Source organism: Serratia sp. PL7, from assembly GCF_945957435.1.
Genome location: NZ_CAMFLB010000003.1, coordinates 57,404 through 282,876, shown reverse-complemented (window position 1 = coordinate 282,876; position 225,473 = coordinate 57,404). Strand labels below are relative to the sequence as shown.

Sequence of the window (225,473 nt, the reverse complement as noted above, 5' to 3'; positions counted from 1 at the left end):
CCGACCTGCGCCATCACCGGCCAGTCGATCAGGTCATCGCCGATATAGGCGACCTGATCCGCCGTTAACGACAGTTTATCCAACAGTTCACGGAAGGCCAAAAGCTTATCGGATTGCCCCTGATACAGATGGGTGATACCGAGCGTTTGCGCACGGTCTTCCAGCAGCTTGGCGGAGCGTCCGGTAATGATCGCCACCTCGATGTCCGAGGTTTTCAAGCAGCGGATGCCGTAGCCGTCGCGTACGTTGAACGCCTTCAGTTCTTCACCGTTGTTGCCCATGAAGATCAGGCCGTCCGACAGCACGCCGTCAACGTCGCAAATCAACAGGCGGATGTTACCGGCACGCGCCATAACCTCTTGTTCTACCGGCCCGTAGCAGGTTTCTACCATACCCATTCCGTTCTATTCCTTAATTAAACGACGCCGGCGCGCAGCATGTCATGCATATGTACCACACCCAGCAGTTGGTCGCCATCGGCAACCAGCAGCGCGGTGATGTGGCGTTGTTGCATCAGGTTCAATGCATCGACCGCCAGGATGTTGGGGCGCACCCGCACGCCGCCCGGCGTCATGACATCGGCGATCTTCGCCTCGTGCAGGTTGATGCCCATGTCGAACACCCGGCGCAGGTCGCCGTCGGTGAAGATGCCGGCGATTTTCATCAGGTCGTCGCAGACAACCGTCAGGCCCAGATTTTTGCGGGTGATTTCCAGCAGCGCGTCGCGCAACGAGGCGTCGGCGCTGACGTGGGGCATTTCGTCGCCGCTGTGCATGATATCGCTAACCCGCAGCAGCAGTTTGCGGCCGAGTGCGCCGCCAGGATGCGACAGCGCGAAATCTTCCGGCGTGAAACCGCGCGCCTTCAGCAGCGCGACGGCCAGCGCATCGCCCATCACCAGCGTGGCGGTGGTGCTGGTGGTCGGCGCCAGCCCCAGCGGGCAGGCCTCCTGCGGCACCTTGATGCACAGGTGGATATCCGCTGCTTTGCCCATCGAACTTTCCGGATTGTTGGTCATGCAGATGAGGGTGATCTGTTGGCGTTTCAACACCGGGATCAGCGCCAGGATCTCACTGGACTCGCCAGAGTTGGAGATGGCGAGCACGATGTCCTGCGGGGTGACCATGCCCAAATCGCCATGGCTGGCTTCCGCCGGGTGAACGAAGAATGAGGGGGTGCCGGTGCTGGCGAAGGTCGCGGCGATCTTGCAGCCGATATGGCCGGATTTGCCCATGCCCATCACCACCACTTTGCCGCCGCAGGCGGCGATCGTTTCGCAGGCGCGAGTGAAGTCTGCGTTGATGTAGCTGTCGAGCTGAGCCAGCCCTTCACGCTCTATCTGAAGCACTTCTTTGCCGGCCTGTTGAAAATCGAAGCCCGGTTGCAACTCAATGTTCGACATACTCATTCCCGTCGGTTTAGCCGAAAGTACTGAAAGGGTTAAAGAACAGCACCGCAAGATACGCAATAAAGCCGCATAATAACAGCGCGCCCGCCAGGTGGCCGATGCGATGTTTGCGGCCGATGCACAGCACGCTCAGCAGCACGCTGGCCGCCAGCATCATCCAGTAATCGCGCTGGAAGGCGGCGGCATCCACGCTGCCCGGCGACAGCAGGGCGGGTACGCCCAGCACGATCACCGTGTTGAAAATATTGGAGCCGATGATATTCCCAATCGCCATATCATCCTCGCCCTTCAGCGCCCCGGCGATGGAGGTGGCCAGTTCGGGCAGGCTGGTGCCGATGGCGATAATGGTCAAACCGACCACCAGTTCGCTCAGGCCGAAATAGTGTGCAATCACCGTCGCATTATCGACCACCATTCTGGAAGAGAGCGGCAGAATGATAAACGCCAGCACCAGCCACAGCACCGCCACGGTATTGCTGCTGTCCTGCGGCAGTTCGGCGATCTGCTCCATGGTCAGGCTGTCACTGCCCTCGCGCTGCGCCAGCCGCGCGATTTTCAGCATCAACAAGATGAAGCCGGCGGCGGCGGTCAGCAGCAGCACGCCGTCCAGCCTGCTCAGGGTACCGTCCATCAACACGAAACCGCACAATACTGTGACCGCTAACATCAGCGGCAGTTCGCGCCGCAGTATCTCGGAGCGCGCGGCCAGCGGGTGAATCAGCGCCGCCACCCCCAGGATCAATAAGATGTTGGTGATGTTGGACCCTAATACGTTGCCAACGGCCATATCTATCTGCCCGTTCAACGCGGCGGTGGTGGACACGATCAGCTCCGGCAGCGACGTGCCGATGCCGACGATAGTCATGCCGATGATCAACGGCGGTACGCCGAGCGAGCGGGAAATCACGGCAGCACCATAAACTAAGCGGTCTGCACCATACACCAGTAGAAATAAACCAACGATTAATAATGCTATCGCGAGAAACATGCAGGGTCCTTTGTCGGGTATTATCCCGGTTCGTTGGTTAAAGCCGTCAATGCGGCGGTATTGCTTGCCCTCCGTTGCGCGCGTTTGAGCCGCAGCAACGGTTTTTCCCGGCTAATTGTTGAACAGTTTCGTTTTTTTTCGTTATGGCGCCAATTTTGACCGGGTGGCGCGGAAAAGTAAAACCAATGGCACCATTGGTTGCGAAATGGCAGTAAGTTTTTGTAAAGATGAGACGGATTGCGCCCATTGCTTTAACATCACGGGTAGATTCAGCAAAAGATGAGTCGTAAAGGGTCCATTAACATGCTCCAAAAGGCAGATAATTTGGTCGAAGTGCGCGACATGAGCTTCTCGCGCGGCGACCGACGGATATTTGAAGACATCAACCTGACGGTGCCTCGCGGTAAGGTCACGGCGATCATGGGGCCATCGGGCATCGGCAAAACCACGCTGCTGCGCCTGATAGGCGGCCAGCTGGCGCCGGACAGCGGGGAGATTTGGTTCGACGGCGACAACATTCCCGCGTTGTCCCGCCGTCAGTTATACGACGCGCGCAAAAAGATGAGCATGCTGTTCCAGTCGGGCGCGCTGTTTACCGATTTGACCGTATTCGAAAACGTGGCTTACCCGCTGCGCGAGCACAGCAACCTGCCGGAGCCTTTGTTGCGCAGCACGGTGCTGATGAAGCTGGAAGCCGTGGGGCTGCGCGGCGCGGCTCAGCTGATGCCCAATGAGCTTTCCGGCGGTATGGCGCGCCGGGCGGCGTTGGCGCGTGCGATCGCGCTGGACCCGGAAATGATCATGTTCGACGAACCTTTCGTTGGCCAGGATCCGATCACCATGGGGGTGCTGGTCAAGCTGATCGACGAGCTGAACCATGCGCTGGGCATTACCTGCATCGTGGTGTCGCACGACGTACCGGAGGTGCTGAGCATCGCTGACTACGCTTACATCGTGGCCGATCACCGGGTGATCGCTGAAGGCACCACGCAGCAATTGCAGAACAATCCTGATGCGCGCGTGCGCCAGTTCCTGGATGGTATAGCGGATGGGCCGGTGCCGTTCCGCTATCCGGCCGGGGATTATCAGGCCGAACTGCTAGGCTTAGGGAGTAAATAAGCTCATGTTATTAAGAGCGTTAGCGTCGTTGGGGCGCAGTGGCATCAACACCAGCGCCAGCTTCGGCCGCGCCGGGTTGATGCTGTTCAACGCGTTGATTGGCCGGCCGGAACCCGGCAAGCAGTGGCCGCTGTTGTTGAAACAGCTCTACAGCGTCGGCGTGCAGTCGCTGCTGATCATCATGGTTTCCGGGCTGTTTATCGGCATGGTGCTGGGCCTGCAGGGCTATATCGTGCTCACCACCTACAGCGCCGAGGCCAGCCTCGGCATGATGGTGGCGCTGTCGCTGCTGCGCGAACTGGGGCCGGTGGTCACGGCGCTGCTGTTCGCCGGCCGCGCCGGTTCCGCGCTCACGGCGGAAATCGGCCTGATGAAGGCGACGGAGCAGATCTCCAGCCTGGAAATGATGGCGGTCGATCCGCTGCGGCGCATCGTGGCGCCGCGCTTCTGGGCGGGGCTGATCAGCATGCCGCTGTTGACCATCATTTTCGTGGCGATCGGCATTTGGGGCGGCTCGGTGGTCGGCGTGGACTGGAAAGGCATCGACAGCGGCTTCTTCTGGTCGGCGATGCAGGGCGCCGTAGAGTGGAAAAAAGATCTGCTCAACTGCCTGATCAAGAGTGTGGTATTCGCCATTACCGTAACCTGGATTGCCATTTTCAACGGGTACGACGCCGTGCCTACCTCTGAAGGGATTAGCCGGGCGACGACGCGTACCGTGGTGCATTCGTCACTGGCGGTGTTGGGATTGGATTTCGTGCTGACAGCACTGATGTTTGGGAATTGATTCGATGCAAACGAAGAAGAGTGAAATCTGGGTTGGGGCATTTATGCTGATCGCGCTGTGCGCCATCGTGTTTATCTGCCTGCAGGTGGCGAACCTTAAATCGATCGGCAGCGAGCCGACCTACCGCATTTACGCAACGTTCGACAACATCGGCGGCCTGAAACCGCGTTCGCCGGTGAAGATTGGCGGCGTGGTGATCGGCCGCGTGGCTGACATCGAACTCGATTCGAAAACCTACACGCCGCGCGTGGCGCTGGATATCCAGAAAAAGTACGACCAAATCCCAGATACCAGCTCGCTGGCGATCCGCACCTCCGGCCTGCTGGGCGAGCAATACCTGGCGCTTAACGTGGGCTTTGAAGATCCTGAGATGGGTACCACCATCCTGAAAGACGGGGGTACCATTCAGGACACCAAATCAGCCATGGTTCTGGAAGACCTGATCGGCCAGTTCCTGTATAAAAGCGGCGGTCAGGACAGCGCCAAATCGGGAGACGCGGCCGCTGAGCCGGCTGCCGGCGCCGCACCGCAACCCGCTGTTCCAAATCATTAAGAGAGGATACCTGCATGTTTAAACGTTTACTGATGGTGGCTCTGCTGGTGGTTGCACCGCTGGCGAGCGCAGCCGACCAAACCAATCCTTACAGCATGATGCAAGACGCGGCGCAGAAGACTTTCAGCCGTTTGAAGAACGAACAGCCGAAGATCAAGCAGGACCCGAACTACCTGCGTGCCATCGTGCATCAGGAACTGATGCCGTTCGTGCAGGTGAAATACGCCGGCGCGCTGGTGCTGGGGCGTTACTACAAAGAGGCAACGCCTGCGCAGCGCGAAGCTTACTTCACCGCCTTCCAGGCTTACCTGGAGCAGGCTTACGGCCAGGCGCTGGCGATGTATCACGGCCAGACTTACCAGATCGCGCCTGAACAACCGCTGGGCAATGCCGACATCGTGGCTATTCGCGTCACCATCATCGACAACGGCGGCCGTCCGCCGGTGCGTCTGGATTTCCAATGGCGCAAGAACAGCAAAACCGGCTACTGGCAGGCGTATGACATGATCGCCGAAGGCGTCAGCATGATCACTACCAAGCAGAACGAGTGGGCGTCTACGCTGCGTACTCAGGGCATCGACGGCCTGACCAAACAGCTGCAGGCCGCCGCCGCGCAGCCTATCACGCTGGACAAGAAAAACTGATGTCGGCAGCGCTCAGCTTCGAATCAGAGCAGCAGACGCTGATCCTGCGCGGTGAACTGGATCGGGAAACGCTGCAGCCGCTGTGGCGGCAGCGCGACGCGCTGATGGCGGATAAAACCGCGATCGACGTGGCGCAACTGCAGCGCGTGGACTCCGCCGGGCTGGCGCTGTTGCTGCATCTGCAGGAAGAGCAGCGCCAACGCGGCGTCGCGCTGAAAATTTTCGGCGCCACCGAGCGCCTGAAAACGCTGATCGCGCTCTACAACCTGCAGGCGATAATGCCTGTCGATACCGTCGGTTAGCGGCGTTTTACGCCGCCATTGCGTGGTAAAACGATACAAAGCCCCTGTTATGCAGGGGCTTTTTCTTTAGTTTAAGAAAACATCGTATTCCACTAAGATACTAGGCTGTTTATGATCCTTTAGCGGCAGAACTGGATACTATGGAAACCAACGAGATTAAAGACGTGCTGATGCAGGCATTGGCACTGGATGAAGCACATGTGACGGGCGACGGCAGCCATTTTCAAGCGATCGTGGTCGGTGAACTGTTCGCCGGCATGAGCCGCGTCAAAAAACAGCAGACGGTTTACGCACCGCTGATGGAATACATTGCTGACAACCGCATTCATGCCTTGTCTATCAAGGCGTACACCCCTGAAGAGTGGCAGCGAGACCGCAAACTCAACGGATTTTAAGGCTGTTTGCCCTGCTGGGCGGGCAGCTTCAGATTAGATAACAGAGAGTAGTCAGATGGATAAATTTCGTGTGCAGGGTCGGACCCGCCTGAGCGGTGAAGTGTCTATTTCCGGGGCCAAAAACGCCGCCCTGCCGATCCTGTTCGCCGCCCTGTTGGCGGAAGAGCCGGTCGAGCTGCAGAATGTCCCGAAGCTGAAGGACATCGACACCACCATTAAACTACTCAACCAGTTGGGTACCAAGATTGAGCGTAACGGTTCGGTCTTCGTGGACGCCAGCGGCGTGAACGAGTTCTGCGCCCCTTACGATCTGGTGAAAACCATGCGCGCTTCCATCTGGGCGCTGGGGCCGCTGGTGGCGCGCTTCGGCCGCGGTCAGGTTTCCCTGCCGGGGGGCTGCGCGATCGGCGCGCGTCCGGTCGATCTGCACATCACCGGCCTGGAGCAACTGGGTGCCGAGATCAAGCTGGAAGAAGGATACGTTAAGGCGTCCGTCGAGGGCCGTCTGAAGGGCGCGCACATCGTCATGGATAAGGTGAGCGTGGGCGCGACCGTAACCATCATGAGCGCCGCGACTCTGGCGACCGGCACCACCGTTATCGAGAACGCCGCACGTGAGCCGGAAATTGTCGATACCGCCAACTTCCTCAATACGCTGGGCGCGAAGATCAGCGGCGCCGGTAGCGACAAGATCACCATCGAAGGCGTCGAGCGTCTGGGCGGCGGCGTGTATCGCGTGCTGCCTGACCGCATCGAGACCGGGACCTTCCTGATCGCCGCCGCGGTTTCCGGTGGCAAAGTGATGTGCCGCAACACCCGCCCGGATACGCTGGATGCGGTGCTGGCCAAGCTGCGCGAAGCCGGTGCCGATATCGAAGTGGGTGAAGACTGGATCAGCCTGGACATGCACGGTAAACGCCCGAAAGCGGTCACCGTGCGCACCGCGCCGCACCCGGGCTTCCCGACCGACATGCAGGCCCAGTTCAGCCTGTTGAACCTGGTGGCGGAAGGCACCGGCGTTATCACCGAGACCATCTTCGAAAACCGCTTCATGCACGTGCCGGAATTGATCCGCATGGGCGCACACGCGGAAATCGAGAGCAATACCGTGATCTGCCATGGCGTTGAGCAGCTGTCCGGCGCTCAGGTGATGGCGACCGATCTGCGCGCTTCCGCTAGCCTGGTGATCGCCGGCTGTATCGCCGACGGCGTGACCGTCGTCGATCGCATCTATCACATCGATCGCGGCTATGAGCGTATTGAAGACAAGCTGCGCGCGCTGGGTGCGAACATCGAGCGTGTGAAAGGCGAGTAAGGCATTAGCGCCGGCGCGGCTGCGTCGGCAGGATGAAAATCAAAGGGCCGGCTATCAATGCCGGCCCTTTTTTAATTGCTGTCTTCCGGGAATTCACCCACCGTCATTTTCAGCGTAATGCGTTTGCCGTCGCGCAACACGATGACCGGTATCTCGGTGCCCGGTCTGATCTCCGCTACCTGATCCATGGTTTCCAGCACGGACACCGCCGGTTTGTTATCCACGTTGATGATGATGTCGTTGATCTGGAAACCGGCGCTGCTCGCCGGGCCGTTCGGCGTAATTTCGGTCACGATGATGCCCTGCAGGCGATCGATGCCGGAATTGGAGGAGCGCAGCGGAATGATCTCTTTGCCCTGAATGCCGAAATAGCCACGGATCACGCGGCCGTCGCGGATCAGCTTGTCCATGATTTTGGTGGCCAGCTCGATCGGAATGGCAAAACCGAGACCCTCCGGCGTTTCGCCGTCGGTGATTTTGTCATAGGTCAGGGTATTGATGCCGATCAGCTCACCCAGCGAGTTGACCAGCGCGCCGCCGGAGTTGCCGCGGTTGATTGAGGCGTCGGTCTGCAGGAACGTCTGGCGGCCGGTGGTGCTCATACTGATGCGCCCGGTAGCGCTGAGAATGCCCTGAGTCACGGTTTGCCCCAGGTTATACGGGTTGCCGATTGCCAGCACCACGTCGCCGACGTGGGCAACGCGATTTTTATTGGTCGGGATCACCGGTAAATTGCCGGGATCGATCTTCAGCACCGCCAAATCGGTCAGGCCGTCGGAGCCGACCAACAGTGCTTCGTAGCGGCGGCCATCCTGCAACACCACGGTGATCTGCTGAGCGTCTTTGATCACGTGGCGGTTGGTGATGATATAGCCGCGTTCGTTCATGATCACGCCGGAACCGAGCGACAGCACATTGGCGGCGCCGTTCAGGTTGCGGTTGTAGATGTTCACCACGGCGGGGGCGGCGCGGCGCACCGCCTTGTTGTAGCTCACCGGCGTTTCGTCGCTGGTATTCTCGGTTTTCTCTGCAAACAGGCCGTTGGAAGAGCGCAGCATGGGCAGAGCGACCAACAGCAGGCCGGCAACGATGAGACCGATAACGACAGAACGCAAGAGCTTAGCAAACATGGAGTTTTCGTGGTGTGGTGAACGATGTTCGGAGGATAGCATGAGTTAACCGGGCGCAGTATGTCACCGAGCCCGGTTTTTGCACAAATTAACGCAGTAGCAGATAAATGGTTTCGTTACCGCGCACGATATTGAGCGCCATCACCGGTGGCTTGGCCTCCAGCACTTTGCGCAGCGTAGTGATGTTGTCCACGCGCTGACGGTTGACGCCGATGATCACGTCGCCTTTCTGCAGGCCGATCTGCGCCGCCGTTGACCCTTTATTCACGTTCTCCACCTTCACACCCTTGTCACCGCTCGGCAACGCGCCGTTACTGAGGGAGACGCCCTGCAGCGCCGGCGACAGCGTTTCGGCATTGGTCGAGGCGCTCTCGCTGTTGTCCAGCGTGACCGAGACTTCCTGCGGTTTGCCATCGCGCAGCAGGCCCACCTTGAGGGTTTTGCCCGGCGCGGTGGTGCCCACCTTGGCGCGCAGTTCGGCGAAGCTGCTCACCGGTTTACCGTCGACGGAGACCAGGATATCCCCAGCCTTGATGCCCGCCTTGGCGGCGGCGGATTTCGGCAGCACTTCGCTGACGAAGGCGCCGCGCTGCGCGTCGGTGTTAAAGGCTTTGGCCATATCCGGGGTCATTTCGCTGCCCTTGATGCCCAGCAGGCCGCGTTTCACTTCGCCGAATTCAATCAGCTGCTGGCTCAGGTTCTGCGCCATATTGCTCGGAATGGCGAAGCCGATGCCGACGTTGCCGCCGCTCGGCGCCAAAATGGCGGTATTGATGCCGATCAGCTCGCCATTCAGATTAACCAGCGCGCCGCCGGAGTTACCGCGGTTGATGGAGGCGTCGGTCTGAATGAAGTTTTCCAGCCCTTCCAGATTCAGGCCGGAACGCCCCAGCGCCGAGATAATGCCGGAGGTGGCGGTTTGGCCCAGGCCGAACGGGTTGCCGACCGCGACGGCAAAGTCGCCGACGCGCAGCTGATCGGAGTCGGCCATCTTGATGGCGGTCAGATTCTTGGTGTCACTGAGCTGCAGCAGGGCGATGTCGGATTGCTCATCGCGGCCAACCAGCTTGGCGTCCAGCTCGCGCCCGTCGTTCAACTGCACGCGAATTTTATCGGCGTTGTTGATGACGTGGTTGTTGGTCAGCACGTAGCCTTTGGCGGCGTCGATGATCACGCCGGAACCCAGCCCCTCAAACGGGCGGGAGCTCTGCTGTTGGCCGGGGAAGTTAGGGCCGAAGAAGCGTCTGAACTCTTCCGGCAGCTGTTGACGCTGCACCTGAGTGCCGGCGACATGCACGCTCACTACGGCCGGCAAGACTTTTTCCAGCATCGGCGCCAGGCTCGGCAGCGGCTGCCCCTGAACGGCGACGGGCAGGGCCGCGTTGGCCACCGGTACGGAGCTGAGCGTCAGGCCGAGGCTCATTGCCAATGCACTAAGAATTAACGACTTTTTCTTCATTGATTATAACTCTCTCAATACCTGCCGATGAAAATTTGATGATAAGGCAATCACCTTGTCATAGTGAAGGGTAAGACCGTGAATTTGCGTGCAAAGTTCAGTAAAGGTAATGCGAGGGAAGGTCAAGACGGTAAACGCGAGGAAGCCCGCGGGTGGCCCCGCGGGCGAAGGGGATCAGTCGCGGCGCGCGCTTTGCCCGCGCAGCAGGCCGGAGGCACCTTCCGAATAGTCGCGCGGCATTTCCACCGGCGCTTGATCGTTGTCTGCTTCCGCTTCGGTCAGGCGATAGCGGAACGGATTTTCCTGCATCGGCAGATCCGGCAGCAGGTTGTTCGAGCTTTTCGCCATGTGCTGGTACAGCTGACGATAATCGCGCGCCATGTTGTCCAGCAGCTCGGCGCTGCGGGCAAAGTGGCCGACCAGCTCCTGACGGTACTCTTCCAGCTCGGTTTTGCTCTTGTCCAGCTCGTTCTGCAGGACTTGTTGTTGACGTAATTTACGGTTGCCAAAACGCATCGCCACCGCACCAATCACGATACCGACGACCAAACCAATCAGCGCATACTCCCAGGTCATGATGACTCCTATTTTGACTTCGTTGTTCCGCAGGGATTTTTCACTTAATAATATCCACTATAACCGTTAACCTTGTCCGAGTGGAATCCTGATGCGCTTCCACCTAATTTTTACAGGGTTTTCAGCGGCGCCCGCAGCGGGTATTTGTGGCGATAACGGTGCTAATCGGCATCAACTTGCCGCCAACGTTGGCTAAATAATTTCTAAGCGTTCTTAGGGAACATCGAACAGATGCAGGCACTATCACCGTTATCTCGCTACCAGCAGGCGCTGGATGCGGGTGAATATCAGGCCGATGAGGTTCAACGCCGGGCCGTGACTCAACTGGATCGCATTTATCAGGCTCTACTGCAAAAGCCGGCGGCGAGCGCGCCTGCCGGCGGGCTGCGCGGCAAGCTCAGCCGCTTGCTGGGCAAGGGCGGCGACACGGCGCCACAGCGCCCGGTGCAGGGGCTGTATATGTGGGGCGGCGTCGGGCGCGGCAAAACCTGGTTGATGGATATGTTCTTCCACAGTTTGCCGGGCGATCGCAAAATGCGTCTGCACTTTCACCGCTTCATGCTGCGGGTGCATGAAGAGCTGACCGAGTTGCAGGGGCGGGAAAACCCGCTGGAAATCGTCGCCGACGGCTTTAAGGCCGAGACCGACGTGCTGTGCTTCGACGAATTCTTCGTGTCCGACATCACCGACGCCATGCTGCTGGCCACGCTGCTGCAGGCGCTGTTCGCGCGCGGCATCACGCTGGTGGCCACGTCGAACATCCCGCCGGACGATCTGTACCGCAACGGTCTGCAGCGGGCGCGTTTCCTGCCGGCCATCGATCTGATCAACGAGTACTGCGACGTGATGAACGTCGACGCCGGCATCGACTATCGTCTGCGTACCCTGACCCAGGCGCACCTCTACCTGACGCCGCTGAGCGACCAGACGCGCGAGACGCTGGATCGGATGTTCGTCAAGCTGGCGGGCAAGTCAGGGGAGGACGCGCCGGTGCTGCAGATCAACCATCGGCCGCTGCAGGCGATCCGTTCGGTGGACGGCGTGCTGGCGGTGGATTTCCACACGTTGTGCGAAGAGGCGCGCAGCCAACTGGACTACATCGCACTGTCGCGGCTGTATCACAGCGTGATCCTGTATAATGTGCGGGTGATGGGGCCGCTGAAAGAGAATACCGCGCGCCGTTTCCTGGCGTTGGTGGACGAATTCTACGAACGGCACATCAAGCTGGTGATCGGCGCCGAAGCGTCGATGTTCGAGATCTATCAGGGGGTGCAGCTGAAATTTGAATTCCAGCGCTGCCTGTCGCGCCTGCAGGAAATGCAGAGCGAAGAGTACCTCAAGCTGCCGCATCTGCCCTGAATCTGCCGGGCTTGCCGCCGCCATATCGCCGGTTGTCCGCCGCCGGCGATAAATTTATTTTCCATTCAAAAACCGTTCGATCTTTGTGAGCGACTTCTCTATAATCTTGCGACCCCACGTTACAACAAAGTTTTTTTTCCCAAAAACTTTATAGTGCCGGCAATGGCTATTCGAAGGGGTAGGTTTGCTGGACTTGTATGGTCGTGTGAGCCTCAACTGTTTTCGAGCGTTTGGGTGTTCACCAACGTGTAACTAATTATTGGGTAAGCTTTCTAATGAAAACTTTTACAGCTAAACCAGAAACCGTAAAACGCGACTGGTACGTTGTTGATGCAGATGGTAAAACTTTAGGCCGTCTCGCTACTGAACTGGCTCGTCGCCTGCGCGGCAAGCATAAAGCGGAATACACCCCGCACGTGGATACCGGTGATTACATCATCGTTCTGAACGCTGACAAAGTTGCTGTAACCGGCAACAAGCGTACAGACAAAGTGTACTACCACCACACCGGCCACATCGGTGGTATCAAGCAAGCGACCTTTGAAGAGATGATTGCCCGCCGTCCTGAGCGCGTGATTGAAATCGCGGTTAAAGGCATGCTGCCAAAGGGCCCGCTGGGTCGTGCTATGTTCCGTAAACTGAAAGTTTACGCGGGCACCGAGCACAATCACGCGGCACAGCAACCGCAAGTTCTGGACATTTAATCGGGATTAATGGCAATGGCTGAAAATCAATACTACGGCACTGGTCGCCGCAAAAGCTCCGCCGCTCGCGTCTTCATCAAGCCGGGCAACGGTAACATCGTTATCAACCAGCGCAGCCTGGAACAGTACTTCGGTCGCGAAACTGCCCGCATGGTAGTTCGTCAGCCGCTGGAACTGGTCGACATGGTTGGCAAACTGGATCTGTACATCACCGTTAAAGGTGGTGGTATCTCCGGTCAAGCTGGCGCTATCCGTCACGGTATCACCCGTGCGCTGATGGAGTACGATGAGACTCTGCGTTCTGAACTGCGTAAAGCTGGCTTCGTCACCCGTGACGCTCGTCAGGTTGAACGTAAGAAAGTCGGTCTGCGTAAAGCACGTCGTCGTCCGCAGTTCTCCAAGCGTTAATTTTCGCTGCTTCGGCAGTGCGATTTACGCAAAAAACCCGGTGCTTCACCGGGTTTTTTTATGCCTGAAATCCGCCGTCCCCGACTAAAATCTGTGGCATATCAGACAATTCAACATGAATTCGCCGCAGCGCCCCCACAAAACAAGCAAAATCTGGTAAACTATCACCCACTTTTGCGCCTGTTCGCCGTGCAGTTGACCTCCTGGGCCGGTTTTTTATGGGTTTGGGTCGCGCTGCGTGCTGCCGGCCTGCGGCAAGATTATTCAGGATAGCAGCCTGTCAGTTGGCTATTCGCAGTATTTTCTAGATAACTTGGAGGTTTTCATGGCTGTCGCTGCCAACAAACGTTCGGTAATGACGCTGTTCTCTGGCCCGACCGACATTTTTAGCCATCAAGTACGTATCGTACTGGCGGAGAAAGGTGTCAGCGTCGAGATCGAGCAGGTCGAAATGGATAACCTGCCGCAAGATCTGATTGACCTCAACCCTTACCAGACGGTGCCTACGCTGGTCGATCGCGAACTGACCCTGTATGAATCCCGCATCATCATGGAATATCTGGATGAGCGCTTCCCGCACCCGCCGCTGATGCCGGTTTACCCGGTTGCCCGTGGTGAGAGCCGTCTGATGATGCTGCGCATCGAGAAGAACTGGTACTCGCTGATGGACAAGATCGAGAAGAGCAGCGGTCAGGAAGCGGAATCCGCCCGTCGTCAGCTGCGTGAAGAGCTGTTGGCGATCGCGCCTATCTTCGGCCAGACGCCGTATTTCATGAGCGAAGAGTTCAGCCTGGTGGATTGCTACCTGGCACCGCTGTTGTGGCGTCTGCCGCAGCTGGGCATCGAATTGAGCGGCGCCGGCTCTAAAGAGCTGAAAGGCTATATGACCCGCGTCTTCGAACGCGACGCTTTCCTGGCTTCCCTGACCGAAGCCGAGCGTGAAATGCGCCTGCAAACCCGGGGCTAAGCGCGATGGACATGTCTCAGATGACGCCGCGTCGCCCGTATCTGCTGCGGGCGTTCTACGACTGGTTGCTGGATAACCAGCTGACGCCGCACCTGGTGGTCGACGTGACTCGCCCGGATGTTCAGGTGCCGATGGAGTTCGCGCGTGATGGCCAGATCGTGCTGAATATCGCGCCGCGCGCGGTAGGCAACCTGGCGTTGGGCAACGAAGACGTGCAGTTTAACGCACGTTTCGGCGGCGTGCCGCGTCAGGTTTCGGTGCCGATGGCAGCCGTACTGGCGATTTATGCGCGTGAAAACGGCGCCGGCACGATGTTCGAACCGGAAGCCGCCTACGACGAGAGCGAAGGCGTGTTCGAAGGTCTGGACAATGAGACGATCCCTTCGGAAACCCTGATGTCAGTGATCGACGGCGATCGCCCGGATACCGCGGAAGATGACGGCCCGGACGACGAACCGCCGCAGCCGCCGCGCGGTGGCCGCCCGGCGCTGCGCGTGGTGAAATAAGCCCGCGTGAACAAACGAAAAAGCACCCCGTGGGGTGCTTTTTTTTGCCCGGACGAAGCGGATCAGCCTTTCAAGGCGGCAATGCAGGCATCGCGCGGCGCGCTGAGATCGCCTACGCGCACGGTGGACAGCGCGTGGGCTGCACGCTCACGGAAGCTGGTGATGGCGGTGTCGCCTTGCACTTCCGGTGGCGCGGTGCAGATGTCATTGAGCGGCAGATCGTTGCCTTTGTTGAGCGCCTGCAATACCGCTGCCGGGTTGTAGATCAGGGCCGCGGAGAGGGCAGATTTAATGCCGGCGGTAAATCCGGCATTGCCGCCGCCGGCCAGCTTGGGCGCCAGAGCAATCCAGTTGTCGTCCCCCAACCGGATGCTGTTTTCCACGGCGCTGAACTGCCCGGCCTTGCCCAACTGCGCCACGACCGGCCGCGCGCCGCGCGCTTCGATATTGTAACCGACCTCCTGCGAATCCAGCGCCAGGGCTGAGGCGCTGAAACTGACGGCCAGCAGCGCGCCGGCCAACAGGGAAATGGAGCATTTCATGTTCGCTATCCTTATCTCGGTGTCAGGCGCAGCCGCGCCCTGCAATGGTGCTAACTCAATACTATAGCGCGTTGAGGCGGTGGGGAGAGGGGAGGTTGTTACAAAGCGTGGCCGGTTAAAACAAAGGCCCGGCAACGCGCCGGGCCTTTGGCGGTACGGAAGGTTTACACTTCCAGGTAGTTCATGATGCCGTCTGCCGCTTTGCGGCCTTCGGCGATCGCCGTCACCACCAGGTCGGAGCCGCGGACCGCGTCGCCACCGGCGAAGATTTTCGGGTTGCTGGTCTGGAATGCGTTGTCGCTGCCTTCCGGCGCCACGATGCGGCCCTGTTTATCGAGCTGCACGTCGTGCGCCGCCAGCCAGTCCATACGGTGTGGGCGGAAGCCGAACGCCATCACCACCGCGTCGGCGTCGATAACGTGTTCGGAACCCGGTACCTGCTCCGCCGCCTGACGGCCGTTGGCATCCGGTGCGCCCAGCTGAGTGCGCACCATTTTCACCCCGGCCACGCGACCGGCGCTGTTCAGTTCGATGCTCAGCGGCTGCAGGTTGAACTGGAAGTCCACCCCTTCTTCCCGCGCGTTCTTCACTTCGCGCTTGGAGCCCGGCATGTTGGCCTCGTCGCGGCGGTAGGCGCAGACGACCTGCGTCGCGCCCTGACGCACCGAGGTACGCACACAGTCCATGGCGGTATCGCCGCCGCCCAGCACCACTACCCGCTTGCCTTCCATGCTGACGTAAGGCTCGTGCTGCTCGGTTTCATAGCCCATCAGTTGCTTGGTGTTGGCGATCAGGAACGGTAGCGCGTCGTACACGCCCTGCGCCTCTTCGTTCTCCAGGCCGCCGCGCATCGACTGATAGGTACCGACGCCGAGGAACACCGCATCGTACTCGCTCAGCAAGGTCTCCATGCTGATGTCTTTGCCCACTTCGGTGTTCAGCTGGAACTCGATGCCCATCTCGCTGAAGATGCCGCGGCGTTTGACCATCACTTCCTTTTCCAGCTTGAAGGCCGGGATACCGAAGGTCAGCAGGCCGCCGATCTCAGGATGACGGTCATACACCACCGCTTTGACGCCGTTGCGGGTCAGCACGTCGGCGCAGGCCAGCCCGGCAGGGCCGGCACCGACGATCGCCACGCGCTTGCCGGTCGGTTGCACGTGCGACATGTCCGGCTTCCAGCCCATTTCGATGGCCTTATCGCTGATGTAGCGCTCGATATTGCCGATGGTGACCGCACCGAACTCGTCGTTCAGGGTGCAGGAGCCTTCGCACAGGCGATCCTGCGGGCACACGCGGCCGCACACTTCCGGCAGGCTGTTGGTCTGATGCGCCAGGTCCGCCGCTTCCATGATGCGGCCTTCGTTGGCCAGCTTCAGCCAGTTCGGGATGTAGTTGTGCACCGGGCACTTCCACTCGCAATACGGGTTGCCGCAGGACAGACAGCGGTCCGCCTGGGCCTTGGCCTGGGTTTCCGAAAACGGTTCGTAGATCTCGACGAACTCGATTTTGCGGATCTTCAGCGGTTTCTTTGGCGGATCAACACGCTGCAGGTCGATAAATTGATAAACGTTCTGGCTCATTAATGACCTACCTCTTACTGCGCCTGCACCCGCAGCTCGGCTGCGGAGCGGCTACGGTGACCCAACAGCGCTTTGACATCGCTAGACTTCGGTTTGACCAGGGCGAACTTTGGCGCCCACTCCGGCCAGTTGGCCAGGATCTCTTCCGCGCGGGAAGAGCCGGTCGCCTGCACGTGTTCGGTGATCAGGCCGCGCAGGTGCTCCTCATGGATCGCCAGCTGATCGACATCCAGCACTTCCACCAGCTCCGGGTTCACGCGCTTGCGGAACTCGCCATCTTCGTCCAACACGTAGGCAAAGCCGCCGGTCATGCCGGCACCGAAGTTGATGCCGGTTTTACCCAGCACACAGACGATGCCGCCGGTCATGTATTCGCAGCCGTTGTCGCCGATGCCTTCCACCACGGTGATGGCGCCGGAGTTGCGCACCGCGAAGCGTTCGCCCGCGCGGCCGGCAGCGAACAGCTTGCCGCCGGTGGCGCCGTACAGGCAGGTGTTGCCGACGATACTGGCTTCATGGCTGCGGAAGGCGGAGCCGATCGGCGGACGCACTGCGATGCTGCCGCCGGCCATGCCTTTGCCGACATAGTCGTTGGCATCGCCGGTCAGGGTCAGCTCGACGCCGCCGGCGTTCCAAACGCCGAAGCTCTGCCCGGCGGTGCCGGAGAAGTGCGCCTTGATAGGATCGGCCGCCATGCCCTGATCGCCGTGCACGTCGGCGATCGCGCCGGACAGCATGGCGCCCACGGAGCGGTCGGTGTTGCGAATGTCGAAGTAGAAGGTTTTACCCTGCTTCGCTTCGATGTACGGCTGCGCCTGCGCCAGCAGCTCTTTGTTCAGCAGGCCCTTGTCGAACGCCGGGTTGCTGCTTTCGGTGCAGTACACCGCTTTGCCCGGATGCGGCGTGGCGGTTTTCAGCAGCGGCGACAGATCCAGCTTGTTCTGCTTGGCGGAGATGCCGTCCAGCTCGGTCAGGAACTCGGTGCGGCCGATCAGATCCACCAGTTGGCTCACGCCCAGTTGGGCCATGATCTCGCGGGTTTCACGCGCGATAAACTGGAAGTAATTCGTCACGCGTTCCGGCAGGCCGTGGTAGTGATCGCGGCGCAGCTTGTCGTCCTGAGTCGCGACGCCGGTCGCGCAGTTGTTGAGGTGGCAGATGCGCAGGTATTTGCAGCCCAGCGCCACCATCGGCCCGGTGCCGAAGCCGAAGCTTTCCGCGCCCAGGATCGCCGCTTTGACGATGTCCACGCCGGTTTTCAGGCCGCCGTCCACCTGCAGGCGGATCTTGTGGCGCAGGCCGTTGGCCACCAGCGCCTGCTGGGTTTCCACCAGGCCCAGTTCCCACGGACAGCCGGCATATTTCACCGAGGACAGCGGGCTGGCGCCGGTGCCGCCGTCGTAACCGGCGATGGTGATCAGATCGGCATAGGCTTTCGCCACGCCGGTGGCGATGGTGCCGACGCCCGGCTCGGACACCAGTTTCACCGAAATCACCGCCTTCGGGTTGACCTGCTTCAGGTCGAAGATCAGCTGCGCCAGATCTTCGATCGAGTAGATGTCGTGGTGCGGCGGCGGGGAGATCAGCGTCACGCCCGGCACTGAATAACGCAATCTGGCGATGTACGGAGTGACTTTGTCGCCCGGTAGCTGGCCGCCTTCGCCCGGCTTGGCGCCTTGCGCGACCTTAATTTGGATCACGTCGGCGTTCACCAGGTAGGCCGGCGTCACGCCGAAGCGGCCGGAGGCCACCTGTTTGATGCGCGACACCTTGTTGGTGCGGTAGCGCGCCGGATCTTCGCCGCCTTCGCCAGAGTTGGAGAAGCCGCCGAGACCGTTCATGGCGATCGCCAGCGACTCGTGCGCTTCCGGGCTCAGTGCGCCGATCGACATCGCCGCGGTGTCGAAGCGTTTGAACAGCGACTCCGCCGGTTCGACCTGATCGACCGGGATCGGTTCACCTTTCGGCGTGATGGCCAGCAGATCGCGCAGCATGGCGATCGGCCGCTCGTTCACCAGCTTGGCGTAGGCCTGGTAGTCGCTGTACTCGCCGCTGTGCACCGCTTTTTGCAGCGAGTTCACCACGTCCGGGTTGTAGGCGTGGTATTCGCCGCCGTGTACGAACTTCAGCAGGCCGCCTTGCTCCAGCGGTTTGCGTTTCAGCCAGGCGCGCTTGGAGAGGTTCTGCAGATCCTGCTGGAAGTCGCTGAAGCTGGCACCGCCGATGCGGCTGACCACGCCCTGGAAGCACAGATCCGCCAGATCGCGGTGCAGGCCGACCGCTTCGAACAGCTTGGAGCAGCGATAAGAGGCGATGGTCGAGATGCCCATCTTGGACATGATCTTGTACAGGCCTTTGTTGATGCCGTTGCGGTAGTTCAGCATCACGTCGCGGTATTTCTTGTCGATCGCCTGGCTGTCCACCAGCTTGGCCAGGGTTTCATAGGCCAGGTACGGGTAGATGGCGGTCGCGCCGAAGCCGAGCAGCACGGCGAAGTGGTGCGGATCGCGGGCGCTGGCGGTTTCAACGATCAGGTTGGCGTCGCAGCGCAGGCTCTTCTCCACCAGGCGGGTTTGCACGGCGCCCACAGCCATCGGAGCCGGTACCGGCAGGCGGCCGGGCGCGATGGCGCGGTCGGACAGCACCAACAGAACTGCGCCTTCGCGCACCTTGCGTTCCGCTTCGTCGCACAGGGCGCGAATGGTCTGCTCCAGATCCTGCTGCTGCGGATCGAAGGTCAGATCGAGCGTCTCGGCGCGATAGTATTCGCCTTCCAGCGTGGTGAGCTGTTTGAAATCGGAGTACAGCAGGATCGGCGATTTGAAGCTCAGGCGGTGCGCCTGGCCTTCGGCTTCGCAGAACACGTTCATTTCACGCCCGATGCTGGTGGCCAGCGACATGACGTGCGCTTCGCGCAGCGGATCGATCGGCGGGTTGGTGACCTGCGCGAACTGCTGGCGGAAGTAGTCGTAAACGATGCGCGGCCGGCTGGAGAGCACGGCGAACGGGGTATCGTCGCCCATCGAACCGGTGGCTTCCTGGCCAATCTCGCCCAGCACGCGGATCACCTGATCCAGCTCTTCGCTGCTGTAGCCGAACTGTTTCTGGTAGGTTTCGAGCTGCGCGTCGTCGAGCTCGCGGCTGCCGACCTGATCGTCCGGCAGATCTTCGAACGGCACCAGGCGTTTGACGTTTTTCTCCATCCACTCTTTATACGGGTGGCGGCTTTTCAGATCGTTGTCGGTTTCCGCTGAGTGCAGGATGCGGCCGCTGCGGGTGTCGATCACCATCAGCTCGCCGGGGCCAACGCGGCCTTTTTCCACCACTTCATCCGGCTGGTAATCCCAGATGCCGACTTCGGAGGCGCAGGTGATCAGCTTGTCTTTGGTGATCACGTAGCGCGCCGGGCGCAGGCCGTTGCGATCGAGGTTACAGGCGGCGTAGCGGCCGTCGGACATCACGATGCCGGCCGGGCCGTCCCACGGCTCCATGTGCATCGAGTTGAAGTCGAAGAAGGCGCGCAGATCGCCGTCCATGTCCGGGTTGTTCTGCCAGGCCGGCGGCACCAGCAGGCGCATGGCGCGGATGAGATCCATCCCGCCCGCCAGCAGCAGCTCCAGCATGTTGTCCAGCGAACTGGAGTCGGAGCCGGTTTCGTTGACGAACGGCGCGGCGGCTTGCAGATCCGGGATCAGCGGCGTTTGGAATTTGTAGGTACGGGCACGCGCCCATTGGCGGTTGCCGGTGATGGTATTGATTTCGCCGTTGTGCGCCAGGTAGCGGAACGGCTGCGCCAGCGGCCAGCGCGGCACGGTGTTGGTGGAGAAGCGCTGGTGGAACAGGCATATGGCCGACTCCAGGCGCAGGTCCGCCAGATCGAGATAGAAGCGCGGCAGATCCGCAGGCATGCACAGGCCTTTATAGATCGTCACCAGGTTAGAGAAGCTGCAGACGTAGAAACTGTCGTCCTGCACGCGTTTCTCGATGCGGCGACGCGCCACGAACAGGCGGCGCTCCATATCGCGCGGGCGCCAGCCGGCCGGGGCGTTAACGAAGATTTGCTCGATGCGCGGCAGGGAGGAGAGGGCGATTTCACCCAGCACGTCCGGGTTGGTCGGCACTTCGCGCCAGCCGACGATCGACAGCGTTTCGTTTTGCAGCTCTTCTTCCACGATGCGGCGGCTGAGGCGCGCTTCCTCTTCATTCTGGCTGAGGAACATCATGCCGACGGCGTAGTTCTTGGCCAAACGCCAGCCGCGCTCTTCCGCCACCATGCGGAAGAAGCGATCGGGTTTTTGCAGCAACAGGCCGCAGCCGTCGCCGGTCTTGCCGTCGGCCAGGATCGCGCCGCGGTGCTGCATGCGGGCCAGCGCGTGAATGGCGGTGCGCACCACCTTGTGGCTAGGTTCGCCTTCTATGTGGGCGATCAGGCCGAAACCACAGTTGTCCCTCTCTTGGGATTTATCGTACAACATATCGTGAACCTCCCCAGGCTCTGCGTGACTCTCACAACCTACTGCGAGGGGGCTTCCCAATTTCAGGCAGAAGTCCAATCAGCAAGTTAACCCCGCCAATCTGCTTTTCCGCCCTCCATCAATGGCCTCTCGTGACGGTCTCACAAGTGGTATAGGACTTGTTTTAAGAGGGAGTCTTCAATTACTGCATAAATATGACGAGACGTTTGCCCGTCCAGAAAGCTTCCAGCGGACTTCCAACTTAGCGAGAAAGAATTCGCAGGTCAAATGTGGGCTTAAGATAGATTCTTATCGAATTAATGATGTTTATTTATTTGATAAATAAGTAATTTAATGCATTTTTGCACTGTCGTGGGGCAACACCGATCCCCGCAGAAGTGTGAGCTGTCTCACTATAGTGCAACCCCTTAATCTCTGCACCATGCTAGTGCGGGGGTTAATGCCAGAATTTTATTCTATAAGATATTGCTTGGCTGATGTTTATGACTATTTTTCACCGTGTTGTCATATTGCCGTTAACGGTTGCGTGACGATTAGAATAATTCATCAGAATTATAGTGAATTGATTTGCGTTTATGATGAATAGTTATGCCTGGTGGCGCCTTGCGGGGAAAGCGTTGATCTCTGTCATCGCGGGAAAAGCCGTTTCTTATTAGCATCGCGGCTTTGAACACAGAGAATCACCAAGATTATGCAGTTGCCGCAATTAGTCAATATGTTTGGCGCAGATCTCCAGCGCCGCTATGGCGAAAAGATCCATAAACTCACGCTGCACGGCGGATTCAGCTGCCCTAACCGCGACGGCACGTTGGGGCGCGGCGGCTGTACGTTCTGCAATGTCGCCTCGTTCGCCGATGAAGCGATGCAGCGCCAGAGCATCGACGAACAGCTGGCGCAACAGGCCGCGCGGGTCGATCGGGCGCGGCGCTATCTGGCCTATTTCCAGGCCTATACCAGCACCTATGCGCAGATCGAACGGCTGGCGTCGATGTATCGGCAGGCGTTGGCGCAGAGCGCCATGGTCGGCCTGTGCGTCGGCACCCGGCCGGACTGCGTGCCGCCCGCCGCGCTGGATCTGCTGGCGGGATACCGCGAGCAAGGCTATGAAGTGTGGCTGGAGCTGGGGCTGCAGACGGCGCACGATAAAACGCTGAAGCGCATCAATCGCGGCCATGATTTTCGCTGTTATCAGCAGACGGCGCGGCTGGCCCGGCAGCGCGGGCTGAAGGTGTGCTGCCATCTGATCGTCGGGCTGCCGGGAGAAACTCAGCGCGATCATCTGCTCACGCTGCAGCGGGTGGTGGAGACTGGCGTGGATGGCATCAAACTGCATCCGCTGCACGTCGTGACCGGCAGTACCCTGGCCCGCGCGTGGCGCGCCGGGCGCTTGTCCGAACTGGCGTTGGAGGACTACGCCGTCAGCGCCGGGGAGATGATCCGCCACACGCCGGGCGAGGTGGTGTATCACCGTCTTTCCGCCAGCGCCCGTCGGCCGACGCTGCTGGCGCCGCTGTGGTGCGAAAACCGCTGGAGTGGCATGCAGGCGGTCGGTGCTTATCTGCAACAGCGCGGTGGGCAGGGCAGCGCGCTGGATGAAAAGTGGCGCTACCACCCTGGAATGCCGTTCTGAAGTGCAATCTTTGCCACACTTCGGCGTTTGCCGCCTTATCTCACCGCGGTTTTACGGTATGATTCAAAAGATTGTGTCTGATGGGAGCCGCTATGAAGCAAATCCGGGTGTTGGCCCAGTACTACGTTGATTTAATGGTGAAACTGGGGTTGGTACGCTTCTCGCTGCTGCTGGCCTCGGCGCTGGTGGTGCTGGCGATGGTGGTGCAGATGGCGGTGACCATGCTGCTGCGCGGCGAAGTGGAAAGCATCGACGTGGTGCGTTCGATCTTCTTCGGCCTGTTGATCACCCCGTGGGCGGTCTATTTTCTCTCGGTGGTGGTGGAACAGTTGGAAGAGTCGCGCCAACGGCTGGCGCGGCTGGTGGACAAGCTCGAAGAGATGCGCCACCGCGATCTGGAGCTCAATCAGCAGCTCAAAGACAATATCAGCCAGCTGAATCAGGAGATTGCCGACCGTATCAAGGCGGAAGAAGAGCGCCTGCAGGTGATGGAAAAGCTGACCGAAGAGATGGAACAGCGCGAGCTGGCGCAGATTGAGCTGGGCCAGCAATCGGCGCTGTTGCGTTCCTTCCTCGATGCCTCGCCGGATCTGGTCTACTACCGCAACGAAGACAAAGAGTTCTCCGGCTGCAACCGCGCGATGGAGCTGCTGACCGGCAAAAGCGAGAAGCAGCTGATCGGCCTGACGCCGTTCGACGTCTACGGCCAGGAGATCGCCGAAAAGGTCATTGAGACCGACGAGAAGGTGTTCCGCCACAACGTCTCGCTGACCTACGAACAGTGGCTGGTGTATCCCGACGGCCGCAAGGCCTGTTTCGAGCTGCGCAAGGTCCCGTTTTACGACCGGGTGGGCAAACGCCACGGGCTGATGGGCTTCGGCCGCGATATTACCGAGCGTAAGCGCTACCAGGACGCGCTAGAGAACGCCAGCAGGGAGAAGACCACCTTTATCTCCACCATCAGCCACGAGCTGCGTACGCCGCTTAACGGCATCGTCGGCCTGAGCCGCATCCTGCTCGATACCGAGCTGAATGACGAGCAACTGAAATACCTGAAGACCATCCACGTCAGCGCCATCACCCTCGGCAATATCTTCAACGACATTATCGAAATGGATAAGCTCGAGCGGCGCAAGGTGCAGCTCGACAACCAGCCGGTGGACTTCACCGGTTTCCTGGCAGATCTGGAGAACCTCTCCGGCCTGCTGGCGCAGCCGAAAGGGCTGCAGTTCATCATGGATCCGCAGACGCCGCTGCCGCAGCAGATCGTGACCGACGGCACGCGCCTGCGGCAGATTCTGTGGAACCTGATCGGCAACGCGGTGAAATTTACCCAGCAGGGGAAAATCGTGGTGCGCGTGCGGCGCGAGGCGCAGGAGAAGCTGGTGTTCGAGGTGGAAGATTCGGGCATGGGCATCCCGCAGGACGAGCAGGACAAGATCTTCGCCATGTATTACCAGGTGAAAGATCAGCGCGGCGGCCGTCCGGCCACCGGCACCGGCATCGGGCTGGCGGTCTCCAAGCGGCTGGCGCAGAGCATGGGGGGTGACATCACCGTGCGCAGCGAACAGGGGCACGGTTCTTGCTTCACTCTGACCATCCAGGCGCCGGCGGTGCAGGAAGCCGTCAGCGAGGTATCGGAGGAAGAGGAGCTGCCGTTGCCGGCGCTGCACATCCTGCTGGTGGAGGATATCGAACTGAACGTGATCGTGGCGCGATCGGTGCTGGAGAAATTGGGCAACAGCGTCGATGTGGCGATGAACGGCCACGATGCGCTGGCGATGTTCGACCCGGACGAGTTCGATCTGGTTCTGCTGGACATTCAACTGCCGGACATGACCGGGCTGGATATCGCCCGGGCGCTGCGCGAACGCTATGCCGGGCAGGCGCTGCCGCCGCTGGTGGCTTTGACCGCCAACGTGCTGAAAGACAAAAAAGAGTATCTCGAGGCGGGCATGGACGATGTGCTGAGCAAGCCGTTGTCGGTGCCGGCGCTGACCCAGGTCATCAAACACTATTGGGATCATCAACCTTCTCACACTTCAAAGAAAACGGAGCACAAGGCGATGCAGATTAATGAGTCGTTACTCGATACCGCGATGCTGGAACAGTACATGGATCTGGTTGGCCCGCAGCTGATCCACCAAAGCCTGGAGATGTTCGAACAGATGATGCCGGGCTACCTGGCGGTGCTGGACTCCAACATGACGGCGCGCGATCAGAAAGGCATCACCGAGGAAGGGCACAAGATCAAGGGCGCCGCCGGTTCGGTCGGTCTGCGCCATCTGCAGCAGCTGGCGCAGCAGATTCAAACGCCGACGCTGCCGGCCTGGTGGGATAACGTGCAGGATTGGGTGGATGAGTTGAAGCAAGAGTGGCGCAACGATGTGCAGGTACTGCGGGCTTGGGTTGAGAACGCTGAAAAAAAATGACCCCGACCTAAGCCGGGGTGCGCGAATATTGCGCCAACACCAGGGAAATTGTGAACCTGCGTATTGGTTTCAGTGTTCTGGTCGAGCAGGTTGTTGCGAATTCCTAAACATCATACAGCCAACAACATAGCAAATGTAAGCGCTCTTGTTAGAAGATTCATTAAAATGTGTGATGTAGATTAGTGTTTGTCAACTCAGAGCACGAACCAGTTGACAGCAGCGACAGGAGTAAGAGTGATGAAAAAGGTGGGTGTAGTCCTCAGCGGCAGCGGCGTTTATGACGGTACGGAGATCCATGAAGCGGTGCTGACGCTGCTGGCGTTGGACCGTGCCGGCGCCCAGGCGGTGTGCTTTGCGCCTGATAAACCACAATGCCATGTTATTAATCACTTATCGGGTGAGGAGATGGCGGAGTCGCGCAATGTCCTGATTGAATCGGCGCGCATTGCCCGCGGGGCAGTGCAGCCGCTGGCGCTGGCGGAAGCCGCCCAGCTGGATGCGCTGATCGTGCCCGGTGGCTTTGGTGCCGCCAAGAATCTCAGCAATTTCGCCGAAGCCGGCGCGGAATGTTGGGTCGATGAAGATTTGGCGCGTCTGACGCGCGAGATGCATAAGGCCAACAAACCAATTGGCCTGATGTGCATCGCGCCGGCGCTGTTGCCGAAACTGCTGGATCAACAAGCGCGGCTCACCATTGGCAACGATCCGGACCTGGGGGAAGTGATTGACGCCATGGGCGGCGAGCCGGTGATTTGTCCGGTGGACGACATCGTGGTGGACAGCGAGCACAAGATCGTGACTACGCCAGCCTATATGCTGGCGCCGTCGATCGCGCAGGCGGCCCTCGGCATCGATAAACTGGTGGCGCGGGTGCTGGAACTGTCTGAATGAGAAAATCGCTCGGCGGATGGCGGCGGCTGCGCCCGTGGTATTGGCTGAAGCGCGGTGTCATCGCGATTATCGGCCTGTGGGTGTTGGGCATTGTGCTCTTTGCCTTCCTGCCGGTGCCGTTTTCCGCCGTGATGGTGGAGAGGCAAGTCAGCGCCTGGCTGAGCGGCGACTTCGGCTACGTCGCCCATTCGGACTGGGTGTCGATGGACGATATCTCGCCGCAAATGGCGCTGGCGGTGATGGCGGCGGAGGATCAGAAGTTTCCAGACCATTGGGGCTTCGATGTGGCGGCCATTGAAAAGGCGCTCAGCCACAACGAGAAACGCCCGACGCGTATCCGCGGCGCATCCACGCTGTCGCAGCAGACCGCTAAAAACCTGTTTCTGTGGGATGGCCGCAGCTGGCTGCGCAAAGGGCTGGAGGCCGGGCTGACGTCGGGCATCGAGCTGGTGTGGACCAAGCGACGTATTCTGACGGTGTATCTGAACATCGTCGAGTTCGGCGACGGGGTGTTCGGCGTGGAAGAGGCTTCACAGCGCTTTTTCCATAAGCCGGCCAAACGTCTGAGCGCGGCCGAAGCGGCGCTGCTGGCGGCGGTATTGCCGAATCCGCACCGCTTCAGGGCCGATGCGCCGTCCGGCTATGTGGTGCAGCGTCAACAATGGATTATGCGCCAAATGCGGCAACTGGGCGGGGAAGCGTTTTTACGCGAGAACAAGCTGGATTAAACGGGCGGGAGCGGCACGGTGCCGCTCCCGCCAAGCGGTTTATTTCACATAGGTAAAGGCGGTCGTGACGTGCTTCACGCCGCTGACCTGGCTAGCAATCTGCGCCGCTGACTGCCCTTCCTGCTGCGTGACCAGGCCCAGCAAGAACACTTCGCCGTTTTCGGTAGTAACCTTCACGTTGGACGATTTCACCGTATCGCTGGTGAGCAGCTGCGAACGCACCTTGGTGGTGATCCAGGTGTCGGAGGACGCGGTGCTCAGGCTGACCGGCGTGCCCTGACGGATCTCGTTATACACTTCGGTCGTGCCTTCCACGCCCATGGCGATCTGCTTGGCGCGCGCGGTGAGATCGGCGTTAGGCGACTGGCCGGTCAACAGCACCTTGCCCTGATAGGCGGTGGCGACCACCCGGGCATCTTTCTTCAACTGCTGGTCTTTGCTCAGGGCGCTTTCGACCCTGGCTTCCAGCGTGCCGTCATCCACCTGGGTCCCGACGCTGCGCGGGTCGGTGGCGGTTTTGGTCGCGACGGCCGCACTGCCGACGACGACGCCGGCGATACAGCCTTGCAACAGCAGGGCGCTGGACAGCACTGCAAATGTGGCTTTTAGCTTCATCTCAGTTCCTTAATCGTCCTGGTGGGGGAATAACGTATTGTCTATCAGGTCGCACAGGCAGTTTACGGTCAGCATATGCATTTCCTGAATGCGCGAGCTGCGGTGCGACGGGATGCGGATCTCGACATCCTGCTGGCCGAGCAACCCAGCCAGTTCGCCACCGTCGTAGCCGGTGAGCGCGACGATGGTCATATCGCGGGTCACGGCCGCCTCGACCGCTTTCACAATATCACGGCTGTTGCCGCGGGTGGAAATCGCCAGCAGCACGTCACCGGTGTGCCCAAGTGCGCGCACCTGCTTGGCGTACACTTCGTCGTGCAGCCGATCGTTGCTGATCGCCGTCAGCACCACGTTGTCGGCGTTGAGGGCGATGGCTGGCAGGCTGGGGCGCTCGGTTTCAAAACGGTTGATCATGCTGGCGGCGAAGTGCTGCGCGTTGGCCGCCGAGGTGCCGTTGCCGCAGCACAGGATTTTGTTGCCGTTGAGTAAGGATTGAACCAGCGTCATCGCAGCGCGGGAAATGGCGTCCGGCAGTGCTTCCGCCGCCGCGATCTGGGTTTGGATGCTTTCGGTAAAACAGACTTTAATTCTATCCAGCACGTTGTATTAATCCACTAAGTCAAAGGGCCGGTCTGCGCCGCAAAACCCCAATTAATCCGCATTGAAGGCGTTGGGTATCCATTCTAACTGGCTACCGGTAATGGCCAAAACATCAAAACGGCAAGATGATGTGTCAAAACTGGCTCCGCGCCCCGCCAGCCAGACGGCGGCGGCGTGCAGCAACCGCTGTTGTTTGCGAAAGGTGACGCTGGCGGCCGCGCCGCCGAAGGCGTCGTTGCGGCGGTAGCGCACTTCGACGAATACCCAGGTAGTGCCGTCGCGCATGATGAGGTCGAGCTCACCGCCGCGCACCGCGACGTTGGCGGCGCAGAAGGTGAGCCCGGCGTGTTCCAGGTGACGGCGGGCCAGTAACTCGTAGCCCGCCCCGGAGGCGCGTGGGTTCAAGAGACCGGAACGACCGTACCCTGACGGTATTGCAGCCAAGGCAGCTTGCGGTTGATCACGCAGTTCGGCGATGCGCTCAGCGTACCGGTGGTGCCGGAAACCTGGAAACCCGGCAGCTGGCGCATTTCAGCAAAGTGGTTGGCCAATGTCCAGGCATCCATCCCCATTGCATACAGGCGCACCAGCGAGTAATCGTTGCGGAAGCGCGCGCTGGCCTGCTGCAGCAGCTGAGGGTTTGAGCCGGCCAGCAGCGGGATATCGCTGAACTGCAGGCCTTCCATTTCCAGACGGAAGTCCGGGCCGGCGCCGGCCTGGTAGCTGCGCGAGCTGGCGTACATCGCCGGTTTGCCGCGCGAGCTGGTGGCCATGTCGATCATCGGTTTGATCAGCGTCAGTTGGGACTGGGTAGCGACGATATACACCGCGTCGACGCTGCCGCCGGTGGCGGCGGGCACGTCGCTCGGCGGCGCAGGAATGGTCAGCCCGGCGATGGTGACGCTCTGCGGCGCCGGGGCGCTCGACATCGGCGTGCCGGTCATGCGGATGCCGCCGCTGTTCACCATCTGGCGCAGCTCGCCGGCAGAGCCGATGTCCTGACGCAGCACGGTTTGCCCGCCTTGCTTCTGCCATTCCTGGTTAAAGGCCTTGGCGACGCGATCGCCGAAGGCGCCGCGCGGCACCAGCAGCAGCGGTTGACGCTTCTGCTGTTCCCAGATGTGGCGGGCGGCGTCGCGCGCTTCATCTTCCGGCGACAGGGCGAAGTAACAGATGTTCAGGTTGTCCTTCGGCGTTTCCGGCTGGTTGAGCGCCAGCACGTTCAGCGTGGTGGTGCTGGCGGACAGCTGATCGACGTTCTCTTTGAGCAGCGGCCCGACCACCAGAGTAGCGCCATCCTGCTGCGCCTGGCTCAGCAAGGCGGCCAGCGGCTGGCTGGTGGTGTCGTACACTTTGACCTGCGCATTAGCGGCCTGCAGCGGCGTTATCGGCGCGCTGGACGGTGCAGCGGGTTGCGCGGCGGTCACGGCCGGCTGGCTCTCTTGCGCCGAAGGGCTGACGGCGCCGTTGGCGTTGATGTCACCCGCTGCGGCCTGATCGGCCGGCGCCGTTTGGGCCGGTGCGCTGGCAGGTTGCGCGGCTTGAGGTTGCGGCGCCGGCATGGAACCGCCGTTTTTCGCCGCTTCGAAGCCTTGCTGGATGGCGTCGGCGAACACTTTCGCCTGGCCGTTCAACGGCAGCAGCAGGGCGATTTTCGAGGTGGAGGCCTGAGTGAAGTTCAGCACCTGGTTCAGGCGAGCCGGCAGCGTTTTGGCTGCCGGGTTCTTCGGATAACGGTTCTGCCAATCTTTGATGCCGGCCTTCAGCAGATCGGGATCCTGCTTGTTGTCCTGATAGACGCGCAGCAGATCCAGCCAGCCTTGCAGCACGTTCTCGTCGGCGTTGATCACCAGGCTGTTCATCTCCTGCGGCGTCAGCTGCAGCAGGGCCTGCCAGGTTTGATCCAGATTGTCCTGGTGCGGTTTGCCGGTCAGCAACGGCTCCTGAGCGATATAGGCGCGGATCAATGGCAGCGACGCTTTGCCTTGATTGGCGGCGATCTGCGCCTGGTAGTAGCGCACCTTCTGATTCGGCGACAGCGCACCGCTGTCCAGGTGGCCCAGCGTGCTGCGGGCGCTGACGTAGCTCTTGTTGGCGATCTGCAGTTCGGCGGTCAGCAACTGGCGCTCAGTCTGCTGTGCGCCGCTGAGGTTTTTCGGCAGCTGATTCAACTGGTCGCCGGCCTGCGGCAGTTTTCCTTCGCGCAGCAAGGCGCGAATAGCAAGTAATTGCCAGTCAGCCTTGTTATCATCGCTGCTTTGCTGCAACTGCTGCAGGTAGTAATCGGAGCTGGCGCTCGCTTCGTCCTGTATATTGGCGGGCGGCGTTTGCGGGGCCCGACTTGGACAGCCTGCCAGGAAAAGGGCGGCCGCGATGACTGCGGTAAGTCGGACAGGCTTGGAACGCCCTGCTTTGGTACGAACGAATGTTGAGGAAAGCATACTGTATCCAGTGATGTTTTTTTCAAGATGCTCAATATTAAATCGGCAACCCGGATGAAACAATGAATCAACACCAACAATCAGTCATTTCTGCATCAACGCTGTATGTGGTGCCCACCCCCATCGGCAATCTGGGCGATATTACCCACCGTGCGTTAGAGGTACTGAAAAGCGTTGATCTGATCGCGGCGGAAGATACGCGCCATACCGGATTGCTGTTGCAACACTTCGCGATCAACGCGCGTCTGTTCGCGCTGCACGACCACAACGAACAGCAAAAGGCCGATCAGCTGCTGGCGAAACTGCAGGAAGGCCAGAGCATCGCGCTGGTTTCCGACGCCGGGACGCCGCTGATCAACGATCCCGGTTATCACCTGGTGCGCCGCTGCCGCGAGGCCGGCATTCGCGTGGTGCCGCTGCCGGGCGCCTGCGCCGCCACTACCGCGCTGTGCGCCGCGGGCGTCGCTTCCGACCGTTTCTGCTACGAAGGTTTCCTGCCGGCGAAAACCAAGGGGCGCAAGGATACGCTGATGGCGCTGGCGGAGGAACCGCGCACGCTGATTTTCTACGAATCCACCCACCGCCTGCTGGAAAGCCTGCAGGACATGGTCACCGTCTGGGGCCCGCAGCGCTATGTGGTGCTGGCGCGCGAGCTGACCAAAACCTGGGAATCCATCCACGGCGCGCCGGTGGGCGAGCTGCTGGCGTGGGTGCAGGAAGATGAAGTGCGCCGCCGCGGTGAGATGGTGCTGATCGTCGAAGGCCACAAGGCGCAGGAGGATGCGCTGCCGCTCGAGGCGCTGCGCACGCTGGCGCTGCTGCAAAAAGAGCTGCCGCTGAAAAAGGCGGCGGCGCTGGCGGCGGAAATCCACGGCGTGAAGAAAAATGCGCTGTATAAGCACGCGCTGGAGCAACAACAGCCGTAAAGCGGTTGACCTGCCGCCGCCGCAACGCTACTATCCGCGCCGGAGTTGACCAGACAGTCGCCGCTTCATTGCCGTCCTCTTCGGGGAGACAGATGGAGGGGAGGAAAGTCCGGGCTCCATAGGGCAGGGTGCCAGGTAACGCCTGGGAGGCGCAAGCCTACGACTAGTGCAACAGAGAGCAAACCGCCGATGGCCCGCGCAAGCGGGATCAGGTAAGGGTGAAAGGGTGCGGTAAGAGCGCACCGCGCGGCTGGCAACAGTCCGTGGCACGGTAAACTCCACCCGGAGCAAGGCCAAATAGGGGTTCACATGGTACGGCCCGTACTGAACCCGGGTAGGCTGCTTGAGCCAGTGAGCGATTGCTGGCCTAGAGGAATGACTGTCCACGACAGAACCCGGCTTACCGGTCAACTCCCTCGACAAAAGAAAACCCCGCGCAACGTCAGTTGCGCGGGGTTTTTCGTTTTCCGGCCGGCCTTACACCGGCAGGTCAATCAACAGCGCGCGCAGCGGCGTCTCGGCGCGGATCGTCAGGCGGTTCTCCTCGCGCACGAAGGCGCCGTCGCCGCAGGTCAGGCGCTGTTCCTCGTGGCGCTCGCCGGTGGCGGCGATGGTACCGTGTATCGACTGCAGATAAGCGCGCGGCCCATTAATCGTCAGCGTGTGTTCTTCGCCCGGCTGCAGATCGAGATGATGGATCCAGACCTGCTGGCGCAGCTGCAGGCTGCCCTGCGCGCCGTCAGGCGAGGCCAGCAGCAGGTTGCCTGCCGCCGGCAGCGTCAGACGCTGCACCCGCTCGTTGTTGCGTTCCGGGCAGGCATCCAGCCACAGCTGCAGACGAGTCAGTGGCGTATCGCTGCTGACGTTCTGTTCGCTGTAGCTCAGGCTTGGCTGGGTGGCCAACAGCAGCGCTTCGCCGGCTTTGGCGCGTGCGGTGTTGCCGTCGCTGTCGCGGTATTCCGCCTCGCCTTGCAGGATCAGGTTCAGGATATCGACGCTGGGATAGGTGCGCGGCTGGAACGACGCGCCCGGCGCCAGCACCTCCTGATTCAGCACCCGCAGCGACGCGTAGCCCATCAGTTTGGGATCGAAGTAGTGACCAAAGGAAAAGGTGTAGCGAGCCTGCAGCCAACCAAAGTCAGCTTGCCCGCATTGTTGTGCTGTTCTGCATGTAATCATGGCAATCGGCTCTCTAAATTCATTATCCAAATGGTAAGCATCTGGACGTCGGATTGTTAGCCAGTTAATCTGGTCGGCATATTCAAATTTCCTGACAGAGGGATGCGATGGCCAGAGATCGGGCGCTCACGCTTGAGGCACTAAGGGTGATGGATGCAATCGACCGGCGCGGCAGTTTCGCCGCGGCCGCCGACGAATTGGGCCGGGTGCCGTCGGCACTCAGCTACACCATGCAAAAATTGGAAGAAGAATTGGACGTGGTGCTGTTCGACCGTTCGGGCCACCGCACCAAGTTCACCAACGTGGGGCGCATGTTGCTGGAACGCGGGCGGGTGCTGCTGGAAGCGGCCGACAAGCTGACCACCGACGCCGAGGCGCTGGCGCGCGGTTGGGAAACTCACCTGACCATCGTCAGCGAAGCGCTGTCGCCGCCGAGCCTGCTGTTCCCGCTGGTGGACAAGCTGGCGCTGAAGGCCAACACCCAGGTGTCGATTTTCACCGAGGTGCTGGCGGGCGCCTGGGAGCGGCTGGAGCAGGGGCGCGCCGACATCGTGATCGCGCCGGACATGCATTTTCGCGCGTCGTCCGAGATCAACACCCGCAAACTGTATAAGGTGATGAGCGTTTATGTCGCCGCGCCGGATCATCCTATCCACCTGGAGCCGGAGCCGCTTTCCGAAGTGACCCGCGTGAAATACCGCGGCATCGCGGTGGCGGATACCGCTCGCGAGCGCCCGGTGTTGACCGTACAGCTGCTGGATAAGCAGCAGCGTCTGACGGTGAGCACCATTGAAGACAAACGTCTGGCGCTGCTGGCCGGGTTGGGGGTGGCGACCATGCCGTATCCGATGGTGGAGAAAGATATCGAGGCCGGGCGGCTGCGCGTGGTGGGGCCGGAATACAGCCGCGAAGCCGATATCATCATGGCCTGGCGGCGCGACAGCATGGGGGAGGCGAAAGCCTGGTTCCTGCGCGAAATTCCGCGCCTGTTCGCGCAGCGTTAAGTCGGTTGGATGACATCCCCTTGCCGGGCGGCAAGGGGATTTTTTTCGCCTTAACCGAAGCGCTGGTCGCGGCCGTGCGGCTCGTCCAGATCCTGCGCCGGCCCGATGGAAATGATGCCGTGCGGGTTGATGGTGGCGTGGCTGCGGTAGTAGTGGTTGCGAATGTGCGGCAGGCTGACCGTCTCGTCGATGCCCGGCATCTGGTAGATGTCGCGCAGGAAGCCGTACAGGTTGAGGTAGTCGCTGATGCGGTGTTTATCGCACTTGAAGTGGGTGACGTACACCGGATCGAAACGCACCAGCGTGGTCCACAGACGCAGGTCGGCTTCGGTCAGCCGATCGCCGGTCAGGTAGCGATGCTGCCCCAGGATCTGCTCCAGGCGCTCCAGCGTGTTGAATACCCCGTTGACCGCTTCGTCATAGGCTTCCTGGCTGGTGGCAAAACCGGCTTTGTACACGCCGTTGTTCACTTGATCGTAAATCCAACCGTTCAGCTCATCGATCTTGCCGCGCAGCGCGGTCGGGTAGTAGTCGCCTGCCCGAGCGCCGACGCCGTCAAATGCGCTGTTGAACATGCGGATGATGTCGGCGGATTCATTGCTGACGATGGTTTGCCGCTGTTTATCCCACAGCACCGGCACGGTCACGCGCCCGCTGTAGTGCGGATCGGCCCGCAGGTAGATCTGGTACAGGAAGTCGGCGTGATACAGCGGATCGCCGGTGGTTTCCGGAAAATCCTGGCCGAAGGTCCAGCCGTTTTCCAGCATCAGCGGGTGCACCACCGAGACCGGAATGATCTGCTCCAGCCCTTTCAGTTTGCGCATCAGCAGCGTGCGATGCGCCCAGGGGCAGGCGAGAGAAACATAAAGGTGATAACGGCCCGCTTCGGCCTGGAAGCCGCCCACGCCGTGTTCGCCCGGCTGACCGTCGGCGGTCACCCAATTGCGAAACTGAGCGGTTGAACGTTTGAAACGGCCGCCGGTAGATTTGGTGTCATACCAGATGTCTTGCCAAACGCCATCGACGAGTTGTCCCATGGGAATCTCCTTGGTGTCCGAGTTAAAAAACGACAGAGCCCGGCATGCCGGGCCCTGAATGACAGTTTAGATTACCATTTCTTGTTCAGAATACGGTCGATGCTGAAGCCGCCCGGGCCTGCGACCGCCAACACGATGAAGCCGCCGGCGATGGTCAGGTTTTTCATGAACATCAGCTGGTTTACGCCTTCCGCAAAGTCAGTGTGGAACAGCAGCGCGGTCAGGATGGTGAAACCGGCAGTGAACAGCGCCACGGTGCGGGTCAGGAAACCGAACAGGATCGCCAGACCGCCGCCAAATTCCAGCAGGATGGTCAGCGGCAGCAAGAAGCCAGGCACGCCCATCGATTGCATGTACTGTTGGGTACCGGCATATGCGTCACCCATTTTGCCGTAGCCTGCCACGATAAACAGGATTGGCATCAGAATACGAGCAACCAACAAACCTGTATCTTCTAATTTTTTCATCATCTACTCCAAAGTGTTTTTGTGCGCCTGTTCGGCGGTAGTCATATCAACGGGCGGCGTAGCGGGTCTCTGACCCTGTCCGCTCCGTATCGTATTGATGGAGTGAATGTTAAGCGGGAAGTGCTCAGGTTGTTAGCAAGTAAAACTGTCGTAATTTTTCAAAAAATCTGAATCTTTAGCGTGCTAATAAAATGCCGCCGATCAGCAGGTTGCCCGGCCCCGGGGTTGGACGCGTTGTATCAAGGGAGAAAATGCGGGCAGAGCAACAGGAGGTTTGAAGGAAAGACTAAGCGGCTTACTTGGCGGAAAACGTCTTTTTAAACAGACGGATAGCGCTCCATGCGCCGAAAGCGCGACGCGACCAGCGGATCATCTTGCTGGGATGGCGGATGCCGTACAGCGCCATGACGCTGGAACCGAGCACCAGATAGCGGCGCAGGCCAAACACCGTTTGCCAGCCGCGGTCGATGCGTTCGGTCTTTTCCAGCCACAGAGACTTGTGTTCGGCCAGATCCAGACGCTGTTGCTGGATCTGCCGAATCAGCCTCTCTTTTTTCCATTCCAGATAGCGGCGGCGGCTCATGGCTCGCGCTCCAGCTCGGCGCGATCGAGTTCCAACTGCTTGCGCGTGGCGCCGAGCAGCGTGGTGCGACGGGCCTTGACCAGCGTCCAGATGGTGCCGACCACGGCGAGGAACAGCAGCACGCCGGTTGTCGCGCCCAGCGCCACCAGCCGGTAGACCGGATCGATGGCCCAGAAGATCAGGATCAGCAGGCTCATCAAACCGAAGGCGGTGAACAGCAGCGTCATGCCGGCCATGATCAGCAGCTGAATGAGGTTGGCTTTCTCCTCTTCCAGCTCGACCACTGCCAGCCGGACGCGGGTTTCCACCATGCCGACCAGGATCGTGATGATGCGCTGACCGATATCCAGGACCCCTTTAGCGGGGCCCTGCGCGCGCACTTGCGGTTGTTCAGCCATGATTAACGACGCGCGAGCAGCACGCCCAACACGACGCCGACCGCCGCGCCGATACCGATGCCGGTCCACGGGTTGTCGCGCACGTAGTCGTCGGCCTGGCCGGCGATCTGCTTGGTTTGCGAAGCCAGCTTGTCACCGGCGTCGCTCAGGCGAGCGCGGGTCTCTTTCAGCGCGCCTTCCGCTTTCGAGCGCAGCTTCTCCAGCTCGGCTTTCGGCTTGTCGGTGGAGGAGTTCAGCACTTCCTCCAGCGTATCGGCTAAGGACTTCAGTTCTGCGCGTAAGTTTTCTGCATTTGAATCATGTGCCATGTGATTATTCCTTAACGTTTATTTCGACAGACTTTTAACATAGCGGATTTTTTCGCCGGAGCAAAGGGGTGATGGCCAGCAGATAACACCAGACATCAATTTCATATGCTTAAGAAATCCCGTGTGATGGGGCTCTCATCGATAAATCCGCTGGTGTGAAAAAATTATTCCGCCTGGGCGTGTTTCAACTCAGCTTGCGCTTCCGCCAGCTTTTGCTGCTTCTTGGCGACCTTGTCCAGCTTGCCGGTTTGCTGCGTTTCTTTCAGTTCCTGCCGGCGCTCGTCGACCTTGCGCTGTTTCTCTGCGATGTTTTTTTGGCGTTCGGCTTGCAGGCCGGCTTCGGTGCAGTGAGTCTGCACTTCGCTCAGCGCTTTTTTTAGCCCGTCCACGCGGTGGGTGTTACCGTGCTGGGTGGCGTAGTCGATTTGCTGTTGGATGTTTTGCGCTTTGGCGGCACAACCGCCCTCAGCGGCCGCAGCGAGGGCCGGCAGCGTGCAGAGAGGCAACAGCAGTAACAGGGAGTGGCGTAATTTCATCTTTCAGTTCCTTTTCATGGGGTACCTGAACAGGCACCCGCTTTCCTGGCTGCCGAAGGTGGCAGCGCGAGAGGAGGGCGTTCATTGCCGGCTGAAGTTATCCTTCAGCATAGTCATGAAACCGGCGTGCCCCCAAAGAATCAGCCGTGACTCAGTGCTGACTGATTAATTCTTGAGCTAATCGGTGCGAATGAAAATGAAGATAATGGCAGTGAAAGGAAACCCCTTCATCTGAAGGGGGATTATCCCAGATTGAGTGGGGAACGCGCAAATTCGCGCACCCAATGCGATGGCACGGGGGATTCGCTCAACGCGATGTGGTAACCGGGCGGCAGGATGGTTTGCAGCGCTTCGCGCGCCAGCAACTGCTGCTCCGGCGAATCCAAACGGATGACCAGGCCATCACCTTCCGGCGTGATGCTTTTGATGCGGATGCCGCGCTCATCCAGGCGCTGGTAGACGTAAAAGCCGTCGGGCAGCGACAGCCCTTGCTGGCTGGCGCGAATGCGCAGCTCGCTCTCGGTGCGCACCATACAGGGCACCAGCAGCGTCGCCAACGCCAGTAGGGCGAGCGCGATCATCAAGACGTATTGCCAGCGCGGGCGCTTTGCTGTCACGCCCCTTTCCCCGGGTTCTGGCCGCTGGCTCGTTTCTTGCGCCACAGCACGATCAGTGAGCCGACCAGCCCAACCACCAGCAATACCAGCGGCAACATCATCAGGCAGAACATCAGCTGATCTTCATACTTGCGGAACACCGGGGTTTTCCCGAGGGCGAAGCCCAGCGTCGTCAGGATCAAGACCCACAGCAGGCCGCTCATCCAGTTGAAGAACTGGAAGCGCGCGTTGTTCAGGCCGGACAGGCCAGCGATGGTTGGCAGCAGGGTGCGCACGAAGGCCAGGAAGCGGCCGACCAGCAGGGCGGAAAGGCCGTGGCGGTGGAACAGGTTGTGGGCGCGCTGATGGTAGTGAGCCGGCAGATGCGAAAGCCAGCCTTGCACCGTTCGCGTATTGCCGAGCCACCGGCCCTGTATATAGCTGACCCAGCACCCCAGGCTGGCGGCGACGGTCAGGATAACGATGGTCAGCGGGAAGCCCATGGTGCCTTTGGCGATCAGCACGCCGACCAGGATCAGCAGGCTGTCGCCCGGCAGGAAAGCGGCCGGCAGCAGGCCGTTCTCCAAAAACAGGATCATGAACAGCAGGATGTAGAGGGTCCACACCAGCGAAGGGTTCGCCAGCGTCTCAAAATCCTGCTGCCACAAGGCATGTATCAGTTCTTTAATGATATCCATCCGGTGTTCCTAAAACGTCATTGTTTATTTTTATCTCAGCGGTGGAACGGGCGTGGGCTGAAAACGCGCGGCGATCCTGAATGCTGATAACGATGAAACGGCGTTGCTTTAAGGTTTCTTAGCGGTGCGACACCGGTCATAGGTGGTAAGTCAGCGTGCCACGGTACTGCATGTTACTTTCTTTCCAGCCGGCCTGCCGACTCTGTTGCCTGGAGGCGTCCAGCATCCCGTCGACCTGGGCAAGCCGGTTGGGAGCCGGCGTGTCCTGGCGGGGGAAGCGAATTCGGTAGCCTGGCTCTGCGGCCAGGGTATAGACCGGCACCGGCAGGGAGGAGGCGAGCAGCGAGCCGGAGAAAGAGTGCGCTCTGGGCAGCAGCAGCGGCAACTTGCCGGGGGCTTTGCGGCGCGCTTCGGCCGGCGCCCGATACACCTGATCATAGGGGGAAAGCGCCGGCTCCGCCAACAGCGGCAGGCTGCTCAGCGCGCTGGGGGTGGGCTTGGGTGACGCCACGCATAGCTGTGGGCCGGAGACCGAACCGGTCCAGCAGAAAACAGCAATCAGCATGGCAAACAACCAGCGCATTTATTCGCGTCCCGCCCCCGCAGCAATGGGTAAAAAAGTGGGCTAACTCTACCAAAATAGCACGATTGGCAACAGGGAAATCTACGTTGCCGACGGTGAAATAGTACACGGCAAACGGCGGTTCCGGCATCGATTCAGCGGATTTTACATTACCTGACATAAGCCGACGGTTTTTGACCGCCGTGGCTATTTCGGCTCGTGGCCCACGCCATCCAGATGCACCACCGGATTCTCGGCGAACAGGTAGCGATCGGCGTTGTATTCGAAGTCGTCGCTGGTGGCGTTGAACAGCATCTGCTTGGTGTTTTCCAGGTGCTGCCACATCGCCAGTTTGGCGGCGTAAGGATCTTTGCGCATCAGCGCCTTGAGGATCTGATCGTGATCGTCGCACCAGCTGGCGATCGAACGTTCGTCGATATGCTCGTGCAGTTTCTTCCAGTAAGGGTTGTTGACCCGCTGCACCCACATTTTTTCCACGATGGTGGCCATGGCGGTGTTCTGGGTGGCCAGCGCCACCTGCACGTGGAACTTCAGATCCCACTGCGAGTCGCGGAAACGATCCTCTTTGCGGGCATGCTCCTGGATCTCCATCAGTTGCACGATATCCTGCTTGGTCACCTGGGTGGCGGCAAATTCGGCGATGTTGCTTTCTATCAGTTGGCGCGCCTGCAGCAGCTCAAACGGGCCGGCGGTGGCGAACTCGATGCTGTCGCCCGGCACCACCAGGTGTTTTTGCTGGTTGGACACCACGTGGATCCCGGATCCCTTGCGCACGTCCACATAGCCTTCGACTTCCAGCATGATGATCGCCTCGCGCACCACGGTGCGGCTGACATTCATCTCTTCGGCGATGTATCGCTCGGCCGGCAGCTTGTCGCCTACCGGATAACGGCCGCTTTCGATGCGTTGCTTCAGCTCGGCGGCCAGTTGCTGATACAGGCGTCTGGTTTCAGTGAATTCCATAGTGAATGCTCTATACGGTGCGGTGGGAAGGGGCGCGTGGCCATCGGATTTGTTATACCACTTATTCGGCACCGCTGCCAGAGGAGCAAGGGGCCCGGCGCAGCGGCCGGGCGGGGGATCAGCTGCGCGCCGGGGTGGGCTGCAGCGCGGCGGGTTGCGGTTCGGCGGCCGGGCGGTTTTGCAACACCGTCCAGATGACGATGGCGCCGAGAATGTCGAAGACCGACAGCGCGGCGAACAGTGGGCTGAAGCCGAGGGTGTCCGCCAGGGCGCCGACCACCAGGGCGAACAGCGTGCTGGCGGTCCAGGCCGCCATGCCGGTCAGCCCGTTGGCGGTCGCCACCTCATTGCGGCCGAACACGTCGGAAGAGAGGGTGATCAACGCGCCGGACAGCGCCTGATGGGCGAAGCCCCCGACGCACAGCAGCGCGATAGCCGCGTAAGGGCTGGTGAACAGGCCGATCATGCCGGGGCCGATCATCAACACCGCCCCCATCGTCACCACCAGCTTGCGTGAGACGATCAGGTTGACCTTGAAATACTTCTGGAACAGCGGTGGCAGATAACCGCCGACGATGCAGCCGAGATCGGCAAACAGCATCGGCATCCAGGCGAACATGGCGATCTCTTTCAGGTTAAAGCCGTAGGCCTTGAACATGAACAGCGGGATCCAGGCGTTGAAGGTGCCCCACGCCGGCTCCGCGAGAAAGCGCGGCAACGCGATGCCCCAGAACTGGCGATTGCGCACGATCTGCCAGGCGGACATCTTTTTGGCGTTAGAGGTCTGGTGCTGCGCTTCCTGGCCTTCGAGGATGTAACGGCGTTCTTCCTGGCTCAGTTTCTTCTGATCTTTCGGGTGTTTGTAGAACAGCAGCCAGCAGATGGCCCAGATCAGGCTCAGCACGCCGGTGATAATGAACGCCATCTCCCAGCTGTGCGCGACGATGGCCCATACCACCAGCGGCGGGGCGATCATGCCGCCGATCGACGAGCCCACGTTGAAATAGCCGACGGCGATCGAACGCTCTTTGGCCGGAAACCATTCGCTGCTGGCCTTCAGCCCGGCGGGGATCATTGCCGCTTCCGCCATGCCGACCGCGCCGCGCGCCAACGCCAGCCCGCCCCAACTGTTGGCCAGTGCGGTGCCCATGCAGAACAGCGCCCACAGAATGGCGAACATGGCGTAGCCGACCTTGGTGCCCAGCACGTCCAGCACGTAGCCCGCCACCGGTTGCATCACGGTGTAGCACGCGGAGTAGGCGGCGACGATATAGGAATACTGTTGGGTGGTGATGTGCAGCGTATCTTCCAGCGTCGGCGCCGCCACGGCAATGGCGTTGCGGGTCAGGTAACCCAGCACGGTGCCGATGGTCACCAGTCCGATCATGTACCAGCGTAACCCTTTAATTTTACGCATCCGAAGTGTCTCCCCGTTTGAAGGTGTGGCCGTCGATGCGGCTGGCGAGACAATAACCTGTCATACAGGTTTAAAAGTTGAGTGATATCACAAAAGGAATTATTCGCCTGAGCAATACTGTGGCCGGTGAAATAGGGCATTTTTGCCGGTAAATTGAGCGAAAAAGGGCGTAGAGAGAGGATGAACGGCAGACCTCGGGAAAAATCTGCTGGACGTTAGTAAAAATTGGTGTGATAACTTTTGTGATTCGAACCCCGTGCCGCACGGCAAGTAAGGAGCCCGAGATGGCGACGTTTTTGAGCGAAGATTTCCTGCTGGACAGCGAATTTGCCCGGCGCTTGTATCACGATTACGCGGCGCAGCAGCCGATTTTTGATTATCACTGTCATTTGCCGCCGCAGCAGATCGCGGAGAATACCCGCTTCAGCAACCTGTACGATATCTGGCTGCGGGGCGATCACTACAAATGGCGGGCGATGCGCACCAACGGCGTGGCGGAGCGGTTGTGCACCGGCGATGCGGGCGATCGCGAGAAATTCGACGCCTGGGCCGCCACGGTGCCGCACACCATCGGCAACCCGCTCTATCACTGGACGCATCTGGAGCTGCGCCGGCCGTTCGACATCACGGATACGCTGTTGTCGCCGGCCACGGCGGATGAAATCTGGCAGCGCGGCAATGCGCTGCTGGCGCAGGATGAGTTTCGCGCACGTGGCATCATGCAGCAGATGAATGTGAAAATGGTCGGCACCACCGACGATCCGATCGACGATCTGCGCCATCATCGGGCGATCGCCGACGATCATAGCTTCGATATCAAGGTGCTGCCGAGCTGGCGGCCGGACAAAGCTTTCACTATCGATGCGTCCGGCTTCAACGACTATCTGCGGCAGCTGGAGGCGGCGGCGGACACCGCCATCGGCCGCTTCAGCGCGCTGTGCGACGCCCTGTACAAGCGCATGGATCACTTCGCCACTCACGGTTGCAAAGTGGCCGATCATGCGCTGGACGTGGTGGTGTTCGGCGAGGCCGATGAAGCGGCGCTGGATGCGATACTGCTGCGCCGCCTGAACGGCGAGCTGCCGACGCCGGAACAGAGCGCCCAGTTCAAAAGCGCTGTGCTGCTGTTTTTGGCTGGCGAATACCGGCGCCGAGGCTGGGTGCAGCAGTATCACATTGGCGCGCTGCGCAATAACAACAGCCGCATGTTGGCCGCCGTCGGGCCGGATATCGGCTTCGACTCGATCAACGACCGGCCGCTGGCGGAACCGCTGTCGCGGCTGCTGGATGCTCAGGCGCGGCAGGGCGGTCTGCCAAAAACCATTCTTTATTGCCTCAATCCGCGCGATAACGAAGTGATCGGCACCATGATCGGCAATTTTCAGGGGGAAGGTACGCCGGGCAAGATGCAGTTCGGCTCCGGTTGGTGGTTCAACGATCAGAAGGACGGCATGCAGCGCCAAATGACGCAGCTGGCCCAGCTCGGGTTGCTGAGCCGCTTCGTCGGCATGCTGACCGACAGTCGCAGCTTCCTGTCGTATACGCGGCATGAATACTTCCGCCGCATCCTTTGCCAGATGATCGGCCGCTGGGTTGCGGACGGCGAAGCGCCGGCGGATATCGCGCTGCTGGGCGAGATGGTGAAAAACATCTGCTTCGACAACGCCAAAAACTATTTCGCCATCGAACTGGCGTAGCCGTTATCCGGGACTGGTTTATGCAAAGTACGATAAAGATTCACGAGCAGGATAACGTGGCGGTGGCGCTGCGCGATCTGGCCGCCGGAGAAATGCTTGAGTTGGGCGGGGAGCGTATTCAGCTGGCGCAGCCGGTGGCGCGCGGGCACAAGTTTGCGCTCGGCCCGATCGCCGAGGGCGAAGACATCATCAAATACGGCCAGCCGATCGGCCATGCGCTCGCGGCCATTGCGCCTGGGGAGCACATTCATTCGCAAAACGCCAAAACCAACCTGAGCGATCTGGACAGCTACCGTTACCAGCCGCAGTTCCCGGCGTTGCCGCCGCAGGCGGCGGATCGCGAGGTGCAGCTGTACCGCCGGGCCGGCGGCGACGTGGGGATCCGCAACGAGCTGTGGATCGTGCCGACCGTCGGCTGCGTCAACGGCATCGCCCGCCAGATCCAGCAGCGCTTTTTGCAGCAAACGCAGGCGGAGGGGATCGACGGCGTGCATCTGTTCAGCCATCCGTTCGGCTGCTCGCAGCTGGGGCAGGATCATGCCAACACCCGCATCATGCTGCAGAACATGGCGCGCCATCCCAATGCCGGCGCGGTGCTGGTGATCGGGTTGGGGTGCGAGAACAATCAGGTAGATGCTTTTCGCGCCACGCTGGGGATGGCGGACGAGCGGCGGCTGCGCTTTATGGTGTGCCAACAACAGGACGACGAGGTGGAAGCCGGGCTGGCGCTGTTGCACGAGCTGTACCGGGAGATGCGCTACGATCGCCGCGAGCCGGGCCGCCTGAGCGAGTTGAAGTTCGGCCTGGAGTGCGGCGGTTCGGACGGATTGTCGGGTATCACCGCCAACCCGCTGCTGGGGCGGTTCTCCGACTATGTGATAGCCAACGGCGGCACCACGGTGCTGACCGAAGTGCCGGAGATGTTCGGTGCCGAGCGCATTCTGATGAGCCGCTGCCGCGATGGGGAGACCTTCGAAAAAACCGTCGATATGATCAACGATTTCAAACGCTATTTCATCGCCCATCAACAGCCAATTTATGAGAATCCGTCGCCGGGCAACAAGGCCGGCGGCATCACTACGCTGGAGGAGAAATCGCTCGGCTGCACCCAAAAAGCGGGGCTAAGCCAGGTGGTAGACGTGCTGAAATACGGCGAGCGGCTGCGTGTGCCGGGGCTGAATCTGCTCAGCGCGCCGGGCAACGATGCGGTGGCGACCAGCGCGCTGGCCGGTGCCGGCTGCCATATGGTGCTGTTCAGCACCGGGCGCGGCACGCCGTACGGCGGCTTTGTGCCGACGGTGAAGCTGGCGACCAACAGCGAGCTGGCGGCGAAGAAACCGCACTGGATCGATTTCGACGCCGGCGGCCTGGTTCACGGCGTGGCGATGGAGACGCTGCTCAGCCGCTTCATCGATCTGATTGTCGAGATCGCCAGCGGTCGCCCGGCGCGTAATGAAACCAACGATTTCCGCGAGCTGGCGATCTTTAAGAGCGGGGTGACGCTGTAAAGCTGACAAAAAAGGCGCTCGAGGGAGCGCCTTTTTATGAAGCAACGCGCGATTAACGCACCTTCAGCGGGTCCTCGTTCGCCAGCCGTTGATCTTCCGCCTGGCAGGCCGCGGCGGTGAACAGCACGTCGGTGGAGGAGTTGAGGGCGGTTTCCGCCGAATCCTGCAGCACGCCGATAATAAAGCCGACCGCCACCACCTGCATCGCCACGTCGTTCGGAATGCCGAACATGTTGCACGCCAGCGGGATCAGCAACAGCGAGCCGCCGGCCACGCCGGAGGCGCCACAGGCGCACAGGGCGGCCACCACGCTCAGCAGCAGAGCGGTCGGGACGTCCACCGCGATGCCCAGCGTGTTCACCGCCGCCAGCGTCAGCACGGTGATGGTGATCGCCGCGCCGGCCATGTTGATGGTGGCGCCCAGCGGGATGGAAACCGAGTAGGTGTCCTCATTCAGGTTCAGCTTCTTGCACAGCTCCATGTTCACCGGAATGTTGGCGGCTGAGCTGCGGGTGAAGAAGGCGGTCACGCCGCTCTCGCGCAGGCAGGCGAACACCAGCGGATACGGATTGCGGCGGATTTTCCAGTAAACGATCAGCGGGTTGAGTACCAGCGCCACCAGCAACATGCAGCCGAGCAGCACCATCAGCAACTGGGCGTAGCCCCACAGCACACCGAAGCCGGTTTCCGCCAGCGTGGAGGCCACCAGGCCGAAGATGCCAAGCGGCGCACAGCGGATCACCGCGCGCACCACCAGCGTAACCGCATGGGACATGTCGTTGATCAGCCCCTTAGTGGTTTCGGAAGCGTGGCGCAGCGCCAGCCCCAGCCCGACGGCCCACGCCAGAATACCGATGTAGTTGGCGTTAATCAGCGCATGGAACGGGTTGGCCACCACGCTCATCAACAGACCCTTCATCACCTCCACAATGCCGCCCGGCGGGGTAATGTCCGTCGCGCCGGTGGTCAGCGCCAGCGTAGAAGGGAAGATAAAGCTGACGACGACCGCCACCAGCGCGGCGGCAAAGGTGCCCAGCAGGTAGAGGAACAGGATCGGGCGAATGTTGGTCTTCTGCCCCTGTTTATGGTTGGCGATCGAGGCCATCACCAGAATCAGCACCAGCACCGGCGCCACCGCTTTCAGCGCGCCGACGAACAGGGAACCGAGCAGGCCGACGGCCGCAGCGGCCGCCGGCGAAACCAGCGCCACCAGAATGCCGGCCACCAGGCCGACCATGATTTGTTTGACCAGGCTACCCTGCGTGATCCTTTGTAATAGTTTTTGCATAGTGCTTTCTTCCTGATGTTATCTGGCCGCCACGGCGGGAACGACGTCGGGCAGCTTTATATGATTCTGTAACTAAGTGTGTTTGCCGAATTAGTATTCAGCAATCGAATGAGGTTGGAAAGAGGCGAGGGTGAAATTCTGAGCGCGGATCAACACTTGATAACATACTGGTTACATTTGTGTGATCGCAATAACGTTTGGCGTTTTGGGGGAATTGCCAAACAATCGCGGGGCGACTAGCGCCCCGGATAACAGATTATGGTTATTTCTTCGCCAGGCGATCGTTGCGGTGATTGACCCAGGCGTTGATCAGCAAAGTGAGCGTCAGGATGCCCGCCACCACGCCGAGCGAGATGCCGATCGGGATGTGGAAGAAGTCGATAATCAGCATCTTGATACCGATAAACACCAGGATCACCGACAGGCCGTATTTCAGCATCGAGAAACGTTCCGCCACGTTGGCCAGCAGGAAGTACATGGCGCGCAGGCCCATGATGGCGAACAGGTTAGAGGTCAGCACGATGAACGGGTCGGTGGTCACGGCGAAGATCGCCGGAATGCTGTCCACCGCGAAAATCACGTCGCTCAGTTCCACCAGGATCAGCACCAGCACCAGCGGGGTGGCGAACAGGATGCCGTTGCGGCGCACGAAGAAACGCTCGCCTTCCAGGCTGTCGGTCATGCGCAGGCGGCTGCGCAGCCATTTCACCAGCGGCTTGTCGCCGATCGCCGAATCATCTTCCTTCGCCAGCGCCATCTTGATACCGGTGAACAGCAGGAAAGCGCCGAACAGATACAGCAGCCACTGGAACTGGCTGACCAGCCAGCTGCCGGCGAAGATCATGATGGTGCGTAGCACGATCGCGCCCAGCACGCCGTAGATCAGCACCCGCCGTTGCAGGTTGGCCGGCACGGCGAAGTAGCTGAACAGCATCAGCCAGACGAACACGTTATCCACCGCCAGCGCTTTTTCGATCAGGTAGCCGGTCAGGAAGGCCAGCGCCTGGGTATCGGCGACGGCGCGCCCGGCGGTTTCATTCAGGTAGTACCAGAAACCGAAATTGAACAGCAGAGAGAGGCTGACCCACACCAGCGACCAGCTGGCGGCCTGCTTCAGGGTCATGGTGTGCGCGCCTTTACGGCCCTGCAACAGGAGATCGATTGCGAGCATCACGACTATGACGGCGGCGAAGCTGCCCCATAACCACGGTGTGCCAACGGAATTCATCATCAGAGGTATCCTTCAAAAACAAAAACGGCCAACGTCGGAAGACGCCAGCCGCTCTGTGAACGCTGCAAGCAAACCTCGCCTTCCGGCAAGGTCTCACTTACAACGTTGATGAAGGTAAGGTGATTACACCTTTGACATCAGGTTGCCCGGTAACCGGATGCTTGCGCATCGTAATGACGATTGACCGGCAATGAAGTTACTCCCCTTTGCAGAGCAGAAAGTAATGCAAAATGTGTCGGCGGTCAACGTGAATCGCGTTAGCCGGCCATCGCTTTTTGCGCGCCGAGGCTGACGACGAATCCCTGCAGCAGCAGGCGGCTGAACGGCGTGTCGCTAACCTGTTGTTGTTGCTGGTGGTAGCGCGCTTGCTGCTCGGGATGCAGCTCGCCGAGCCACTGCAGATACTGGCTCATCACCGCGCCGTTGAATTCCGGGTGGAACTGGGTGGTCAGGGCATGATCGCCATAGCGCAGGATCTGGTGCGCATCCTGCTGCGAACGCGCCAGCGTCTGCGCGCCGGCGGGCGGCGTGAGCACGCTCTGCGAGTGGATCAGGTTGGCTTTAAAGCGCGGCGGCAGCAGGGTGAGCCGCCGGTCTTCGGCCGCGGCGGGCAGCAGTTCGATCTCCAGCGTGCCGACCTCCATGCCCTGCGGGTGGTAACCCACTTCGCCGCCGAGCGCGTAGGCCAACAGCTGGTGGCCGTAGCAGACGCCGAACAGCGGCAGTTTGATCGCCATCGCCTGGCGCAGCCATTCGGCGGCCTCCTCGCTCCACGGCAGCCGTTCGGTCACCATCGCCGGCGAGCCGGTGATGACCACGCCGCAATAGGCGGCCGGCGGCAACGGCCGCTCGCCGGCGGGCAGATGCACGATGTGCGCGCGTTCGGCGTCGATGTTGCCCTGTTGCAGAAACATGCCTTCAAAGTTGGCCAATTCCTGACGAATGGCCTGCGGCGCGTCGCCGGTTTGCATCACGAGCAGCGGTTTCATCTCATTCTCCGTCGGCGGGGAAAACGACGCCGGTCTGGCGGCGGATGTCGGTCAGCAGGCGGGCGACGATCAGCGAATTCTCCAGCCCTGGATGTTCCACCTGACGCTTCTCAACCAACTCGGCGAAGGCCAGCGCCTCATACAGCATGGTGTTGATGTGCTGCGGCTGGCTCAGATCCTGGCGGTTGCCGCCGCGCGGCGTCAGCGCCACGCCCTGGCACTCGGAAATCTTGTCGATAATCAGCGTGCCTTCCTCCCCCTGGATCTCACTGGGGATCGCCGAGTCGCTGACCTTGGAATGGGAAAGCGTGACGTCGAAATCGCCGTAGTTCAGGCAGACGGTGCCGTGGGCGTCCACGCCGGTATCGAGCAGCGTGGCGCTGGCGAGCACCGACTGCGGCGCGCCGAACAGCGCCACCGCGCTGGCCAGGCAGTAGTAGCCGATGTCCATGATGGAGCCGTTGGAGAACTGTGGATTAAAGGTGTTGGGGTTCTCGCCGGCCAGGTAGCGCGGGTAGCGCGAAGAGTATTGGCAGTAGTTGATGAAGGCTTTGCGCAGCCGGCCGATTTTCGGCAATGCCTGTTGCAGTGCCAGAAAATTCGGCAGATAGGCGCTTTTGAACGCCTCGAACAGCACCACCTGATTTTCCCGCGCGCAGGCTACCAGCTGTTCCGCTTCGCGTTGGTTGGAGGCCAGCGGTTTTTCGCAGATCACGTGCTTTTTATGGCGCAGGAACAGCAGCGATTGCGGGCAGTGCAGGGAATTGGGGCTGGCGATATACACCGCGTCTATGGCGTCGGACTGGGCCATCGCCTCGAGAGAGTCGAAAAACTGCGTGACCTGATAGTTGGCGCCAAACGCCTGCGCCTGTTCCAGCGAGCGTGAATACACGGCGCTCAACTTGAGTTTGCCGCTTTCATGGGCGGCATCGATAAAACGTTCCGTAATCCAGTTGGTGCCGACGACGGCAAAGCGAATCATGGCGAGCTCCGATCCAGGCTTAAAACCGCAGATTATCACGCCCTCATTCGCTATGCATACAGCTCGCCGAACAGCGAAAGGTGCGTCAGATACAGCCGGGTATCGAACTCCAACTGGTGGTAATCCGGCTCCATATGGCAGCACAGACTGTAGAATGCCTTGTTGTGATCTTTCTCTTTCAGGTGCGCCAGCTCATGCACCACGATCATGCGCAGGAACGGTTCGGGCGCGACCTTGAACACCGTCGCCACGCGGATTTCCGCCTTGGCCTTCAGCTTGCCGCCCTGCACGCGCGAGATGGCAGTGTGCAGGCCCAGCGCGTGCTTCATGACGTGGATCTTGCTGTCGTAGGCCACCTTGCTCAGCGGCTGGGCGTTGCGCAGATACTGGTTTTTCAGATCGACGGTAAACTGATACAGCGACTTGTCGGTGGTGCAGTCGTGCACCTGCGGATAGCGCTGCAGCAGCACGTCTCCCAGCCGGTTCTGGTGGATCAATTGCTGCACCTGGCTTTGCAGATGCGTTGGGTAGCCTTGCAGGTAGGTCAATTCAGACATTCTTGTTCCGTATCAACGGCCATTCAGCCGGTCATTCTATGCTGTTTTTTCGCTCAAATCCTGACATACGCAATTTATCCGAAAAAACATTTTACTGACGGGCGTTTTTAGGGGATAAACAGCCCAAATTTTATCAGTCAGGAGGGGCAATGAGCCAACTCGATCTGGGAACACAGCAACTTGAGCTGGAGCGTTATCCCCAACAGGAAGAATCCACCCAACTGCAGGCGTGGGAAGCTGCGGACGAATATCTGCTGCAACAGCTTGAAAACGTAGATATCGGTGGCCGCCCGGTGCTGATTTTCAACGATAACTTCGGCACCCTGGCCTGTGCGCTGCACGCGCATCGTCCTTACAGCGTCAGCGACTCGTACATGAGCCAGCTGGCGACGCGTCACAACCTCAAGCTCAACGGTCTGGATCCTGAGCAGGTCACGCTGTTGGACAGCCTCGCCGAGCTGCCGGCGGCGCCGGCGGTGGTGCTGATTCGCGTGCCGAAAGCGCTGGCGCTGCTGGAACAGCAGCTGCGCGCGCTGCGCCACGTCGTGACCGAAGACACGCTGATCGTTGCCGGTGCCAAAGCGCGCGACGTGCACACCTCGACGATGCAGCTGTTTGAAAAAGTGCTGGGTCCAACGCGCACCAGCCTGGCGTGGAAGAAGGCGCGCCTGATCTTCTGCCAGGCGGCGGACATCGTCCCGCCGGCGGCGGCGGAAACCACCAACTGGACGCTGGACGGCACCGATTGGCTGATCCACAACCACGCCAACGTCTTCTCGCGCGGCAGCCTGGATATCGGCGCGCGCCTGTTCCTGGAGCATCTGCCGCGCGGCCTGAACGGCCATATCGTCGATCTGGGCTGCGGCAACGGCGTGATTGGCCTGACGGCGCTGGCGCAAAACCCGGAAGCGCAGGTGACCTTCGTCGATGAATCTTACATGGCGGTGGCCTCCAGCGAGCTAAATGTGGAGCACAATCTGCCACAAGAGCTGGATCGCTGTCAGTTTGAGGTGAACAACGCGCTGGCGGGCATCGAGCGTGAAAGCGTGCAGGCGGTGCTGTGCAACCCACCGTTCCACCAGCAACACGCCATTACCGATCACACCGCCTGGCAGATGTTCTGCGACGCCAAGCGCTGCCTGCAGGTGGGTGGCGAATTGCGCATCGTCGGCAACCGTCACCTCGACTACCATCAGAAACTCAAGCGCCTGTTCGGCAACTGCACGCTGGTGGCCTCGAACAAGAAGTTCGTGATCCTGAAAGCGGTGAAATCCGGTGCGCGTCGCTGAGCGTGAATAACCAGGGGCGTCGGGCGCCCCTCAGTCTGTAGACAAAGGGGAAAAAGCGTGGTTTTTCCCCTTTTGTGGTTATCAGCCGAAAATCAATAAATTGATTTTCCTTGTTTTCTTTTCGCTGGTCTCTGCCAACCCGGCATGGGGATGAGGTTTGTCATCAATATCAGGGGCGCCGGGCGCCCCTTTTTTACAGTGACATCGCCAGCCGCGTGCCCTGATCGATCGCACGGCGGGCGTCCAGCTCGGCAGCCACGTCGGCGCCGCCGATCAGGTGCACGATTTTCCCCATCGCCAGCAGCGGCTGCTGCAGCTCGCGGCGCGGTTCCTGCCCGGCGCAGACGATCACCGTGTCCACCGGCAGGCAACTTTCCTGCTCGGCGCGGGTGATGTGCAGCCCTTCATCGTCGATCAGCCGATAGCTGACGCTATTGAGCATCTTCACGCCGCGCATCGCCAGGCTGGCGCGGTGGATCCAACCGGTGGTTTTCCCCAGGCCTTCGCCTACCTTGCTGGTTTTACGTTGCAACAGGTAGATCTGCCGCGCGGCGCGTGGCGCCTGAGGGCCTTGCGCTGCAAGCCCGCCGCGTTGCTCAAGGCGACCATCGATGCCCCATTCGCGGTTGAATTCCGTCTGATCCAGGCTGCTGGACATGCCGTGCTGGCTAAGGTACTCGGCGGTGTCGAAGCCGATGCCGCCGGCGCCGATGATCGCCACCCGCTGGCCGACCGGTTTTTTATCGCGCAGCACGTCCAGATAGCTCAGAACCTTGGCGTGCCCGATGCCGGGGATGTCCGGGGTGCGCGGCACGATGCCGCAGGCGAGGATCACTTCGTCGAATTCGCTTAAATCCGCCGCCTCGACCTTGACGCCCAACCTGACCGTCACTTCGCGCAGCGCCAACTGGCGGCGGAAGTAACGCAGGGTTTCATGGAATTCTTCCTTGCCGGGGATTTGTTTGGCGATGTTGAACTGGCCGCCGATCTGCTCGGCGGCGTCGAACAGCGTCACCTGATGGCCACGGCTGGCGGCGGTGGTGGCAAACGCCAGCCCGGCGGGGCCGGCGCCGATCACCGCCAGCTTTTTCGGTTTCTCCGCCATCGTCAGCGGCATTTCGGTTTCGCGGCAGGCGCGCGGGTTGACCAGGCAGGAGGTCAGCTTGCCTTCAAATATCTGGTCGAGGCAGGCCTGGTTGCAGCCGATGCAGGTATTGATCTCGTCGGCGCGCCCCTCGGCGGCTTTCTGCACAAAGGCGGCGTCGGCAAGGAACGGGCGCGCCATCGACACCATGTCGGCACAGCCGTCCGCCAGCACCTGCTCGGCCACCGCCGGATCGTTGATGCGGTTGGTGGTGATCAGCGGGATGCTGACCTTGCCCATCAGCTTGCGGGTTACCCAGCTGAATCCGGCGCGCGGCACCATGGTGGCGATGGTCGGGATGCGCGCTTCGTGCCAGCCGATGCCGGTATTGATGATCGTGGCGCCCGCCTGTTCGACCGCCAGCGCCAGCTGTTCGATCTCCTGCCAGCTGGAGCCGTCCTCCACCAGATCGAGCATCGACAGCCGGTAGATCAGAATGAATGCCGGGCCCACGGCCTGGCGCACCGCCCTGACGGTCTCGACGGCGAACCGCATGCGGTTGGTGAAGCTGCCGCCCCATTGGTCGTCGCGCTGATTGGTGCGAGTCGTCAAGAATTGGTTGATCAGGTAGCCTTCGGATCCCATCACCTCAACGCCGTCATAGCCGGCCTGCTGCGCCAGCGCCGCGCAGCGGGCGAAGTCGGCGATAGTCTGTTCAATGTCTGCCGTGCTGAGCGCGCTCGGCGTAAACGGGTTGATTGGCGCCTGCAGCGCGGAAGGGGCCACCAGCTTGGGTTGATAGCTGTAGCGGCCGGTGTGCAGGATCTGCAGCGCAATTTTGCCGCCCGCCCGGTGGACGGCCTCGGTTACCGGGCGGTGGTGAGGCAATTGCGCCTCGCTGTTGAGGATCGAACCGCCGCGAAACACCACGCCCTGTTCGTTCGGGGCAATGCCGCCGGTGACGATCAGCGCCACGCCGGCGGCGGCGCGCTCGGCATAGAACGCGGCCAGGCGCTGCGGGCCGTCGGGCAGCTCTTCCAGGCCGGTATGCATCGATCCCATCAGCACCCGGTTTTTCAGGGTGGTGAAGCCGAGATCCAGCGGCGCCAGCAGGTGAGGGTAATTGCTCATTGCACTCTCCATCGGGTGAAATCGGGGCCCGTTGTTATAATTATGTGAACACAAGTGGTCGGATGAGATAAATCTAGCCGTTGTCATGCCGCTTGGGAATCTGCGTTGCGCCGAATGTGATAGACGTCATGAATCTCAGACTCTGTTTGCATAACGAACAAAAGATCGGTTAACCTTTGCGCGTTGTAAATTCCTTCTCTCTGCGGAGCCATAACCGAAAATGAACACCCACACCTGTTGATATCTGGTCCCACGCTGTGCGCTCTTGCGCCCTGTGGGGATGTTTTGATCTCATTCAGGAGTGCTTATGGCTCATTTTGCGCAGTCCCCTTATTTCGTTTTACATCAACTGACCTGCCAATTTGCTGACGGCGAAACGCTGTTCGGCCCGCTGGATCTCGCTTTCGATCGGCAGCGCTGTGGCCTGGTGGGACGCAACGGCGTCGGCAAAACCCAGCTGCTGCGCCTGATCGCCGGGTTGGATCGGCCGGGTAACGGTCACGTCGAATCTCATGCCGCAGTAGCTTACGTTGCGCAGCAGCCGGAGATCGCCGCGGACACCACGCTGGCCCAGCTGTTGGGCTATGGCGAGGCGTTCGCCGCGCTGGCGCGTCTCGAGCAGGGGCGGCCGCTGGCGGACGATATCGATCGTCTGGAAGGGCGCTGGGATCTCAACGATCGCCTGCAAAACGCCTTCGCCGCCGCCGGGCTGCCGGCCTTCGATCCGTTGCGATCCGCCAGTTCGCTGAGCGGCGGCGAGCGGATGCGCGCGGCGCTGTGCGGCGCCTTGCTCGGCGAAGCGGATTTTCTGCTGCTGGACGAACCGACCAACCACCTCGACAGCGTCGGGCGCGCCTGGCTGTATCAGCAGCTGGATCAGTGGCGGGGCGGGTTGCTGATCGCCAGCCATGACCGGCAGCTGCTGGCGCACATGGAGCGCATCGTCGAACTGACGCCCGGCGCGCTGCGCAGCTACGGCGGCAACTATGATGACTACCGGCGCCAGCGCGATACAGAGCAGCAGGCGGCGCGCGCCGATCTGGAGCATGCGCGCGAGGAGCGCCGCCGCACCCGCGCCCGCCAACAGAAAGAGCACGACATGAGCCAGCGGCGCTCGGCGCAAACGCTGCGCGTCGTCGATACGCTGAATATCGCCTCTTTCGAGCGGGTGGCCTACAAGTCGGCGGCGAAAGAGAGCCTCGGCACGCTGCGCAAACAGCATCAGGATCGGCGCGACAGCCTCGATGCGGCGGTGCGCGAAGCCTACCAGCGGGTGGAAGAGGAACAGCCGGTGTTGCTGGCGCTGCCGGGCAGCGAAGTGAACGCGAACAAGCAGGTGCTGGTGCTCGAGCGGCTGCAGCTGCCGTTCGTCAGCGCGCCGCCGCTCGATCTGCGTATCGACGGCCCGATGCGCGTGGCGCTGACCGGCCCCAACGGCTGCGGTAAATCCACCTTACTGAAGAGCGTTCTCGGTCAGCTGACGGCGCTTTCCGGCCATTGTCATTGCCCGCTGTCGACCGCCTACCTCGATCAAACCCTGTCGCAGCTCGACCCGAATCTGTCGGTGATGGAGCATCTGGGGCTGCAGGATTCACCGTTGGCGGAAGGCGCGTTGCGCACCCGGCTGGCGCAGTTGCAGCTTGGCGCGGATCGCATCGCGTTGCCGCTGGGCTCGCTGAGCGGCGGTGAACGCTTGAAGGCGGCGCTGGCCTGCGCGCTGTGGCGGCGACAACCGGCGCAGCTGCTGTTGCTCGACGAGCCGACCAACCACCTGGATCTGGCGTCGTCGCTGGCGATCGAAACCGCGCTGGCGGATTTCCCCGGCGCGATGCTGGTGGTGTCGCACGACGAAGACTTCCTGCAGGCGCTGAGGCCGACGCACCGCCTGAACAGGCAAGCGGACGGCTGGCGGCTTCAGGCCTGGTGAGGCAGGCGGGCGGCGATCTGACCTAGTGCGGGGCGTTGATGCACGCCAGCAACTGGGTGAAGGCCGCGGCCATCTGTTCTTCCGGCACGCAGGCAAACCCCATCAGCAGGCCGCGCCGGCGGTTGGGCAGCATGTAGTAGCGCGACAGCGGCCGCACCAGCACCCCCTGCGCGCCGGCGGCGGCGGCGATCGCCACGTCGTCGGCCTCGTCCGGCAGGTTGAGGATCAGGTGCAATCCGGCGTTGCTGTTGAATTCGCTGAGCGCCTGTTTGCCGAGGTGCTGTTCGATCAGGCCGGTCAGGAAGGCGCGCCGCCGGGCGTACAGCAGCCGCATGCGACGGATGTGCGCGGTGTAGTGCCCCTCTTGGATGAATTCCGCCAGCGCGCTCTGGATCAGCAGGTGCCCGCCGCGATACAGCTCGGCGTGGGCGGTTTTCAGCGGCTGCACCAGCGGCGGCGGCAATACCACATAGCCGAGGCGCAGCGCCGGGTAGAGCGTTTTGCTGAAGGTGCCGATGTAGATCACCGGCGCGTCGGCCTCCAGCCCTTGCAGCGCCGGGATCGGTTGGCCGGAAAAGCGGAATTCGCTGTCGTAGTCGTCCTCGACGATCCAGCCGCCGGCGTTGCGCGCCAGCGCCAGCAGCCGTTGGCGGCGCGCCAGGCTCATCACCGAGCCGAGCGGATACTGGTGCGACGGGGTGACGAAAATCAGGCGGGGTGGCGTCGTTGGCTGCTCCGGCGGCACCAGCCCGGCCTCGTCCACCGCCAGCGGGCAGATGTTCAACGCATTGATGCGCAGGATATTGCGGATCCCCCAATAGCCCGGTTCTTCGATCCAGGCGTCATCCCCCGGATTGCACAACATGCGCGTCACCAGATCGATCGCCTGATGGATGCCTTCAGTGATCAGGATCTGTTCCGGCGAGCAGCGCACCGAGCGCGCCACCCGTAAATACTCCACCAACGCATGCTGCAGCTCCGGGCTGCCGCCCTGATTGCTGTAGGTCAGCCGCTGCGGCACCGGGCGGCGGCTGAGGCGCGCCTGGATCTTGCTGAACAGCTGATGGGGAAAGGCGTTGACGTCGGGGACGCCGGGAATGAATGCCCCCCACTGTTTGGGGCTGGCGCTGGCGTGGTGCAGCAGCGTGGCGCCGCGCTCCGACAGTTCGACGCGCCGCGGTTGCCCGCTGCCGTCCGCCGGAGCGCCGCCGGTGGATAGGCAGCTGTCCGGCACCGTGTCGGCGACGAAGGTGCCGCTGCCGGCGCGCGCCGATACGTAGCCTTCCGCCAGCAGTTGTTCATAAACGGTTAATACGGTGTTGCGGGACAGGCTGAGCTCCTGCGCCAGATCGCGCGAGGCGGGTAGGCGGCTGGAGGGCGGCAGGCTGCCGTCGAGAATGCTGGTGCGGATCGCGTTGTAAAGCCGCTTGTGCAGCTTGTCATCGGGCTGTTCGCCGAGGCGTTGCAGCAACAGATCACCACTCAATGAGCGCAATTGGATCCCTCAATTATTCGTAACTGGCACTCGATTATAGGGCCACATCCTGTGTAAATAAACGGCATTGTTTCACGAATGTGAACGAAACGTGTAACTGGCACCGACCGGAGAGAACAGCATGAAAAACGCAGAATTGAACCAACGCCGTCAGGACGCCACCCCGCGCGGAGTGGGCGTGATGTGTGGTTTTTACGCCGAGCGCGCAGAGAACGCCACGCTGTGGGATGTGGAAGGCAAAGAAGTGATCGACTTTGCCTCGGGGATCGCCGTGCTGAACACCGGCCACCGCCACCCGAAAGTGATCGCCGCAATTGAAAAGCAGCTGCAGGCCTTCACCCACACCGCCTATCAGATCGTTCCTTACGAAAGCTATGTCTCGTTGGCGGAGCGCATCAACCAGCGCGCGCCGATCGCCGGTCCGTGTAAAACCGCTTTCTTCACCACCGGCGCGGAAGCGGTGGAAAACGCGGTGAAGATCGCCCGCGCTTACACCGGCCGTCCGGGCTTGATCACCTTCGGCGGCGGCTTCCACGGCCGCACCTATATGACCATGGCGCTGACCGGCAAAGTGGCGCCTTACAAACTGGGCTTTGGCCCATTCCCCGGCTCGGTGTTCCACGGCCAGTACCCGAACGCGCTGTACGGCGTGACCACCGAAGACGCGATGAACAGCCTGGATCGCCTGTTTAAAGCGGATATCGATCCCAAGCAGGTGGCGGCGATCGTGCTGGAGCCGGTGCAGGGCGAGGGCGGCTTCAACGTGGCGCCGGCCGAGTTCATGCAGGCGCTGCGTGCGCTGTGTGACCAGCACGGCATTCTGCTGATCGCCGACGAGGTGCAGACCGGCTTCGCCCGTACCGGCAAGCTGTTCGCCATGGAGCACTACAGCGTTAAGCCCGATTTGATCACCATGGCGAAAAGCCTGGCGGGCGGCATGCCGCTGTCGGCGGTGGCGGGCCGCGCCGAGGTGATGGACGCGCCGGCACCGGGCGGGCTGGGCGGCACCTATGCCGGTAACCCGCTGGCGGTGGCCGCCGCGCACGCGGTGCTGGACGTGATCGACGAAGAGCAGCTGTGCCAGCGCGCCCAGCGCTTGGGGCAGCACCTGGTGGAAGTGCTCCAGCAGGCGCGCAAAACCAGCCCGGCGATCGCCGATGTGCGCGCGCAGGGATCGATGGTGGCGGTGGAGTTCAACGATCCGGCTACCGGTAAACCTTCAGCCGATATCACCCGTCAGGTGCAGCAGAAGGCGATGGCGGAAGGGCTGCTGCTGCTGAGCTGCGGCGTGAACGGCAACGTGATCCGCTTCCTCTACCCGCTGACCATCCCGGACGATCAGTTCACCAAGGCGATGGGCATTCTGTCCCGCGCGCTGGCCCACTAAGGAGCGAACGGCATGAAATTGAACAATCCCGAGCTGCTGCGCAGCCAGTGTCTGATCAACGGCGAATGGTGCGATGCCCTGAGCGGCAAACGCGAAGCGGTGATCAATCCGGCCACCGGTGCCGAACTGGCCAGCATTCCGCTGGTCAGCGAAGAGGAAACCCAGCAGGCGATCGCGGCGGCGCAGCGGGCGCAAAATGACTGGAAACAGCTGACCGCCAAGCAGCGTTCTGCGCTGCTGTTGGCCTGGGCCGACAAGGTGTTGGCCGCGCAGGAAGATCTGGCGCAGCTGATGACCGCCGAGCAGGGCAAATCGCTGGCGGAAGCGCGCGGCGAAGTGGCGTACGCCGCGTCGTTCATCACCTGGTTCGCCGAAGAGGCCAAGCGGGTGGACGGCGCGGTATTGCAGGCGCCGCAGGCTTCGCAGCGCCTGGTGGTGGTGAAGCAGCCGATCGGCGTGTGCGCGGCCATCACCCCGTGGAATTTCCCGGCGGCGATGATCACCCGCAAGGTGGCGCCGGCGCTGGCGGCAGGCTGCGCCATCATCGTCAAACCGGCCGAGCAAACGCCGCTGACCGCGCTGGCGCTGGCCAAGCTGGCGCAGGACGCCGGCATTCCCGCCGGCGTTTTGCAGGTGGTGACCGGCGAAGCGGCGCAGGTGGGCAAGGTGCTGTGCGACAGCCCGGTGGTGCGCAAGCTGAGCTTTACCGGCTCGACCGAGGTCGGCCGCATCCTGATGGCGCAGTGCGCGCCGAGCATCAAGAAACTGTCGCTGGAGCTGGGCGGCAATGCGCCGGTCATCGTGTTTGACGACGCCAATCTGGACGCGGCGGTGGCGGGCATCATGGCCTCCAAATTCCGCAACAGCGGCCAGACCTGCGTGTGCGCCAACCGTATCTACGTGCAGGACGGCATCTACGAGCGGCTGGCGGAGAAGCTGGTGGCGGCAGTCGAGCAGCTGAAAGTGGGAGACGGCAGCCACGAAGGCACCACCCAGGGGCCGTTGATCGACAGCGATGCGGTAGCGAAGGTGCAGAGCCATATCGACGACGCGCTGATCAAAGGGGCGCAGATCGCCACCGGCGGCCAGCCGCACGCGCTGGGCGGCACCTTCTTCCAGCCGACGGTGGTGACCGGCGTAACGCAGAAGATGCGCTTCGCCAAAGAAGAGACCTTCGGGCCGGTGGCGCCGCTGTTCCGCTTCCATGACGAGGCGGAAGCCATCGCCATGGCCAACGACACCGAATTCGGCCTGGCCGCCTACCTGTTCACGCAGAACGCCGCGCGCCAGTGGCGCGTGCCGGAGGCGCTGGAGTACGGCATGGTCGGCATCAACACCGGGCTGATTTCCAACGAAGTGGCGCCGTTCGGCGGCGTGAAACAGTCAGGGCTCGGGCGTGAAGGATCGCGCTACGGGATAGAAGAATATCTGGAGCTGAAATACCTGTGTATCGATGTGAGCTGTTGAGCGTCAGGACGTTAACCCATCCCGGCGGCCAGCGTCGCCGGGCGATAAAGGATGATGCATGTCTGATAATATCTCTGTTTCTCCGGCGCTTGCCGCCGGGGTGCGAGCACCTGCACCCGCCAAATCGTTAAGTTTCCTCGAAGGGGTGGCGATGATCGTCGGCACCAACATCGGCGCCGGGGTGCTCTCCATCGCCTACGCCTCCAGCAAGGCCGGCTTTCTGCCGCTGCTGTTCTGGCTGGTGCTGGTGGGAAGCCTGACCACCATCACCATGCTGTACGTTGCCGAATCCACGCTGCGCACCCGCGCGCATCTGCAGCTGAGCGGGCTGGCGAAGCGCTACGTCGGCGGCCTGGGCGCCTGGCTGATGTTCGCTTCGGTGTGCGTCAACAGCGTTGGGGCGCTCACCGCCTATATGACCGGCAGCGGCAAGCTGCTGCAATCGCTGTTCGGCATCTCGCCGGCGCTGGGCAGCCTGCTGTTCTTCGTGCCCGCCGCCGGTGTGCTGTACCTGGGGTTGAAAGCGATCGGCCGCGGCGAGAAGTTCATCAGCATCGGCATGGTGGTGATGTTGACCGCCCTGGTGGCGGCGACGCTGCTGAAAGACACCACCCAGATGCGCAACCTGCTGGACGGCGACTGGCGCTATATGGTGCCGGTGTTCAACGTGGTGGTGTTCTGCTTCTCGGCGCAGTACATCGTGCCGGAAATGGCGCGCGGCTTCGCCGACAAGCCGGAGCAGTTGCCGAAGGCGATCATCGTCGGCATGGTGGTGACCTTCATTTTGCTGGCGGCGGTGCCGATGTCGGTGATCGCGCTCAGCGGGCTGGATGACATCTCCGACGTGGCCACCATTTCCTGGGGCCAGGCGCTGGGGCAGTGGGCGTTCTTCTCCGCCAACATCTTCGCGCTGTGTGCGATGCTGACCTCGTACTGGGGATTGGGCGGCAGCTTCCTGACCAATATTTTCGACAAGTTCCGGTTGGGCAACGACGAGCTGCCGCTGCGCCGCTTCGGCGTGCTGCTGCTGGTGGTGGTGCCGCCGTTCGTGCTGGCCTACAGCGGGCTGGTGTCGTTCGTCAACGCGCTCTACTTCGCCGGGGTGTTCAGCGGGGTGATCCTGTCGATCATGCCGATGCTGATCCTGCGCGGCGCGCGCAAACATGGCGACCAGACCCCGCGCTGGCAGTGCAACTGGATCACGCACCCGCTGCTGCAGATCAGCATTGTGTTGCTGTACCTGGCCAGTGCGGTGTACGCCATCGCTTCATTGTTAGGCTATCTGCCCTCTGGATGGTGATTTGCCTTCCCTCAAGCAGTGATGTTGTTTCTCGGCATTGAGAACGGCGGCGTCGTGGCCGCCGATTTTTTTCTCAGGCGCGCCGTTTTTCCGACAATGCCAGCCAGGCCTGCACCGACGGGCGCTGCCACTGCTTGTGCGCATAGTGGCGCACGCGCTCCGGCACCGGATCGCCGTGCATCACCAGCCGGTTGAGCATCAGCGCCAGATCGGTGTCGGCGATGCACCACTCCCTGAACAGATTATCCTGCCCGTGGCTCAGCAGCTTTTCCACGGCGGCGATCAGCTTGCGCGCGGCCTCTTGCGCGGCTTCGGACAGCGGCGGGAACTTGCTGTTGTTGAACACCACCTCGGTCGAACGCTCGGCGCGGATCGGCAGCAGATCGCTGCGCAGCCAGGCCTGGATCTCGCGCGCTTTGGCACGCAGCTTCACGTCGCGCGGGTACACGGCGTGGGCCGGGTGGATGTCTTCCAGGTATTCGGCGATCGCCGAAGACTCCGAGAGCTGGAATTCGCCGATCGCCAGCGTCGGCACCCGGCGGGTGAGCGACAGCGCCGCGTAGGCCGCCTCTTTGTTCTCTTCCTTCGCCAGATCCACCGGCTTCACGGTGAACGGAATGCCTTTTTCCGTCAGCACGACAAAGGCGGACATGGCGTACGGGCTGAAAAATTCACTGTCGGTATAAAGCTCGGTGATCGGTTGAGACATCGGCGGTTCCTCGGGGTTAAGGGGGGAACATTCATCATTGTCGAGGGGAGGCTAAAAATCAATCTGTTAGCTAAAAGTTCTTGGGCGGCGCGGTTTACGGCGCCGTGAGTTCCTTCAGGATGATGTGATATATTTGTTGCCAACAAGTGAATTGAGCCGTATTGGGTAACATGAAGACGCAGTGGATTGAACGGGTAAAAGTGGGAGTTGCGCGCCTGTGGCCGCACCCGCTGGCGGTGGGCAAGCGAGAGATGCTGATTTCCAGCGTCGGCGCCGGTTTGGGGCTGATGCTCGCCGGTTGGATCAGCCACTTTATTTTGGGCGAGGTGAACCTGTGGTTTATCGCGCCGATGGGCGCTTCGGCGGTTCTGCTGTTCGGCGTGCCCAACAGCCCGCTGGCGCAGCCCTGGTCGATCGTCGGCGGCAATGCGCTGGCGGCAACGGTGGGCGTCAGCGCCGGTCTGCTGATCCCCGATCCGGGCCTGGCTTGCGGCGCGGCGGCGGCGGTGGCCATCGGCCTGATGTTCAAGCTGCGTTGCCTGCATCCACCCGGCGGCGCGGTGGCGCTGACCGCCATCCTCGGCGGCCCCGGCATTCACCAGATGGGCTATGACTTCGTACTGTATCCGGTGCTGCTGAACTCGGTGCTGCTGGCGGCGCTGGCCATTCTGTTCAATAATCTGGCCGGGCGACGCTACCCGCACGCACTGGCGCCGGCGGAGGCCAAGCCGGCCAATCTGCCGATCGATGCCGTTTCCATCACCCGCGCCGATCTGCACGAGGCGCTGATGGAGGGGGATCTATTCGATATCGACGAGGACGATCTGCAGGAGATCCTGCTGCGCGCCGAGCAGTTGGCGCATCAGCGGCAAAGCAAGATCGCCTGATCAGCCCAACGTTTTGCGGTAAAACACCACCCGCTCCGTTTCGGCAAAGCCCAGCGCCGCATGCAGGCGCTGGGAGTCCAGATTGGCGATGTCGGTATCCGACGCCAGCTCGCTGCACCCCTGTTGCTTGGCCCACTCCTGCACCTGCGCGATCAGACGCGCCGCCCAGCCCTGACGGCGGGCGCGCTCGACGGTATAAATCCCTTCCAAAAACGCCACCGGCGACGATTCGCAGCCGTTGACGTAATCGTAGCGCAGTGCGACCTCGGCAAAGCCAACGAAAGCGCCGTCCAGCCCCCGCGCCATAAATGCGGTGTGGTGCGGCGAAGCCAATATTTCGCGCATCTCCGCGCGGTGCTCTTCCAACGGACAAGTGGGCCACAGCGCCGAGCGCAGCGCCAGCCAGGCGTCGAGGTTGTCGTGGTCGCAGTTGACGATCATGCGGGGTCCTTATGAGTCGGAATAATCAGGTATGCCGAGAGGGAAGTGTGGCACGGCGGCGGGAAACAAAAAAGCCATCCCGGACAGGATGGCTTGTAAGGCTGTGAAAACAGCTAAAATTTGGTGGCCCCTGTTGGGTTTGAACCAACGACCAAGCGATTATGAGAACGATGCACCATCTTTTAAAATCAATAAGTTACAGCGAAAACAAAAGGTTATAAAACGGATGTTATCGGTGGTTGTTGGTGGTTTGAGTTCTGAGGGGGCAGAAAGGGGACGTTTTTCCCCAATGGGTTAAGGGTGGTCGCCTCCTGTAAATGGTTAGGTGCGAAGTGCGCATATCGCATCGTCATCTTGATGTCGGTATGGCCTAAGATGCGTTGTAGTACGAGAATGTTTCCGCCATTAATCATAAAATGGCTGGCGAATGTGTGGCGCAAAACGTGTGAAAGCTGGCCGTCAGGGAGTTCAAGCTCCGCACGTTCAACGGCTTTGCGAAAAGCAGAATAACATGGTTTGAAATACCTACCGGGCTTATCCGGTTTCGGCAATGAGTCGTAAAATTCGTTGCTTATTGGGACGGTTCTATTCCTATTCCCTTTAGTTTTGAAAAAGCTAATTTTAAGATTTTTAATCTGCTTTGTGGTCAATGATTCAGCCTCATCCCAACGCGCGCCAGTCATTAAACATACACAAGCAACCCAAAATGTGCTGCCGTTTCTGCTTTTTAAACACTGTTCTAATAGTCGGTTTATTTCCTCTTGCTCGAGATAGGCTAACTCCGCCTCTTCCGATTTGAAGGGGCGGACGTTTGCTAGAGGGTTGTCAAGTTTCCAATGACCCAGACGTTTTAGCTCATTAAATACGGCGCGAAAATATGCCAGTTCGAGATTCATCGTGCGCGGTGAAACCTGCTTTACCCGTGCTGTTCTGACTATCTCGCCGGACAACCGCTTTTTTCGATAAATAGAAAACATGGTTGAGTCAAACTCATGAGCGAAAGGATCACCCATGCTGTCACAGGCAAACTCCATTGCGCCTTTACGTTTTTCACCGTCATCTAGCGTAACGCCATGCTCATCAAACCATTGCACCACAAGGTCTTTCAGTTTGCGGCGATCTTCTTTTCCATCGAGCCAAGGCTTGACGTGAACATTTTCTAATATGTAGCTTTGGTAAGCTACACATTCACCTTTAGTGGCCCGCTTCACACGAATGCGCTTAGCTCGTTTTCCCTTTGGCTTGCCTTCTGGGTAAAAGTCTAAAAGCCACTTTCCATCTGGTTGTTTTGTTATTGACATAGCTTAGTTTGAGATTGTCATTACTACTCGGCCTAACACGCTGATTTCATCTAGGCTGCAGTCAAAGGACATACCAACACCGCCAACTCTAACGCGATTTGTCGGTATACGAACCAGAGTTCGAATGCTGATTTTTCCTTCAATACTTACCAACCATTCACCGTCGAAAACTTCCTCAAATGAACGGTCGACAATGTATTGGGCTTTGTCGTCTTGGATGCAAACCGGATCAGCAGGTAGGGCCGACCCAGACTTGAAAAATACTTTGTCTAGTTTCGCCATGCCGGAATCAATCAGCTGACCGTCAGCTAATTTTTGATGTTGTAAGTTGATGATGTCCAATTCATCAGAATAGTGCTTTCTACCTTGCCCGGTAACGAGCCACTCCAGTGTTACACCAGTTTCCGCCATGCAACGAACCACTATATCGAACGGAAAACCTCCGCGCCGGTAACGGTTGGAAAGGCTACTGGCTGCTATGTCAAGGTGTTGAGCAAGCATGAGCTTGGAGCTGAAACCGTAGGCCTCAATAACCCTATCAAGAACGGGCGTGCTGTTGGCGTCGTAGTCGATTTTCATCATGTGCAGTATGCTAACTTTTCAAAATGAGCATTATCATATTGACGATGAACAAAAAGAAATGTAGCCTCTCCATAGTTTTCAATTGGTGAATTTTGTCGAGCTTTGCCGAGTTCGAACGTAAACGGAGTTTGCACGATGCGTCCTAACATTACAATTGCCATTACAACCCCATATCTGCCTATCGATGAGTATTGCCGCATTACTGGAACCCCTATGGGAACGGCTCGCGACATGGTTCGAGATGGTCGTTTGCCTATACGCGGTAAAGGTGACAAGCCTCGCGCTCGCGTTGAAATCAACATGGCTGCATTAACTGTGCAGGCATTGAGTGAATGTAAGATTTCGCTTCAGGCGTAATTCATCTTAATTATTAGATTGGGGTGAATCATGTTTGATTATGACGTTTCCAAACATCCACATTTTGACATCGCCTGTCGGCAGTTTGCCGTTCGCCACAACCTCGTAAAGCTGGGTGAGGTTACAGGCATTAAGCCACAGACCTTGCGCAACAAGCTAAACCCAGAGCAACCGCACCAGCTCACTTGTGCGGAGCTATTGGCGCTTACTGATGCTACTGAAGACGCTGGCTTGCTCGATGCCTTGCTGGCACAAATCAACTGCATGCCGTCCGTACCTGTCAATGAGGCTTGCGCCGGGAATATTCCAACGTATGCACTGCAGGCTACGGCCGCAGTTGGCAGCGTCGCCGCCGCCGCCGTGCAGGGCGACCACAAAACGCCGGTACGCAAAAGCGCACTGCTTGAAAGCGTCAACACGGCGATCCGCCATTTGTCGCTGATCGGCTTGACCGTTCAGAACCGCATCCAATCCACCCCGGCTCTGGCCTCCACCGTTGACGTGATCAGCGGGCTGAGCGCTGTGGCTGGTTTAAGCTGAGGTGATCACCGTGGTTATTTCTATCGCTCCACTGCTGAAAAAACAAAGCCCATCGCGGCATTTTGAACACGGTTTTATTGAACTGCCGGGCGGCAAGCGCTGGCGCCCACGTCACGATCAGGCGGCCTTACTGCGTGGCCTGTCAACGGCTAAGCCTGTTTCACCGCTGCGCCGTTTGTTTTGCCGTTGATTGGGGCTGTCATGTTGTTGGCTACTGAAACACAAAAAGCGATCGGCATTAAGCGCATTTCACAGATTAAGCGTGAGCTGTTCCCGCATAAGCGGAATCAGGCGCAAGAGGCTTTTGATAAGTCGCCGGAACATATCCGCAGAACTGTTTGTTTTCATGCCGGGCTGAAAGAGCGGCATATAAAAATGAAGTTTGCAGAAATGAGTTATTCAGAGCGTAAACAAATCGTGTGGGCGCTGAATGACCTGATTGATTTATCAAAAACCTTACCGCGATTTATCAGTGATGATGATTGCGAATTAAACGTTAATTAACCGCATTGCGTAATTCTGGCGTTAACCCGCCGGGCATCGCTTTGTCTGAAATAAGGATTAAATATGTCGAATGTGATTTTTATGGGTTTAGACCCGGCAAAGCAAGGTAGCGATATTTCACAGGTGGCTGTGTTGCTTGACCACGCCCGCCTTGATGAGCGTAAGAATCAAGCCGATCTCGCCGCTGCTCGTCTGGTGCGTTTGGCTGCACATATCTCTAAGAACGGTTTAACGGCTATTGAAGCTGTTGAGCTGCTCCGCCAAGAGGCTGAAGCCATCGAGCATCAAGCGCAGGAGCTGCACTAATGGCCGACTTGATGGACTACGAACAGGAGCGGCAAGCGCTGGTATTGGAGGCGCAGATTACCAATGCTCGCAAATCCTCCGCGCTGCCTTCTGCTTTCGTTTGCGAAGAATGTGACGCTCCGATTCCTGCCGCGCGTCGCGCTGCCGTTCCCGGCGTTGATACCTGCGTAAGCTGTCAGCAGATCCGCGAGACGCAAAGTCACCTTTACGCGGGGAAGGCATGACGGAGTTCTCTATTTTGTTCGGCCTGCTGGCGTTGCTGGCAGGTCATTTTATTGCGGCTGATTTGAGTGATTCAGAATTTGCACGCAGACCAGAAAGCCAAAATTACGATTAAGGAGTTGTTTGTAATGCTACATGATTTAAAAATTAAACCCTCTTATTTTAACTTTGTTCGTGCTGGAGTTAAAAAAGCAGAGTTTCGCTTGAATGATAGAGACTTCAAAGAGGGGGATTTATTAAAGCTTCGTGAGTGGCTCGAAGATGCTAACGGATATACCGGTGAATTCATCATTGCAAAAATCACTCATATTACAGATGTCAGCGAGTGGAAAACTGGTTATGTAGTTTTAAGCATCCAAATACTGCAAGATTCTTTGTGCGTGAATTGCAATGAGCGCTACTGTGGCAACTGCACCTACGCACACGGCGCGAAAGTGCAATGAGCCAAGCGGCACCCGCCTACGCTTACCCATGGAACGAACCGCGCCCGGCAGTTGCCGGGCCGGTGAGACCGCTTACCCGTGAGGAACTCGCTCAGGGGCAAGCTGTTTTAACCAATATTCGCCGTCTGCCGCGCTTCCTCAGCGCAATGTTCCTGACGCGTTACACCAATTTGCTCAAGACCAAAGGGCTGCACGACGCCAACAAATGGCTGGTATTCCAGTTCGATCGCCGCATCTGGCCGCGCCTGCAAACGGTGAGCGCCAAAAATGCGATGAACCTCGCCGCTTCAATGCGGTTTTCTGCAGAAGTTGATAATTACGCAGCTTTGCCCGGTATGGATGACAAAGAGTTACGCCGTCTTGCCGATCGCGTGGCCGGTCAGCTTCTGCAGAATTACGCAGATTACTGCGATGAGTTTGTGGCGGAGAACGGCGGCGACAATGCCGGGCTTTTCGAAGATGCCACCCAATCAGAATTTTATGGCCGCATTGCAGGTATGGCGCGCGCCTTCAACATCACACCGATGCACTGGCGCAAATACCGCAAGGGCAAACTTGATGCCCGGTCAGCGATTGCCAGCCTGTCACGGTTGGTTGATTCCGAGTGGTGGGAACGCCAGTTTAAGTCCCAGCGCACGCGCTGGCGCGAGGCGTTGCTGATCGCCCTAGGTAATGTTAATCGCAGGGCGTCGTCGTATGCCAGTAAGCAGGCTATTCGGGATGTGAAAGCGCGCCGCCAGTCCAATTTTGATTATCTGAATAGCCGCGAGCTTGAGAACGTCGAAACCGGCGAACGCTTCAGCCTCATCGACAAGGTGATGGCAAGCATCTCTAACCCAGAAATCCGCCGTATGGAGTTAATGGCGATGATCGCCGGTGTTGAGCAGGCCGCCGCTATCCGTGGCGATAAAGGGATGTTTATCACCATCACCACCCCATCCAAATATCACCCGACGCGCGCCGTCGGCAAGAACATCCCGAAGGTGCATTTTAATCACAAATGGGATGAAGAGGCATACACGCCAAAAGACGGCCAGCGCTATCTCGTCAGCCTGTTTAGCAAGATCCGCACGGCGTTTAAAGATGCGGGCCTGCAAGTCTATGGCGTGCGCGTGGTCGAGCCGCACCATGATGCGACGCCGCACTGGCATATGATGTTGTTTACCTCCAAAGAACAACGCCAGCAGGTGATCGACATCATGCGCCGTTATGCCATGGCCGAAGACGGCGACGAGCGCGGCGCCGCCAAAAACCGTTTTGACTGCAAGCATCTGAACAAAGGCGGTGCGGCGGGCTATATCGCCAAATACATTGCAAAAAACATCGACGGTTACGCACTGGATGGCGAGCGCGATCATGAAACCGGCGAGCTGTTGACTGATACGGCCGCCGCCGTCACCGCGTGGGCGTCAACGTGGCGAATCCCTCAATTCCACTTTATCGGCCTGCCGTCGCGCGGCGCATGGCGTGAGTGCCGCAAGATCCGCTCTGTCAGTCTGGTCGATGAGTTTGACGAAACCGTTGAGGCTGTGCGCGCTGCTGCTGATGCCGGTGACTTTGCCGCTTACATTCTGGCGCAGGGTGGCCCTAACGTTGCCCGCGACGATCAGACTGTGCGTGTGGCCCGCCGGGTTGCCGACGAGCGCAACGCCTATGATGAAGAGGTGCAGAAAATCGCGGGGATTTTTGCCCCGCATATCGGCGCCGATCGTGTTTATGAAACCCGTACCACGCAATGGCGCATCGTCGCTAAAGCCGTTGCCGTTGAGCCTTTGACTTTGAAAAGCGCCTCCGGCGCGCCTCGGAGTCCTGTCAATAACTGTGGGTTGGTCGGTAGCGGTGGCGCCGAAAATGCGCAAGATGGGGGGCTTGTAGAGGCCGTGGCGGTGATGGAACATGCACCGGAAACCCCGATTGACTGGGATGACATGACCGTTGCACGGTCTGTTATGACGCGTTTACGGGCAAATGCCCCGCAGATAAACAGGCAGCAAAGAGGAATTGACCCATATAAGCGAATAGAGCCTGCTGCATCGGCCAGATTGACCACCGCCGAGCGCGATCGCGTATCCAAAATTTACTCAGAGCTGGCACTACACGGCATCGAGCCGACGCGCTGGGAACTTGAGGCACTGGCACGCGGCGCTAAAGTCAAATTTGGTGATATTTCAATGTGCTACCCACAGGTTAAGGATTGGGCGGACTTTGAATAATTTCTTGCGTAATTAAATATCATAGGCATATACTGTATATGTATACAGTTGTTGATGTCGGAGGAACAGGGTGCATTTACCAGTAGTGGAAGAAATGGTTGTCTTAGAGCGTATTGAATTCATTGCCCGCTTGGGGGTTTGTCATGAGAGCCAAGCGAAAGATAAAGAGATTGCATTGATATGGATTTCAGAACTAGCGGGAGAGATCAAGACTTGTGCAAATGGAGCAAGTGGTGAGATTGGCCGAGAACGGTCTTCCGCATAGTTTCTAAGTGCTTGTAGTAGGGGATGCTGATAAGAGGAGAATTTTTCTCCCATGAATATCTAGATAGCTTATTATGTTTACGATAAGTTAAATGCCGAACATGGATTTTGTTTGAAAATAGTAATATAGTTTCGTGTTGAAGTGGGATTTATTTTATACACAGCTAAGAATAGAACATGGGACGTCCTAATGAATGAGTTAAATTCAATAAATATCAATAAGTTACTTCTAGATGTTGATAATCCAAGATTCCCTACTCCTGCAGACAACCAGCGTGACGCTATAGCAAAAATGTTGGAGCTGCAATATGACCGGATATATAGACTTGCCAAAGACATCGCATTACGTGGCCTAGATCCTTCTGAGAATGTGCTGGTCTATAGTAGTGAGGATGAAGACGGTTTCTATGTTGTTGCTGAAGGGAATAGACGTGTAACAGCATTGAAATTGTTGTTGTCTCCGAGCTTGGCACCAAATGAAAGAGCTAGAAAAGCATTTGAAAAAATAAAGTTAACTCAAAAGGAAGATATTAAGGTAATTAACAATTGTGTTATTTTTGATGATGATTCTTATCAGCATTGGGTAAACCTTAAGCATACAGGGCAAAATAATGGAGTTGGTCGAGTTGAATGGACTGCCCCAGAAAAAGCTCGTCATTTAGCACGTCTTGGTAAGCAATCTTTTGGTAACCAGATTTTCACATTTATAGAGTCTAACCCAGAGCATTATCCGGAAATAATTGAGAAAAAGAGTTCTCTTAAGATAACTAACATAACTCGTATTTTTGGCGATGTAACTGTAAGGAATTTCTTTAATCTAGATAATATAAATGGGATGCTTTATTGCTTCCAACCATATAACAGATTCATTGAGCAATTAAACAAGATATTGATCCTTATGATTGAAAAAGAGGACAATGGTCGCTCAGCTTTTACTGTGAATAGGATTCGGGGTAAGGAAGAACGGTTGATGTTAATGCATGAGCAGAACATTACTCCGTCCGATGTTTTATTTGAAAAGCCGTGGATGCTTATTGACGAAAGTGCTAAAGTTAACAATCAAGAAGTTAAAGGCACAGATGCGGACGCTGATAAAGAAAATAATAGTGGTAATGAGAAAGAACGTGATGAGAATTCTGATTCAAAAGTGAATGATGAACCTGAGTCGGATAACCACTCACACCATAATGAAAAAGAATCAGATGGCAATACCGAGAAAGAAAAAGATTCAGAGGGTGATGATAAGACGACAAGACCACCTAAACGTGATAGAAATAATTTAATCCCATCATATGTTAAGTTAAATTTTAAAAAGCATAAGAAATGCTCTCGTATTTTTTCGGAGCTAAAATCACATTTGACTTATGATACTACCCCTAATGCTATTTCTATATTACTTCGCGTTTTCATTGATCTTTCTGTTACTTCTTTTATCGAAGATAATAAAATTGAACACAAGGATTCGAGTCGGAACCCCGGTTTACATGATAAGGTGATTCTTTGTGCTCACTATTTAAGAGATAAGAAAAAAATAACTGGCTCTCAAAGTACAGCAGTGATTGCGTTTTCTAGCCAATTAACAAAAGCTAATGGTTCGTTGCACCAGTATGTGCATAACCCACATATGATATCATCTAAAGAGGCTATTAATGATGAGTGGGATGCTTTTGAAACACTTTTGATGAAAGTTTGGAGTTAATTTAAAACTGGATGATTACATACATGGATGTTACAATTTTAAAATTAGATATGGATGATACAGAGGTTTAAATGAAGTTTTACACGCCATTAAGATACCCCGGTGGTAAAGGTAAGCTATCTTACTTTATCAAGGATGTTTTAGAGATTAACGGTCTGAACGATGGCGTGTATGTTGAACCTTATGCCGGTGGTGCAGGAATTGCGCTTGAGCTTCTGCTTCAAGAATATGTAAGAAAGATTTATATAAATGATATAGATTATGCTATATATTGCTTTTGGCACTCTGTAATTAATGACTCTGAAAATCTATGTCGTTTAATTTTTGATGCGAAAGTAGATATTGACGCTTGGATGAAGCATAAACTGGTTCTTGCAAATTCGAGTGAATATAGTCCGGTGGAAGTCGGACTTTCGGCATTCTTTTTAAATCGGACGAATCGTTCTGGGATTTTGAAGGCAGGCGTGATTGGTGGAAAGTCTCAGGGTGGTAAATGGCGGATGGATGTCCGCTTTAATAAATTGGACTTGGTTGGAAGAATTCAAGCCATCGCAGAATATGGCTCAAGAATAAATATATTTAATCTGGATACATTGGAATTTTTAGATGAAATCTCGTTCTTGGATGAACGGAAGACATTATTATATCTTGATCCTCCGTACTATATGAAAGGCCAAGGGTTGTATCGTAATTTTTATAATCATGATGATCATGTGATGGTTATGGAGAAACTTAGAGAATCCAAATTTCCATATTGGTTAGTCTCTTATGATAACGCACTTGAAATTAAAGATATTTATAAAGATTTCAGTAAGATAGAGTATTCCCTGCAATATACCGCTCAGCAAAAAAAAGTAGGCGAGGAGGTTATGATATTCTCTCCTCGCATTCTTGTTCCTGACTCCTTAAAAGGGGTTGCAGCATAATTTTTCGAGTGCATGCATTGAGTGCATGAAATCGCATGATGATCCGGTACGACTTTTACCCCCGCAGCGCCAGCACTGGCGCGGATCGCGCCGGATCATGCAACTGCATTAAAAGCGACATATAAAGCGCGCAGGCGAGGCGGGGATAGCATTGCGCGCAAGCCGTGTTGAACCCCTCCCAAAAGAGCCGCCAGCGTCCCGTCACGGCGATTTATCGCAATACTTGCATGAGAATGGGGTTTGATGTCGTGGCGCCATGATGGCGCTCTCAGGCGCTTACAGCGCACTGCATAATATCGCCAATCATTGACACCAAAAAACGACACCATAATATTCTTGCAATGGTGTCATAAAGTGATACTATAAACCCCATGAACAAACGACACCAAAAAACGCTGTCAGATGTGTTTGCCCGGCCTGTCAACGGTTCTATAAAGTGGTCTGATATTGAGGCGCTTTTTACCGCATTAGGGGCGGAGATTCACGAAAGGGAAGGTTCTAGGATCGCGGTGCTGTTGAAAGGTGAAAAAAGAGTCTTTCACCGGCCACACCCCAGACCTACCACTGACAAGGGGGCGGTTAACTCCATTCGGATCTGGTTGGATAGCTTAGGAATAAAACCATGATGAATAACACACTGAAAATTGACGGCCATACGGCCGTCATCAACTTCGACCCTGAAATTGAAATGTTCCGGGGCGAGTTTGTCGGGCTGAATGGCGGCGCCGACTTCTACGCCTACAGCGTGGACGAGCTGAAGAAAGAAGGCGCGATCTCACTCGCGGTCTTTCTCGATGAGTGCCATAAAGACGGCATCGAGCCTTACAAGTCGTACAGCGGCAAAGTAACCACCCGCCTGTCGCCGGAACGCCATCAGGCGTTAGCCATTGCCGCACAGGCCACCGGGCAGTCGATTAATGAACTGCTGAATGAAGGTGTTGATCTGGTTATCGAAAAGCATTCCTGATCCAGCGCCAACAAAAAAGCCGCCAATCACTGGCGGCTTTCTGCTTATTCGGTCGGCAACTCATACGGCGCGAATCTAATCACCTCTTCCCCGATCCAGTCGTTCACCTCTTTCATGCGCTCCTGCAGCGGCGTTAGCTCGTTGCGCACAAACACTTGAGCGGCCTTTTTCACGTCGCCGAAACCGCCGGTATTGTTTGGGATAATCCCCATCATCTGCGGCGGTACGCGGTGCGCGCTCAGCAGATCGTCGCGGCTGGCGTTCTTGATGTTGAAAAAGTCGTCCTTGGTGGCGACCTCGGACAGCGGCAAAATCTTAATGCCGTCCGGTTTGCCATTCGGGGCGTACATGAACAGATTGCGGAAGTTCCCTAAGCCCTTGGTGTCGCGCATGGCTTGGCGCATCCGGTCAACGTCGCTGGTACTCTGCGCCGCATCGGTCATATACAGGATGTAACCGGCGTGCGCCCCGTTCTGGTAATACTTACGGCGGAACAGCGTCGCCGCCTCGTTCAGCCAGGCGGAGTTAAGCGCGCTGAGGTACTCCGGCAGGCCGTACAGTTCCTGATTGATGTCCGGCTCAATCAGGTGAAAAACGCTGTCGGTCTTGAAGCGGTGCGCCTCTTACCAGTCCTGCACGAACCAGTAAGCGCCGCGATCCACGCCGCGGCGCGTGTACTTGGCCGGGGAGGATTTCAGCTGCAGCGGCGCGCCGAGCCGGTTTTGGCGCTCTTCTAAATAGGCGTTGCCGAACACCAGATAATCCAGCGCATAGCGGCTAAACTCCTGCTGACTTAACAGCCGGTGCGGGATAAACGTTGACGCTAAAATATTGCGCTTAACGTACATCGGCGAGCTGTGATGCACGGCGGCGCGCACGCTGCGCGCCAGCCCGTCGAATGAGATCGGCGGCTCGTACCACTTGCCATTGGTCGTGCATTCGATGTAATCCAGAATTTCCCGCTTATCCAGCACCGCGGACGGCTCGCCAAAGGTAAACGCCTCAAAATCCTGCTTCTGCTCTGCTGGTTGGGCTGGTGCCGGGGTGGTGAATGCCTTACGGCCTTTGCGCTTGCTCACAGTGCCACCTCCTGCGGCCACTCACAAAGATACAACTGGCGAAATTCCTCCGCAGTGCATTCCCGCTTGAGGGTTTCAACATCCTGCATGTCCCAAAGTCCGCCCTGTGCGGCGGTGTCCTCGATCGTGTGTACCTGTGAAAATCCCTTGGCCTGCGAGCGTTTCCACACGGCGAACGCCTCGGGATTGGGTGATACGGATGTGAACAGCGTCAGGCGATAGCGTGAATGGCAGGAAACGGCGAGCGCGCTCTGGAAAAGGGCGTAAGGGTGATTCGCCCATGCGTATTCGCTCAAATAGACGTTGCCGTGCAATGCGGCCAGTGAGAGGCCGAGGCCGCCATGAAAAGCGATTTCGGCGCCATTGGTCAGCGTAATCTTGCTGTCATCTTGCGCGATGTGAATGCCGACTTTCGCCGCAAAGTGGCAAATGTATTTACGCGACCACGCCAGCGAGTATTTTAGCAATGGGGCGAAATAGTGCTGATTACGCCCGGTTTCCAGAGCGTCGATCAGTCCTTCCAGTGCAAAGAACATATCGGCCCCGGCTTGGCGGTGTTTGGTATAGCTGCGGCGGCGATGTTCCAGCCCTTCCGCGTACCAGCGGCGCTGGTAAGGCGTCGCCATGGTGTTCAGTAATGATTTCAGGTCAGCAAGTTGTTGCGCAGTAAATGCATATTTCATCAGTAAAACTCCAAAATATTCGGGCTGCTGTGGCCGCTGCCTGCGGTCAGCGGTTCGTTTAAGAGGGCGTGCATGATTGCCCACGCGACATCGGCGTGGCTGGCTTCTTCGCTGCGACTGGCGGTATAAGTGGAGCGTGCGCCGCTGGCGGTCATGGTTTTGCGGATCGCCATAAAGGCGGCGGTGATGTCGGTGTGGCTGGTGTCGTATTCCAGACAGCCGCGCCCGATGGTGTCTTTTGCCTTCAGCACCATGGCGGTTTTGATTTCTGGGGTGTATTTGATTTCCCGCGCGGCCGGGAAGAACTCGCGCACCAGTTGGAAAACACCTTGGCCGACGGTGGTCGCATCGATGCCGATGTACTCCACGCAATATTTTTCGGTCAGGTCTTTAATCTTCTGGGCCTGAGCGGCAAAGTTCATGCCCTGCCACTGGTGGCGCTCGAGCACGCGGAACTTGCCCCCGGCCACCATTGGCGGCGCGATCACCGCGCACCCGGCGCTGTCGCCGCCGTTGGCTTCCGATGGGTCGTAGCCGATCCACACCGGGCGATAGCCGAACGGCCGCACGGCGTAAGGGTTGAAGTCTTCCCACTCTTCCAGCGTATCGACCATGCAGCCTTGCAGCTCGGCGAACGGGAATACCGACGCGGTATCGTCCACAAATTCACACATCAGCAGGTTCTGATACTCTGCCGGGCTGTATTCGAGCGACAGCTGATCGAGGTCGAACAGGTTACAGCCGCCGGTCAGCGCATCCTCAACCGTGACAATCTGGCGCCATTGCCCATCACCGCACAGCACGCCTTTTGACAGGTGGCTGTGGCTGAGGTCGAGTTGAACGTGATCGGCTTTACTGCGGCGGCCTTTGTTGAACAGTTCCCCCGACCAGAACGGATAAGCGGAGTGCGCCAGACTCGACGGCGTGGAAAAGTAGGTGGTGCGCCACCGCTTGTGCAGCGACATCCCGCTGGCGACTTTGCGCAGCTCCTGAAACTTCGGGATCCAGAAATACTCATCAAGATACAGATTGCCGGTGTAGCTCTGCGCGGTGCGCACGTTGGTGCCGAGGAACATCAGGCGGGCGCCGTTCGGCAGCACCATCGGATCGCCTTTCAGGTCAACCTCGACCAGACGGGCAAAATCAATGATGTAATTGCGGAATACATGCGCCTGCGCCTTACTGGCCGACAGGAAAATCTGATTGCGGCCGGTGGTCAGCGCATCGAGCAACGCCTCGCGGGCAAAGAAGAACGTGGCGCCGATCTGGCGCGATTTCAGGATGTTGCGGATACGGTGTTGCAGCCCGGCGCGATACCACCCCATTTGATACTCGAAGGTGGTTTCCGTGAAGATACTTTGCAGTTTCTCCACGGCGGCCTCGCTGAACACGTTGCGCTCGGCGGGCTTGCGCTCGCCTTTGTTGCGGTTGGCGACGTTCGGGTTTAAGTCCGCCTCGTTGCCGGTCGCCGAATAGCGATTGACCCGCGCCAGCCGTTCAATCTGGCGGCCTAACAGGTCGATTTCTTTGAAGTCTTTCCCCTCCTTGACGTCTTTCATGATGAGCTGAATCAACCGTGCTTCCATGCTTTGCTCAACGCGGGAAATGGGCGCGATGTCGTCCCATTTATCGCGCAGCTTCCAGCTCTGCACTGTCGGCCCCTTGAGGTTCAGCGTTTCCGCAATTTGGCGCACAGAGAAGCCCTGCCAGTAGAGCAAGGCAGCTTGGCGGCGCGGATCGCTGATGATGGTTGTTGCCGGTGTTGTATTCATGCCGCCAAGGCTACGAAAGCGCCGGGCGGCTCGCATTAAGCCCTTGTTGTGCCTCAGATCTTCCAACCGCAACGCGTTGAGACGCGGCGCCATTCCCCCGAAACTAGCACCGAACCCAATCACCACAACCGGAGCCGTTTACATGGCAAAGAAAGTTACTAAGTTTTTCCGCATCGGCGTTGAAGGCGACACCGTTGACGGCCGCGAGATCGGCGCTGCGGATATTCAGCAGATGGCCGCGACCTACAGCCCGAAGGTGTACGGCGCCCGCATCAACATGGAGCACATCAAGGGGATTTTGCCGGATGGCTATTTTCGTCGTTACGGCGGCGTGGTTGAGCTGAAGGCCGAGAAAATCGACGAGCCGGACGAACCGCTGTTGCACGGCAAGTGGGCGCTGTATGCCAGTCTGGCCCCGACCGCCGATCTGGTGTCGATGGTCGGCGCGGGCCAACAGGTTTTCACCTCGATGGAGATCCGCCGCGATTTCGCCAAGACCGGCAAGTCGTATCTGGTCGGGTTGGCCGTCACCGATGACCCGGCGAGCCTCGGCACTGACATGCTGGAGTTCAGCCGCCGCCACGAGAACGTCGAGTTCTCCGCGCCGCTGGAAGTCCATTTCGATTTTGAGCCGGTCGCTGACCCGGAAGCCTCATTCTCTGCCCGCATCAAAGCGATGTTTAGCCGCAAGCAGACTACCGACGATGTGCGCTTTGGCGAGATGGAAGGCGCCGTGATGACCGTGGCCGAGCAGTTGCAGGAAGCAGACACCCGCTTTACCGAGAAATTCGCTGCACTGAGCGAGCAGGTTGCCGACCTCAAGCAACAGGTAAAAACCGGCAGCGATGCGTTCAGCGCGCTGCAAGCCCAGCTTTCCACCTCGGAAGATTTCAGCCAGCAGGCCCGCCCGGAGGCCACCGGCGGCAACAGCGCGCAAGACGTGCTGACCGACTGCTAAGGCAGTCTCACCCGATAAAACCGAACAAAAACAGGAAGAAAAATGCGCAAGCAAACTCGTTTTAAATTTAATGCTTTTTTGTCCCGCCTTGCCGAACTGAATGGCGTCGCTACCGGCGATCTGGATAAAAAATTCAGCGTTGAGCCGTCCGTTACGCAAACCATCATGACCCGCGTACAGGATTCCTCCACGTTTCTGACCCGCATCAATATCCTGCCGGTTAAGGAAATGAAGGGAGAGAAAGTCGGTTTAGGTGTGAGCGGCTCCATCGCCAGCACCACCGACACCGCCGGCGGCGATGAACGCGAAACGGCCGACTTTGCCACGCTGGACAGCGATGACTATTTCTGCCAGCAGGTGAACTACGATTTCCACATCCGCTACAACACCCTCGACCTGTGGGCGCGTTATCAGGATTTCCAGACCCGCTTACGCGATGCGATTGTGAAACGTCAGGCGCTCGACCGCATCATGATCGGCTTTAACGGTACGCACCGCGCCAAAACCTCCAACCGCGTCAAGTTCCCGCTGCTGCAGGACATTGCGCCGGGCTGGTTGCAGAAGTACCGCGAGAATGCGCCGGGCCGTGTGATGAATAAAATCGTGGGTATGGACGGCAGCGTGGTGTCTGAAAACATCCGCGTGGGTGCCGGTGGCGATTACGCCAACCTCGACGCGCTGGTAATGGATGCCACCAACACCCTGATCGCGCCGTGGTATCAGGAAGATCCGGAGCTGGTAGTAATCTGCGGTCGTCAGTTGCTGGCCGACAAGTATTTCCCGCTGGTCAATCAGGAACAGCCCAACACCGAAGCGCTGGCCGCCGATCTGATTATCAGCCAGAAGCGCATCGGCAACCTGCCCGCTGTGCGCGTGCCGTACTTCCCGGCGGATGCGCTGCTGATTACGCGCATGGATAACCTGTCGATCTACTGGCAGGAAGACACACACCGCCGCCATATGGTGGAGAACGCCAAACGCGATCGCATCGAAAACTATGAGTCCATCAACGAGGACTATGTGGTTGAGGATTACGCCTGCGGCTGTCTGGTGGAGAACATCGAGCTGTTGGCCGTCAAGCCGACCGAGCCAAAAACCAAGGCTGCACTGCTGAACTCTGATGATGACATTAAGGCGTTTGCCGGTGCCCTTGTTGAAGCCGTCAAAGTTGCCGCTGCGCCAGCGGAGCCTGTCACCGACGTGAAAGCCCCGGAGGAAGCACCGGCAGACGACAAAGCGAAAGGCGGTAAATAACCATGACCAGCCCTGCCCGCCGTCACCTTATGCGCCAGTCAGCGGTCGAGGCCGCGCAGCGGGAGAATGACCCGCTGCGACACGCCAACGGCTATGAACGGATGATGCTTAAACTCAATGAAGATAAGCGAAAGCTCAAAAAGGTGCGCTCAAACGAGCGTAAAGCCGAACTCAAGCGCCAACTGCTGCCGGACTATGCCCCCTGGGTTGCCGGTGTGCTGGCCGAAGGTCGCGGCGCGCAGGACGCCATTCTGATGACGGTCATGATCTGGCGTCTGGATGCCGGGGACATTCCCGGCGCGCTGGACATCGCCCGCTATGCGCTGCGCTACCAGTTGGCGCCGCCGGGCAATTTCGCGCGCTCCACGCCATACCTCATCGCAGAAGACGTCGCCGAGTCTGCCACCCGCGCCTTTGAGGCCGGGGAGCCGGTCAACATTGACCACCTCACGCAGACGATGGAACTCACCGACGCAGAAGACATGCCCGACCAAGTGCGCGCCAAGTTGCACAAAATCACCGGGTACGTCTTGCGCGCGGCGGGCAGGGCTGAACTGGCATTGAACCACCTTAAGCGCGCGCTGCAGTTGCATAACGGCTGCGGCGTGAAAAAGGACATTGAACGGCTGGAGCGGGCAATACGCACCACCGCCAGCCGCTGACAGAACGCGCCCCGCGCCGGGCGGCACGACGGCCGCGACAGGTTTCACCTCTTCAACGCCGTCGTCCACCGCCCCCTAACTTTCTGAGGTCATATGAGCACCGTTGTCATCCAACGGCTACGCCCGGACGCGCCAGCACCGCGCCCGGAGGATGAGCCGATCGTTAAAAACGTCTTTTTCTGGCCGGACATTGACCCGGCGGACGTGCGCGACGTGATGCGCATTGAAGGCACCATCACCGCCCCGCGCCTGCGGCTGGCAATTAAAAGCGCGATCGCGGAGGTGAACGCCGAGCTGTTCACTTTCCGCCGCGACCAGATGGCCGACGGCTATCAGCGGCTTGAGGATGTGCCGGGCGAACAGCTCGACGGCGAAAGCGTGCGGGTGAGCGAATACCGCAATGCCGTTAGCGCGATGACCATGGCGACGCTCTCGGAGCAATACCGCAGTTTCGACACCACCGCCACCGGCGGCCGCAAGGCTGATGTGGTTGAAGCCTCGATCGGCGAGCTGTGGCGCAACGCCCGCAACGCGATCAGTAACGTGGCCGAGCGTAGCCACTGCATCATCGGGCTGCTCTGATGAGAGTCTACGCCCTGCAGGGCGACACCGTTGACGCGATTTGCTGGCGCTACTACGGGCGCACGCAGGGCGTGGTTGAGCAGGTCTATTCGCTAAATGAAGGGCTGGCCGCTGCCGGGGCAATATTGCCCCACGGCCACCCGGTCGAGCTGCCGGACGTGACCGCCGCGCCGCAGCGTGAAACCGTCAATTTATGGGATTAGCAATGGAGAAAATTACGTCGTGGGTGGCCTATACCGTAGCGGCCTTTCTCGCTTGGATTGGCCGATACAGTCCTCAGGATATCGCCTTTATGGTCGGCGCCGCCGTTGGCGTTGGGACGTTCCTCGTTAACTGGTACTACCGCCGCAAAAGCTATCAGCTGTTGAACAAGCTAGGCGTTAGCCGGAGGGTTTACGATGAACTCAATCGCTAAACGCTGCAGCGTGGCCGCCGTGCTGGCGCTGGCGGTGCTGCTGCCGCAATTCAGCGCGCTGCAGATCTCTGAGGCTGGGTTGCGACTGCTGGCCGATTTTGAGGGTTGTCGTTTATCGCCGTACCAGTGTCAGGCGGGCGTCTGGACAAGCGGCATTGGCCACACGGCCGGGGTAAAGCCCGGCGCGGTTATCAGCGAGCGCCAAGCTGCCGTTAACCTCATCGCCGACGTGTATCGCGTGGAGCGCGGCATAGGGCGCTGTATGCCTGTCACGATGCCGCCGCCGGTTTATGACGCGGTGGTGTCCTTTGCCTTTAACGTCGGCGTCACGGCCGCCTGTGGCTCTACGCTGGCCGGTTTCATCAAGCGACAGGACTGGCGCAGCGCCTGCCTGCAGTTGCCGCGCTGGGTGTTCGTCAACGGCGTCAAATCGCCGGGGCTGGAACGGCGCCGGGCGGCGGAGCTGGCCCACTGCCTGATCGGGGCCGCGCCATGAGCCGCGCGATCGGGTGGTTTCTGGTGCTGGCGCTGGTCGTCGCCGGTTGGATGAAATGGCAGGTTGTCACGTTGGGTGAACGGCTGGAAAGCGCCCGGCAGGAGAACGGCCGGATAGCGGCGGCGCTGACCGATACCCGCGCGGCGATCGACACGTTGCAGGCGGCGGCAGGTGTGCTGGCGCAGGAAGAGGAAAAGTTAAGGGGCGACCTAAACGCCGCGCACCGGCTGGCGCTGACGCGCGAGCAGAAAATACAGAGGTTACTCAATGAAAATCAGCAATTACGGGACTGGTTTAACACTGCTTTGCCTGCTGACGTTGCCCGGCTGCACCAGCGCCCCGGCTTCACCGGCGCCGCGGATTATCTACGTTGGTTGTCCGAAGGTGAGTCCGTGCCAAATTCCGGCCAGCCGCCCGGTGACTAACGGCGATCTGAGCGCCGATATTCGCCAGCTTGAAAACGCCTTGGCGGCCTGCGCGGTGCAGGTCGAAACGATAAAACAGTGTCAGGAACAACACGATGTTAAAACCGCAACAGCTCCGCGCTGAGCTGACAAGCTGCCTGCCGTGGCTACAGCGCAACCCTGAAAATCTGCAAGTGCGGGTAGAGCGCGGCAATGTGGCCGCTACGCTTGCTACCTCGCTGTCACATGAATACCGTTATACGCTGAACCTGCTGTTTTTGGACTACACCGGCGATCTGGATTTAATCATGGTGCCGATTCAGGCATGGCTACGGGAAAACCAGCCGGATATCATGGCAACGGAGGAAAAGCGTCGCACCGGGATCACCTTCGCGAGCGACTTCAACAACAACGGCTCTTACGATTTCAGCGTATCGCTGCAGCTGACCGAGCGTGTAGTGGTCAGCGAACAGAACGGCACACTACACGTTAAGCACCTGCCGGAGCCGCCGTTACCGGAGGACATCACGCGGCCGATGCAGCTCTTTGTTCACGGTGAATTAGTGAGTGAATGGCATGAGCGAGCTTAATCCCTTTGACACCCGGCTTGCCGGGCTGATTGCCAAGCTGTCGCCGCAGTCCCGAAAGTCGCTGGCCGTTGCCGTGTCAAAGCGCCTGCGCGCCGGTCAACAGCAACACATCAAACGCCAGCAGGCACCGGACGGCACACCCTACGCGCCGCGCAAAACTCGGCTTCGCAACAAAAAGCGCCTGCGCGATCGGGCAATGTTCTCCAAGCTGCGCACGGCCCGTTACCTGAAAGCCCAGGGCAACAGCGATGCGGCGGTGGTTGAGTTTGTCGGGCGTGTGAAACGCATGGTAAACGTTCACCATTACGGCCTGCGCGATCGGCCGACGCCGCACAGTGAAGCGGTAAAATATGAGGCCCGCCCGCTGTTAGGTTTCGATAGCAGTGATATAAGAGAAATAGAGCGAGTTATTATTGAACACATAGGTGGGTAAATCGTTACAGAAGAAAGCAGCCAGAGGGCTGCTTTATAGGATTACTTACAATCGTCGGAGATTTTTACCAGAGCGGCCTTGAGGACCGCATCATTCTCAGAAGCAAACACAGCGCTTCCCTTGATCAGTTTACCCTCTTTCAGGAAACCAGAGGTTAAAATTTCATCAACCGTATCGAGTTTGAATTCTTTATTGTCTGGCGAGTAAGCTTTCAGACAAAGCTTTGATAAAGCTACAGTATCGGCTGATAGTTTTGCTATGGAAACCTCAAAGGTTTTAGTGTAGACAGTTTTATCACCAATAGATACTGAACCCCGAGATTGTTCAGTAGCATATACGGCGACATTGCTAAGAGTAGAAGCGTTTGCTGCAAAGCAAAAACCGGCCAGAGTTAGAGATGTAATGATAGTTGAGATCTTCATATCAATTCCTTTTTGTCGGTTGGTTGTCTGGATTACTACACGAATGCAATATATGGCCTCCTGATAATAATACGAAGCTCAAACTAAGCTACGCTTAAAATGTGCATTAGGGGGAGCGCAGATAATTAAAAAAGACAATGTCTTCCCGGGGGCTCACTTACAATTTCTAGGTTGTAAGTTTTAGATGTTCCGCTGAGAAGTTCCCAATGAAATAATGTTCATGCTCTGTCTTTAGAAATTAGTCATTCGGCCATGGTCAGAATGGGAGCCTTTAGTTCTTGGATAAGATGGCGATTGCGTGCTCAATCCAGGATCGTAATGCACATCAGGTTCGAATCTCGGACCATCGTTATACTCTCTATTTGCAACAGACAACATATAGCAATGTTCTTGATCAATATCCTTATCCCGCCGAAAGACTTCATCCGTAAGTCTTAATACCGTTTGGCCATGCCAGTTATATTCGCCAAGCTTTTTACAGAGAGTGTCGTTATCAAATGACTTAATATCACTATCAGTAAAAGTTGGTGGTGGTGTCACACATCCAGAAATAATGGGGAATAACAAAATAAAATACTTCAAGAAAGACTCCGTAGATACCTTGCGATCTAACAAAAGATCAACATTCCATTAAACAATTCATCACGATTATTATGTGACGTTGTTTAGTATAGAGGAACATTGTTTTTTCATTCAACTGAAAATGATAGGCAATTGCAATTGAGTTGCGTGTTGTTCTGTACCACTTCCAACATGGCCAAATAGACTCACATTCAGTGAACCGCCAAAATTTAACGCATGAATACACATCTAAATTCTATGCGCTTGCTAAGAAACCTTATCCGCATCGGCACCGTGAGCGCCGTTGACCTCGATAACGGCCTGTGCCGTGTCGAAACCGGCGGCAATCTTACCGACTGGCTGAATTGGCTAACCTGCCGAGCAGGGCGCACCCGCAGCTGGTCGGCGCCTTCCGTCGGTGAACAGGTGCTGATCTTTGCGCTGGGTGGCGAACTCGATACCGCTTTTGTGCTGTGCGGCATTTTCTCCGATGACTTCCCGGCCCCGTCTGCGTCTGCGGATGCGCTGCATATCGCGTTCCCAGATGGCGCGGTCATCGAGTACGAACCGGAAACGGGCGCGCTGAGCGTGTCCGGCATTAAAACCGCCGACGTGCAGGCGTCGGAGTCCATCACCGCCAGCGCCAAAGTGGTGATCGTTACGGCTGACAAAATCACGCTTGATGCGCCGGAGGTGGTCTGCACCAACAAACTCACCACCGGCACGCTGGAAGTGCAAAAAGGCGGGGCTATGCGCGGGAACATCGAGCACAGCGGCGGCTCGTTCTCGTCGAATGGCGTCGTTGTTGATTCGCACACCCACGGCGGCGTCCAGACCGGCGGCGGGAAAACGGGGAAACCAACATGAACAGCGCCAAATATATCGGCATGAACCGAGGCAACGGCCGCACGCTGACGGACATCGAGCATATTCGCCAGTCCGTGGCGGACATCCTGATCACGCCGCAGGGTTCGCGCCCGATGCGCCGGGCTTATGGCTCGTTGCTCTCTGAGCTGCTCGACCAGCCGCAGAACGACGCGCTGCGCCTGCAGATTATGGCCGCCTGCTACAGCGCGATTTTGGCGTGGGAGCCGCGCGTCAAGCTGACCGGCATCGCTTTTAATACCACCTATGACGGCAAGATGGTGATCGACATCACCGGCACCCGCACCGATGCCCCCGGCGCGCTGTCGCTGTCTATTCCTGTGAGCTGAAACCATGGCAACGATTGACCTTTCACAGCTGCCCGCGCCGATCGTCGTTGAGGTGCTGGATTATGAAGACATTTTGGCAGAGCGTAAGGCGACGCTGATTTCGCTTTACCCGGAGGAACAGCGTGAGGCCGTCGCGCGCACGCTGGCGCTGGAGTCGGAGCCGATCGTTAAGCTGCTGCAGGAGAACGCTTACCGCGAGGTGATTTTACGCCAGCGCGTCAACGATGCTGCGAAAGCAGTGATGCTGGCGCACGCCACCGGCGAAGATCTCGACCAGCTCGGCGCCAACTTCAACACGCCGCGACTGGTGATCGCCCCGGCGGATGAAAGCACTATCCCGCCGACACCGGCAGTCATGGAAACGGATGAAGATTACCGCCTGCGTCTGCAGGATGCTTTCGAAGGCATGAGCACAGCGGGATCGGCCGGTTCCTACCGTTTTCACGCCCGCTCGGCCGATGGCCGGGTGGCTGATGTGACGGCAATCAGCCCATCACCGGCTAACGTGACCGTCACCGTGTTGTCGCGGGACGGCGACGGCACCGCCAGCCCCGAATTGTTGCAGGTTGTCCGCGATGCGCTGAATGATGAGGACGTGCGCCCGGTTGCCGATCGCGTCCTCGTGCAAGCGGCCAAAATAACCCGCTATGGCATTGTTGCCACGCTGTTTCTCTATCCCGGCCCGGAGGTTGCGCCGATCCTCACGGAGGCGAAACAACGTTTGCAAAATTATGTACTGACCATGCGCCGCTTAGGCCGCAGTATCCGGCGTTCCGGCATCATCGCCGCGCTGACCGTAGAAGGTGTTGAACGTGTCGAAGTTGCTCAACCGGTCGCCGACATCGTGCTGGATAAAACGCAGGCGGGTTACTGCACCGGCGTGAACATTACCCCAGGGCGAGCCGATGACTAACCGTCTATTGCCTGTCGGCTCCTCACCGCTGGAAGTTGCCGCCGCCGCCGCGTGTGCCGAGCTGGAGCGCGTGCCGGTTCCCCTGCGTGATTTGTGGAACCCGAAAACCTGCCCGGTGCATCTGCTGCCCTATCTGGCGTGGGCGTTCTCTGTCGATAGATGGGATGAGGCGTGGCCGGAGGACGTGAAGCGGGGCGTGGTTTCGGCTGCGTTCTACATTCACCGGCACAAGGGTACCATCGGCGCCGTGCGCCGCGTGGTGGAGCCGCTCGGCTACCTGATCAACGTTATCGAGTGGTTCCATACCGACGGCGCCGATCCGCCCGGTACTTTCCGGCTGGATATTGGCGTGCTGGAAACCGGCATCACCGAGGAAATGTATCAGGAAATGGAGCGCCTGATCGCCGACGCCAAGCCCCTGAGCCGCCACCTGATCGGCCTCAACATTTTGCAGGACATCCCCGGCCGGATTTACACCGGCGCGGCCGCCATTGATGGCGATGTCATTACCGTTTACCCCGGATAAGAGAAAATCATGAATAAATATAAAGCGATTATTACCACCGCCGGGGCGGCCAAGATTGCCGCCGCCAGCGCGGGCGGCACGCAGTTGAAAATCGTCTCTATGGCCGTCGGCGACGGGAACGGCACGCTGCCGACGCCAAATCCGGCGCAAACAAAACTCGTCAACGAGAAGTACCGCGCGGCGCTAAACGGGCTGACCATCGATAAGGCGTTGAAAAATCACATTCTGGCCGAGATGATTATTCCGGCGAACGTCGGCGGGTGGTGGTTGCGTGAAATGGGCCTCTATGACGAGGCCGGGACGCTGATTGCCGTCAGCAACATGGCGGAGAGCTACAAGCCGAAGCTGGAAGAGGGCAGCGGCCGCACGCAGACGCTGCGCATGATCCTGATTGTCAGCAGCACCGAGGCGATTCAGGTGATCGCCGGTGGCGACACCGTGCTGGCGACCAAGGATTTTGTGGCCGACGCGATCGCCGCGCATGAGAAAACCCGAAACCACCCGGACGCCAGCACCACGGCGAAAGGTCTGGTACAGCTGAGCAGCGCAACGACCAGCACCGACGAAACGAAAGCCAGCACGCCCAAAGCGTTAAAAGCGGTCAACGATGCCAGCATGAAAAAGGCCGCCAATCTGTCCGACTTGCCCGACAAGGCCGCCGCGCGTGGCAATCTGGCGCTGGGTGATGCCGCGACGCGCAACGTCGGGGTAGAAGGCGGGCAACTGATGGCCGTCGGCGCGTTTGGTCTGGGGATGGGATCGCGACATTTTGAGAATGCGTATTGCAACACCGGTCAAATCTATCGGGTAAATAATACCTCCTCTAACACGCCGGGCAATGGGGTTTACGGTGTTCTGTCTCTTCCTTGCGATGGCGGTCCCTCTACTGGATATCTGAGTGTGTCAAATAGTGGTGCGGGATTTTTGGGAAGCTCGAATGCGTCGGCAGCATTGAGGTGGTGTCGCATTTATACCACCGATTACAAACCGACGGCTGCCGATGTCGGCGCATGGAGTAAAACTGAAGCCGATGGTCGTTTTCTGATGCTGTCCGGCGGCACGGTTAAAAAACTGGCTATTAAGCCGGGTAGCGCTGAAACGGATGGGGATTCACTGAATATTGAGGGAAACCAGCATACGCCGTTGGTCATGAGCCGCCCTTCAGCGCAGAGTAATTTATCCGTCGGTTTCCAAGTCGCTGGAAAGGCGCTAATGCGTCTTGGTTTGGGGATGGATAACGAGTTGCATTGGGGAACCGAAGCTAATCAGGCGGCGAACCCGCGCATTTATACGACGGCTAAGCCGCCTACAGCACAAGAAACCGGTGCGCTGACGGATGCGCAGGCTATGCAGAAATATGCGCTGCGCTCTATCAAAGTGAACGGTAAGCCGTTGAGCGGGGATGTCAATCTGTTGGCGGGTGATGTCAACGCATGGAACAAGACCGAAGCCGACGGGCGATTTGTGAAACAGGCGGGCGACACCATGACCGGGCCGCTCACGGTGCCGCGCGTGGTTTTTCCCAACGAAGGCCAGCAGGCCTCTAACGCCGACAGTGACCTCACACGTCCGGACGGTTTCACGCATGAACAGCTCGGTGATAAATCAGTCGGCTATCCCCTGACTCGCGGTAAGCTCGGTAATTTGATGACATTCAAAATCAACAAATACCGGCACGTACAATTTGCGATCGGCTCCGGTAATACGGAATTTTGGCTACGTTCGCCACGCGAAGATGATCCAGCGACGGCTAAGGCTTGGGCGCAGGTGTATACGACACACTACAAGCCGACTGCGGCAGATGTCGGCGCGCTGACGGATGCACAGGCCGCGCAGAAATACGCGCTGCGCTCTATCAAGGTGAACGGTAAGCCGCTGTCCGCCGATGTCAATTTATTGGCCTCTGACGTTAACGCGTGGAATAAAACCGAAGCAGATGGCCGCTATCTGGCGAAGACTGGCGGGCAGCTAACCGGGACGCTAAAGACCAGCGCGGAGATCCAATCTACCCATATTGATAATTATCGCATGGTCGGCGGCGGGTTCGGTTCCTTCTGGCGCAATGACGGCAACCGGCTTTATCTGCTGCTGACAAACGAAAATGACCAATACGGCACATTCAACGCCCTGCGTCCGTTCTCTGTGGATGTCAGAACCGGCACCGCCGCTTTTGAGTCGGGTATTCATATCGGTGGTAAATGGCCTGCGATCACCACCTCCAGCGGGACGACGTGGCACCCTGACGGCAACGTTCAAGGCAGCTGCTGGGGCGGTTATCTCAGCAACTGGCTTAATCAAAATATCTCGGCTGCGCAGAACAATGCGCAGAACTGGGCGTATCAGAATTTGGTTCAGGGTGTGCGCATGGCCGGGCGCACGGTTATCGCGGATACCGGCGGGCGCATCGATTTACCGTCGGGCTGTGTTTATACGGGTATGTCCGGCTCAAACTACAACCCCTCAATCTGGGGTGCTTATTCAGCGGTTCAGGTGCTGATTAACGGCACATGGGCAACAATTGGAACGGTGTAAAATGCAACACATTAAGAATTTGAAGAGATACACGCCGGAAGAATTATTCCTCGGCGAGAATGTGATTTATCTTCAGGATGATAACGGTATTGACTGGTACGCCGCGCAAAAATTATTTTCGCCGGACACCGTAAAACTGGCTTATGACGAAAGCGGCATTATCTGCGCGATTAACAGCGATGTGTCGATGCTGTGGCCGATTGGCTTGTCGGTTATTGAGCTGAACCCGACGAAACTGCCAAAGCGCTGTCTGGCTAATGGTGAGTGGGTGTTTGACGGTAAGAAGGTGAGCCAGCGAGCCTATTCCGCCGAAGAAATGATGGCGAAGGCTGAGGCCAGAAAAAATGAATTGCTGGTGAGCGCGGGTAAGGCTGTCGCGCCGCTTCAGGATGCTGTTGATTTAGGGATAGCGATGGAAGACGAAATCGTGCAGCTCAGGCTCTGGAAAACTTACCGGGTGCAGTTGAACCGCATCAATCCGCAAAATGCGCCGGATATTGATTGGCCTGTTGCGCCCAGCGTCTAATAAAAAGCCCGCAGCGATGCGGGGCTTTTATTGTGGTAGTTGACAGAAATGGTCATGGCACCATGGTTGTTACAACATTGGGAGCGCCAATCAGGATGACGAACAGCAGTATGCTCCCTATCGTAATCGCGGTTGCAATTTCATTTTTCATCGTTACGTTTCCCCGGTTATTTTGAAAGAGTACCTACAAACTCTAATGTGTTGCGATATAACTGGAATTCATCGTTATCAGATGCTTTTTCCATTTCTGCGACTATTTGAGAAAGAATATTATCGGTGTTGACTATTTTCTTTCGAACAAGGATGGCAATGACACATCTCCCCAAAACCTTGCTCATATCGTCTAAACGCTGTGTATCGCTCTCAGTGAGGTAATGGATACTCATACAACCTCCAAGTAAAAAGCCGATAGGGGGCCTTTAATCTAGGTGTCATTTTTTAGAGCAAACATTCTCATCCTTAGTTTTGTTGAAAAAGCCCACCGAAGCGGGTAAAGATTCGTCTCTGGTGTACCAAACGTTACAAAGGTTGTTATAAGGGATTGCGAACCCTAAATAACACTTTCAGGTTAGGAATATTCTAAAATCATGGCAAGTGATTACGAAAGGTAAGGAACGAATTTAGGACAAAGACTTAAAAAAATGCCCCACGGCGGGGCGAAATTTCGTGATGATAGCTACATGAACTATTTGCATGTGACGATGAGAGGCGTGTGTCGTCTATTGGCGACAGTATACCACTTTGGAGGGGTGAACAAGCAAAAAGTGCTGAAGTGAGAAATCTTAGGAAAAGTGCCATTCGAAAGCCCGTGCTTTCGAACTGATGCCCTTAGCGCCATGAAAAAAGCCCGCAGCGATGCGGGCTTTGTGTTTGCGGCTTTCCCTGATGTTGCCGCGCTTGACCTTCAGACCTTACCCCGCCCGGCTCTCCGGCGTCCAATTGATTGCGTAGATCAATGCAACGTTATTGATCGGCGTGAACGATCGTTATTCCCTCAAAAATTCCCCAATCCGGCCCTGCCTGTTGTCTGGTCGGCCTTCCAGCACCCACCGCGTGCGGCCCGGCGAGCCGGGCGTCATCATGCCTGCACCTACTCACCACCCGGAGCAAATTAATGGGCGATTATCATCACGGCGTGCGCGTCGTCGAAATCAACGACGGCACCCGCGTTATTTCCACCGTATCGACGGCAATCGTCGGCATGGTCTGCACGGCGGAGGATGCCGACGCGTCGGTTTTCCCGCTCGATACCCCGGTACTGATCACCGATGTGCTGGCCGCCTCCGGCAAGGCCGGTAAAAAAGGCACGCTGGCGGCGTCGTTGCGGGCGATCGCTGAACAGGCGAAGCCGGTCACAGTGGTTGTCCGCGTTGCCACCGGCAAAGACGCGGCGGAAACCACTTCCAACATCATCGGCGGCGCGAACGCTGAAGGCCGCTATACCGGCATGAAAGCGCTGTTATCTGCACAGGCTGAGCTGGGCGTTAAGCCGCGCATCCTCGGCGTGCCGGGGCTGGATAATCAGGAGGTCGCGACGGCGCTCGCTGGTATTTGCCAGCAGTTGCGCGCGTTCGGCTATATCAGCGCCTACGGCTGCAAAACCGTGCAGGAGGCTACCAAGTACCGCGACAATTTCAGCCAGCGCGAGCTGATGCTGATCTGGCCGGATTTTGTCAGCTGGAACACCACCGCCAACCAGAGCGACATCGCTTACGCCACCGCCCGCGCGCTGGGCCTGCGTGCCAAAATCGACACGGAAACCGGCTGGCATAAAACGCTTTCAAACGTCGGTGTTAACGGCGTGACCGGCATTACCGCCAGCGTGTTCTGGGATTTGCAGGCGCCTGGCACCGATGCTGACCTGTTAAACCAAGCGTGCGTCACCACCCTTATTCGCAAAGACGGCTTTAAATTCTGGGGTTCCCGCACCTGCTCTGATGATCCGTTGTTCCTGTTCGAGAACTACACCCGCACCGCGCAGGTGCTGGCCGACACGATGGCTGAGGCGCACCTATGGGCCGTTGACCGCCCGGTGACGCCTACGCTGGTGCGCGACATGATTGACGGCATCAACGCGAAATTCCGCGAGCTGAAATCCGCCGGGCTGATTATCGACGGCACTTGCTGGTACGACGAAAGCGCCAACACCAAGGAAACCCTGAAGGCGGGCAAGCTGTTTATCGATTACGACTACACGCCGGTGCCACCGCTGGAAGATTTAACCCTGCGCCAGCGCATCACCGATCGCTATCTTGCGACGTTTGCGGCATCCGTGAACCGCTAAAGGAGACGTTAGAACATGGCACTGCCGAAAAAACTGAAATACCTGAATCTGTTCAACGACGGCTACAGCTACATGGGTGTGGTGTCCTCGCTGACGCTGCCGAAGCTCACCCGCAAGCTGGAGAAATACCGGGGCGGCGGCATGAACGGTGCGGCCTCCATCGATATGGGGCTGGACGATGACGCGCTGGCCGTTGAGTGGTCGATGGGCGGCATTGATGAGCTGGTGCTGAAGCAGTGGGGCGCTGTCGATGCCGTGCCGCTGCGTTTTGCCGGTTCATTCCAACGCGACGACACCGGCGAGGTGTCCGCTGTAGAAGTGGTGATGCGTGGCCGCCACAAAGAAATCGATTTTGGCGAGTACAAGCAGGGCGAGGATACCGAAACCAAGGTTTCCACCGAGTGTACTTACTTCAAGCTGACCGTGGACGGCAAAGAGCTGATCGAGGTCGATACCGTGAACATGGTCGAAAAAGTCAACGGCGTTGACCGGCTGGCCGAACATCGCAAGGCGATCGGCCTGTAATTTTTGCGCCAGCCCGCCGGGCTGGCCCTTTCCCCCTGATTTGAGAGAACACCATGAAAGACGCAAAAGAAAATACCGTTACCCTCGACACCCCGATCCAGCGTGGTGAAACCACCATCACCGATGTGCAGGTGATTAAACCGAACGCGAGCGCGCTGCGCGGCGTCGGGCTGGCGGCGATCGCCAATGCCGATGTTGACGCGCTGCTGGTTGTGCTGCCGCGTGTGACCGTGCCGAACCTGACCAAAGAAGAATGCGCGCGCCTTGAGCTGCCGGATTTGGTGGCGCTGGCCGGGAAAGTGGTCGGTTTTTTGTCGCCGAACTCGGCAGCGTAATCCCCGACGCCCGGCTGGGCGTTGATGACCTGATGGCGGACATCGCGGTGATCTTCCACTGGCCGCCGTCTGAAATGGCCGGAATGACGCTCACGGAGCTGTTGAACTGGCGCCACAAGGCACTGCAACGCAGCGGAGTTAATCACGATGAGTAAAAGCCTGCAGCTTCAGGTCTTGCTGAAGGCCGTAGACCAAGCCACCCGCCCGCTAAAGAGTATCCAACAGGCAAGCAAACAGCTTGCCGGTGACATCAAAACCACGCAGCAAACCCTCAAGGCGCTGGACGCGCAAAGCGCCCGGATTGACGGGTTTCGCAAGGCGCAGGGGCAGCTTGCTGTTACCGGACGGGCCCTGAAAAACGCCAAGGCTGAAGCGGCGGCGCTGGCCGTCCAGTTCAAGGCGACGGAAAAGCCCACGGCGCAGCAAGCGCGCTTGCTGGAGGCATCAAAGCGCGCCGCCGCCGAGCTGCAGACGAAATACAACGGCCTGCGCCAGTCGGTGCAGCGCCAGCGTGACGCACTCAACGCTGACGGCATCGCTACCCGGAACCTGAGCGCCGAACAGCGCCGGTTGAAGGCCAGCGCCAGCGAAGCCACGACAGCGCTGGGCCGCCAGCGCGGCGAGCTGGATCGCCTGAGCAAGAAGCAAGAGCAGGTTAACCGCGTCAGCGCGCGTTACCGTGCCGGGCAATCGGCAACTGCGGCTGTCCGTAATACCAGTGCGGCCGGGCTGGGTATCGCTACCGCCGGGCTGGTCGCTGAAGGGGCGTTTATTGCGCCGGGGGTGCAGTTCGACAGGCAGATGTCAGACACGCAAGCCACGCTCGGACTATCGAAGAATGACCAGCAACTGGCCGCCATTCGCCAGCAGGCGCGGGATATTGGCGCCACGACCGCGTTTTCGCCGACGGACGTCGCCCGCACGCAATCGGTGCTCGCCAAGTCCGGCTTTAACGGCGATGCCATTCTGAAATCGACCGAGTCAACGGTAAATCTGGCGCTGGCCTCCGATCTGGACATCGCCGACGCGGCCGACATCATCACCAACATGCAATCGGCGTTTAACATGCCGATAGACGAGATCCAGCGCGTCGCGGATGTGATGACCAAAGGTTTCACCAGCTCGAACAGCAACCTGATGGATTTTGGCGAGGCGATGAAGTACGTCGCGCCGATCGCCGAGGCGGCCGGGGCCAGTATCGAGGACACCACCGCCTTGCTGGGCGTGTTGGCCGATAACGGCATCAAGGGGTCTATGGCCGGTACGGCGGCCAGTGCGATGTTTACGCGGTTACAGGCGCCCGTCGGGCAGGCGGCTGATGCGTTGTCAGAATTGGGCGTAAAAACCAAGGACGGCAAAGGGAACATGCTGCCGATCGCGAACATCCTCAAGAAAATTAACGGCTCGTTTAAAACCAACAAGCTCGGCACCGCGCAGCAGGCCGAATACCTGAAAGTCATTTTCGGCGAAGAGGCGATGAAAGGCGCTATCAAGCTGATTGACGCCGCCGGTAACGGCAAGCTGAGCGAAAAACACAGCACCGTCACCCAGTCAAAAGGGGCTACGGCCCAGATTGCCCGAGTGAAGGTGGACAACCTCGACGGCGACCTGAAAAACCTGTTTTCGGCGTGGGAAGATGTTCGCATTGAGGTGTTCGACGGCCAGAATTCAGCGCTGCGCAAACTCACGGTTTCCGCCACTGAATGGCTGACCAAGGCGGGGGCATGGGTGAAGGCCAATCCTGAGCTGGTCGGCACACTGGTGAAAGTCACGGCGGGCGTTACGGCCCTGATCGGCGGTCTCGCCGCGCTGTGCCTTATCGCATGGCCGGTGATGGCCGGGGTCAATATGTTAATTGCCGGGGCCGGGCTGCTGGGAACGGTCTTTACCACCGTTGGCGCCGGGATTGCGGCCGCATTCAGTGTGATCACCCTGCCGGTGGTCGCGGCGGCGGCGGTGATTGCCGGTGTGGCGTTGACTATCCGTAAATATTGGGAACCTATCAGCGCCTTTTTAATGGGTATCGGCGAAGGCTTCAGCGCCGCTTTCGCGCCGATGCGCACCGCGCTTGTCCCGCTGGCCGGCGCATTTACGCCGCTGCTGAACATGGTGCGCAACGTCTGGCAGTGGTTCGGCAAGCTGATCGAGCCGGTGAAATCTTCACAGGCCGAACTCCAGACGGCCGCGCGCTATGGGCGCATGTTCGGTGAATGGATCGCGGCCGGATTGAGCCTGCCGCTGCAGCTGTTGGGCGGATTGCCCGGTCTGCTGACCGGCATCTGGGGCGTTGCGAGCGGCATTGCAGAGCGTGCCGCCGCCGTCTGGGACACCATCGGCGAGCGTGTTAACGCGGCATGGCTGGCGCTGAGCGCCGCCACGGTTCAGGCATGGGATCGGCTGACCGGCTGGCTTAATGGCAAATGGGAGGGGCTGGTAAACGGCGCTAAAGCGCTGCCGGGGCAGTTCAAAGAAGCCGGGATGAACATGATTAACGGGGTCATTGACGGCATTAGCGAGCGCTGGCAGGCGCTGAAAGACAAGTTTGCCGGCCTCACGGATATGCTGCCTGACTGGATGAAGTTTGGCGACGATGAGGCGGAGGTTAACCCGGCGATTTCATACAATCGCCCGGCGCCTGAGCTGATGCCGGGGCCGGGCTATGCGGGGGCATTCGACAAAGGCGGCATCATCCCGCGCGGCCAGTTCGGCATCGTTGGCGAGCGTGGCCCGGAGATTGTCAACGGCCCGGCGAACGTCACCGGGCGCAGGAAAACGGCGGCGCTGTCGGCGGCGATGTTATCGCTGTCAACGCCGGTGATGGCGTCAGCCCCGGCTGCTGCACCTGCCACGGCACCAGCCCCGATCACCATTCAGGTATACGGCGCCCCCGGCCAAGACGCGGCCTCCATTGCGCGCGAAGTCTCGCGCCAGCTTGAGGCCGAACGACGCAAACACGCGGCCGCCGCACGCAGCCGCATGACTTACGGAGATTCATGATGATGTTAACGCTGGGGCTGTTTGTTTTTATGCGGCAGACGCTGCCGTATCAATCCATGAACCGCAATGCGGAATATCGCTGGCCGAGCAACGGCCGCGTGGGCCTGCGCCCGGCGACGCAATTTTTGGGGATGGATGAGGAAAAAATCACGCTGTCCGGGGTACTGCTGCCGGAAATCACCGGCGGCCGCTGGTCACTGCTGACGCTGCAACTGATGGCCGAGCAGGGCCGGGCGTGGCCGCTGATTGAAGGCACCGGCACGATTTACGGCATGTTTGTGATCGAGTCGATTTCTGAAACGCATTCTGAGTTTTTCGCCGACGGCAGCCCGCGCCGCACAGAGTTCACGCTCAACCTGAAGCGGGTCGATGAGTCCCTGTCTGCGATGTTTGGCGATCTGCGCCAGCAGGCCGGGGAACTGTACGATAAAGCCGGAGAGATGGCCGGGAAGGCCGCCGGTGCTATGGGAGGGTTGTTATCATGAAAAGCGGCGTAAGCCTGCCAGCCGGGGCGCGAGTTGCCCCGGATTTTTCGCTGTTGCTGCAGGATAACGACATCACGCAGAACATCCGCAAGCGGCTGATTTCTCTATCGCTGACGGATAACCGGGGCTTTGAAGCCGACCAGCTCGACATCGAGCTGGACGACAGTGACGGACTGATGGCGATGCCTCAGCGCAATGCGGTGCTGTCGCTGGCGCTCGGCTGGCAAGGCTCGCTATTGACGCCAAAAGGTCAGTTTACAGTCGATGAGGTCGAACACCGGGGCGCGCCGGACACGTTGACTATTCGCGCGCGTAGTGCGGATTTTCGCGGCTCGCTGAACACCCGGCGCGATGAGTCCTACCACGACACCACCCTGGGCGACATTGTGCAGAAGGTGGCTGCGCGCAATAAGCTGAAAGCCTCGCTGGCCGCCGGTCTGGGCACCATCAAAATCAGCCATATCGACCAGACGCAGGAGACGGACGCGGCATTTATTACCCGGCTGGCAACGCTCAACGGCGCGGTGGCGGCGGTGAAAAATGGCGTTCTGCTGTTGTTGCGACCGGGGAACGGCGCCACGGTAGGCGGGAAGCCATTGCCGGTGTATACCATCACCCGGCAGGATGGCGATCAGCACAGTTTCAGCATTGCCGATCGGGATGCCTACACAGGCGTTACGGCGAGCTGGCTCAACACAAAACAGCCGAAGCCGAAGAAAGTGAAGCTGCAGCGCAAGCCAAAAGAGCAGCATTTGCGCGCGCTGCAACACCCGAAGGCGAAACCGGGTAGCAGTAAAAAACCGGGGAAACCGGCGGAGGCAGCGAAAGGCGATTATCTGGTGGGGGCTGACGATAACGTGTTTGCGATCACCAAAATTTACGCCACCAAGGCCGCCGCGATGCGGGCAGCACAGGCAAAGTGGGAAAAGCTTCAGCGCGGTGTGGCTGAGTTTTCACTGTCGCTTGCCATGGGGCGGGCCAGCATCACCCCAGAGACGCCGGTACGCGTCAGCGGGTTTAAAGCGGCGATCGATGCGCAAGACTGGATAGTGAGCAAAGTCACGCACAATCTCAGCAATAGCGGCTTTACGACGGCGCTGGAGTTTGAGGTTTTGCTGTCGGAGGTTACTTATGATGTTTCTTGATGGGAATTGTAAATTCACTTAAAGAAACTTCTTTTTTGGATCGCGAGCGGTATTATCGCGGCAATTGAGCCAGTGACGAGGAATTAATCATGTTTCATTGCCCGCTTTGCAGAACAGCGGCCCATGCCCGCACCAGCCGTTATTTGAGTCAACAAACGAAAGAACGTTATCACCAGTGCCAAAATATTAACTGTGGCCACACGTTTAAAACGATGGAGACCTACCAATGCGCGATAATGACGCCGGGCCGGGTTGATGCAGTGCCGCCGCATCCGGTCGGCGCCAGTGTGGAAGGACAGCAACAGGTTATGTGGATGTGACCAACTCAGAGATACAAGCCCGCAAAATGCGGGTTTTTTTATGCCTGAATTATGTCGCGCCAAATAGGATAAAGGGGGCGAGTTGTTTTTTGGGGGGACAAAAAGGGGGCAGCGAACAATCGATAAATAACAAAGCCACTCTGAGGAGTGGCTTAATTATGTGATTTTAAAGCAAAAATTTGGTGGCCCCTGTTGGGTTTGAACCAACGACCAAGCGATTATGAGTCGCCTGCTCTAACCACTGAGCTAAGGGGCCAAGCCGCGAGATTATAGGGAATCCTTAAGCGGCGGTCTACAGTTACCCGCCCGTATGTTGCTTTTCTGCACAGTTCTAGCCTGTTGTAATTGCTGGCGGATTTTGCGATAACCGCAGTAAATCCCTGTAATGGACTCACGACACTCATGGAACTTCTGGCGCCTGACCTGCGGGTGGTGTTTTGCGGCATCAACCCCGGCCTTTCTTCCGCCCATCAGGGCTACCCTTTCGCCAACGGCAGCAATCGCTTCTGGAAGGTGATCCATCAGGCCGGCTTTACCGAGCGCCAGCTGGCGCCGGAGCAGTGGCAGCAGCTGAAGGATAACGGCTGCGGCATTACCGCGCTGGTGGCGCGCCCGACGGTAGCGGCCAGCGAGCTGTCGCGCGACGAGCTGCGCAGCGGCGGCGAGGCGCTGCAAGAGAAAATCCTGCGCTACCAGCCGCGCGCGCTGGCGATTTTGGGCAAGCAGGCGTTCACCACCGCCTTCGGGGTGAAAAACGCGCCCTGGGGCAAGCAGGCGATGATGCTGGGGGAAACCGAGGTGTGGGTATTGCCCAACCCCAGCGGATTGAACCGCGCCACGCTGGAGCAGCTTACCGCCAGCTATCGCGAGCTGTTCCTGGCGTTGCAATGATGCGGCGGGGCATATTCAGGGCATAAAAAAACCCCGGCAAGCCGGGGTTTTTGCTTTTGGTGCGGCAGCCGGACTTAATCGTCCAGGAAGCTGCGCAGCACTTCGGAGCGGCTCGGGTGACGCAGCTTGCGCAGCGCCTTGGCTTCGATCTGACGAATACGCTCACGGGTAACGTCAAACTGCTTGCCTACCTCTTCCAGCGTGTGGTCGGTGTTCATGTCGATACCGAAACGCATGCGCAGCACTTTCGCTTCGCGCGCGGTCAGGCCGGCCAGCACATCGTGGGTAGCGGAACGCAGGCTCTCTGAGGTCGCGGAATCCAGCGGCAGCTCGAGGGTGGTATCCTCGATGAAGTCGCCCAGATGCGAATCTTCGTCGTCGCCGATCGGCGTTTCCATCGAGATTGGCTCTTTGGCGATCTTCAGCACCTTGCGGATCTTGTCTTCCGGCATCAGCATGCGCTCGGCCAGCTCTTCCGGCGTCGGCTCGCGGCCCATCTCTTGCAGCATCTGGCGCGAAATACGGTTGAGCTTGTTGATGGTCTCAATCATATGCACCGGAATACGGATGGTGCGCGCCTGATCGGCGATGGAGCGGGTGATAGCCTGACGGATCCACCAGGTGGCGTACGTCGAGAACTTGTAGCCGCGGCGATATTCGAACTTGTCTACCGCTTTCATCAGGCCGATGTTGCCTTCCTGGATCAGATCCAGGAACTGCAGGCCGCGGTTGGTGTATTTCTTGGCGATGGAAATAACCAGACGCAGGTTGGCCTCAACCATCTCTTTCTTCGCGCGGCGGGCTTTCGCTTCACCGATCGACATGCGACGGTTGATGTCTTTGACCTGCTCGATGGTCAGGCCGGTTTCTTCTTCGATCTGACGCAGTTTCTGCAGGCTGCGCTGCACGTCTTCGGCAACGTCTTTCAGCTTTTCCGACCATGGCTTGGCCATCGCCACTGCGGCTTCGAACCAGGAATCGCTGGTTTCGTTGCCGGCGAACAGGGTGACGAAGTTTTTCTTCGGCATTTTGCACTGTTCAACGCACAGCTTCATGATGATGCGTTCCTGGGTGCGAACGCGGTCCATCATAGTGCGCATGCTGTTGACCAGGAAGTCGAACTGTTTCGGCACCAGGCGGAACTGCTTGAACACTTCAGACAGCTTCAGGATCTCGTCCGCTGCGCTGGCGTGGCTGCGGCCGTTCTTTTTGATCACCAGACGCGTCGCTTCATACTGATCGCGCAGCTCGGCGAACTTCTGACGCGCCAGCTCCGGATCGATGCTGTTGTCGTCTTCGGTGTCGTCGTCTTCGGCGTCCTCATCTTCTTCGTCGTCGTCTTGCTCTTCGCTCGACAGTTCAGAACCGATGTGGGTCGCGGTTGGGGCGATGTCCTCTTCCGCGTTAGGATCGACGAAGCCGGTGATCAGATCGGACAGGCGCGCTTCGCCCGCTTCGACGCGATCGTACTGCTCAAGCAGGTAGGTGATGGCTTCCGGGTATTCGGCAACCGAGCACTGCACCTGGTTGATGCCGTCTTCGATGCGCTTGGCGATGTCGATTTCGCCTTCGCGCGTCAGCAGTTCGACGGTACCCATTTCGCGCATGTACATGCGCACCGGGTCGGTGGTGCGGCCGATTTCGGATTCTACGCTGGACAGAACCTGTGCGGCGGCTTCTTCCGCATCTTCGTCCGTGCTGTTCGAGTTTTCGGCGAGCAGCAGGTCATCGGCGTCCGGTGCTTCTTCCATCACCTGGATGCCCATGTCGTTAATCATCTGGATGATGTCTTCGATCTGATCGGAGTCGACGATATCTTCCGGCAGATGGTCATTGACCTCAGCATAGGTCAGATAGCCTTGCTCCTTACCACGGGTGACAAGTAGCTTCAGCTGTGACTGCGGGTTTTGCTCCATAAGACGGTATCCACACTTCAGAGTATTTAGGTTGGTGTCGGTCGGCGAAACCGCCAACAATAGCATTTGGGGCGTTTTCGTTATCGCCGCGGCCCACTATGGCGGCACTGTGCAGGGCTCTGCCCTCGCAATTATCGGCACTTAAGCCGTTTGGTATTCAGTTTTTCTTCGCTAAAACCTGGTTGAGAGAACGGACTTCCTCACGTTCCTCCGGGCTCAGGCCGCGCGTTCTGGCCTGGGCGATCAGCGTTTCCAGCCGTTGCTCGAGCACCGAGTCGTACAGGCTGGCCAACGTATCCAAAAAGGTCTGTTCGACCATGTCCTCAACGATCATATGGTTCCATGTCGCCAAGGTTTCAAGCTGCTGGCTGAATTTGTTGTCGCGATACAGCTCCAGCAATTGCCCGGTCGTCAGGCCCGGCTGCGCCAAACAGGTCTGCACCAGTTCGACGAACAGCGGCAATCCCGCCTGTTTGGTCTGCTCCAACCCTTCCAGCGAAGGGATAAGTGTAGCCAACTGCGGATTTTGCACCAGTAACCCTATCAGTATACGCATGGTTGTGCGTTTTAGCTGGGGCGCCTGATAAGGATTCGCATTTTCCGCCTGCTTGGGCATCAGCTTGTCGAGCTGGCTGTCGTCCAGCAGCCCCAGCTTGTTGCCGAGCTCCTGACGCAGGTACAAGCGCAACGTTTCGCCCGGCACCTGAGTAATCAGCGGCAGCGCCAGCGTGCTCAGCTTGGCGCGCCCGTCCGGGCTGCTCAAATCCACCTGCGGCAGCAGGCTTTCGAACAGGAAAGTGGACAGCGGCTGCGCCTGCTCCATTCGCTGTTCGAAGGCTTCTTTGCCTTCTTTGCGCACCAGGGTGTCCGGGTCTTCACCGTCGGGCAAAAACATGAACCGCAGCTGGCGCCCATCGTTCAGGTACGGCAGCGCGGTTTCCAGCGCCCGCCAGGCCGCTTCGCGGCCGGCGCGGTCGCCGTCGTAGCAGCAAACGACGTTGTCGGTAGCGCGGAACAGCAGCTGAATGTGTTCAGCCGTCGTCGAGGTCCCGAGCGAGGCGACGGCATAATCGATGCCGAATTGCGCCAACGCCACCACGTCCATATACCCTTCCACCACCAGCAGCCGCTGGAGGGTAGGGTGGTTCTGCTGTGCTTCATACAGGCCGTACAGCTGGCGGCCCTTATGGAAAACTTCGGTTTCCGGCGAGTTCAGGTACTTCGGCATACCGTCGCCCAGCACGCGGCCGCCGAAGGCGATCACGCGCCCGCGCTTGTCGCGGATGGGGAACATCACCCGTTCGCGGAAACGGTCGTACGAACGCCCCTGATCGTTAGTCACCAGCATGCCGGCATCGTTCAATGCGCGGCGCGAGTCGGCATCGCGGCCGAAACGCTTCAGGGCGTTATCCCATCCCGCCGGCGCGAAGCCGATGGCGAAATGGCGAATAACGTCGTCACTTAATCCGCGCTGCTGCAAATAGCTGCGCGCCGGTGCCCCGGAGGACTGCTGCAGTGACTGTTGATAGAACGCGCTGAGCTGCTCCATCAGTTGGTACAGGCTCTGGCGCTGATGGCGTTCGATCTGGGTCGGCCCGGTGCCCGCTTCGTAAGGCACTTCCAGCCCGTGCATGGTCGCCAGCTCTTCGATGGTTTCGACAAACTCGAGTCGGTCGTAATTCATCAAAAAGTCGACGGCGTTGCCGTGCGCACCACACCCAAAACAGTGATAAAACTGCTTTTCGCCATTAACGGTAAAGGAAGGCGTCTTTTCGTGGTGGAACGGACAGCACGCGTGGTAGTTCTTGCCTTGCTTCTTGAGCTTCACGCGGGCGTCGATCAAATCGACGATGTCGGTGCGAGCCAGCAAGTCATTGATAAATACGCGCGGAATTCGTCCAGCCATAAGCCCTTACTTCATTAGCCTATAAACGAGAACAAGCCGCGCATTCCTTTCGGAAAGCACGGCCTTCGTATGCAACTACTCGGTCTGCGCGATTTTGAAAATCAGAAATTCACGCGGTGGGGTTGCCCCCGAAGAATTAATACAGACGAGTGCGGCGTGCGTTTTCGCGAGCCAGTTTCTTCGCGTGACGTTTCACAGCAGAAGCTTTAGCGCGTTTACGTTCGGTAGTTGGTTTTTCATAAAACTCACGACGACGAACTTCAGCTAAAACACCCGCTTTTTCGCAAGAGCGTTTGAAACGACGCAGAGCAACGTCAAATGGCTCGTTTTCACGTACTTTAATTACCGGCATGTGCCTCTCACCTCAATAAAATTCGGTTTGCTGCTGGCCAAGCGCCAGCCTTTTCAAAATGGTGCGGAATTTTACTCCAATGGATGCTGCTTTGTAAAGCATCACAGCAAATTGAAACCCGCGTCGCTCTGCCGCAACGTGCGCAATTTTGCACCGGGCGCTGATTATAGACTAATCAGAAAAAAATGCTCGTATTTAATCGCTCGGGCATTTTCTGGATGAATCATCGACATAGGCGCAAGCCGGTGACAAGATGCGCCGCATCGGCGGTAAATGCGGCGGAATGTGGTAGACTGGCGGCCGCACGTGAATGATGGGAAATGTAATGCGAGTACTGGGTATAGAAACGTCCTGCGATGAAACCGGAATTGCAGTGTATGACGATCAAACCGGTTTGTTGGCCAACCAATTATACAGCCAGGTGAAGCTGCACGCCGACTACGGCGGCGTGGTGCCGGAACTGGCCTCCCGCGATCACGTGCGCAAAACCGTGCCGCTGATTCAGGCGGCGCTGAAAGAGGCCAACCTGACTCCGGCCGATATCGACGGCGTGGCTTATACCGCCGGGCCGGGCCTGGTAGGCGCGCTGCTGGTCGGCGCTACCGTCGGGCGTGCGCTGGCGTTCGCCTGGAACGTGCCGGCGGTGCCGGTACACCATATGGAAGGCCACCTGCTGGCGCCGATGCTGGAAGATAACCCGCCGGCGTTCCCGTTCGTCGCGCTGCTGGTCTCCGGTGGCCACACTCAGTTGATCAGCGTCACCGGCATCGGTGAGTATGCACTGCTGGGCGAGTCGATCGACGATGCCGCCGGCGAAGCGTTCGACAAAACCGCCAAGCTGCTCGGCCTGGATTATCCCGGCGGGCCGATGCTGTCGAAGATGGCGCAGCAGGGCACGGCGGGGCGTTTCACCTTCCCGCGGCCGATGACCGATCGTCCGGGGCTGGACTTCAGCTTCTCCGGGCTGAAAACCTTCGCCGCCAACACCATTCGCTCCAACGGCAACGACGATCAGACGCGTGCCGACATCGCCCGCGCCTTCGAGGATGCGGTGGTGGATACGCTGGCGATCAAATGCAAACGTGCCCTCGAGCAAACCGGCTTCAAACGCCTGGTGATGGCCGGCGGCGTGAGCGCCAACCGCACATTGCGTGCCAAGCTGGCGGAGATGATGCAGAAACGCGGCGGGGAAGTGTTCTATGCCCGCCCGGAATTTTGCACCGACAACGGCGCGATGATCGCCTATGCCGGCATGGTGCGGCTGAAGAGCGGCGCCAACCCGGAGCTGAGCGTGTCGGTGCGGCCGCGCTGGCCGCTGGCGGAACTGCCTGCGGTATAAAGCAAAGGGCCGGATAATCCGGCCCTTCTGTTATTCGTCTTTCGGCTGGTCGCCGTTATCCTCATCCGCGTCGTTTTTCTTCTTGCGGAACTTGCCCCAAATCTTGCCTTCCTGGCCGCGCCACAGGCGCTGGATATTGTCGTGATGCCGCATCAGGATCAGGCAGGAGAGCATCGCTACCGGGAAGGTGAACTGCGGTTTGAACCACCAGACGTAGAACGGGGCGATCAGCGCGCTGACGATGGCGCCGAGCGAAGAGTAGCCGCTGAGCAGCACCGTCAACAGCCAGGTGCCGGTCATCAGGCCGGTCAGATCCCAGCCGATAGGCGCGATGGCGCCAAACGCCGTCGCCACGCCTTTACCGCCGCGGAAGTGGAAGAACACCGGATAGATGTGCCCCAGACAGGCGGCGATCGCCGTCAGGCCGAGGTACAGCGGCGGTACATCGAGTTTGTAGGCCAGCCAGACCGGCAACATCCCTTTCAGAATATCGAACACCAGCACCGCCGCTGCCGCCAGCCGGCCGCCGATGCGCAGGACGTTGGTCGCCCCGGGATTTCCTGAGCCATGCTCACGCGGGTCCGGCAGCCTGGCGATCCGGCAAACCAGGATCGCGCTCGAAATCGAGCCGCACAGATACGCGAAGATAATCATGCCAAGCGCGGTAGCACTCATAACGCGGTTCCGTTTAATAATGGTCGTTTTACTCGCAACATCTATGGATAATACGCACATTCCGCTGGAAGTGGTATCCGGCAAGGCCAAAAACAGAGAATGACGTGATGGATATCGTATTTATTGAAGAGCTTACCGTAATTACCACCATTGGCGTTTATGAGTGGGAACAGGGCATTCGTCAGAAGCTGGTGTTCGATATCGAAATGGGCTGGGATAACCGGCCGGCCGCCGCCAGCGACGACGTAACTGACTGTCTGAGCTATGCCGACGTCAGCGATGCCGTGATCCAACACGTGGAGTCGAACCGCTTCGCCCTGGTGGAACGCGTGGCGGAGGAAATATCTGAAATTTTGCTTCAGCGCTTCAATTCCCCGTGGGTCCGTATTAAGGTCAGCAAACCGGGCGCTGTAGCACATGCCAATCGGGTCGGCGTGATCATTGAGCGCGGCACTCGTCCCGCATGATTTTATGTCATCTGCTTGCAACGAAAGACCGTTAAGCTGGTCTTAATCCTGAGAATTGTTTTAGCGGCATTGTCTTTAAGCACTGCCGCTTTTTTATGTGATAGCCGTTATTTTATAGGGTGAGCGAAGCACATGGCTGACATGCATTCACTGTTTATTGCGTTTGTTCTTGGGGTTGTCGAGGGGTTAACCGAATTTCTGCCGGTGTCTTCCACCGGGCATATGATTATCGTTGGCGAGTGGCTGGGCTTTACCGGCGACAAAGCCAAAACCTTTGAAGTCATCATCCAACTGGGGTCGATCCTGGCCGTCGTCGTGATGTTCTGGCGCAGGTTGTTCGGCCTGATCGGCATCCATTTCGGCGGCAAGCCGGTGGAGCACGAGGGCAAAACCAGCGGTCAGCTGAAGCTGGGGCACATCCTGCTGGCGATGATCCCGGCGGTGGTGCTGGGCCTGGCCTTCCATGATTTCATCAAGTCGCTGTTCGCGCCGAAAAACGTGATGTATGCGTTGGTGGTCGGCGGTCTGCTGCTGCTGGCGGCGGAATGGCTGAAGCCGAAGAAACCGAGCGCGGAAGGGCTGGATGACATCACCTACCGCCAGGCGTTCATGATCGGCTGCTTCCAGTGCCTGGCGCTGTGGCCGGGCTTCTCCCGTTCGGGTTCCACTATCGCCGGCGGTATGCTGGTTGGCGTGAACCGCTATGCGGCGTCCGAGTTCTCCTTCATTTTGGCGGTGCCGATGATGATTGGCGCCAGCGGCCTGGATCTGTACAAGAGCCTGCACTTCCTGACCTGGGGCGATCTGCCGATGTTCGCCGTCGGCTTCGTTACTGCCTTCGTGGTGGCGCTGATTGCGATCAAGACCTTCCTGTCGCTGATCAAACGCATCTCGTTCGTGCCGTTCGCCATCTACCGCTTTATCGTGGCGGCCGTGGTTTACATGGTGTTCCTGTAAGCCCGATACCAAGAAAAAACCCCGCTCTGCGGGGTTTTTTTATGCCTGATCGTTGATAATCGTTTGGGTGAGCTTCCACTCGGCCAGCGCCTGCTGGCGGCGGCGTTTGAGCTCGTCGCGGATCGCGGTGCCCTGCAGCCCGCTGGCTACCACCTCTTTAATCGATACCGCGCTCGCCACCTGATACGCCTGGCGCAGATAGTCGCCCTGCGGATAGGGATTCTTCTCAAAGCCGGTGCGTCCGCGCGCGTCCGCTTCGCTGGTCAGGATCATCTGCTCCAGCCTCTGGGGCTTGCGCCAGACGTCGATGGCGTCGAACAGCTTCAATAGGGTCTCCGGCCGCAGCTTGTTCACGGTGTGGATCAGATCATGGTACTCGGCCACCAGCTTGCTCAGATCGCGCACCGGGTTAGGCACCCGCAGCCGCTGGCACAGCGCCTCGACCAGCCGTACGCCCGCCGGGCCGTGGCCGTGGTGATGCGGCCAGAACTCTTTTGGCGTCAACCCTTTGCCGAGGTCATGGCACAGGGTGGCGAAGCGCACGTCCACCTCCGGCGTGAGGCGGGCGGCGATCGCCAGCGCCATCAGCGTGTGCACGCCGGTGTCGATCTCCGGGTGCCACTTGGCGGGGGCCGGCACGCCGAACAGCGCGTCGATTTCCGGGAACAGCACCGCCAGCGCATCGCAATCGCGCAGCACCTGAAAATAGACCTGCGGGCTCTGGCTTTGCAGCGCCTTTTCGGTTTCCTTCCAGACGCGTTCGGCGGTCAGCGCAGCCAGTTCACCGCCGTGCGCCATTTGGCGCATCAGGGCGAGCGTTTCGTCGGCGATGCGAAAACCCAGGTGGGCGAAGCGGGCATTGAAACGCGCCACGCGCAGTACTCGCAGCGGATCTTCGCCGAACGCGTCGGAAACGTGGCGCAGCACGCGCGCCTGCAGATCGGCCACGCCGCCGTAAGGGTCAATCAGCTCCCCTTCGGCGGAACGGGCGATGGCGTTGATGGTCAGATCGCGCCGCAGCAGGTCTTCCTCCAGCGTGACGTCCGGCGCGGCATAGCAGGTAAAACCGGTGTACCCTTGGCCGGATTTGCGCTCGGTGCGCGCCAGCGCGTATTCCTCATGAGAATCGGGGTTGAGGAACACCGGGAAATCTTTGCCGACCTGTTGGTAACCCAATGCCAGCAGCTCTGCCGGCGTGGCGCCCACTACCACCCAATCATGATCGACCACCGGAATATTGAGCAGGCTGTCGCGAACGGCGCCGCCGACCAGATAAATCTGCACTGTTGACTCCTGAATATCGTGTAAGGCTCTGTCTATCAGATTACATGAATTGACCGCGGGATGTCGGCACCAATGAAAAGGGCGCCCGCAGGCGCCCATACTCAAACTGAACGATACTGAGATCAGTTCATCCAGCGATTGTTGTTCTTGCGGCGCGGGATCAGGTGCGGCAACAGCAGACCCAACAGCAAACCGACGCCGGCAACGCCGCCGCCGTACATGAACCACTGCAGAATAATGGTGCGCTGTTTATCGTCGAGCTGCAGGTTAACGGCGTTGACCTTCTTCTGCGCCACCACCAGCTGGTTTTTCAGATCCTGGTTTTCCTTCTGCAGGCTGCTGATGGTGCTGTCGCTGCCCGCGACTTTTTCCTGCATTTCCGAGGTGCGCTGGTTCCAGGTGTTATCGATGTTGGCCAGTTTGTCGGTCAGGGTTTTCACCTGCTGTTCCAGCTCGGGCACGCGGGTGCGCAGGCTTGGCGTCTGGCTGAGCTGATCGAGCGGGATCCAGGTGGTGCGGCCTTTGGGATCGCGGATCTGGCCGTAATTGGTGCTGTCGTTGACGCTCAGCAGGGTCACTTCTTCACCGGCGTTCAGAGTGCCGACAATACGGTACTGATTACCTGGGCCGCTATGGACATAAGTGCTTAACTCATCGGAGATATAGCGTTTATCTTCGGCATGTGCGGCCCAAGTGATGCTGAAGCTCAGCGCGGCAAGGAAAATCAGGCGTAATTTCTGCATTAGTTCATCGTTTCTGGGTGAATTTATGGAACGATAGTAGAGGGTTCAGTCTGACGACGCAACGCCAAAACCGGAATGAGAACTATCTTACTGTGGCTGATTCTGTGAGTTGCGCAGCGTTTTATAACGTAACAGGTTTTTTCTACAGTTAGCAGGGTTAAGGCGCCGGGAATCGCGGTAAGATAACGGCAACTGTGCGTCAGTGGGCAGCATACGGCGGGCCGAGCGCGCCGCGCTGAAACCGACGCGAATGCGTAACTTATTGGTGTTAAAGAATTATGACCGTTGAAATTGAACTGAAATTCATCGCCGCGCCGCAAGCGGTGGCCGCACTGCCACACTGGCTCGCCGCCTGGCCGCATCAGCATTCCGCGCCGCAAAAACTGACCAACATTTACTTCGAAACGGCCGACAACGTCTTGCGCCGTCACGACATGGGGCTGCGCATTCGCGGTTTCGACGATCGCTATGAGATGACCATCAAAACCGCCGGTAAAGTGGTGGCAGGCCTGCACCAGCGCCCGGAATACAATGTTGCCATCGCCGAACCGCAGCTGGCGCTGGCGCAGTTTCCTGCCGACATCTGGCCGCAGGATTGCGATATCGCGGCGCTGCAGCAGGCGTTGCAACCGCTGTTCCGTACGGATTTCGTGCGTGAGAAGTGGGTGGTTACTTACGGCCAAAGCGAGATAGAAATTGGCCTGGATCAGGGCGAGGTGCGCGCCGGTGACCAAAGCGAAGCCCTGAGTGAGATAGAACTGGAGTTGCTGAACGGCAATACCGCCGATCTGCTGGCGTTGGCCGGTGAGCTGGCGGCGCACGATGGGCTGCGTCAGGGCAGCCTGAGCAAGGCGGCGCGCGGTTATCACCTGGCGCAGGGCAATCCGCCGCGCGAGGTGCGCTCGCTGCAGGTGCTGAAGCCGGCGGCGAAGGCGACCGTGGAGCAGGGAATGATCGCCGCCTTCGAGCAGGCGCTCAGCCACTGGCAGTATCACGAAGAGCTATGGCTGCGCGGCGACGCGCAGGCGCGCGCTTCGGTGATTGAGGCGGTTGGAACGATCCGTCAGGCGCTGGTGATCTTCGGCGGCCTGGTGCCGCGCAAGGCCAGCGCCGATCTGCGCGCCCGTCTGACCGAACTCGAACCATTGTTGGCGGATAAAGCCGCGCAACCAGAGACCCTGTGCTACAGCACAGCTTACCTGCAATGTAAGTTGGCGCTCACATCATGGCTGGTGAGCGGCGCCTGGAGGCCGTTTATCGATGCCAAAGGGCAGACCAAGCTGGACGGTTCTTTCAAACGCTTTAGCGACATCATGCTGGGGCGCAGCGGCGCGGAGCTGAAAGAAGCCTTCAGCCGTACGCTGAACGAAGATGAATATCAGGAACAATTGCCGCGCCTGACGCGTCAGATTTCGGCGCTGATCCTGCTGTCGGGCGCTTACCCCGACGAGCAGACCGGGCCTTATATCGACGCCTGGCGCGAGTTGCAGGCCGCGCTGAGCGAGCGCCGCCAGGGCTGGTATGAAGCCAGCCGCAAACAGGCCTTATCGCATGCGCCATTCTGGTTAAACGGCGCGCTTCGTTAATCCAGTCGGCCCGCCAGCCGTGGGCCGCAGAACGGGTCATACACTATGTCGCCACTTTCAGCCGCGTTACAGGCTCAGGCACAGCAGGTTGTGCAGCGTTTTCAGGAAGTTCACGGCGCGGACAGCGCCTTTAGCGAGCAGGAGCAGTGGGTGCTGGCGTCGAGCGACTTCGTCAGCGACGCGCTGCTCGCCCAGCCGGCCTGGCTCGCGACGCTGCGCGAGCAGCCGCCGGCGCCCGGCGAGTGGCAACACTATGCCGCCTGGCTGCAGGACGAGCTGGAAGAGGTGCACGACGAAGCGCAGCTGATGCGCACGCTGCGCCTGTTTCGCCGCGAGACGCTGGTGCGTATCGCCTGGGCGCAGGCGCAGGGGCTGTGTTCGACCGAAGAAACGCTGCTGCAGCTGAGCGGGCTGGCGGAGACGCTGATCGTCAGCGCACGCGACTGGCTGTACCAAACCTGCTGCCGCGAGTGGGGCACGCCGTGCAACGCCGCTGGCGAACCGCAGCCGCTGCTGATCCTCGGCATGGGCAAGCTGGGCGGCGGCGAGCTGAATTTCTCGTCGGATATCGATCTGATCTTCGCCTACCCGGAAAACGGCCAGACCCAGGGCGGAAGGCGCGAGTTGGACAATGCCCAGTTCTTCACCCGCCTCGGCCAGCGGCTGATCAAGGCGCTGGATCAACAGACCATCGACGGCTTCGTCTATCGCGTCGACATGCGGCTGCGACCGTTCGGCGACAGCGGCCCGTTGGTGATGAGCTTCGCGGCGCTGGAAGATTATTATCAGGAGCAGGGGCGCGACTGGGAGCGCTATGCGATGGTGAAGGCGCGCCTGATGGGCGGGGCGGAAGACGCCTACAGCCAGGAGCTGCGCAAAACCCTGCGGCCGTTCGTGTTCCGCCGCTATATCGATTTCAGCGTCATCCAGTCGCTGCGCAACATGAAGGGCATGATCGCCCGTGAAGTACGGCGTCGCGGCCTGAAGGACAACATCAAGCTGGGCGCCGGCGGCATTCGCGAAATCGAATTCATTACCCAGGTATTCCAGCTGATCCGCGGCGGCCGCGAGCCGGCGCTGCAGGGGCGTTCGCTGCTGCCGACGCTGCAGGCGGTGGGTGAGCTGGGGCTGCTGGAGGCCGAGCAGGTACGGGCGCTGAGCGCCGCCTACCTGTTCCTGCGGCGGTTGGAGAACTTGCTGCAGGCGATCGGCGATCAGCAAACCCAGACGCTGCCGCAGGAGGTACTCGATCAGGCGCGGTTGGCCTACGGTATGGGATTGGCGGATTGGCCGGCGCTGATGGCGGCGCTGGACGCGCACATGCAGGCGGTGCGCGCGGTGTTCGACGACCTGATCGGCGACGATAGCCCGGATGTCGGCGAAGATCCCGATTACCAGCACTACCACAGCCTGTGGCAGGACGCGCTGGAGGAGAACGAGCTGGCGCCGCTGACGCCGCACCTCGATGAAGAAGGCCGTCGACAGATGCTGCGCACCATCGCCGATTTCCGCCACGACGTCGACAAGCGCACCATTGGCCCGCGCGGCCGCGACGTGCTCGATCAACTGATGCCGCGCCTGCTGGCGGAGGTGTGCCCGCGCCAGGACGCGCCGACCGCGCTGGTGCGGCTGGCGCAGCTGCTGCTCAGCATCGTCACCCGCACCACCTACCTCGAATTGTTGGTGGAGTACCACGCGGCGCTCAGCCATCTGATCCGCCTGTGCGCCGCGTCGCCGATGGTCGCCAACCAGCTGTCGCGTTACCCGCTGTTGCTGGACGAACTGCTGGATCCGGCCACGCTGTATCAGCCGGTGGCGCTGGACGCCTACCGCAGCGAGCTGCGCCAGTATCTGCTGCGGGTGCCGGAAGACGACGAAGAGCAAAAGCTGGAGGCGCTGCGCCAGTTCAAACAGGCGCAGCAGCTGCGCATCGCCGCGGCGGATATCGCCGGCGCGCTGCCGGTGATGAAAGTGAGCGACCATCTGACTTATTTGGCGGAGGCGATCATCGACGCGGTGGTGCAACAGGCCTGGAGCGACATGGTGGCGCGTTACGGCCAGCCGACCCATCTGCAGGAACGCGAAGGGCGCGGCTTTGCGGTGATCGGCTACGGCAAGCTGGGCGGTTGGGAGCTGGGGTACAGTTCCGACCTCGATCTGGTGTTCCTGTTGGATTGCCCGCCGGAAGTGATGACCGACGGCGATCGCTGCATCGACGGCCGTCAGTTCTACCTGCGGCTGGCACAGCGGGTGATGCATCTGTTCAGCACCCGCACCTCCTCCGGCATTCTGTATGAGGTTGACGCGCGTCTGCGGCCTTCCGGTGCGGCGGGGATGCTGGTCAGCACCGTCGAAGCGTTCGCCGACTACCAGCAAAACGAAGCCTGGACCTGGGAGCATCAGGCCCTGGTGCGCGCGCGCATCGTGCATGGCGATCCGGCGCTGCATCAGCAGTTTGACGCAATCCGGCGCGAGATCCTGTGCAAAACGCGCGATGCGCAGACCCTGAAGCGCGAAGTGCGCGAGATGCGCGAAAAGATGCGCAACCATCTCGGCAGCAAGCAGCGCGATCTGTTTGATATCAAAACCGATGAGGGCGGCATAACCGACATCGAATTTATCGCCCAATATCTGGTCTTACGCTATGCGCCGGGTGAACCGCGCCTGACGCGTTGGTCGGACAACGTGCGCATCTTCGAGCTGATGGCCAATTACGACATCATGCCGGAAGAGGAAGCGCGCGCGCTGACCCAGGCCTATGTCACCATGCGCGACGAGATCCACCACCTGGCGCTGCAGGAGCATTCCGGCAAGGTCGGCAGCGGGCTGTTTGCCGCCGAGCGCGAACAGGTACGCGCCAGCTGGGCCAAATGGCTGGATTAATACCTTTTTGCGGGTATTCCGGCGGTCTGTGGTAATATCTGCGCCACTAAAATTTTGTTCTTTTTTGGAGTTATCGGATGAAAGTTACGCTGCCTGATTTTCGCCGCGCCGGTGTGCTGGTGGTCGGTGACGTCATGTTGGATCGCTATTGGTATGGGCCGACCAGCCGCATTTCACCGGAAGCCCCGGTGCCGGTGGTCAAGGTCGATACCATCGAAGAGCGTCCCGGCGGCGCGGCTAACGTGGCGATGAACATCGCTTCGCTGGGCGCCACTTCCCGCCTGGTGGGCCTGACCGGCATCGACGATGCGGCGCGGGCGCTGAGCGCCAAGCTGAATGAAGTCAACGTGCGCTGCGACTTCGTCTCGGTGCCGACCCATCCGACCATCACCAAGCTGCGCGTGCTGTCCCGCAACCAGCAACTGATCCGTCTCGACTTCGAAGAAGGCTTCTCCAACGTTGATCCACAGCCGATGCTGGAGCGTATTCAGCAGGCGCTGCCGCAGATCGGCGCGCTGGTGCTGTCCGATTACGCCAAGGGCGCGCTCAGCCAGGTGCAGGGCATGATCCAACTGGCGCGCGCCGCCAAGGTGCCGGTGCTGATCGATCCGAAAGGGTCCGATTTCGAGCGCTATCGCGGCGCGACGCTGCTGACGCCGAACCTGTCCGAGTTCGAAGCGGTGGTGGGCCACTGCAAGGATGAAGCGGAATTGGTGGAACGCGGCATGAAGCTGGTGGCGGATTTCGAGCTGTCGGCGCTGCTGGTTACCCGTTCAGAACACGGCATGACGCTGTTGCAGCCGGGCGTTGAACCGCTGCACTTGCCGACCCAGGCGCAGGAAGTGTTTGATGTGACCGGCGCCGGCGACACCGTGATCGGTGTGCTGGCCGCCTCGCTGGCCGCCGGTAACTCGCTGGAAGAGTCCTGTTTCCTGGCCAACGCTGCCGCCGGCGTGGTGGTGGGCAAGCTCGGTACCTCCACCGTGTCACCGATCGAGCTGGAAAACGCGGTGCGTGGCCGCGCCGAAACCGGTTTTGGCGTGATGACCGAAGCGCAGTTGAAGCATGCCGTCGCGCAGGCGCGTCAGCGCGGCGAAAAAGTGGTGATGACCAACGGCATCTTCGACATTTTGCATGCCGGCCACGTCTCTTATCTGGCCAACGCCCGCAAGCTGGGCGATCGCCTGATCGTGGCGGTGAACAGCGATGCGTCGACCAAGCGCCTGAAAGGGGAAACACGCCCGGTCAACGCGCTGGAGAACCGCATGATTGTACTGGGCGCGCTGGAAGCGGTGGATTGGGTGGTGCCGTTCGAAGAGGACACGCCGCAGCGCTTGATCGCCGACATTCTGCCGGATCTGCTGGTGAAAGGCGGCGATTACAAACCGGAAGAGATTGCCGGCAGTGCGGAAGTGTGGGCCAACGGCGGCGATGTCAAAGTGTTGAACTTTGAAGACGGCCTGTCGACCACCAACATCATCAAAGCGATTAAAGACGGGCGCGGCTAACGCCGGGTAATCTAAAGAACAAGGGCGCGCGGTTCATACAGGTGCGCGCCCTTGGCGGGAATTATTCGTCTTCCTGCTTGGCTGCCGGCGCCGTGCTCAGTTTGCTTTCCAGCTCGGCCATGCGCTGTTCCAACAGCGCCAGCTTCTCGCGGGTGCGCAACAGCACCTGAGTCTGCACGTCGAACTCTTCGCGGTTAACCAAATCCAGGCGGGTCAACTGCGATTGCAGGACCTGACGGATTTTTTTCTCAACGTCTTCCCCGAATTCACGAACGCCTTTAGGCATGGACTCATGAACCTGGCGTGCGATTTGTTCGATTTTTTTCGGGTCAATCATGGCGTATCCCTTTCAGAGTTTAATAGCTGCCGCTTAGTGTAATGCGAGTTGCCCGCCGGATAAACACCATTAAGCGCATTCGCCGCGCGTGGCCGAATTGTGCTTTTGCCAATTGCCCTGTCTATCCATTAGCGTTATAGTCATCTTGCTTATTCTCAGGGCGGGGTGAAAGTCCCCACCGGCGGTAAATCACCTTCTACGGTGAAAGCCCGCGAGCGCTCAGCCAGCCTGTAAAGGCCGGTTAGAGGTCAGCAGATCCGGTGTAATTCCGGGGCCGACGGTTATAGTCCGGATGGGAGAGAGTAACGGTATCTGCCGGGCATGCGCCCGCTTGCGTTATTTTTTTAGCTATTGCTAGCTACTCCTCAAGATCGCCCTGGTTCTGGTAATCCATAATTTTTAATGAGGTTTTTTACCATGAATCAGACGCTACTTTCAGACTTCGGCACGCCGACAGAACGCGTTGAACGCGCGATTGACGCACTGCGCAACGGGCGCGGCGTAATGGTGCTCGATGATGAAAATCGTGAAAACGAAGGTGACATGATCTTCGCCGCGGAAACCATGACCGTTGAGCAGATGGCGCTGACCATTCGCCACGGCAGCGGTATCGTGTGCCTGTGCATCACCGAAGAACGCCGTCAGCAGCTTGAGCTGCCGATGATGGTGACCAACAACTCCAGCCAGTTCCAGACCGCCTTCACCGTGACCATCGAAGCGGCGCAGGGCGTGACCACCGGGGTTTCCGCTTCCGATCGCCTGACCACCATCCGCGCGGCGGTGGCAGACAGCGCCAAGCCGAGCGACCTGAACCGTCCGGGCCACGTGTTCCCGCTGCGTGCGCAGCCGGGCGGCGTGCTGAGCCGTCGCGGCCACACCGAAGCGACCATCGATCTGGTCTCCATGGCCGGTTTCAAACCTGCCGGCGTGCTGTGTGAACTGACCAACGACGATGGCAGCATGGCGCATGCACCGGAAGTGATTACCTTCGCCAAACAGCACGACATGGTAGTGCTGACCATCGAAGATCTGGTGGCCTACCGCCAGGCGCACGAGAAAAAAGCCAGCTGATAGCCGGCCGCTTTCAACGATAAAAAAGCCGCGTTACGCGGCTTTTTTTGTGGCTACCGTTTTGACAGGCGTTCGCCGATGCGGCTGGCGTAATTCATCACGTGGAAGGTGTAGTTCTCCTCAACCGTACCCTGGAACAGATGCGCCCAGGGGCCGATGGCGTAGATGCCGAGATCTTCCCCGCCGTGCGTCTCGCTTTTCAGCGGCACCAGTGCCGGCTGAATAAAGTCGGGCGCGGTGGTTTGCTCCATGGTCAATGCCGGGCGCTCGGCCAGCGGGATTGTGCCGCCGGGGCCGTTGGCGAAACCGAGGGTGGTGTAGGGCTTGCCGTCGCTGCCCAGCCGAGGTTTACCGTCGACGCCGACGGAAATGCCGAGGATAGGATTGCCGCGCTTGGCATAGCCGGCGATGGTCAGCGTGTGGCTGTGATCGCCGGTCACGATCACCAGCGTTTCGTCCAGGTTGACCTTGCCGACGATGGTTTTCACCGCCTCGTTCAGGGCGACCGCGTCGCTCAGCGTACGGTAGGCGTTACCGTTGTGGCTGCCGTGATCGATGCGTCCACCCTCCACCAGCAGCAGGTAGCCTTCGGGGTTCTTGGCCAGAATATCGATGGCCTTGCCGGTCATCTCTGCCAGTGAAGGTTCTCCCGCCGCGTCTTGCCGTCGATCGTGCTCGAAGTTCATGTGTGATGGCTCGAACAGGGCCAACAGGTGGTCGACCTTACCCGGCTCGATTTTATCGAACTGTGCCTGATTCCATACGTATTGCCCACGCTCGCCGTAGCGCTGCAGCCAGGCCTGCGTCAGGTCGCGGCCATCCTTTCTGGCGCCTGTTTTGCCGGGATATTCCGGATCGCTCACGCTGTCGGGCAGGAAGTTGGCGCGCCCACCGCCCATCGCCACGTTCAGGCCGTTGCCGTATTTCATTTCCACCAGCTGGCGCGCGATGTCGCGGCAGCCTGCGGCCAGGGCGTCCGCCGGCATTTTGGCGTCAGACTCCCAGTCGCGGTTGGCGATATGGGCATAGGTGGCGCCCGGCGTGGCGTGGGTAATGGTCGCGGTTGTCACGGCGCCGGTGGCCATGCCGAGCGTTGCGGCCATCTCCCAGAGCGTGGTGACGGCCTTGGTTTGCTGATCCTCGCAATTGTTGAGGGTGGCCGTATGGTTGAGGCCCATCAGATCGTTGATGGTTTTGACGCCGGTGGTCATTGCCACCGCGCTGGGCGCGGAGTCGGTGATTTGGGCGTCGGCGGAATAGGTTTTGGCCGCCGCCAAATAGGGGAAGGCTTCCCAGGCCAGCACGTTGGACTCGCCATCCACGCCGCGCTGCTGCCCTTCAAAAATGCGGGCGGCGGTCACGGTGGAAAATCCCATACCGTCACCGACCACCAGAATGACGTTTTTGGCGCGGTTGGTGTTTGGCGTCTGCTTCAGCCGCTGTTGCAGCTGGGCTTGCGCCTGAAGGAAGTAAGGGTCTTCGCGCTGCGTCAGCGGCGCGTTGTCCACCGCGCCGGCGGCGACTGCCCCGGTGGCGAACAAGGTCATGGAAAGCGCCAGGCGGGTTGCCAGTGTGAGTCTGAACATGAATTCCTCCTTGGTGAGACGTGATTCCCGTAGCGCCGACGGGCTGCCAACACCCTGTCGACTGAAGGAGGAGTGTATAGATCGCGTTAACAAAGAGTACATAAATTGTTCACAAATTAGATCTGTGTGGCAGTAATGCCATGGTATTCACGTTGATTATTAATTATTTGAAAAATATGCATTTTTTAACTTTTTGTTTGCCAGTCTATTTTTCCGGCTTTTATTTCAAATTTATTGAATATCTTCATCACGGTTATCCGGCTGTGTTGCTGCGTCAAAGCGCGTAATGTAGCGGCATAGCACAATTTGAACTGAGGATCCCACTATGAACACCTCTCGTATGCCGGCACTGTTTCTTGGCCACGGTAGCCCTATGAACGTGCTGGAAGACAACCGTTACACCCGGGCATGGCGTGCGTTGGGTGAGTCATTGCCGCGGCCGAAGGCGATCGTGGCGGTTTCTGCGCATTGGTATACCCGTGGCACTGCGGTCACTGCGATGGAAAAACCCAAAACCATTCACGACTTCGGCGGGTTCCCGCAGGCGCTGTTTGATACCCGTTATCCGGCGCCGGGCTCTCCCGCGCTGGCCACGCAGCTGCAGCACATTCTGGCGCCGGTGCCGGTAACGGCGGATCTCGGCGAGTGGGGGTTGGATCACGGCACCTGGGGCGTATTGATCAAGATGTATCCCAATGCCAATATCCCGGTGGTGCAGCTCAGCGTCGACGGCACTCAGCCGGCGGCTTACCACTATGAGCTGGGCCGCAAACTCGCGGCGCTGCGGGATGAGGGCGTGATGATCGTCGCCAGCGGCAACGTGGTGCACAACCTGCGCATGGTGAAATGGCAGGGCGATACCAGCGCCTACCCGTGGGCGGAATCGTTCAATAACTTTGTCCGGGATAACCTGCGCTATCGGGGCGACAACCACCCGCTGGTGGATTTCATGCGCCATGAGGGCGCGGCGTTGTCAAACCCGACGCCGGAACACTATCTGCCGTTGCTGTACGTGCTCGGCGGCTGGGATGGCAAAGAAGCCATCAGCGTGCCGATCGACGGTATCGAAATGGGGGCGCTGAGCATGCTGTCGGTGCAGGTGGGGTAAAGAAAAAACGCCGGTCAGAGACTGGCGTTTTTGTCTTCAGCAGGGCGATCAGCCGAGGATGGTGTGCGGATAGAAGCGCGATAGATCCTGCGTGATCAGTTCGCGATCTTCGCGCAGGCCGATGCCGCAGGGTTGATCGTTCACCAGCCAGCTGCCGATCAGCGTGTAGCTGTCTTCGAACTTCGGCAGCGGATGGAACTGCTGCACGATCATGCCTTCTTCGCCGTATGGCCCATCGACGCGCGCCACTTCCTGACCGTTTTCGACGATCTGGATATTGGCGCCTTCGCGTGAGAACAGCGGTTTGGTGACGTAATGATCCATCGGCGGATGATCGTCTTGCGCGAAATAAGCCGGCAACAGGTTAGGGTGGTTAGGGAACATTTCCCACAGCAGCGGCAGCAGCGCCTTGTTGGAGATGATGCTCTTCCAGGCCGGCTCCAGCCAACGCACGCCGGCGTCTTCCAGCTTGGTGGAGAACATCTCGCGCAGCATGAATTCCCACGGGTAGAGCTTGAACAGGTTGCCGATCACCTGATCCTGCAGATCGGTAAACTGGCCTTTCTCGCCAAGACCAATCTCTTCCATGAACAGGAACTCGGTCGGCAGACCGGCTTCCTGCGCGCAGTCCTGCAGATATTGCACCGTGCCGCGATCTTCTTCGCTGTCCTGGCAGCAGGCCAGGTGCAACAGGCCGAAGCCGTGATGCGCTTTCAGCTCGGCGAAACGCTCGATCAGCTTCTCCTGCAGGCTGTTGTACTGATCCGATTCCGGATCCAGCTTGCCGGCGTTGATCTGGTCTTCCAGCCACAGCCACTGGAAGAAGGCCGCCTCATACAGCGAGGTTGGCGTATCGGCGTTGTTCTCCAGCAGCTTCGGCGGGTTGACGCCGTCGTAGGCCAGATCGAGACGCGAATACAGCGACGGCTGGTTGGTGCGCCAGGAACTGCGCACGAACTCCCAGGTGTGTTTCGGAATGCAGAACTTGGCCATCAGCTCATCGCTGCCGACCACCTTTTCCACCACCTGCAGGCACATCTGGTGCAGCTCGGCGGTGGCGTTTTCGATCTCTTCAATCTGCGCCAGCGTGAACTGGTAATAGGCGTCTTCACACCAGTACGGCTCGCCGTACATGGTGTGGAAACGGAAACCGAACTCGGTCGCTTTTTCACGCCAGTCCGGGCGCTCGGTAATAGCAATACGTTTCATGCATCAACCGCCCATGCTGCGAGAGCCGGAGTTGGAAGTGGCGCTGCTGCGCTGCATGCTGGTCTGCTTGGCCACGGTCTCGCCGAAACCACCGCGGGTCACGGTGTTGGTGACCGCAGGCTTTGGCGCCATGGCGGTTTTCGGCACCGTCATGGTGCGGCCGCCGGCGGTGGCCGGGCCGTAGCTCTTGCCGCTGGCGTCGACAAACTTGCCGTTCGCCGGGCTGGCGGCGTTCTTGGAAGTGAACAGTGGCTGCTGCGCGAAGCCGGAACCGCCCATCAGGCGGCCCATCATGTAGCCCGCCATCAGCGGCATCCAGAAGCTGCCGCTGCTTTGCGATTCCGCCGCCATGCCGGCCTGTGCCGGCGCTTGGGTGCACTGCGCTTCGCCGAACTCGGCGACGCAGTCTTCGCGGGTGGCGTATTTCGGCGCGGTTTTCGCCGCTTCTTGCAGGGCGTTGTTGTAGGAGGTGGTGCACTGCTCGCTCATTGAAGGATTGGCGCGCGAACAGTCATCGGCATTCTGATACAGGGAGACCGTTTCATCGCTCTTCTCGCAGCCGGCCAGCATAAAGACGGCGCTGATCGCCAAGGCCACGGGCGCGACACGGTAGCTGCGCCAGGATTTGCGGAACGTCTCTTGGTTGATGTTTTTTGTCCGTTTCATCGTTATCAATCCCATCATGCGGGCTGTTTTCGCCCTTTCCCAGTAGTGGCGCTAAGGATAGGGGAAACATGGTCAAAATTAAAGCTGAAACGCCCGTAGAATCCACTCTTTACGCAGTTATACGTTGGGGTGTGCGCCAGTTCGCTTTCGCGGCGAAAAAACGCGCGTTGGCGTTTCATCATGAAACGTTATCGCTATGATGATGTTCCATAATGGAACAAAAATCGCGAAGCTCGCCAGGCGGGTGGCAGGCGCTCATAGTCGAAGCACAACAACAAGCCGACGGCGAAGTCGGCGCGTCATCACCTGATATCTGAACGTTACCATCGCCAACTCCCTACAAGGATCCGGTTATGTTGAGAATCATCCAGTCACCAGGTAAATACATTCAGGGCGCCAATGCGCTAGCCGTCGTCGGCGAATACGCCAAATCCCTCGCCGATCATTACCTGGTGATCGCCGACGACTTCGTGATGCAGCTGGCGGGCGACACCCTAATGGGCAGCCTGCAGCAGCACGGCGTGAAACATCACGCGGCCCGCTTCAACGGCGAGTGCTGCCGCAAAGAGATAGACCGGCTCGGCCGCGAGCTGCAGGCCCACGGTTGCCGCGGAGTGATCGGCGTCGGCGGTGGTAAGACGCTCGACACCGCCAAGGCCGTCGCCCACTACCAACGGCTGCCGGTGGTGCTCATTCCCACCATTGCTTCCACCGATGCGCCGACCAGCGCGCTGTCGGTTCTCTACACCGAACAGGGCGAATTCGCCGAATACCTGATCTACCCGCGCAACCCAGATATGGTGGTGATGGACAGTTCCATCATCGCCAACGCGCCGGTGCGCCTGTTGGTCGCCGGCATGGGCGACGCGCTTTCCACCTATTTCGAGGCGCAGGCCTGCTTCGACGCTCAGGCCACCAGCATGGCCGGCGGCAAATCGACGCTGGCGGCGCTCAGTCTGGCGCGGCTGTGCTATGACACGCTGCTGGCCGAAGGGGTGAAGGCCAAGCTGGCGGTCGAGGCCGGCGTGGTAACGGAAGCGGTGGAGCGCATTATTGAGGCCAATACGTATTTGAGCGGCATCGGCTTCGAGAGTAGCGGGCTGGCGGCGGCGCACGCCATTCACAACGGTTTCACCGTGCTGGAAGAGTGCCACCACCTGTATCACGGCGAAAAAGTGGCGTTCGGCACCTTGGCGCAGCTGGTATTGCAGAACAGCCCGATGGCGCAGATTGAAACCGTGTTGGCGTTTTGCCATGACATCGGCCTGCCGATCACGCTGGCGCAGATGGGCGTCACCGGCGACGCGACGGCGAAGATGATGGCGGTGGCCGAGGCCAGTTGCGCCGCCGGCGAAACCATTCACAACATGCCGTTCAAGGTCACCCCTGCGGGCGTGCAGGCGGCGATCCTGACGGCGGACAGGCTGGGCACCGCCTGGCTGCAGCGTCATTGATACCGTTGGGGCGCGGTGCGCCGCGCCCCTGGGCTTACAGAGGAAATCATCGTGAAAAAACTGATTAATCAGGTCGAGTCGGTGTTGGAAGAGCAGTTGCAGGGGCTGGCGGAGGCCCATCCCGAGTTGCTGGTGCACGCGGATCCGGTGTTCGTGACCCGCGCCGACGCGCCGGTGGCGGGCAAGGTGGCGATCCTGTCCGGCGGCGGTAGCGGCCACGAGCCGATGCACTGCGGTTTCGTCGGCGAAGGGATGCTCGACGGCGCCTGTCCGGGCGAGATTTTCACCTCGCCGACGCCGGATAAAATGTACGAGTGCGGTCAGGCGATCGACGGTGGCGCCGGCGTGTTGCTGCTGATTAAGAACTACACCGGCGACGTGCTCAACTTCGAAACCGCCACCGAACTGCTGCACGACAGCGGCGTCGCGGTGGCGACGGTGCTGGTGGATGACGACGTGGCGGTCAAAGACAGCCTGTTCACTGCTGGGCGACGCGGGGTGGCCAACACCGTGCTGATGGAGAAACTGCTGGGCGCCGCCGCAGCGCGCGGCGACGATCTGGACAGCGTGGTGACGCTGGGGCATCGCATCAACAACCACGGGCATTCGATTGGCATTGCGCTGGGTGCCTGTACCGTCCCCGCCGCCGGCAAACCGTCGTTCACCCTGGCGGAGAACGAGATGGAGTTCGGCGTCGGCATTCACGGCGAGCCGGGCATTGCGCGCCGCACGTTCACCACGCTCAACGCGGCGGTGGACGACATGTTCCATACGTTGATCGACCACGGCCACTATCAGCGCACGATCCGCGTCTGGGATCGTCAGCAGGGCGAGTGGCGCGACGAGATGCAGACCAAGCAGCCGCTGACGCGCGGCGATCGGGTGATCGCGTTGGTCAATAACCTGGGTGCCACGCCGCTGTCCGAGCTGTATGGCGTCTACCATCGATTGGCGGAGCGTTGCGCCGAGGCGGGCATCATTATCGAACGCAACCTGGTGGGTTCTTATTGCACCTCGCTTGATATGCAGGGCGTGTCCATCACGTTGTTGAACGTGGACGACGAGCTGTTGTCCTTGTGGGATGCGCCGGTGAAAACGCCTGCGCTGCGTTGGGGTTGCTGAGGAGGAATTATGGCGTTGACCAAACAACAGGTCGTCGATTGGCTGATGCGTTGCGGCGAAGTATTCAGCCGGGAGCGCGATTTTCTCACCCAACTGGACACCGAGATCGGCGATGCCGACCACGGTCTGAACATGAATCGCGGTTTCAATAAGGTGGTGGAAAAGCTGCCGTCGGTGGCGGACAAGGATATCGGCTTTATCCTGAAAAACACCGGTATGACGCTGCTGTCGAGCGTGGGCGGCGCCAGCGGTCCGCTGTTCGGCACCTTCTTCATCCGCGCGGCGCAGGCGGCGAACGCCAAGCAAAGCCTGGATCTGGTGGAGCTGCATCAGGTGATGCAGGAAGGGGTGGAAGGCGTGGTGATGCGCGGTAAGGCGGAGCCGGGCGACAAGACCATGTGCGACGTCTGGTGGCCGGTGGTGGAAAGCCTCGGCCAGTCCGCGCAGCAGAACCTGAGCGTGGCGGAGGCGCTGCAGCGCGCCGCCGACAGCGCCGAGCGGGCGGTGGAGAGCACCATTACCATGCAGGCGCGTAAAGGGCGGGCCAGTTACCTGGGCGAGCGTAGCATCGGCCACCAGGATCCCGGCGCCACTTCGGTGATGTTGATGATGAAAACGCTGGCCGAGGTCGCCGGCAGTTAGCAGGAGGCGAGATGATTAATATCGTGGTGGTTTCGCACAGCGCGTTGCTGGCGCGCGGCGTTGAGCAGTTGGCGCGGCAGATGATGCGCGGTGACGGCTGCAAACTGGCGCTGGCGGCGGGCGTGGATGACGAGCAGCACCCGATCGGTACCGACGCGGTCAAAGTGATGGAGGCGATCGAAGCGGTCGCCGGCGGCGACGGCGTTCTGGTGCTGATGGATCTGGGCAGCGCGCTGCTCAGTGCCGAAACCGCGCTCGATCTGCTGGACCCGGACCTGGCCGCCAAAGTGCGGCTGTGCGCGGCGCCGCTGGTTGAAGGCACCCTGGCGGCGGTGGTGGCCGCCAACTCCGGTGCTTCGCTGGAACAGGTGGTGGCGGAGGCGCAGGGGGCGCTGCAGGCCAAGCAGGCACAGCTGGGTGAGGCTTCACCGACGGCGAAAAGCGTGGCCTTGCCGCTGGCGCAGGGCAAAAGCGTAACCTGGACGGTGCAGAACCCGCACGGGCTGCATGCGCGCCCGGCGGCGCGGCTGGTCGAGACGCTGGCGCCGTTCAAGGCCGAGCTGGTGCTGGAGAAGCAGGGGCAGTGCGTCGATCCGCGCAGCCTCAATCAGCTGGCGCTGCTGCAGGTGCGTCACGGCGACACCGTTCGCCTGATTGCCGACGGTGCGCAGGCGGACGAGGCGCTGGCGGCGTTCAAAGCGCTGGCGGAACAACATTTCGGCGAGACGGTCTCCGAGCGGCAGCAGCCTTCGCTGCACGGTATCCCGGTGGCGGAAAGCGTCACCAGCGGACCCGTGTTCCAGGCCCACAGCTTCTGGCCGCCAACCGCCGATCGGCGTATCGGCGCGGACGAGGTGCTGGGCGAACAGCAACGCCTGCGGGAGGCGTTACAGCACACGCTGAGCGATCTGAACCGGCTGGCGGAACGCACCGGCACGCTGATCGGCAAGCCGCAGGCGGCGATCTTCGGCGCCCACAGCATGCTGCTGGACGATCCGGATCTGCAGCAGGCGGCTTACACCCGCATCGCGCAGCAGCTGTGCTGCGCCGAGCAGGCCTGGCGGCAGGTGCTGGGGGCGATCGCCGAAGAGTACCGTGAGCTGGATGACGACTACATGCGGGCGCGCGAATTGGACGTGCGCGACATGCTGCGCCGCACGCTGTGCCATCTGCAGGGGCTGCCGTTACCGGCCATGGCGCTCGCAGAACCGTCAATATTGGTGATGGACGAGTTGATGCCCTCGGAGGTGGTGATGCTCGACAGGCGGCTGGTGCTCGGCATCTGCCTGAGCGGCGGCAATGCCCTGTCGCACAGCGCCATTCTGGCGAAGGCGATGGGCATTCCGATGGTGGTCGGCATGCAGGATTGCCTGAGCAAAACCCGCAGCGGGCAGAAGGCGATGCTGGACGCCGCGCGCGGGGTATTGCAGCTCAGCCACTAGGCACGCAGCTTGAACTGGCGGATGTCGATCCCGTGCTGTTTGATCTTCCGCCACAGCGTGGTGCGGCCGATGCCCAGCAGCTGCGCCATCTCCGTCACCTGGCCACGGCTGACGGTCGCCGCGCGCAGGATCGCCTGGCGTTCCATGTCCATCAGCGTCAACAGCGGTGCGCCGGGCTGCGGATCGCTTTCCAGCAGCGACGGCTGGCCGAGCAGGTGCGCCGGCAGATCCGCCAACTGGATGTGGTGGCCGTGGCAAATCATTGCCGCGCGCTCCACCACCCCTTTCAGTTCCAAATCGTTGCCCGGCCACAGATAAAGCGCCAACTGGGCCATCACCTCGTCATCGACCCGGAAGCGACACTGAAAATGCAGCTCCAGCGTGCGCAAATGGTGTTTGACCAGCAGCGGAATATCGCTCAGCCGCTGGCGCAGAGGCGGGATCAGGATTTCGAACGCCTGCAGGCTGTAAAATAGCTGGCGGCGGAAACGGTTTTGCTGCACCAGCAGCGGCAGATCGGCGGCGCTGCCGGCGATCACACGCACATCGACCGGGATCACCCGGCTGGAATTGAGGCGGATCACCACGCCGGTTTTCAACACCTGCAGTAGCGCCGACTGCATCTCCGCCGGCAGGTATTCGATCTGTTCGAGGTACAGCGTGCCGCCGTTGGCCAATTCGAATTTACTGAGCTGGCCCGCCTCTTCTTCGCTGGCGTCGTTGCCCAGCAGCTCACGCAGCCCCTGCGCCTGCGTCAGCAGCTGGCAGTTGAGGGCGATATACGGCCCGGCGGCGCGTTCGCCGGCGTTGTGGATAGCCTGGCTGAGCAGCTCTTTGCCAACGCCTTCTTCCCCGCGCAACAGGATCGGATGCTGGCCTTTGGCCGCCTGCTGCCCGTAACGGATCAGTCGCCGCATTTCCAGCGAAGTGGAGGGCATCTGTTCGAAGCTGTGGCTGACGCGCCCCAGCTGGCTGCTGACATACTGGCGCAGCCGTTCGAGCGGGTGCAGCAGGGCGATGAAACTGCAGCGATCGCCGTCGAAAATCGGCTTGAGCGTCAGCAAGGCGGCGATAAATTGTCGCTGACTTTCGAAGGTGACTTCGACGTGTTGCAGCGGTTGGCGATCGGCGATGGCGCGCTTGAGCAGCGCGGGCAGCGTCAACAGCTGCGTCAGCGGCTTGCCCTGGCTCTGCTGTTCGTCCAGCTTCAGCAGGCCGGCGGCGCGCTGGTTGATGTATTGCAGGTAGCCGCGGTGATCCCAGGCCATGACGCCGTCGTCCACGCCGTCCAGCAGGCCGTAAAGCTGATTCAGATGGCGGTTGGATTCCGCCAGCAGGCCGTCGGCGTTCAGCGAGTTACCGATTTCGCGGGCGATGGCCAGCGTCAGCGACAGATCGCCGGCGGCGCAATCGGCCAGCAGGCAACCCAGGGCGATCGAGCCGCGCTGGCGGCCGCTGTTGTCGTAGACCGGCGTGGCGCAGAACGACCAGCCGTGCAGCGCCCGGCGCACATGCTCTTCACCGCTCACCCGTACCGGGTGGCCTTCCGCCGCCGCCAGCGCCGGAGCATTGGTGCCGATCTGTCCCTCGGCCCAGTAAGCGCCGGGGGCGAATCCCAGTTGCTGCAAATGCTCCCAGGTTTGGGCGTCGCCGCAATGCCACAGCGTGCAGCCGCTTTCGTCGAGGATCAGCAACAGACAACGTCGCGGCTCCATGTATTCGCAGGCGTCTTCCAGCGCCGCCTGGCCAAGCGTCAGCAGATCGTTCTTGCGGCGGCAAATCGATTCGAAGGTGGCGCCCTGAGCGCGGTGCGGTGCCTGCCAAACGTCTGGCTGCATCAGGCTGCGGCAGCGCAGCCAGGAGGCGTAAACGGCTTGTGTCGGGCGCAGCGGCGGCGGCAGTTCACCGTCGTTAATCAGCCGCTGCCAGCGTGAATCGTTGTCCATCGAACCTCATCCAGACTGCGAAAACGAGAGTGAAGATGATACCACCTGGTGTAGCGGCGGCTGTGAGGCGGTGGGCAGAAGTGGGGAAATCGGGGCAAAAAAAACGGGGCGCGGCGCAGGCCGGACCCCGTGTTTATCAACGTGCGCGCATCAGTTACGGAATGGGTTGCCGCTGTTGCGAGCCGGTTGGCTGGTGGTAACGGCCGGCGCGGATACGCGAGTGGCCGCCGGTGCCGGCGCCGCGGTTTGTTGCATCGGCGCATTGTCCTGATAACCGTCCGCATAGGCGTCCTGCGCGCGGTTTTGCGGTGCGACGGCGTCAGGCGCGGTCGACACCGGTTTGCCCAACGCGCCATTCAGCAGCAGCAGATCGTTCTGGTTCAGCGTGCCGAGCGCCGACTTGATGTTCAGCTGGTTGATCAGATAGGTATAACGCGCGTCGGACAGTTGACGTTTGGCGTTATACAGGGTGGTGGTGGCGTCCAGCACATCGACGATGGTGCGGGTACCGACCTGATAACCGGCTTCCATCGCGTCCAGGGAGCTCTGCGCGGAGATCACCGCCTGTTTGTAGGCGTTGATGCTGCTGATCGAGGCGTTAACGTTGTTGAACGACGAACGCACGGTCTGCACCACGCTGCGGTGGGAGCTTTCCAACTGCTCACTGGCGCCGACGAAGCCGTACTGCGCTTGTTTGACCTGCGAGTTGGTCGCGCCGCCGCTGTATAGCGGCAGGTTGAAGCTGATGCCGACCTTATTTTGGCCCGCATCGGAGTCGCTGTAGCGTGCGGCATTCGCGCCGCCGGTGTTGGAGCCGTTGTATTTGGTATTGCTGATGCCGGTCGACGCGCTGACGTCAATCGTCGGCATATAGCCAGTTTGGGCTGCGCGGATTTGCTCACGCGCCAGATCCTGGCTCAGACGGGCGGACAGCAGGCTCAGGTTGCGCGCTTCCGCTTCTTTCAGCAGGTTGTTCACCGCTTCCGGGCGCTGGGTACTGAAGCGATCGGTATTCAACGAGGCCAGCTCTGGGTAGAAGGCCCCGGTCACCTGGCGCAGCGTTTCCAGCGCGTTATCCAGATCGTTGCGGGCGGAGACTTCGGCCGCCAGCACGGTATCATAGTTCGAACGGGCGTTCTGCACATCGGTGATCGCCACCAGGCCCACGTTGAAGCGTTGGGTGGTTTGATCCAGCGTGCGGTAGACCGCGTCTTTCTGCGCCTGGGTATAGGACAGCGTGTCGATCGCTTTCAGCACGTTGAAGTAAGCGGTGGCGGTGTTGAGAATCAGCGACTGCTCTGCGGTCTGGAAGGTGACGTCGGAGATGCCGGCGGTCTTTTCCTGCAGCGTCAGCTGGCGCCATTTCGACATGTCGAAGAGGGTTTGCGTCAATGCCAGCGAACCGCTGGTCACGTTGCTGTTAACGCCATTGCTGTCACGATAACCGTTGGTGTAATCGTAACCTGCGGTTAAACCGAGCTGCGGCAACAGCGGGCTGCGCGCTTCATTGATCTTTTCGAATGCGGCGTCGCGGTCAGCAGCACTTTTGCGCAGATCCGGGTTACTTTCCCTGGCCTGTTTGTAGACCTGCAGCAGGTTCTCTGCCTGGCTCATTGCACTGAAGCCGCCCAGGCTCAGTCCGATAAGAAGGGGGAGCAGTTTCTTCATTTGCATTCCTTGTTGTGCAGCAATATTGCTATGTTAGCGCTGACGATAGACGAAATAGTTGCCGATTCTAGCAGAGTCTGCGGTACGCATCAGGTGGCTGAATGTGCCATATCACGTAACTTTTACCTTTCAGACCGCCCATTTACCTTGGCGTACTGCCCCGGTCGACTGCAGCTGATATTATGGCTGACAATCCGGATTGTTTCCCGCTATTACCTGCGAGCGCACAAACGTGCCGCATCCGGCGGCGAGAAACAGCCTAACATAAAGCCGCGGCGGAGAGTCCCGCTGTTTCTGTCATCAAAACCGTTTATTTTATCGGCATACTCAAGCAGGAGAATTCGCGCATGAACCGTTCGCAGCCGTCGCCCGTTACTTTCGATAAAAAAGATGTAGAAATTATTGCACGCGAGACGCTGTACCGTGGTTTTTTTTCACTCAATTTATACCGGTTTCGCCATCGGTTGTTCAATGGCGAAATGAGCCCTGAAATCACGCGTGAAATTTTCGAGCGCGGCCATGCGGCGGTGCTGCTGCCCTATGATCCGGTGCGCGATGAAGTGGTGCTGATTGAACAACTGCGCATCGCCGCGGTCGATACCCGTAATTCGCCCTGGCTGCTGGAAATGGTGGCGGGTATGATCGAAACCGGCGAAAGCGTCGAAGACGTGTGCCGCCGCGAAGCGCAGGAAGAGGCCGGCGTGGTGGTCGGGCGCTGTAAGCCGGTGCTGAGCTACCTGGCCAGCCCCGGCGGTACCAGCGAACGTTTGTCGATCATGGTCGGCGAAGTGGACGCCCGCACCGCCGAGGGCATCCACGGTCTGGCGGAAGAGCATGAAGATATCCGCGTCCACGTGGTCAGCCGCGAGCAGGCTTACCGCTGGGTAGAGGAGGGCGCGATCGATAACGCCGCATCAGTGATTGCATTGCAATGGCTGGCGTTGCACCATGAATCGTTGAGAAAAGAGTGGGCCAACTAATGAAACAGCGCTATACCCCTGATTTCCCCGAAATGATGAGATTGTGCGAAACCAACTTCGCGCAATTGCGCCGCTTGCTGCCGCGCAACGATGAAGCGGGCGAAACGGTGACTTATCAGGTGAACGGCGCCGGCTATCGTTTGACCATCGTTGAGTCCACGCGTTACACGTCGCTGGTGGAGATCGAGCAGATCTTTCCGGCGGTCAGCTACTGGAGCCTGCCCGCGATGACGGTGCGGTTGTACCATGACGCCATGGTTGCGGAAGTGTGTTCCAGTCAGCAGATCTACCGCTTTAAAGCGCGTTATGATTATCCTAATAAAAAGTTGCATCAACGCGACGAAAAGCATCAAATTAACCAGTTTCTTGCTGATTGGCTGCGCTACTGTTTGGCGCATGGAGCGATGGCGGTTCCGGTTTGTTAGACAGACTGAAATAACAAAGGACACCATTTGGAAAGCCTGTTTAAACTGCCCGTGGCGAGTGGGGCCGCGGTCAGGATTCTACAAATAACAGATACCCACCTTTTTGCCGGCGAACACGAGACGTTGCTCGGCATCAATACCTATCGCAGCTATCACGCGGTGCTGGACGCCATCCAGGCGCAGCGCCGCGACGTTGATTTGATCGTCGCCACGGGAGATTTGGCGCAGGATCACTCGCAAGAGGCGTACCGCCACTTCGCCGCCGGCATCGCGCAATTGCCGGCCCCCTGCGTGTGGCTGCCGGGTAACCACGATTTCCAACCGGCGATGGTCGACGCGTTGGCCGCCGCCGGCATTGCCCCTTCCAAACAGGTGTTGCTGGGCGACGACTGGCAGGTGCTGATGCTGGACAGCCAGGTGTTCGGCGTGCCGCACGGCGAATTGAGCGAGTATCAGCTCGAGTGGATGGAGCGCTGCCTGCAGGCTCACCCCGAGCGCTATACGCTGTTGCTGCTGCACCATCATCCGCTGCCGTCCGGTTGCACCTGGCTCGATCAGCACAGCCTGCGCAACCCGCATATGCTGGGCGCGATCCTGCTGCGTTATCCGAAAGTGAATACCGTAGTGTGCGGGCACATTCATCAGGATCTGGATCTGGAATGGCAGGGCCGGCGCCTGTTGGCGACGCCGTCCACCTGCGTGCAATTCAAGCCGCACTGCACTAACTTTACCATCGACGACGTCTCCCCCGGCTGGCGTTACCTCGATCTGTTGCCGGACGGCCGCGTCGAGACGCAGGTGTTCCGCCTGGAAAACGACGATTTCCGCCCCGACATGGACTCGGATGGATACTGATGCCTTCGACGCTGCTCTACCTGCACGGTTTCAATAGTTCGCCGCAGTCGGCCAAGGCGGTGGCCTTCAAGGCCTGGCTGGCCGAACACCATCCCGACATCGAGATGCTGGTGCCGCAGCTGCCGGCCTTTCCGGCGGAGGCCGCCGAGATGCTGGAAAATATGGTGCTGGAGCGCGCCGGGCAAACGCTCGGGCTGGTCGGCTCATCGCTGGGCGGCTATTATGCCACCTGGCTGTCGCAGTGTTTTTCCCTGCCGGCGGTGGTGGTCAACCCGGCGGTCAAGCCGTTTGAGCTGCTGGTGGACTATCTCGGCGCCAACGAGAACCCCTACACCGGCCAGCAATATGTGTTAGAGTCTCGGCACGTTTACGATCTGAAAGTGATGCAGATCGATCCCTTGGAGTCGCCGGATTTAATCTGGCTGCTGCAGCAAACGGGCGATGAAATTCTCGATTACGGCCAGGCAGTGGCGTATTACACCGCGTGTCGGCAAACGGTGGAGTCGGGTGGAAACCACGCCTTCGTCGGTTTCGAGCACTACTTCCCCCAGATTGTGGATTTTTTAGGGCTAAACGCGGTCTGACGGACCGTTCCGGCACCTCCCTTTAACCACGAAAAAATAATCAACGATGACTCAATCCAGCTATAACGCTGATGCCATTGAAGTACTCAGCGGTCTAGAACCAGTGCGCCGTCGTCCCGGCATGTATACCGACACGACGCGCCCAAACCACCTCGGCCAAGAGGTGATCGATAACAGCGTCGACGAAGCGTTGGCCGGTCACGCCAAGCGTATCGACGTGATCCTGCACGCCGATCAGTCGCTGGAAGTGATCGACGACGGCCGCGGCATGCCGGTGGACATCCACCCGGAAGAGGGCGTGCCGGCGGTTGAGTTGATCCTGTGCCGGCTGCACGCCGGCGGTAAATTCTCGAATAAAAACTACCAGTTCTCCGGCGGCCTGCACGGCGTTGGGATCTCGGTGGTCAACGCCCTGTCGAAGCGGGTGGAAGTCAACGTGCGCCGCGACGGCAACGTCTACGGCATCGCCTTCGAAAACGGCGACAAAGTGCAAGACCTGACGGTGACTGGCACCTGCGGCAAACGCAACACCGGCACCAGCGTGCACTTCTGGCCGGACGAACAGTTCTTCGACAGCCCGCGTTTCTCGGTATCGCGCCTCACTCACCTGCTGAAAGCCAAAGCGGTGCTGTGCCCCGGCGTTGAGATCTATTTCATCGACAAGGTGAACAACACCGAGCAGCGCTGGTGCTACCAGGACGGCCTGACCGATTACCTGATGGAAGCGGTTAACGGCCTGATCACCCTGCCGGAAGCGCCGTTCGTTGGCAATTTCGCCGGCGACACCGAAGCGGTGGACTGGGCGCTGCTGTGGCTGCCGGAAGGCGGCGAGCTGCTGACCGAAAGCTACGTCAACCTGATCCCGACCATGCAGGGCGGCACCCACGTCAACGGCCTGCGTCAGGGGCTGCTGGACGCGATGCGCGAGTTCTGCGAATTCCGCAACATCTTGCCGCGCGGCGTGAAGCTGTCGGCGGAGGATATCTGGGATCGCTGCGCCTACGTGTTGTCGGTGAAAATGCAGGATCCGCAGTTCGCCGGGCAGACCAAAGAACGTCTCTCTTCGCGTCAGTGCGCGGCCTTCGTTTCCGGCGTGGTGAAAGACGCCTTCAGCCTGTGGCTAAACCAGAACGTTCAGGCGGCGGAACAGCTGGCCGAGCTGGCGATCTCCAGCGCCCAGCGCCGCCTGCGCGCGGCCAAGAAAGTGGTGCGCAAGAAGCTCACCAGCGGGCCGGCGCTGCCGGGCAAGCTGGCGGACTGCACCTCGCAGGATCTGGCCATGACCGAACTGTTCCTGGTGGAAGGGGACTCGGCGGGCGGATCGGCCAAGCAGGCGCGCGATCGCGAATATCAGGCGATCATGCCGCTGAAGGGCAAGATCCTGAATACCTGGGAAGTGTCCTCGGACGAAGTGCTGGCCTCGCAGGAAGTGCACGACATTTCCGTGGCGATCGGCATCGATCCGGACAGCGAAGATCTCAGCCAACTGCGCTACGGCAAAATCTGCATCCTGGCGGATGCGGACTCCGACGGCCTGCACATCGCCACGCTGCTGTGCGCGCTGTTCGTGCGCCACTTCCGTTCGCTGGTGAAAGGCGGCCACGTTTATGTCGCCATGCCGCCGCTGTACCGCATCGATCTCGGTAAAGAAGTGTTCTACGCGCTGGATGAAGAAGAGAAGGCCGGCGTGCTGGAACAGCTGAAGCGCAAGAAGGGCAAGCCGAACGTCCAGCGCTTTAAAGGGCTGGGTGAGATGAACCCGCTGCAGCTGCGCGAAACCACCCTCGATCCGAATACCCGCCGGCTGGTGCAACTGACGGTAGCGGAAGATGATGTCGATCAGACGCTGGCGGTGATGGACATGCTGTTGGCCAAGAAGCGTTCGGAAGATCGCCGTAACTGGCTGCAAGACAAGGGCGACATGGCCGAATTGGCGGTCTGAGCCTGACCCTGGCCCGGTGAACGCCGGGCCTGCTTTCCCGCAGGGCGTTCATGCGGCGCCCGATAACCTGGGCCGAAATGCATGAAGATCACGCTCGAAGAATTGCTGGCGTTCACCTCGGTGGTCGACAGCGGTTCCATCACCTCCGCTGCCGATCGGCTCGGCCAGACGACATCCGGCATCAGCCGCGCGCTCAGCCGCCTGGAGAACAAACTCGATACCACCCTGATGCGCCGCACTACGCGTCGCCTGGAGCTGACCGAAGAGGGGGAAAGCTTCCTGAGCCATGCGCGTACGATCATCAACTCGGTGGAAAATGCCGAAGAACAAATGGCGGTGCGTCGGCAGATGCCGGCCGGGCGGTTGCGGATAAATGCGGCTGCGCCTTTTATGGAGCACGTCATCGTGCCGCTGGTAGCGGGGTTCAGGGAACGTTATCCGCAAATTTCGCTCGAGCTGAACACCGACAACCTGGTTATCGATCTGCTGGAAAAACGCACGGATATCGCTATTCGCATCGGTGCGTTGCGCGATTCGACCATTCATGCGCGCGCGCTGGGCGCCAGCCGGCTGCGCATCCTCGCCAGCCCGGCTTATCTGCAGCAGCACGGCACGCCGCAGAGTGTGGAGGCGTTGCATCGGCATTGTCTGCTCGGTTTTACCCAGCCGGAATCACTGAACCAGTGGCCGTTGCGCTATCGCCAGGCGCCGCATTTCACCATCACGCCAACGATCTCGGCGTCCAGCGGTGAAACGCTGCGGCAATTGGCGCTGCGGGGCGAGGGGATCGTACAGCTGGCAGACTTTATGACCCGACGCGATCGGGAAGCGGGCAAGTTGGTGACGTTGCTGGAGCAGGAGACGCTGGACGTGCGCCAGCCGATTAATGCAGTGTATTACCGCAATACGCAATTGGCGGCGCGCATCACCTGTTTTCTTGACTACGTCAGCGCGCACATCGACGCGCAGACGTTATAAGGCGGGGCTTACAGGGCGTTTTCCAGGATGTAGATCTCGGTGTCCAGCACGCTGTCTTTGAGGGTGTCGCGGTGTTTGAGCATGTGTTCAATGGCCAGATGTTTTTCCAGATGCGCCATGCTTTCCCATTTCTCCAGCATGAACACCGAATCCGGCGACCGCTTCTGCCACGGCGCCTGGGTATTGCTGTCGACCATCGGCGTGTATTCGCCGCAGCCGTCTTCCGCCAGCACCAGCGGCACTAGTTTTTCAATGGCTTGCAGTACGGTGGCGCGGTGGCCGGGTTTCACTTTGATTTCTGCGATTACGGTGATCATGCTTACCTCGTTGATGAGAATGTTCTGCGTCAGTTAAGCAAAAATTTTCGCCAGATGCTCGCGATAACGCGTGATGTCGTCCGCGATATTCGGCTCTTTGATCACATTGTTGCAGATGAAGGTCGGCAGCGCTTCCATCCCCAGGAACTGGTTGGCCTTGTGGAAGTGCAGGTAAACGCCGTCGACGCCGACGCCGTGGAAGAACTGATCGGGATCGGTGAAGGCCTCCAGCGGGGCGTTCCAGGTCAGGCTCAGCAGGTATTTTTTGCCCTGGATCAGGCCGCCGGAGCCATATTTTTTGCTTTCGTCGGAACGAGAGCGGCCGTCGTTGGCATACAGGCTGCCGTGGCCGGCGGTGAACACTTCATCGATGTATTTTTTCAGGATCCAGGGTTCGCCCATCCACCAGCCCGGCATCTGATAGATGACCGCGTCAGCCCACAGGTATTTCTGTACTTCGGCTTCGATGTCATAGCCGTCGTCGACCACGGTGACCTGCACATCGTGCTGCAGATCGCGCAGGAAGCTTTCCGCCACGTCGCTCAGGGTTTGGTTGAGTTCGCCGTTGGAATGGCCGAATTGTTTTTTAGCGTTGATAATCAGGATATTGCTCATCTTTCGCGGCTCCCGTCAGAGTTAAGATATGGCATGCTTCCCGCCGAAAAGGCGGAAACCATTTCGCTGGTGACGAGTGTAATCGTTAGTCAGGCAAGTAAAAATGCGATCCGGCGCACAACAGTGTTGACTGCCAGTCAATAAAGAAGCCGCCAGGTAGCGAAATTTTGCATAAACCGCATCGCGGAATTGGCCGTCGCCGGCGATCCTTGCGCCAACTGTGACAGCTACCCCGCAGATGGGTTACTATCGCGGGCAGAATCGACAAGCGATGCCTTTTGTCGTCCAAGGGATTGCCAAGCCACGGTCTGAGGATAATTGAGTAATGAGTGATCTGACTCATGACGGTGTAGAGCGTTTACCGCTGCACACATTCACTGAAAACGCCTATCTGAACTATTCCATGTACGTCATCATGGATCGGGCGTTGCCGTACATTGGCGACGGTTTGAAGCCGGTACAACGCCGTATCATCTACGCCATGTCTGAGCTGGGGCTGAACAACAGCGCCAAATTCAAGAAATCCGCCCGTACCGTGGGCGACGTGCTGGGTAAATACCACCCGCACGGCGACAGCGCGTGTTATGAAGCCATGGTGCTGATGGCGCAGCCGTTCTCGTATCGCTATCCGCTGGTGGACGGCCAGGGGAACTGGGGCGCGCCGGACGATCCCAAGTCGTTCGCGGCGATGCGCTATACCGAATCGCGCCTGTCCAAATACGCCGAAGTCTTGCTGGCCGAACTGGGCCAGGGCACGGTCGACTGGATCCCGAACTTTGACGGCACGCTGCAAGAGCCGAAGATGCTGCCGGCGCGTCTGCCAAACATCCTGCTGAACGGCACCACCGGCATCGCGGTCGGCATGGCGACCGACATTCCGCCGCACAACGTACGTGAAGTCGCCGCCGCGGCGGTGGCGCTGCTCGACAAACCGGGCGCCTCGCTCGATGATCTGCTCGAGTTCGTGCAGGGGCCGGACTTCCCGACCGAAGCCGAGATCATCACTCCGCGCGATGAGATTCGCAAAATTTACCAGAGTGGCCGCGGCTCGGTGCGCATGCGAGCCGTGTGGAAGAAAGAGGATGGCAGCGCGGTGATCACCGCCTTGCCGCATCAGGTTTCCGGCGCCAAGGTGCTGGAGCAGATCGCCAGCCAGATGCGCGCCAAGAAGCTGCCGATGGTCGAGGATCTGCGCGATGAATCCGACCACGAAAACCCGACGCGTCTGGTGATCGTGCCGCGTTCCAACCGCATCGATCTGGAGCAGGTGATGAATCACCTGTTCGCTACCACCGATCTGGAACGCAGCTACCGCATCAACATGAACATGATCGGTCTGGACAACCGCCCGCAGGTGAAAGGGCTGGTGGAGATCCTCACCGAATGGCTGGCCTACCGTCGCGATACGGTGCGCCGCCGCCTGAACTACCGCCTCGAGAAAGTGCTCAAACGTCTGCATATCCTCGAAGGTTTGCTGGTGGCGTTCCTCAACATCGACGAGGTGATCCACATCATCCGCAGCGAGGATGAGCCGAAGCCGGTGCTGATGCAGCGTTTCGGCATCTCCGATACCCAGGCGGAAGCGATCCTCGAGCTGAAACTGCGTCACCTGGCCAAACTGGAAGAGGTCAAGATCCGCGGTGAGCAGGATGAGTTGGCGAAAGAGCGCGATCAGCTGCAGGCGCTGCTGGCGTCCGAGCGCAAGCTGAATACGCTGATCAAGAAAGAGATCCAGGCCGATGCGCAAACCTATGGCGACGATCGCCGTTCACCGCTGACCGAGCGTGCGGAAGCCAAGGCGATGAGCGAGCATGACTTCGTGCCGTCCGAGCCGGTGACCATTGTGCTGTCGGAAATGGGCTGGGTGCGCAGCGCCAAGGGCCACGATATCGATCCTGCCGGGTTGAGCTACAAGGCCGGCGACAGTTTCCGTGGTGCGGCACGCGGCAAGAGCAACCAGCCGGTGGTGTTCATCGATTCTACCGGGCGCAGCTATGCGCTCGATCCGATGACGCTGCCGTCGGCACGCGGGCAGGGCGAGCCGTTGACCGGCAAGCTGACACCGCCGCCGGGCGCCACCATTGAGCAGGTGCTGATGGCGGCCGACGATCAGAAGCTGCTGATGGCGTCCGACGCCGGTTACGGCTTCGTCTGTACCTTCAACGATCTGGTGGCGCGCAACCGCGCCGGCAAGGTGATGATCACGCTGCCGGACAACGCCAGAGCGCTGCCGCCGATGGAAATTCACGGCGCAGACGATATGCTGCTGTCGATCACCGCCGCCGGGCGCATGCTGATGTTCCCGGTCGCCGATCTGCCGCAGCTGTCGAAGGGCAAGGGCAACAAGATCGTCTCCATTCCGGCGGCGCAGGCCGCAGCCGGTGAAGACAAGCTGGCCTGGCTGTTCGTGCTGCCGCCGCAGGCGTCCGTCACGTTGCACGTTGGCAAACGCAAGCTGACGCTGCGCCCGGAAGATCTGCAGAAGTTCCGCGCGGAGCGCGGCCGCAAGGGGACCCAGCTGCCGCGTGGCCTGCAGCGCATCGATCGCGTCGAAGTGGATGCGCCGGTGCGGGCGTCGGGTGGCGACAGCGAAGAGTAAGCGTTGGCGCTAGCGTTAACGGGCGGTCGCAGCATGCTGTGGCCGCCTTATTTATTTTTGCTGGCGTTTATTTTCCAAATAGTTAACATTTCTGCGCATAAAATTATTGTGCGTACTGCCGCCTGGCAGGAAAATAGCGAGAAATGCGGGCGACATGGGCGTGCTTATCGCCCGGCCGGCAAATAATGAGTAAAGGAATCTGCGCAGCGAAGTAAACTGCGTTGGCAGTGTGCTAATGAGGTTGTTATGTTATTGATTTTGCGTGCCGTTCTCGCCACTCTCTTCTGTATTCTGGTGTGTATTTTCGGTTCTATTTATTGCTTGTTCAGCCCGCGCAACCCCCGCCATGTGGCGACCTTCGGCCATCTTTTCGGCCGCCTGTCGACGCTGTTCGGCATCAAGGTTGAAACCCGCGTGCCGGCCGATGCGGCCAACAACGGCAAGTGCATCTATATCGCCAACCACCAAAATAACTACGACATGGTGACGGCTTCTAATATTGTGCAGCCGCGCACCGTGACCGTCGGTAAAAAAAGTCTGGTATGGATCCCGTTTTTCGGCCCGCTGTATTGGCTGACCGGTAATCTGCTGATAGATCGTGATAATCGCGCCAAGGCGCACGGCACCATCGCCCAGGTGGCGGAGCAGTTCAAAAAGAAAGACATTTCTATCTGGATGTTCCCGGAAGGAACCCGCAGCCGTGGCCGTGGGCTGATGCCGTTTAAAACCGGCGCGTTCCACGCGGCCATCGCCGCCGGCGTGCCGATTGTACCGATCTGTGTATCCACCACCAGCGGTAATATAAATCTTAATCGCTGGAATAACGGGCATGTGATCGTCGAGATGTTGGCGCCGGTGGATACCAGCAAATACGGCAAAGAAAACGTGCGCGAGCTGGCGGCCCATTGCCGCGAGCTGATGGAGGCGAAAATCGCCGAATTGGACGCTGAAGTCGCCCAGCGCAACGCCGCCAAAAAATAAGAGTCTACCGGCTTCAAAGAATAAGGTTTTAATTGGCGTTCAGCGCCGTTAACGCCTGAACGCCTGCTAATCTTGATTGGCGGGCGTTTGGGTTTTGCACACGGTTTAGTTATTGCTTTTCATGGAGAAGATATGTCACTCAGTCGACGTCAGTTTTTACAGGCATCGGGCCTGGCGCTGTGCGCGGGCGCCGTGCCGCTGAGGGCTGAAGCGAGCGGAACGCAGACCCCGTTACCCATTCCTCCGCTGCTGGAGTCTCGCCGCGGTCAGCCGCTGTTCCTGACCTTGCAGCGCGCCCACTGGGCGTTTATGGATAACCGCAAAGCGGCGGTGTGGGGCATCAACGGCATGTACCTGGGGCCGACGGTGCGGGTTTACAGCGGTGACGACGTCAAACTGATTTACAGCAACCGTCTGCAGGAGCCGGTGGCGATGACCATCAGCGGTCTGCAGGTGCCGGGCACCCTGATGGGCGGCGCGCCGCGCATGATGTCACCCAACGTTGACTGGTCGCCGGTGCTGCCCATCCGTCAGGCGGCGGCTACCTGCTGGTACCACGCCAACACCCCAAACCGTATGGCGCCGCACGTTTACAACGGGTTGGCCGGGCTGTGGCTGGTGGAGGATGCCGTCAGCAAAGCGCTGCCGCTGCCCAACCACTATGGCGTCGACGATTTCCCGTTGATCATTCAAGACAAACGCTTCGATAACTTCGGCACGCCACAATACGACGCGCCGTCGCAGGGCGGCTTCGTCGGCGATACGCTGTTGGTTAACGGCGTGCAAAACCCGTATGTCGACGTATCGCGCGGCTGGGTGCGTTTGCGCCTTCTAAATGCCTCCAACGCGCGGCGTTATACCCTGCAGCTCAGCGACGGGCGGCCGTTCAACGTGATCGCCAGCGATCAGGGCTTCTTGCCTGCGCCGGTCGCGGTGCAACAGCTTTCGCTGGCGCCGGGCGAACGCCGGGAAGTGCTGATCGACATGTCGAAGGGCGAGGAGGTGACCATCACCGCTGGTGAAGCGGCGGGCATCATGGATCGCCTGCGCGGCCTGTTCGAGCCGTCGAGCATTCTGGTGTCCACCCAGGTGCTGACGCTGCGCCCGACCGGCCTGCTGCCGCTGGTGACCGACAACCTGCCGATGCGCCTGCTGGCGGATCAGCTGTTGGACGGCAGCGCCAGCCGCACCCGCGATTTCCGCCTGGGTGACGGCGGCGCCGGCATCAACGGCGCGATTTGGGACATGAACCGCATCGACGTACAGGCACAGCAAGGCACCTGGGAACGTTGGAACATTCATGCGGATACGCCGCAGTCGTTCCATATTCAGGGCGTGCAGTTCCTGATCAAACGCGTCAACGGCGCGCAGCCGATGGCGGAAGATCGCGGCTGGAAGGACACCGTCTGGGTCGATGGCGACGTCGAGCTGTTGGTGTATTTCAACCAACCTACCTCCGAACACTTCCCGTTCCTGTATTACAGCCAGACGCTGGAGATGGCCGATCGCGGCACCGCCGGCCAGCTGATGGTACAGCCGACAATGTAACCCGCTCTGCGGGCCGCTTAGGGCGCCCGCAGCATCTCCAGGAAGGCCTGCACCACCGGCGTGACGCTGTCTGCGCGGTAAACCGCGTACAGATCCGCCGGCGGCGCCTGTTGCAGCGAGCAAAAGCGTACGCCGGGCCACGGAATGCGGCCGTAGCTGTCCGGCAGCAGCGTAATGCCGCAGCCTTCCGCCACCAGCGCCAGCAGGGTTTGCGGCTCGTTAACCTGATAAGCGACGTCCGGCAAAAATCCCTGCTGCAGGCACAGATTGTGCAGATACAGCCCCAGGCTGGCCTCATGCGGCGGCAGCACGATGAAGCTATCGTTCTGCAGCGCCGCCAGCGGAATGTTTTCCTGCTGCGCCAGCGGATGATCAAGCGGCAGCACGACGGCGATGCTTTCGCTTGCCAACCGTTGGCAGGTCAACCCCGGCAGCGTCTGTTGCTGTGCCTCTCGCCAGACCCCGATGTCGATATGCCGCTTTTGCAGCGCGATGATTTGCTGGCTGGGCGTCAGCTCGTTCAACGACCAGGTGACGCCGGCGCTCCGCTCGCTGAATCGCCGCAGCGCCGCGATCAGGCCGCCCCAGGCCGAGGTGCCGACCATACCGACCACCATATGGCCGCCTTCGCCACGCCCCATCTGTTGCACCTGATGCAACGCGCTGTCGGTCTGATCCAGCAGCCGCTCGACGTTGCGCAGCAGCGTGCGGCCGGCCGGCGTCAGCGTCATGGAGCGGGTGGTGCGTTTGAACAGCACCACCCCGAGTTGGCTTTCCAGATCCTTGATGTGCTTGCTGAGCGGCGGCTGTGACATATTCAGCCGTCGCGCCGCTTGGGTGAAGTTCATCTCTTCCGCCACCACGCGGAAATAGTGCAGCAGGCGGAAGTTAATCCGGCCGGGATCGGGCAGGGCTTGGGGCGGGTTCATCCGGGGTAACGCCTCCTGTGACGCAGCTCAACTTATAGGTAAATGGAATAAATCGGCCGCCAAGAATGTATTGGTCTCGGCCGCGCCTCGCTCTCTACTATGGGGATTATTATCCCCCGCTGAAAGAGAGAATACGATGTTTAATCAAGAAGATGCTTTTACCTGCGCCGATGTCGTCCGCACCCGTTTGCCGGGCTTCCAGCCGAAAGCGGCCTTGATTCTCGGCTCCGGGCTCGGCGCTTTGGCGGAGGTGATGACCGAAACCGTCACCCTCGACTACGCGGAGCTGCCGGGTTTCCCAGTGAGCGGCGTCGCCGGCCACGCCGGGCAACTGGTCGCCGGCAAGCTGGAGGGCGTGCCGGTCCTGTGCATGAAAGGGCGTGGTCATTTCTATGAAGGACGCGGCATGCAGGTGATGACCACCGCAGTGCGCACCTTCAAACTGCTGGGCTGCGAATTCCTGCTGGCGACCAACGCCGCCGGTTCGCTGCGCCGCTCGGTGGCGCCGGGCAGCCTGGTCGCCATTACCGATCACATCAACTTCATGCCGGAATCGCCGCTGGTCGGCGCCAACGACGAGCGCTTCGGGCCGCGCTTTTTCAGCCTGGCGAACGCCTACGATCGCGATCTGCGCGCCCAATTGGCGGCGGTGGCCGAAAGCGCGGGCATCCCGCTGGCGGAAGGGGTATTCGCTGCCTACACCGGGCCGAATTTCGAAACGCCGGCGGAGATCCGCATGATGCAGACCCTGGGCTGCGACGTGGTGGGCATGTCGATCGTGCCGGAAGTCCTGGCGGCGCGCCACTGCGGTCTCAAGGTGCTGGTGGTGTCCGCGATGACCAACTACGCCGAAGGGCTGTCGGATACGCCGCTCTCCCACGAACAAACGCTCAGCTGCGCGGCGCTGGCGGCGGACGATTTCATGCGCCTTATCCGCGAGCTGTTCAAAACGCTGTAAGACAGCAAGCAAACCGGCGGCGGGCTGCAGGGGGCCTGCTGCACCAATCATCGTTGAAAACATAATAACAAGGTGATGGCGATGGCGATAAAAACACGATTAAAAGTCATGATTTTCCTGCAGTTCTTTATTTGGGGCGCCTGGCTGGTGACGCTGGGCTCCTACATGATCAACACGCTGCATTTCAGCGGTATGCAGGTGGGAATGGTTTACAGCGCCAAGGGTATCGCCGCGCTGATCATGCCGGGGCTGGCGGGCATCATCGCCGATCGATGGATGAAGGCCAACTACCTGTATGCGCTTTGCCACCTGTTCGGGGCGCTGGCGCTGTACTGCGCGGCGCAGGTCGAGCAACCGATGCTGATGTTCTGGGTGATGCTGTTCAACGCCATGGTTTATATGCCGACCATCGCGCTCTCCAACGCCATTTCCTATTTTTGCCTGGAGAAGCACGGCTTTGACACGGTGAAGGACTTTCCGCCGGTGCGGGTGTACGGCACGGTGGGATTCATTCTGGCAATGTGGCTGGTCGGCTTTAGCCAAATCGAGCTCAGCAATCTGCAGCTGTATCTGGCTTCTGCGGCGTCGCTGCTGCTGTCCGCCTATTCGCTGACGCTGCCGCGCTGCCCGACCAACCGCGCGGCCGAGTCGAAGAGCTGGGTGAGCGTGCTGGGGCTGGATGCGCTGGTGTTGTTCCGCCAGCGGCGCATGGCGCTGTTTTTCCTGTTCGCCATGTTGCTTGGCGCGGCGCTGCAGATAACCAATACCTTCGGTAACCCGTTTCTGCACGATCTGTCGCTCAATCCGCTGTATCAGGACAGCCTCAGCGTCAGGTATCCAGCGGTGCTGCTGTCGCTGTCGCAGATCTCCGAAGTGTTCTTTATCCTTACCATTCCCTTCTTCCTGCGCCGTTACGGCATCAAGCAGGTGATGCTGATCAGCATGGCGGCCTGGACGCTGCGTTTCCTGTTCCTGGCGTACGGCACGCCGGTCGGCTTTGGTTTCGTTCTGCTGCTGCTGTCGATGATCGTCTACGGCTGTGCGTTCGACTTCTTTAATATCTCCGGCGCCATCTTCGTCGAGAAAGAGGCCGATCACCGCATCCGCGCCAGCGCGCAGGGGCTGTTCATGACCATGGTGAACGGGTTGGGCGCCTATGTGGGTGCGCTCGCCAGCGGCGAAGTGGTGGACTTCTTCAGCCATGACGGCGTGAAAGACTGGCAGAGCATCTGGCTGGTGTTTGCGCTGTATACGCTGGTGCTGGGGATTGTGTTCGCGTTGAGCTTCAACTACCGCCACTCGCCGCAGGAGAGTGCGGCGGCGGCGACGCACTAAGGCAGAAGGCGCCGAGTGACGGCGCCTTGAAACGTCAGGCCTGAGGGAAGCGCTGTTGCAGTTGGTGCCGGTCCGGCGGATTGGCGGCGCCGAGGCTGGCCACCACGCAGGCGGCGACCCGGTTGGCCAGATCGACCGCCTGCGGCAGCGGCCAGCCGGCGGACAGCCCCGCCAACAAACCGGCGCAGTGGGCATCGCCCGCGCCGATGGTATCGACCACGTCTACCGGATAGGCGGGAACGTGCAGCGGCGGCGTGCGGCCGTCGCAGATCCAGGCGCCGTCGCGATCCAGGCGGCAGATCAACGTCAGGTTACGGGCGGCGGCATAGCGCTGCGCGGCATCCACCGCGTCGCCGGCGCCGCACAGCGCGGCCACTTCGTCACGGTTGAGCGTCAGCAGGGTGTGGCTGTCGCTGAGCATAGCGAAGAAATCTTCGCTGAGCTGGGCGATGCGCGGGCCGGGATCGATCAGACGCGGTTGGTCGAACGGCATGCGCGTCAGCCACTCGCGCAGCGCTTCGCCGTTTTCGCCCGCCAGCTCGTAGCCGCTGGCGTAGATCAGGGTGTGTTCCGTCAGCGGCAGCGTGGCCAGCTGCGCTTTATTCCATTGGCTTTCGCAACCGGAAACCGTGATGAAGGTGCGTTCGCCGTTCGGCTCCACCAGCGCCAGGCACCAGCCGTTGTCCATCTGGCCGTGGCGCAACAGCACCTCCAGCCCCAGTTCGCCCATGGCGGCTTCGATCGCCGCGCCCCATTCGCCGTTGCCAACCGGCATGCCGTTGATCACCGGCACTTCAAGGCGCGTCAGCGCGCGCGCCACGTTGAACGCGCAACCGCCGATTTGCCGCGCCTGCGGCTGGGCTTCGATATCTTCGCCGCTGGTCGGCAGGCGGGGCAGCGTCATCACCAGATCGCCGACCGCGCCCCCAATCACCAGGACAGGTGTTACAGCTTCCCACTCACTCATTGATGTTCTCTGCGTTGGGTCAGGTACAGACCGTAAGCGATCAGACTCACCGCAAACGACACAAACAGCCCCAGGCTGGAATCGGCAAACAAGCCTTTGGCCAGCGGGCCGTCGATAAAACCAGTTTTAGTGACCAGCAGGCCGCACAGGGCGCCGAGGAACCAGCAAAACAGCGGGGCTTTGCGCACGCCGCGGTTCTGGCCATGCAGGCCGTACAAAGCGTTGCCATCATACCCGTGGCGACGGCGCAGGCACAGGTAATCGAGCAGGAAAATCGCCTCCCAGGCCGCCAGGAACACCCCGCAGAACACCAAGAAGGAGATGAACGGCCCCATAAAGTCGCCGGAGATGAACAGCACATACAGGGCGATGCCCAGCACCACGACCGCGTCGATCGATACCGCCAACCACTGTTTGACCTGTACGCCGATGGTCAGCAGATTAAGGCTGGCGGAATACAGGCTGAGCACCGCGATGGTGACGATGCCGGCGGTGGCGGCCAGCAGATAAGGGATCGCCATCCAGGCGGGCAGCACCGAGCCAATCAGCGCGATGGGGTTGGCGGCGCTGGCCAGATCGGGCAGCTGCACGGAAAGCAGAATACCGGCCAGCATCAGCAGCATTAGCGGCAAACAGGCACCGCCCATCACCGCGGCGAAAATGCCTTTGCTCGACGAGCTCGGGCTTTGATAGCGGCTGTAATCGGCGCCGGCGATTGCCCAGCTGATGCCGGTGCCGGCGGCGATCACCGATACCGCCGGCAGGAAGCCGGTCAACCAGCTGCCGGAAGGCAGCGCCAACACCTGGCTCCACTCGGTGTTGAACAGGATATAGAGCACCACGATCAGCGTCATGGTGCCGAAGATGCGGCTGAACCAGCTTTGCATCCAGACCACGGTATTTTGCCCCAGCAGGCTGACGACGACAGTGAGCCCGCCGAACAACAATAGGCTGAGCGCGGTCAGCAGGTGGCTGGCCCCCAACCCGAAGGCCTCGAACAGCGCCGCCAGCGTCAGGGTGCCGGTGATCACGTTGACCGCTTCCCAGCCCATCAGGTTGATCCAACTGAACAGGGTGGGCGCCACGTTGCCCTTCAGCCCGAAAATCACCCGCGACAGCGTCAGCGTAGAGGTGCGCCCGCGCTTGCCGGCGAAGCTGGTGAGGCCGACCAGCACGAAGCTGGCGACGCCGACCAGCGCGGCGAGCACCGATTGCAGAAAAGATAAGCCGAAGCCGACGATGATGGCGCCGTACACTACGCCGAGGATGCCGATATTGGCCGCCGACCAGATCCAAAACAGCTCGATGGGCTTGCCGGTCTGCTCCGCGTCCGGCACCCGGTCGATACCGGTGCTTTCTACCTTCCATGCTTCATTGCGATTGATATCGGTCATAGCAAATGATCCCTGTTGCGCAGGGCCGCGAGGGCCGCCGCAGTTGACTGAAAATCGATTCCGTTGGCGCGGTTGAGGCCGGCTATCCCGTGGTCGGGGGACGACGCCGATTCCGCGCAGTGTGTAGCGGCTGAGACCGCCAGGTCTGTCAAAATGAGGGCGGTATCCGCCTTATCGGGTGAGGCACGTCGGCCGCACGGCGCCAATGAGTGTAGCCAAAGAGTGGGTCTGCAGCGGGGGTTGGCGAAGCGGGTACGTTTCTATTTGCCGACATCAGTCCGGTTCGCTCACGCGATAGGATCCTGTGACGCGGCTATGAGCCGTGAGCAAGCTATCCATTAGCTCCGTTGCTTATTATCGGCCGTTTGTGCTGGCAGTATATGCCCGCCGCCGGCCATCAAGGGTATCCTTTAGGGCTGGCAGCGGGTTTTTTATTGTTTTTAAAGTGGGTCCCTGGTGTTGGTGCTATTGATGTATCAACATCAATAAGCACAGATTACGCGCGATCTAGATCCAATGAAAGTCCATTAGGCAAAAATTGTGATGCCACTCTGAAAACATTAGCGATATTTTAGTTAAGGTGAGGGGCTTATCGCCGGACAGGCGATAGGATAAAAATGAAATTCAGACAAATGGCATAAGCAGGAGGGCGGGCGAATGACGGATTTTATGGCCTGGCTGCGTGGCCATCTGGCGCAGGGGGCGGTAGCGCCGCGTTATATTCAGCTGGCGACGGCGATAGAAACTGCAATCAGGCAGCAGGTGTTGGCGGCGGAGGCGTTTTTGCCGCCGGAACGGCAGATGGCGGAAGGCCTGGCGCTGTCGCGCGTCACCGTCAGCAAGGCGATGAAGCTGCTGGAGGAGAAGGGGCTGATTTCGCGGCAGCAGGGCGTCGGTACCCGCGTGGCGATGCACATTGGTTATTCCCTCGATAAGGACAGCGGTTTCACCGCTCAGGCGCTGCGCCACGGTAGCCGCGTCAGCAATCGATGGCTGTTGCGCACCCGGGTCGGCGCACCGGCCAAGGCCGCGGCGGCGCTGGGGCTGGCGGAGGGAGACGAGGTGATTAAACTGCGGCGGTTGCGCTTGCTGAACGGCAGCCCGGTCTCGCTGGAAACTACCTATATACCGCCGCGCTTCCTGCCAGAACCGGGGCAACTGGAACATTCGCTGTATGCGCTATGGCAATCGCGCGGCATCGTGCCTGAAGATAAACACTTTCTGTTGAAGGCGGTATCCTGCAGCGACGAGGTCGCCGAACTGCTCAACGTACCGTGCGGCGCGCCGTTGTTGCACATCATCCAGACCAGCCGCAACGCCCGGGGCGAGGCGCTGGAGTACAGCGATATCTTGTGCCGCAGCGACGTTTATGAATTCGAGGTGAATGGTTAGCGAAATAACCATGCTCTTTTTGTCACTAGTGCGTATAATCGCCGCCCGGCGATTAATTAACCTGTAAAAAGAGCGGCAGAATGAGCACCACCAGCCTGATCCAACCCGATCGTGAACTGTTTTCCTATAAGCCTTATTGGGCGGAATGTTATGGCACCGCGCCATTTTTACCGATGTCGCGAGCCGAGATGGATCAACTGGGCTGGGACAGCTGCGACGTGATCATCATCAGCGGCGACGCCTATGTTGACCACCCGAGCTTCGGCATGGCGATCATCGGCCGCATGCTGGAAGCGCAGGGCTTCCGCGTCGGCATCATCGCGCAGCCGGACTGGAGCAACAAAGAAGATTTCATGCGGTTGGGGAAACCGAACCTGTTCTTCGGCATCACCGCCGGCAACATGGACTCGATGATCAACCGTTATACCGCCGATCGCAAACTGCGCCACGACGATGCTTACACCGCCGGCAACGTCGGCGGCAAACGCCCGGATCGCGCGACCCTGGTCTACAGCCAGCGCTGCAAAGAAGCCTATAAAGACGTGCCGATCGTGTTGGGCGGCATCGAAGCCAGTCTGCGCCGCATCGCCCACTACGATTATTGGTCGGATACCGTGCGCCGCTCGGTACTGGTGGACTCCAAAGCCGACATGCTGATCTACGGCAACGGCGAACGTCCGCTGGTAGAAGTGGCGCACCGTCTGGCCGCCGGCGAGAAGATCGGCGATATCCACGATATTCGCAATACCGCGGTGATGCGCAAAGAAGCGCTGCCGGGCTGGAGCGGCGTGGATTCCACCCGCCTCGACAAGCCGGGCCGCATCGAACCTATCCCGAACCCGTACGGCGAGGATCTGCCGTGCGCCGACGGCGCCAAACCGAAAGAGCCGGAAGCCAAGCCTGTCACGGTGCGCGCCGCCAAGCCGAAGCCGTGGGAGAAGACCTACGTGCTGCTGCCGTCCTTTGAGAAAGTGAAGGGCGACAAGGTGCTGTATGCGCACACCTCGCGCATTTTGCACCATGAAACCAACCCAGGCTGCGCCCGCGCGCTGATGCAGAAACACGGTGACCGCTACGTGTGGATCAACCCGCCGGCGATCCCGCTGACCACGCCGGAGATGGACAGCGTCTTTGCCCTGCCTTATCAGCGTGTGCCGCACCCGTCTTACGGCCAGGATCGCATTCCGGCCTATGACATGATCCGTTTCTCGGTGAACATCATGCGCGGTTGCTACGGCGGCTGTTCGTTCTGTTCGATCACCGAGCATGAAGGGCGCATCATCCAGAGCCGTTCGGAAGATTCGATCGTTCGCGAAATCGAAGAGATCCGCGACAAGGTGCCGGGCTTTACCGGCGTGATCTCCGATCTGGGCGGCCCGACCGCCAACATGTACATGCTGCGCTGCACTAACCCGCGCGCCGAGCAGACCTGCCGCCGCGCCTCGTGCGTGTATCCGGAGATCTGCACTTATATGGACACTAACCACGAGCCGACCATCAAGCTTTACCGCCGCGCGCGTTCGCTGGAGGGCATCAAGAAGATCCTGATCGCCTCCGGGGTACGTTACGATCTGGCGGTGGAAGATCCGCGCTATATCAAGGAACTGGCGACCCACCACGTCGGCGGCTACCTGAAGATCGCGCCGGAGCACACCGAAGAAGGCCCGCTGTCGAAAATGATGAAACCGGGCATGGGCAGCTACGATCGCTTCAAACAGCTGTTTGATCACTATTCGAAGCAGGCGGGCAAAGAGCAGTACCTGATCCCGTACTTCATCTCGTCGCACCCGGGCACCCGCGATGAAGACATGGTGAACCTGGCGCTGTGGCTGAAGAAGAACCGTTTCCGCCTCGATCAGGTGCAGAACTTCTATCCTTCGCCGATGGCCAACTCCACCACCATGTATTACAGCGGCAAAAACCCGCTGAGCAAGGTGGGGTACAAGAGCGAAGACGTGGTGGTGCCGCGCGGCGAGCGCCAGCGTCGCCTGCATAAGGCGCTGCTGCGTTACCACGATCCGGCCAACTGGGCGCTGATCCGCACCGCGCTGGAAGAGATGGGGCTGAAGCACCTGATCGGCAGCCGCCGCGAGTGTCTGGTGCCGGCGCCGAGCATCGACGAGCAGCGCGAGGCGAAACGGCTGCAGCGCCACACCCGGCCGGCGCTGACCAAACATACCGATATTAATCGGCAGCGCACGCCGTCCAACCGGCCGCCGCGCAAGCCGATTCGCAAGGCCAAGCCGTAACGACCACGCCGCGTGCGCAAACAAAAAGGAGAACCCCCGGGTTCTCCTTTTTACTTTAGCTAATTACAACCGTTCGTAAGCGGCTTCCACTTTCATCAAATGGCGCGGCGCCTGCGGTGCGGGATGGTATTTGCGCACGTGCCAGTTAAAGGCTTCTGGCGACAGGTTGTTAATCATCGCGATCGCCTGCTGGCGGTTACTGGAGAAGGTGCGCAGCAGCGCGCCGGTGCCGTTGACGTAGGCGATGATGGTGGCGTAGCGCAGCGTGACGGGATTGGCGATCCCTTTAAGCTGTTGTTTTTGCAAGGTGGCCAGATAGGCGGCGCCGAGATCGATATTGGTGTCGGGATCCCGCAGGTCATCGTCGTCCGGGCAGCCGCGTTTGCCTTTGTAGCGGTAGGCATCGCAGCCGGCGGTATCGGCTTTCAGCTGCATCAGGCCGATCGCATTGGATCTGCTCACTGCGGAAGGGTTGAAGCCGGACTCCACCTGGATCATGGCGGTGATCAGCTTGGCGTCCACGCCGTATTCGCTGGCGGCGTCTTTGATGGCGCTATCGAAGGCGTGGCGATCGTAGCTGACGCGCTGTTTCTTGCCGGCGCAACCCGCCAGCACCAGCATGATGCAAAGCATGCCCAGCCGTGACCCGTGTGAGAAAGAGAATTTCATGGTGCTCCGTGCTTGTCTGTTTTTTAACGGCGTTAACCGGTGGCCGGAGCCTCCGGCGTCGTCATCATAACGTCAGGCGGCGCAAAGGAGCAATGTGTGGGAAGGAAAAGCCCCCTCCGGCGGGAGAGGGCTTGAGCGTGGGTTTACAGGGTATCCGGATCCGGCCCCAGGCGGTTGCCGACGTCCAGCTTGGCGATCTCGCCCAGTTCGTCCTTATCGAGTTTGAAATCAAATACCTCGAAGTTTTCGCGAATGCGCGACGGCGTGACGGATTTCGGGATCACGATAAGACCGCTGTCCAGGTGCCAGCGCACCACGATTTGCGCCGGGGTTTTCTCGTATTTCTCGGCCAGGGCCTTGATCAGCGGCTGGTTGAATACCCCTTCACCGCCCTGCGCCAGCGGGCTCCAGGATTCGGTGGCGATATGGTGCGTGGCGTTCCAGGCGCGCAGCTGGCGCTGTTGCAGCAGCGGGTGCAGCTCGATCTGGTTGACGACCGGCGCCACGTTGGTTTCATCCAACAGGCGCTGCAGGTGCGGCGTATGGAAGTTGCATACGCCGATGCTTTTCACCAGGCCTTGTTCGCGCAGTTTGATCAGCTCGCGCCAGGCGGAAACGTATTGATCCTGCTGTGGGCGCGGCCAGTGGATCAGATACAGATCCACATAGTCCAGCTTGAGCTTTTCCAGACTGGTTTCCAGCGCCGCCAGCGGATCGCCCTGATCGTCGTTCCACAGCTTGGTGGTGATGAACAGGTCGCTGCGCGGCAGCGCGCTGGACTGCAGCGCGGCGCCGACGCCTTCCTCGTTCTTGTAGATCGCGGCGGTGTCGATGGAGCGGTAACCGATCTCCAGCGCTTTGCTGACCGCGCGGGTGGTCTCTTCAATACTCGCCTGCCAAACGCCGAGACCCAACTGCGGCATCAGATTACCATCGTGGAGTTTGATGATGGGTTGTTGCGTTGTCATGCGCATCTCCTTGTGTACGGATTGCGGCGCCTGCGGCACCGAAACGGCTATAGATAAATTCTAGTTGGCAAAGTGGGCGGTTGCCGGGTTTGCCAGCCTAATTTCAGCGGTGGCGGGAGGGCGATTCTCTCCCCGCTCTCCCTGCGAATGAGCGGTAAGACGAGGGGTGCGAAACGATCGGCGGCGCGCTGAGGCGCCCGACGACGCCCGGCGATCGGCCGGGCGCCGGATGCGGCGAAAAATGGCTGACGGAGACTAAAGCCTAGCAAAAAATCGCCGTTTTGTGATTAACGCGCCGCTTCATAAATGCGGCGGCTGACGTCCAGGGTGATGTCTTGATGCTCGCCCAGGGCGGTCATGCCGTGCTGATGCAGCTTGTCGAGCAGCGCCGGAATGCTGCTGCCGTCGAGCTGATAATCCGCCATGCGGGTCGGTACGCCCATCTGTTCGAAGAAGGCGCGGGTGGCGGCGATGGCACCGTCGATGCGGCTGTCTTCGCTGCCTTCGCGCAGGTCCCAGATGCGGTCAGCGTACTGCAGCAGTTTTTCGCGCTTCTGCGCTTTCTTCTCGTGCAGCAGCGCCGGCAGCACGATGGCCAGCGTTTGTGCGTGGTCGAGATCGTGCATGGCGGTCAGTTCATGGCCCAGCATGTGGGTCGCCCAGTCCTGCGGCACCCCGGCGCCGATCAGGCCGTTCAGCGCCATGGTAGCGCTCCACATCACGTTGGCGCGCACCGCATAGTTTTCCGGCTCGGCCAGCGCGCGCGGGCCGTCTTCCAGCAGGGTCAGCAGCAGGCCTTCGGCGAAGCGATCCTGCACCTTGGCGTCGACCGGGTAGGTCAGATACTGCTCCAGGGTGTGTACGAAGGCGTCGACCACGCCGTTGGCTACCTGGCGCGGCGGCAGCGAGTAGGTCACGACCGGATCCAGCACGGCAAAGCGCGGCTGCACCAGCGGCGAGAAGAAGTGCTGTTTGTCGCCGCTGCTCTTCCGGGTGATCACCGCGCCGCTGTTGGACTCGGAACCGGTGGCCGGCAGCGTCAGCACGCAGCCCATCGGCACCGCGTCAGTGATGTGGCTGCCGACGGTCTGCAGAATATGCCAGGCATCGCTGTCGGCCGTATAACGGGCCGCGGCGGCGATGAACTTGGTGCCGTCAACCACCGAACCGCCGCCGACCGCCAGCAGGAAATCGATGTTTTCCGCTTTCACCACCTCGACCGCTTTCATCAGGGTTTCGTAGGTCGGGTTCGGCTCGATGCCGGAGAACTCACGCACGTCACGGCCGGCCAGCGCGCTGTACACCTGATCCAGCACGCCGTTTTTCTTCACGCTGCCGCCACCGTAGGTGATCAGGATGCTTGCGTCCGCTGGGATCTGGCCGGCCACGTCGGCAATTTGGTCCTTGCCGAACAGGATTTTGGTTGGGGTATGCAGAATGAAGTTTTGCATGGTTGATTTCTCTCTTTCTGTCAGGCGGGCGCCAACGCGGCGCAAAGGTGTCTGGCCCGTATTGTCAGGAACCTGGCGGCAACGCACAATGCACATTCCTGTTTGGTTCTTGCCTATTTCTACAACTGCCTGTAGAAATGGAGAGCTTTAAATTATGATTTATGCCGAATCGTTCTGACTGTAAGAGGGTGTTTCCGTGACTGAAATCGATGCGCTGCGCAGCCGCATGGCACGCCAGGCGATGGCTATCGCCACCGGCAACGGCTACACGTCGTCACCGGTGCCGCGGGTGAAGATCCTGTATGTCGATCGCCACTGCCCGCGTCAACCGGTAATGTACGAACCGGGGATCGTCATCATCTTTCAGGGGCACAAGGTCGGCTATTGCGGCAACAAGGTGTTCCAATACGATCCGCGCAACTACCTGCTGATGACGGTGCCGCTGCCGTTCGAGTGCGAAACCTTCGCCAGCCCGGAGTTGCCGCTGGTGGGGTTGGCGGTCAATATCGATACCCAAATGCTGCAGGATTTGCTGATCGACATCGGCGACGACGACTACCTGATGCAGCCGCGGGCGGAGAGCAACGGGGTAAATCTGGCCGAGCTGACGGAAGCGCTGCTGTGTGCCACTGAACGCCTGCTGGACGTGATGGCCAAGCCGCTCGACGCCCGGGTGCTGGGGCCGCAGATTGTGCGCGAGATCCTCTACTATGTGCTGCGCGGCACCTGCGGTGCGTCGCTGCAGGAGCTGGTTAATCGACATACCCACTTCAGCCAGATCGCCAAGGCGCTGCGGCGCATAGAAAATCAGTATGCCGACAATCTCAACGTCGAGCAGTTGGCCAGCGAGGTCAACATGAGCGTGTCGGCGTTTCACCATAACTTCAAGGCGGTGACCAACACCTCTCCGCTGCAGTACGTGAAATCGTACCGGCTGCATAAGGCGCGCCTGTTGATGGTGCATGACGGTCTGAAGGCCAGCACGGCGGCGATCCGCGTCGGTTACGAGAGCGCGTCGCAGTTCAGTCGTGAATTCAAACGGCTGTTCGGCATGACGCCGAGCGATGAAGTCGCCCGGCTGCGCGATGCCAATCCGCTGCTGCTGGAGGGCTGAGCCGCGTTTACGGGGTCAGAACGATCTTGCCGAACGGCCCGCGATCGAGATGATCCAACGCCTGCGGCAGCTGGTCGAAGCGGTATACCTGATCGATCACCGGCTGCAGGTTGACGGCGTCCACGGCGCGCACCAGATCTTCCAGCGCGCGGCGATGGCCGACGCCGATGCCCTGGATCTGCGCCGATTTCAGCAGCAGCAGGCCGGCGGGCGCGGAAATCTCGGCGCCCGCCAGCACGCCGATCACCGAGATGCGGCCGCCCACCGCCACGGCGCGTACTGAGTTGCCGAGATTCGGGCCGCCGACGGTGTCGATCACATGGTCGATGCCGCGATCCTGCGTCAGCGCATAAACCGCCTCCACCCAATCGTCGTTCAGCCGGTTGATGCCGTGACTGGCGCCCAGTGCCCGGGCGCGCGCCAGCTTTTCATCGCTGCCGGAGGTCACGTACACCTCGGCGCCGTGCGCTTTGGCGATCTGCAGCGCGAACAGCGCCACGCCACCGGTGCCTTGCACCAGCACCGTCTCGCCGGCATGCAGTTTGCCTTGCTCTACCAGCGCGAACCAGGCGGTCAGCCCGGCGCACGGCAGGGTGCTGGCCTGCGCGTCGTCCAGCGACGTCGGCGCCGCCACCAGCCAGTCTTCATGCAAAATCACGTATTCCGCCAGTACGCCCTGATAGAAGCCACCAAGGGTGTGGTAAGGCACCTGGCGCGCATCGCCGTACGGTTTTTGCCGGCCGTCGAGCCAGCCGGGGCTGAAGGTGGAGATGACCCGAGCGCCGGGTTGGAACCGGCTGACGCCGGGGCCGATAGCGTCGACCTCGCCGGCCATGTCAGAGGCGGGGGTGAACGACTGCGGCAGCGTCAGCCCCATGCCGCTTTCAATCATCATTTTGTCGCGGTAGTTGAGCGCTACCGCCTTCACTTTCACTCTGATTTCGTGTGGCCCCGGCTGCGGGATCGCGTCGGTGGTCAGCTGCAGGTGTTCACGCCCCAGGGCGTCCATCGTCCAGCGTTGCATCGTGTCGGTCATGATGTTCTCCAAAGTCAGCGATTAACGACCTGTCGATAATATCGTTGATAGAGGTTCGCCAGTGGCGATAAGATTTCCGCAGATTGTTTCTTTCAGAGCGACAAATCATGAGCGATCGATTGAGCGGCATTTCGGTATTCGTCACCGCCGTGGAGGCGGGCAGTTTTGCGTTGGCGGCCAGTCGGCTGCACCTGTCGCGTTCGGCGGTAGGGAAAACCATCGCCCGGCTGGAACAGCGGCTGGGCGTGCGGCTGTTTCATCGCACCACCCGCAGCCAGAGCCTGACCGACGACGGTGCGTTGTTCTATGAGCGCTGCCTGCGGGCGCTGGAGGAGATCCGCAGCGCGGAAACGTTGCTGGAGTCGGGCAAGCGGCAGGTCAGCGGCCGGCTGCGGGTGTCGATGCCGGTGCTGTTTGGCCGCATGTGTATTGCGCCGTTGCTGACCGATCTGACGCGTGAGCACCCTGGCCTGGAGCTGGAGCTGTCGTTCAGCGATCGGGTGGTGGATCTGATTGAGGACGGTTTCGATATGGCGATCCGTAACGGCACGCTGGCCAACAGCAGCGGGCTGGTGGCGCGTCGTATCGGCGATCACCGCATGACGCTGTGCGCCTCGCCGGCGTATCTGCAGCGATGCGGCGAACCGCACAGCATCGAGCAATTGGCCCAGCATGAGGCGGTGACCTATATGCGCGCCGGCGCGCGGCGCAGCTGGCGGGTGCTGGACGAGAACGACAAACCGCAGGACGTGATGCCGAATAACCGGTTGCAGATGGACGATTTGCAGGCGATTGCGGATGCAGCGACGGCGGGTTTCGGCATCGCCTGGCTGCCGTGCTGGCTGGTGCGTGAGCAGCTGTTGAGCGGGGCGCTGGTGCGCTTACTGCGCGATCGGCCGGGCGCCGCCTTTGATGCGCATGCGGTATGGCCACACACGCCCCACCTGCCGCTGAAGGTGCGGCTGGCGGTGGATACGCTGGTGAGCAAGTTGCCCGCCAGTCTGGCGTTGGTCGAGAAGGCGCTGTAGTGCGCCTGGATCAGGAGGAGGAGGCGCGCTTTTTACGCCAGATCACCAGCATGGCGCCCAGCAGGCCGACGAACAGCAGCAACAGCGGCAGCAGCATCAGGCCGGTCATCACCTGGCTTTCGTAGCGTTTCACCAGAGGGATTTGGCTGAACGCGTAGCCGAGGCCGACCAGCGCGCAGACCCAGATCGCCGCACTCAGCCAGTTGAACACCTGGAAGCGCGAACTGTTGAGCCCGGAAATGCCGGCCATGGTCGGCAGCAGCGTGCGCACGAAGCCGAGGAAACGGCCGATCAGCAGCGCCGTCAGCCCGTGGCGATTGAACAGGTTATGAGCGCGCTGGTGATATTGCGCCGGCAATTGCAGCAGCCAGCCTTTCACCAGGCCGGTGTGGCCCAGCCAGCGGCCCTGGATATAGCTCAGCCAACAGCCGAGGCCGGCGGCGGCGGTCAGAATCAACAGGGTGGGGGCAAAGCCCATCACGCCTTTGGCGATCAGCGCACCCGACAGCAGCAGCAGGCTGTCGCCGGGGAGGAAGGAGGCGGGCAGCAGTCCGTTTTCCAAAAACAGGGTGGTGAAAAGCACGGCATAAACCACCCAAATCACGCTAGGATCGGCGAGGGCGATAAAGTCCTGCTGCCAAAGCGCATGAATAATCTCTCGTAATACATCCATTTTATGTCCTGTTGCATGCCGGTTGCGCCCGGGGTCACGTTCTCCAGGATGCGGCGGTTACCGTATCTGACAGTTATCCGGTTAGTGTACCGCTAATAGCTTAAGCCGACATTAAACGAGACGAAGAAAATTACCGGAATCCGCCTTAGCGCACGCCGTTGAGGCGATCGAAACCGGCCGCCAGATCGGCGATCAGGTCTTCGACGTTCTCCAGGCCGATGTGTATGCGCACCAGCGTGCCGGAGAAATCGACGCCGCCCGCCGGCCGGATGGCTTCCAGCTCTTCCGGCTGGTTGGCCAGGATCAGCGACTCGAAGCCGCCCCAGGAGTAGGCCATGCTGAAGTGGCTGAAGTTGTCCAGGTAAGCGGCCAGCTGGGCATCATCCAGTCGCTCTTTCAGCACGAAAGAGAACAGCCCGTTGCAGCCGCTGAAGTCGCGGCGGTAGAACTCGTGGCCCTTGCAGCTGGGCAGGGCTGGGTGATTGACCGTCGCCACCTCCGGCCGTTCGGCCAGCCAGTTGGCGACCTCAATGCTGCTGCGCTCGTGCTGCTTCAGGCGCACGCTCAGGGTACGCAGGCCGCGGCTCGCCATGTAGGCGGTGTCGGCATCCACCATCTGCCCCATCAGATAGGAGTACTCGCGCAGTTGCTCCCAACAGCGCGCGTTGGCGACGGCGGTGCCGAGCATGTAATCGGAATGGCCGATCAGGTATTTGGTGCCGGCCTGAATGGAGATATCGATGTCGAAATCCAGCGCCTTGAACAGCACGCCTGCCGCCCAGGTGTTGTCGATCATGATCACCACCTCCGGCGCCACGGCACGAATGGCCTGCACCATGGCCGGGATATCCTGCACTTCCAGAGTGATGGAGCCGGGGGATTCCAGGAACACCACGCGGGTATTGGGTTGGATCAACGTGGCGATATCGGCGCCGATCAACGGATCGAAATAGGTGGTGCTGACGTTCATGCGACCGAGGATGTGGGTGCAGAAATCCTGGGTCGGTTCGTACGCCGAACCGGTGACCAGCAGGTGATCGCCGGCGCCGACGAACGACAGGATCGCATTGGCCACCGCCGCCGCGCCGCAGGGGTACAGCACGCAGCCGGCGCCGCCCTCCAGCTCGACCATCGCATCCTGCAGGGCGAAGTGGGTCAGCGTGCCGCGTCGGCCGTAAAACAGCTCGCCATGGGCGCGTTGCGCGGTGGCGTGCTTTTTGGCGGCGACGGAGTCGAAGACCAAGGAAGAGGCGCGTTGCGTAACGGGATTGACGGAGCCCTGGGTGTAGCGTTTGCCGCGGCCGGCGCCGATCAGCGTGGTTTCGATGTGTTTTGACGTCATGGTACCTGGCTCACCTCTGGTTGCTCTGCACGTGCCCGTTTACGATAGCCCTTACGTTAGCATGAGTTGATATAGCCATCCAGACGTTTTAACTTCTGGATATAGAAACGGCTATAATTGGCTGTCAGCGGCGCATTTCTCGCCTCATCCTTCTGCCGAGCGGCGAGAGAGAAGCCCATTCATCGGTCGAGACGTCGTTCGGCAGGGTGGTCTTGTTGCACCGTTGTGGGAGAAAAGTAACGAAATAACCCCATAAAAGGAGCGTTTGGCGGTGAACGGGCGCGGATTGGCGCTTTGCCGCGGGGCTGGCTAAAATTTTCGCGTTTATTTGGTAAATAATAATGAGAACTACTATCAATCCCCGGTTGGTTTGATATGATCGCACGCTGAATTATTCCTTAATTTTGATCGGTAATGGGTGGAGGCACAGCGTGAAAACGGCTGGCAAGAATTTAAATCAAGGATCGTTCGGCCAGGGCCGGGCGCAGTGGGGCAAGGCCTTTGGCCGCAGCCTGATGGCTTCTATGGTGCTGGTTGTGGGGCTGGCCGGCAGCGCGCAGGCAGCGCCGGCGGCCAATCCGGCCGTTACCGAAAGCGTTGCGCCGACCACCGCGCCTGCACCTGCAGCCGCTGCGCCGGAAAGCATCACGCCGGTGAACCCGGCACCGACGATCCAGCCACCGGAAACCCGCGGCATGGACCTGTCCATTTGGGGCATGTACCAGCACGCCGACGCGGTGGTGAAAGCGGTGATGATCGGCCTGGTGCTGGCGTCTATCGTGACCTGGACCATTTTGTTCGCTAAAGGCAGTGAACTGCTGCGCGCCAAGCGCCGTCTGCGTCGCGAGCAGTTGGCACTGGCCGAAGCGCGCTCGCTGGATGAAGCTTCCGAGCTGGCGCAAAACTTCTCCCCGGAGAGCGTCAGTGCGGTACTGCTGAACGATGCGCAAAATGAGCTGGAGCTGTCTGCGGAATCCAACGACAACAACGGCATCAAAGAACGCACCGGTTTCCGTCTCGAGCGCCGCGTAGCGGCCTACAGCCGTAACATGGGCCGCGGCAACGGCTTCCTCGCCACCATTGGTGCCATCTCGCCGTTCGTCGGCCTGTTCGGTACCGTCTGGGGCATCATGAACAGCTTTATCGGCATCGCCCATTCGCAGACCACCAACCTGGCGGTCGTGGCGCCGGGCATCGCAGAGGCGCTGCTGGCGACTGCGATGGGCCTGGTAGCGGCGATCCCTGCGGTCGTTATCTACAACATCTTCGCCCGCGTCATCAGCGGCCATCGCGCCCAGGTAGGCGACGTGGCGGCGCAGGTCTTGCTGCTGCAGGGCCGCGATCTGGATCTGGCCGCAACGGCGGAAGCCAAGCGCTCACAGCACGCACACCAACTGCGGGCGGGGTGAGTCATGGCGATGCGCTTAAATGAAGATCTGGACGACAGCGGCGAACTGCATGAAATCAACGTGACGCCGTTTATCGACGTCATGTTGGTGCTGTTGATCATCTTTATGGTGGCCGCGCCGCTGGCAACGGTAGATATTCGCGTCGATCTGCCGGCCTCCTCCGCCAAACCGCAGCCGCGGCCGGAAAAACCGGTGTTCCTGTCGGTGAAGGCCGACAAGCAGCTCTACGTCGGCGATCAGCCGGTGAATGCCGAACAGTTGACTTCGGTGCTGGATCAACGCACTCAGGCGAACAAAGAAACCACCATCTTCTTCCAGGCAGACAAGAGCGTGGACTATGAAACGCTGATGAGCGTGATGGACACCCTGCGTAAAGCCGGCTACCTGAAAGTGGGGCTGGTGGGCATGGAAGGCGCCGCCAAATAGCGGCAGCACAACGATAAAGGGCGCTCAGGCGCCCTTTTTTATTGATTCAGAAATATCACTCCCCGGCCAACAACGCCCGGGAACCGGCATGGCGCCAGTGGATGCGGCCCGGCAGATAAAGCGCATGCTGTTCCAGCGGCCGCTCGTCGATGAGCGCGGTCACCTGGTCGAAGCTATGCTGCGCCAGCGCCCGGCAGTCTTGCGCGACCGTATCTATCTTCAGCGTCATGCAATCGAACAGGTAGTGATCGTCGAAGCTGCACAGGTGGATGTCGCTCTCCATCAACTGATGCTGCGTCAGATAACGCAATACGCCCTCCAGCAGGCCGCAGGCGGCGGTAAACAGCGCTTTGGGCGGACGCCCCAGCTGTGCGCACAGCTGAGCGAACATCTCGTAACCTGAGCTGGGGTGATAGTTGCCGTTGATGATCCATTCCGGTTTGCACGTGATGCCGGCGCGCTCCAGGCCAAGCTGGAAGCCGGCGAGGCGATCGCGGGTCGGCGAAATGCGCGGCTGCCCGCCGAGAAAATAGATCTCATCCGGATGTTGGCGCGCGACCTTTTCCACCAGGTCGGCGGTCGCATTAACCGAGTCGGTGATCACCAGCGGCAGTTCGGAGCCGGCGATCAGGCGGTCCATCTGCACCACCGGTAGCCCGGCGTTGATCTTCTGGTATTCTGCATCGTTCAACTGGCTGGAGGCGACGATCAAGCCATCCACCTGCCGCTGTACCAGACTGTTCACCGCCATCATCTCCTGCGCCGGGTTTTCATCGGTGCAGGCGATCAGCAGCTGCAGACCGGCTTCGCGGCACAGCGTTTCCAGCTCGCGCGAAATCACCGCAAAGCCGTAGTTGGTCATCTCCGGCACCACCAGCCCCAGCGTGTGGCTGCGGTTGGAGCGCAAAGAGCGGGCGTGGATGCTGGGCTGATAATGGTGTTCGTGCGCCAGCGCCAGAACGCGGTCGCGGGTGTCGTCGGACACCCGATATTCCTTGCTGCGGCCGTTCAGCACCAGGCTGGCGGTCGATTTCGACACCCCGGCCAGCGTGGCGATGTCACTGATGGTAATGCGTTTATTTTTTTTCACTGACGCCATCTGAAGTCATCGGAGGATGCGTCATTCTAGCATGCATGGCGTCAGCGGCCAGTATTCCAACGCCAGCGGCGCGCTTCCGGACAGCCGCAGTTGCGGCTCGCTGGCCGGGAAGTAGCGCGCGCTCATCACCGCCTCGCCGCGGTTGATGAAGATCTCCACGCTGGAACGATCGAACAGCAACTGCAGATGCGTGACCGGGCCGCGCCAGTAACGGTGCTCCGGCTGGCCGTCGGCCAGGGAAGCGCGCGTCAGCTGCAGCCTTTCGCCGTCCCAGTTCAGCGTCATTGCCTCGCCAAACGCGGCGCTGAACGCGCCCTGCGGCGTCAACTGCAGCTCCGCAGCCCCCAGCGCATAGGCGGGGGCATCATCGGCACAGCCTTGCCAGCATGCTCGCTCGCCGCGCAGCTGTTGCAGCTCGCGCGCCGGGCGCTGGTGGAGGCGGCCATGCCGCAGCGACAGCTCGCGTGGGCAGGTCATGGTGTGGATCCAGCCGTAACGGCGCGTCGGATGGGCTTCTTCATCTTGCTCGGGCACGCCCATCCAGCCGAACAGCAGGCGGCGGCCATCTTCCGCCAGCGTCGTCTGCGGTGCATAGAACTCGAAGCCGGCGTCCAGCTCGCGAAATTCGCCGTGGCTGAAGGCCGGCTGCAGGTAATCCAGCTTGCCGAGCAGATAGCCGGCCTGATAACGGTTGAGATAGCGTTCCGGCTGCGGCGCCAGCCCCTGCGGGCAGCAGATCAACACGTCGGCGTCCTCCAGCGAGAACAGGTCTGGGCACTCCCACATGTAGCCGAATTCACCCAGGTCGTGCAGGCCGGAACCGGCGATCTCGCCCAGCGGTTGCCAGCCGCGCAGATCGCTGGAACGAAGCAGCAGCACCTTGCCGCGATCCTGCAAGTCACGCGCGCCGAGCACCATGTACCAGGTATCCTGATGACGCCACACTTTGGGATCGCGTACGTGCCCGCTGTAGCCGTCCGGCAGCGGCAGCACCGGCCCGAGCTTGCGGTATTCGCCCCGATCGCTTTCCTGAGCTAGACATTGATAGGCAGTGCGTGAGCCGTCGGGGAATTTCACATTACCGGTGTAGATCAGCGTGATTTTATCTTCCGCCACCACCGCCGAGCCGGAATAACAGCCGTGGCTGTCGTAACAGGCACCTGGTGCCAGGGCGAGCGGCTGATGCGCCCAACGCAGCAAGTCGGTCGACTGCCAGTGTCCCCAGCACTTGTTGCGATGATCGCAGCCCAGCGGATTCCACTGATAGAACAGGTGATAAACGCCGTTGTGCTGGATGAAGCCGTTGGGATCGTTCAGCAGGCCAACGCTGGGCGCCAGATGCCAGGCCGGGCGGTGCGGATCGCGCAGCGCGCGTGGCTGGCCGTTCATGACCGCCTGCATCGCCTGTTTGATTAAGCTGAGTTCTTCCATCATTGCGCGTCCGTTTTATATTTCAGCAGCAGGGAGAGTATGAAGGCGGTGCCAAACGCGATCGCCAGGCCGATGATATAGCTGACCAGCGAACTGGCCTGCACAATCGCCATGCCAGGGATCGCCGTCAGCCCGACCGCGTTCATGCCGACGTGATTGGCCACCACCCAGGCGCCGCCGAGCGCACCGCCCGCCAGCGCTGCCAGGAAGGGTTTCACGAAGCGCAGGTTGATACCAAACAGCGCCGCCTCAGTGATGCCGAGCATGGCGGAAAAGGCGGAAGGCACCGCGATGGCTTTGATTTTGGCGTCGCGGGTTTTGAAATACACCGCCAGGCAGGCGCCGCCCTGAGCGATGTTGGCCATCGACCAGATCGGCAGCAGGAAGTTGACGCCGATAGTGGGGTTGCCGAGCAGCCCGGCCTCTACCGCGTGGAAACTGTGGTGGATGCCGGTGATGACGATAGCGGAATAGAGGCCGCCGAACAGCAGCCCGGCGAACCAACCGGCATGGGCGATCAGCGTGCTGAGCACGAAGGAGATGCCGTCGCCCAGCGCCCGGCCGGCGGGGCCGATAAACAGCAGGGCGACAAACCCGGAGATCACCACCGTCAGGAACGGCGTCAGGATCAGATCGAGCGCGTTGGGGATCACCTTACGCAGCCGTTTCTCCAGCAGGCTCATGAACCACACCGTCAGCAGCACCGGGAACACGGTGCCCTGATAGCCGATCATGGCGATGTCCAGACCGAAGAAGTTCATAGTGTGGAACCCTCCCGCGACGCCCCAGGCGTTGGTAAGCGCCGGATGGGTCAAAATGCCGCCGAGCGTGGCCCCCAGATAGGGGTTGCCGCCGAATTCGCGTGCGGCGGTGAAGCCGATCAGAATTGGCAGGATAATGAACGCCGCCGAGCTGAACATATCCAGCATGATGAACAGCGCGCTGTTGGCATCGGCCCAGCTGTAGGTTTTCACCATGCCGAGCAGCCCCATCAACAGGCCGGAAGCGACGATCGCCGGGATGATTGGCACGAAGATGTTCGACAGCAGGCGGGCGATGCGCTGCAGCGGGTTGAGCTTTTTCGCCGCGATATCGGCGGCTTCGGCCTTGCTGGATTCGCTGACGCCCGCCGCCTTGATGAATTCCGCATGCACCTTGTTGACCAGCCCGGTGCCGAAGATTACCTGGATTTGACCGGCGTTGCTGAAGCAGCCTTTGACGCCGTCCAGTTTGCCGATGGCCTCTTTGTCCACCTTGCTGTCGTCCACCAGCACCAGACGCAGGCGCGTGGCGCAGTGGGCGGCGCTGGCGATGTTCTCTTTACCGCCGAGCAGCGGCAACAGCGCGTTGGCGGTTGCGGTAATGTCCATGTTGTCCCCTTGCTAAATAAAAATGCCGCCGCGCAGTTTGCGACGCAGCGTCGTGAATCGATGTCAGAAGAAATACTTGAATCTGGCGCGCATGCCGTAACGTTGATCGTTGTCGCCGTTGGCGATCTTGTTGTCGGCGTTAGCTTCCAGCAGCGACACATAGGCGCCTAAATACAGATTGAAATTCTTCATATTCATAATGTTAGGTATCTGATACGACGCGTGAACGGTATGGATGTCGTAGTTGCCCGGTTCGCTGAGCGGGTTGTGGATATCGGCGGCGATCCCGGCGGTATTGAACTCTTTGATATTGTTATGGGCATAGATATAACCCAGTTCGAAGCGCCGCCACAGCACGTTCACGCCGGCGGTGAAGTCTTGCTCGCCTGAGGCATCCAGATAGGCGGTGCTCAGGTTGGCCACCACGCCGTTATCCGGGTTGGCGGCGCTGTTGTTCCAGCTCATCGTCATGCCGTAACCGTTGCGCTTGGACTGATCGACGAAGCGGCCCTGGCTGTCCTGATACCCGTAGGCGTTATTTACCACGTTGCTTTCCATTGCCGCCGCGATGCTGAAGGCGTCTTTTTTCCAGGCGATCACCGGGCGCAAATAGGCGACGTTTTTCTTATTGTCCAGGGCGTTGCCGTGATAGCGGCTGTCCTGGAACAGCGAAGTACCGTCCTCCACCAGCGTGTTCAGCTCGAAATAGACATCACCGGCGTATTTGCTCAACATCAGGTTGCCGCCGCTGCTGCTGCGGCCGCGGCCTTCTTTCATCATGTAGATATAGCCGAAGCCGTCGGCGTACAGATCGTTGGCGGTATTGCCGGAGTATTGAATGAAAGTGTCCTGATTCAGCGGGAACATGTCGTAGGCTTCGAAGCGGCCGATTTTGGTTTGCCAGTTCTTTTCATTGCCGAAGAAGAAGGCGGCGTCATCCAGGTTCATTTTGCCGCTCATGTCTGCCAGCGGTTGCACGCTGAAGCCGGAGAAGTTGCCGTCCGGATTGCGGCGGTAGCCGTCCAGCCCGACCAGAATGCGGCCGTTGATATCCCAGCGTTCTTTGTTGCCAGGCTTCCAGTCTTTGTGGTCGCTGCCTTTCAGCGACGTCAGCTGGCCGCTGCGGCTGGCGCCGTCCAGATTGAACTCCACGTCGCCGTACAGTTTCAGATCATTGAATCCATTCAGTTTCAGTGCGCTGATCGGGGCAATTGGCGTTTGCGGCGCGGCGGTATGCTGCGCAATCTGCGCGGTTTGCCGTTCCGTGTTGGCGGTGCGCTGCTCCAGCTGTTGCGCCCGGCGTTCCGCCGCCGTCGCGCGGGTTTCAGCCTGTGCGGCGCGCCGTTCCGCCTGCGCCAGGCGCTGTTCCAGCGCGTTGAGGCGCGCCTCGATGCTGCCGCTGCCCGAGGCCGCTGCATTGGAAGCAGAGAGGAAAAGCCCTGTTGTTATCGCCAAATAGCTGAGTTTTTTCATCATCGTCTATCATCCGGGTAAGGGTTGTTATTATTTTTTGCTAAATTGCTAAACCGGTTTTTCAAGGCGAAAGATAACGATCAAGAAGCGGGCTGGCAATCAAGTTTGCTAACCCGATTCAGCTATTGTGATCGAGTGCGCAAATCGTGGGGGTAAAAGACCACGGCGCCCAGGGGATCGCCGTGGATGCAGGGATCAGCGCAGAAAAGCGGTGAGCTCTTCGGCGCGGGGCAGGGCGGTCATGGCGCCTTTGGCGGTGGTGGCCAGTGCGCCGCAGGCCTGAGCCTGGGCGATAACCGCCGGCCACTGCGTTTCCTGCGGCAATTCGTGAAGGCGTGCCAGCGCCGCTAACAGACCGGCGACAAACGCGTCGCCGGCGCCGGTGGTATCGACCGGCACGATCGACGGCGCGCGGAAATGGCGCAGGCGATGCCCATCGTGTACGCAGACGCCGTCGCCGCCCAGCGTCACCAGCAGCAGGCGTGTCGGGTAGGTTTGCATCATCCAGCGGATGCCGTTCTCTACATCGTCAAGGTGGCTGATGAAAGCCAGCTCTTCGCGCGACAGTTTCACCACGTCCGCCAGCAACAGCGCCTTTTGCAGGCAGGGGCGCAGCGCTTCCGGCTGGCGCCAGACCTCTTCGCGGATGTTGGGATCGAAACTGACCCGGCCACCGGCCGCCCGAATGCGTTCCATCGCCGCAAAGGCCGCGCTGCGGCTGGGTTCTTGTGAAAGTGCGATGGAGCAGAGGTGCAGCCATTCGCCCCGTTGGAAAGCCGGCAGATCGTCGGGCTGCAAAAACAGATCGGCGCTGGGCTGCACCATAAACGTGAATGAGCGCTCACCCTGCAGATCGAGATCCACCACCACCGTGGAAGTGTGGTGGTCGGGATCCGGTCTCATATGACCGATATCCACCCCTTCATCGCTCAGTACCTGCTGCAGAAAGGCGCCGAAGCCGTCTTGCCCCACACGCCCGATAAAAGCGCTGTCGCCACCGAGCCGGGCGATACCCACCGCCACATTCGCCGGCGCGCCGCCGGGGCATTTGAGATAACCGTTGGCATTTTCCGGCACCAGGTCGATCACGGCGTCGCCCAGTACCCATACGCGATTCATCATGCTTAATCCCTATTTTTGTCGTTGTCAGATGGTTAGCTAAAATAGAAGAACCGATTTAGCAAGGCAATGAAATAATCCTCAGAGCCGCTTGGGCAGTGAGGAAGATCAATCTTTCTACTGGGCTTGGGGGGAGGGAATCTGCCCCGCGAACCAGCGCGGGGCGAGATAGCAGAGCGTTTAGCCCAGCTTCGGATAGACGCCGGGACCGATTGGCAAGCCTAGCGCATACCAGACCAGCAGCAGCAAAATCCACACGCTGAAGAACACCAAAGGATAGGGCAGGATCAGCACGTAATAGGTGCCGAGCTGCGCGTCTTTGCGGTAGCGCTGCAGGAAGCCGAGGAACAGCGGCAGGAACGGCGACATCGGCGCCAGCGGCAGCACCGCAGAGTCGGCGATGCGAAAGATCATCTGGGCGAACGCCGGGTGGAAACCGAGCAGCATAAACATCGGCACGAAGATCGGCGCTAAAATTGACCAGATCGCCGAGCCGCTGGCGATGAACATGCACAGGAAGGCGGAGAGGAACATCAGGCCGAGAAATGCCGGTGCGCCACTCATGCCGGCGGCTTCCAGCATATCGGTCAGGCCGATGGCCATAAACTTGCCCATGTTGCTCCAGTTAAAGAACGCCACGAACTGCGACAGCGGAAATACCATCACGATAAAACCCGCCATGCTTTTCATCGGATCGAGCAAGTGGTGGGGAATATCGTCCGGCCGACGGATCTGTTTGGTGACTACGCCATAGGTAATGGCGACGGTGAAGAAGAACAGGATGATGATCGGCACGATACCCTTGATGAACGGGGAAGGGATCACCGAACCGGTGTTCGGGTCACGCAGCGGCGCGGCCTCCGGCACCACCAGAGCGGCGATGATGGCGATAAACACCAGCGCGGCGATACCGCTCATCATCAGCCCCCGGTTTTGCAGCGGGGTCAGCGCTGCGATTTTGTCTTCGGCGCTGCCTTGCCACTTCGGCAGACGGGGCTCGATAAATTTGTCGGTGAGCAGCGCGCCTGCGATGGTCAGCACGACCACTGAGGTGGCCATAAAGTACCAGTTGTCGATCACGCTGACGTGAACCGCGCCATCCACCGCTTTGGTGGCTTCGGTACTGATACCGGAAAGCAATACGTCGGTGGTGACGATCAACAGGTTGGCGGTAAAGCCGGAGGCGACGCCGGCGATCGCCGCCAGCAGTCCGGCTATTGGGTGGCGGCCCACCGCCACGAACATCAGTGCGCCAAGGGGCGGCATCACCACCAGCGCGGCGTCCGACGATATATGACTGAAGAAGGCGATAAACAGCACCATATAACTGGCGTAGCGGGCGCTGACGCGCGAGGCCATTTTGTACATCAGCGCCTGCAGCAGGCCGACCTTTTCCGCCAGGCCGGCGCCTATCACCAGCGCCAAAATAGCCCCCAGCGGCGCAAAGCTGCTGAAGTTATGGATGATGTTGGGAAATATCCACTGCATGCCCGCCACGCTCATCAGATTATTCACCTTGATGAGCTCGCCGGTGGCCGGATTTTTCACCGCCACGTCGAGCCAGGAAAATAGCGCGGTGGCCAGCATAAGCACCAGGATCAAATAGACGAACAGTAAAAACGGATTAGGGATCTTATTGCCGATGCGTTCCACCCAGTAAAAAACGCGTCCGGGGCTTTTATTGATTGGCGTTGTGGCCTCACTCATGATTTTACCCTCTGTGTTTGCTCTGTTGTGTGATTGTTATTATTTGATTTATTTATAATTATGCTTAGTGGCCCGGTGAACCGGGCCCTGTCTGTTCATGCTATTTCAATGGGGAGGGTTTTACCCCCTGTGGGATAGGGCATCGATACGGCTGTTCGGCGCGTTGGTGCTCAAACTCGCTGCGGCAGCTCGCCAGCAGGGCGCTGTCGCTCAGTAGATCGATGGCGGTCGCCGCCATCACCTTGCCGGCCAGGCACATGCCCTTATGGGCGATAGCGGTGCGGCCCTGCGCCACCAGTTGCCAGGTGTGCAGAGGAGTGCCGAGTGCGAAACAGGGGCTAAAGCATTGGGCGGTTGGCGCCACCCAGCTCACGTCGCCAACGTCGGTAGAACCGTACAGCAGGTCGTCGGACTCCACATAAGGAGCGACCTCGTCCATCAGCACCTTATCTCCCAGCAGTTGTACCCACTCGCGCCCGGCTGCGCCACCGGTGCGGGCTATGTTGAGTTTGGCGTTGCGCAGATCGTCGCGGCTCAGCGTCTGGCGGATTTCCTCGGCGAAGCGGCGTTCGGCGTCGCTGTACTCGGGCAGACCGAAATCACACAGGTTTTGATACATCGCGCGTTCAAGACTGCGGTTCGGCACATAGTTGGAGCAGGCCTTGTCGAAGCGCACGTCCATCTGGGTGTCAGTCATCAGCGCTGCGCCCTTGGCGATGTTAATCACCCGTTGGTAAATGTCCTGCGCCTGGTCGAGCTGCGGTGCGCGGATCAGGTACAACACCTCGGCGTCGGCCTGCACCACGTTGGGGGAGTTGCCGCCGGTGTGGGTGACCGCGTAGTGCAGCCGCGCTTCCTGCACGATATGTTCGCGCAGGAAGTTGGCGCCGGTATTCATCAGTGTCACCGCGTCCAGCGCGCTGCGCCCCAGGTGTGGCGAGTTGGCGGCATGGGCGGCGACGCCCTTGAAGTGAAACGCCGCCTGAATGTTGGCCAGCGTGCTGGTGTTGAACATGCCGCTGAAGCCTTCCGGGTGCCAGGTGAGGGCGGCGTCGACGTCGTCGAACAGGGCTTCGCGCACCATAAAGGTTTTGCCGGAGCCGCCTTCTTCGCCTGGGCAACCGTAGAAGCGCAGGGTGCCGGTCAGCCGGTTCTGCTGCATCCACGCCTTGGCGGCGAAGGCGCCCGCCAGCGCGGCGGTGCCCAGCAGGTTGTGGCCGCAGCCATGGCCGTTGCCGTTTTCCACCAGCGGCTGCGGCGTGGCGCAACCGGACCGCTGGCTCAGCCCGGCCAGCGCGTCGTACTCGCCCAGCAGCGCGATAACCGGGTGGCCGCTGCCGTAGCTGGCGATAAACGCCGTCTCGATGTCGCCCACACCGCGTTCGACCGAGAAGCCTTCCTGTTCCAGCGCATCGGCCAGCAACGTGGCGGAATAGGTCTCGTTGAAGCGCGTTTCCGGGTGATCCCAAATCGCGTCGCTCAGCGTGCTGAAGCGGGGTTGACGTTGGTCAATGTAGTCGTCGATAAATGCCTGCAGTTCTGAGTTGCTCATGCTCCGCTCCCGAATGTCGGCAGGTTCAGCGCCAGCGACGCCAGCGTTTTCACCGCCACCGCCATCACCTGTTCGTTGAAGTCGAATTTCTCGTTATGGTGCCCGGCGCTCAGCTCGGTGCCGAAAATGACGTATGAGGCCTGGCCGCCGCGGGATTTCACCCGTTCCATCATGTAGGTGGCGTCTTCTGAACCCGCCGCCTGTTCGCGGCGATCGACCACTGAGGTCAGCTCGGTTATCTGCTGCGCCTGGCGGCGGATATAATCCACCCACGGTTGGGTCGGTTTGCTGCTCTGCGCCGCGCCCATCAGCACGATGTCGCAGGCGACGCCGTGCATTTTGGCGGCGCCTTCGATGGCGTTCAGGGCCTGCTGATAGACGAACGTGTTGATCTCATTGGTGGCGCCGCGCGTCTCCACCTTCATAAACGCCCGATCGGCGATCACGTTGCGGCCGGTGCCGGCCTGCAGCACGCCGACATTGATGCGTGAGCTGCCTTCGCTGTGGCGCGGGATGGCGTAAAGCCCTAGCGCAGCCTGCGCCGCCGCCAGCAGTGCGTTGCGACCGTCTTCCGGCTTGGCGCCGGCGTGGGAGGCGACGCCGCGGAAGGTAACGTCCAGCTTGCTGGTGGCCATAAAGCTGTCGCTGCCACATACCAGCTCACCGGCCGGCACGCCGGTGCCGATATGCACCGCGGTGAAGAAATCGACGTCGTCCACCACGCCGGCCTCCACCATCGATTTTGCGCCGCGTGTGCCTTCCTCCGCCGGCTGGAAGATCAGTTTGACGGTGCCGCTAAGCTGGGACTCCAGGCTTTTGAACACGTGCGCCAGCCCCAGGCCGATGGTGGTATGGCCGTCATGACCGCATGCATGCATCATGCCGCTGTTGCAAGAGGCGAAGCCTTCACGGAACGGCAGGTGTTCGGGTTCCAGCAATTCGTTGAGATCGAGGGCGTCCATATCCACGCGGTAGGCGATAGTCGGGCCGGGGCGGCCGGTATCGAGCGTTGCGACGATGCCGGCGAAGCCGCCGGAAAAATGCGGCAACCATTTTTCCAACGCGCCCTGATTGCGGGCGCGCAGTTCCTGCGCCTCCAGCTCATCGGACGAGGGCAGTCCCATGCGCGCCTCGGCCTTGATGACCTCGCGGCCTAGCTGCAGGCGGTAACCCAACCGATCGAGTTCTTCCGCCACCAGGGTGGCGGTGCGGAACTCAAACCAGCCGGATTCGGCATAGCGGTGGAAGTCGCGGCGCCAGGCCTGCAATTGCGGGTACAGATCGGCCACCAACATCGAAAGCGAATTAGTCATAGTGATATCTCATAAGTTATCGCGCGCTGGATCGCTCCAGGCAGCAGTTATGCTCTGAACTGAAATCAGACGGTGATGCTCTTGCAAATAAAAAGGTGTATTTGGTTACTAACTGCCGTGAATGGCGCTTATTGGCGCAGAAAATGCGCTTAATTAAGCGAAATAAGAATTTGGTTATTTATTATGTTTTTTCCGAATGTACACAATGGAATCTGGCTAAATAAGATGCCAATATCTTGCTATTGATAAATAACGGTTATCGCCTTTCGCCTATGCCAGCCTCGATAAAATTGCACCAATTACGTGCATTTGTGGACGTTAGCCGCCAGGGCAGCATCCGCGCCGCTAGCCGTACCTCACGCCTTTCCCAGCCTGCACTGACCAAAGCCATTCAGGAGCTGGAAGAGGTGCTGGGCGCCAAGTTGTTTATTCGCCGTAGCCAGGGTGTGGTATTGACCGACTGTGGCGATAACTTTTTCCAGCATGCCAGCCTGATCCTTGAGGAGCTGCGGGTGGCGCAGGAAGATATTCAGCAGCGGCTGGGGTTGGCGGGCGGCACGGTGAATATCGGCGTTGGTGGCAGCATTGCGCGTACTGTGATGCCGCAGGTGGTCACTCAGTTTCATCGTGAGTATCCCAACGTGAAGGTGCGCATCGTCGAGGGGCAGCTGGTGTCGATGATCCCTGAACTGCGTCAGGGCGAGCTGGATTTTACCGTCAATACCTACTACCCCAGCAGCCTCGACAACGAGTTGCAGTACGAACGGCTGATGGAAAAAGAGTATCGGGTGGTGGTACGTAAAGGGCATCCGATGGAAGGGGCAACCTCGCTGAAACAGCTGCAGCACTGCGACTGGACCATGCCGACGCCGAAAGGCAGTTATTACCGGCTATTGCACGATCTGTTCGGGGACTTGGGCATGGCGCCGTCGATCAGCGTGACCTGCGAGACCTTTATGGCCTGTACCAGCCTGGTGGCGCAGAGCGATTTTGTCAGCATTCTGTCGGTGGACGTGATTTCGGATCCGATTCTGGGCAAGCATTTGGTGCCGCTTGAGCTGGAAGAGAGTTTGCCGAAAGCGACGTTTTATCTTATCCAACGCAAGGACACCACCTTGACGCCGATGGGCGCGCACTTGGCGCGCCTGTTTCGTCTTTACTGTCGGTGATACCGAAGCCCCATCGGGGGCCTGGGTATCAGAAGGCGATCGACCCCTGCACGAAGAAGGTGCGCGGTTCACCGACGTACTTGCCGAAGTTATTGTCGTTGGAGCGGGTAAAGTAGCGCTGATCGAACAGGTTTTTCACCCCGGCGCCCAGCGTCAGGTTCGACAGCTGCGGCCCGAAGTTATATTCCCCGCGCATATTCCACACCATGTAACCGGCGATGTTGCCGAACTGGCCATCGGCGCTTTCCTGCGTGATGTACTCCGGCCCGGTGCCCGGCGAATGCTGTTTCGACTGCGCATAACCGTCCAGATTCCATACCCAGCTGCCGGTGGCGTAACGCGTGCCGACGGTATAGACCTGGCGCGAGTAGAACGGCAGATCTTTACCGGCGAAGTCGCCCTTGTCGGTGCTGGCTTTGGTGTAGGTATAGCTGGTGTAGACGCTGGCGCCGTCGAGCGCCCGATTCAGCTCGCTGAGATCGTAGCTGAGCGCCAGCTCGATGCCTTTGTGCTTGGTGGCACCCATGTTGGTCCAGCCCACGTCGTTGCTGATGTACTGCAGCTGGTTATCGAAGTCGATGTAGAACAGCGTGGCCTCGGCCTTGACCACGGTGTCGTCGTAGCGGGTGCCGAACTCATAGGTGCGCGCTTTTTCCGCCGTCAGCCCCGGCGCCGGCTGGTTGCCGTTGCCGCCTTTGGTCAGTTGGAAATACTGCATGCTGCCGAACGAGGTGTTGGCGTTGGCGAACAGTTTCCAGGCGTCGGACAGGTGGTACATCACGTTCAATGACGGCAGCGGCTCGCTGTAGGTTTTCTCGCGGCTGATGTTGTTGAACGAATCGTCCACGTGGGTGCGAATGCTTTCATAACGCAGGCCCGGCGTGACCGTCCAGTTGCCGACGTTAATGGTGTCGTCGATATAGAACGCGTTGGCTGCGGTACCGCCGGAGGTATGCTGGTAATAGTCCGGGGTATCCGGCGTCGAGCCGATATTCGCCGGATTATACCAGGCGGAACGCGATGCTTTTTCGTCCATGGTTTCATTCAGGTAGCGGTAACCGAGGGTGATCTCGTGCGCCATATTCCAGAAGCGAAACAGCTGCGAATAGCTTGGTTCGATCGCCCAGGTTGAATAGTGGCGCGGATAGGAGACCATGCGCCGCTGGCCCGCGTTTTTGCCGGTGCCTTCCGATTCGATGTTGCTGCCGCGGTAGCTGTCGGTGAAGTAGGTCAACACTTCGAACTGCTTGTCGTCTTCCTGATGTTTGTATTTGAACGACATATCCTTGCGGCGGCCTTCGAACTGATCCCACGGCCGCGTGGACTGGAACGGGTTCTGCGCGTATTGCGCGCTGCTCAGCCCGCCCGGCATGCCGGCTTTGGCGTCGTAGTAGTGGAAATTGGCCAGCAGTTCGTCGCGATCGGTGAACGCATAACGCGTTTTCAGCATGAAATCGTCGATGTCGGTGTTGTCGTTGTTGTCGCGGTAGCCCTGGCCGTGCAGGCCGGAATAGAGCAGCTCGGCGCCGAGGCCGTTGTCTGCGGTGCCGCCCACGGAGGCGCTGGTCAGGGTCTTCAGGCCGCCGTGGCTGGCGCCCTGGGTTTGTACGCTGGCGGTGCCGCCAAACGTTTTGGGAATGTCGCGGGTAACGAAGTTGATCACGCCGCCGACGTTTTGCGGCCCGTAGCGCACCGCACCGCCGCCGCGCACCACGTCCACCGATTGCAGGTTACCGATCGATAGCGGCGCCATCGACAGCTGCGGCTGGCCGTAAGGCGCAACCGCCAGCGGGACGCCATCCATCAGAATGGTGGAGCGCGGAGAAAGACGCGATGTCAGGCCGCGCACGCCGACGTTGAGCGAAATATCGCTGCCGCCGGTGCCGTTGCTGTCGCGCACCTGCACGCCGGGCACACCGCGCAGGCTGTCGGCGATGGTTTGGTCGCCTTGCTCATGCATCTGCTGCTGGGTGACGATGGAACGCGCGCCCGGATGGTTGAGCAGCACCGAACTGGTATCAGGGTTGTCCAGCCAGTTGCCGACGACGGTCACGGTGTCGGTATCGTTCTGAGATGAGTTATCAGTAGCAAGGACAGGGAATGCGACGGCGATGGAAGCCGTCAGCAGGGAAAGCCGAAAAAGAGGTGACATAATAATGCCTTAAGAGTTTCAGACCCGGATGTGTTTTTTTAGAAAAGACAATCTTAATGATAATTATTGGCAAGTAAATAGAATTGTTACGGGATAGTTAAGTGGGTAACTAAATAATGAATGCGGGAAACAGGACCCGACTGGCGGGCCCTGCGGGAGGTTATTGTGGCGTAAGCCAGAAGACGCCGCTGTAATCCAGCGCGGTGAATTTCTGGTGCACCATTTCGATATCCGCTTGCGGATCAATATCTTTAAACAGCGCCGGGTGCAGGAATTTGGCGATCGCCTCGACGGCGATAAAGTTGAGTGGCGTGTCGTAAAATTGATGGTAAATCGCCATCACGCGTTTTTCTTTCACCGCTTTCAACACGTTAATGCCGGTGCGATCCAGCAGATGCGCCAGTTTCTTTTGGCTGGTGGCCATATCGGTGGTGTAACCCAGCGGCACCGCCAGCGTGCCGCGATGCCCGCGGCTCCAGTCGGCGCCGGTCAGCAGATAGAAATCCGGGTTGTTGCCGATCACCTGCTCGACGTTCACTTCTCCGCCCATGTCTGAAAACAGCTTGCTGCCGATATTGTTGCCGCCGGCGGTATCGATGAACTGCCCGAAGCTGCCTTTGCCGAAGGTGTTGCAGCACTGTTCGCCTTTGATGCCGGCGCTGCGCTCGATGAAGACGCTGGGGCGCTGCTCCGGTTTCAGCGTGGCGACCCGCTGGCGCACCAGTTCGAGGCGTTGCTGATAGAGGCGGATAAAAGCATCGGCGTTGGGCTGCTCGTCAAACACTTTTCCCAACAGCGCCATGCTGGCGACGGTGTTGGTCAGCGGCTGCTGGCGAAAATCGATGATCAGCACTGGGATGCCGACTTTTTCCAGCTGGGTCAGCACGCCGCTGTCTTTCAATTTGCTCAGCAGGCCGATGTCGAAAATGATCAGATCCGGTTGGCGCACCACCGCGCTTTCCACGCTGAAATCACTGGTGTAGGGGTTGTCGAAGGTGGGGATCTGCATGACCTGCGGGAATTTTTTCGCGTAGGCCTCCACCAGATCCGGCGCTTTGACCTTCAGCGAGTTGTCCCAGGCGATGATGTTTTTCAGCGGCTCCTGCGGATGCAGAATATTCAGCGCCAGCAGCGCACGGGCATCGGCCAGGATAACGCGTTTGGCCGGTTGCGGCAGGGTGACCTGGCGGCCGGCGACATCGGTGACGACGATCGGCGCGGCTTGAGCGGTGCCGGCCAACAGCAACACACAGGCGGCCAACCAGCGGCCGGCTTTAGCGATAAGAACAGCGGGCATGAAGATCCTTGGGTAATCGGCGAAGAACGAGAACGCAATGATAAGCGATATCCTTTCGCTTTTTGAACTCCCTTGATGCCGATAGATCATCCCTGGCCCATCAGCGGGTCGCTGACGCTGTGCTCACCGTCCTCCAGCCGCCCCGCCAGGCGTCGCAGCCAGCCGGGGCCTCGCAGCGTAAGATCATACCAGCCGCCGCTGGTGCGGGCGTCAAACGTTTGCTGGTGGCTGCCGCCCGCAGGCAGCGTAATAGGCCACGGGCCTTGCTGAGTGTAAGGGCAGAGTTCGAGGGTGACCGCTATCGCTTCGGTGCCCGGATTATTCAACTGCAGCTGCAGGCTGCGGCCCGTTGGGCGCAAACGCACTTCCGGCTGCGGCCGACTCAGGACGCCGCGCAGCTCGCGATGAAAGCCGTTGGGGCCGAGCAGCCATAGATGGTACTCATTGTCCGCCTGCCAGTCGTCGCTGACCGCCTTGCCGGCTTCGACGGTATAGCGGCGCGGGATTTGCGTCAGGTCTCGCCGGTCGTAGACGTGAAACACCGCTCCCTGCTCGCCGGTATTGAACAGGTTCACCGTCACGCGGCGCTGCTCGGTCGCGACGGTGGCCTCGACGTGCAGCTGGTAGGGCAGTGCGCGGGAAGGGCGCGCCAGGCGGCGTTGGTGCGGCAAACGCTGGTGGGCGGGCGATGGCAGCGGCACCTGCGGCAGCTGTTCCTGGCGCTGGCGCAGGCCATCGGCGGCGTGGCGGCTGGTGGCGGGCAGGCTTGGCAGCGCTTCGCCGTTAGGGTCGACAAAATTGAACGCTGAGGTGAGATCGCCACACACCGCGCGGCGCCAGGCGCTGATGTTGGGTTCATGCACCTGAAAGCGCTTTTCCAGGAATTGCAGCACCGAGGTGTGATCGAAGACCTGCGAATTGACCCAGCCGCCGCGGCTCCAGGGCGATAGCACCAGCATCGGCACCCGCGGGCCGGGGCCGTAGATGCGGCCGTCCGGCGGCGGCTGATCCTGCGAGCCGGGCGGCGCCACGTGCTGGAAGATCTCGGTATCGAACGGCACCGTCGATTTACCGGCGAAGCTGCCGTCTTCGCGCAGCGACGGCGCGGAAGGCGAAGGCATATGATCGAAAAAGCCGTCGTTTTCGTCGTAGTTGACCAGCAGGACGGTTTTGCTCCACACCTCCGGGTTATCGGTCAGCGCGTTGAGGATCTCTTGCGTGAACCAGCTGCCCTGCACCGGGCTGGAGGGATCGGGATGTTCCGAATAGGCCGCCGGCGCGATGATCCAACTGACCTGCGGCAGTTTGCCCTGCTGCACGTCGGCACGGAATCCGGCCAGCATGGCGTCCAGATCGTTGCCGTCGGCGGCCGGCAGGGTGTTGCCGTTGCCCTTGTACAGCGGCGCGGTCGCGTTGAGCTCGTCGCGATAAGGTACGAAGGCGTTGAAGCCTTTCGGCGGCCGCGCCGGGTTGCCCACCTGAATGCTGGCGGCGCGGTATTGGCGGAAGCCCGCCAGCGGGTTGTCGGTAAAGTTGTCCGGCAGGAATTGGTACACCTTCCAGCTGACGCCGCTCGCCTCCAGCCGTTCCGGATAGGTTGTCCACTGGTAGCCGATCTCCGCCGGGCCGGGGCTGTCCCACTCGTTGACCACCACCGCCACGTCGGCGGCGGACGGGCCGTTGGTGCCGGTCCAGTGGAACAGCCGGTTGGTGTTGGTGCCGGCGTGGATAGCGCAGTGATAGGCGTCGCACAGGGTAAAGGCGTTGGCCAGTGCGAACTGGAACGGCAGCTCCTGCTGGCGGTAGTAGCCCATCGAGGCCGGCGTTTTGTAGGTGGGCCAGGCGCTCATGCGGCCGTGATCCCAGGCGGCTTGCTCATCCACCCACGAGTGCGGCGTGCCAGTGACGCGCTGTGCGTTGCCGCGTTTGCTGTCCAGATGGTAGGGCAGCACCAGCCGCTCGGCGCCCTGCTGCTGCCAGACGAGGCGATCGCCGGGCAATGGGATGGTAAAGCGATCGCTGAAGCCGCGTACACCCGGCAGGGTGCCGAAGTAGTGGTCGAAAGAGCGATTCTCCTGCATCAGGATCACCACGTGTTCGACGTCGCGCAGGGTGCCGGTGCGGTTATTGGCGGGAATGGCCAGCGCTTTGCGAATCGAGGCGGGCAACAGCGTGAAAGCCGATCCAATGGCGGCGGCCCGCAGTAGGTCTCTGCGAGAAAGGTCAGGCATGCGTCGTTAATCTCCGTCAGTGTGCTTTGAAGATAGCCGCTGACGACGATAATGGCGAAAAATAACAGGGAGATGAAAGCGAGGAAACAATGCTCCCTGGCGGGAGCATTGGGGGGGAACGCTTACTGCCTGATCAGGCGGCCGAGCGCTGGCGCCGTTTCGAAATCGCTGCGGAAGGGGTTGATGTCCAGGCCGCCGCGGCGGGTGTAACGCGCGAACACGCTGAGTTTTTCCGGGCGGCAGCTCTGCTTGATGTCGTTGAAAATGCGCTCGACGCACTGCTCGTGGAATTCGTTGTGCTGGCGGAAGGAGATCAGGTAGCGCAGCAGGCTTTCGCGATCGATTTTGCGGCCTTCATAGTGGATCACCACGCTGCCCCAGTCCGGCTGGTTGGTGACCAGGCAGTTGGATTTCAGCAGATTGGAAGACAGCGTCTCCGCTACGTGCTCCCCTTGATCGGCCGCGCCGCTCAGGTATTCCGGTTTGAAGGCGAAGTCGTCGACCGCGATATCCAGATCGTCGATGTTGATGCCCGGCAGACGATCGATCTGCGCCGGATAACCTTCCAAACCCGGATAGAGCTTGACGGTGACCTGGCCATTGGCCGCCTGCGACAGATCCTTCTGCATGGCGGCGCTCACCTGTTCCACGCTGTCGAAGCGCGTTTGGTTGAAGCTGTTGAGATACAGCTTGAACGATTTGGATTCGATCAGGTTGGAAGAAGAGTGCGGGAAGGTAAATTCGCCGATGCCCACCACCGGTTTGCCCTTGCCGTTGAGCCACGACAACTCGAAGGCGGTCCACAGATCGAAGCCGCTGAATGGCAGCTGCCGCTCGTCCACGCCGATCAGATCGCGGCCGCGCGCGCGCGGCAGGGCTTCGAGCAATGCGGGAGCATATTGATCCGGATAATCGGAGTTCGCGCCAAGATGGGTGATCTTATCTTGCTTTTGGATATGCATATTCATTGCCCTTTGCTTGTTCGGTATTGATGTAGCGGTTAAACAGACTGCGGGTGGCGTAGATCGGCCCGACGCCCAGCAGGGCGTAAACCACCTTGATCAGGAACTGCGACAGGATCATGGTTTTGATGATGTCCCAGCTCAGCACGTTGTAGAACGCCAGCGTACAGAACACCACGCTGTCGATGGCCGACGCCACTACGGTACTGGTGATCACGCGCACAAACAGGTAGCGGGAGTTGGTCAACTCTTTGATTTTGCAGAGCAGGTAGGAGTTGACGTTCTCGGAGATCAGATAGGCCGCCGACGAGGCCACCAGCACCGCCATGATGCTGTGCACGATACCGTTGTAGGTCTCGCTGTACTCCCACTGCGGAATACTCGGCACCAGCGTTGTTACCCAGACCCCCAGGACGAAGGTCAGGTTGGCGATAAACGAGATGATAATCGTGCGCCGTGCCAGCCGCAACCCGTAGAATTCGTTGAGGATATCCACCAGAATGAACGTGAGCGGGTAGATGAAGATCGCCGGCGGCGTGATGAGATTCAGCACCGGGATTTGGATCGGCTTGACGCCGCACAGCGTTGAGAAAATATAAATCACGCTCAGCGCCACGGTAATAATCAGGTAGGCGTACCAGGAGCGTTCGTGGCGATCGCTGAGCTCGTAGGCGGTTTTTTGTTGGTTGTCGCCATAGAGTTTGCGGTACAGCGCCTGCAGCTCGTGCCGGCTCAGATCTTCTGATATTTCGCTGTCGGCCAGCTCATTCAGCCCCATGGTAATGGTTTTGCCGGTGGCCAATACCATGACATTGGCCGCGATGGTGCCATGCCGGGTGAAGCCCAACAGCTTGAACTTCTGATTCGGTTCCATTTATAACCTTTCTCCAACGATGTAACCCAGGAATTGCACGGTGTCCTGAGGGCGTTTGTCCATGCTTTCGCTGTCTTTGTCGTCAACCACAAAGAAGCCGCGTTTTCCCGAGTGATACAGCAAAGGTGAATCGCAAATCAGTACCGGCGGCCTTTTGATGATGATGACCTCGCCGGGAATAAATGACCCTTTAATTTCGGTCTCTATTTTCATTGCCAACATGTTCGACTCATCGCCGAAGAAATAAGTCAGAGGAAACTCGGTGACCAGCTGCCCGATCTTGCGCTGCGAGACGGCCAGATAGCGCGACTGGGGGATCACCGGAATGGCGGAAGGGTTCTTGTTGCCTTCGGTGGACAGCGTTTCGTTGAGCAGCTCCAGTTTTTCCAGATCGTAGTCTTCGATCTCTTCACAGGAGACACCGAAGAAGTCGGAGATCCGATTCACGGTGGATTGCTGAACGTTGTTCACTCTTCCGTCAAGAATTTTGTAGAGGGTAGTGCGCGTAAGGCCGCTGCGATTGGAAAAGGAAGCCTTGGTTTCACCGCGGGTACGCATCAGATATTCAATATTTTTAATGATGTTGATTTTGCGCTGTGCGTTGGTGGTTTTCATTGGCTGTCCTTACAAACATTACGCAGGCTTCACTATATCTTACGCATTGGCGTTGTCCAGATAAAAAGGCGCAGACGAGCGGGTAACGAACTGATTATTAGCGGTAATTATTGTTTACCGTCAGCCGTTTAGCGCAGTGATGTCAGCGGGGGTAGCCTGCTTCCTCTGCGAGAAAGATAAAGCCGTGCAAATCAATTGATTAGGTTTTACTTATAGAAAAGTGAACACAAAAGCCGGTTTTATGTTTACTTTTATGTTGACCAAAGCCGATTTCATGGGCTACTGTTCATGCAAGCTGAAGTTTTTCTTTACGATCAAAATACGGAAGCCGACAGTTTTTATAATAAAAAGCTCAGAGGGGGCATTGCCACACTCTGAGCATAAATGGATAGCTTGCTACCGACACCAGGGACCCTAAACACCACGGCCGTTTGTCTGCGCGATCGGCCCCATCTTTTGTATTGAATCCCCTTTTCGAGCGTCAAACACTCCCCCGATACCGGAGGAGTGCATTACCGCGTGCGCGAAAATCAGAGAGACTTCTGCGAGGCCAGCGGTTTTTGCGCCCGACTGAAGGCCAGTTTAAGCACCCAATACAGCAGGCTGGCCGCTACCAGGGAATTGATGGTCGGTACGCCCCATTCGGTCGCCAGGCCAACGGCGCCGCCGGCGATGCTGGCGACGATCGCCGCCCAGCCGATGGTTGGCGTTTCGTTCGGCAACTGGCCCGTGCGGCGGCTCTCGTCCAGGATCTTGCGGTGGCTGCGCAGCAGGTAATAGTCCACCAACATGATGCCGATAATCGGCGGGAAGACCACGCCAAGCACCGTCAGGAAGTCGACGAAGCGGTCGAGAATGCCCAGCACCGACAGCGTAGTGCCCAGAATCCCGATCACCAACGTGGTGTAGGTGTACTTCAGCTTTTTGCCGGTGATGCCTTCCACCGCGTTGACGATGCCCAGCGAAGAGGAGTACAGGTTGAGATCGTTGACGCGCAGGGTGGAGAACACCACTACCAGCAAACCGGCGCCGCCGGCCGCTTGTGACATGATGGTGACTACATCCGCGGTGCCCAGGGTTTTGGCGATCAGGATCGCCAGGCCGTTTACCACGAACTCGCCGGCGATGATGGTGAAGAGCGTGACGCCGAGCACGTGCTTGCCGTTTTTGGAGTAACGGGTCAGATCGGGGGTCATCAGGCTGGCCACGATGGCGCCGCCGACGACGATGGTGATGCCGGCGCTGATGGTCAGCGGTTCACCCGGCGGCGTCAGCTGGATGATCTCCTGCAGGTTATGCCCGGAAAGCGCGGTCACTGAAATAAAGGCCACCAGCATGATGAACATCGGCACCGCGATACGTGCGGCGATGCGCAGCGCCTTGAAACCGAATGCCACCAGGATAGTCAACAGCGTGCCCGAGAGCCCGGCGGCCAAGCCAAAGCCCAGCTTATTGCCGAGCGCGAAGTCGAGCGACTTGGCGAAAATGGCGTTCTGAATGCCGAACCATCCCAGCAGGCTGACGGCCACCACCACGCCGATCAGCACCGAGCCCAGACGGCCGAAGCCGCACCAGCGCGCCAGCAGGCTGCCGGAAATGCCTTCACGCATGCCCGCCAGCCCCAGGCCGTAGGTCACCACGCCGAAGATCAGGCTGCCGACGAAAATGGCGGTGAAAGCGTCAATCAGCGTCATGGAGTTGCCGAGTACGGCGCCGAGCATGAACTGGTCCAGCGCGGTCAACATGCCCATATGCACGATGGCCACGCTTAAAAACGAGACTCTTTTATCCTGCGGCACCCGGGTGAGCGGATAATCTTCGATCTTTATCACGGTGAGATCTTCCTTGCGGTTCAAATAAACTGAATGCCTTTGGTTATCAGGCGATCGGGAATGTAGTTATCCAGATTGGCGTATTTGCAGTATTCCTCAAATTGTTGCTGAGTATGCACGTTGGCCTTCTGGTAAATGTTATAAATGCGGTTTTCGATGGTCTTATTGCTGACGTTATAGATTTTTGCGATCTCTTTTACCGTAAATCGTTGCAGCATAAGAAAAATGACATCGAGTTCGGCACGGGTGAACAGCTCGTTATTGACTTCGGTGGTCAACACGCTGGGTTTTTGCTGATTGATGTATTTCAGCGGTGACAGGCTGTTCATCGGCTTGGCGTTCCAGATCACGCCAATCACCTGTTTGTCATCGTTGTACACCGGTAGCTTTTCGCTGATAAACGGCGTCAGGCTGTCTTTGCCGTACCAGTAGTGGGTTTCTATGACCGTGACCCGATCGCGCGCTGCTTCGGTCATCTTGTCATGCTCGATAAAGTCGGCGGCGGAGTCGGCCCAGTCGGCGGGGAATTCGTGGTCATATTTGCCGGCGACGTCGAAATTCAGCGGCGTATTGGTATAGAGATAAGCGGCACGGTTCATATAGAGGTGGCGGGACAGCTGGTCTTTGATGCCCCAGGGCTCGCTCAGGTGCTCCATCATGGTGATGAGGCCCTTAAAATAAGATTCATTATTTTTATGCGATGAATCCATACCTACCTCTGCGCCGCTCAGGCCGCGTTACAGGCTTTTAGCCAGGTAATGGCGGGTGTGGCGATGCGCGTAGTCGCCCAGCTCGCCGTAGACCCGGTAGCCCAGTTTTTCGTAGAAGCCTCGGGCCTGGAAATCGAAAGTATCGACATAGGCCATATGGCAACCGCGCTTGCGGGCTTCTTCTTCGGCCAGTTGCATCAGCTGGCGGCCGTAACCGCTTTTGCGACATTGATCGCCGACCCACAGATACTGCACTTCCAGGCCGCCCCACCAGGTGCGTGCGACCAGGCCACCGACGATCTGCTGGTTGTCGTCAGTGACGGTCAGGAACAGTGGGTGAATGTCTACTGGCTGGGTTTTATGGTTGTGAGCCCAGAGGCTGTCGATAACGAACTCTTCATCCTGCGGGTTGGGTTTGTCGGTGATATTAATATTCATTTTTAATATAATTCCCTGATTTAATTATTCAAAACTGAACTAGGCGCTTTCGCCCTAACCGCTTCTAATATCACTTTCATTAATGTATTTCAAGGGTGGTTTTCACCCTTTTCCGCCAGGTGAGAGGCCGCTTATAGTAGGTGCCACAGGGAGAAGAAAATAGTGAAACAGGCGGTATTAAAACGCTGAAATGCCCTGCTAACACCATCTTTTCCTACTTGCGCCTCACCAGGGCCCCACCGGGAAAACTGCAGTACTGTATGGCTCCACCGGATAGAGCAAGCTCACTTGCCGACGGGGGAGCCACTTTGTTTTTTGACGCCCCCACCCGCGCCCGCCATTCTCTGTCTCAGATAGTAAACACTCTTCTTATCAGAAGATATGCGCCGCAGATGAAAATATGGCCGATAGCTTCTGATCCGCTGATTTAGTCCTCTGCAATGACGCTGCCCAGCGCCGGCTCGATGGCCGCACCCAGCATGGCGCCGTGTCCCAGGGCAGGCCATTCGCGATAGCCGACGGTGAGACCGTCGAGCTGTGCCAGGTGTTCGGCCAATAAACGCGTTGCGTCCGCCGGCAGAGCGGGGCTCTTCACGCCGGGCGGGGCAGCCCGATCGCGTTCTGCCAGGCCAACCCACAGTTGCAACCTGGCCGCCGGCGCCGCGCGCCGTTCTGTCATCTGCTGTGCTTCTTGCAGGATCATGCCGTCGCCCCACCACAGCGAGGGTTCCACGGCGATGTAGCGCTGAAAGGCGGTGGGATGGGTGAACAACGTATGCAGAACGAAGAGCCCGCCGTAGGAGTGCCCCCACAGCGTTTGCCGCTGAGGATCGACCGCCAGTTTGGCGGCGATCGCCGGTTTGATCTGGGTCTCAATCAATTGCAGGAACGCATCCGCGCCCCCGACGGCCCGCGGCGGTTTCTTCATGCCTGCCGGCAGAGGGAGCGTATAGTCGTAGGTGCGGCCGGCGGCATCGATGCGCAGATCGTTGTCATAGCCGATCATCACCAGCACCGGTGGCCGCTTCGTTGCTGCCAATTTGGCCAGTAAGGCGGCGTTCAACTCCATCAGCACCGCATTGCCGTCGAGGAAATAAACCGTTGGATAGCCGTCTGGCACAGGCGCCTGACGCGGTTGGGCGATGCGAACACGATAATGCCGTTGGCCATCGGCGGAGGTGAATCGCAGATCGCTGAAGCGGTAATCCGCAGTATCGCTATCGGCTACGGTAGTGCCGATCTTGCGTTCCAAATCGGGCCTGGCCATCACGGAGCCCGGCAGCCAAAGGCCGATGGCGAGCGCCAGAAGCGCGGAGATAAAATGCCGGTTGGACAATAACATGCGGATCAACATCCTCGAAAAAGGCCGATAGTAGCATCCGTTCGCGCCCGGTAAAAACCTACCTTTAGGGCGGGCATTCCGGTCGCGAAGCGCTGCCAGCCGTTGCTTTGCCAGGTTAATAGCAACTCATTGTTATTATTGGTAAGTCAGGAATAAGAGGGATTACAATTAATTAGAAATGGTTATGGTTTTTATGGAGGGGGAAATGGTGAAGGTAGGTAAAAACACACGGTTATCAACGATTTTTAGCGAAAAAAGCCCTATAAAATAGGGCAAAGACACACAACAACACCAGGGAAACTTTCCTGTATCTTATATTATAGCTTCCTATACATATAGAACATTTTATTATAAATATGTAAGTGATTCTTATTAATCATTTAATACCATTGTTTTTCAAATGGTTATGTGATCTGACTGGCGTATTGCACTTGGGTCGGGTGTGGGCTGCCAGGGATAGGCAGCAGAGATTTTGCTGTAACGGTGGCATGAACAGGCGAGGTCATCGGCCCGATATCCCTCAGGGCAATACCGGCCCGCGGGCTGCAAAAAGGCCGGCCGGTATTTATCCTCAGGCGCAGCCGATCTTCACTGTGGGATGTGGGACCAGGTGAAAATCAGTGCTGTTGCAACGTCAACATCTCGCCAAGCAAAACATCGGTTGGCGGCAGAATATCCGTATCCAGCCCGGCGGATGGGGTAAAGGTCAATTCGCCGAAAATGATCTGGCCTTTGGAGATGTAGAAATCAACGCGAACAAACTCGAAGGGCGCGGACAAGCGTGAGGCGTACTCAAACAGCTCATCGTAGCCTTCTGGCTTCACGAAGGCGTCTATTTCTTCCTGGCTCAAGGCCAGGCAGTCATCGCTGTAGCACAGAAACTTGAAATCTTTGTCAAAGAAGTAATACTTCGGCGACCCGGTTTCTCTGCCGACACACAGCAACGTGCAGTAAGGTACACCGCGGAAACAATAGATTTTATAGTCTTCAGGTCCGTGACCATTGGCCGATTCGATATATTTCTCCCCAATGATCTTTTTTTGTATCCCTTTGTAGTTGAGCTCTACATAAGTTTTCCAATAATCGTCTTTCATCCAAGCGTCGATCAATTTTTTTGCGCTCTTGATATTCAGCAATTTTTTATTCTGGCAAATCAGGTTATACCCGGAACCGTGATTCCCTTTGATCACAAACTTATCCGGCAATGCGTCCCACGGAATATCGTTTACTGAATCACAGGCAAAGTACAATTCATTAAGGATCTCTTCGCACCCTTGATCTTTGATGTACTGTCTTACCGCATATTTATCTGCACACTGCTTCACCAACGCATTGTGACTATAGCCATTCAATTTCAGGTGATTGATCTTTTCATTCCAGGTGGACGGCGCCTGCAAGTTTAACGGTTTGCCAAATGCTTTTTTGTAGAGCAATCTGGCCTTGAATTCGGGGGCCAATACGGCCAGCTGCTTCGTAATAAATTTAATGACTTGTCTTTTCATATACGTAATTCCATCAAAGCGTAGTGACAATGATTAAGTCGTTCTTGTATTTAAAACGCGGGTGGTGCGCTTTCACTGCGCCATTGAATGGCTGTCGGCGTTGTTCCCAGATCAAATGGCTTGTGGTCTAACGCCCGATTAAGAATGCGAGCCGACCGCCACGCCATCAGGCTCAACTGCGGATCGGCAATGCCGTGATTGTGCATACTGGCGTTCATGGCGAATAAGCAGTTCTCCGCCGGGCCTTCCCACTCAAAGGTAAAGTCTGGGGCGATGCGGTATTCGCCCTCCGCAGTGGTTAGTAAGCGGTGGGCCAAAGGTTCAAGGAACTCTGGCGTGGCCGATTGATAACCGGTGGCAAAGATCACCACGTCCGCCTTGAAGGCTTCTTCGCCGTGATCGAGATGATGACGCGTTTCGAGTTGGTAGGCGTTATCCAGCGTGTGTTTCACGGCCGTCAGCGAACGGCTGGGCAGCAGGCGCACCCATAATTTCTCGCGCAGGACGTCGAAGCGGTGGTACATGGCGCGATAAATCGCTAGCAGCGACTCACTGGTGATGCCGTCTGAGGTCATTTTCTGTTCGGCCAGCATATGCCGTTTGGCCGCGCTATCCAGTGAGTAAAAGCTCTCGACGTAATCGGGCGTGAAGTATTCGTTGGCAAAGGCCGCTTCATCGAGCGCATTATAGTTGTTGCGGCGCGATATCCAGTCGAGCTGCTCCGGTTGCCCCCATTCCCCTTTAAAAATATTGAGGAACAGGTCTGCGCCGCTCTGGCCGCCACCGACGATCGCCACGCGTTTGCCGGTCAGATCGGGGTTGCGCAGCATCATTTCGCTGGCGTGGAAACAGCGATCGCTTTGCGTCGTCACGCAATCAGGCAGCTTTATTTTCTTGCCAATACCGATACTTACGTGCCTGGCGTGGAAGACCTTATTCGAGGTGGTCACCACGAACTGGCGCTGCCGATCGTCAAATTCGACCCGCTGAACGTCTTGATTGAATGCCAATGATCCCATCCCGGCGGCGGCCCAGGTGAGGTAATCGGCGAACTCTTCGCGCGATGCGGTGCGCTGCTCCGTCGTCAGGAAACGATAAAATTTTCTGTTTTTTACCAGATAGTTGAGAAAGCTGTAGCGATTGGTTGGGGCAACCGCGCTCACTAAATCTTTTAAAAAGTTGGTCTGCATACTGCAGTCCGCCAGGATCATCCCTGGGTGCCAGGAGAAATGAGGTTTGCGTTCAAGGAATTGTCCCGTAAATCCCTCTATTTCACTTCCTAAGGCTGCCAGGCTAAGATTCGACGGGCCAAGGCCAATACCGATGATATCCAAATGCTGATTCATTAATAAGCTCCAGTATAATGAGAATAATACCCAGAAATACGGCCGCAGATAGGGTGGCTTATAGCAACCAGGCTGCCTTTTTCTTATAAGTAAGCTTCACGAATTAAATGTAATTAAACGGTGTGCAGGCCAAAAATACCGCACTTTTAAATTCCCGTTTAGAATTCGGTAGCGCATTAGGTAAAGGATACGGGTGTATTTCTTTCCATGAAAATTCCTATGAAGGTTTTGCGCGTGTATTTAATGAATATTCCTAAGTAAAAATCCGATCTCTCCCTGATTCATCAAGCCATGAAAACGGCCACCAGGGAGGATGCCCACCGTATGAGTTCTTATCTGCTTTTCTGGTGTCTATGCCATTGCATTGCCGGGATCGGTGTATTCGTTGCTTAGAATAGCCTTAAAATAGGCACGGGGAAGGTGAAATAACGTGATATTAGAGGCAGGATGCTTTTTGCAAAGATGAAATCGGAAGTGAAATTATGAAATCTGCGCGTTGTGATTTGGTTTTTGTCATTAAATTCAATGTGTTATTTTGTTTTTTTTCGGCAGGGCATCACACTCTTTCACTAAGGTGATACGCACACTTCTGTACCTTTATCTCTTCTTGTTGCCCCCCGAACGGCAATATTTTACCCCGAGTTGCATCACCCTATGGGCGCGGATGGTTCGCGTTAACTACCGGTGTTAGGGTTCGTTTAATTAATGCCGGGCAAAGGCTGGCCGGAGAGGACGCTTGCTCGAGGCGAGTGTGAAAAACCTGGGCACGCTGGCGCAACGGTTGAATCCGATCCGGCAATCTGCCTTGTCATCATCATTGACCATTCTTACCGACAATAAAAATCTTTTGGTCAGCTCGAGGCATTTTTGCCCCCTGGACTGAATGGCTACCGTTGCGCCACAAGCGTGAAGACCCGCCAGGTTGATCAATCACGGGAGCTTCAAATTGCTGAGATAGTCATACTGGGCTTTCGAAATGTCCAGTTCCCCATCGCTGAAAAAAACTTTTATAAACATATCGCCCTGGCCGACGATATCTACACGCTCGTAGGTTCCCGTTACAAAACGGCGCACGATGGCCTGAATGGTCTCGGCATAGTTAGCAGGAACTGCATTATTATCCGTGACTTTTTGTTCAAATGTAATAGGGTACTCTGCTTGAGGATCGGGGCTGTATTGTGCGCGTTTGGCTGCGCTTTCAAACTTGAAATCATTAAAGGCATTGTGGGTAGAGTTAAACATATCGGCAAGGTTTTTGATATGCGCCGCCATCTGATTCACGACCATGGTTTTATTGGTCACGAAGCGTTTACCCAAATAAGTGCCTGTCACTACAGCGAGCTGGGCGGCATTTCGGCCTAAAATGCTGCCAACGCCAGAACCGGCTCCCGTCCATAATCCCGCGATCAAAACCAGACCGGCCCCGCCTACGGTACTCGATGCGATATTCTCAAAATGCTGAACACGGGCTCCCATTTGCCATGAGGTTCCGGGAAAAGAGACATTAATTCGGTTATCCAGGTGATTAATTCTTCCACCTGGTCGTTGTCCTGACTCAATAGTATTGGCTGTCAACCGGCGGTTGTTTTCATCTTTGAGTTCACCCAGCGTAAACGCGATCTGGCCGGTCTCCGTTTTTGTTAATCGAAAGACTTCTTCTGGTGACAGAGACCTGACGAGGATCAGCGCCTCATTTAAAATCTCGCGGGTCAAAAAGTTGGCCGACACCCGATTATTCGATTCGTGTTGCGATGTCAGAGCTAAAATTTCATGTGACTTAGGAAATGCCATAATGCCCCCGTCATTACGATATGCACCGTAATGTGATTAGCTTTCTTTATTTTGCTTAATATCCCAGCCCATCTGCACCGAAGCCCCTTTATTACCTTGCTTCGCTTGCTCCCAGTATTCCATCGACACTTTACCGGCCTGAAAAGAGTACTCAATGCCTAGCGTGGAACCGTGCTCGACACCGATGAAGTCGGTATGAGTCACCAATACATCTTCCAGGGTAATGCGGGTATATTCCACTTCCTGCCCACCGGCTTTGCAAAGAGACAACTGCACCTTGGCGAGATGTTTACCGGCCGAGCAGTATTTCAATAAGGCAGGTGTTGCTTTATCTATCAGAGCCTGTACGGTCAGATCGCGAAAGTTCACTTTACCCGCACCGCCGCCGCCGCCAACGGCCATATTGCCAGGCTGTCGCGCGCCCCAGTTAAAGGAAAAGACATCGATCCATTGCTTGTGATTCGCATTTTTCGATTCACCATTAATGCCTTCAACTTTTAAAAACATATCCATTGCCATGATTTTATCACCCGATCATTAACGTATTGTTAGGTGCCAGAATGCGCTTAGCTCTCTTTATTCTGCTTGATATCCCAACCAGATTTGCTTTCCGCGCCTTTAGTGCCGCTGCTGCCTTGTTCCCAGTAACTCATGGTGACTTTTGACGCCTGGAAGGCGTAATCAACCACGATCGCATCATTTTGGCCTACACCGTTAAAATCAGTTTGCGTCACCAGAACGTCTTCGAGAACGATTTTGGAATACTCCACCTGGTTGCCGCCCGCTTTGCATACGGAAAGCTCGATTTTCGCGACATGTTTTCCACTGGAACAATATTTGAGAATAGCGGGCGTAGATTTGTCGATAAGGGCTTGAATACGGAGGTCTTGATAATTCACTTTTCCGGAGCCACCCCCGCCGCCAACAGCCATATTTCCTGGCTGTGAAGCGCCCCAGTTAAACGAAAGTACGTCGGTCCATCCTTTATGATTGCTGTCTTGGGACTCGCCCGTCATTCCTTCAACTTTCATATACATATCAATGGCCATTGTCGCCGTATCCTCCATTATTTCGTGTTGGCAGCGGAATAGGTTAAAAATGCCTTATCAATGGGTAAAATTCAGCATAGCCCTATATGAATGAATTGACAGTAATGTCGTTTTTATTCGGAATGTTCCTAGTTTTTGTGCGATATATTATTATTTAACAATGGGGTGCGGTTATATGTTCGTAACTGTATCCCATCACCGTTCGACAATAAAACACTCAATAAACACGGAATATGAGCGCGTTCGTTTGACGTTCGGATAGTCGGGGATTAGGGGCGCTCTTTCGAGAGAGTCCACCTGTAATGCGAAGTTACACCCCATCGGATGAAGCGATGGCGCTTCAGCGCTGGCCCGCAGGGTGAGGCCGTAAGATCGAATAATCGAACGCAGTTCGATGGAGAGTCCGTACTCCAGAAAGCGAAAAACCCGCCATAGGCGGGTTCTTCTGAATAGGGCGACCGGACTCGGACAACCGGCGCTGGCGCCGTGTTGAACAGCGCTTCAGCGCTGGCCCGCAGGGTGAGGTCTTCAGACCGAATAATCGAACGCAGTTCGATGGAGAGTCCGTACTCCAGAAAGCGAAAAACCCGCCATAGGCGGGTTCTTCTGAATAGGGCGACCGGACTCGGACAACCGGCGCTGGCGCCGTGTTGAACAGCGCTTCAGCGCTGGCCCGCAGGGTGAGGTCTTCAGACCGAATAATCGAACGCAGTTCGATGGAGAGTCCGTACTCCAGAAAGCGAAAAACCCGCCATAGGCGGGTTCTTCTGAATAGGGCGACCGGACTCGGACAACCGGCGCTGGCGCCGTGTTGAACAGCGCTTTAGCGCTGGCCCGCAGGGTGAGGTCTCAGACCGAATAATCGAACGCAGTTCGATGGAGAGTCCGTACCCCAGAAAGCGAAAAACCCGCCATAGGCGGGTTCTTCTGAATATGGTGCCCGGACTCGGAATCGAACCAAGGACACGGGGATTTTCAATCCCCTGCTCTACCGACTGAGCTATCCGGGCAACGGGGCGCATTAAACCGTATTGGCCGGATGGCGTCAATCGCTTTCTGTCACAAAGCCGATCGGTTGCTCTATTTTCAGGCAGATAACCAAAAAGGGAGTGGCGCAGGGAGCCAACGCCACTCAATAAATATGCATATAAAACGTGTATTTATACCACTTTAAAATGCGTGATTTCTTGTTTTTAAATTAAATAACAATTAGTTATGCTTGGTTTAATAGGCGTTCAATCAAGACGATTCTTGCTTGAACCCCGCAACGAATCATGCAATCATTGCGCAAATTTTAGCACTCTCCGTTCCCTGACGGTGTTCCCGCTTCTTATAAGCCAGAGGGTTATTGGCATGACTGGTTTTGTTGCTCAAGCGCTGCTGCGCACCAGACATCTGACGCCGTCACCGTTCCGTCGTTGTTTCCTCCGCACGTCCTCCGCCCGAATACGCCTGCCGGCCATGCGGTAAGGCCGCCTGATGCTCGCTGTTAGGCATGCGTAAAGCCAGCGCTTCTGCCCTGATTTTACTGATGCCTGTCGGATGCTGCCAAGACCAGTTCCCCCGATAGCCGCCTGATGATCCCCCGATCATGAGCCGGTCACGCACGCCGCTTATGCTGCCGTGCCCGGGTATCGCTTTTACCGGGATAACCGCGTTATCTCATTACCGTGCCGGTGGCACACCCTCATCCTTCACCGTTTGAGAGTCAGCATGATGAAAGAATTGAAAATCGCGACCAGCGCCAGCCTGGTCGCCACCATTGAGACGCTGCGCCAGATCGTGCGCGTAGAGCAGACGGACTACACCGACGTGGCGGCGGTGGTGGTGTCGGTCGCCGACGTGGACGCCGGCATTCTGGCGCGCTTGCAGGCGACGGGGTTCGATATTCCGACCTTCGTGGCGGTGGAAGGGGACGAGCATCTTTCCCCGGATTATCTGCCGTTTGTCAGCGGGGTCTTCGCGCTGCTGGCCGGCGCCAGCAAGCCATTCTACATGGCGCAGCTGGAGGCCGCCGCCGACGCCTACGAGCAGGCGCTGCTGCCGCCGTTCTTCAAAACGCTGAAGACCTACGTCGAGATGGAAAACTCGACCTTTGCGTGCCCGGGGCATCAGGGCGGAGAGTTCTTCCGCAAACACCCGGCCGGCCGGCAGTTCTTCGATTTCTACGGTGAAACCCTGTTCCGTTCCGATATGTGCAACGCCGACGTCAAGCTGGGCGATCTGCTGATCCACGAAGGATCGGCCAAGGATGCGCAAAAGCACGCGGCGCGGGTGTTCAACGCCGATAAAACCTACTTCGTGCTCAACGGCACCTCGGCGGCCAACAAGGTGGTGACCAACGCGCTGCTGACCCGTGGCGATCTGGTGCTGTTCGATCGCAACAACCACAAATCCAACCACCACGGGGCGCTGATCCAGGCTGGGGCCACGCCGGTCTATCTGGAAACCGCCCGCAACCCGTTCGGTTTTATCGGCGGTATCGATGCGCACTGCTTCGACGAACGCTACCTGCGCGAGCAGATCCGCGAAGTGGCGCCGGAGAAAGCCGCAGCGGCACGGCCGTTCCGGCTGGCGATCATTCAGCTCGGTACCTATGACGGCACGATTTACAACGCTCGCCAGGTGATCGACACCATCGGCCACCTGTGCGATTACATCCTGTTCGACTCCGCCTGGGTGGGCTACGAAGGCTTTATTCCGATGCTGAAAGAGTGCTCGCCGCTGCTGCTGGAGCTGGACGAGCACGATCCGGGCATTTTTGTCACCCAGTCGGTGCATAAACAGCAGGCGGGGTTCTCGCAGACCTCGCAGATCCACAAGAAAGACGACCATATCAAAGGGCAGAAGCGCCACTGCAACCATAAGCATCTGAACAATGCGTTCATGCTGCATGCGTCGACCAGCCCGTTCTATCCGCTGTTCGCCGCGCTGGACGTCAACGCCAAGATGCATGCCGGCGCCGCCGGACGTCGCATGTGGATGGACTGCGTCAAGCTGGGCATCGAGACGCGTAAACAGCTGCTCACGCGCTGCTCGCAGCTGAAGCCGTTTATTCCGTTGCAGGTGGCGGGCAAGGACTGGCAGGATTACGATACCGATCTGATTGCCAACGACGCGCGTTTCTTCACCTTCGTACCGGGGGAAACGTGGCACGGCTTCGAAGGCTATGCCCAGGATCAGTATCTGGTGGATCCGTGCAAGTTGCTGCTGACCACGCCGGGGATTGACGCCGCGACTGGCCAATACACCGAGTTCGGCGTGCCGGCCACCATTCTGGCCAACTTCCTGCGCGAGAACGGCATCGTGCCGGAGAAGTGCGATCTCAACTCGATCCTGTTCCTGCTGACTCCGGCGGAAAACCCGGCCAAGATGGAACAGCTGGTGGAGATGCTGGCGCAGTTCGAGCGCTATGTTGCAGAAGACGCGCCGCTGAGCGTGGTGCTGCCAACGGTATACCGCAAGAACGAGCAGCGCTATCGTGGCTACAGCATTCGCCGGCTGTGCCAGGAGATGCACGATCTGTACGTCAGCTTCGACGTCAAGCAGCTGCAAAAAGAGATGTTCCGCCAGGATCATTTCCCGCCGGTGGTGATGAACCCGCAGGACGCCAACGTGGAGTTTATCCGCGACAACGTCGAGCTGGTGCCGATCGGCCAGGCGGAAGGGCGCATCGCGGCGGAGGGGGCCTTGCCGTACCCGCCGGGCGTGCTGTGCGTGGTGCCGGGCGAAGTGTGGGGCGGCGCGGTGCAGCGCTATTTCCTGGCGCTGGAAGAGGGCATCAACCGCCTGCCGGGCTTCTCGCCGGAGCTGCAGGGGGTCTACATCGAGAAAAAAGATCACGGCTGGAAGCGCATCTTCGGCTACATGATCAAGCCATAGAAAAAGGGCCGGTTCGCACCGGCCCTTCTCATTTATCCACGCGGGAAGCGTTACTTTCTGCGGTAGCTCTTCTGCGCGGTATTTACTTTCACCAGATAGCGGCGCGACTCGGCGGCCGGGTGCTTGGTGGTCAGCGTTTGGTACACGTCGCCCGGCTGCATGCCGTTGATGATGCCCACCGCACGCGTTCTGTCGCTGGAGAACACCCGCAGCACGCTGCCTGCGCCGCCGTTGTAAGCGGTGATCACCGCATAGCGGCGCGAGGTCGGGTTCTGAATGCCGCCCAGGTAGTTGTTCTGCAGGATAGCCAGATAGGCGGTGCCGGTGTCGATGTTGTTTTCCGGATCGAACAGGTAGCTGCGGCTCGGGGTGCCCCACTTGCCGCGCATCTGGAACACATCCTTACCGGCGGTGTGCTGCACCACCTGCATCAGGCCCAGTGCGTCCGAACCGCTCACCGCATACGGGTTGAAGCTCGATTCGGTCTGCATGATAGCCAGGATCAGCGACTCGTCCACGCCGTATTTTTCCGACGCCTTGCGCACCATCGGCAGGTATTTGTGCGCACGTTTGTCCAAGTGGTTCGGCACCAGCTGGATGGTGACCGAGTAGATCACGTGCAGGCCGGAGGTGCGTTTTTGCAGCTTGGTCTGCAGCAGGTAATCGGCGAAGTGCGCCGCGCGCCATTCCCAGCGGATCGGCGCGCCCTTGTTATCCAGCACCTGGCCGTACAGGAACGGCTCTTTGCTGATCTGGATATCGTTGGCGTCGGAATAGAGGTCGATCGAACCCGGATCGTCACCCATCAGCAGCGTGCTGATGATCGCCTGGCGCAGGTGCGCAGCCGGATCGGTGGTGGCGATGGTCTCGATGGTAATGGCGCCGGTGTCGAAGTTGATGTGGCTGCGGGTTTGGTATTGGTCGGTATATTTAACGTAGTCTTTCGGCCCGGCGATCAGAACTTCATTCAGACCCCAGATGTTCTCAATGTTGTGGGCAAATTGGCCCATCAGAATGTCGAAGCCGTTGGTGTCTTTGATCCAGGCTTCGTTGATTTCTTCACTTTTTTTGCCGGAACAGGAAATCAGCAAAGGCGCTATTACGAGCAAAGCTAAAATTTTCTTCATCTTAAAGCCGTTTGGAAGAAGTATAAGAGGATTGAAGCGGGCCAGCGCCTGGCCCCAACAGCATTATTCGCTCGGCGGCGTATAGCCTTCGATGTGTACGTCGTGCCCTTCGAACAGGAACTTGATCATTTCCTCTTCCAGCAGCTTGCGGTCATCCACGTTCATCATGTTCAGCTTCTTCTCGTTGATCAGCATGGTCTGCTTCTTCATCCACTCGCCCCAGGCTTCCTTGGAGATCTCGTTGTAGATGCGCTTGCCGACGTCGCCGGGATAAAGCTGGAAGTCCTGGCCTTCGGCGTCGCGCTGCAGGAAAGTACAAAAAATGGTGCGGCTCATGCTAATTCCTCATCGATGGCGCTATCGCCATATAAGTTTTGTTGGATCGGGGGCTGCTTCGCCAGCTGTTGCAACAGGCGATCTACCGGCGCTGCCAGCCCGACCGACGGCGGCTGCGCTAAGTTATACCAGAGACCCGCGCCCTCATCCATGCCGCTGCCCGCCGCGTCGAGCGACAGCCACATCGGCACAATATCGAGATGGAAATGGCTGAACGTGTGGCGAAACGCGGTCAGCTGTTCCAGGCGCTTGCCTTTCAGACCGCGCTGCTGCAGCCAGAGTTCCAAATCCACGCGCGCGCTGAACTGCGGGAAGCAGAACAGGCCGCCCCACAGGCCCACCGCCGGGCGCTGCTCCAGCCACACGCGGTCGCCGTGCTGCAGCAATAAGAAGTAGGCGCTTTTTTCCGGCAGGGTCTGCTTGGGCTTCTTGCCGGGGTAGTTGGCCCAGCTGTGGTTGGCGTAAGACAGGCAGCCGACGTTGAGCGGGCAGAGTTCACACTTGGGCTTGGAGCGGGTGCAGACCATGGCGCCCAGATCCATCATCGCCTGGTTGAACTGGCCGACGCCCTGGGCCGGGGTGACTTCTTCGCTGATTTTCCACAGCCGGTTTTCGATTTCTTTCTTGCCCGGCCAGCCTTCCACCGCGTAGCAGCGGGCCAGCACGCGCTTCACGTTGCCGTCGAGGATCGGATAGTGTTGGCCCAGCGCCAACGACAGCACCGCGCCGGCGGTAGAGCGGCCAACGCCCGGCAAATCGGCGATTTCTGCGAAGGTTGTCGGGAACTCGCCGCCGTGCTGTGCGACAATGGTCTGCGCAGCCTTGTGCAGGTTACGGGCGCGGGCGTAATAGCCGAGACCGGTCCACAGATGCAGCACTTCGTCCAGCGGGGCCTCCGCCAGCGCGCGCACGTTAGGAAAACGGGCCATAAAGCGCTGAAAATAAGGAATGACGGTGGCAACCTGGGTCTGTTGCAACATCACCTCAGAGAGCCATACTTGATAGGCAGTTTTTTCCAGCTGCCATGGCAGGGTCTTGCGACCGTAGCGCTGATACCAGTCAAGCACCACCTGTGCGAATTGTTGTGCTTGCATCATGGGCAGCGTCGTTATCCGGCAGAAAATGAAGCGAGATTGCAGCATAGAGTCATGGTGCTGTAAACCGGAACTTTCCGACGCCGCACGGCGGGTACAGAAGATGAACACTTGCTAAACCAATGTATCTTTGCATAATGCGCGTTTCCCTAATTGGCAGCCAAACAGACAGAAAGCACTATGATTAATGACGTCATCTCCCCGGAATTTGATGAGAACGGCCGCGCGATGCGCCGTATCCGCAGTTTTGTTCGCCGCCAGGGGCGGCTGACCAAAGGCCAGCAGCACGCGCTGGAGAACTATTGGCCGGTGATGGGCGTGGAGTATCAGACTGACGCTGTCGATCTCGCTGCGCTGTTTGGCCGCGAAGCGCCGACGGTGCTGGAGATCGGTTTTGGCATGGGTGCCTCGCTGGTGACCATGGCGGGTAACAACCCGCAGCAGAACTTTTTAGGGATCGAAGTGCACTCGCCGGGCGTGGGCGCCTGCCTGGCCGACGCCCACGAGGCGAAGTTGAGCAACCTGCGCGTGATGTGCCACGATGCGGTTGAAGTGCTGGAAAACATGATCCCGGACGGCTCGCTGGACATGGTGCAGCTGTTCTTCCCCGATCCGTGGCACAAGGCGCGCCACAACAAGCGCCGCATCGTGCAAACGCCGTTTGTCGAACTGGTGCTGCGCAAGCTGAAGACCGGCGGCGTCTTCCACATGGCCACCGATTGGCAACCTTATGCGGAACATATGTTAGAGGTTATGAACGGGGTCGCAGGCTACCGTAATCTTTCCAGCGATAATGATTATGTGCCGCGTCCGGATTCGCGCCCACTGACGAAATTTGAATTACGCGGCCAGCGCCTGGGACATGGCGTTTGGGACTTGATGTTTGAGAGGAAAGAATAATGGCTAAGAACCGCAGTCGTCGTTTACGTAAAAAGTTGCACATTGAAGAATTTCAGGAGTTGGGTTTCTCCGTAGCCTGGCGCTTCGCCGAAGGCACGTCGGTGGAAGATATCGACAGCACGCTGGATACCTTCATCGATGAAGTGATCGAGCCGAACGGTCTGGCGTTTGACGGCAGCGGCTACCTGCAGTGGGAAGGTCTGATCTGCCTGCAGAAGATCGGCCACTGCACCGACGAGCATCGCGAACTGGTGAAAAACTGGCTGGAAGCGCGCAAACTGTCCGACGTTAAGGTCAGCGATCTGTTCGATATCTGGTGGGATTGATCGCGCTTGCCCGATGAGCGCGGCTTCGCGCCGCTTATTTCCCCCTAAATAATTGGATTTGCATCACGGCGGCAAGAGTGTGAGTCCCCAGGAGCTTACTTCAGTAAGTGACTGGGGTGAGCGCTCGCAGCCAACACAGATGCGGATTCAAGTATGACGGGGATGGATTTAAGGTGCCTTAACGGCGCCTTTGTTTTGCCCGGAGTGTGACCGAGGTGGTAACAACATTGGATAACGCGTTGCTGGAAGAGATCCTGCAACAGGTGCGCCCGCTGATTGGCCAGGGAAAAGTGGCCGACTACATCCCGGCGTTGGCGGAAGTGCCCGCCGATCGGCTGGCGATCGCCGTGTGTACGGTGGATGGCGAACTGTTCCAGGCCGGCGACGCCGCGGAGCGCTTCTCCATCCAGTCGATCTCCAAAGTGCTGAGCCTGACGCTGGCGCTGACGCGCTATCAGGAGCCTGAGATTTGGCGGCGCGTCGGCAAAGAGCCTTCCGGCCTGCCGTTCAATTCGCTGCTGCAGCTGGAGATGGAGCAGGGCAAACCGCGCAATCCGTTTATCAACCCCGGCGCGCTGGTGGTGTGCGACATGCTGCAAACCCGGCTCAGCGCCCCCAAACAGCGCATGCTGGAGGTGGTGCGTCAGTTGGCCGATGAAGACGACCTGGCCTATGACCTGCGGGTGGCGCGCTCCGAGTTCGAACACTCCGATCGCAATGCGGCCATCGCCTATCTGATGAAGTCGTTCGGCAACTTCGAAAACGACGTCATCACCGTGCTGCAAACCTATTTCCACTACTGCGCGCTGCGCATGAGCTGCGTGGAACTGGCGCGCAGCTTCGTCTATCTGGCCAATCACGGCCGCGATCTCAGCGGCGAGGCGGTGATCAGCCCGCTGCAGGCCCGGCAGATCAACGCCCTGATGATGACCAGCGGCATGTACGACGGCGCCGGCGAATTCGCCTATCGGGTGGGGATGCCGGGCAAGTCCGGCGTGGGCGGCGGCATCGTGGCCATCGTGCCGGACGAACTGTCGATCGTCGTTTGGTCGCCGGAACTGGATGCTTCCGGCAACTCGCTGGCGGGAACTGCGGCGCTGGAACTGTTGTCTCAACGTATCGGTCGTTCGATTTTTTAATCCCAATCTGGATGGGAGTCAGGAGAAGCTATGTTGAAGAAAACCGGGTTAGCCTTACTGCTGCTGGCGGCGACTGCCGCACAGGCCCACGCCGAGTACCAATGCAGCGTTAAACCCCAGGATGATGTGATCATCAGCCCGCAGAGCGTGCAGGTGAAAGGCGCCAGCGGCGACCTGCAAATATCGCCGGATGGCGACGTGATCCGCAACGGCCAGGCGCTAAGCTTGAATGACAGCCAGCGGCAGAAAGCCTTCAGTTACCAGAGCGCCTTGCGCAAGCAGCTGCCGTGGATCGACGACGGCGCGCAGAAGCACCTGGAGAAAGCCCGCTCGGCGCTGGATAAGGTGATCGTTAAAGAGCTGGGCAGCAACAGCAACGTGCGCAACCGGCTGACCACCCTGAACGGCCAGCTGAAACAGCAGATGAACCGCATCATCGAACACCGCAGCGACGGTCTGACCTTCCACCACCAGGCGATTGACCAGGTGGAACAGGACGGCCGCAACATCGTGCAGCAGAGCATGGGCGGGGTGCTGCAGGACAGCCTGAACGAGATGGGCGTCAAACAGGCCGCCAACAGCGGCGGCAACCCGCTGCAGGCGATCATGGGCAATTTGGGCGGCTTGCAGAAGGCGATCCAGAACGAATGGAACAACCAGGAGCAGGACTTCCAGAACTTCGGTCATGACGTGTGCAACCGCGTCACCGCACTGGAAACCCAGCGCAAGGATTTGCTGAAGGCGTTGAAGTAACGGATAGGCATAGCCGCCGTGCGTTCTTTGACCTCACGACGGCTATCTGAGAAACTGGCTAAACTATAATCAATCGGCAAAAGGATTTTGCATTGATGCCAGTGATATTCCGTTATAAAGGCTATAGGTTCTTTTTTTATTCAAATGAGGGTGACCCGCTTGAGCCGCCGCATGTTCATATCAGAGACGCTGAGGCTGAAGCGAAATTTTGGTTGGTTCCTGGCGTGCAGTTGGCGCGTAATGATGGCTTTAACGCCAGAACGCTAAAAGAGTTGGCTGGTCTGGTTGATACCTATCAGGCATTGTTTTTGGAGGCTTGGCATGAGTATTTCGGCTAAACGCGTCAGCTTTGACGATACGACGATGTGGGTCGAACTAAGTGACGCCAGAATTATTGGCGTGCCGCTGGCCTGGTTTCCCCGTTTGTTGAACGCGACGGAAGAACAGCGGGCGGGGTATGAGCTCAGCGCTCGCGGCATCCATTGGGACGCGTTGGACGAGGATGTTTCCGTTGAGGGATTGCTGAAGGGGCGTGGCGACGTGACGCACCGCCCTCATAATGCCGCCTGAACATGAAAAAAAGCGCTGATCATTCAGCGCTTTTTTTTTATTCGTCGTCCGCCAGGAACAGTTCCAGCAGCGAGTTGAGGAACAGTTTGCCCTTCTCGGTAATTTGCCAATGCTCCGCGGTTTCTTCCAGATAGCCTTTGGCCAGCGCTTCGTCCAGCTGCGGGCGAATGACGCTTTCCGCCAGCCCGGTGTAGTTGACGAAGTCGGCGCGCGGCGCGGCTTCCAACAGGCGGAAGCGGTTCATGAAGAACTCGAACGGCCGATCCGCCGCCGCCACCTCATGCTGCTTGTCCATGTAGTCGCCGCGCATAAAGCCGCGCGGGTGCTTGGTCTTGGCGGTGCGCAGGATGCGCCCGTCGCTGAAGGTCACCTTGCCGTGCGCGCCGCAGCCGATCCCCAGGTAGTCGCCGAAGCGCCAGTAGTTGAGGTTGTGCTGGCATTGGAAGCCCGGCTTGGCGTAGGCCGAGGTTTCATACTGTTGATAGCCGGCGGCGCTCAGCAGCTGGTGGCCGCGTTCGAAGATGTCCCACAGCGCGTCGTCGTCCGGCAAAACCGGCGGGCGCGAGCTGAACAGGGTGTTCGGCTCGATGGTCAGCTGATACCACGACAGGTGCGGCGGATTGAGGGCGATAGCCTGGCGCAAATCGTCCAGCGCCTCTTCCAGCGACTGATCCGGCAGGCCGTGCATCAGATCGAGGTTGAAGCTGCGCAGGCCGAGGCCGGTCGCCAGCGTCGCCGCGCGTCTGGCCTCTTCCGGGCCGTGGATGCGCCCCAGGCGGTTCAGCTTCTCGGCGCTGAAGCTTTGCACCCCGATGGAGATGCGGTTGACGCCGGCGCGCTGGTAGCCGCTGAAGCGATCGGCCTCGACGGTGCCGGGGTTGGCCTCCATGGTGATTTCGGCGTCGTCGGCGACGTGAATGCGCGCCCGCACGCCGTCCAGCAAGGCTTGCATCGCCTCGGCGCTCAGCAGGCTAGGGGTGCCGCCGCCGATAAAGATAGTGCTGATTTCCCGGCCGCCGGCCAGCGGCAGGTCGGCATCCAGATCCGCCAACAGATGATCGACGTACTCCTGATGCGGTACGTCACCCTTCAGCGCATGGGAGTTGAAGTCGCAGTACGGGCATTTCTGCACGCACCACGGGATGTGGATGTAGAGACTCAGCGGGGGCAGTTTAAGCATTGCGCATGGCTTCCAACATCAACTTCAGCGCCTTGCCGCGGTGCGAAATCGCCCGTTTCTCGTCGCGGCCCAGCTCGGCGGCGGTGCGGCTCAGTTCCGGCACGTAGAAGACCGGATCGTAACCGAAGCCACCTTCACCGGCGGCCAGTTCGGTGATTTCGCCGGCCCAACTGCCGTGGAACACCAGCGGCGTCGGGTCTGCCGCATGGCGCAGATAGACCAGCACGCAATGGAATTGCGCGCCGCGCCGGCCCGGCGCCACGTCTTTCATCGCCGCCAGCAGCTTGTCGAGGTTCTGCCGATCGTCGGCGTCTTCACCGGCGTAGCGTGCGGAGTAGATGCCCGGCGCGCCGCCCAGCGCGTCGACCGCCAGACCGGAGTCGTCGGCGATCGCCGGCAGGCCGGTGAGCTGTGCCGCATGGCGCGCTTTCAGAATGGCGTTTTCGATAAACGTCAGGCCGGTCTCTTCGGCGGATTCCACGCCCAGATCGGTTTGCGCGACCACGTCCAGGCCGAAATCGGCCAACAGGTCGGCAAGTTCGCGCACTTTGCCCGGGTTACCGGTGGCAAGAACGACTTTTTGCATAATGACTACCTTGAAAATTATTCGATGAGCGCCGCGACCACGGCGGGGATCTGTTGCGGATTCACGATGCGTAACTGTTTATGCCGCCCCAGTTCGCCTTTCTCGATGGTGACGTTGCTTTTCGCCACTTTGAACTGCTTGGCGATAAACTTGATCAAATGGGCGTTGGCTTGGCCGTCGACCGGCGGGGCGGTGATGGCGACTTTTAGTTCGTCGCCATGCAAGCCGATAATTTGGTCGCGGCTGGCTTTCGGCTGAATATATAGCCTGATCGCCAGCCCGTCCAGCACCGGAGTGACGGCACTCACAGCAGGAACCAGATCTCGCCGAACAGATCCATGCCCAGGTAGTTGATCAGATAGAGGATCAGGATCACCACCATGGCGGAAAAGTCGATACCGCCCATCGCCGGAATGATGCGACGGATCGGCGCCATCAACGGTTCGGTCAGCTGGTACATCACGTAGTCGATCGGGCTGCGGCCCTGGCTTACCCAGCTCATCAGCGCACGAATGATCATCACCCAGAAGATCAGGTAGCCGGCGGACTTGACCAGCGAGATCAGGCCGAACAGCAGGTTATACGGGCTGAGCGATATCGCGCCGCCCTGGATCAGTAGCAGCAGCGGGTACTTGATGGTCATCAACAGGAACGCCAGCAGCAGAGAAGCGCTGTCGATAGGCCCCAGCGATGGGATGATGCGGCGCAGCGGGCCGACCACCGGTTGGGTGATCTTCACCACAAACTGCGAGAACGGGTTATAAAAATCGGTGCGCGTCCATTGCATCCAAATGCGCAGCAACAGCACCATCACGTACAGATCAATAACGGTCTTGACCAGGAAAGTCAGCGTTAGCATGAAGTGGTCCTTCTCCTTAACTCATGGTTATTTAAAATAATTTTTCCATTTCTTGCGCACGAGAAACGGCGGCCTGCATCGCTTGCGCCACGGTTTCCGGCAGTTGGCGTTCGTTGAACACCCGCAGCGCTTCGGCGGTGGTGCCGCCTTTGGAAGTCACCTGCTCGCGCAGCGTGCCCAGCGGCGTATCCGGGTTGGCTTCCACCAAGGCGGCAGCACCGGAAGCGGCCTGCTGCACCAGATCGCGCGCGGTCTGGCTGTCGAAGCCCATGCGTTCGGCCTCTTTTTGCATCGCTTCCATAAACAGGAAGAAATAAGCCGGGGCGCTGCCCGCGGCGGCGATCACGCCGTTGATGCCATTTTCGTCATCTACCCAGCAAACTTTACCGACCGACGCCATTAAATCGCCGGTGTAGTCGCGATCCCGCTGGCTGACCTGCGCCGGCGCGTACAGCCCGCTCATGCCCTTGCCGACCAGCGACGGGGTGTTGGGCATGATGCGCACGATGTCCAGTTGGTCGCCGAGCAGCTGATAGAAACGGCTGACCTGAATACCGGCGGCGATCGACAGCACCAGTTTGCCGCCGAAATCGACCTGTTCGCGCAGCGGCTGACACACGTCGGCCATCATCTGCGGTTTGACCGCCAGCACCACCACCTCGGCTTCACGCGCGCAGGCGACGTTGTCGCCGCTGCTGACGATGCCGTAGTCCGCCGCCAGCGCGTCACGGTTTTTCGGCGAAGGGGCGCAGACGCTGATGGATTTGGCCGGATAGCCGCCCGCCACCAGGCCGGCGATGATTGCACGCGCCATGTTGCCGGCGCCGATAAAGGTAATCTTGCGATGTTGCATCAAATCCCTCGTCTGTTTGTCAGGCCTGCGAGTAGTCGCGGGCGCCAAAAATTGCGGTGCCGATGCGCACCAGGGTGCTGCCTGCGGCGATCGCCGCCGCCATATCGTCCGTCATGCCCATCGACAGCGTATCGGCCTGCGGATAACGCTGACGCAGGGCGAGAAAGGCGTCGTTCATCCGGCTGAATACCGCCAGCTGCCGCTGATAATCCGTTTCCGGCGCCGGGATGGCCATCAGGCCGCGCAGCGTCAGGTTCGGCAGCGCAGCGATCGCCTCGGCCAGCGCCGGCAGTTCGCTTAATGCAATGCCGGATTTGCTCTGCTCATCGCTGATGTTGATTTGAATCAGCACGTTGAGCGGCGGCATGTCGGCCGGGCGCTGATCGCTCAGGCGCTGGGCGATGCGCAGCCGATCCACGGTATGACACCAGGCGAAATGTTCCGCCACCAGCCGACTCTTATTGGATTGCAGCGGGCCGATAAAGTGCCACACCAACTCACCGCCCTGAGGCGACTCGGCGAAATGCCGGATCTTGTCTACCCCTTCCTGCACGTAGTTCTCGCCGAAGGCGCGCTGGCCGGCGGCGATGGCTTCTTCGATCGCCGCCACAGGTTTGGTTTTGCTGACTGCAAGCAGAGCAACGTCTTCCGGCGCCCGTGCGCAGTTTTGCGCGGCGGCCGCGATGCGGTTTCTGACATCCTGCAGGTTCTGTTGGATAGTGCTCATTATTGACCCGGGAGAGTGATATGGATATCGATGAATTCGTGGCCCTTAGTGTAAAGCATAATGCTTCCGATCTGCACCTTTGTGCCGGTCATCCGCCGATGTTGCGCATCGACGGTGAACTGCAGCCGCTGGCGGCGGCGCCAACGCTGACTGCGCAAGGCGCGCAGGCCCTCTGCGATGGATTGCTGAATGCGCAGCAGCGCGAGAGCCTGCGGCGGCTGGGGCAGGTCGATCTGGCGCTGCACAGGCCGGGCGGGGAGCGGTTGCGCGCCAACATTTTTCAACAAAGCGCGGGGATGTCTCTCGCGTTGCGGCGTATTGCCGGGCAATCGCCTTCGCTTGCCGAGCTGGCAGCGCCGGCCATCGTGCCGGCGCTGCTGCGGCGCGACGATGGGCTTCTCCTGGTCACCGGCGCCACCGGCAGCGGCAAGTCCACCACGCTGGCAGCGATGATCGACGAGATCAACCGGCACCAGCAGCGGCACATTTTGACGCTGGAGGATCCGATTGAATTCCTGCACCGCAGCCGGCGATCGCTGATCCAGCAGCGGGAGATCGGCCGCGACAGCCACAGCTTTGATGCGGCGTTGCGCGCCGCGCTGCGCGAAGATCCTGATGTGATCCTGCTGGGCGAGCTGCGCGATACCACCACCATCCGGCTGGCGCTCACCGCGGCGGAGACCGGCCACCTGGTGCTGGCGACGCTGCACACCCGCAGCGCGTCGCAGGCAGTGGAACGGTTAGTGGACGTGTTTCCGGCGGAAGAAAAACCCTATGTGCGCGCCCAGCTGGCCGGCAGTCTGCAGGCGGTGATCGCGCAAAAGCTGATGAGGCGGCCCGGCGGCGGACGCGTGGCGATCTTCGAAGTGCTGACGGCGACGGCGGCGGTCAGCAACCTGATCCGCGAAGGGAAAACGCATCAGTTGGCGAGCGTGTTGCAAACCGGCGCACAGTCCGGCATGCAAACCTTTGAGCAAGGTTTGCAGCAGCGGATTGACGCCGGTGTGTTGGGGGACTGTGCGGGGGAGGGAACGGGTGTTTAGCCCAGCTGCCGTTCGAACCAGCTCTCGAGGATCACTACCGCGGAGGCGGAATCCACGCTGCCTTTATCAAGGGCGCGGAAGCCGCCGCGGTCGAACAGGTTGGCGCGCGCTTCCACGGTGCTCAGGCGCTCGTCATGCAGATCGATCTGGATGCCGAAGCGGCCGTGCAGGCGGTTGGCGAACTTGCGCGCCTGGGCGGTAACGGGTTGTTCGGTGCCGTCCATGTTCAGCGGCAGGCCGACCACCACCAAATCCGGCTGCCACTCCTTCAGCAGTTTTTCGATTTTCAGCCAGTCCGGCGAGCCGTCCTGCGCTTTGAAGGCCGGCAGGGCGCGGGCGCTGCCGGTCAACTCCTGGCCGATGGCCGCGCCAATGCTTTTGGTGCCGAAGTCGAAGGCGATAATGGTGCGGTTGCTCATCAGGCGTGTCCTGCGTGGTTGGCGATGCTGCGAATGTCGATACCCAATAGGTTCCCCGCCTCGCGCCAGCGGCTGGCGATCGGCGTGCGGAACAAAATGTCGGTGTTGGCTTCGATGGTCAGCCAGGCGTTTTCCAATACTTCCTGCTCCAACTGGCCCTTTTCCCAGCCCGCATAACCCAGCGCCACCAGCACGTCGTCCGGTTGCTCTGGCGTGCCGAGCGTTTCCAGCACGTCTTTCGAGGTGGTGATCATGGTGTTGGGCGAAATTTGAATGCTGGCGCCGAAGCCGTGGCGCGGCGTATGCAGGATAAACCCGCGATCGTCCGCCAGGGGGCCGCCGGCGAACACCGGCTTGTCCAGGCTGATGGCCGGATCGCGCGCAGGCGGCATGATCTTCAGCTTGCTCAGCACCGTGGCTACCGTGAACTGCTCCACCGGTTTATTGATCACCAAACCCATGGCGCCTTCTTCATTGTGCTCGCAAATGTAAATCACCGAGCGCTTGAAGCGAGGATCCTGCAGCGTTGGCATGGCGATCAGAAAATGGTGCTGTAAATTCATGGCGTTAGTATAAGGTAATCAATGGGTGAGAAAATAAACAGCCGCCAGTATGCGGCTATACCCGCCGCCTTTCAAGCCGCTGCCGGAAAGGCGGGCTTTGGCAGGCGCGATACAGGATAGCGGGCGGCATGCCGCCCGCATGACGCATTACTTCGCCGCCAGGCGCTTTTCAATCGCGTCCATCAGCATGCCGGTAATCGAGATAGGGAATGCCGCCTCGATCTCGCGTGCGCAGGTTGGGCTGGTCACGTTGATCTCGGTCAGGCGATCGCCGATCACGTCCAGGCCGACGAAGATCAGCCCTTTCTCTTTCAGCGTCGGGGCGACGGTACGGGCGATTTTCCAGTCGCTCTCGCTCAGTGGACGCGCTTCGCCGCGGCCGCCGGCCGCCAGGTTGCCGCGGGTCTCGCCCTGCGCCGGAATGCGCGCCAGGCAGTAAGGCACCGGCTCGCCGTCCACCACCAGGATGCGCTTGTCGCCGTCCTTGATCGCCGGCAGGAAGTTCTGCGCCATGCAGAAACGGCTGCCGTGTTCGGTCAGGGTTTCGATGATCACCGACAGGTTAGGATCGTCCTGCTTCACGCGGAAGATAGACGCGCCGCCCATGCCGTCCAGCGGTTTCAGGATGATGTCGCCGTGCTGTTGGTGGAATTTGCGGATGTGTGCGGCGCTGCGGCTGACCAGCGTATCCGGCGTCAGTTCCGAGAACCAGGCGGTGAACAGCTTCTCATTGCAGTCGCGCAGGCTTTGCGGCTTGTTGACCACCAGCGTGCCTTTGACTTCGGCGCGCTCCAGAATGTAGGTCGCGTAGATGTATTCGGTATCGAACGGCGGATCCTTGCGCATCAGGATCACGTCCAGATCGTGCAGCGCCAGATCCTGCTCGGCGCCGAAGCTGAACCAGCTCTCCTTGTCTTCCTTCACGCTCAGCAGGCGGGTACGGGCGCGCCCGTCGCCGGCGTGCAGATAGAGATCGTTCATCTCCATGTAGTGCAATTCGTAACCGCGGCGCTGCGCTTCGAGCAGCATGGCGAAGCTGGTGTCTTTCTTGATGTTGATGGAATCGATAGGATCCATCACGATGCCGAGCTTAATCATCTTTTCTCCTTTAACCCAGGTCGCCGAAGCGGACCTGCAGAGCGGTAATGGCGGTGAGCGCTGTGGTTTCGGTACGCAGAACGCGTGGTCCCAGCAGAATATCAGTAAATCCGTGGTCGGTGGTCATAGCGATTTCGTCGGCGGACAAACCGCCTTCCGGGCCGATCAGCAGGCGGACGCGGTCTACCGGCTGCGGCAGCGTGTTGATGCTGTGGCTGGCGCGCGGATGTAGGTTGAGCTTCAGGCTGCCGTCCTGCTCGGCGCACCAGGCCTCCAGCGACATCGCCTCGCGGATTTCGGGAATGCGGTTGCGGCCGCACTGCTCGCAGGCGGCGATGGCGATCTTTTGCCATTGCTGGATTTTCTTCGCCAGACGCTCGCCGTCCAACTTGACGCCGCAGCGCTCGGAAAACAGCGGGGTGATGACGTTGACGCCCAGCTCGATGGATTTCTGGATGGTGAACTCCATCTTCTCGCCGCGCGAGATCACCTGGCCCAGATGCAGGTTGAGCGGCGATTCGATGTCCTCCACGCGGCCGTCGCCGAGGCGCACCAGCACGCTCTTTTTGTCCACCCGGACTATCTCGGCGTCGAACACCTGGTTGCTGCCGTCGAACAGCTGCAGCGCCTGGCCGGCGCTCATGCGCAGCACGCGCCCGACGTGGTTGGCGGCGTCCTCGCTGAGGGCGATCTCCGCCCGATCGGTCAACGGCTGCGGATGGTAAATGCGGGGTATGCGCATGGGTAGTCTGATCCTGACGAAACGGCGCCGCGGGTTGGCGGCGCCATGAAAGATAAAGGCTATAGTAGGTTAGCTTTTCCGCTGCTGACAAGCCTGTTGAATATAGGGGTTGTGGTTGCCCTGCACCTTGGCGATACGTGCTTCACGCTGACATTCCCATTGGCTCACCGGATATTGCCGGTTCCACACCTCGAACAACTGGGTTTGCTGGCGTGACAGCCGCAGCTGGTAGCGATCGCGCATGTAGAAGTAGGTGCGGGCAATGGCGCCGCGGGCGCGGGCGGGCGGCTCCGCCTGTTTATTCTTGAAGTCCACCTTCATTGGGCATTGCCCGTACTGGCCTGCACCGCCGTTCCATTGGCTGTACATGAAGTTGTTGCGGTCGCCGTTCACTTCGCCGATCGCCGGCTGCAGGTTGTGCAGATCGGTTTCTATCTGGCGATAGGTGGCGTCCTTGTTGCAATTTTTGCGCCCGCCGTCCTGCCAGCACTGCAGCTGGTGACCGAACTGCCAGGCCGGCACTACGTGTTCCCATTCGATGCGCTGTGCGCGCTGGACGTTTTTACGCACCTGATAGCCGCAGCCGGCGAGATCCGGGATGCCCTTCTTGCCCTGCCAGTCGATGCGGCAGCCGCAGTAAAAGCTGCCCGGCGCATCCTGATTAATCTTGGCCGCCGCCGCTTTGGCCTGAGAGAAGTTATTGATGCCGTGCGCCTGTACGGCGCCTGCGGCGAAAACCGCCATAAACAAAATTCTGCGAAGCATATTCCAAAACAGCTCAAAATTGGAAAAGCAGGCAGGGTAACGGAACTTGCCGGCAGTGGCAAATGGCGATATTTGCTTGTTTTAACGTATAAATCGTTTAACTAAAGGTTCTCGCTAGCAAGAAATTTCAGTTTTTCGCCGCACCGGCGGCAGCGGTATTCGCTTTCGCCGCGCAGCACGCGGTTATGGCGGCGAATGGTGAGCTGGTGCTGCCCGCAGCCGCAGCGGTAGGGGAAGGTTTTGCTTTGCACCGAGGCGGTTTCGAAACGGTGAGTGCGGCTGGCGGGGGTCAGTAGCACGCTTTCCATCATCCAGCGCCATTCGCGGCCGTGCGGCGCCACCCGGCCGAATTGGCGAAACACCAGCAGGTGCGCCAACTCATGCGGCACCACCTCATCGATAAACGGCTGTTGGTTTTCCAGCAGCAGCACCGGGTTCAGACGGATTTCCCAGCTTTGCAGCCAGGCGGTGCCCGCGCTGGTGCCGCGTTGCTGATAGACGATGCTGGGTTCGGGGAACTCGACGGCAAAATGCTGGCGTGCCAACTGCAGCTTTTCTCGCAGGCAGCGCATCACCGCTTGTTGCAGCGCGATGGGGATTCTTGGTTTGTTCATTGCGGCTAGCTTAAGCAATGGCACGGCGGCTGACAATATGCTCCAACGCAAATCCGCATCCGCGTTTTTTCGCCACATTGATAAAGCGATCGCCGTCGATGGATTGTAATCAATGTGTTAACTGCGGGATAATAAAGCGTGCATGATGAGCCTGTACCCGCAGTTCTCACCGAGCAAGGTTGAAACGCCGCCTGTGGTAATCCCTTACGCAAAGAGCGGTTATTTTGCGATTTGGCGCAATAACTGACTGATTAAAAATACGTAAGGTGGAGGCAGTTTTTTGACAAGGCGCCGCTTCGCGCGCCACAAGTGTGAATTTAACGCAGCTGATGTTGCAAGTGAGAGATCAATGTCGAATAAACCGTTCCACTATCAAGATCCGTTCCCGCTGAAGAAAGACGATACCGAATATTATCTGCTGAGCCGCGACCACGTTTCCGTGAGCGAGTTTGAAGGCCAGGAAATACTGAAAGTTGCCCCTGAAGCGTTAACCCTGCTTGCCCAGCATGCGTTCCACGACGCCTCGTTCATGCTGCGCCCGGCGCATCAACAGCAGGTGGCCGATATCCTCGACGATCCGGACGCCAGCGAAAACGACAAGTACGTTGCGCTGCAATTTCTGCGTAACTCAGAAATCGCCGCCAAGGGTATTTTACCGACCTGCCAGGATACCGGCACGGCGATCATCGTCGGCAAAAAGGGCCAGCGCGTCTGGACCGGCGGCGGCGATGAAGAAGCGCTGTCGCGCGGGGTGTACAACACCTACATCGAAGAGAACCTGCGCTATTCGCAGAACGCCGCGCTGGATATGTACAAAGAGGTCAATACCGGCAGCAACCTGCCGGCGCAGATCGATCTCTACAGCGTGGACGGCGAAGAATACAAATTCCTGTGCATCGCCAAGGGCGGTGGTTCTGCCAACAAAACCTATCTGTATCAGGAAACCAAGGCGCTGCTGTCGCCGGGCAAGCTGAAAAACTACCTGGTCGACAAGATGCGCACGCTGGGCACTGCGGCCTGCCCGCCGTACCACGTGGCGTTCGTCATCGGCGGCACCTCGGCGGAAGCGACGCTGAAAACCGTCAAACTGGCCTCGACCAAGTATTACGATGGCCTGCCGACCGAAGGCAACGAGCATGGCCAGGCGTTCCGCGATCTGGAACTCGAAGCGGAACTGCTGCAAGAAGCGCAAAACCTGGGGCTGGGCGCGCAGTTCGGCGGCAAATACTTCGCGCACGATATCCGCGTGGTGCGCCTGCCGCGCCACGGCGCCTCCTGCCCGGTCGGCATGGGCGTTTCCTGTTCGGCGGACCGCAACATCAAAGGCAAGATTAACCGCGACGGCATCTGGCTGGAAAAACTGGAGCACAATCCGGGTAAATTCATTCCTCAGGAGCTGCGCCAGGCCGGGGAAGGCGAGGCGATCAAAGTCGATCTCAACCGTCCAATGGCCGAGATCCTCAAACAGCTGTCGCAGTACCCGGTTTCCACCCGTCTGTCGTTGAGCGGCACCATCATCGTCGGCCGCGATATCGCGCACGCCAAGCTGAAAGAGCGCCTGGATCGCGGGGAAGGCCTGCCGCAGTACGTCAAGGATCACCCGATCTACTACGCCGGCCCGGCTAAAACGCCGGAAGGCTATGCGTCCGGTTCCTTGGGGCCGACCACCGCCGGGCGTATGGACTCCTACGTCGATCTGCTGCAATCCCACGGCGGCAGCATGATCATGCTGGCGAAAGGCAACCGCAGCCAGCAGGTGACGGATGCCTGCCACAAGCACGGCGGCTTTTACCTCGGCAGCATCGGCGGCCCGGCGGCGGTGCTGGCGCAGCAGAGCATCAAGAGCCTGGAGTGCGTGGAGTACCCTGAGCTGGGCATGGAAGCGATCTGGAAAATCGAAGTGGAAGATTTCCCGGCGTTTATCCTGGTGGATGACAAAGGCAATGACTTCTTCCAGAAGATTCAGGCCGGTCAGTGCTCCAGCTGCCTGAAATAATCGCTGCCCCCTTCGCCGCCCGCGGGCGGTGAAGGGGAGTGTGTAAAGTCCTGTAGCTTGCTGGACGTCGAGTTTTAACCTGTATACCCTACGCGGGTAGCACTAAAATTCGACTAATGGAATATCGGCAACAGAAGGTTCGGCAAGCACATGGGAACGCAGGAAAGTCACATCAAGGAATTGCTGGTCTGGATTGAAGATAACCTGACCAATCCGCTGTCGTTGGATATCGTTTCTGCCAAGTCAGGCTACACGAAATGGTACCTGCAGCGCATGTTCAAAAAGCAGACCGGATTATCGTTAGCCTCGTATATCCGCGCTCGCCGCCTCTACCTCGCCGCCTTCGCCTTGCGCTTCACGCAGAAGAGCATTCTAGACATTTCGGTTGAATATCAATTCGATAATCAGCAGACATTCTCGCGCTGTTTCAAAAAGCACTTCGCCGAATCGCCCAGCGTGTATCGCCATGCCCGCAAGCAGGACTTCAGCAATCTGGTGCGTTCGCTGGCGGCCAGCCAGCCCGGCGATATTCAGGTCGAACGCGTCAGCATCGCCAGAGGGCAATATGCCTTTCACGGCAAACATTACGCGTACCATCTGGATATCGAGAAGCTGGACAAGTCGCACCTGCCGCAGCGCAGCGCGCTTCGGGCGCAGTTCTATACTTTGCTGGGTGAGCGCCCGGCACAAACCTATTCGTTTACCCAGCTGGTGCCGGACGGCGAGCGGGTCAGGGTCGATTATACCCTGGGCGTGACGACGGACTACCCGCTACGCGAAGGCGTGGCGCTGGAGCCGCTGCCGGAGATCCACGGCGAGTTTTGCCGTTTTCGCTATTCCGGCAAGCCGGTGGCGCTCAATGATCACATCATTAAAATTTACACGCAGGTGCTGCCCGAAATGGGGCTGGCCCGCGGTGACGGGCCGGACATGACGGTATTCAGCTATTCGCTGAGCGGGAAAGAGGAGCTGCATCTGGAGCTGCAACATCTGGTGCCGGTGGTGCCGCTGCACTGATCCCGTCGGCGGCCGGCAGCCGGTTTTTTTGCTGCACGATCGCCGCCATCACCGCCAGAGCGATCTCCGCCGGGGTTTTGCTGCCCAGCGGCAGGCCGATCGGCGCATGAATGCGTTCCAGCTCCTGCGGCGTGAATTCGGCAATCTGCTGCAAACGCTGGCGCCGCCGCGCGCTGTTTCTCAGCGAGCCCATGGCGCCGATGTAAAACGCCGGGGTGTGGATCGCTTCCATCAGCGTCAGGTCGTCCATGCGCGGATCGTGGGTCAGCGCCACGACGGCGGTATTGGCGTGGCAACCGCCGTCCTCAATGAACTTGGCCGGAAACTGGCGCAGCAGCGTCACGCCCGGTTTCAGCTCGGCGGCGAAGTTATCCAGCGCCTCCGGGCGGCTCTCGCACACCAGCACCTCAAACCCCAGCGCCACGGCGAAGTCGGCGCAGTACAGCGCCACGCTGGACAACCCGGCGATCAGCAGGCGCGGCGCGGCCGCGATGTGCAAGGTGATCTGCTCGAGCCGGCGTTCGACCTGGGTGGCGCTGGTGAAGTGGCTCTGCTCAAGGCTGTGGCAGGCGTGGGGCAGCGTCAGGCGTTTGATCAACGCGTGATGCCCTTCCAGCGCGCCGGCGATGCGTTGCAGATAAGCGACGCTGGCTTCTCCCGCCGGCAGATACTCGATCAGCACGTCCAGCACGCCGCCGCAGGGCAGCGCCACGTTGGGCGTCATGCCGCCTTCGCCATAACGGATCACCTGGCTGGGCGCCTGATACTCCCCGGCGGCTACGCGCCGTAGAAAGTCCTCCTCCACGCACCCGCCCGACAATGAACCGCTGAAGCGGCCGTCTCGGGTCGCGGCCATCAACGCGCCCGGCGACCGCGGCGAAGAGCCGTAGGTACTGAGCACGGTGCATAACCAGACCGGCTGTTGCTGCAGCCAGCTTATCGCCTGGCTGACCACGGTGACATCAAGATGTTGCATAGGTGAATTTACTCGCTGGCCGGGAGTTGCGATGGAAGATCAATATCCTGCACGACGCCGGGGTGCTCAAGCGGCAGCAGGTGCACTGCCGCGCCTTGCAGCAGTTCACGCGCGCCATTATCGCCGCGCAGTTGGCAAAGCGGTTTGCGCAATCGGGCGGAAAAGCCGACCGGGTGACCGGGCTGTTGCGCATAGCAGGGGCGCACGATCGCGTGTTGCCGTAAGGCATCCGCCACCTGTCGGAAAACGTCGGCGCCGACGAACGGCATATCGGCCAGGTGGATCAGCCAGCCCTGCCAGTGCGGCGTGGCCGCAACGCCCGCGGCGATCGAGTCGCCGAGGCCCGCGCTGGCGAGCAGGGTGACCGGCACTTGCTTGGCGGCGCAGGCTGCCAGCACCGGCAGATTATCCGGCCGGGTTACCACCTGTACCGGCAGGCCGGAAGCCAGCGCCTGGCGCAGAGTGTGTTCGAACAGCGATCGCTGCTCGCCCGCTGCATCGGCGAATCCGGCGTTCAATTTGTTGCCCTGGCCGCCGGCCTGGATAAAGCGCTCCCCGCGTCCGGCGGCGGTAATGACAATGCCCGTGGTCATGCTTGAAGTCCGCGTTTGCGCAAATTATTTATTAGCCTACAAACTACCTGTGTTTTGCAAATGTTTTTTTGTTGAAAACAGCCTGTTAATCATCACATAATTTTAGTTATAAGCATATGCTTATGACGTCTACGGCAAGGTCGTCAGCGTTTGCGCAACAACACCGCGAACAAAAACCAATTACAAGAAAGACGTGAAGGACTTATTTATGAGCAATTTCAACCCGTCGCGCCGCCGCTTTATCAAAAGCGCCGTGATTGCGGGGGTGTCTGTGTATCTCGCCCCCCTGTACAGCCGCGCCTACGCCGCGCTGTTCGAGCAAAAAATCCTCCAGTCGCCCAACTGGGATCCGCAGACCAAACGCGTCCGTTTCCGCATCGATGGCCGCGCCAAGGTCATGGGGCAGAAGGTGTTCGCGCGCGATATCCGCGCGGTGGACATGCCGCACTGGCCGCAGAAACAGGCGCACGCCTTCATTCTGCGCGTCACCAAAGCCGACCGGCTGTTCGAAGGGGTCGATCTGTCGCTGTTGGGGGACGACCTGCAGCCGGATCGCCTGGTGACGGCGGAAGATCTGGCGCGCGATGGCCTGGCCTTCCCGGCGTTCTACGGTGACGACATGCTGCTGCCGAGCGGCAAAACCCCGGCCTACCTCGGCCAGGCGGTGGCGATCCTGATCTATCACGACTTCGCCCGATTCCGCTTTGCCAAGGACAAGCTGAAATTCCGCGAAGAAACCATCAAATACGGCGCGGTCACCGGCCCGCTCGAGCGCGATCCCTGGGGCAGTTTCCGCTATGTGCGGGTGGGGGGAGAACAGCCGTTTGACGATGACCGCTTCTCCAGCCTGAAGGACACGCCAATCTTCCCGGTATCGATGAAAAAGCACCTGCCGGTGTGGCCGGAAGGGCGCGAGGGCGGCAAGCTGGATCAGGAAGGCATGCGCTATGCGGGCCAGATCGCCGACGAGATGGCCAACCCGCCGGCCGACTGGCTGGTGATGTCACGCCGCTACACCACGCAGTCGATCGATACCTCGGCGCTGGAGCCGGACAACGCCAACGGCTGGTTCGACGCGCAGACGCAAACCCTGCATCTGGTGGTGCCGACCCAGTCGCCGCAGGAAGTGGCCGACGAGATGCCGCGCATGTTGGCCAAGCGCAACCCGCCGGTGAAACAGCTGATCCTGCACCCGTGCTACACCGTGGGCTACGGCTCGAAAGATCACTACAACTTCCCCTATTACGGCGCAGTGGCGGCGATGTACGGCGACGGCCACCCGGTGCGCCTGGCCAATGACCGCTTCGAGCAGTTCCAGACGGCGCTGAAGCGCCACGCGTTCGACATGAACTATCGCATCGCGGTGAATCGCCAGACCGGCGTTATGCAGTCGTTCCTCGGTGACATGACGGCGGACGGCGGCGGCCGCAGCAACTTTACCCCTTCGGTGGTGATGGTTGGCGCGACCGCCGCCCAGTCGATTTACTACTTCCCGAAAAGCGATCTGTCGTCGGTCGGGCTGGCCTCACGCGCCATCGACGCCGGATCGGCGCGCGGTTACGGCACGCTGCAGAGCATGGCCGCCACCGAGATGATGGTGGATGAGCTGGCCGCCGAGCTGAAGATCGACCCGATCGAGTTCCGCCTGCGCAACGTGCTGAAATCCGGCATGAAAAACACCCAAGGGGCGATCCCGGCCGGTGCGATCCGCGCCGATGAAGTGCTGGTGAAGGCGGCGAAGCATGAGATGTGGCTCAAGCGCGCCGAACGCAAGGCCGAGTTTGAGAGCCGCTATCCCGGCAAGCGCTATGGCGTTGGCTTCGGCTGCGTGCAGAAAGACTTCGGCACCGGGGCGGAAACCTCGTTCGCCCGGGTGGAGCTGAGCGAAGACGGGCGCATCACCCTGCATCACAGCGGCGCGGAGATGGGCACCGGCATGTCGACCTCGCAGTCGGTACTGTGCGCGCAGTGGCTGGGCAAACCGGCCGACGAAGCGCACTTCTCGGTCACCGACTGGTCGGTACTGCCGATGGTCACCAGCGGCGATCCTTACCTGATGTCGCAAGAAGAGCAGGACAAGCTGCAAACCAACCCCAACTGGACGCCGAGCTACTGTTCGCCGTCGAGCGCCAGCAATTCGGCCTATTACTTCTCGCACAGCACCCGCGAAGCGGCGCGCCTGATCTTCGATCACGGCCTGTGGCCGGCGGCGATGGCGCTGTGGCAGGCCGGTATCGGCGGCGGCCAGGCGGCGCCGCTGGTGGTGCGGCGCGAAGATGCGCGTTGGGTCGAAGGCGGCCTGACGGCGGCGGGCATGTCGGTGCTGAGCCTCGAGCTGCTGGCCAAGACGGCTTATCAGATGGGCGGCGTCACCGGCGCGGCGGTGCACGTGTTCAACCGCTGGCAGTGGGCGGAGGCCGATTTCACGTTGAACGGCAAAAGCGAGCGCCTGCCGGTCGACGGCATGGCGCTGCGCAACGCCAGCGGCGAATTCAAACCGCTGGCGCGCGGGCAGGTCTATTATCCGCCGACCCAGCGCAACAATGCGGCGGTGACCTACTACAGTGCCGTTGGCACGCTGGCGGAAGTGGCGGTGGATATCGCCACCGGCCAGGTGGAATTGCTGAATCACCACTCGATCATGGAGTGCGGCAACCTGATCGTGCCAGAACTGGTTTCCGGCCAACTGCAGGGCGGGCTGGCGATGGGGATCGGCCATGCGCTGCACGAATATTTACCACTGTACGAAGACGGCCCGGGCAACGGCACCTGGAACTTCAACCGTTACCACCTGCCGCGCGCTAGCGACGTGGCGGTGTGGAAGCAGAGCGGCGACATCCTGCCGGCGCTGTCGGAAACCGATCCGCCGAAAGGCATGGCGGAGGTGGTGATGATCCCGATCGTGGCCGCGCTGGTCAACGCCATCGCCGACGCCACCGGCCACCGTTTCCGTGATTTGCCCGTTCGTGCAGAAAATATTCGTGAGGTATTACAATGAGCATTAAAACCCAGCCGATTTCCCTGACCATCAACGAAAAGCAGTACGGCCCGATCGAGGTGCCGGAAGGCTTGATGATGATCGATTTCCTGCACGAGTACCTTGACCTGACCGGTTCGCGCCTCGGCTGCGGGCAGGGCATTTGCCACGCCTGCGTGGCGATCGTCGATCACCCGAGCGGCACTAGCGAAGAGGTGCGCACCTGCATCACCGGCGCGCATTTCTTCAACGGCAAGAAAGTGCGTACCGTCGAAGGCCATGCCAAGGTGGACGAGCAGGGCGAGGTGGTTGAACTGTCGCCGATCCAGCAGGCGTTTCTGGAGCACTACAGCTTCCAGTGCGGCTACTGCACGCCGGGCTTCGTCAACGCCGCCACCATTTTCGTGGAAAAGCTCAAGCGTGAACCTATCGCCCGCGAACAGCTGGAAAACGCCATCGAGCAGGCGCTGGACAGCCACATCTGCCGCTGCACCGGCTACGTGCGCTACTACGAAGCGGTGCGCGACGTGGTGCTGAAAACGCCGGGCCTGCTGAAGGAGACGGCGCAATGAAAAAACGTCTCGCAGTGTTGATTGTGCTGGTGGCGATCGTGGTGATTGCGCTGCTGTGGTGGCGGGAAAACCGCCGTTACGACGGCCCGGTGCAGCAGGTGACCGCCAGCGCCGAACAGATCGCGCGCGGCCGCTATCTGGCGCAGGCCGCCGACTGCGCCGCCTGCCATACCGCCAGCGGCGGGGCGCCGTTGGCCGGCGGCTATCCGCTGGACACGCCGTTCGGCACGATTTACGGCAGCAACCTGACGCCGTCGGCCGACCACGGCATCGGGCGCTGGAGCAAGGACGACTTCTTCCTGGCGCTGACGCAGGGCGTGGCGCCGGGCGGACGGCACCTGTACCCGGCGATGCCTTACACCTCGTACAAGGGCATGTCGCGTCAGGACGCCGATGACATCTACGCTTACCTGATGACGCGCCCGGCGGTGGACGTGGCCATTCCGGCCAACGAGATGCCGTTCCCGTTCAACCAGCGCATGGCGCTGATCGGCTGGAACCTGCTGTTCCGCAGCCAGGATCCGCTGCCGGCCAGCTCGCAGGGCAGCTCGTCGCAATGGCAGCGCGGCCGCTATCTAGCCGACGTGCTGGGCCACTGTGGCGAATGCCACACGCCGCGCGGCGCGCTGGGGCAGATGGATCTCGGCAAGCCGATGCAGGGCGGCGATCTCGGCCGCTTCATGGCGCCGGACATTACGCCGCACGGCCTGGCGCAGCGCGGCTGGACACCGCAGGACGTCAGCCGCTTCCTTGGCACCGGCCTCGCGCCGCAGGGTTCGGCCTTCAGTGAGATGCATATGGTGGTGGATCTCAGCACCCGTCATTTGACGCCAGAAGACCATCAGGCGCTGGCGCTGTATCTGATGGGCGAGCAGCCGCCAGCGGCGGTGCCGGTGAAAATGGGGCAGGGCAGCGATGCCGGGCGCATGACCTATCTGGATCAGTGTGCCGGCTGTCATGCGCGCGAAGGCGAAGGCAAACCGCACGTCGCACCGGCGATGCGCGATAACGCCACGCTGCGCCAGGCGGACGGCCAGAACCTGATCGTGTCGGTGCTGGACGGCCTGCCGGCCCAGCAGTTCCCGAACGGTGAAAGCATGCAGAGCATGCCGGGCTTCGGCGAGCGTCTGAGCGATGCCGACGTGGCGGAACTGGTAAATTACCTGCGGGTGACCTGGGGCGGTTTGCCGGCGGACGTCACCGCCGAGCAGGTGAAAGCGCTGCGCAAGTAAGCGGCGTTCAGACGAAAAAAATGGCCCGCATCTGCGGGCCATTTTATTGCGCGGTCACGGGATTCAACGGCTGGTGACGCCGTCGACGCGTTGGCTGCGCTGTTTGATGGCGTAACCGACGGCCAGGATCGCCACCCATACCGGGATCAGCAGCACCGAGATTTGAATGCCCGGCGTCAGGTACATGATCACCAGGATGCCGGCCATGAACAGCAGGCACAGGTAGTTGCTGAACGGGTACCAGAACGCTTTGAACTTCGGCACCACGCCTTCGCGGTTTTTAGCGGCGCGGAACTTCAGGTGCGCCAGGCTGATCATCGCCCAGTTGATCACCAGCGCCGACACCACCAACGCCATCAGCAGTTCGAAGGCACGGCCCGGGATCAGGTAGTTAATCAGCACGCACAGCGCGGTGGCGAGGGCGGAGATGCCGATGGCCACCACCGGCACGCCGCGGCCGTCGACCTTCAGCAGGCTTTTCGGGCCGTTGCCCTGCTGCGCCAGACCGTACAGCATGCGGCTGTTGCAGTAGACGCAGCTGTTGTACACCGACAGCGCGGCGGTGAGCACCACGACGTTTAGCACGGTCGCCACCAGGTTGCTGTTCAGCGCGTGGAAGATCAGTACGAACGGGCTGCCGCCTTCGACCACTTTGCCCCACGGGTACAGCGACAGCAGAATGGCCAGCGAACCGATATAGAAGATCAGGATGCGGTAGATCACCTGATTGGTGGCTTTCGGAATGCTCTTTTGCGGGTTGTCGGCTTCGGCGGCGGTGATGCCAACCAGTTCGAGGCCGCCGAAGGAGAACATGATCACCGCCATCGCCATCACCAGGCCCATGACGCCGTTCGGGAAGAACCCGCCCTGCGCCCACAGGTTGGTGACGGTGGCTTCCGGGCCGCCCATGCCGCTGAACAGCAGGTAGGCGCCGAACACGATCATGCCGATAATCGCCACCACCTTGATGATGGCGAACCAGAACTCCATCTCGCCGTAAACTTTAACGTTGGCGAGGTTGATGGCGTTGATCGCCAGGAAGAATACCGCGGCGGAGACCCAGGTCGGGATCTCCGGCCACCAGTACTGCACGTAGATGCCGACCGCGGTCAGCTCCGCCATCGCCACCAGGACATACAGCACCCAGTAGTTCCAGCCGGAGGCGAAGCCGGCGAAGTTGCCCCAGTATTTGTAGGCGAAGTGGCTGAAGGAACCGGCGACCGGCTCTTCCACCACCATTTCCCCCAGCTGGCGCATGATCAGAAACGCGATGAAGCCGCCGATGGCGTAGCCGAGAAGCACTGACGGGCCGGCCATTTTTATTGTTTGAGCGATACCGAGAAATAACCCGGTACCGATTGCGCCACCTAAGGCGATGAGCTGAATATGGCGGTTTTTCAGGCCGCGTTTCAGCTGGTCACCCTGCTGTTGACCATCCATCAATCTAACCCTCTGTCGTTGTGAATGCCCACCTGCCTGTAAAGCAGTGGTTACGATGTGTGTTTTGTTTTATTTACGGCGTTATAGCTATTAATTCCACGGCGCCGCTACCGTTTGGCAGAGAATAATGTTATGCGCGTCGGTTTGCACCTGCTTTGTCGTGTGAGTGATTAAGATTGCAGCAGTTTAGGAAACAAAATGCGGGTTGTGTGACGGCGGGGGGGATTCAGTGCATGAAATAAGCAACAAATCACATAATGCGCAAAAATAACGTAGATCTGAACGGTGGGGTGCGTTCAAATAATGAACGAACCGCCGTTGCGCTGCTCGCCAAATAGCCATTCATTAAAGCGTCATAACCATGCAATAAAACTCGGGCAAAAAGTTTGCACTCTGCCTTGCGTAAGGTTTGGTAAAAGTTAAATCCCCAACCCGCCGCGTAAATGGTAATACCATCACGGCGTTACCGGTTTGCAGCGGGGTTTTCAGCGGGGTGTTAAAATGTGCGGGTAACCTGATTTCGATCAAGGCCCGTATGGACAGGAGGTGAATACTTTGTTACTTTACCGTCACGTTTTTGAAATTGGTATTACCAATTGACTCCGCGCCATTCGCAGAGAAGAATTCACTCATGGCCTACAGCAAAATCCGCCAACCCAAGTTGTCAGATGTTATCGAGCAACAGCTCGAATACCTGATCCTCGAGGGGACACTGCGCCCAGGCGAAAAATTGCCTCCGGAGCGCGAGCTGGCGAAACAATTTGATGTCTCCCGTCCTTCTCTGAGAGAGGCCATTCAGCGCCTTGAAGCGAAAGGGCTGCTCCTGCGCCGTCAGGGCGGCGGCACCTTCGTGCAAACTAATCTGTGGCAGAGCTTCAGCGATCCGCTGGCCGAGCTGCTGGCCGACCATCCCGAATCACAGTTCGATCTGCTGGAAACCCGTCACGCGCTGGAAGGCATTGCCGCCTATTACGCGGCGCTGCGCGGCACCGATGAAGATCTGGCGCGCATCCGCGATTGCCACATCGTGATTCAACAGGCTCAAGACAGCGGCGATCTCGACGCCGAGGCCGATGCGGTCATGCAGTATCAAATCGCCGTGACTGAAGCCGCTCACAACGTTGTGTTACTTCACCTGCTACGCTGCATGGGGCCGATGCTGGAACAGAACGTGCGTCAGAACTTTGAATTGCTCTACTCGCGCCGTGAGATGTTGGCAAAAGTGAGCAGCCACCGCGCCGGAATTTTTGAGGCGATTGTGGCACGCGAGCCGGAAAAGGCCCGTGAAGCCTCGCATCGCCACTTGGCGTTTATCGAGGAAATCTTGCTGGATCTCAGCCGGGAGCATACTCGGCGCGAGAGATCGCTACGGCGTCTCCAGCAACGCAAGGATTAAGAGCTGTCCTCTTCAGGGTACACCAGCCTGCGGGGGTTAAGTTCGAGGTACTTAGTTAAGTACTTAAGCGGCAACTAAACTGATGGGCCTGTCTTCGTGTGTTTTTGCACAGAGCACAGGAAGACAGGCTCCAAACAAACCATTAGACAGATAAGGAATACCACCATGTCAGAACGTTTAAACAATGACGTGGATCCGATCGAAACCCGCGACTGGCTGCAGGCGATCGAATCGGTCATCCGTGAAGAGGGTGTTGAGCGAGCTCAGTTTCTGATTGATCAGGTATTGGGAGAAGCCCGCAAAGGCGGCGTTAACGTTGCGGCCGGTGCTGCAGCGCACAACTACGTCAACACCATCGCGGTAGAAGACGAACCGGCCTACCCAGGCAACCTGGATCTGGAACGCCGCATTCGCTCTGCGATCCGTTGGAACGCGATCATGACCGTTCTGCGCGCATCCAAAAAAGACCTGGAGCTGGGCGGCCACATGGCTTCCTTCCAGTCTTCCGCGACCTTCTATGAAGTCTGCTTTAACCACTTCTTCCGCGCACGCAACGAGAAAGACGGCGGCGACCTGGTGTACTTCCAGGGCCACATCTCTCCGGGCGTTTACGCGCGTGCCTTCCTTGAAGGCCGCCTGACCGAAGAACAGATGAACAACTTCCGTCAGGAAGTGCACGGCAACGGCCTGTCCTCTTACCCGCATCCTAAGCTGATGCCGGAATTCTGGCAGTTCCCGACCGTATCCATGGGCCTGGGCCCAATCAGCGCCATCTATCAGGCGAAGTTCCTGAAATACCTGGAACACCGCGGCCTGAAAGACACCTCTGAGCAGACCGTTTACGCCTTCCTGGGCGACGGTGAGATGGATGAGCCGGAATCCAAAGGCGCCATCACCATCGCGACTCGCGAGAAGCTGGACAACCTGGTGTTCGTCATCAACTGCAACCTGCAGCGCCTGGACGGCCCGGTCACCGGTAACGGCAAGATCATCAACGAACTGGAAGGCATCTTCTCCGGCGCAGGCTGGCAGGTGCTGAAAGTGATCTGGGGCGGCCGTTGGGACGAGCTGCTGCGCAAAGACACCAGCGGTAAACTGGTTCAGCTGATGAACGAGACCCTGGACGGCGACTACCAGACCTTCAAATCCAAAGACGGCGCTTACGTGCGCGAGCACTTCTTCGGCCGTTACCCGGAAACCGCGGCGCTGGTCAAAGACATGACCGACGACGAAATCTGGGCGCTGAACCGTGGTGGTCACGATCCGAAGAAAATCTTCGCTGCACTGAAAAAAGCGCAGGACACCAAAGGCAAACCGACCGTTATCCTGGCCCACACCATCAAAGGTTACGGCATGGGTGAAACCGCGGAAGGTAAAAACATCGCTCACCAGGTGAAGAAAATGAACATGGAAGGGGTTCACCACTTCCGCGATCGTTTCAATGTGCCGGTTGCCGATGCTGACATCGAAAAACTGCCGTACATCACCTTCGAGAAAGAGTCCGAAGAATACAAATACCTGCACGAACGTCGCCAGGCGCTGAAAGGCTACGTGCCAACCCGTCTGCCGGAGTTCACCCAGAAGCTGGAAATGCCGGCGCTGGAAGATTTCAGCTCGCTGTTGGAAGAGCAGAACAAAGAGATCTCCACCACTATCGCCTTCGTGCGTGCCCTGAACGTGATGCTGAAGAACAAGTCGATCAAAGATCGCCTGGTGCCAATCATCGCCGACGAAGCGCGTACTTTCGGTATGGAAGGTCTGTTCCGTCAGATCGGTATCTACAGCCCGAACGGCCAGCAGTACACCCCGCAGGACCGTGAGCAGGTTGCTTACTACAAAGAAGACGAGAAAGGTCAAATCCTGCAGGAAGGCATCAACGAACTGGGCGCAGCCTCTTCCTGGCTGGCCGCAGCGACTTCCTACAGCACCAACGATCTGCCGATGATTCCGTTCTACATCTACTACTCGATGTTCGGTTTCCAACGTATCGGCGACCTGTGCTGGGCAGCGGGCGACCAACAGGCGCGTGGCTTCCTGATCGGCGGGACCTCGGGCCGTACTACCCTGAACGGCGAAGGTCTGCAGCACGAAGATGGCCACAGCCACATTCAGTCTCTGACCATCCCTAACTGCATCTCTTACGATCCGGCTTACGCGTACGAAGTGGCGGTGATCATGCACGACGGTCTGGTGCGCATGTATGGCGACAACCCAGAAAACGTGTACTACTACCTGACCACGCTGAACGAAAACTACCACATGCCTGCGATGCCGCAGGGTGCGGAAGAAGGTATCCGCAAGGGTATCTACAAGCTGGAAACGCTGGAAGGCAGCAAAGGCAAGGTACAGCTGCTGGGCTCCGGCGCTATCCTGCGCCACGTGCGCGAAGCTGCGCAGATCCTGGCGAAGGACTACGGCGTGGGTTCCGACACCTACAGCGTGACCTCGTTCACCGAACTGGCGCGTGACGGCCAGGATTGCGAGCGTTGGAACATGCTGCACCCAACCGAAACGCCACGCGTGCCTTACATCGCTCAGGTGATGAGCGACGCGCCAGCGGTAGCGTCTACCGACTACATGAAACTGTTCGCTGAACAGGTTCGTACTTATGTGCCGGCCAGCGATTATCGCGTACTGGGCACCGACGGCTTCGGTCGTTCGGACAGCCGCGAAAACCTGCGTCACCACTTCGAAGTCGATGCATCTTACGTGGTGGTTGCTGCTCTGGGTGAACTGGCTAAACGCGGTGAGATCGAAGCTTCTGTGGTTGCTGATGCAATCAAGAAATTCGACATCAACCCGGAAAAAGTTAACCCGCGTCTGGCCTAAGAGGTACTGAATAATGTCTATCGAAATCAACGTACCGGACATCGGTGCAGATGAAGTCGAAATCACCGAGATTCTGGTGAAGGTCGGCGATAAAGTTGAAGCGGAACAATCGCTGATCACCGTGGAAGGCGACAAGGCTTCCATGGAAGTGCCATCCCCTCAGGCGGGCGTGGTGAAAGAGATTAAAGTGGCGGTCGGCGATAAAACCGAAACCGGCAAACTGATCATGATCTTCGAAGCGGCAGGCGCAGCGGAAGCTGCACCGGCGGCGAAAGCGGAAGAAAAACCGGCGGCAGCAGCAGCTGCCCCGGCTGCCGCTGCGGCCAAAGACGTTGCTGTGCCGGACATCGGCGCCGACGAAGTCGAAGTGACCGAGATCCTGGTGAAAGTGGGCGACAAGGTGGAAGCCGAGCAGTCCCTGATCACCGTGGAAGGCGACAAGGCTTCCATGGAAGTCCCTGCGCCGTTCGCAGGCACCGTGAAAGAGATCAAGATCGCGACCGGCGACAAAGTGAAAACCGGTTCCCTGATCATGGTGTTCGAAGTGGCCGGCGCCGCTTCTGCTGCGGCCCCGGCTGCGGCGCAAGCCCCTGCCGCCGCTGCAGCGCCTGCGGCCTCTGCGGCCAAAGACGTCGCCGTGCCGGATATCGGCGGTGACGAAGTCGAAGTGACCGAGGTGATGGTTAAGGTGGGCGACAAGGTTGCCGCCGAGCAGTCTCTGATCACCGTGGAAGGCGACAAGGCCTCCATGGAAGTGCCTGCTCCGTTCGCGGGTACCGTGAAAGAGATCAAGATCGCGACCGGCGACAAAGTGAAAACCGGCTCTCTGATCATGGTGTTCGAAGTGGAAGGCGCTGCGCCTGCCGCTGCCGCCGCTCCAGCCGCTAAAGCGGACGCTGCGCCGGCGCCGGCCGCCGCTAAAGCCGCCGCTCCGGCTGCGAAAGCTGACGACAAAGGCGAGTTCGCCGAGAACGCGGCATACGTGCACGCGACCCCGGTCATTCGTCGTCTGGCGCGTGAATTCGGCGTTAACCTGGCGAAAGTGAAAGGCACCGGTCGTAAAGGCCGCATCCTGCGCGAAGACGTTCAGACTTACGTGAAAGACGCGGTGAAACGCGCTGAAGCAGCTCCGGCTGCTGCTGGCGGCGGTCTGCCAGGCATGTTGCCATGGCCGAAAGTGGACTTCAGCAAGTTCGGCGAGATCGAAGAAGTCGAAATGGGCCGCATCCAGAAGATCTCTGGCGCGAACCTGAGCCGCAACTGGGTGATGATCCCGCACGTGACTCACTTCGACAAAACCGACATCACCGATCTGGAAGCGTTCCGCAAGCAACAGAACGAAGAAGCGGCCAAGCGCAAGCTGGACGTGAAGTTCACGCCTGTCGTGTTCATCATGAAAGCCGTTGCTGCCGCTCTGGAGCAGATGCCGCGCTTCAACAGCTCGCTGTCCGAAGATGGCCAGAAGCTGACGCTGAAGAAATACATCAACATCGGCGTGGCGGTAGATACCCCGAA

The 225,473-nt window shown here is 59.4% G+C and carries 216 protein-coding genes, 2 tRNA genes, 1 other RNA gene, 1 pseudogene and 1 riboswitch (2 of these 221 running past the window's edge); of the genes and pseudogenes, 112 read left to right on the top strand and 108 right to left on the bottom strand.

Annotated elements, in window-relative coordinates; all coding sequences use genetic code 11:
* The 3 genes in view from kdsC to N6G83_RS19475 are tightly spaced (at most 17 nt apart) and all read right to left on the bottom strand, a layout consistent with a single transcriptional unit that may run on beyond the window.
* Positions 1-398, bottom strand: the 5' portion of a protein-coding gene (gene kdsC, locus N6G83_RS19485) for a 3-deoxy-manno-octulosonate-8-phosphatase KdsC (RefSeq protein WP_021505108.1). The gene continues 157 nt to the left of window position 1, outside the view; 398 of the gene's 555 nt are visible here — the first part of the coding sequence; it begins with the start codon at positions 396-398; its stop codon lies off the left edge, out of view.
* 17 nt (positions 399-415) lie between these two features.
* Positions 416-1,402 carry an arabinose-5-phosphate isomerase KdsD gene (gene kdsD, locus N6G83_RS19480; protein ID WP_025304376.1) on the bottom strand — a complete coding sequence of 329 codons (987 nt, stop codon included), beginning with the start codon at positions 1,400-1,402 and terminating at the stop codon, positions 416-418.
* A 16-nt stretch (positions 1,403-1,418) separates the two neighbouring features.
* On the bottom strand, positions 1,419-2,396 hold the full coding sequence (locus tag N6G83_RS19475) for a calcium/sodium antiporter (protein ID WP_260515731.1): 978 nt from the start codon (positions 2,394-2,396) through the stop codon (positions 1,419-1,421).
* A 303-nt stretch (positions 2,397-2,699) separates the two neighbouring features.
* Between N6G83_RS19475 and mlaF the strand changes: the two genes are divergently transcribed.
* The 7 genes from mlaF to murA all read left to right on the top strand — a co-directional run bounded on the left by mlaF (position 2,700) and on the right by murA (position 7,511).
* Complete coding sequence (gene mlaF, locus N6G83_RS19470; protein WP_043141965.1) at positions 2,700-3,515, top strand: phospholipid ABC transporter ATP-binding protein MlaF; 816 nt, start codon at positions 2,700-2,702, stop codon at positions 3,513-3,515.
* A 4-nt stretch (positions 3,516-3,519) separates the two neighbouring features.
* Entirely contained in the window at positions 3,520-4,302 is a 783-nt protein-coding gene (mlaE, locus tag N6G83_RS19465) for a lipid asymmetry maintenance ABC transporter permease subunit MlaE (protein ID WP_004937059.1), read from the top strand.
* Between the two features lie 4 nt (positions 4,303-4,306).
* Complete coding sequence (gene mlaD / locus N6G83_RS19460; protein WP_025304373.1) at positions 4,307-4,855, top strand: outer membrane lipid asymmetry maintenance protein MlaD; 549 nt, start codon at positions 4,307-4,309, stop codon at positions 4,853-4,855.
* Between the two features lie 14 nt (positions 4,856-4,869).
* The gene (mlaC, locus tag N6G83_RS19455; protein ID WP_025304372.1) at positions 4,870-5,499 is read left to right on the top strand and encodes a phospholipid-binding protein MlaC; all 630 of its coding nucleotides are present in this window, start codon (positions 4,870-4,872) and stop codon (positions 5,497-5,499) included.
* Positions 5,499-5,801, top strand: a complete 303-nt coding sequence (gene mlaB, locus N6G83_RS19450) for a lipid asymmetry maintenance protein MlaB (protein ID WP_025304371.1) — start codon at positions 5,499-5,501, stop codon at positions 5,799-5,801. The genes mlaC and mlaB overlap by 1 nt, the downstream gene beginning before the upstream one ends.
* A 140-nt stretch (positions 5,802-5,941) precedes the next feature.
* Positions 5,942-6,196: a BolA family iron metabolism protein IbaG gene (gene ibaG, locus N6G83_RS19445; RefSeq protein WP_025304370.1), complete on the top strand. Its 255-nt coding sequence runs from the start codon at positions 5,942-5,944 to the stop codon at positions 6,194-6,196.
* 55 nt (positions 6,197-6,251) lie between these two features.
* A complete protein-coding gene (gene murA / locus N6G83_RS19440; RefSeq protein WP_004937068.1) occupies positions 6,252-7,511 on the top strand; it encodes a UDP-N-acetylglucosamine 1-carboxyvinyltransferase in 1,260 nt (419 codons plus the stop codon).
* 71 nt (positions 7,512-7,582) lie between these two features.
* On the opposite strand, the gene degS is transcribed toward murA, so the two are convergent.
* The 3 genes from degS to zapG all read right to left on the bottom strand — a co-directional run bounded on the left by degS (position 7,583) and on the right by zapG (position 10,676).
* Positions 7,583-8,641, bottom strand: coding sequence for an outer membrane-stress sensor serine endopeptidase DegS (degS, locus tag N6G83_RS19435; protein ID WP_025304369.1), 1,059 nt, complete (start codon positions 8,639-8,641; stop codon positions 7,583-7,585).
* An 88-nt stretch (positions 8,642-8,729) separates the two neighbouring features.
* Entirely contained in the window at positions 8,730-10,100 is a 1,371-nt protein-coding gene (gene degQ / locus N6G83_RS19430; RefSeq protein WP_141999024.1) for a serine endoprotease DegQ, read from the bottom strand.
* Between the two features lie 174 nt (positions 10,101-10,274).
* The gene (gene zapG, locus N6G83_RS19425) at positions 10,275-10,676 is read right to left on the bottom strand and encodes a Z-ring associated protein ZapG (protein ID WP_004937074.1); all 402 of its coding nucleotides are present in this window, start codon (positions 10,674-10,676) and stop codon (positions 10,275-10,277) included.
* 231 nt (positions 10,677-10,907) lie between these two features.
* On the opposite strand from zapG, the gene zapE reads away from it, so the two are divergent.
* From zapE to sspB, 6 genes are all read left to right on the top strand, one after another.
* Positions 10,908-12,035, top strand: coding sequence for a cell division protein ZapE (zapE, locus tag N6G83_RS19420; protein WP_025304367.1), 1,128 nt, complete (start codon positions 10,908-10,910; stop codon positions 12,033-12,035).
* Between the two features lie 275 nt (positions 12,036-12,310).
* Entirely contained in the window at positions 12,311-12,739 is a 429-nt protein-coding gene (gene rplM, locus N6G83_RS19415; RefSeq protein WP_004937079.1) for a 50S ribosomal protein L13, read from the top strand.
* 15 nt (positions 12,740-12,754) lie between these two features.
* Entirely contained in the window at positions 12,755-13,147 is a 393-nt protein-coding gene (gene rpsI, locus N6G83_RS19410; RefSeq protein ID WP_004937080.1) for a 30S ribosomal protein S9, read from the top strand.
* A 60-nt stretch (positions 13,148-13,207) separates the two neighbouring features.
* Positions 13,208-13,420, top strand: a complete 213-nt coding sequence (locus N6G83_RS19405; protein ID WP_260524020.1) for a hypothetical protein — start codon at positions 13,208-13,210, stop codon at positions 13,418-13,420.
* Positions 13,421-13,472: 52 nt separating this feature from the next.
* Entirely contained in the window at positions 13,473-14,114 is a 642-nt protein-coding gene (gene sspA / locus N6G83_RS19400; protein WP_025304366.1) for a stringent starvation protein SspA, read from the top strand.
* Between the two features lie 5 nt (positions 14,115-14,119).
* Entirely contained in the window at positions 14,120-14,620 is a 501-nt protein-coding gene (sspB, locus tag N6G83_RS19395) for a ClpXP protease specificity-enhancing factor (protein WP_025304365.1), read from the top strand.
* Between the two features lie 62 nt (positions 14,621-14,682).
* On the opposite strand, the gene N6G83_RS19390 is transcribed toward sspB, so the two are convergent.
* The 3 genes from N6G83_RS19390 to gltB all read right to left on the bottom strand — a co-directional run bounded on the left by N6G83_RS19390 (position 14,683) and on the right by gltB (position 21,220).
* The gene (locus N6G83_RS19390; protein WP_025304364.1) at positions 14,683-15,162 is read right to left on the bottom strand and encodes a hypothetical protein; all 480 of its coding nucleotides are present in this window, start codon (positions 15,160-15,162) and stop codon (positions 14,683-14,685) included.
* A 164-nt stretch (positions 15,163-15,326) separates the two neighbouring features.
* A complete protein-coding gene (locus N6G83_RS19385) occupies positions 15,327-16,745 on the bottom strand; it encodes a glutamate synthase small subunit (protein ID WP_043141970.1) in 1,419 nt (472 codons plus the stop codon).
* 14 nt (positions 16,746-16,759) lie between these two features.
* Positions 16,760-21,220: a glutamate synthase large subunit gene (gene gltB, locus N6G83_RS19380; RefSeq protein ID WP_025304362.1), complete on the bottom strand. Its 4,461-nt coding sequence runs from the start codon at positions 21,218-21,220 to the stop codon at positions 16,760-16,762.
* Between the two features lie 691 nt (positions 21,221-21,911).
* Between gltB and N6G83_RS19375 the strand changes: the two genes are divergently transcribed.
* From N6G83_RS19375 to mtgA, 4 genes are all read left to right on the top strand, one after another.
* Positions 21,912-22,850: a TIGR01212 family radical SAM protein gene (locus tag N6G83_RS19375; RefSeq protein WP_025304361.1), complete on the top strand. Its 939-nt coding sequence runs from the start codon at positions 21,912-21,914 to the stop codon at positions 22,848-22,850.
* 92 nt (positions 22,851-22,942) lie between these two features.
* Complete coding sequence (gene arcB / locus N6G83_RS19370) at positions 22,943-25,282, top strand: aerobic respiration two-component sensor histidine kinase ArcB (protein WP_025304360.1); 2,340 nt, start codon at positions 22,943-22,945, stop codon at positions 25,280-25,282.
* 237 nt (positions 25,283-25,519) lie between these two features.
* Positions 25,520-26,173, top strand: coding sequence for an isoprenoid biosynthesis glyoxalase ElbB (elbB, locus tag N6G83_RS19365; protein ID WP_043141979.1), 654 nt, complete (start codon positions 25,520-25,522; stop codon positions 26,171-26,173).
* Positions 26,170-26,901 carry a monofunctional biosynthetic peptidoglycan transglycosylase gene (mtgA, locus tag N6G83_RS19360; RefSeq protein ID WP_025304358.1) on the top strand — a complete coding sequence of 244 codons (732 nt, stop codon included), beginning with the start codon at positions 26,170-26,172 and terminating at the stop codon, positions 26,899-26,901. The genes elbB and mtgA overlap by 4 nt, the downstream gene beginning before the upstream one ends.
* A 39-nt stretch (positions 26,902-26,940) precedes the next feature.
* On the opposite strand, the gene dolP is transcribed toward mtgA, so the two are convergent.
* Genes dolP through N6G83_RS19340 form a run of 4 tightly spaced genes read right to left on the bottom strand, consistent with a single transcriptional unit; the run spans position 26,941 to position 30,557 of the window.
* Positions 26,941-27,516, bottom strand: coding sequence for a division/outer membrane stress-associated lipid-binding lipoprotein (dolP, locus tag N6G83_RS19355; protein ID WP_004937101.1), 576 nt, complete (start codon positions 27,514-27,516; stop codon positions 26,941-26,943).
* Between the two features lie 9 nt (positions 27,517-27,525).
* A complete protein-coding gene (diaA, locus tag N6G83_RS19350; RefSeq protein WP_004937103.1) occupies positions 27,526-28,116 on the bottom strand; it encodes a DnaA initiator-associating protein DiaA in 591 nt (196 codons plus the stop codon).
* 51 nt (positions 28,117-28,167) lie between these two features.
* The gene (locus tag N6G83_RS19345) at positions 28,168-28,521 is read right to left on the bottom strand and encodes a YraN family protein (RefSeq protein ID WP_015379164.1); all 354 of its coding nucleotides are present in this window, start codon (positions 28,519-28,521) and stop codon (positions 28,168-28,170) included.
* The gene (locus N6G83_RS19340; protein WP_043141990.1) at positions 28,518-30,557 is read right to left on the bottom strand and encodes a penicillin-binding protein activator; all 2,040 of its coding nucleotides are present in this window, start codon (positions 30,555-30,557) and stop codon (positions 28,518-28,520) included. The genes N6G83_RS19345 and N6G83_RS19340 overlap by 4 nt, the downstream gene beginning before the upstream one ends.
* A gap of 62 nt (positions 30,558-30,619) precedes the next feature.
* Between N6G83_RS19340 and rsmI the strand changes: the two genes are divergently transcribed.
* Together rsmI and rnpB are read left to right on the top strand one after the other, a co-directional pair.
* Entirely contained in the window at positions 30,620-31,483 is an 864-nt protein-coding gene (rsmI, locus tag N6G83_RS19335; protein ID WP_004937108.1) for a 16S rRNA (cytidine(1402)-2'-O)-methyltransferase, read from the top strand.
* Positions 31,484-31,524: 41 nt separating this feature from the next.
* Positions 31,525-31,902: RNase P RNA component class A (gene rnpB, locus N6G83_RS19330), an RNA gene on the top strand.
* Between the two features lie 58 nt (positions 31,903-31,960).
* Here the strand turns inward: rnpB and N6G83_RS19325 are convergent.
* Complete coding sequence (locus N6G83_RS19325; RefSeq protein ID WP_049204376.1) at positions 31,961-32,662, bottom strand: pirin family protein; 702 nt, start codon at positions 32,660-32,662, stop codon at positions 31,961-31,963.
* Positions 32,663-32,769: 107 nt separating this feature from the next.
* Here N6G83_RS19325 and N6G83_RS19320 point away from each other — a divergent pair, with 107 nt between their 5' ends.
* A complete protein-coding gene (locus tag N6G83_RS19320) occupies positions 32,770-33,666 on the top strand; it encodes a LysR family transcriptional regulator (protein WP_025304355.1) in 897 nt (298 codons plus the stop codon).
* Positions 33,667-33,716: 50 nt separating this feature from the next.
* Here the strand turns inward: N6G83_RS19320 and N6G83_RS19315 are convergent, their stop codons facing one another.
* From N6G83_RS19315 to N6G83_RS19265, 11 genes are all read right to left on the bottom strand, one after another.
* On the bottom strand, positions 33,717-34,703 hold the full coding sequence (locus tag N6G83_RS19315) for a glutathione S-transferase family protein (RefSeq protein ID WP_260515723.1): 987 nt from the start codon (positions 34,701-34,703) through the stop codon (positions 33,717-33,719).
* Between the two features lie 71 nt (positions 34,704-34,774).
* Positions 34,775-35,170 carry a DoxX family protein gene (locus N6G83_RS19310; RefSeq protein WP_025160115.1) on the bottom strand — a complete coding sequence of 132 codons (396 nt, stop codon included), beginning with the start codon at positions 35,168-35,170 and terminating at the stop codon, positions 34,775-34,777.
* A 295-nt stretch (positions 35,171-35,465) separates the two neighbouring features.
* Positions 35,466-35,753: a YqjK-like family protein gene (locus tag N6G83_RS19305; protein WP_004937121.1), complete on the bottom strand. Its 288-nt coding sequence runs from the start codon at positions 35,751-35,753 to the stop codon at positions 35,466-35,468.
* On the bottom strand, positions 35,750-36,151 hold the full coding sequence (locus tag N6G83_RS19300) for a phage holin family protein (RefSeq protein WP_015379160.1): 402 nt from the start codon (positions 36,149-36,151) through the stop codon (positions 35,750-35,752). Before N6G83_RS19300 ends, N6G83_RS19305 begins: the two co-directional genes overlap by 4 nt.
* Before the next feature lie 2 nt (positions 36,152-36,153).
* A complete protein-coding gene (locus N6G83_RS19295) occupies positions 36,154-36,459 on the bottom strand; it encodes a YqjD family protein (protein WP_004937125.1) in 306 nt (101 codons plus the stop codon).
* A gap of 164 nt (positions 36,460-36,623) precedes the next feature.
* A complete protein-coding gene (locus tag N6G83_RS19290; protein WP_142591195.1) occupies positions 36,624-36,995 on the bottom strand; it encodes a DUF1090 domain-containing protein in 372 nt (123 codons plus the stop codon).
* A gap of 242 nt (positions 36,996-37,237) precedes the next feature.
* Complete coding sequence (gene mzrA / locus N6G83_RS19285; protein ID WP_004937130.1) at positions 37,238-37,612, bottom strand: EnvZ/OmpR regulon moderator MzrA; 375 nt, start codon at positions 37,610-37,612, stop codon at positions 37,238-37,240.
* Entirely contained in the window at positions 37,609-38,289 is a 681-nt protein-coding gene (locus N6G83_RS19280; protein ID WP_025304352.1) for a DedA family protein, read from the bottom strand. The genes mzrA and N6G83_RS19280 overlap by 4 nt, the downstream gene beginning before the upstream one ends.
* A gap of 136 nt (positions 38,290-38,425) precedes the next feature.
* The gene (locus tag N6G83_RS19275; protein ID WP_025304351.1) at positions 38,426-38,872 is read right to left on the bottom strand and encodes a hypothetical protein; all 447 of its coding nucleotides are present in this window, start codon (positions 38,870-38,872) and stop codon (positions 38,426-38,428) included.
* Positions 38,873-39,058: 186 nt separating this feature from the next.
* On the bottom strand, positions 39,059-39,835 hold the full coding sequence (exuR, locus tag N6G83_RS19270) for a transcriptional regulator ExuR (protein ID WP_025304350.1): 777 nt from the start codon (positions 39,833-39,835) through the stop codon (positions 39,059-39,061).
* Between the two features lie 118 nt (positions 39,836-39,953).
* Positions 39,954-41,252 (bottom strand): MFS transporter, encoded by a 1,299-nt coding sequence (locus tag N6G83_RS19265; protein WP_025304349.1) that lies wholly within the window; start codon positions 41,250-41,252, stop codon positions 39,954-39,956.
* A 284-nt stretch (positions 41,253-41,536) separates the two neighbouring features.
* Here N6G83_RS19265 and uxaC point away from each other — a divergent pair, with 284 nt between their 5' ends.
* Positions 41,537-42,949: a glucuronate isomerase gene (uxaC, locus tag N6G83_RS19260; RefSeq protein ID WP_025304348.1), complete on the top strand. Its 1,413-nt coding sequence runs from the start codon at positions 41,537-41,539 to the stop codon at positions 42,947-42,949.
* A 20-nt stretch (positions 42,950-42,969) separates the two neighbouring features.
* Positions 42,970-44,457 carry a UxaA family hydrolase gene (locus tag N6G83_RS19255; protein ID WP_025304347.1) on the top strand — a complete coding sequence of 496 codons (1,488 nt, stop codon included), beginning with the start codon at positions 42,970-42,972 and terminating at the stop codon, positions 44,455-44,457.
* Positions 44,458-44,509: 52 nt separating this feature from the next.
* Here N6G83_RS19255 and sstT read toward each other — a convergent pair whose 3' ends face one another.
* The 5 genes from sstT to N6G83_RS19230 form a co-directional block, all read right to left on the bottom strand.
* The gene (sstT, locus tag N6G83_RS19250; RefSeq protein ID WP_025304346.1) at positions 44,510-45,745 is read right to left on the bottom strand and encodes a serine/threonine transporter SstT; all 1,236 of its coding nucleotides are present in this window, start codon (positions 45,743-45,745) and stop codon (positions 44,510-44,512) included.
* A gap of 262 nt (positions 45,746-46,007) precedes the next feature.
* On the bottom strand, positions 46,008-46,976 hold the full coding sequence (locus N6G83_RS19245; protein WP_043142026.1) for a TerC family protein: 969 nt from the start codon (positions 46,974-46,976) through the stop codon (positions 46,008-46,010).
* A gap of 257 nt (positions 46,977-47,233) precedes the next feature.
* Positions 47,234-47,965 carry a glutamine amidotransferase gene (locus tag N6G83_RS19240; protein WP_164063430.1) on the bottom strand — a complete coding sequence of 244 codons (732 nt, stop codon included), beginning with the start codon at positions 47,963-47,965 and terminating at the stop codon, positions 47,234-47,236.
* A 1-nt stretch (position 47,966) separates the two neighbouring features.
* A complete protein-coding gene (locus N6G83_RS19235) occupies positions 47,967-48,947 on the bottom strand; it encodes a Gfo/Idh/MocA family protein (protein ID WP_025304343.1) in 981 nt (326 codons plus the stop codon).
* 50 nt (positions 48,948-48,997) lie between these two features.
* On the bottom strand, positions 48,998-49,504 hold the full coding sequence (locus N6G83_RS19230) for a M48 family metallopeptidase (RefSeq protein WP_004937154.1): 507 nt from the start codon (positions 49,502-49,504) through the stop codon (positions 48,998-49,000).
* A 149-nt stretch (positions 49,505-49,653) separates the two neighbouring features.
* On the opposite strand from N6G83_RS19230, the gene rlmG reads away from it, so the two are divergent.
* The gene (rlmG, locus tag N6G83_RS19225; protein ID WP_193402409.1) at positions 49,654-50,793 is read left to right on the top strand and encodes a 23S rRNA (guanine(1835)-N(2))-methyltransferase RlmG; all 1,140 of its coding nucleotides are present in this window, start codon (positions 49,654-49,656) and stop codon (positions 50,791-50,793) included.
* A 193-nt stretch (positions 50,794-50,986) separates the two neighbouring features.
* On the opposite strand, the gene N6G83_RS19220 is transcribed toward rlmG, so the two are convergent.
* Positions 50,987-53,008, bottom strand: coding sequence for an FAD-dependent oxidoreductase (locus N6G83_RS19220; RefSeq protein WP_060448040.1), 2,022 nt, complete (start codon positions 53,006-53,008; stop codon positions 50,987-50,989).
* A gap of 307 nt (positions 53,009-53,315) precedes the next feature.
* Between N6G83_RS19220 and N6G83_RS19215 the strand changes: the two genes are divergently transcribed.
* Positions 53,316-54,935, top strand: coding sequence for an ABC-F family ATP-binding cassette domain-containing protein (locus N6G83_RS19215; protein WP_260515719.1), 1,620 nt, complete (start codon positions 53,316-53,318; stop codon positions 54,933-54,935).
* A 22-nt stretch (positions 54,936-54,957) separates the two neighbouring features.
* Here the strand turns inward: N6G83_RS19215 and N6G83_RS19210 are convergent, their stop codons facing one another.
* Complete coding sequence (locus tag N6G83_RS19210) at positions 54,958-56,430, bottom strand: PLP-dependent aminotransferase family protein (RefSeq protein WP_193402411.1); 1,473 nt, start codon at positions 56,428-56,430, stop codon at positions 54,958-54,960.
* 121 nt (positions 56,431-56,551) lie between these two features.
* On the opposite strand from N6G83_RS19210, the gene N6G83_RS19205 reads away from it, so the two are divergent.
* Genes N6G83_RS19205 through N6G83_RS19195 form a run of 3 tightly spaced genes read left to right on the top strand, consistent with a single transcriptional unit; the run spans position 56,552 to position 60,584 of the window.
* Entirely contained in the window at positions 56,552-57,817 is a 1,266-nt protein-coding gene (locus tag N6G83_RS19205) for a 4-aminobutyrate--2-oxoglutarate transaminase (protein ID WP_197836044.1), read from the top strand.
* A gap of 12 nt (positions 57,818-57,829) precedes the next feature.
* Positions 57,830-59,284 (top strand): NAD-dependent succinate-semialdehyde dehydrogenase, encoded by a 1,455-nt coding sequence (locus tag N6G83_RS19200; protein ID WP_043142047.1) that lies wholly within the window; start codon positions 57,830-57,832, stop codon positions 59,282-59,284.
* Positions 59,285-59,342: 58 nt separating this feature from the next.
* Positions 59,343-60,584 carry an amino acid permease gene (locus tag N6G83_RS19195; RefSeq protein WP_042785408.1) on the top strand — a complete coding sequence of 414 codons (1,242 nt, stop codon included), beginning with the start codon at positions 59,343-59,345 and terminating at the stop codon, positions 60,582-60,584.
* Between the two features lie 73 nt (positions 60,585-60,657).
* Here N6G83_RS19195 and yfcF read toward each other — a convergent pair whose 3' ends face one another.
* Complete coding sequence (yfcF, locus tag N6G83_RS19190) at positions 60,658-61,293, bottom strand: glutathione transferase (RefSeq protein WP_127146322.1); 636 nt, start codon at positions 61,291-61,293, stop codon at positions 60,658-60,660.
* A gap of 170 nt (positions 61,294-61,463) precedes the next feature.
* Here yfcF and N6G83_RS19185 point away from each other — a divergent pair, with 170 nt between their 5' ends.
* Positions 61,464-62,180, top strand: a complete 717-nt coding sequence (locus N6G83_RS19185) for an HPP family protein (protein WP_025304335.1) — start codon at positions 61,464-61,466, stop codon at positions 62,178-62,180.
* Here the strand turns inward: N6G83_RS19185 and aac(6') are convergent, their stop codons facing one another.
* The 3 genes from aac(6') to N6G83_RS19170 form a co-directional block, all read right to left on the bottom strand.
* The gene (gene aac(6'), locus N6G83_RS19180) at positions 62,181-62,621 is read right to left on the bottom strand and encodes an aminoglycoside 6'-N-acetyltransferase (protein WP_103086043.1); all 441 of its coding nucleotides are present in this window, start codon (positions 62,619-62,621) and stop codon (positions 62,181-62,183) included.
* Between the two features lie 215 nt (positions 62,622-62,836).
* Positions 62,837-63,922 (bottom strand): tyrosine-type recombinase/integrase, encoded by a 1,086-nt coding sequence (locus N6G83_RS19175; protein ID WP_260515716.1) that lies wholly within the window; start codon positions 63,920-63,922, stop codon positions 62,837-62,839.
* 3 nt (positions 63,923-63,925) lie between these two features.
* Positions 63,926-64,504 carry a phage repressor protein CI gene (locus tag N6G83_RS19170; RefSeq protein ID WP_117287272.1) on the bottom strand — a complete coding sequence of 193 codons (579 nt, stop codon included), beginning with the start codon at positions 64,502-64,504 and terminating at the stop codon, positions 63,926-63,928.
* A 135-nt stretch (positions 64,505-64,639) separates the two neighbouring features.
* On the opposite strand from N6G83_RS19170, the gene N6G83_RS19165 reads away from it, so the two are divergent.
* The 12 genes from N6G83_RS19165 (at position 64,640) to N6G83_RS19110 (ending at position 72,945) form a co-directional block, all read left to right on the top strand.
* A complete protein-coding gene (locus N6G83_RS19165; protein ID WP_117287273.1) occupies positions 64,640-64,861 on the top strand; it encodes a regulator in 222 nt (73 codons plus the stop codon).
* A 30-nt stretch (positions 64,862-64,891) separates the two neighbouring features.
* Positions 64,892-65,401, top strand: coding sequence for a phage regulatory CII family protein (locus N6G83_RS19160; RefSeq protein WP_197837421.1), 510 nt, complete (start codon positions 64,892-64,894; stop codon positions 65,399-65,401).
* A gap of 10 nt (positions 65,402-65,411) precedes the next feature.
* The gene (locus N6G83_RS19155; RefSeq protein WP_260515805.1) at positions 65,412-65,591 is read left to right on the top strand and encodes a phage filamentation protein Fil family protein; all 180 of its coding nucleotides are present in this window, start codon (positions 65,412-65,414) and stop codon (positions 65,589-65,591) included.
* A gap of 11 nt (positions 65,592-65,602) precedes the next feature.
* Positions 65,603-65,905: a hypothetical protein gene (locus N6G83_RS19150; protein WP_031221632.1), complete on the top strand. Its 303-nt coding sequence runs from the start codon at positions 65,603-65,605 to the stop codon at positions 65,903-65,905.
* A gap of 63 nt (positions 65,906-65,968) precedes the next feature.
* Positions 65,969-66,211 carry a DUF2732 family protein gene (locus N6G83_RS19145; protein ID WP_023447523.1) on the top strand — a complete coding sequence of 81 codons (243 nt, stop codon included), beginning with the start codon at positions 65,969-65,971 and terminating at the stop codon, positions 66,209-66,211.
* Positions 66,211-66,435: a TraR/DksA C4-type zinc finger protein gene (locus N6G83_RS19140; RefSeq protein WP_033639330.1), complete on the top strand. Its 225-nt coding sequence runs from the start codon at positions 66,211-66,213 to the stop codon at positions 66,433-66,435. Before N6G83_RS19145 ends, N6G83_RS19140 begins: the two co-directional genes overlap by 1 nt.
* Positions 66,436-66,561: 126 nt before the next feature.
* The gene (locus N6G83_RS19135; RefSeq protein WP_060418377.1) at positions 66,562-66,876 is read left to right on the top strand and encodes a DUF3850 domain-containing protein; all 315 of its coding nucleotides are present in this window, start codon (positions 66,562-66,564) and stop codon (positions 66,874-66,876) included.
* The gene (locus N6G83_RS19130; RefSeq protein ID WP_260515714.1) at positions 66,873-69,089 is read left to right on the top strand and encodes a replication endonuclease; all 2,217 of its coding nucleotides are present in this window, start codon (positions 66,873-66,875) and stop codon (positions 69,087-69,089) included. Before N6G83_RS19135 ends, N6G83_RS19130 begins: the two co-directional genes overlap by 4 nt.
* 454 nt (positions 69,090-69,543) lie before the next feature.
* A complete protein-coding gene (locus tag N6G83_RS19125) occupies positions 69,544-71,052 on the top strand; it encodes a hypothetical protein (protein ID WP_260515713.1) in 1,509 nt (502 codons plus the stop codon).
* A gap of 71 nt (positions 71,053-71,123) precedes the next feature.
* Entirely contained in the window at positions 71,124-71,978 is an 855-nt protein-coding gene (locus tag N6G83_RS19120) for a DNA adenine methylase (protein WP_260515711.1), read from the top strand.
* A gap of 371 nt (positions 71,979-72,349) precedes the next feature.
* On the top strand, positions 72,350-72,604 hold the full coding sequence (locus tag N6G83_RS19115) for a type II toxin-antitoxin system HicA family toxin (protein ID WP_071605322.1): 255 nt from the start codon (positions 72,350-72,352) through the stop codon (positions 72,602-72,604).
* On the top strand, positions 72,601-72,945 hold the full coding sequence (locus N6G83_RS19110; RefSeq protein ID WP_223294898.1) for a type II toxin-antitoxin system HicB family antitoxin: 345 nt from the start codon (positions 72,601-72,603) through the stop codon (positions 72,943-72,945). The genes N6G83_RS19115 and N6G83_RS19110 overlap by 4 nt, the downstream gene beginning before the upstream one ends.
* Before the next feature lie 44 nt (positions 72,946-72,989).
* Here N6G83_RS19110 and N6G83_RS19105 read toward each other — a convergent pair.
* From N6G83_RS19105 to N6G83_RS19095, 3 genes and pseudogenes are all read right to left on the bottom strand, one after another.
* Positions 72,990-74,024, bottom strand: a pseudogene (locus N6G83_RS19105) (phage portal protein).
* Positions 74,021-74,707 carry a terminase large subunit domain-containing protein gene (locus N6G83_RS19100; protein ID WP_260515709.1) on the bottom strand — a complete coding sequence of 229 codons (687 nt, stop codon included), beginning with the start codon at positions 74,705-74,707 and terminating at the stop codon, positions 74,021-74,023. Before N6G83_RS19100 ends, N6G83_RS19105 begins: the two are co-directional and overlap by 4 nt.
* Positions 74,707-76,479 carry a terminase ATPase subunit family protein gene (locus tag N6G83_RS19095; RefSeq protein WP_033632041.1) on the bottom strand — a complete coding sequence of 591 codons (1,773 nt, stop codon included), beginning with the start codon at positions 76,477-76,479 and terminating at the stop codon, positions 74,707-74,709. The genes N6G83_RS19100 and N6G83_RS19095 overlap by 1 nt, the downstream gene beginning before the upstream one ends.
* 142 nt (positions 76,480-76,621) lie before the next feature.
* Between N6G83_RS19095 and N6G83_RS19090 the strand changes: the two genes are divergently transcribed.
* The 11 genes from N6G83_RS19090 to N6G83_RS19040 all read left to right on the top strand — a co-directional run bounded on the left by N6G83_RS19090 (position 76,622) and on the right by N6G83_RS19040 (position 82,273).
* Positions 76,622-77,437: a GPO family capsid scaffolding protein gene (locus N6G83_RS19090; protein WP_260515707.1), complete on the top strand. Its 816-nt coding sequence runs from the start codon at positions 76,622-76,624 to the stop codon at positions 77,435-77,437.
* Between the two features lie 42 nt (positions 77,438-77,479).
* A complete protein-coding gene (locus N6G83_RS19085) occupies positions 77,480-78,691 on the top strand; it encodes a phage major capsid protein, P2 family (RefSeq protein ID WP_260515706.1) in 1,212 nt (403 codons plus the stop codon).
* Between the two features lie 2 nt (positions 78,692-78,693).
* A complete protein-coding gene (locus tag N6G83_RS19080; protein WP_260515705.1) occupies positions 78,694-79,353 on the top strand; it encodes a terminase endonuclease subunit in 660 nt (219 codons plus the stop codon).
* A 93-nt stretch (positions 79,354-79,446) separates the two neighbouring features.
* Entirely contained in the window at positions 79,447-79,935 is a 489-nt protein-coding gene (locus N6G83_RS19075; RefSeq protein WP_260515704.1) for a head completion/stabilization protein, read from the top strand.
* Positions 79,935-80,138 carry a tail protein X gene (locus N6G83_RS19070; protein ID WP_015379118.1) on the top strand — a complete coding sequence of 68 codons (204 nt, stop codon included), beginning with the start codon at positions 79,935-79,937 and terminating at the stop codon, positions 80,136-80,138. The genes N6G83_RS19075 and N6G83_RS19070 overlap by 1 nt, the downstream gene beginning before the upstream one ends.
* Before the next feature lie 2 nt (positions 80,139-80,140).
* Positions 80,141-80,350: an HP1 family phage holin gene (locus N6G83_RS19065; protein WP_015379117.1), complete on the top strand. Its 210-nt coding sequence runs from the start codon at positions 80,141-80,143 to the stop codon at positions 80,348-80,350.
* The gene (locus tag N6G83_RS19060) at positions 80,334-80,846 is read left to right on the top strand and encodes a lysozyme (protein WP_023460298.1); all 513 of its coding nucleotides are present in this window, start codon (positions 80,334-80,336) and stop codon (positions 80,844-80,846) included. Before N6G83_RS19065 ends, N6G83_RS19060 begins: the two co-directional genes overlap by 17 nt.
* Positions 80,843-81,271 (top strand): Rz-like lysis system protein LysB, encoded by a 429-nt coding sequence (gene lysB, locus N6G83_RS19055; protein ID WP_260515702.1) that lies wholly within the window; start codon positions 80,843-80,845, stop codon positions 81,269-81,271. The genes N6G83_RS19060 and lysB overlap by 4 nt, the downstream gene beginning before the upstream one ends.
* On the top strand, positions 81,165-81,395 hold the full coding sequence (gene lysC / locus N6G83_RS19050) for an Rz1-like lysis system protein LysC (RefSeq protein WP_260515701.1): 231 nt from the start codon (positions 81,165-81,167) through the stop codon (positions 81,393-81,395). The genes lysB and lysC overlap by 107 nt, the downstream gene beginning before the upstream one ends.
* A complete protein-coding gene (locus N6G83_RS19045) occupies positions 81,367-81,840 on the top strand; it encodes a phage tail protein (protein WP_197769910.1) in 474 nt (157 codons plus the stop codon). Before lysC ends, N6G83_RS19045 begins: the two co-directional genes overlap by 29 nt.
* Entirely contained in the window at positions 81,827-82,273 is a 447-nt protein-coding gene (locus tag N6G83_RS19040) for a phage virion morphogenesis protein (RefSeq protein ID WP_260515699.1), read from the top strand. The genes N6G83_RS19045 and N6G83_RS19040 overlap by 14 nt, the downstream gene beginning before the upstream one ends.
* Positions 82,274-82,314: 41 nt before the next feature.
* Here the strand turns inward: N6G83_RS19040 and N6G83_RS19035 are convergent, their stop codons facing one another.
* Complete coding sequence (locus N6G83_RS19035; protein WP_197769911.1) at positions 82,315-82,695, bottom strand: DUF4354 family protein; 381 nt, start codon at positions 82,693-82,695, stop codon at positions 82,315-82,317.
* 231 nt (positions 82,696-82,926) lie between these two features.
* Complete coding sequence (locus N6G83_RS19030; RefSeq protein WP_197769912.1) at positions 82,927-83,277, bottom strand: hypothetical protein; 351 nt, start codon at positions 83,275-83,277, stop codon at positions 82,927-82,929.
* 216 nt (positions 83,278-83,493) lie between these two features.
* Between N6G83_RS19030 and N6G83_RS19025 the strand changes: the two genes are divergently transcribed.
* Genes N6G83_RS19025 through N6G83_RS19000 form a run of 6 tightly spaced genes read left to right on the top strand, consistent with a single transcriptional unit; the run spans position 83,494 to position 88,967 of the window.
* A complete protein-coding gene (locus N6G83_RS19025; protein WP_197769913.1) occupies positions 83,494-84,123 on the top strand; it encodes a phage baseplate assembly protein V in 630 nt (209 codons plus the stop codon).
* Complete coding sequence (locus N6G83_RS19020) at positions 84,120-84,470, top strand: GPW/gp25 family protein (protein WP_197769914.1); 351 nt, start codon at positions 84,120-84,122, stop codon at positions 84,468-84,470. The genes N6G83_RS19025 and N6G83_RS19020 overlap by 4 nt, the downstream gene beginning before the upstream one ends.
* Positions 84,471-84,474: 4 nt before the next feature.
* Positions 84,475-85,383 carry a baseplate assembly protein gene (locus tag N6G83_RS19015; protein ID WP_197769915.1) on the top strand — a complete coding sequence of 303 codons (909 nt, stop codon included), beginning with the start codon at positions 84,475-84,477 and terminating at the stop codon, positions 85,381-85,383.
* Positions 85,376-85,909 carry a phage tail protein I gene (locus N6G83_RS19010; protein ID WP_015379109.1) on the top strand — a complete coding sequence of 178 codons (534 nt, stop codon included), beginning with the start codon at positions 85,376-85,378 and terminating at the stop codon, positions 85,907-85,909. Before N6G83_RS19015 ends, N6G83_RS19010 begins: the two co-directional genes overlap by 8 nt.
* Before the next feature lie 9 nt (positions 85,910-85,918).
* The gene (locus tag N6G83_RS19005) at positions 85,919-88,441 is read left to right on the top strand and encodes a phage tail protein (protein WP_260515695.1); all 2,523 of its coding nucleotides are present in this window, start codon (positions 85,919-85,921) and stop codon (positions 88,439-88,441) included.
* Between the two features lies 1 nt (position 88,442).
* Positions 88,443-88,967 carry a tail fiber assembly protein gene (locus N6G83_RS19000; RefSeq protein WP_260515693.1) on the top strand — a complete coding sequence of 175 codons (525 nt, stop codon included), beginning with the start codon at positions 88,443-88,445 and terminating at the stop codon, positions 88,965-88,967.
* Positions 88,968-89,134: 167 nt separating this feature from the next.
* Here N6G83_RS19000 and N6G83_RS18995 read toward each other — a convergent pair whose 3' ends face one another.
* Positions 89,135-89,353, bottom strand: coding sequence for a biofilm development regulator YmgB/AriR family protein (locus N6G83_RS18995; RefSeq protein WP_197769917.1), 219 nt, complete (start codon positions 89,351-89,353; stop codon positions 89,135-89,137).
* 728 nt (positions 89,354-90,081) lie between these two features.
* Between N6G83_RS18995 and N6G83_RS18990 the strand changes: the two genes are divergently transcribed.
* The 8 genes from N6G83_RS18990 (at position 90,082) to N6G83_RS18955 (ending at position 97,058) form a co-directional block, all read left to right on the top strand.
* Positions 90,082-91,251 (top strand): phage tail sheath protein, encoded by a 1,170-nt coding sequence (locus N6G83_RS18990; protein ID WP_060438883.1) that lies wholly within the window; start codon positions 90,082-90,084, stop codon positions 91,249-91,251.
* A gap of 15 nt (positions 91,252-91,266) precedes the next feature.
* Positions 91,267-91,776: a phage major tail tube protein gene (locus N6G83_RS18985; RefSeq protein ID WP_023447563.1), complete on the top strand. Its 510-nt coding sequence runs from the start codon at positions 91,267-91,269 to the stop codon at positions 91,774-91,776.
* A gap of 53 nt (positions 91,777-91,829) precedes the next feature.
* Complete coding sequence (locus N6G83_RS18980) at positions 91,830-92,111, top strand: phage tail assembly protein (RefSeq protein ID WP_260515692.1); 282 nt, start codon at positions 91,830-91,832, stop codon at positions 92,109-92,111.
* A 32-nt stretch (positions 92,112-92,143) separates the two neighbouring features.
* Positions 92,144-92,266 (top strand): GpE family phage tail protein, encoded by a 123-nt coding sequence (locus N6G83_RS18975; protein ID WP_026142543.1) that lies wholly within the window; start codon positions 92,144-92,146, stop codon positions 92,264-92,266.
* Positions 92,259-95,108 carry a phage tail tape measure protein gene (locus N6G83_RS18970; RefSeq protein ID WP_260515691.1) on the top strand — a complete coding sequence of 950 codons (2,850 nt, stop codon included), beginning with the start codon at positions 92,259-92,261 and terminating at the stop codon, positions 95,106-95,108. Before N6G83_RS18975 ends, N6G83_RS18970 begins: the two co-directional genes overlap by 8 nt.
* Complete coding sequence (locus N6G83_RS18965; protein WP_260515804.1) at positions 95,108-95,593, top strand: phage tail protein; 486 nt, start codon at positions 95,108-95,110, stop codon at positions 95,591-95,593. Before N6G83_RS18970 ends, N6G83_RS18965 begins: the two co-directional genes overlap by 1 nt.
* A complete protein-coding gene (locus N6G83_RS18960) occupies positions 95,590-96,738 on the top strand; it encodes a phage late control D family protein (RefSeq protein ID WP_260515690.1) in 1,149 nt (382 codons plus the stop codon). Before N6G83_RS18965 ends, N6G83_RS18960 begins: the two co-directional genes overlap by 4 nt.
* Before the next feature lie 89 nt (positions 96,739-96,827).
* Positions 96,828-97,058 (top strand): DNA-binding transcriptional regulator, encoded by a 231-nt coding sequence (locus N6G83_RS18955; protein ID WP_072055861.1) that lies wholly within the window; start codon positions 96,828-96,830, stop codon positions 97,056-97,058.
* A 180-nt stretch (positions 97,059-97,238) separates the two neighbouring features.
* On the opposite strand, the gene N6G83_RS18950 is transcribed toward N6G83_RS18955, so the two are convergent.
* Positions 97,239-97,314, bottom strand: a tRNA-Ile gene (locus N6G83_RS18950).
* A gap of 146 nt (positions 97,315-97,460) precedes the next feature.
* Here N6G83_RS18950 and mug point away from each other — a divergent pair.
* Positions 97,461-97,949: a G/U mismatch-specific DNA glycosylase gene (mug, locus tag N6G83_RS18945; RefSeq protein ID WP_260515689.1), complete on the top strand. Its 489-nt coding sequence runs from the start codon at positions 97,461-97,463 to the stop codon at positions 97,947-97,949.
* A gap of 74 nt (positions 97,950-98,023) precedes the next feature.
* Here mug and rpoD read toward each other — a convergent pair whose 3' ends face one another.
* The 3 genes from rpoD to rpsU all read right to left on the bottom strand — a co-directional run bounded on the left by rpoD (position 98,024) and on the right by rpsU (position 102,123).
* Positions 98,024-99,865 (bottom strand): RNA polymerase sigma factor RpoD, encoded by a 1,842-nt coding sequence (rpoD, locus tag N6G83_RS18940; protein ID WP_043142056.1) that lies wholly within the window; start codon positions 99,863-99,865, stop codon positions 98,024-98,026.
* 157 nt (positions 99,866-100,022) lie between these two features.
* Entirely contained in the window at positions 100,023-101,771 is a 1,749-nt protein-coding gene (dnaG, locus tag N6G83_RS18935) for a DNA primase (protein WP_025304325.1), read from the bottom strand.
* Between the two features lie 136 nt (positions 101,772-101,907).
* Positions 101,908-102,123: a 30S ribosomal protein S21 gene (rpsU, locus tag N6G83_RS18930; protein WP_001144069.1), complete on the bottom strand. Its 216-nt coding sequence runs from the start codon at positions 102,121-102,123 to the stop codon at positions 101,908-101,910.
* A 325-nt stretch (positions 102,124-102,448) separates the two neighbouring features.
* Between rpsU and tsaD the strand changes: the two genes are divergently transcribed.
* Complete coding sequence (gene tsaD, locus N6G83_RS18925) at positions 102,449-103,462, top strand: tRNA (adenosine(37)-N6)-threonylcarbamoyltransferase complex transferase subunit TsaD (protein ID WP_025304324.1); 1,014 nt, start codon at positions 102,449-102,451, stop codon at positions 103,460-103,462.
* A 30-nt stretch (positions 103,463-103,492) separates the two neighbouring features.
* On the opposite strand, the gene plsY is transcribed toward tsaD, so the two are convergent.
* On the bottom strand, positions 103,493-104,137 hold the full coding sequence (plsY, locus tag N6G83_RS18920; RefSeq protein ID WP_025304323.1) for a glycerol-3-phosphate 1-O-acyltransferase PlsY: 645 nt from the start codon (positions 104,135-104,137) through the stop codon (positions 103,493-103,495).
* A gap of 107 nt (positions 104,138-104,244) precedes the next feature.
* On the opposite strand from plsY, the gene folB reads away from it, so the two are divergent.
* Both folB and bacA read left to right on the top strand, forming a co-directional pair.
* Complete coding sequence (folB, locus tag N6G83_RS18915; RefSeq protein ID WP_004937203.1) at positions 104,245-104,604, top strand: bifunctional dihydroneopterin aldolase/7,8-dihydroneopterin epimerase; 360 nt, start codon at positions 104,245-104,247, stop codon at positions 104,602-104,604.
* Between the two features lie 132 nt (positions 104,605-104,736).
* Entirely contained in the window at positions 104,737-105,561 is an 825-nt protein-coding gene (gene bacA, locus N6G83_RS18910) for an undecaprenyl-diphosphate phosphatase (RefSeq protein WP_004937204.1), read from the top strand.
* 39 nt (positions 105,562-105,600) lie between these two features.
* Here the strand turns inward: bacA and N6G83_RS18905 are convergent, their stop codons facing one another.
* Together N6G83_RS18905 and N6G83_RS18900 are read right to left on the bottom strand one after the other, a co-directional pair.
* Positions 105,601-106,845, bottom strand: coding sequence for a multifunctional CCA addition/repair protein (locus tag N6G83_RS18905; RefSeq protein ID WP_060448047.1), 1,245 nt, complete (start codon positions 106,843-106,845; stop codon positions 105,601-105,603).
* Positions 106,846-106,967: 122 nt separating this feature from the next.
* Positions 106,968-107,588: a TIGR04211 family SH3 domain-containing protein gene (locus tag N6G83_RS18900; protein WP_016930153.1), complete on the bottom strand. Its 621-nt coding sequence runs from the start codon at positions 107,586-107,588 to the stop codon at positions 106,968-106,970.
* Between the two features lie 278 nt (positions 107,589-107,866).
* Here N6G83_RS18900 and N6G83_RS18895 point away from each other — a divergent pair, with 278 nt between their 5' ends.
* The 3 genes from N6G83_RS18895 to hldE all read left to right on the top strand — a co-directional run bounded on the left by N6G83_RS18895 (position 107,867) and on the right by hldE (position 113,565).
* Positions 107,867-109,174 carry an inorganic triphosphatase gene (locus N6G83_RS18895; RefSeq protein ID WP_260515684.1) on the top strand — a complete coding sequence of 436 codons (1,308 nt, stop codon included), beginning with the start codon at positions 107,867-107,869 and terminating at the stop codon, positions 109,172-109,174.
* A gap of 45 nt (positions 109,175-109,219) precedes the next feature.
* Positions 109,220-112,057 carry a bifunctional [glutamate--ammonia ligase]-adenylyl-L-tyrosine phosphorylase/[glutamate--ammonia-ligase] adenylyltransferase gene (gene glnE, locus N6G83_RS18890; RefSeq protein ID WP_260515683.1) on the top strand — a complete coding sequence of 946 codons (2,838 nt, stop codon included), beginning with the start codon at positions 109,220-109,222 and terminating at the stop codon, positions 112,055-112,057.
* Positions 112,058-112,134: 77 nt separating this feature from the next.
* Complete coding sequence (gene hldE, locus N6G83_RS18885) at positions 112,135-113,565, top strand: bifunctional D-glycero-beta-D-manno-heptose-7-phosphate kinase/D-glycero-beta-D-manno-heptose 1-phosphate adenylyltransferase HldE (RefSeq protein WP_019453075.1); 1,431 nt, start codon at positions 112,135-112,137, stop codon at positions 113,563-113,565.
* Between the two features lie 61 nt (positions 113,566-113,626).
* Here hldE and ubiK read toward each other — a convergent pair whose 3' ends face one another.
* The gene (gene ubiK / locus N6G83_RS18880; protein ID WP_025304319.1) at positions 113,627-113,902 is read right to left on the bottom strand and encodes a ubiquinone biosynthesis accessory factor UbiK; all 276 of its coding nucleotides are present in this window, start codon (positions 113,900-113,902) and stop codon (positions 113,627-113,629) included.
* Between the two features lie 147 nt (positions 113,903-114,049).
* A riboswitch (FMN riboswitch) is annotated at positions 114,050-114,210 on the top strand.
* A 109-nt stretch (positions 114,211-114,319) separates the two neighbouring features.
* Between ubiK and ribB the strand changes: the two genes are divergently transcribed.
* Positions 114,320-114,973: a 3,4-dihydroxy-2-butanone-4-phosphate synthase gene (ribB, locus tag N6G83_RS18875; protein ID WP_004937218.1), complete on the top strand. Its 654-nt coding sequence runs from the start codon at positions 114,320-114,322 to the stop codon at positions 114,971-114,973.
* Between the two features lie 53 nt (positions 114,974-115,026).
* Here ribB and N6G83_RS18870 read toward each other — a convergent pair whose 3' ends face one another.
* Positions 115,027-116,559 carry an alkaline phosphatase gene (locus N6G83_RS18870; RefSeq protein WP_025304318.1) on the bottom strand — a complete coding sequence of 511 codons (1,533 nt, stop codon included), beginning with the start codon at positions 116,557-116,559 and terminating at the stop codon, positions 115,027-115,029.
* 325 nt (positions 116,560-116,884) lie between these two features.
* Here N6G83_RS18870 and ygiD point away from each other — a divergent pair, with 325 nt between their 5' ends.
* A complete protein-coding gene (ygiD, locus tag N6G83_RS18865) occupies positions 116,885-117,667 on the top strand; it encodes a 4,5-DOPA dioxygenase extradiol (protein WP_260515681.1) in 783 nt (260 codons plus the stop codon).
* 48 nt (positions 117,668-117,715) lie between these two features.
* On the opposite strand, the gene N6G83_RS18860 is transcribed toward ygiD, so the two are convergent.
* Positions 117,716-118,876, bottom strand: coding sequence for a glutathionylspermidine synthase family protein (locus N6G83_RS18860; RefSeq protein ID WP_025304316.1), 1,161 nt, complete (start codon positions 118,874-118,876; stop codon positions 117,716-117,718).
* Between the two features lie 3 nt (positions 118,877-118,879).
* Complete coding sequence (locus tag N6G83_RS18855) at positions 118,880-119,542, bottom strand: DUF1190 family protein (RefSeq protein WP_025304315.1); 663 nt, start codon at positions 119,540-119,542, stop codon at positions 118,880-118,882.
* Positions 119,543-119,895: 353 nt separating this feature from the next.
* On the opposite strand from N6G83_RS18855, the gene N6G83_RS18850 reads away from it, so the two are divergent.
* From N6G83_RS18850 to dhaM, 4 genes are read left to right on the top strand one after another with little or no spacing between them, the layout of a single operon-like run.
* Positions 119,896-120,996, top strand: a complete 1,101-nt coding sequence (locus tag N6G83_RS18850) for a glycerol dehydrogenase (RefSeq protein ID WP_025304314.1) — start codon at positions 119,896-119,898, stop codon at positions 120,994-120,996.
* Between the two features lie 51 nt (positions 120,997-121,047).
* Complete coding sequence (dhaK, locus tag N6G83_RS18845) at positions 121,048-122,118, top strand: dihydroxyacetone kinase subunit DhaK (RefSeq protein WP_025304313.1); 1,071 nt, start codon at positions 121,048-121,050, stop codon at positions 122,116-122,118.
* 9 nt (positions 122,119-122,127) lie between these two features.
* A complete protein-coding gene (dhaL, locus tag N6G83_RS18840; protein ID WP_025304312.1) occupies positions 122,128-122,760 on the top strand; it encodes a dihydroxyacetone kinase subunit DhaL in 633 nt (210 codons plus the stop codon).
* An 11-nt stretch (positions 122,761-122,771) separates the two neighbouring features.
* Entirely contained in the window at positions 122,772-124,202 is a 1,431-nt protein-coding gene (dhaM, locus tag N6G83_RS18835; RefSeq protein WP_260515678.1) for a dihydroxyacetone kinase phosphoryl donor subunit DhaM, read from the top strand.
* Here dhaM and dhaR read toward each other — a convergent pair.
* Entirely contained in the window at positions 124,199-126,148 is a 1,950-nt protein-coding gene (dhaR, locus tag N6G83_RS18830) for a dihydroxyacetone kinase operon transcriptional regulator DhaR (RefSeq protein ID WP_260515676.1), read from the bottom strand. The genes dhaM and dhaR overlap by 4 nt on opposite strands.
* Positions 126,149-126,298: 150 nt before the next feature.
* Positions 126,299-127,816: a multidrug efflux transporter outer membrane subunit HasF gene (gene hasF, locus N6G83_RS18825; RefSeq protein ID WP_025304309.1), complete on the bottom strand. Its 1,518-nt coding sequence runs from the start codon at positions 127,814-127,816 to the stop codon at positions 126,299-126,301.
* Positions 127,817-128,163: 347 nt separating this feature from the next.
* On the opposite strand from hasF, the gene nudF reads away from it, so the two are divergent.
* From nudF to N6G83_RS18795, 6 genes are all read left to right on the top strand, one after another.
* Positions 128,164-128,796, top strand: a complete 633-nt coding sequence (gene nudF, locus N6G83_RS18820) for an ADP-ribose diphosphatase (RefSeq protein WP_043142088.1) — start codon at positions 128,164-128,166, stop codon at positions 128,794-128,796.
* Positions 128,796-129,221 carry a DUF1249 family protein gene (locus N6G83_RS18815; protein ID WP_004937244.1) on the top strand — a complete coding sequence of 142 codons (426 nt, stop codon included), beginning with the start codon at positions 128,796-128,798 and terminating at the stop codon, positions 129,219-129,221. The genes nudF and N6G83_RS18815 overlap by 1 nt, the downstream gene beginning before the upstream one ends.
* A 27-nt stretch (positions 129,222-129,248) precedes the next feature.
* On the top strand, positions 129,249-130,076 hold the full coding sequence (cpdA, locus tag N6G83_RS18810; RefSeq protein WP_060434581.1) for a 3',5'-cyclic-AMP phosphodiesterase: 828 nt from the start codon (positions 129,249-129,251) through the stop codon (positions 130,074-130,076).
* Entirely contained in the window at positions 130,076-130,660 is a 585-nt protein-coding gene (yqiA, locus tag N6G83_RS18805; protein WP_025304306.1) for an esterase YqiA, read from the top strand. Before cpdA ends, yqiA begins: the two co-directional genes overlap by 1 nt.
* 46 nt (positions 130,661-130,706) lie before the next feature.
* Positions 130,707-132,602 (top strand): DNA topoisomerase IV subunit B, encoded by a 1,896-nt coding sequence (parE, locus tag N6G83_RS18800; protein ID WP_025304305.1) that lies wholly within the window; start codon positions 130,707-130,709, stop codon positions 132,600-132,602.
* Positions 132,603-132,683: 81 nt separating this feature from the next.
* The gene (locus N6G83_RS18795; RefSeq protein WP_025304304.1) at positions 132,684-133,580 is read left to right on the top strand and encodes a LysR substrate-binding domain-containing protein; all 897 of its coding nucleotides are present in this window, start codon (positions 132,684-132,686) and stop codon (positions 133,578-133,580) included.
* 8 nt (positions 133,581-133,588) lie between these two features.
* On the opposite strand, the gene N6G83_RS18790 is transcribed toward N6G83_RS18795, so the two are convergent.
* Both N6G83_RS18790 and N6G83_RS18785 read right to left on the bottom strand, forming a co-directional pair.
* Positions 133,589-133,897: a putative quinol monooxygenase gene (locus N6G83_RS18790; protein ID WP_025304303.1), complete on the bottom strand. Its 309-nt coding sequence runs from the start codon at positions 133,895-133,897 to the stop codon at positions 133,589-133,591.
* Between the two features lie 33 nt (positions 133,898-133,930).
* Complete coding sequence (locus N6G83_RS18785) at positions 133,931-134,512, bottom strand: NAD(P)H-dependent oxidoreductase (protein WP_049204421.1); 582 nt, start codon at positions 134,510-134,512, stop codon at positions 133,931-133,933.
* 325 nt (positions 134,513-134,837) lie between these two features.
* On the opposite strand from N6G83_RS18785, the gene parC reads away from it, so the two are divergent.
* The 3 genes from parC (at position 134,838) to ftsP (ending at position 139,640) form a co-directional block, all read left to right on the top strand.
* The gene (parC, locus tag N6G83_RS18780; RefSeq protein WP_025304301.1) at positions 134,838-137,111 is read left to right on the top strand and encodes a DNA topoisomerase IV subunit A; all 2,274 of its coding nucleotides are present in this window, start codon (positions 134,838-134,840) and stop codon (positions 137,109-137,111) included.
* 246 nt (positions 137,112-137,357) lie between these two features.
* Entirely contained in the window at positions 137,358-138,092 is a 735-nt protein-coding gene (locus tag N6G83_RS18775; protein ID WP_025304300.1) for a 1-acylglycerol-3-phosphate O-acyltransferase, read from the top strand.
* Between the two features lie 132 nt (positions 138,093-138,224).
* On the top strand, positions 138,225-139,640 hold the full coding sequence (gene ftsP, locus N6G83_RS18770; protein ID WP_025304299.1) for a cell division protein FtsP: 1,416 nt from the start codon (positions 138,225-138,227) through the stop codon (positions 139,638-139,640).
* 17 nt (positions 139,641-139,657) lie between these two features.
* On the opposite strand, the gene N6G83_RS18765 is transcribed toward ftsP, so the two are convergent.
* Entirely contained in the window at positions 139,658-140,569 is a 912-nt protein-coding gene (locus N6G83_RS18765; RefSeq protein WP_260515672.1) for a LysR family transcriptional regulator, read from the bottom strand.
* A 136-nt stretch (positions 140,570-140,705) separates the two neighbouring features.
* On the opposite strand from N6G83_RS18765, the gene xapA reads away from it, so the two are divergent.
* Both xapA and N6G83_RS18755 read left to right on the top strand, forming a co-directional pair.
* Positions 140,706-141,527, top strand: coding sequence for a xanthosine phosphorylase (xapA, locus tag N6G83_RS18760; protein ID WP_049204424.1), 822 nt, complete (start codon positions 140,706-140,708; stop codon positions 141,525-141,527).
* A gap of 81 nt (positions 141,528-141,608) precedes the next feature.
* Positions 141,609-142,862, top strand: a complete 1,254-nt coding sequence (locus tag N6G83_RS18755) for a nucleoside permease (protein ID WP_197825135.1) — start codon at positions 141,609-141,611, stop codon at positions 142,860-142,862.
* Positions 142,863-142,896: 34 nt separating this feature from the next.
* Here the strand turns inward: N6G83_RS18755 and N6G83_RS18750 are convergent, their stop codons facing one another.
* Positions 142,897-143,829, bottom strand: a complete 933-nt coding sequence (locus N6G83_RS18750) for a PfkB family carbohydrate kinase (RefSeq protein WP_197825136.1) — start codon at positions 143,827-143,829, stop codon at positions 142,897-142,899.
* Positions 143,826-145,223, bottom strand: coding sequence for a purine-cytosine permease family protein (locus N6G83_RS18745; RefSeq protein WP_049204426.1), 1,398 nt, complete (start codon positions 145,221-145,223; stop codon positions 143,826-143,828). Before N6G83_RS18745 ends, N6G83_RS18750 begins: the two co-directional genes overlap by 4 nt.
* A gap of 657 nt (positions 145,224-145,880) precedes the next feature.
* Here N6G83_RS18745 and N6G83_RS18740 point away from each other — a divergent pair.
* Both N6G83_RS18740 and N6G83_RS18735 read left to right on the top strand, forming a co-directional pair.
* The gene (locus N6G83_RS18740; protein ID WP_043142111.1) at positions 145,881-146,615 is read left to right on the top strand and encodes a GntR family transcriptional regulator; all 735 of its coding nucleotides are present in this window, start codon (positions 145,881-145,883) and stop codon (positions 146,613-146,615) included.
* An 80-nt stretch (positions 146,616-146,695) separates the two neighbouring features.
* On the top strand, positions 146,696-148,864 hold the full coding sequence (locus tag N6G83_RS18735; RefSeq protein ID WP_025304292.1) for a YgiQ family radical SAM protein: 2,169 nt from the start codon (positions 146,696-146,698) through the stop codon (positions 148,862-148,864).
* A gap of 63 nt (positions 148,865-148,927) precedes the next feature.
* Here N6G83_RS18735 and N6G83_RS18730 read toward each other — a convergent pair whose 3' ends face one another.
* The 3 genes from N6G83_RS18730 to yqhD all read right to left on the bottom strand — a co-directional run bounded on the left by N6G83_RS18730 (position 148,928) and on the right by yqhD (position 151,952).
* Positions 148,928-149,533: a transglycosylase SLT domain-containing protein gene (locus tag N6G83_RS18730; protein WP_025304291.1), complete on the bottom strand. Its 606-nt coding sequence runs from the start codon at positions 149,531-149,533 to the stop codon at positions 148,928-148,930.
* A 143-nt stretch (positions 149,534-149,676) separates the two neighbouring features.
* The gene (dkgA, locus tag N6G83_RS18725) at positions 149,677-150,501 is read right to left on the bottom strand and encodes a 2,5-didehydrogluconate reductase DkgA (RefSeq protein WP_025304290.1); all 825 of its coding nucleotides are present in this window, start codon (positions 150,499-150,501) and stop codon (positions 149,677-149,679) included.
* A gap of 287 nt (positions 150,502-150,788) precedes the next feature.
* Positions 150,789-151,952, bottom strand: a complete 1,164-nt coding sequence (yqhD, locus tag N6G83_RS18720; RefSeq protein ID WP_260515670.1) for an alcohol dehydrogenase — start codon at positions 151,950-151,952, stop codon at positions 150,789-150,791.
* 226 nt (positions 151,953-152,178) lie between these two features.
* Between yqhD and N6G83_RS18715 the strand changes: the two genes are divergently transcribed.
* Positions 152,179-153,066: an AraC family transcriptional regulator N-terminal domain-containing protein gene (locus tag N6G83_RS18715; protein ID WP_212637121.1), complete on the top strand. Its 888-nt coding sequence runs from the start codon at positions 152,179-152,181 to the stop codon at positions 153,064-153,066.
* A 7-nt stretch (positions 153,067-153,073) separates the two neighbouring features.
* On the opposite strand, the gene N6G83_RS18710 is transcribed toward N6G83_RS18715, so the two are convergent.
* Complete coding sequence (locus tag N6G83_RS18710; RefSeq protein WP_049296250.1) at positions 153,074-154,102, bottom strand: zinc-dependent alcohol dehydrogenase family protein; 1,029 nt, start codon at positions 154,100-154,102, stop codon at positions 153,074-153,076.
* Positions 154,103-154,209: 107 nt separating this feature from the next.
* Here N6G83_RS18710 and N6G83_RS18705 point away from each other — a divergent pair, with 107 nt between their 5' ends.
* Entirely contained in the window at positions 154,210-155,130 is a 921-nt protein-coding gene (locus N6G83_RS18705) for a LysR family transcriptional regulator (RefSeq protein ID WP_049296249.1), read from the top strand.
* A 10-nt stretch (positions 155,131-155,140) separates the two neighbouring features.
* On the opposite strand, the gene N6G83_RS18700 is transcribed toward N6G83_RS18705, so the two are convergent.
* Both N6G83_RS18700 and metC read right to left on the bottom strand, forming a co-directional pair.
* On the bottom strand, positions 155,141-155,803 hold the full coding sequence (locus N6G83_RS18700) for a DedA family protein (RefSeq protein WP_025304285.1): 663 nt from the start codon (positions 155,801-155,803) through the stop codon (positions 155,141-155,143).
* Between the two features lie 145 nt (positions 155,804-155,948).
* A complete protein-coding gene (gene metC, locus N6G83_RS18695; protein WP_043142120.1) occupies positions 155,949-157,145 on the bottom strand; it encodes a cystathionine beta-lyase in 1,197 nt (398 codons plus the stop codon).
* A gap of 431 nt (positions 157,146-157,576) precedes the next feature.
* On the opposite strand from metC, the gene exbB reads away from it, so the two are divergent.
* Both exbB and exbD read left to right on the top strand, forming a co-directional pair.
* Complete coding sequence (exbB, locus tag N6G83_RS18690; RefSeq protein ID WP_072269874.1) at positions 157,577-158,554, top strand: tol-pal system-associated acyl-CoA thioesterase; 978 nt, start codon at positions 157,577-157,579, stop codon at positions 158,552-158,554.
* Positions 158,555-158,557: 3 nt separating this feature from the next.
* On the top strand, positions 158,558-158,980 hold the full coding sequence (gene exbD / locus N6G83_RS18685) for a TonB system transport protein ExbD (protein WP_025304282.1): 423 nt from the start codon (positions 158,558-158,560) through the stop codon (positions 158,978-158,980).
* 55 nt (positions 158,981-159,035) lie between these two features.
* On the opposite strand, the gene N6G83_RS18680 is transcribed toward exbD, so the two are convergent.
* From N6G83_RS18680 to N6G83_RS18645, 8 genes are all read right to left on the bottom strand, one after another.
* Positions 159,036-160,079: a substrate-binding domain-containing protein gene (locus N6G83_RS18680; protein WP_060434570.1), complete on the bottom strand. Its 1,044-nt coding sequence runs from the start codon at positions 160,077-160,079 to the stop codon at positions 159,036-159,038.
* 21 nt (positions 160,080-160,100) lie between these two features.
* On the bottom strand, positions 160,101-161,510 hold the full coding sequence (locus N6G83_RS18675) for a glycoside hydrolase family 32 protein (protein WP_260515802.1): 1,410 nt from the start codon (positions 161,508-161,510) through the stop codon (positions 160,101-160,103).
* The gene (locus tag N6G83_RS18670; protein WP_260515666.1) at positions 161,510-162,880 is read right to left on the bottom strand and encodes a sucrose-specific PTS transporter subunit IIBC; all 1,371 of its coding nucleotides are present in this window, start codon (positions 162,878-162,880) and stop codon (positions 161,510-161,512) included. The genes N6G83_RS18675 and N6G83_RS18670 overlap by 1 nt, the downstream gene beginning before the upstream one ends.
* A 63-nt stretch (positions 162,881-162,943) precedes the next feature.
* Positions 162,944-164,353, bottom strand: a complete 1,410-nt coding sequence (locus tag N6G83_RS18665) for a carbohydrate porin (protein WP_025304278.1) — start codon at positions 164,351-164,353, stop codon at positions 162,944-162,946.
* A 195-nt stretch (positions 164,354-164,548) separates the two neighbouring features.
* On the bottom strand, positions 164,549-165,475 hold the full coding sequence (locus tag N6G83_RS18660; RefSeq protein ID WP_025304277.1) for an aminoimidazole riboside kinase: 927 nt from the start codon (positions 165,473-165,475) through the stop codon (positions 164,549-164,551).
* A gap of 177 nt (positions 165,476-165,652) precedes the next feature.
* Complete coding sequence (abgT, locus tag N6G83_RS18655) at positions 165,653-167,179, bottom strand: p-aminobenzoyl-glutamate transporter (protein ID WP_260515664.1); 1,527 nt, start codon at positions 167,177-167,179, stop codon at positions 165,653-165,655.
* Positions 167,180-167,279: 100 nt separating this feature from the next.
* The gene (locus N6G83_RS18650) at positions 167,280-168,731 is read right to left on the bottom strand and encodes a M20 family metallopeptidase (protein ID WP_260515662.1); all 1,452 of its coding nucleotides are present in this window, start codon (positions 168,729-168,731) and stop codon (positions 167,280-167,282) included.
* Entirely contained in the window at positions 168,728-170,044 is a 1,317-nt protein-coding gene (locus tag N6G83_RS18645) for a M20 family metallo-hydrolase (RefSeq protein WP_260515661.1), read from the bottom strand. The genes N6G83_RS18650 and N6G83_RS18645 overlap by 4 nt, the downstream gene beginning before the upstream one ends.
* Before the next feature lie 272 nt (positions 170,045-170,316).
* Between N6G83_RS18645 and N6G83_RS18640 the strand changes: the two genes are divergently transcribed.
* Entirely contained in the window at positions 170,317-171,213 is an 897-nt protein-coding gene (locus N6G83_RS18640) for a LysR family transcriptional regulator (RefSeq protein ID WP_025304273.1), read from the top strand.
* 28 nt (positions 171,214-171,241) lie between these two features.
* Here the strand turns inward: N6G83_RS18640 and N6G83_RS18635 are convergent, their stop codons facing one another.
* The 16 genes from N6G83_RS18635 to N6G83_RS18560 form a co-directional block, all read right to left on the bottom strand.
* The gene (locus N6G83_RS18635; protein ID WP_260515660.1) at positions 171,242-173,365 is read right to left on the bottom strand and encodes a TonB-dependent siderophore receptor; all 2,124 of its coding nucleotides are present in this window, start codon (positions 173,363-173,365) and stop codon (positions 171,242-171,244) included.
* Positions 173,366-173,525: 160 nt separating this feature from the next.
* Positions 173,526-174,662 carry an ABC transporter substrate-binding protein gene (locus N6G83_RS18630; protein ID WP_260515659.1) on the bottom strand — a complete coding sequence of 379 codons (1,137 nt, stop codon included), beginning with the start codon at positions 174,660-174,662 and terminating at the stop codon, positions 173,526-173,528.
* Positions 174,663-174,748: 86 nt separating this feature from the next.
* Positions 174,749-176,893: a phosphocholine-specific phospholipase C gene (locus N6G83_RS18625; RefSeq protein WP_260515658.1), complete on the bottom strand. Its 2,145-nt coding sequence runs from the start codon at positions 176,891-176,893 to the stop codon at positions 174,749-174,751.
* Positions 176,894-177,015: 122 nt separating this feature from the next.
* Positions 177,016-177,855 (bottom strand): NADPH-dependent 7-cyano-7-deazaguanine reductase QueF, encoded by an 840-nt coding sequence (gene queF / locus N6G83_RS18620; protein ID WP_043142166.1) that lies wholly within the window; start codon positions 177,853-177,855, stop codon positions 177,016-177,018.
* The gene (locus N6G83_RS18615) at positions 177,833-178,729 is read right to left on the bottom strand and encodes a queuosine precursor transporter (RefSeq protein ID WP_004937338.1); all 897 of its coding nucleotides are present in this window, start codon (positions 178,727-178,729) and stop codon (positions 177,833-177,835) included. Before N6G83_RS18615 ends, queF begins: the two co-directional genes overlap by 23 nt.
* The gene (locus N6G83_RS18610; protein WP_025304268.1) at positions 178,730-179,344 is read right to left on the bottom strand and encodes a helix-turn-helix domain-containing protein; all 615 of its coding nucleotides are present in this window, start codon (positions 179,342-179,344) and stop codon (positions 178,730-178,732) included. It abuts the gene before it with no gap.
* Positions 179,345-179,874: 530 nt separating this feature from the next.
* Positions 179,875-181,176, bottom strand: a complete 1,302-nt coding sequence (locus N6G83_RS18605; protein ID WP_141998967.1) for a cytosine permease — start codon at positions 181,174-181,176, stop codon at positions 179,875-179,877.
* A gap of 20 nt (positions 181,177-181,196) precedes the next feature.
* Entirely contained in the window at positions 181,197-181,886 is a 690-nt protein-coding gene (locus tag N6G83_RS18600; RefSeq protein ID WP_025304266.1) for a helix-turn-helix transcriptional regulator, read from the bottom strand.
* A 27-nt stretch (positions 181,887-181,913) separates the two neighbouring features.
* Positions 181,914-182,324: a GNAT family N-acetyltransferase gene (locus tag N6G83_RS18595; RefSeq protein ID WP_019453029.1), complete on the bottom strand. Its 411-nt coding sequence runs from the start codon at positions 182,322-182,324 to the stop codon at positions 181,914-181,916.
* Positions 182,325-182,751: 427 nt separating this feature from the next.
* Complete coding sequence (locus N6G83_RS18590; RefSeq protein WP_025304265.1) at positions 182,752-183,666, bottom strand: alpha/beta hydrolase; 915 nt, start codon at positions 183,664-183,666, stop codon at positions 182,752-182,754.
* A 617-nt stretch (positions 183,667-184,283) separates the two neighbouring features.
* Positions 184,284-185,168 (bottom strand): ATP-grasp fold amidoligase family protein, encoded by an 885-nt coding sequence (locus N6G83_RS18585; RefSeq protein ID WP_025304264.1) that lies wholly within the window; start codon positions 185,166-185,168, stop codon positions 184,284-184,286.
* Between the two features lie 50 nt (positions 185,169-185,218).
* Positions 185,219-186,514, bottom strand: a complete 1,296-nt coding sequence (locus tag N6G83_RS18580) for a lysine N(6)-hydroxylase/L-ornithine N(5)-oxygenase family protein (RefSeq protein WP_025304263.1) — start codon at positions 186,512-186,514, stop codon at positions 185,219-185,221.
* 930 nt (positions 186,515-187,444) lie between these two features.
* The gene (locus tag N6G83_RS18575) at positions 187,445-188,305 is read right to left on the bottom strand and encodes a hypothetical protein (protein ID WP_225735547.1); all 861 of its coding nucleotides are present in this window, start codon (positions 188,303-188,305) and stop codon (positions 187,445-187,447) included.
* A 36-nt stretch (positions 188,306-188,341) separates the two neighbouring features.
* Positions 188,342-188,824, bottom strand: a complete 483-nt coding sequence (locus tag N6G83_RS18570) for an Hcp family type VI secretion system effector (RefSeq protein ID WP_025304261.1) — start codon at positions 188,822-188,824, stop codon at positions 188,342-188,344.
* 47 nt (positions 188,825-188,871) lie between these two features.
* Positions 188,872-189,354 carry an Hcp family type VI secretion system effector gene (locus tag N6G83_RS18565; protein ID WP_025304260.1) on the bottom strand — a complete coding sequence of 161 codons (483 nt, stop codon included), beginning with the start codon at positions 189,352-189,354 and terminating at the stop codon, positions 188,872-188,874.
* A 934-nt stretch (positions 189,355-190,288) separates the two neighbouring features.
* Positions 190,289-190,364: transfer RNA gene (locus N6G83_RS18560), tRNA-Phe, on the bottom strand.
* A gap of 706 nt (positions 190,365-191,070) precedes the next feature.
* Here N6G83_RS18560 and speF point away from each other — a divergent pair.
* Positions 191,071-193,236, top strand: a complete 2,166-nt coding sequence (speF, locus tag N6G83_RS18555; protein ID WP_049208424.1) for an ornithine decarboxylase SpeF — start codon at positions 191,071-191,073, stop codon at positions 193,234-193,236.
* Positions 193,237-193,286: 50 nt separating this feature from the next.
* On the opposite strand, the gene mltC is transcribed toward speF, so the two are convergent.
* From mltC to mutY, 3 genes are all read right to left on the bottom strand, one after another.
* Positions 193,287-194,363 (bottom strand): membrane-bound lytic murein transglycosylase MltC, encoded by a 1,077-nt coding sequence (mltC, locus tag N6G83_RS18550; protein WP_004937402.1) that lies wholly within the window; start codon positions 194,361-194,363, stop codon positions 193,287-193,289.
* Positions 194,364-194,426: 63 nt separating this feature from the next.
* Positions 194,427-194,699 carry an oxidative damage protection protein gene (locus N6G83_RS18545; protein ID WP_004937404.1) on the bottom strand — a complete coding sequence of 91 codons (273 nt, stop codon included), beginning with the start codon at positions 194,697-194,699 and terminating at the stop codon, positions 194,427-194,429.
* Entirely contained in the window at positions 194,696-195,796 is a 1,101-nt protein-coding gene (gene mutY / locus N6G83_RS18540; protein WP_197759583.1) for an A/G-specific adenine glycosylase, read from the bottom strand. The genes N6G83_RS18545 and mutY overlap by 4 nt, the downstream gene beginning before the upstream one ends.
* Before the next feature lie 177 nt (positions 195,797-195,973).
* Here mutY and trmB point away from each other — a divergent pair, with 177 nt between their 5' ends.
* The 6 genes from trmB (at position 195,974) to N6G83_RS18510 (ending at position 199,481) form a co-directional block, all read left to right on the top strand.
* Positions 195,974-196,693: a tRNA (guanosine(46)-N7)-methyltransferase TrmB gene (gene trmB, locus N6G83_RS18535; RefSeq protein WP_049204213.1), complete on the top strand. Its 720-nt coding sequence runs from the start codon at positions 195,974-195,976 to the stop codon at positions 196,691-196,693.
* The gene (locus N6G83_RS18530) at positions 196,693-197,019 is read left to right on the top strand and encodes a YggL family protein (protein WP_025304256.1); all 327 of its coding nucleotides are present in this window, start codon (positions 196,693-196,695) and stop codon (positions 197,017-197,019) included. Before trmB ends, N6G83_RS18530 begins: the two co-directional genes overlap by 1 nt.
* 215 nt (positions 197,020-197,234) lie before the next feature.
* Positions 197,235-198,158, top strand: a complete 924-nt coding sequence (gene glsB / locus N6G83_RS18525) for a glutaminase B (protein ID WP_260515652.1) — start codon at positions 197,235-197,237, stop codon at positions 198,156-198,158.
* Between the two features lie 30 nt (positions 198,159-198,188).
* Positions 198,189-198,911 (top strand): DUF2884 domain-containing protein, encoded by a 723-nt coding sequence (locus tag N6G83_RS18520; RefSeq protein ID WP_043141352.1) that lies wholly within the window; start codon positions 198,189-198,191, stop codon positions 198,909-198,911.
* Between the two features lie 95 nt (positions 198,912-199,006).
* Positions 199,007-199,249 carry a DUF4160 domain-containing protein gene (locus tag N6G83_RS18515; protein ID WP_004937418.1) on the top strand — a complete coding sequence of 81 codons (243 nt, stop codon included), beginning with the start codon at positions 199,007-199,009 and terminating at the stop codon, positions 199,247-199,249.
* On the top strand, positions 199,233-199,481 hold the full coding sequence (locus N6G83_RS18510) for a DUF2442 domain-containing protein (protein ID WP_025304253.1): 249 nt from the start codon (positions 199,233-199,235) through the stop codon (positions 199,479-199,481). The genes N6G83_RS18515 and N6G83_RS18510 overlap by 17 nt, the downstream gene beginning before the upstream one ends.
* Before the next feature lie 37 nt (positions 199,482-199,518).
* Here N6G83_RS18510 and hemW read toward each other — a convergent pair whose 3' ends face one another.
* From hemW to N6G83_RS18480, 6 genes are read right to left on the bottom strand one after another with little or no spacing between them, the layout of a single operon-like run.
* A complete protein-coding gene (gene hemW / locus N6G83_RS18505) occupies positions 199,519-200,661 on the bottom strand; it encodes a radical SAM family heme chaperone HemW (protein ID WP_149570560.1) in 1,143 nt (380 codons plus the stop codon).
* Positions 200,654-201,247 (bottom strand): XTP/dITP diphosphatase, encoded by a 594-nt coding sequence (locus tag N6G83_RS18500; RefSeq protein WP_260515651.1) that lies wholly within the window; start codon positions 201,245-201,247, stop codon positions 200,654-200,656. The genes hemW and N6G83_RS18500 overlap by 8 nt, the downstream gene beginning before the upstream one ends.
* A 17-nt stretch (positions 201,248-201,264) precedes the next feature.
* The gene (yggU, locus tag N6G83_RS18495; RefSeq protein WP_004948014.1) at positions 201,265-201,555 is read right to left on the bottom strand and encodes a DUF167 family protein YggU; all 291 of its coding nucleotides are present in this window, start codon (positions 201,553-201,555) and stop codon (positions 201,265-201,267) included.
* Complete coding sequence (locus N6G83_RS18490; protein WP_025304250.1) at positions 201,552-202,106, bottom strand: YggT family protein; 555 nt, start codon at positions 202,104-202,106, stop codon at positions 201,552-201,554. Before N6G83_RS18490 ends, yggU begins: the two co-directional genes overlap by 4 nt.
* A gap of 31 nt (positions 202,107-202,137) precedes the next feature.
* Complete coding sequence (proC, locus tag N6G83_RS18485; protein WP_049296238.1) at positions 202,138-202,959, bottom strand: pyrroline-5-carboxylate reductase; 822 nt, start codon at positions 202,957-202,959, stop codon at positions 202,138-202,140.
* Positions 202,960-202,978: 19 nt separating this feature from the next.
* On the bottom strand, positions 202,979-203,686 hold the full coding sequence (locus tag N6G83_RS18480; protein WP_260515648.1) for a YggS family pyridoxal phosphate-dependent enzyme: 708 nt from the start codon (positions 203,684-203,686) through the stop codon (positions 202,979-202,981).
* A 20-nt stretch (positions 203,687-203,706) separates the two neighbouring features.
* On the opposite strand from N6G83_RS18480, the gene N6G83_RS18475 reads away from it, so the two are divergent.
* Positions 203,707-204,729, top strand: a complete 1,023-nt coding sequence (locus N6G83_RS18475) for a type IV pilus twitching motility protein PilT (RefSeq protein WP_260515646.1) — start codon at positions 203,707-203,709, stop codon at positions 204,727-204,729.
* Here the strand turns inward: N6G83_RS18475 and ruvX are convergent.
* The 6 genes from ruvX to N6G83_RS18445 form a co-directional block, all read right to left on the bottom strand.
* The gene (gene ruvX / locus N6G83_RS18470; RefSeq protein ID WP_025304246.1) at positions 204,726-205,148 is read right to left on the bottom strand and encodes a Holliday junction resolvase RuvX; all 423 of its coding nucleotides are present in this window, start codon (positions 205,146-205,148) and stop codon (positions 204,726-204,728) included. The genes N6G83_RS18475 and ruvX overlap by 4 nt on opposite strands.
* On the bottom strand, positions 205,148-205,711 hold the full coding sequence (locus tag N6G83_RS18465; protein ID WP_004937452.1) for a YqgE/AlgH family protein: 564 nt from the start codon (positions 205,709-205,711) through the stop codon (positions 205,148-205,150). Before N6G83_RS18465 ends, ruvX begins: the two co-directional genes overlap by 1 nt.
* A gap of 147 nt (positions 205,712-205,858) precedes the next feature.
* Positions 205,859-206,809, bottom strand: coding sequence for a glutathione synthase (gene gshB, locus N6G83_RS18460; protein WP_043141334.1), 951 nt, complete (start codon positions 206,807-206,809; stop codon positions 205,859-205,861).
* Between the two features lie 10 nt (positions 206,810-206,819).
* Positions 206,820-207,551 (bottom strand): 16S rRNA (uracil(1498)-N(3))-methyltransferase, encoded by a 732-nt coding sequence (rsmE, locus tag N6G83_RS18455; protein WP_025304244.1) that lies wholly within the window; start codon positions 207,549-207,551, stop codon positions 206,820-206,822.
* Between the two features lie 69 nt (positions 207,552-207,620).
* The gene (endA, locus tag N6G83_RS18450) at positions 207,621-208,316 is read right to left on the bottom strand and encodes a deoxyribonuclease I (RefSeq protein ID WP_089196263.1); all 696 of its coding nucleotides are present in this window, start codon (positions 208,314-208,316) and stop codon (positions 207,621-207,623) included.
* Positions 208,317-208,417: 101 nt separating this feature from the next.
* Positions 208,418-208,930, bottom strand: a complete 513-nt coding sequence (locus tag N6G83_RS18445; protein WP_004937462.1) for a SprT family zinc-dependent metalloprotease — start codon at positions 208,928-208,930, stop codon at positions 208,418-208,420.
* Positions 208,931-209,279: 349 nt separating this feature from the next.
* Between N6G83_RS18445 and fumA the strand changes: the two genes are divergently transcribed.
* Entirely contained in the window at positions 209,280-210,926 is a 1,647-nt protein-coding gene (fumA, locus tag N6G83_RS18440) for a class I fumarate hydratase FumA (RefSeq protein WP_025304241.1), read from the top strand.
* Positions 210,927-211,076: 150 nt separating this feature from the next.
* Positions 211,077-211,943 carry a helix-turn-helix domain-containing protein gene (locus N6G83_RS18435; RefSeq protein ID WP_049296235.1) on the top strand — a complete coding sequence of 289 codons (867 nt, stop codon included), beginning with the start codon at positions 211,077-211,079 and terminating at the stop codon, positions 211,941-211,943.
* Here the strand turns inward: N6G83_RS18435 and N6G83_RS18430 are convergent.
* Together N6G83_RS18430 and N6G83_RS18425 are read right to left on the bottom strand one after the other, a co-directional pair.
* Positions 211,867-212,919, bottom strand: coding sequence for an XdhC family protein (locus tag N6G83_RS18430; RefSeq protein ID WP_164064274.1), 1,053 nt, complete (start codon positions 212,917-212,919; stop codon positions 211,867-211,869). The two genes, N6G83_RS18435 and N6G83_RS18430, sit on opposite strands and share 77 nt — an antisense overlap.
* An 8-nt stretch (positions 212,920-212,927) precedes the next feature.
* Positions 212,928-213,512, bottom strand: a complete 585-nt coding sequence (locus N6G83_RS18425) for an NTP transferase domain-containing protein (protein ID WP_049204219.1) — start codon at positions 213,510-213,512, stop codon at positions 212,928-212,930.
* A gap of 208 nt (positions 213,513-213,720) precedes the next feature.
* On the opposite strand from N6G83_RS18425, the gene N6G83_RS18420 reads away from it, so the two are divergent.
* Genes N6G83_RS18420 through N6G83_RS18410 form a run of 3 tightly spaced genes read left to right on the top strand, consistent with a single transcriptional unit; the run spans position 213,721 to position 218,293 of the window.
* Positions 213,721-216,510 (top strand): xanthine dehydrogenase family protein molybdopterin-binding subunit, encoded by a 2,790-nt coding sequence (locus N6G83_RS18420; protein WP_169541171.1) that lies wholly within the window; start codon positions 213,721-213,723, stop codon positions 216,508-216,510.
* Complete coding sequence (locus tag N6G83_RS18415; RefSeq protein ID WP_025304236.1) at positions 216,507-217,061, top strand: (2Fe-2S)-binding protein; 555 nt, start codon at positions 216,507-216,509, stop codon at positions 217,059-217,061. Before N6G83_RS18420 ends, N6G83_RS18415 begins: the two co-directional genes overlap by 4 nt.
* Positions 217,058-218,293, top strand: a complete 1,236-nt coding sequence (locus N6G83_RS18410) for a cytochrome c (RefSeq protein ID WP_043141315.1) — start codon at positions 217,058-217,060, stop codon at positions 218,291-218,293. The genes N6G83_RS18415 and N6G83_RS18410 overlap by 4 nt, the downstream gene beginning before the upstream one ends.
* A 63-nt stretch (positions 218,294-218,356) precedes the next feature.
* On the opposite strand, the gene N6G83_RS18405 is transcribed toward N6G83_RS18410, so the two are convergent.
* Positions 218,357-219,733, bottom strand: coding sequence for an amino acid permease (locus N6G83_RS18405; protein WP_025304234.1), 1,377 nt, complete (start codon positions 219,731-219,733; stop codon positions 218,357-218,359).
* A 631-nt stretch (positions 219,734-220,364) separates the two neighbouring features.
* Here N6G83_RS18405 and pdhR point away from each other — a divergent pair.
* The 3 genes from pdhR to aceF form a co-directional block, all read left to right on the top strand.
* The gene (pdhR, locus tag N6G83_RS18400) at positions 220,365-221,129 is read left to right on the top strand and encodes a pyruvate dehydrogenase complex transcriptional repressor PdhR (protein WP_004937490.1); all 765 of its coding nucleotides are present in this window, start codon (positions 220,365-220,367) and stop codon (positions 221,127-221,129) included.
* Between the two features lie 165 nt (positions 221,130-221,294).
* Positions 221,295-223,958, top strand: coding sequence for a pyruvate dehydrogenase (acetyl-transferring), homodimeric type (aceE, locus tag N6G83_RS18395; protein WP_025304233.1), 2,664 nt, complete (start codon positions 221,295-221,297; stop codon positions 223,956-223,958).
* Between the two features lie 13 nt (positions 223,959-223,971).
* Positions 223,972-225,473, top strand: partial view of a pyruvate dehydrogenase complex dihydrolipoyllysine-residue acetyltransferase gene (gene aceF, locus N6G83_RS18390; RefSeq protein WP_197832261.1) — the 5' portion only. 382 nt of this gene lie beyond the right edge of the window; the window shows 1,502 of its 1,884 coding nt (coding positions 1-1,502); its start codon is at positions 223,972-223,974; its stop codon lies beyond the right edge, outside the window.

Bases quoted from the DNA above. Each gene is read 5' to 3' on its own strand.
- metC (WP_043142120.1), bottom strand. From the start codon at position 157,145: ATGACGTCAAAACACATCGAAACCACGCTGATCGGCGCCGGCCGCGGC.
- N6G83_RS19065 (WP_015379117.1), top strand. From the start codon at position 80,141: ATGGAGAAAATTACGTCGTGGGTGGCCTATACCGTAGCGGCCTTTCTC.
- N6G83_RS18705 (WP_049296249.1), top strand. From the start codon at position 154,210: ATGAGCGATCGATTGAGCGGCATTTCGGTATTCGTCACCGCCGTGGAG.
- ftsP (WP_025304299.1), top strand. From the start codon at position 138,225: ATGTCACTCAGTCGACGTCAGTTTTTACAGGCATCGGGCCTGGCGCTG.
- lysB (WP_260515702.1), top strand. From the start codon at position 80,843: ATGAGCCGCGCGATCGGGTGGTTTCTGGTGCTGGCGCTGGTCGTCGCC.
- N6G83_RS19000 (WP_260515693.1), top strand. From the start codon at position 88,443: ATGCAACACATTAAGAATTTGAAGAGATACACGCCGGAAGAATTATTC.
- ibaG (WP_025304370.1), top strand. From the start codon at position 5,942: ATGGAAACCAACGAGATTAAAGACGTGCTGATGCAGGCATTGGCACTG.
- N6G83_RS18650 (WP_260515662.1), bottom strand. From the start codon at position 168,731: ATGAGCAACTCAGAACTGCAGGCATTTATCGACGACTACATTGACCAA.
- folB (WP_004937203.1), top strand. From the start codon at position 104,245: ATGGATATCGTATTTATTGAAGAGCTTACCGTAATTACCACCATTGGC.
- ygiD (WP_260515681.1), top strand. From the start codon at position 116,885: ATGAACACCTCTCGTATGCCGGCACTGTTTCTTGGCCACGGTAGCCCT.
- N6G83_RS19320 (WP_025304355.1), top strand. From the start codon at position 32,770: ATGGCCAGAGATCGGGCGCTCACGCTTGAGGCACTAAGGGTGATGGAT.
- N6G83_RS18575 (WP_225735547.1), bottom strand. From the start codon at position 188,305: ATGGCATTTCCTAAGTCACATGAAATTTTAGCTCTGACATCGCAACAC.
- parC (WP_025304301.1), top strand. From the start codon at position 134,838: ATGAGTGATCTGACTCATGACGGTGTAGAGCGTTTACCGCTGCACACA.
- endA (WP_089196263.1), bottom strand. From the start codon at position 208,316: ATGCTTCGCAGAATTTTGTTTATGGCGGTTTTCGCCGCAGGCGCCGTA.
- N6G83_RS18565 (WP_025304260.1), bottom strand. From the start codon at position 189,354: ATGGCCATTGATATGTATATGAAAGTTGAAGGAATGACGGGCGAGTCC.
- N6G83_RS18980 (WP_260515692.1), top strand. From the start codon at position 91,830: ATGAAAGACGCAAAAGAAAATACCGTTACCCTCGACACCCCGATCCAG.
- sspB (WP_025304365.1), top strand. From the start codon at position 14,120: ATGGACATGTCTCAGATGACGCCGCGTCGCCCGTATCTGCTGCGGGCG.
- N6G83_RS19475 (WP_260515731.1), bottom strand. From the start codon at position 2,396: ATGTTTCTCGCGATAGCATTATTAATCGTTGGTTTATTTCTACTGGTG.
- N6G83_RS19140 (WP_033639330.1), top strand. From the start codon at position 66,211: ATGGCCGACTTGATGGACTACGAACAGGAGCGGCAAGCGCTGGTATTG.
- rsmI (WP_004937108.1), top strand. From the start codon at position 30,620: ATGAATCAACACCAACAATCAGTCATTTCTGCATCAACGCTGTATGTG.
- N6G83_RS18990 (WP_060438883.1), top strand. From the start codon at position 90,082: ATGGGCGATTATCATCACGGCGTGCGCGTCGTCGAAATCAACGACGGC.
- N6G83_RS19040 (WP_260515699.1), top strand. From the start codon at position 81,827: ATGAGCGAGCTTAATCCCTTTGACACCCGGCTTGCCGGGCTGATTGCC.
- N6G83_RS19375 (WP_025304361.1), top strand. From the start codon at position 21,912: ATGCAGTTGCCGCAATTAGTCAATATGTTTGGCGCAGATCTCCAGCGC.
- exbD (WP_025304282.1), top strand. From the start codon at position 158,558: ATGGCGATGCGCTTAAATGAAGATCTGGACGACAGCGGCGAACTGCAT.
- N6G83_RS18475 (WP_260515646.1), top strand. From the start codon at position 203,707: ATGGATATCGATGAATTCGTGGCCCTTAGTGTAAAGCATAATGCTTCC.
- dhaL (WP_025304312.1), top strand. From the start codon at position 122,128: ATGGCGTTGACCAAACAACAGGTCGTCGATTGGCTGATGCGTTGCGGC.
- N6G83_RS19325 (WP_049204376.1), bottom strand. From the start codon at position 32,662: ATGATTACATGCAGAACAGCACAACAATGCGGGCAAGCTGACTTTGGT.
- ubiK (WP_025304319.1), bottom strand. From the start codon at position 113,902: ATGATTGACCCGAAAAAAATCGAACAAATCGCACGCCAGGTTCATGAG.
- N6G83_RS19405 (WP_260524020.1), top strand. From the start codon at position 13,208: ATGCCTGAAATCCGCCGTCCCCGACTAAAATCTGTGGCATATCAGACA.
- N6G83_RS18975 (WP_026142543.1), top strand. From the start codon at position 92,144: ATGGCGGACATCGCGGTGATCTTCCACTGGCCGCCGTCTGAAATGGCC.
- N6G83_RS18545 (WP_004937404.1), bottom strand. From the start codon at position 194,699: ATGAGCCGCACCATTTTTTGTACTTTCCTGCAGCGCGACGCCGAAGGC.
- N6G83_RS19215 (WP_260515719.1), top strand. From the start codon at position 53,316: ATGGCTCATTTTGCGCAGTCCCCTTATTTCGTTTTACATCAACTGACC.
- N6G83_RS18435 (WP_049296235.1), top strand. From the start codon at position 211,077: ATGGGAACGCAGGAAAGTCACATCAAGGAATTGCTGGTCTGGATTGAA.
- N6G83_RS18520 (WP_043141352.1), top strand. From the start codon at position 198,189: ATGTTGAAGAAAACCGGGTTAGCCTTACTGCTGCTGGCGGCGACTGCC.
- N6G83_RS18595 (WP_019453029.1), bottom strand. From the start codon at position 182,324: ATGAATATTAATATCACCGACAAACCCAACCCGCAGGATGAAGAGTTC.
- N6G83_RS19200 (WP_043142047.1), top strand. From the start codon at position 57,830: ATGAAATTGAACAATCCCGAGCTGCTGCGCAGCCAGTGTCTGATCAAC.
- N6G83_RS18745 (WP_049204426.1), bottom strand. From the start codon at position 145,223: ATGACCGATATCAATCGCAATGAAGCATGGAAGGTAGAAAGCACCGGT.
- zapG (WP_004937074.1), bottom strand. From the start codon at position 10,676: ATGACCTGGGAGTATGCGCTGATTGGTTTGGTCGTCGGTATCGTGATT.
- hemW (WP_149570560.1), bottom strand. From the start codon at position 200,661: ATGCTTAAACTGCCCCCGCTGAGTCTCTACATCCACATCCCGTGGTGC.
- N6G83_RS18490 (WP_025304250.1), bottom strand. From the start codon at position 202,106: ATGCTAACGCTGACTTTCCTGGTCAAGACCGTTATTGATCTGTACGTG.
- N6G83_RS19080 (WP_260515705.1), top strand. From the start codon at position 78,694: ATGACCAGCCCTGCCCGCCGTCACCTTATGCGCCAGTCAGCGGTCGAG.
- N6G83_RS19160 (WP_197837421.1), top strand. From the start codon at position 64,892: ATGTTTGATTATGACGTTTCCAAACATCCACATTTTGACATCGCCTGT.
- speF (WP_049208424.1), top strand. From the start codon at position 191,071: ATGAAAGAATTGAAAATCGCGACCAGCGCCAGCCTGGTCGCCACCATT.
- N6G83_RS19070 (WP_015379118.1), top strand. From the start codon at position 79,935: ATGAGAGTCTACGCCCTGCAGGGCGACACCGTTGACGCGATTTGCTGG.
- fumA (WP_025304241.1), top strand. From the start codon at position 209,280: ATGTCGAATAAACCGTTCCACTATCAAGATCCGTTCCCGCTGAAGAAA.
- yqiA (WP_025304306.1), top strand. From the start codon at position 130,076: ATGCCTTCGACGCTGCTCTACCTGCACGGTTTCAATAGTTCGCCGCAG.
- N6G83_RS18700 (WP_025304285.1), bottom strand. From the start codon at position 155,803: ATGGATGTATTACGAGAGATTATTCATGCGCTTTGGCAGCAGGACTTT.
- hldE (WP_019453075.1), top strand. From the start codon at position 112,135: ATGAAAGTTACGCTGCCTGATTTTCGCCGCGCCGGTGTGCTGGTGGTC.
- plsY (WP_025304323.1), bottom strand. From the start codon at position 104,137: ATGAGTGCTACCGCGCTTGGCATGATTATCTTCGCGTATCTGTGCGGC.
- N6G83_RS19230 (WP_004937154.1), bottom strand. From the start codon at position 49,504: ATGTCTGAATTGACCTACCTGCAAGGCTACCCAACGCATCTGCAAAGC.
- rsmE (WP_025304244.1), bottom strand. From the start codon at position 207,551: ATGCGCATACCCCGCATTTACCATCCGCAGCCGTTGACCGATCGGGCG.
- N6G83_RS18430 (WP_164064274.1), bottom strand. From the start codon at position 212,919: ATGCAACATCTTGATGTCACCGTGGTCAGCCAGGCGATAAGCTGGCTG.
- N6G83_RS18730 (WP_025304291.1), bottom strand. From the start codon at position 149,533: ATGAAATTCTCTTTCTCACACGGGTCACGGCTGGGCATGCTTTGCATC.
- N6G83_RS18510 (WP_025304253.1), top strand. From the start codon at position 199,233: ATGAGTATTTCGGCTAAACGCGTCAGCTTTGACGATACGACGATGTGG.
- N6G83_RS18675 (WP_260515802.1), bottom strand. From the start codon at position 161,510: ATGGAAGAACTCAGCTTAATCAAACAGGCGATGCAGGCGGTCATGAAC.
- N6G83_RS18530 (WP_025304256.1), top strand. From the start codon at position 196,693: ATGGCTAAGAACCGCAGTCGTCGTTTACGTAAAAAGTTGCACATTGAA.
- rpoD (WP_043142056.1), bottom strand. From the start codon at position 99,865: ATGGAGCAAAACCCGCAGTCACAGCTGAAGCTACTTGTCACCCGTGGT.
- N6G83_RS18795 (WP_025304304.1), top strand. From the start codon at position 132,684: ATGAAGATCACGCTCGAAGAATTGCTGGCGTTCACCTCGGTGGTCGAC.
- bacA (WP_004937204.1), top strand. From the start codon at position 104,737: ATGGCTGACATGCATTCACTGTTTATTGCGTTTGTTCTTGGGGTTGTC.
- N6G83_RS18765 (WP_260515672.1), bottom strand. From the start codon at position 140,569: ATGAACCCGCCCCAAGCCCTGCCCGATCCCGGCCGGATTAACTTCCGC.
- N6G83_RS18500 (WP_260515651.1), bottom strand. From the start codon at position 201,247: ATGCAAAAAGTCGTTCTTGCCACCGGTAACCCGGGCAAAGTGCGCGAA.
- N6G83_RS18740 (WP_043142111.1), top strand. From the start codon at position 145,881: ATGACGGATTTTATGGCCTGGCTGCGTGGCCATCTGGCGCAGGGGGCG.
- N6G83_RS18955 (WP_072055861.1), top strand. From the start codon at position 96,828: ATGTTTCATTGCCCGCTTTGCAGAACAGCGGCCCATGCCCGCACCAGC.
- mug (WP_260515689.1), top strand. From the start codon at position 97,461: ATGGAACTTCTGGCGCCTGACCTGCGGGTGGTGTTTTGCGGCATCAAC.
- tsaD (WP_025304324.1), top strand. From the start codon at position 102,449: ATGCGAGTACTGGGTATAGAAACGTCCTGCGATGAAACCGGAATTGCA.
- N6G83_RS19310 (WP_025160115.1), bottom strand. From the start codon at position 35,170: ATGAAAAAATTAGAAGATACAGGTTTGTTGGTTGCTCGTATTCTGATG.
- mlaC (WP_025304372.1), top strand. From the start codon at position 4,870: ATGTTTAAACGTTTACTGATGGTGGCTCTGCTGGTGGTTGCACCGCTG.
- N6G83_RS18465 (WP_004937452.1), bottom strand. From the start codon at position 205,711: ATGAATTTACAGCACCATTTTCTGATCGCCATGCCAACGCTGCAGGAT.
- N6G83_RS19035 (WP_197769911.1), bottom strand. From the start codon at position 82,695: ATGAAGATCTCAACTATCATTACATCTCTAACTCTGGCCGGTTTTTGC.
- N6G83_RS19295 (WP_004937125.1), bottom strand. From the start codon at position 36,459: ATGGCACATGATTCAAATGCAGAAAACTTACGCGCAGAACTGAAGTCC.
- N6G83_RS18415 (WP_025304236.1), top strand. From the start codon at position 216,507: ATGAGCATTAAAACCCAGCCGATTTCCCTGACCATCAACGAAAAGCAG.
- N6G83_RS19015 (WP_197769915.1), top strand. From the start codon at position 84,475: ATGGCAACGATTGACCTTTCACAGCTGCCCGCGCCGATCGTCGTTGAG.
- N6G83_RS18610 (WP_025304268.1), bottom strand. From the start codon at position 179,344: ATGAAAACCACCAACGCACAGCGCAAAATCAACATCATTAAAAATATT.
- pdhR (WP_004937490.1), top strand. From the start codon at position 220,365: ATGGCCTACAGCAAAATCCGCCAACCCAAGTTGTCAGATGTTATCGAG.
- N6G83_RS19120 (WP_260515711.1), top strand. From the start codon at position 71,124: ATGAAGTTTTACACGCCATTAAGATACCCCGGTGGTAAAGGTAAGCTA.
- yfcF (WP_127146322.1), bottom strand. From the start codon at position 61,293: ATGTCTCAACCGATCACCGAGCTTTATACCGACAGTGAATTTTTCAGC.
- uxaC (WP_025304348.1), top strand. From the start codon at position 41,537: ATGGCGACGTTTTTGAGCGAAGATTTCCTGCTGGACAGCGAATTTGCC.
- murA (WP_004937068.1), top strand. From the start codon at position 6,252: ATGGATAAATTTCGTGTGCAGGGTCGGACCCGCCTGAGCGGTGAAGTG.
- N6G83_RS19100 (WP_260515709.1), bottom strand. From the start codon at position 74,707: ATGAAATATGCATTTACTGCGCAACAACTTGCTGACCTGAAATCATTA.
- N6G83_RS19240 (WP_164063430.1), bottom strand. From the start codon at position 47,965: ATGAAACCGCTGCTCGTGATGCAAACCGGCGACGCGCCGCAGGCCATT.
- degQ (WP_141999024.1), bottom strand. From the start codon at position 10,100: ATGAAGAAAAAGTCGTTAATTCTTAGTGCATTGGCAATGAGCCTCGGC.
- N6G83_RS18670 (WP_260515666.1), bottom strand. From the start codon at position 162,880: ATGGACATTACCGCAACCGCCAACGCGCTGTTGCCGCTGCTCGGCGGT.
- N6G83_RS18680 (WP_060434570.1), bottom strand. From the start codon at position 160,079: ATGGCGTCAGTGAAAAAAAATAAACGCATTACCATCAGTGACATCGCC.
- dhaM (WP_260515678.1), top strand. From the start codon at position 122,772: ATGATTAATATCGTGGTGGTTTCGCACAGCGCGTTGCTGGCGCGCGGC.
- dhaR (WP_260515676.1), bottom strand. From the start codon at position 126,148: ATGGACAACGATTCACGCTGGCAGCGGCTGATTAACGACGGTGAACTG.
- N6G83_RS19130 (WP_260515714.1), top strand. From the start codon at position 66,873: ATGAGCCAAGCGGCACCCGCCTACGCTTACCCATGGAACGAACCGCGC.
- N6G83_RS18790 (WP_025304303.1), bottom strand. From the start codon at position 133,897: ATGATCACCGTAATCGCAGAAATCAAAGTGAAACCCGGCCACCGCGCC.
- N6G83_RS18645 (WP_260515661.1), bottom strand. From the start codon at position 170,044: ATGACTAATTCGCTTTCGATGTTGGTGGCCGATCTGTACCCGCAATTG.
- rpsI (WP_004937080.1), top strand. From the start codon at position 12,755: ATGGCTGAAAATCAATACTACGGCACTGGTCGCCGCAAAAGCTCCGCC.
- N6G83_RS19175 (WP_260515716.1), bottom strand. From the start codon at position 63,922: ATGTCAATAACAAAACAACCAGATGGAAAGTGGCTTTTAGACTTTTAC.
- N6G83_RS18615 (WP_004937338.1), bottom strand. From the start codon at position 178,729: ATGGAACCGAATCAGAAGTTCAAGCTGTTGGGCTTCACCCGGCATGGC.
- yqhD (WP_260515670.1), bottom strand. From the start codon at position 151,952: ATGCAAAACTTCATTCTGCATACCCCAACCAAAATCCTGTTCGGCAAG.
- N6G83_RS18625 (WP_260515658.1), bottom strand. From the start codon at position 176,893: ATGCCTGACCTTTCTCGCAGAGACCTACTGCGGGCCGCCGCCATTGGA.
- ruvX (WP_025304246.1), bottom strand. From the start codon at position 205,148: ATGAGCAACCGCACCATTATCGCCTTCGACTTCGGCACCAAAAGCATT.
- N6G83_RS18785 (WP_049204421.1), bottom strand. From the start codon at position 134,512: ATGAGCAATATCCTGATTATCAACGCTAAAAAACAATTCGGCCATTCC.
- N6G83_RS19060 (WP_023460298.1), top strand. From the start codon at position 80,334: ATGAACTCAATCGCTAAACGCTGCAGCGTGGCCGCCGTGCTGGCGCTG.
- N6G83_RS18895 (WP_260515684.1), top strand. From the start codon at position 107,867: ATGACCGTTGAAATTGAACTGAAATTCATCGCCGCGCCGCAAGCGGTG.
- aceE (WP_025304233.1), top strand. From the start codon at position 221,295: ATGTCAGAACGTTTAAACAATGACGTGGATCCGATCGAAACCCGCGAC.
- N6G83_RS19220 (WP_060448040.1), bottom strand. From the start codon at position 53,008: ATGAGCAATTACCCTCACCTGCTGGCGCCGCTGGATCTCGGCTTCACC.
- N6G83_RS18995 (WP_197769917.1), bottom strand. From the start codon at position 89,353: ATGAGTATCCATTACCTCACTGAGAGCGATACACAGCGTTTAGACGAT.
- N6G83_RS18850 (WP_025304314.1), top strand. From the start codon at position 119,896: ATGTTGAGAATCATCCAGTCACCAGGTAAATACATTCAGGGCGCCAAT.
- abgT (WP_260515664.1), bottom strand. From the start codon at position 167,179: ATGAGTGAGGCCACAACGCCAATCAATAAAAGCCCCGGACGCGTTTTT.
- N6G83_RS18985 (WP_023447563.1), top strand. From the start codon at position 91,267: ATGGCACTGCCGAAAAAACTGAAATACCTGAATCTGTTCAACGACGGC.
- N6G83_RS18750 (WP_197825136.1), bottom strand. From the start codon at position 143,829: ATGAGTGAGTGGGAAGCTGTAACACCTGTCCTGGTGATTGGGGGCGCG.
- N6G83_RS18515 (WP_004937418.1), top strand. From the start codon at position 199,007: ATGCCAGTGATATTCCGTTATAAAGGCTATAGGTTCTTTTTTTATTCA.
- N6G83_RS18660 (WP_025304277.1), bottom strand. From the start codon at position 165,475: ATGATGAATCGCGTATGGGTACTGGGCGACGCCGTGATCGACCTGGTG.
- N6G83_RS18965 (WP_260515804.1), top strand. From the start codon at position 95,108: ATGATGTTAACGCTGGGGCTGTTTGTTTTTATGCGGCAGACGCTGCCG.
- sspA (WP_025304366.1), top strand. From the start codon at position 13,473: ATGGCTGTCGCTGCCAACAAACGTTCGGTAATGACGCTGTTCTCTGGC.
- gshB (WP_043141334.1), bottom strand. From the start codon at position 206,809: ATGATTAAGCTCGGCATCGTGATGGATCCTATCGATTCCATCAACATC.
- N6G83_RS18815 (WP_004937244.1), top strand. From the start codon at position 128,796: ATGAAACAGCGCTATACCCCTGATTTCCCCGAAATGATGAGATTGTGC.
- N6G83_RS18855 (WP_025304315.1), bottom strand. From the start codon at position 119,542: ATGAAACGGACAAAAAACATCAACCAAGAGACGTTCCGCAAATCCTGG.
- N6G83_RS19115 (WP_071605322.1), top strand. From the start codon at position 72,350: ATGAACAAACGACACCAAAAAACGCTGTCAGATGTGTTTGCCCGGCCT.
- parE (WP_025304305.1), top strand. From the start codon at position 130,707: ATGACTCAATCCAGCTATAACGCTGATGCCATTGAAGTACTCAGCGGT.
- N6G83_RS19245 (WP_043142026.1), bottom strand. From the start codon at position 46,976: ATGATGAATTCCGTTGGCACACCGTGGTTATGGGGCAGCTTCGCCGCC.
- N6G83_RS18600 (WP_025304266.1), bottom strand. From the start codon at position 181,886: ATGGATTCATCGCATAAAAATAATGAATCTTATTTTAAGGGCCTCATC.
- N6G83_RS19110 (WP_223294898.1), top strand. From the start codon at position 72,601: ATGATGAATAACACACTGAAAATTGACGGCCATACGGCCGTCATCAAC.
- N6G83_RS19145 (WP_023447523.1), top strand. From the start codon at position 65,969: ATGTCGAATGTGATTTTTATGGGTTTAGACCCGGCAAAGCAAGGTAGC.
- dnaG (WP_025304325.1), bottom strand. From the start codon at position 101,771: ATGGCTGGACGAATTCCGCGCGTATTTATCAATGACTTGCTGGCTCGC.
- sstT (WP_025304346.1), bottom strand. From the start codon at position 45,745: ATGCAAAAACTATTACAAAGGATCACGCAGGGTAGCCTGGTCAAACAA.
- N6G83_RS19025 (WP_197769913.1), top strand. From the start codon at position 83,494: ATGAATACACATCTAAATTCTATGCGCTTGCTAAGAAACCTTATCCGC.
- N6G83_RS19390 (WP_025304364.1), bottom strand. From the start codon at position 15,162: ATGAAATGCTCCATTTCCCTGTTGGCCGGCGCGCTGCTGGCCGTCAGT.
- N6G83_RS18640 (WP_025304273.1), top strand. From the start codon at position 170,317: ATGCCAGCCTCGATAAAATTGCACCAATTACGTGCATTTGTGGACGTT.
- N6G83_RS18775 (WP_025304300.1), top strand. From the start codon at position 137,358: ATGTTATTGATTTTGCGTGCCGTTCTCGCCACTCTCTTCTGTATTCTG.
- proC (WP_049296238.1), bottom strand. From the start codon at position 202,959: ATGCAACATCGCAAGATTACCTTTATCGGCGCCGGCAACATGGCGCGT.
- xapA (WP_049204424.1), top strand. From the start codon at position 140,706: ATGTTTAATCAAGAAGATGCTTTTACCTGCGCCGATGTCGTCCGCACC.
- N6G83_RS19205 (WP_197836044.1), top strand. From the start codon at position 56,552: ATGAAAAACGCAGAATTGAACCAACGCCGTCAGGACGCCACCCCGCGC.
- exuR (WP_025304350.1), bottom strand. From the start codon at position 39,835: ATGGAATTCACTGAAACCAGACGCCTGTATCAGCAACTGGCCGCCGAG.
- N6G83_RS18960 (WP_260515690.1), top strand. From the start codon at position 95,590: ATGAAAAGCGGCGTAAGCCTGCCAGCCGGGGCGCGAGTTGCCCCGGAT.
- mlaD (WP_025304373.1), top strand. From the start codon at position 4,307: ATGCAAACGAAGAAGAGTGAAATCTGGGTTGGGGCATTTATGCTGATC.
- N6G83_RS18715 (WP_212637121.1), top strand. From the start codon at position 152,179: ATGGCACGCCAGGCGATGGCTATCGCCACCGGCAACGGCTACACGTCG.
- N6G83_RS19170 (WP_117287272.1), bottom strand. From the start codon at position 64,504: ATGATGAAAATCGACTACGACGCCAACAGCACGCCCGTTCTTGATAGG.
- N6G83_RS18480 (WP_260515648.1), bottom strand. From the start codon at position 203,686: ATGAGCACTATCCAACAGAACCTGCAGGATGTCAGAAACCGCATCGCG.
- N6G83_RS18445 (WP_004937462.1), bottom strand. From the start codon at position 208,930: ATGAACAAACCAAGAATCCCCATCGCGCTGCAACAAGCGGTGATGCGC.
- N6G83_RS18590 (WP_025304265.1), bottom strand. From the start codon at position 183,666: ATGTTATTGTCCAACCGGCATTTTATCTCCGCGCTTCTGGCGCTCGCC.
- N6G83_RS19135 (WP_060418377.1), top strand. From the start codon at position 66,562: ATGCTACATGATTTAAAAATTAAACCCTCTTATTTTAACTTTGTTCGT.
- N6G83_RS19235 (WP_025304343.1), bottom strand. From the start codon at position 48,947: ATGATTCGCTTTGCCGTCGTCGGCACCAACTGGATTACGGAACGTTTT.
- mlaE (WP_004937059.1), top strand. From the start codon at position 3,520: ATGTTATTAAGAGCGTTAGCGTCGTTGGGGCGCAGTGGCATCAACACC.
- hasF (WP_025304309.1), bottom strand. From the start codon at position 127,816: ATGAAGAAACTGCTCCCCCTTCTTATCGGACTGAGCCTGGGCGGCTTC.
- degS (WP_025304369.1), bottom strand. From the start codon at position 8,641: ATGTTTGCTAAGCTCTTGCGTTCTGTCGTTATCGGTCTCATCGTTGCC.
- N6G83_RS18665 (WP_025304278.1), bottom strand. From the start codon at position 164,353: ATGAAAAAACTCAGCTATTTGGCGATAACAACAGGGCTTTTCCTCTCT.
- N6G83_RS19385 (WP_043141970.1), bottom strand. From the start codon at position 16,745: ATGAGCCAGAACGTTTATCAATTTATCGACCTGCAGCGTGTTGATCCG.
- N6G83_RS18870 (WP_025304318.1), bottom strand. From the start codon at position 116,559: ATGTTCAGACTCACACTGGCAACCCGCCTGGCGCTTTCCATGACCTTG.
- rlmG (WP_193402409.1), top strand. From the start codon at position 49,654: ATGAGCCAACTCGATCTGGGAACACAGCAACTTGAGCTGGAGCGTTAT.
- N6G83_RS18900 (WP_016930153.1), bottom strand. From the start codon at position 107,588: ATGCAGAAATTACGCCTGATTTTCCTTGCCGCGCTGAGCTTCAGCATC.
- rpsU (WP_001144069.1), bottom strand. From the start codon at position 102,123: ATGCCGGTAATTAAAGTACGTGAAAACGAGCCATTTGACGTTGCTCTG.
- mlaF (WP_043141965.1), top strand. From the start codon at position 2,700: ATGCTCCAAAAGGCAGATAATTTGGTCGAAGTGCGCGACATGAGCTTC.
- trmB (WP_049204213.1), top strand. From the start codon at position 195,974: ATGATTAATGACGTCATCTCCCCGGAATTTGATGAGAACGGCCGCGCG.
- N6G83_RS18710 (WP_049296250.1), bottom strand. From the start codon at position 154,102: ATGACCGACACGATGCAACGCTGGACGATGGACGCCCTGGGGCGTGAA.
- N6G83_RS19275 (WP_025304351.1), bottom strand. From the start codon at position 38,872: ATGCGCTGGTTGTTTGCCATGCTGATTGCTGTTTTCTGCTGGACCGGT.
- dolP (WP_004937101.1), bottom strand. From the start codon at position 27,516: ATGAAGCTAAAAGCCACATTTGCAGTGCTGTCCAGCGCCCTGCTGTTG.
- N6G83_RS19095 (WP_033632041.1), bottom strand. From the start codon at position 76,479: ATGAATACAACACCGGCAACAACCATCATCAGCGATCCGCGCCGCCAA.
- N6G83_RS19020 (WP_197769914.1), top strand. From the start codon at position 84,120: ATGAACAGCGCCAAATATATCGGCATGAACCGAGGCAACGGCCGCACG.
- N6G83_RS19150 (WP_031221632.1), top strand. From the start codon at position 65,603: ATGTTGTTGGCTACTGAAACACAAAAAGCGATCGGCATTAAGCGCATT.
- glnE (WP_260515683.1), top strand. From the start codon at position 109,220: ATGTCGCCACTTTCAGCCGCGTTACAGGCTCAGGCACAGCAGGTTGTG.
- mutY (WP_197759583.1), bottom strand. From the start codon at position 195,796: ATGATGCAAGCACAACAATTCGCACAGGTGGTGCTTGACTGGTATCAG.
- N6G83_RS18410 (WP_043141315.1), top strand. From the start codon at position 217,058: ATGAAAAAACGTCTCGCAGTGTTGATTGTGCTGGTGGCGATCGTGGTG.
- N6G83_RS18420 (WP_169541171.1), top strand. From the start codon at position 213,721: ATGAGCAATTTCAACCCGTCGCGCCGCCGCTTTATCAAAAGCGCCGTG.
- nudF (WP_043142088.1), top strand. From the start codon at position 128,164: ATGAACCGTTCGCAGCCGTCGCCCGTTACTTTCGATAAAAAAGATGTA.
- N6G83_RS18585 (WP_025304264.1), bottom strand. From the start codon at position 185,168: ATGAAAAGACAAGTCATTAAATTTATTACGAAGCAGCTGGCCGTATTG.
- N6G83_RS19185 (WP_025304335.1), top strand. From the start codon at position 61,464: ATGAAGACGCAGTGGATTGAACGGGTAAAAGTGGGAGTTGCGCGCCTG.
- gltB (WP_025304362.1), bottom strand. From the start codon at position 21,220: ATGTTGTACGATAAATCCCAAGAGAGGGACAACTGTGGTTTCGGCCTG.
- N6G83_RS19290 (WP_142591195.1), bottom strand. From the start codon at position 36,995: ATGAAATTACGCCACTCCCTGTTACTGCTGTTGCCTCTCTGCACGCTG.
- N6G83_RS19005 (WP_260515695.1), top strand. From the start codon at position 85,919: ATGAATAAATATAAAGCGATTATTACCACCGCCGGGGCGGCCAAGATT.
- N6G83_RS18735 (WP_025304292.1), top strand. From the start codon at position 146,696: ATGAGCACCACCAGCCTGATCCAACCCGATCGTGAACTGTTTTCCTAT.
- kdsD (WP_025304376.1), bottom strand. From the start codon at position 1,402: ATGTCGAACATTGAGTTGCAACCGGGCTTCGATTTTCAACAGGCCGGC.
- elbB (WP_043141979.1), top strand. From the start codon at position 25,520: ATGAAAAAGGTGGGTGTAGTCCTCAGCGGCAGCGGCGTTTATGACGGT.
- zapE (WP_025304367.1), top strand. From the start codon at position 10,908: ATGCAGGCACTATCACCGTTATCTCGCTACCAGCAGGCGCTGGATGCG.
- N6G83_RS19045 (WP_197769910.1), top strand. From the start codon at position 81,367: ATGTTAAAACCGCAACAGCTCCGCGCTGAGCTGACAAGCTGCCTGCCG.
- N6G83_RS18630 (WP_260515659.1), bottom strand. From the start codon at position 174,662: ATGCCCGCTGTTCTTATCGCTAAAGCCGGCCGCTGGTTGGCCGCCTGT.
- N6G83_RS19305 (WP_004937121.1), bottom strand. From the start codon at position 35,753: ATGAGCCGCCGCCGCTATCTGGAATGGAAAAAAGAGAGGCTGATTCGG.
- N6G83_RS19010 (WP_015379109.1), top strand. From the start codon at position 85,376: ATGACTAACCGTCTATTGCCTGTCGGCTCCTCACCGCTGGAAGTTGCC.
- N6G83_RS19125 (WP_260515713.1), top strand. From the start codon at position 69,544: ATGAATGAGTTAAATTCAATAAATATCAATAAGTTACTTCTAGATGTT.
- N6G83_RS18570 (WP_025304261.1), bottom strand. From the start codon at position 188,824: ATGGCAATGGATATGTTTTTAAAAGTTGAAGGCATTAATGGTGAATCG.
- queF (WP_043142166.1), bottom strand. From the start codon at position 177,855: ATGCATATCCAAAAGCAAGATAAGATCACCCATCTTGGCGCGAACTCC.
- N6G83_RS18425 (WP_049204219.1), bottom strand. From the start codon at position 213,512: ATGACCACGGGCATTGTCATTACCGCCGCCGGACGCGGGGAGCGCTTT.
- N6G83_RS19315 (WP_260515723.1), bottom strand. From the start codon at position 34,703: ATGGGACAACTCGTCGATGGCGTTTGGCAAGACATCTGGTATGACACC.
- rplM (WP_004937079.1), top strand. From the start codon at position 12,311: ATGAAAACTTTTACAGCTAAACCAGAAACCGTAAAACGCGACTGGTAC.
- N6G83_RS19075 (WP_260515704.1), top strand. From the start codon at position 79,447: ATGAGCACCGTTGTCATCCAACGGCTACGCCCGGACGCGCCAGCACCG.
- arcB (WP_025304360.1), top strand. From the start codon at position 22,943: ATGAAGCAAATCCGGGTGTTGGCCCAGTACTACGTTGATTTAATGGTG.
- N6G83_RS19340 (WP_043141990.1), bottom strand. From the start codon at position 30,557: ATGCTTTCCTCAACATTCGTTCGTACCAAAGCAGGGCGTTCCAAGCCT.
- dkgA (WP_025304290.1), bottom strand. From the start codon at position 150,501: ATGACAACGCAACAACCCATCATCAAACTCCACGATGGTAATCTGATG.
- N6G83_RS19255 (WP_025304347.1), top strand. From the start codon at position 42,970: ATGCAAAGTACGATAAAGATTCACGAGCAGGATAACGTGGCGGTGGCG.
- N6G83_RS19195 (WP_042785408.1), top strand. From the start codon at position 59,343: ATGTCTGATAATATCTCTGTTTCTCCGGCGCTTGCCGCCGGGGTGCGA.
- N6G83_RS19165 (WP_117287273.1), top strand. From the start codon at position 64,640: ATGCGTCCTAACATTACAATTGCCATTACAACCCCATATCTGCCTATC.
- N6G83_RS19300 (WP_015379160.1), bottom strand. From the start codon at position 36,151: ATGGCTGAACAACCGCAAGTGCGCGCGCAGGGCCCCGCTAAAGGGGTC.
- N6G83_RS18860 (WP_025304316.1), bottom strand. From the start codon at position 118,876: ATGAAACGTATTGCTATTACCGAGCGCCCGGACTGGCGTGAAAAAGCG.
- N6G83_RS18755 (WP_197825135.1), top strand. From the start codon at position 141,609: ATGGCGATAAAAACACGATTAAAAGTCATGATTTTCCTGCAGTTCTTT.
- mlaB (WP_025304371.1), top strand. From the start codon at position 5,499: ATGTCGGCAGCGCTCAGCTTCGAATCAGAGCAGCAGACGCTGATCCTG.
- N6G83_RS19085 (WP_260515706.1), top strand. From the start codon at position 77,480: ATGCGCAAGCAAACTCGTTTTAAATTTAATGCTTTTTTGTCCCGCCTT.
- N6G83_RS18970 (WP_260515691.1), top strand. From the start codon at position 92,259: ATGAGTAAAAGCCTGCAGCTTCAGGTCTTGCTGAAGGCCGTAGACCAA.
- N6G83_RS18580 (WP_025304263.1), bottom strand. From the start codon at position 186,514: ATGAATCAGCATTTGGATATCATCGGTATTGGCCTTGGCCCGTCGAAT.
- N6G83_RS18405 (WP_025304234.1), bottom strand. From the start codon at position 219,733: ATGGATGGTCAACAGCAGGGTGACCAGCTGAAACGCGGCCTGAAAAAC.
- N6G83_RS19280 (WP_025304352.1), bottom strand. From the start codon at position 38,289: ATGGATATCATTAAAGAACTGATACATGCCTTGTGGCAGCAGGATTTT.
- N6G83_RS19090 (WP_260515707.1), top strand. From the start codon at position 76,622: ATGGCAAAGAAAGTTACTAAGTTTTTCCGCATCGGCGTTGAAGGCGAC.
- mltC (WP_004937402.1), bottom strand. From the start codon at position 194,363: ATGAAGAAAATTTTAGCTTTGCTCGTAATAGCGCCTTTGCTGATTTCC.
- N6G83_RS18635 (WP_260515660.1), bottom strand. From the start codon at position 173,365: ATGTCACCTCTTTTTCGGCTTTCCCTGCTGACGGCTTCCATCGCCGTC.
- mtgA (WP_025304358.1), top strand. From the start codon at position 26,170: ATGAGAAAATCGCTCGGCGGATGGCGGCGGCTGCGCCCGTGGTATTGG.
- N6G83_RS19265 (WP_025304349.1), bottom strand. From the start codon at position 41,252: ATGCGTAAAATTAAAGGGTTACGCTGGTACATGATCGGACTGGTGACC.
- ribB (WP_004937218.1), top strand. From the start codon at position 114,320: ATGAATCAGACGCTACTTTCAGACTTCGGCACGCCGACAGAACGCGTT.